Origin of the sequence: Pedobacter sp. SYP-B3415 (assembly GCF_004138205.1) — a bacterium.
Lineage (GTDB): Bacteria > Bacteroidota > Bacteroidia > Sphingobacteriales > Sphingobacteriaceae > Pedobacter.
In genome coordinates this window covers 56,066-286,751 of the sequence record NZ_RXNQ01000034.1, presented here as the reverse complement: position 1 = coordinate 286,751, position 230,686 = coordinate 56,066, and the positions used below count along the sequence as shown (strand labels likewise).

Annotated in this window: 204 protein-coding genes, 2 tRNA genes, 1 pseudogene and 1 riboswitch (2 of these 208 cut by a window edge); of the genes and pseudogenes, 100 read left to right on the top strand and 107 right to left on the bottom strand. The window is 47.1% G+C overall.

Annotated features, from left to right (window positions below):
- On the bottom strand, positions 1-445 hold the beginning of the coding sequence (locus EJV45_RS16165) for an S-adenosyl-l-methionine hydroxide adenosyltransferase family protein (RefSeq protein ID WP_129717256.1). 449 nt of this gene lie to the left of the window's left edge; the window shows 445 of its 894 coding nt (coding positions 1-445); its start codon is at positions 443-445; its stop codon lies beyond the left edge, outside the window.
- Positions 446-539: 94 nt separating this feature from the next.
- Between EJV45_RS16165 and EJV45_RS16160 the strand changes: the two genes are divergently transcribed.
- Complete coding sequence (locus EJV45_RS16160) at positions 540-818, top strand: SelT/SelW/SelH family protein (protein ID WP_129717254.1); 279 nt, start codon at positions 540-542, stop codon at positions 816-818.
- A 39-nt stretch (positions 819-857) separates the two neighbouring features.
- On the opposite strand, the gene EJV45_RS16155 is transcribed toward EJV45_RS16160, so the two are convergent.
- Both EJV45_RS16155 and EJV45_RS16150 read right to left on the bottom strand, forming a co-directional pair.
- Positions 858-1,907 (bottom strand): HesA/MoeB/ThiF family protein, encoded by a 1,050-nt coding sequence (locus EJV45_RS16155; protein WP_129717252.1) that lies wholly within the window; start codon positions 1,905-1,907, stop codon positions 858-860.
- Between the two features lie 95 nt (positions 1,908-2,002).
- Positions 2,003-2,404, bottom strand: a complete 402-nt coding sequence (locus tag EJV45_RS16150) for a hypothetical protein (RefSeq protein ID WP_129717250.1) — start codon at positions 2,402-2,404, stop codon at positions 2,003-2,005.
- Between the two features lie 205 nt (positions 2,405-2,609).
- Between EJV45_RS16150 and EJV45_RS16145 the strand changes: the two genes are divergently transcribed.
- From EJV45_RS16145 to EJV45_RS16130, 4 genes are all read left to right on the top strand, one after another.
- Positions 2,610-3,179 (top strand): hypothetical protein, encoded by a 570-nt coding sequence (locus EJV45_RS16145; protein ID WP_129717248.1) that lies wholly within the window; start codon positions 2,610-2,612, stop codon positions 3,177-3,179.
- 99 nt (positions 3,180-3,278) lie between these two features.
- Positions 3,279-3,707 carry a MauE/DoxX family redox-associated membrane protein gene (locus EJV45_RS16140; protein ID WP_129717246.1) on the top strand — a complete coding sequence of 143 codons (429 nt, stop codon included), beginning with the start codon at positions 3,279-3,281 and terminating at the stop codon, positions 3,705-3,707.
- Between the two features lie 109 nt (positions 3,708-3,816).
- Positions 3,817-4,098, top strand: a complete 282-nt coding sequence (locus EJV45_RS16135) for a hypothetical protein (RefSeq protein WP_129717244.1) — start codon at positions 3,817-3,819, stop codon at positions 4,096-4,098.
- 125 nt (positions 4,099-4,223) lie between these two features.
- The gene (locus EJV45_RS16130) at positions 4,224-4,505 is read left to right on the top strand and encodes a hypothetical protein (RefSeq protein WP_129717242.1); all 282 of its coding nucleotides are present in this window, start codon (positions 4,224-4,226) and stop codon (positions 4,503-4,505) included.
- A gap of 38 nt (positions 4,506-4,543) precedes the next feature.
- Here EJV45_RS16130 and EJV45_RS16125 read toward each other — a convergent pair whose 3' ends face one another.
- The 5 genes from EJV45_RS16125 to EJV45_RS19525 form a co-directional block, all read right to left on the bottom strand.
- Positions 4,544-5,914 (bottom strand): RagB/SusD family nutrient uptake outer membrane protein, encoded by a 1,371-nt coding sequence (locus EJV45_RS16125; RefSeq protein ID WP_129717240.1) that lies wholly within the window; start codon positions 5,912-5,914, stop codon positions 4,544-4,546.
- Between the two features lie 11 nt (positions 5,915-5,925).
- A complete protein-coding gene (locus EJV45_RS16120; RefSeq protein WP_129717238.1) occupies positions 5,926-9,045 on the bottom strand; it encodes a SusC/RagA family TonB-linked outer membrane protein in 3,120 nt (1,039 codons plus the stop codon).
- A complete protein-coding gene (locus EJV45_RS16115) occupies positions 9,042-10,442 on the bottom strand; it encodes a TlpA disulfide reductase family protein (RefSeq protein ID WP_129717236.1) in 1,401 nt (466 codons plus the stop codon). Before EJV45_RS16115 ends, EJV45_RS16120 begins: the two co-directional genes overlap by 4 nt.
- An 82-nt stretch (positions 10,443-10,524) precedes the next feature.
- The gene (locus tag EJV45_RS16110; RefSeq protein ID WP_165305080.1) at positions 10,525-11,877 is read right to left on the bottom strand and encodes a TlpA disulfide reductase family protein; all 1,353 of its coding nucleotides are present in this window, start codon (positions 11,875-11,877) and stop codon (positions 10,525-10,527) included.
- 286 nt (positions 11,878-12,163) lie between these two features.
- The gene (locus EJV45_RS19525) at positions 12,164-12,328 is read right to left on the bottom strand and encodes a hypothetical protein (RefSeq protein WP_165305079.1); all 165 of its coding nucleotides are present in this window, start codon (positions 12,326-12,328) and stop codon (positions 12,164-12,166) included.
- A gap of 325 nt (positions 12,329-12,653) precedes the next feature.
- Here EJV45_RS19525 and EJV45_RS16105 point away from each other — a divergent pair, with 325 nt between their 5' ends.
- Together EJV45_RS16105 and EJV45_RS16100 are read left to right on the top strand one after the other, a co-directional pair.
- Positions 12,654-12,878, top strand: a complete 225-nt coding sequence (locus tag EJV45_RS16105; RefSeq protein WP_165305078.1) for a helix-turn-helix domain-containing protein — start codon at positions 12,654-12,656, stop codon at positions 12,876-12,878.
- 109 nt (positions 12,879-12,987) lie between these two features.
- Positions 12,988-13,233 (top strand): helix-turn-helix domain-containing protein, encoded by a 246-nt coding sequence (locus tag EJV45_RS16100; RefSeq protein WP_129717230.1) that lies wholly within the window; start codon positions 12,988-12,990, stop codon positions 13,231-13,233.
- On the opposite strand, the gene EJV45_RS16095 is transcribed toward EJV45_RS16100, so the two are convergent.
- Positions 13,230-14,027 carry a ThiF family adenylyltransferase gene (locus EJV45_RS16095; RefSeq protein WP_129717227.1) on the bottom strand — a complete coding sequence of 266 codons (798 nt, stop codon included), beginning with the start codon at positions 14,025-14,027 and terminating at the stop codon, positions 13,230-13,232. The genes EJV45_RS16100 and EJV45_RS16095 overlap by 4 nt on opposite strands.
- A 6-nt stretch (positions 14,028-14,033) precedes the next feature.
- Entirely contained in the window at positions 14,034-14,693 is a 660-nt protein-coding gene (locus tag EJV45_RS16090) for a TatD family hydrolase (RefSeq protein ID WP_129717225.1), read from the bottom strand.
- 127 nt (positions 14,694-14,820) lie between these two features.
- On the opposite strand from EJV45_RS16090, the gene EJV45_RS16085 reads away from it, so the two are divergent.
- The gene (locus EJV45_RS16085) at positions 14,821-15,309 is read left to right on the top strand and encodes a thioredoxin family protein (RefSeq protein ID WP_129717223.1); all 489 of its coding nucleotides are present in this window, start codon (positions 14,821-14,823) and stop codon (positions 15,307-15,309) included.
- Here EJV45_RS16085 and EJV45_RS16080 read toward each other — a convergent pair whose 3' ends face one another.
- Complete coding sequence (locus EJV45_RS16080; protein WP_129717221.1) at positions 15,310-17,043, bottom strand: glycoside hydrolase family 3 protein; 1,734 nt, start codon at positions 17,041-17,043, stop codon at positions 15,310-15,312.
- Between the two features lie 14 nt (positions 17,044-17,057).
- Positions 17,058-17,450, bottom strand: a complete 393-nt coding sequence (locus EJV45_RS19580; RefSeq protein WP_129717219.1) for a hypothetical protein — start codon at positions 17,448-17,450, stop codon at positions 17,058-17,060.
- 14 nt (positions 17,451-17,464) lie between these two features.
- On the opposite strand from EJV45_RS19580, the gene EJV45_RS16070 reads away from it, so the two are divergent.
- On the top strand, positions 17,465-18,079 hold the full coding sequence (locus EJV45_RS16070; RefSeq protein ID WP_129717217.1) for a porin family protein: 615 nt from the start codon (positions 17,465-17,467) through the stop codon (positions 18,077-18,079).
- 45 nt (positions 18,080-18,124) lie between these two features.
- Here EJV45_RS16070 and EJV45_RS16065 read toward each other — a convergent pair whose 3' ends face one another.
- The 4 genes from EJV45_RS16065 to EJV45_RS16050 form a co-directional block, all read right to left on the bottom strand.
- Complete coding sequence (locus EJV45_RS16065; protein WP_129717215.1) at positions 18,125-19,279, bottom strand: glycoside hydrolase family 88 protein; 1,155 nt, start codon at positions 19,277-19,279, stop codon at positions 18,125-18,127.
- An 18-nt stretch (positions 19,280-19,297) separates the two neighbouring features.
- Positions 19,298-20,509 (bottom strand): alginate lyase family protein, encoded by a 1,212-nt coding sequence (locus EJV45_RS16060; RefSeq protein WP_129717213.1) that lies wholly within the window; start codon positions 20,507-20,509, stop codon positions 19,298-19,300.
- 35 nt (positions 20,510-20,544) lie between these two features.
- Entirely contained in the window at positions 20,545-21,615 is a 1,071-nt protein-coding gene (locus EJV45_RS16055) for an alginate lyase family protein (RefSeq protein WP_165305077.1), read from the bottom strand.
- 262 nt (positions 21,616-21,877) lie between these two features.
- A complete protein-coding gene (locus tag EJV45_RS16050) occupies positions 21,878-23,794 on the bottom strand; it encodes a 7TM diverse intracellular signaling domain-containing protein (RefSeq protein ID WP_129717209.1) in 1,917 nt (638 codons plus the stop codon).
- 203 nt (positions 23,795-23,997) lie between these two features.
- On the opposite strand from EJV45_RS16050, the gene EJV45_RS19520 reads away from it, so the two are divergent.
- Positions 23,998-24,174: a hypothetical protein gene (locus EJV45_RS19520; RefSeq protein WP_165305076.1), complete on the top strand. Its 177-nt coding sequence runs from the start codon at positions 23,998-24,000 to the stop codon at positions 24,172-24,174.
- A gap of 58 nt (positions 24,175-24,232) precedes the next feature.
- Here EJV45_RS19520 and EJV45_RS16045 read toward each other — a convergent pair whose 3' ends face one another.
- The 3 genes from EJV45_RS16045 to EJV45_RS16035 all read right to left on the bottom strand — a co-directional run bounded on the left by EJV45_RS16045 (position 24,233) and on the right by EJV45_RS16035 (position 26,119).
- A complete protein-coding gene (locus EJV45_RS16045; RefSeq protein ID WP_129717207.1) occupies positions 24,233-25,006 on the bottom strand; it encodes an SDR family NAD(P)-dependent oxidoreductase in 774 nt (257 codons plus the stop codon).
- 1 nt (position 25,007) lies between these two features.
- The gene (locus EJV45_RS16040; RefSeq protein WP_129717206.1) at positions 25,008-25,505 is read right to left on the bottom strand and encodes a DinB family protein; all 498 of its coding nucleotides are present in this window, start codon (positions 25,503-25,505) and stop codon (positions 25,008-25,010) included.
- A 188-nt stretch (positions 25,506-25,693) separates the two neighbouring features.
- On the bottom strand, positions 25,694-26,119 hold the full coding sequence (locus EJV45_RS16035) for an SRPBCC family protein (protein ID WP_129717204.1): 426 nt from the start codon (positions 26,117-26,119) through the stop codon (positions 25,694-25,696).
- Between the two features lie 328 nt (positions 26,120-26,447).
- Between EJV45_RS16035 and EJV45_RS16030 the strand changes: the two genes are divergently transcribed.
- Positions 26,448-26,795, top strand: a complete 348-nt coding sequence (locus EJV45_RS16030; protein WP_129717202.1) for a hypothetical protein — start codon at positions 26,448-26,450, stop codon at positions 26,793-26,795.
- Positions 26,796-26,857: 62 nt separating this feature from the next.
- Here the strand turns inward: EJV45_RS16030 and EJV45_RS16025 are convergent.
- Both EJV45_RS16025 and metG read right to left on the bottom strand, forming a co-directional pair.
- Positions 26,858-26,932: transfer RNA gene (locus EJV45_RS16025), tRNA-Arg, on the bottom strand.
- Between the two features lie 196 nt (positions 26,933-27,128).
- Entirely contained in the window at positions 27,129-29,231 is a 2,103-nt protein-coding gene (gene metG, locus EJV45_RS16020; protein ID WP_129717200.1) for a methionine--tRNA ligase, read from the bottom strand.
- Positions 29,232-29,330: 99 nt separating this feature from the next.
- Between metG and EJV45_RS16015 the strand changes: the two genes are divergently transcribed.
- Positions 29,331-30,230 carry an LD-carboxypeptidase gene (locus EJV45_RS16015; protein ID WP_129717198.1) on the top strand — a complete coding sequence of 300 codons (900 nt, stop codon included), beginning with the start codon at positions 29,331-29,333 and terminating at the stop codon, positions 30,228-30,230.
- Positions 30,231-30,233: 3 nt separating this feature from the next.
- Complete coding sequence (locus EJV45_RS16010) at positions 30,234-30,641, top strand: DoxX family protein (RefSeq protein WP_129717196.1); 408 nt, start codon at positions 30,234-30,236, stop codon at positions 30,639-30,641.
- A gap of 91 nt (positions 30,642-30,732) precedes the next feature.
- Here EJV45_RS16010 and EJV45_RS16005 read toward each other — a convergent pair whose 3' ends face one another.
- The 10 genes from EJV45_RS16005 to EJV45_RS15960 form a co-directional block, all read right to left on the bottom strand.
- A complete protein-coding gene (locus EJV45_RS16005) occupies positions 30,733-31,404 on the bottom strand; it encodes a hypothetical protein (protein ID WP_129717194.1) in 672 nt (223 codons plus the stop codon).
- Positions 31,405-31,464: 60 nt separating this feature from the next.
- Complete coding sequence (locus EJV45_RS16000; RefSeq protein ID WP_129717192.1) at positions 31,465-32,853, bottom strand: RagB/SusD family nutrient uptake outer membrane protein; 1,389 nt, start codon at positions 32,851-32,853, stop codon at positions 31,465-31,467.
- A gap of 13 nt (positions 32,854-32,866) precedes the next feature.
- Entirely contained in the window at positions 32,867-35,920 is a 3,054-nt protein-coding gene (locus tag EJV45_RS15995; RefSeq protein ID WP_129717190.1) for a TonB-dependent receptor, read from the bottom strand.
- 181 nt (positions 35,921-36,101) lie between these two features.
- Positions 36,102-36,698, bottom strand: a complete 597-nt coding sequence (locus EJV45_RS15990) for a hypothetical protein (RefSeq protein ID WP_129717188.1) — start codon at positions 36,696-36,698, stop codon at positions 36,102-36,104.
- Positions 36,699-36,867: 169 nt separating this feature from the next.
- Positions 36,868-37,809, bottom strand: a complete 942-nt coding sequence (locus EJV45_RS15985) for a BT_3987 domain-containing protein (RefSeq protein ID WP_165305075.1) — start codon at positions 37,807-37,809, stop codon at positions 36,868-36,870.
- A gap of 10 nt (positions 37,810-37,819) precedes the next feature.
- The gene (locus EJV45_RS15980; protein ID WP_165305074.1) at positions 37,820-39,571 is read right to left on the bottom strand and encodes a SusD/RagB family nutrient-binding outer membrane lipoprotein; all 1,752 of its coding nucleotides are present in this window, start codon (positions 39,569-39,571) and stop codon (positions 37,820-37,822) included.
- An 11-nt stretch (positions 39,572-39,582) separates the two neighbouring features.
- Positions 39,583-42,687 carry a SusC/RagA family TonB-linked outer membrane protein gene (locus EJV45_RS15975; RefSeq protein WP_129717182.1) on the bottom strand — a complete coding sequence of 1,035 codons (3,105 nt, stop codon included), beginning with the start codon at positions 42,685-42,687 and terminating at the stop codon, positions 39,583-39,585.
- Positions 42,688-43,633: 946 nt separating this feature from the next.
- A complete protein-coding gene (locus EJV45_RS15970) occupies positions 43,634-45,139 on the bottom strand; it encodes a SusD/RagB family nutrient-binding outer membrane lipoprotein (protein ID WP_129717179.1) in 1,506 nt (501 codons plus the stop codon).
- A 14-nt stretch (positions 45,140-45,153) separates the two neighbouring features.
- The gene (locus tag EJV45_RS15965; protein WP_129717177.1) at positions 45,154-48,216 is read right to left on the bottom strand and encodes a SusC/RagA family TonB-linked outer membrane protein; all 3,063 of its coding nucleotides are present in this window, start codon (positions 48,214-48,216) and stop codon (positions 45,154-45,156) included.
- A gap of 626 nt (positions 48,217-48,842) precedes the next feature.
- Entirely contained in the window at positions 48,843-51,308 is a 2,466-nt protein-coding gene (locus EJV45_RS15960; protein ID WP_129717175.1) for a M14 metallopeptidase family protein, read from the bottom strand.
- Positions 51,309-51,444: 136 nt separating this feature from the next.
- Here EJV45_RS15960 and murF point away from each other — a divergent pair, with 136 nt between their 5' ends.
- From murF to EJV45_RS15945, 3 genes are all read left to right on the top strand, one after another.
- Positions 51,445-52,746: a UDP-N-acetylmuramoyl-tripeptide--D-alanyl-D-alanine ligase gene (gene murF, locus EJV45_RS15955; RefSeq protein ID WP_129717173.1), complete on the top strand. Its 1,302-nt coding sequence runs from the start codon at positions 51,445-51,447 to the stop codon at positions 52,744-52,746.
- Between the two features lie 83 nt (positions 52,747-52,829).
- The gene (locus EJV45_RS15950; RefSeq protein ID WP_129717171.1) at positions 52,830-54,668 is read left to right on the top strand and encodes a 7TM diverse intracellular signaling domain-containing protein; all 1,839 of its coding nucleotides are present in this window, start codon (positions 52,830-52,832) and stop codon (positions 54,666-54,668) included.
- Entirely contained in the window at positions 54,665-55,312 is a 648-nt protein-coding gene (locus tag EJV45_RS15945; RefSeq protein WP_129717169.1) for a response regulator transcription factor, read from the top strand. Before EJV45_RS15950 ends, EJV45_RS15945 begins: the two co-directional genes overlap by 4 nt.
- Here EJV45_RS15945 and EJV45_RS15940 read toward each other — a convergent pair whose 3' ends face one another.
- The 4 genes from EJV45_RS15940 to EJV45_RS15925 are packed head-to-tail and all read right to left on the bottom strand — an operon-like array spanning position 55,313 to position 59,144.
- On the bottom strand, positions 55,313-55,831 hold the full coding sequence (locus EJV45_RS15940; RefSeq protein WP_165305073.1) for a gliding motility lipoprotein GldH: 519 nt from the start codon (positions 55,829-55,831) through the stop codon (positions 55,313-55,315).
- Entirely contained in the window at positions 55,779-57,221 is a 1,443-nt protein-coding gene (locus EJV45_RS15935; RefSeq protein WP_129717165.1) for a regulatory iron-sulfur-containing complex subunit RicT, read from the bottom strand. The genes EJV45_RS15940 and EJV45_RS15935 overlap by 53 nt, the downstream gene beginning before the upstream one ends.
- 1 nt (position 57,222) lies before the next feature.
- The gene (locus EJV45_RS15930; RefSeq protein WP_129717163.1) at positions 57,223-58,368 is read right to left on the bottom strand and encodes a DNA polymerase III subunit delta'; all 1,146 of its coding nucleotides are present in this window, start codon (positions 58,366-58,368) and stop codon (positions 57,223-57,225) included.
- Between the two features lie 47 nt (positions 58,369-58,415).
- Positions 58,416-59,144: a DUF3575 domain-containing protein gene (locus EJV45_RS15925; RefSeq protein WP_129717161.1), complete on the bottom strand. Its 729-nt coding sequence runs from the start codon at positions 59,142-59,144 to the stop codon at positions 58,416-58,418.
- Between the two features lie 122 nt (positions 59,145-59,266).
- On the opposite strand from EJV45_RS15925, the gene ruvX reads away from it, so the two are divergent.
- The 7 genes from ruvX (at position 59,267) to EJV45_RS15890 (ending at position 64,369) form a co-directional block, all read left to right on the top strand.
- Positions 59,267-59,680: a Holliday junction resolvase RuvX gene (gene ruvX, locus EJV45_RS15920; RefSeq protein WP_129717159.1), complete on the top strand. Its 414-nt coding sequence runs from the start codon at positions 59,267-59,269 to the stop codon at positions 59,678-59,680.
- 12 nt (positions 59,681-59,692) lie between these two features.
- Positions 59,693-60,328 (top strand): O-methyltransferase, encoded by a 636-nt coding sequence (locus EJV45_RS15915; RefSeq protein ID WP_129717156.1) that lies wholly within the window; start codon positions 59,693-59,695, stop codon positions 60,326-60,328.
- Positions 60,329-60,381: 53 nt separating this feature from the next.
- Positions 60,382-61,080 (top strand): glucosaminidase domain-containing protein, encoded by a 699-nt coding sequence (locus EJV45_RS15910; RefSeq protein ID WP_129717154.1) that lies wholly within the window; start codon positions 60,382-60,384, stop codon positions 61,078-61,080.
- An 18-nt stretch (positions 61,081-61,098) separates the two neighbouring features.
- Positions 61,099-62,001, top strand: coding sequence for a glucosaminidase domain-containing protein (locus EJV45_RS15905; RefSeq protein ID WP_129717153.1), 903 nt, complete (start codon positions 61,099-61,101; stop codon positions 61,999-62,001).
- Between the two features lie 46 nt (positions 62,002-62,047).
- Positions 62,048-62,803, top strand: a complete 756-nt coding sequence (locus tag EJV45_RS15900; RefSeq protein ID WP_129717151.1) for a hypothetical protein — start codon at positions 62,048-62,050, stop codon at positions 62,801-62,803.
- A complete protein-coding gene (locus EJV45_RS15895; RefSeq protein WP_240755307.1) occupies positions 62,800-63,123 on the top strand; it encodes a hypothetical protein in 324 nt (107 codons plus the stop codon). Before EJV45_RS15900 ends, EJV45_RS15895 begins: the two co-directional genes overlap by 4 nt.
- 247 nt (positions 63,124-63,370) lie before the next feature.
- Complete coding sequence (locus EJV45_RS15890) at positions 63,371-64,369, top strand: DUF3078 domain-containing protein (protein ID WP_129717147.1); 999 nt, start codon at positions 63,371-63,373, stop codon at positions 64,367-64,369.
- On the opposite strand, the gene EJV45_RS15885 is transcribed toward EJV45_RS15890, so the two are convergent.
- Positions 64,353-65,471: a hypothetical protein gene (locus EJV45_RS15885; RefSeq protein WP_129717145.1), complete on the bottom strand. Its 1,119-nt coding sequence runs from the start codon at positions 65,469-65,471 to the stop codon at positions 64,353-64,355. The two genes, EJV45_RS15890 and EJV45_RS15885, sit on opposite strands and share 17 nt — an antisense overlap.
- A 198-nt stretch (positions 65,472-65,669) precedes the next feature.
- Between EJV45_RS15885 and ffh the strand changes: the two genes are divergently transcribed.
- Genes ffh through def form a run of 5 tightly spaced genes read left to right on the top strand, consistent with a single transcriptional unit; the run spans position 65,670 to position 71,005 of the window.
- Complete coding sequence (gene ffh / locus EJV45_RS15880) at positions 65,670-67,007, top strand: signal recognition particle protein (RefSeq protein ID WP_129717143.1); 1,338 nt, start codon at positions 65,670-65,672, stop codon at positions 67,005-67,007.
- Positions 67,008-67,063: 56 nt separating this feature from the next.
- Positions 67,064-68,605, top strand: coding sequence for a YifB family Mg chelatase-like AAA ATPase (locus tag EJV45_RS15875; protein WP_129717141.1), 1,542 nt, complete (start codon positions 67,064-67,066; stop codon positions 68,603-68,605).
- Between the two features lie 55 nt (positions 68,606-68,660).
- The gene (locus EJV45_RS15870) at positions 68,661-69,131 is read left to right on the top strand and encodes a hypothetical protein (protein ID WP_129717139.1); all 471 of its coding nucleotides are present in this window, start codon (positions 68,661-68,663) and stop codon (positions 69,129-69,131) included.
- Positions 69,132-69,177: 46 nt separating this feature from the next.
- Positions 69,178-70,410 (top strand): pitrilysin family protein, encoded by a 1,233-nt coding sequence (locus EJV45_RS15865; RefSeq protein ID WP_129717137.1) that lies wholly within the window; start codon positions 69,178-69,180, stop codon positions 70,408-70,410.
- Between the two features lie 37 nt (positions 70,411-70,447).
- Entirely contained in the window at positions 70,448-71,005 is a 558-nt protein-coding gene (gene def / locus EJV45_RS15860; RefSeq protein WP_129717135.1) for a peptide deformylase, read from the top strand.
- A gap of 3 nt (positions 71,006-71,008) precedes the next feature.
- On the opposite strand, the gene EJV45_RS15855 is transcribed toward def, so the two are convergent.
- From EJV45_RS15855 to EJV45_RS15845, 3 genes are all read right to left on the bottom strand, one after another.
- Entirely contained in the window at positions 71,009-71,647 is a 639-nt protein-coding gene (locus tag EJV45_RS15855; protein ID WP_129717133.1) for a hypothetical protein, read from the bottom strand.
- 49 nt (positions 71,648-71,696) lie between these two features.
- Positions 71,697-71,942: a NifU family protein gene (locus tag EJV45_RS15850; RefSeq protein ID WP_129717131.1), complete on the bottom strand. Its 246-nt coding sequence runs from the start codon at positions 71,940-71,942 to the stop codon at positions 71,697-71,699.
- 91 nt (positions 71,943-72,033) lie between these two features.
- Positions 72,034-73,116, bottom strand: a complete 1,083-nt coding sequence (locus EJV45_RS15845; protein ID WP_129717129.1) for an Mrp/NBP35 family ATP-binding protein — start codon at positions 73,114-73,116, stop codon at positions 72,034-72,036.
- A gap of 127 nt (positions 73,117-73,243) precedes the next feature.
- On the opposite strand from EJV45_RS15845, the gene EJV45_RS15840 reads away from it, so the two are divergent.
- Genes EJV45_RS15840 through EJV45_RS15825 form a run of 4 tightly spaced genes read left to right on the top strand, consistent with a single transcriptional unit; the run spans position 73,244 to position 76,885 of the window.
- A complete protein-coding gene (locus EJV45_RS15840; RefSeq protein WP_129717127.1) occupies positions 73,244-75,403 on the top strand; it encodes a transglycosylase domain-containing protein in 2,160 nt (719 codons plus the stop codon).
- Positions 75,404-75,410: 7 nt separating this feature from the next.
- Positions 75,411-75,968 carry a hypoxanthine phosphoribosyltransferase gene (gene hpt / locus EJV45_RS15835; RefSeq protein ID WP_129717299.1) on the top strand — a complete coding sequence of 186 codons (558 nt, stop codon included), beginning with the start codon at positions 75,411-75,413 and terminating at the stop codon, positions 75,966-75,968.
- Positions 75,969-76,014: 46 nt separating this feature from the next.
- Positions 76,015-76,674: a phosphatidylserine decarboxylase family protein gene (locus EJV45_RS15830; RefSeq protein WP_129717125.1), complete on the top strand. Its 660-nt coding sequence runs from the start codon at positions 76,015-76,017 to the stop codon at positions 76,672-76,674.
- Between the two features lie 4 nt (positions 76,675-76,678).
- A complete protein-coding gene (locus EJV45_RS15825) occupies positions 76,679-76,885 on the top strand; it encodes a hypothetical protein (RefSeq protein WP_129717123.1) in 207 nt (68 codons plus the stop codon).
- 12 nt (positions 76,886-76,897) lie between these two features.
- Here the strand turns inward: EJV45_RS15825 and EJV45_RS15820 are convergent, their stop codons facing one another.
- The 6 genes from EJV45_RS15820 to EJV45_RS15795 all read right to left on the bottom strand — a co-directional run bounded on the left by EJV45_RS15820 (position 76,898) and on the right by EJV45_RS15795 (position 81,671).
- On the bottom strand, positions 76,898-78,013 hold the full coding sequence (locus tag EJV45_RS15820) for a mechanosensitive ion channel family protein (protein ID WP_165305072.1): 1,116 nt from the start codon (positions 78,011-78,013) through the stop codon (positions 76,898-76,900).
- 2 nt (positions 78,014-78,015) lie between these two features.
- Entirely contained in the window at positions 78,016-79,242 is a 1,227-nt protein-coding gene (locus tag EJV45_RS15815; RefSeq protein WP_129717119.1) for a Glu/Leu/Phe/Val dehydrogenase dimerization domain-containing protein, read from the bottom strand.
- A gap of 84 nt (positions 79,243-79,326) precedes the next feature.
- Positions 79,327-79,674, bottom strand: a complete 348-nt coding sequence (gene rplS / locus EJV45_RS15810; RefSeq protein WP_107213369.1) for a 50S ribosomal protein L19 — start codon at positions 79,672-79,674, stop codon at positions 79,327-79,329.
- A 139-nt stretch (positions 79,675-79,813) separates the two neighbouring features.
- Positions 79,814-80,488, bottom strand: coding sequence for a tRNA (guanosine(37)-N1)-methyltransferase TrmD (gene trmD / locus EJV45_RS15805; RefSeq protein WP_129717116.1), 675 nt, complete (start codon positions 80,486-80,488; stop codon positions 79,814-79,816).
- Between the two features lie 24 nt (positions 80,489-80,512).
- Positions 80,513-81,040 (bottom strand): ribosome maturation factor RimM, encoded by a 528-nt coding sequence (gene rimM / locus EJV45_RS15800; protein ID WP_129717114.1) that lies wholly within the window; start codon positions 81,038-81,040, stop codon positions 80,513-80,515.
- A gap of 85 nt (positions 81,041-81,125) precedes the next feature.
- Complete coding sequence (locus EJV45_RS15795; RefSeq protein ID WP_129717112.1) at positions 81,126-81,671, bottom strand: 30S ribosomal protein S16; 546 nt, start codon at positions 81,669-81,671, stop codon at positions 81,126-81,128.
- A 162-nt stretch (positions 81,672-81,833) separates the two neighbouring features.
- Here EJV45_RS15795 and EJV45_RS15790 point away from each other — a divergent pair, with 162 nt between their 5' ends.
- Positions 81,834-82,355, top strand: coding sequence for a 5'(3')-deoxyribonucleotidase (locus EJV45_RS15790; RefSeq protein WP_240755306.1), 522 nt, complete (start codon positions 81,834-81,836; stop codon positions 82,353-82,355).
- Between the two features lie 43 nt (positions 82,356-82,398).
- Positions 82,399-82,731 carry a heavy metal-binding domain-containing protein gene (locus EJV45_RS15785; protein ID WP_129717110.1) on the top strand — a complete coding sequence of 111 codons (333 nt, stop codon included), beginning with the start codon at positions 82,399-82,401 and terminating at the stop codon, positions 82,729-82,731.
- Here the strand turns inward: EJV45_RS15785 and pfkA are convergent.
- The 4 genes from pfkA to EJV45_RS15765 form a co-directional block, all read right to left on the bottom strand.
- The gene (pfkA, locus tag EJV45_RS15780; protein ID WP_129717108.1) at positions 82,728-83,726 is read right to left on the bottom strand and encodes a 6-phosphofructokinase; all 999 of its coding nucleotides are present in this window, start codon (positions 83,724-83,726) and stop codon (positions 82,728-82,730) included. The genes EJV45_RS15785 and pfkA overlap by 4 nt on opposite strands.
- Positions 83,727-83,778: 52 nt before the next feature.
- Entirely contained in the window at positions 83,779-85,470 is a 1,692-nt protein-coding gene (locus EJV45_RS15775; RefSeq protein ID WP_129717106.1) for a protein-disulfide reductase DsbD, read from the bottom strand.
- Between the two features lie 138 nt (positions 85,471-85,608).
- A complete protein-coding gene (locus tag EJV45_RS15770; protein ID WP_129717104.1) occupies positions 85,609-86,058 on the bottom strand; it encodes a protein-disulfide reductase DsbD domain-containing protein in 450 nt (149 codons plus the stop codon).
- The gene (locus EJV45_RS15765; RefSeq protein ID WP_129717103.1) at positions 86,055-86,834 is read right to left on the bottom strand and encodes a biotin--[acetyl-CoA-carboxylase] ligase; all 780 of its coding nucleotides are present in this window, start codon (positions 86,832-86,834) and stop codon (positions 86,055-86,057) included. Before EJV45_RS15765 ends, EJV45_RS15770 begins: the two co-directional genes overlap by 4 nt.
- A gap of 35 nt (positions 86,835-86,869) precedes the next feature.
- Here EJV45_RS15765 and rsfS point away from each other — a divergent pair, with 35 nt between their 5' ends.
- The 4 genes from rsfS (at position 86,870) to EJV45_RS15745 (ending at position 91,223) form a co-directional block, all read left to right on the top strand.
- Positions 86,870-87,244, top strand: coding sequence for a ribosome silencing factor (gene rsfS / locus EJV45_RS15760; RefSeq protein ID WP_129717102.1), 375 nt, complete (start codon positions 86,870-86,872; stop codon positions 87,242-87,244).
- An 18-nt stretch (positions 87,245-87,262) separates the two neighbouring features.
- Positions 87,263-89,365: an ATP-dependent zinc metalloprotease FtsH gene (ftsH, locus tag EJV45_RS15755; RefSeq protein ID WP_129717100.1), complete on the top strand. Its 2,103-nt coding sequence runs from the start codon at positions 87,263-87,265 to the stop codon at positions 89,363-89,365.
- A gap of 69 nt (positions 89,366-89,434) precedes the next feature.
- Positions 89,435-90,076: an LUD domain-containing protein gene (locus EJV45_RS15750; RefSeq protein ID WP_129717098.1), complete on the top strand. Its 642-nt coding sequence runs from the start codon at positions 89,435-89,437 to the stop codon at positions 90,074-90,076.
- A 73-nt stretch (positions 90,077-90,149) separates the two neighbouring features.
- Positions 90,150-91,223, top strand: coding sequence for a 3-oxoacyl-ACP synthase III family protein (locus tag EJV45_RS15745; protein ID WP_129717096.1), 1,074 nt, complete (start codon positions 90,150-90,152; stop codon positions 91,221-91,223).
- Positions 91,224-91,230: 7 nt separating this feature from the next.
- On the opposite strand, the gene EJV45_RS15740 is transcribed toward EJV45_RS15745, so the two are convergent.
- The 5 genes from EJV45_RS15740 to EJV45_RS15720 form a co-directional block, all read right to left on the bottom strand.
- Complete coding sequence (locus EJV45_RS15740) at positions 91,231-92,724, bottom strand: tol-pal system YbgF family protein (RefSeq protein WP_129717094.1); 1,494 nt, start codon at positions 92,722-92,724, stop codon at positions 91,231-91,233.
- A 118-nt stretch (positions 92,725-92,842) separates the two neighbouring features.
- Positions 92,843-93,586: a zinc ribbon domain-containing protein gene (locus EJV45_RS15735; protein WP_129717092.1), complete on the bottom strand. Its 744-nt coding sequence runs from the start codon at positions 93,584-93,586 to the stop codon at positions 92,843-92,845.
- Between the two features lie 179 nt (positions 93,587-93,765).
- The gene (locus tag EJV45_RS15730) at positions 93,766-94,860 is read right to left on the bottom strand and encodes a Nif3-like dinuclear metal center hexameric protein (protein WP_129717090.1); all 1,095 of its coding nucleotides are present in this window, start codon (positions 94,858-94,860) and stop codon (positions 93,766-93,768) included.
- Between the two features lie 10 nt (positions 94,861-94,870).
- The gene (locus tag EJV45_RS15725) at positions 94,871-95,233 is read right to left on the bottom strand and encodes a TM2 domain-containing protein (protein ID WP_129717088.1); all 363 of its coding nucleotides are present in this window, start codon (positions 95,231-95,233) and stop codon (positions 94,871-94,873) included.
- A 10-nt stretch (positions 95,234-95,243) separates the two neighbouring features.
- A complete protein-coding gene (locus tag EJV45_RS15720; protein WP_129717086.1) occupies positions 95,244-95,546 on the bottom strand; it encodes a DUF2752 domain-containing protein in 303 nt (100 codons plus the stop codon).
- A 76-nt stretch (positions 95,547-95,622) separates the two neighbouring features.
- On the opposite strand from EJV45_RS15720, the gene mfd reads away from it, so the two are divergent.
- The 3 genes from mfd (at position 95,623) to EJV45_RS15705 (ending at position 100,405) form a co-directional block, all read left to right on the top strand.
- Complete coding sequence (gene mfd, locus EJV45_RS15715) at positions 95,623-98,961, top strand: transcription-repair coupling factor (RefSeq protein WP_129717084.1); 3,339 nt, start codon at positions 95,623-95,625, stop codon at positions 98,959-98,961.
- A gap of 96 nt (positions 98,962-99,057) precedes the next feature.
- Positions 99,058-100,182 carry an ATP-binding protein gene (locus tag EJV45_RS15710; protein WP_240755304.1) on the top strand — a complete coding sequence of 375 codons (1,125 nt, stop codon included), beginning with the start codon at positions 99,058-99,060 and terminating at the stop codon, positions 100,180-100,182.
- Between the two features lies 1 nt (position 100,183).
- Positions 100,184-100,405, top strand: a complete 222-nt coding sequence (locus EJV45_RS15705) for a DUF3820 family protein (RefSeq protein ID WP_129717080.1) — start codon at positions 100,184-100,186, stop codon at positions 100,403-100,405.
- On the opposite strand, the gene EJV45_RS15700 is transcribed toward EJV45_RS15705, so the two are convergent.
- Positions 100,402-101,118: a DsbA family oxidoreductase gene (locus EJV45_RS15700; RefSeq protein WP_129717078.1), complete on the bottom strand. Its 717-nt coding sequence runs from the start codon at positions 101,116-101,118 to the stop codon at positions 100,402-100,404. The genes EJV45_RS15705 and EJV45_RS15700 overlap by 4 nt on opposite strands.
- Positions 101,119-101,246: 128 nt before the next feature.
- Here EJV45_RS15700 and EJV45_RS15695 point away from each other — a divergent pair, with 128 nt between their 5' ends.
- Positions 101,247-101,894 (top strand): hypothetical protein, encoded by a 648-nt coding sequence (locus EJV45_RS15695; protein ID WP_165305071.1) that lies wholly within the window; start codon positions 101,247-101,249, stop codon positions 101,892-101,894.
- A gap of 92 nt (positions 101,895-101,986) precedes the next feature.
- On the opposite strand, the gene EJV45_RS15690 is transcribed toward EJV45_RS15695, so the two are convergent.
- On the bottom strand, positions 101,987-104,653 hold the full coding sequence (locus tag EJV45_RS15690; RefSeq protein ID WP_129717074.1) for a M14 metallopeptidase family protein: 2,667 nt from the start codon (positions 104,651-104,653) through the stop codon (positions 101,987-101,989).
- Positions 104,654-104,766: 113 nt separating this feature from the next.
- Between EJV45_RS15690 and EJV45_RS15685 the strand changes: the two genes are divergently transcribed.
- The 3 genes from EJV45_RS15685 (at position 104,767) to EJV45_RS15675 (ending at position 108,159) form a co-directional block, all read left to right on the top strand.
- Complete coding sequence (locus tag EJV45_RS15685; protein ID WP_129717072.1) at positions 104,767-104,991, top strand: hypothetical protein; 225 nt, start codon at positions 104,767-104,769, stop codon at positions 104,989-104,991.
- Positions 104,992-105,035: 44 nt separating this feature from the next.
- Positions 105,036-105,227: riboswitch (cobalamin riboswitch) on the top strand.
- Positions 105,228-105,389: 162 nt separating this feature from the next.
- On the top strand, positions 105,390-107,690 hold the full coding sequence (gene metE, locus EJV45_RS15680) for a 5-methyltetrahydropteroyltriglutamate--homocysteine S-methyltransferase (RefSeq protein WP_129717070.1): 2,301 nt from the start codon (positions 105,390-105,392) through the stop codon (positions 107,688-107,690).
- Between the two features lie 82 nt (positions 107,691-107,772).
- Positions 107,773-108,159, top strand: a complete 387-nt coding sequence (locus EJV45_RS15675) for an acyl-CoA thioesterase (RefSeq protein ID WP_129717067.1) — start codon at positions 107,773-107,775, stop codon at positions 108,157-108,159.
- An 81-nt stretch (positions 108,160-108,240) separates the two neighbouring features.
- Here EJV45_RS15675 and EJV45_RS15670 read toward each other — a convergent pair whose 3' ends face one another.
- The 3 genes from EJV45_RS15670 to EJV45_RS15660 are packed head-to-tail and all read right to left on the bottom strand — an operon-like array spanning position 108,241 to position 110,062.
- Complete coding sequence (locus tag EJV45_RS15670; protein WP_129717065.1) at positions 108,241-109,050, bottom strand: phosphatidate cytidylyltransferase; 810 nt, start codon at positions 109,048-109,050, stop codon at positions 108,241-108,243.
- A 6-nt stretch (positions 109,051-109,056) separates the two neighbouring features.
- A complete protein-coding gene (locus EJV45_RS15665; RefSeq protein ID WP_165305070.1) occupies positions 109,057-109,263 on the bottom strand; it encodes a putative signal transducing protein in 207 nt (68 codons plus the stop codon).
- Positions 109,190-110,062: a CPBP family intramembrane glutamic endopeptidase gene (locus EJV45_RS15660; protein WP_240755303.1), complete on the bottom strand. Its 873-nt coding sequence runs from the start codon at positions 110,060-110,062 to the stop codon at positions 109,190-109,192. Before EJV45_RS15660 ends, EJV45_RS15665 begins: the two co-directional genes overlap by 74 nt.
- A 155-nt stretch (positions 110,063-110,217) precedes the next feature.
- Between EJV45_RS15660 and dusB the strand changes: the two genes are divergently transcribed.
- Positions 110,218-111,225 carry a tRNA dihydrouridine synthase DusB gene (gene dusB / locus EJV45_RS15655; RefSeq protein WP_129717061.1) on the top strand — a complete coding sequence of 336 codons (1,008 nt, stop codon included), beginning with the start codon at positions 110,218-110,220 and terminating at the stop codon, positions 111,223-111,225.
- A 34-nt stretch (positions 111,226-111,259) separates the two neighbouring features.
- The gene (gene apaG / locus EJV45_RS15650) at positions 111,260-111,646 is read left to right on the top strand and encodes a Co2+/Mg2+ efflux protein ApaG (RefSeq protein WP_129717059.1); all 387 of its coding nucleotides are present in this window, start codon (positions 111,260-111,262) and stop codon (positions 111,644-111,646) included.
- 328 nt (positions 111,647-111,974) lie between these two features.
- Here apaG and EJV45_RS15645 read toward each other — a convergent pair whose 3' ends face one another.
- Positions 111,975-112,673 carry a zinc metallopeptidase gene (locus tag EJV45_RS15645; RefSeq protein WP_129717057.1) on the bottom strand — a complete coding sequence of 233 codons (699 nt, stop codon included), beginning with the start codon at positions 112,671-112,673 and terminating at the stop codon, positions 111,975-111,977.
- Positions 112,674-113,156: 483 nt separating this feature from the next.
- On the opposite strand from EJV45_RS15645, the gene EJV45_RS15640 reads away from it, so the two are divergent.
- Entirely contained in the window at positions 113,157-114,467 is a 1,311-nt protein-coding gene (locus EJV45_RS15640) for a DNA recombination protein RmuC (protein ID WP_129717055.1), read from the top strand.
- Between the two features lie 2 nt (positions 114,468-114,469).
- On the opposite strand, the gene thiL is transcribed toward EJV45_RS15640, so the two are convergent.
- Both thiL and nadA read right to left on the bottom strand, forming a co-directional pair.
- Positions 114,470-115,525 carry a thiamine-phosphate kinase gene (gene thiL, locus EJV45_RS15635; protein ID WP_129717052.1) on the bottom strand — a complete coding sequence of 352 codons (1,056 nt, stop codon included), beginning with the start codon at positions 115,523-115,525 and terminating at the stop codon, positions 114,470-114,472.
- 9 nt (positions 115,526-115,534) lie between these two features.
- Positions 115,535-116,527 carry a quinolinate synthase NadA gene (gene nadA / locus EJV45_RS15630; RefSeq protein WP_129717050.1) on the bottom strand — a complete coding sequence of 331 codons (993 nt, stop codon included), beginning with the start codon at positions 116,525-116,527 and terminating at the stop codon, positions 115,535-115,537.
- A 406-nt stretch (positions 116,528-116,933) separates the two neighbouring features.
- Between nadA and nadB the strand changes: the two genes are divergently transcribed.
- Complete coding sequence (gene nadB / locus EJV45_RS15625) at positions 116,934-118,520, top strand: L-aspartate oxidase (RefSeq protein ID WP_129717048.1); 1,587 nt, start codon at positions 116,934-116,936, stop codon at positions 118,518-118,520.
- Between the two features lie 5 nt (positions 118,521-118,525).
- Complete coding sequence (locus tag EJV45_RS15620; protein WP_129717045.1) at positions 118,526-119,035, top strand: gamma carbonic anhydrase family protein; 510 nt, start codon at positions 118,526-118,528, stop codon at positions 119,033-119,035.
- Here EJV45_RS15620 and EJV45_RS15615 read toward each other — a convergent pair.
- The 5 genes from EJV45_RS15615 to EJV45_RS15595 form a co-directional block, all read right to left on the bottom strand.
- Positions 119,032-120,615 (bottom strand): Ig-like domain-containing protein, encoded by a 1,584-nt coding sequence (locus tag EJV45_RS15615; RefSeq protein WP_370291443.1) that lies wholly within the window; start codon positions 120,613-120,615, stop codon positions 119,032-119,034. The genes EJV45_RS15620 and EJV45_RS15615 overlap by 4 nt on opposite strands.
- 171 nt (positions 120,616-120,786) lie before the next feature.
- A complete protein-coding gene (gene mnmG, locus EJV45_RS15610; RefSeq protein WP_129717293.1) occupies positions 120,787-122,649 on the bottom strand; it encodes a tRNA uridine-5-carboxymethylaminomethyl(34) synthesis enzyme MnmG in 1,863 nt (620 codons plus the stop codon).
- A gap of 54 nt (positions 122,650-122,703) precedes the next feature.
- Complete coding sequence (locus EJV45_RS15605; RefSeq protein ID WP_129717041.1) at positions 122,704-124,563, bottom strand: ABC-F family ATP-binding cassette domain-containing protein; 1,860 nt, start codon at positions 124,561-124,563, stop codon at positions 122,704-122,706.
- 150 nt (positions 124,564-124,713) lie between these two features.
- Positions 124,714-125,142 carry an rRNA maturation RNase YbeY gene (gene ybeY / locus EJV45_RS15600; protein ID WP_129717039.1) on the bottom strand — a complete coding sequence of 143 codons (429 nt, stop codon included), beginning with the start codon at positions 125,140-125,142 and terminating at the stop codon, positions 124,714-124,716.
- 6 nt (positions 125,143-125,148) lie between these two features.
- Positions 125,149-128,466 carry a DUF4175 family protein gene (locus tag EJV45_RS15595; protein WP_240755301.1) on the bottom strand — a complete coding sequence of 1,106 codons (3,318 nt, stop codon included), beginning with the start codon at positions 128,464-128,466 and terminating at the stop codon, positions 125,149-125,151.
- A gap of 176 nt (positions 128,467-128,642) precedes the next feature.
- Between EJV45_RS15595 and EJV45_RS15590 the strand changes: the two genes are divergently transcribed.
- A complete protein-coding gene (locus EJV45_RS15590; RefSeq protein WP_129717037.1) occupies positions 128,643-130,160 on the top strand; it encodes a glycerophosphodiester phosphodiesterase family protein in 1,518 nt (505 codons plus the stop codon).
- Between the two features lie 6 nt (positions 130,161-130,166).
- On the opposite strand, the gene EJV45_RS15585 is transcribed toward EJV45_RS15590, so the two are convergent.
- Positions 130,167-132,713 (bottom strand): hypothetical protein, encoded by a 2,547-nt coding sequence (locus EJV45_RS15585; protein WP_129717035.1) that lies wholly within the window; start codon positions 132,711-132,713, stop codon positions 130,167-130,169.
- Between the two features lie 376 nt (positions 132,714-133,089).
- On the opposite strand from EJV45_RS15585, the gene EJV45_RS15580 reads away from it, so the two are divergent.
- Genes EJV45_RS15580 through EJV45_RS15570 form a run of 3 tightly spaced genes read left to right on the top strand, consistent with a single transcriptional unit; the run spans position 133,090 to position 142,805 of the window.
- A complete protein-coding gene (locus EJV45_RS15580; protein ID WP_129717033.1) occupies positions 133,090-139,755 on the top strand; it encodes a gliding motility-associated C-terminal domain-containing protein in 6,666 nt (2,221 codons plus the stop codon).
- Between the two features lie 32 nt (positions 139,756-139,787).
- Positions 139,788-140,786: a PorP/SprF family type IX secretion system membrane protein gene (locus EJV45_RS15575; RefSeq protein WP_129717032.1), complete on the top strand. Its 999-nt coding sequence runs from the start codon at positions 139,788-139,790 to the stop codon at positions 140,784-140,786.
- A 9-nt stretch (positions 140,787-140,795) separates the two neighbouring features.
- On the top strand, positions 140,796-142,805 hold the full coding sequence (locus EJV45_RS15570) for an OmpA family protein (protein ID WP_129717030.1): 2,010 nt from the start codon (positions 140,796-140,798) through the stop codon (positions 142,803-142,805).
- A 53-nt stretch (positions 142,806-142,858) separates the two neighbouring features.
- On the opposite strand, the gene EJV45_RS15565 is transcribed toward EJV45_RS15570, so the two are convergent.
- Genes EJV45_RS15565 through EJV45_RS15555 form a run of 3 tightly spaced genes read right to left on the bottom strand, consistent with a single transcriptional unit; the run spans position 142,859 to position 145,731 of the window.
- Positions 142,859-143,728, bottom strand: a complete 870-nt coding sequence (locus EJV45_RS15565) for an aldose 1-epimerase family protein (RefSeq protein ID WP_129717028.1) — start codon at positions 143,726-143,728, stop codon at positions 142,859-142,861.
- Positions 143,729-143,772: 44 nt separating this feature from the next.
- Complete coding sequence (locus EJV45_RS15560; RefSeq protein ID WP_129717025.1) at positions 143,773-145,089, bottom strand: AarF/ABC1/UbiB kinase family protein; 1,317 nt, start codon at positions 145,087-145,089, stop codon at positions 143,773-143,775.
- Positions 145,090-145,092: 3 nt separating this feature from the next.
- A complete protein-coding gene (locus EJV45_RS15555; RefSeq protein WP_129717023.1) occupies positions 145,093-145,731 on the bottom strand; it encodes a TetR family transcriptional regulator C-terminal domain-containing protein in 639 nt (212 codons plus the stop codon).
- Positions 145,732-145,897: 166 nt separating this feature from the next.
- On the opposite strand from EJV45_RS15555, the gene EJV45_RS15550 reads away from it, so the two are divergent.
- The 8 genes from EJV45_RS15550 to EJV45_RS15515 all read left to right on the top strand — a co-directional run bounded on the left by EJV45_RS15550 (position 145,898) and on the right by EJV45_RS15515 (position 154,661).
- Positions 145,898-145,971 (top strand) — tRNA-Pro (locus EJV45_RS15550).
- An 828-nt stretch (positions 145,972-146,799) separates the two neighbouring features.
- Complete coding sequence (locus EJV45_RS15545; RefSeq protein WP_129717021.1) at positions 146,800-147,699, top strand: ROK family protein; 900 nt, start codon at positions 146,800-146,802, stop codon at positions 147,697-147,699.
- Between the two features lie 20 nt (positions 147,700-147,719).
- Positions 147,720-148,946 carry a sugar MFS transporter gene (locus EJV45_RS15540; RefSeq protein WP_129717019.1) on the top strand — a complete coding sequence of 409 codons (1,227 nt, stop codon included), beginning with the start codon at positions 147,720-147,722 and terminating at the stop codon, positions 148,944-148,946.
- A gap of 120 nt (positions 148,947-149,066) precedes the next feature.
- Positions 149,067-151,946 carry a two-component regulator propeller domain-containing protein gene (locus EJV45_RS15535; protein WP_165305069.1) on the top strand — a complete coding sequence of 960 codons (2,880 nt, stop codon included), beginning with the start codon at positions 149,067-149,069 and terminating at the stop codon, positions 151,944-151,946.
- 36 nt (positions 151,947-151,982) lie between these two features.
- Positions 151,983-152,609, top strand: a complete 627-nt coding sequence (locus EJV45_RS15530; protein WP_129717015.1) for a response regulator transcription factor — start codon at positions 151,983-151,985, stop codon at positions 152,607-152,609.
- A gap of 131 nt (positions 152,610-152,740) precedes the next feature.
- Positions 152,741-153,082, top strand: coding sequence for a hypothetical protein (locus EJV45_RS15525; protein WP_129717013.1), 342 nt, complete (start codon positions 152,741-152,743; stop codon positions 153,080-153,082).
- Between the two features lie 17 nt (positions 153,083-153,099).
- Positions 153,100-153,954 carry a helix-turn-helix domain-containing protein gene (locus EJV45_RS15520; RefSeq protein WP_129717011.1) on the top strand — a complete coding sequence of 285 codons (855 nt, stop codon included), beginning with the start codon at positions 153,100-153,102 and terminating at the stop codon, positions 153,952-153,954.
- A 245-nt stretch (positions 153,955-154,199) separates the two neighbouring features.
- Complete coding sequence (locus EJV45_RS15515) at positions 154,200-154,661, top strand: hypothetical protein (RefSeq protein WP_129717009.1); 462 nt, start codon at positions 154,200-154,202, stop codon at positions 154,659-154,661.
- A 65-nt stretch (positions 154,662-154,726) separates the two neighbouring features.
- Here EJV45_RS15515 and EJV45_RS15510 read toward each other — a convergent pair whose 3' ends face one another.
- From EJV45_RS15510 to EJV45_RS15495, 4 genes are all read right to left on the bottom strand, one after another.
- Entirely contained in the window at positions 154,727-154,918 is a 192-nt protein-coding gene (locus EJV45_RS15510) for a cold-shock protein (protein ID WP_129717007.1), read from the bottom strand.
- A gap of 99 nt (positions 154,919-155,017) precedes the next feature.
- Entirely contained in the window at positions 155,018-155,950 is a 933-nt protein-coding gene (locus EJV45_RS15505) for a hypothetical protein (protein ID WP_129717005.1), read from the bottom strand.
- Positions 155,950-156,822 carry a phosphodiester glycosidase family protein gene (locus tag EJV45_RS15500; RefSeq protein ID WP_129717003.1) on the bottom strand — a complete coding sequence of 291 codons (873 nt, stop codon included), beginning with the start codon at positions 156,820-156,822 and terminating at the stop codon, positions 155,950-155,952. Before EJV45_RS15500 ends, EJV45_RS15505 begins: the two co-directional genes overlap by 1 nt.
- 65 nt (positions 156,823-156,887) lie before the next feature.
- Positions 156,888-157,979: a PDZ domain-containing protein gene (locus EJV45_RS15495; RefSeq protein ID WP_129717001.1), complete on the bottom strand. Its 1,092-nt coding sequence runs from the start codon at positions 157,977-157,979 to the stop codon at positions 156,888-156,890.
- A gap of 215 nt (positions 157,980-158,194) precedes the next feature.
- Between EJV45_RS15495 and EJV45_RS15490 the strand changes: the two genes are divergently transcribed.
- From EJV45_RS15490 to EJV45_RS15475, 4 genes are all read left to right on the top strand, one after another.
- A complete protein-coding gene (locus EJV45_RS15490) occupies positions 158,195-159,505 on the top strand; it encodes a D-alanyl-D-alanine carboxypeptidase/D-alanyl-D-alanine-endopeptidase (RefSeq protein WP_129716999.1) in 1,311 nt (436 codons plus the stop codon).
- Between the two features lie 93 nt (positions 159,506-159,598).
- Positions 159,599-160,609 (top strand): glycosyl hydrolase family 18 protein, encoded by a 1,011-nt coding sequence (locus tag EJV45_RS15485; RefSeq protein WP_129716997.1) that lies wholly within the window; start codon positions 159,599-159,601, stop codon positions 160,607-160,609.
- Positions 160,609-161,625 carry an aminotransferase class I/II-fold pyridoxal phosphate-dependent enzyme gene (locus EJV45_RS15480; RefSeq protein WP_129716995.1) on the top strand — a complete coding sequence of 339 codons (1,017 nt, stop codon included), beginning with the start codon at positions 160,609-160,611 and terminating at the stop codon, positions 161,623-161,625. Before EJV45_RS15485 ends, EJV45_RS15480 begins: the two co-directional genes overlap by 1 nt.
- Positions 161,622-162,128: a phosphoglycerate mutase family protein gene (locus tag EJV45_RS15475; RefSeq protein WP_129716993.1), complete on the top strand. Its 507-nt coding sequence runs from the start codon at positions 161,622-161,624 to the stop codon at positions 162,126-162,128. The genes EJV45_RS15480 and EJV45_RS15475 overlap by 4 nt, the downstream gene beginning before the upstream one ends.
- Here EJV45_RS15475 and EJV45_RS15470 read toward each other — a convergent pair.
- Genes EJV45_RS15470 through EJV45_RS15455 form a run of 4 tightly spaced genes read right to left on the bottom strand, consistent with a single transcriptional unit; the run spans position 162,125 to position 166,113 of the window.
- Positions 162,125-162,808, bottom strand: coding sequence for a M15 family metallopeptidase (locus tag EJV45_RS15470; RefSeq protein WP_129716991.1), 684 nt, complete (start codon positions 162,806-162,808; stop codon positions 162,125-162,127). The genes EJV45_RS15475 and EJV45_RS15470 overlap by 4 nt on opposite strands.
- Positions 162,809-162,814: 6 nt before the next feature.
- On the bottom strand, positions 162,815-164,044 hold the full coding sequence (locus tag EJV45_RS15465) for an alanine dehydrogenase (protein WP_129716989.1): 1,230 nt from the start codon (positions 164,042-164,044) through the stop codon (positions 162,815-162,817).
- Between the two features lie 55 nt (positions 164,045-164,099).
- Entirely contained in the window at positions 164,100-164,522 is a 423-nt protein-coding gene (gene tsaE / locus EJV45_RS15460; protein WP_129716987.1) for a tRNA (adenosine(37)-N6)-threonylcarbamoyltransferase complex ATPase subunit type 1 TsaE, read from the bottom strand.
- 37 nt (positions 164,523-164,559) lie between these two features.
- Positions 164,560-166,113 carry a bifunctional response regulator/alkaline phosphatase family protein gene (locus EJV45_RS15455; RefSeq protein WP_129716984.1) on the bottom strand — a complete coding sequence of 518 codons (1,554 nt, stop codon included), beginning with the start codon at positions 166,111-166,113 and terminating at the stop codon, positions 164,560-164,562.
- Positions 166,114-166,215: 102 nt separating this feature from the next.
- Between EJV45_RS15455 and EJV45_RS15450 the strand changes: the two genes are divergently transcribed.
- The 7 genes and pseudogenes from EJV45_RS15450 to EJV45_RS15420 all read left to right on the top strand — a co-directional run bounded on the left by EJV45_RS15450 (position 166,216) and on the right by EJV45_RS15420 (position 172,983).
- Positions 166,216-167,439 carry an HD domain-containing protein gene (locus EJV45_RS15450; RefSeq protein WP_129716983.1) on the top strand — a complete coding sequence of 408 codons (1,224 nt, stop codon included), beginning with the start codon at positions 166,216-166,218 and terminating at the stop codon, positions 167,437-167,439.
- Between the two features lie 277 nt (positions 167,440-167,716).
- The gene (lpxD, locus tag EJV45_RS15445) at positions 167,717-168,769 is read left to right on the top strand and encodes a UDP-3-O-(3-hydroxymyristoyl)glucosamine N-acyltransferase (RefSeq protein ID WP_129716981.1); all 1,053 of its coding nucleotides are present in this window, start codon (positions 167,717-167,719) and stop codon (positions 168,767-168,769) included.
- Positions 168,770-168,779: 10 nt separating this feature from the next.
- On the top strand, positions 168,780-170,195 hold the full coding sequence (locus tag EJV45_RS15440; RefSeq protein WP_129716979.1) for a bifunctional UDP-3-O-[3-hydroxymyristoyl] N-acetylglucosamine deacetylase/3-hydroxyacyl-ACP dehydratase: 1,416 nt from the start codon (positions 168,780-168,782) through the stop codon (positions 170,193-170,195).
- Positions 170,192-170,977 (top strand): acyl-ACP--UDP-N-acetylglucosamine O-acyltransferase, encoded by a 786-nt coding sequence (gene lpxA, locus EJV45_RS15435; protein WP_129716977.1) that lies wholly within the window; start codon positions 170,192-170,194, stop codon positions 170,975-170,977. Before EJV45_RS15440 ends, lpxA begins: the two co-directional genes overlap by 4 nt.
- A 95-nt stretch (positions 170,978-171,072) precedes the next feature.
- Positions 171,073-171,612 (top strand): annotated as a pseudogene (locus tag EJV45_RS15430) (ATP-binding cassette domain-containing protein); the annotation flags it as partial.
- Between the two features lie 146 nt (positions 171,613-171,758).
- Positions 171,759-172,319 carry an elongation factor P gene (gene efp, locus EJV45_RS15425; protein WP_129716973.1) on the top strand — a complete coding sequence of 187 codons (561 nt, stop codon included), beginning with the start codon at positions 171,759-171,761 and terminating at the stop codon, positions 172,317-172,319.
- 97 nt (positions 172,320-172,416) lie between these two features.
- Positions 172,417-172,983 carry a 5-formyltetrahydrofolate cyclo-ligase gene (locus tag EJV45_RS15420; RefSeq protein ID WP_129716971.1) on the top strand — a complete coding sequence of 189 codons (567 nt, stop codon included), beginning with the start codon at positions 172,417-172,419 and terminating at the stop codon, positions 172,981-172,983.
- A 56-nt stretch (positions 172,984-173,039) separates the two neighbouring features.
- Here EJV45_RS15420 and EJV45_RS15415 read toward each other — a convergent pair whose 3' ends face one another.
- Positions 173,040-173,807, bottom strand: a complete 768-nt coding sequence (locus tag EJV45_RS15415) for an exodeoxyribonuclease III (RefSeq protein ID WP_129716969.1) — start codon at positions 173,805-173,807, stop codon at positions 173,040-173,042.
- An 8-nt stretch (positions 173,808-173,815) separates the two neighbouring features.
- Positions 173,816-174,520 (bottom strand): peptidylprolyl isomerase, encoded by a 705-nt coding sequence (locus EJV45_RS15410; RefSeq protein ID WP_129716967.1) that lies wholly within the window; start codon positions 174,518-174,520, stop codon positions 173,816-173,818.
- Positions 174,521-174,610: 90 nt separating this feature from the next.
- On the opposite strand from EJV45_RS15410, the gene EJV45_RS15405 reads away from it, so the two are divergent.
- From EJV45_RS15405 to ygiD, 6 genes are all read left to right on the top strand, one after another.
- Positions 174,611-175,006 carry a hypothetical protein gene (locus EJV45_RS15405; RefSeq protein ID WP_129716965.1) on the top strand — a complete coding sequence of 132 codons (396 nt, stop codon included), beginning with the start codon at positions 174,611-174,613 and terminating at the stop codon, positions 175,004-175,006.
- A gap of 77 nt (positions 175,007-175,083) precedes the next feature.
- Positions 175,084-175,626, top strand: coding sequence for a heavy-metal-associated domain-containing protein (locus tag EJV45_RS15400; protein ID WP_129716963.1), 543 nt, complete (start codon positions 175,084-175,086; stop codon positions 175,624-175,626).
- Positions 175,627-175,628: 2 nt separating this feature from the next.
- Positions 175,629-176,444 (top strand): hypothetical protein, encoded by an 816-nt coding sequence (locus EJV45_RS15395; protein ID WP_129716961.1) that lies wholly within the window; start codon positions 175,629-175,631, stop codon positions 176,442-176,444.
- Between the two features lie 29 nt (positions 176,445-176,473).
- A complete protein-coding gene (locus EJV45_RS15390; protein WP_165305068.1) occupies positions 176,474-176,968 on the top strand; it encodes a DUF3347 domain-containing protein in 495 nt (164 codons plus the stop codon).
- A 115-nt stretch (positions 176,969-177,083) separates the two neighbouring features.
- Positions 177,084-177,656 carry a YceI family protein gene (locus EJV45_RS15385; RefSeq protein ID WP_129716957.1) on the top strand — a complete coding sequence of 191 codons (573 nt, stop codon included), beginning with the start codon at positions 177,084-177,086 and terminating at the stop codon, positions 177,654-177,656.
- Positions 177,657-177,715: 59 nt separating this feature from the next.
- Positions 177,716-178,573, top strand: a complete 858-nt coding sequence (gene ygiD / locus EJV45_RS15380; protein WP_129716955.1) for a 4,5-DOPA dioxygenase extradiol — start codon at positions 177,716-177,718, stop codon at positions 178,571-178,573.
- Here the strand turns inward: ygiD and EJV45_RS15375 are convergent.
- The gene (locus EJV45_RS15375) at positions 178,570-179,106 is read right to left on the bottom strand and encodes a YfiT family bacillithiol transferase (protein ID WP_129716953.1); all 537 of its coding nucleotides are present in this window, start codon (positions 179,104-179,106) and stop codon (positions 178,570-178,572) included. The two genes, ygiD and EJV45_RS15375, sit on opposite strands and share 4 nt — an antisense overlap.
- A 1,420-nt stretch (positions 179,107-180,526) precedes the next feature.
- On the bottom strand, positions 180,527-181,927 hold the full coding sequence (locus EJV45_RS15370; RefSeq protein WP_129716951.1) for an aldehyde dehydrogenase family protein: 1,401 nt from the start codon (positions 181,925-181,927) through the stop codon (positions 180,527-180,529).
- 117 nt (positions 181,928-182,044) lie between these two features.
- On the opposite strand from EJV45_RS15370, the gene EJV45_RS15365 reads away from it, so the two are divergent.
- The 4 genes from EJV45_RS15365 (at position 182,045) to EJV45_RS15350 (ending at position 187,130) form a co-directional block, all read left to right on the top strand.
- A complete protein-coding gene (locus EJV45_RS15365) occupies positions 182,045-183,298 on the top strand; it encodes a hypothetical protein (protein ID WP_129716949.1) in 1,254 nt (417 codons plus the stop codon).
- Between the two features lie 78 nt (positions 183,299-183,376).
- Positions 183,377-185,737, top strand: a complete 2,361-nt coding sequence (locus tag EJV45_RS15360; protein WP_129716947.1) for a prolyl oligopeptidase family serine peptidase — start codon at positions 183,377-183,379, stop codon at positions 185,735-185,737.
- A gap of 151 nt (positions 185,738-185,888) precedes the next feature.
- Positions 185,889-186,434 carry a peroxiredoxin gene (locus EJV45_RS15355; protein WP_129716945.1) on the top strand — a complete coding sequence of 182 codons (546 nt, stop codon included), beginning with the start codon at positions 185,889-185,891 and terminating at the stop codon, positions 186,432-186,434.
- Between the two features lie 111 nt (positions 186,435-186,545).
- Entirely contained in the window at positions 186,546-187,130 is a 585-nt protein-coding gene (locus EJV45_RS15350) for a carboxymuconolactone decarboxylase family protein (RefSeq protein ID WP_129716943.1), read from the top strand.
- A gap of 48 nt (positions 187,131-187,178) precedes the next feature.
- Here EJV45_RS15350 and EJV45_RS15345 read toward each other — a convergent pair whose 3' ends face one another.
- The 3 genes from EJV45_RS15345 to EJV45_RS15335 all read right to left on the bottom strand — a co-directional run bounded on the left by EJV45_RS15345 (position 187,179) and on the right by EJV45_RS15335 (position 191,336).
- A complete protein-coding gene (locus EJV45_RS15345) occupies positions 187,179-188,615 on the bottom strand; it encodes a DEAD/DEAH box helicase (protein ID WP_205942400.1) in 1,437 nt (478 codons plus the stop codon).
- 98 nt (positions 188,616-188,713) lie between these two features.
- Positions 188,714-189,451: a DUF4197 domain-containing protein gene (locus EJV45_RS15340; RefSeq protein ID WP_129716941.1), complete on the bottom strand. Its 738-nt coding sequence runs from the start codon at positions 189,449-189,451 to the stop codon at positions 188,714-188,716.
- A complete protein-coding gene (locus EJV45_RS15335; protein WP_129716939.1) occupies positions 189,438-191,336 on the bottom strand; it encodes a von Willebrand factor type A domain-containing protein in 1,899 nt (632 codons plus the stop codon). Before EJV45_RS15335 ends, EJV45_RS15340 begins: the two co-directional genes overlap by 14 nt.
- A 95-nt stretch (positions 191,337-191,431) precedes the next feature.
- Here EJV45_RS15335 and EJV45_RS15330 point away from each other — a divergent pair, with 95 nt between their 5' ends.
- Together EJV45_RS15330 and EJV45_RS15325 are read left to right on the top strand one after the other, a co-directional pair.
- Positions 191,432-192,007 carry an RNA polymerase sigma factor gene (locus EJV45_RS15330; protein WP_129716937.1) on the top strand — a complete coding sequence of 192 codons (576 nt, stop codon included), beginning with the start codon at positions 191,432-191,434 and terminating at the stop codon, positions 192,005-192,007.
- Positions 192,008-192,026: 19 nt separating this feature from the next.
- Positions 192,027-193,289: a carboxypeptidase-like regulatory domain-containing protein gene (locus EJV45_RS15325; RefSeq protein WP_129716934.1), complete on the top strand. Its 1,263-nt coding sequence runs from the start codon at positions 192,027-192,029 to the stop codon at positions 193,287-193,289.
- A 90-nt stretch (positions 193,290-193,379) separates the two neighbouring features.
- Here the strand turns inward: EJV45_RS15325 and EJV45_RS15320 are convergent, their stop codons facing one another.
- From EJV45_RS15320 to EJV45_RS15290, 7 genes are all read right to left on the bottom strand, one after another.
- Entirely contained in the window at positions 193,380-194,390 is a 1,011-nt protein-coding gene (locus EJV45_RS15320; protein ID WP_129716932.1) for an inorganic phosphate transporter, read from the bottom strand.
- A gap of 10 nt (positions 194,391-194,400) precedes the next feature.
- Positions 194,401-195,042: a DUF47 domain-containing protein gene (locus EJV45_RS15315; protein ID WP_129716930.1), complete on the bottom strand. Its 642-nt coding sequence runs from the start codon at positions 195,040-195,042 to the stop codon at positions 194,401-194,403.
- A gap of 87 nt (positions 195,043-195,129) precedes the next feature.
- Complete coding sequence (locus EJV45_RS15310; protein ID WP_129716928.1) at positions 195,130-196,155, bottom strand: cell wall metabolism sensor histidine kinase WalK; 1,026 nt, start codon at positions 196,153-196,155, stop codon at positions 195,130-195,132.
- 57 nt (positions 196,156-196,212) lie between these two features.
- A complete protein-coding gene (locus EJV45_RS15305) occupies positions 196,213-196,986 on the bottom strand; it encodes a TIGR03915 family putative DNA repair protein (RefSeq protein WP_129716926.1) in 774 nt (257 codons plus the stop codon).
- A gap of 5 nt (positions 196,987-196,991) precedes the next feature.
- Positions 196,992-198,248 (bottom strand): putative DNA modification/repair radical SAM protein, encoded by a 1,257-nt coding sequence (locus tag EJV45_RS15300; protein ID WP_129716924.1) that lies wholly within the window; start codon positions 198,246-198,248, stop codon positions 196,992-196,994.
- A gap of 87 nt (positions 198,249-198,335) precedes the next feature.
- Positions 198,336-198,983, bottom strand: a complete 648-nt coding sequence (locus EJV45_RS15295) for an HD domain-containing protein (protein ID WP_129716922.1) — start codon at positions 198,981-198,983, stop codon at positions 198,336-198,338.
- 18 nt (positions 198,984-199,001) lie between these two features.
- Positions 199,002-199,286 (bottom strand): helix-turn-helix domain-containing protein, encoded by a 285-nt coding sequence (locus EJV45_RS15290; protein ID WP_129716920.1) that lies wholly within the window; start codon positions 199,284-199,286, stop codon positions 199,002-199,004.
- A gap of 310 nt (positions 199,287-199,596) precedes the next feature.
- Here EJV45_RS15290 and EJV45_RS15285 point away from each other — a divergent pair, with 310 nt between their 5' ends.
- From EJV45_RS15285 to EJV45_RS15270, 4 genes are all read left to right on the top strand, one after another.
- Entirely contained in the window at positions 199,597-199,830 is a 234-nt protein-coding gene (locus EJV45_RS15285) for a hypothetical protein (protein WP_129716918.1), read from the top strand.
- A gap of 130 nt (positions 199,831-199,960) precedes the next feature.
- Entirely contained in the window at positions 199,961-200,182 is a 222-nt protein-coding gene (locus EJV45_RS15280) for a hypothetical protein (protein ID WP_129716916.1), read from the top strand.
- 17 nt (positions 200,183-200,199) lie between these two features.
- On the top strand, positions 200,200-201,399 hold the full coding sequence (locus EJV45_RS15275) for an HlyD family secretion protein (RefSeq protein ID WP_129716913.1): 1,200 nt from the start codon (positions 200,200-200,202) through the stop codon (positions 201,397-201,399).
- The gene (locus EJV45_RS15270; RefSeq protein ID WP_129716911.1) at positions 201,396-203,669 is read left to right on the top strand and encodes a peptidase domain-containing ABC transporter; all 2,274 of its coding nucleotides are present in this window, start codon (positions 201,396-201,398) and stop codon (positions 203,667-203,669) included. Before EJV45_RS15275 ends, EJV45_RS15270 begins: the two co-directional genes overlap by 4 nt.
- 11 nt (positions 203,670-203,680) lie before the next feature.
- On the opposite strand, the gene EJV45_RS15265 is transcribed toward EJV45_RS15270, so the two are convergent.
- Positions 203,681-204,868, bottom strand: coding sequence for a class I SAM-dependent RNA methyltransferase (locus tag EJV45_RS15265; RefSeq protein WP_129716909.1), 1,188 nt, complete (start codon positions 204,866-204,868; stop codon positions 203,681-203,683).
- A gap of 69 nt (positions 204,869-204,937) precedes the next feature.
- Here EJV45_RS15265 and EJV45_RS15260 point away from each other — a divergent pair, with 69 nt between their 5' ends.
- The 3 genes from EJV45_RS15260 (at position 204,938) to EJV45_RS15250 (ending at position 208,003) form a co-directional block, all read left to right on the top strand.
- Positions 204,938-205,306: a DUF3127 domain-containing protein gene (locus EJV45_RS15260; protein WP_129716907.1), complete on the top strand. Its 369-nt coding sequence runs from the start codon at positions 204,938-204,940 to the stop codon at positions 205,304-205,306.
- Positions 205,307-205,454: 148 nt separating this feature from the next.
- The gene (locus EJV45_RS15255) at positions 205,455-207,302 is read left to right on the top strand and encodes a sensor histidine kinase KdpD (protein WP_129716905.1); all 1,848 of its coding nucleotides are present in this window, start codon (positions 205,455-205,457) and stop codon (positions 207,300-207,302) included.
- 2 nt (positions 207,303-207,304) lie between these two features.
- Positions 207,305-208,003 carry a response regulator transcription factor gene (locus EJV45_RS15250; RefSeq protein WP_129716903.1) on the top strand — a complete coding sequence of 233 codons (699 nt, stop codon included), beginning with the start codon at positions 207,305-207,307 and terminating at the stop codon, positions 208,001-208,003.
- Between the two features lie 102 nt (positions 208,004-208,105).
- Here EJV45_RS15250 and EJV45_RS15245 read toward each other — a convergent pair whose 3' ends face one another.
- Both EJV45_RS15245 and EJV45_RS15240 read right to left on the bottom strand, forming a co-directional pair.
- Positions 208,106-208,900, bottom strand: a complete 795-nt coding sequence (locus EJV45_RS15245) for a GLPGLI family protein (RefSeq protein ID WP_129716901.1) — start codon at positions 208,898-208,900, stop codon at positions 208,106-208,108.
- A 1-nt stretch (position 208,901) separates the two neighbouring features.
- The gene (locus EJV45_RS15240) at positions 208,902-211,682 is read right to left on the bottom strand and encodes an outer membrane beta-barrel family protein (protein ID WP_129716899.1); all 2,781 of its coding nucleotides are present in this window, start codon (positions 211,680-211,682) and stop codon (positions 208,902-208,904) included.
- 224 nt (positions 211,683-211,906) lie between these two features.
- Between EJV45_RS15240 and EJV45_RS15235 the strand changes: the two genes are divergently transcribed.
- Entirely contained in the window at positions 211,907-213,091 is a 1,185-nt protein-coding gene (locus EJV45_RS15235; RefSeq protein WP_129716897.1) for an aldose epimerase family protein, read from the top strand.
- 248 nt (positions 213,092-213,339) lie between these two features.
- On the opposite strand, the gene EJV45_RS15230 is transcribed toward EJV45_RS15235, so the two are convergent.
- From EJV45_RS15230 to EJV45_RS15210, 5 genes are all read right to left on the bottom strand, one after another.
- Positions 213,340-215,925, bottom strand: coding sequence for a phosphoenolpyruvate carboxylase (locus EJV45_RS15230; protein WP_205942399.1), 2,586 nt, complete (start codon positions 215,923-215,925; stop codon positions 213,340-213,342).
- 261 nt (positions 215,926-216,186) lie between these two features.
- Positions 216,187-217,734, bottom strand: a complete 1,548-nt coding sequence (locus EJV45_RS15225) for a DHA2 family efflux MFS transporter permease subunit (protein WP_129716893.1) — start codon at positions 217,732-217,734, stop codon at positions 216,187-216,189.
- 3 nt (positions 217,735-217,737) lie between these two features.
- Positions 217,738-218,778, bottom strand: a complete 1,041-nt coding sequence (locus EJV45_RS15220; protein WP_129716891.1) for an HlyD family secretion protein — start codon at positions 218,776-218,778, stop codon at positions 217,738-217,740.
- Positions 218,779-218,792: 14 nt separating this feature from the next.
- Complete coding sequence (locus tag EJV45_RS15215) at positions 218,793-220,109, bottom strand: TolC family protein (RefSeq protein ID WP_129716889.1); 1,317 nt, start codon at positions 220,107-220,109, stop codon at positions 218,793-218,795.
- Positions 220,106-220,714, bottom strand: a complete 609-nt coding sequence (locus EJV45_RS15210; RefSeq protein ID WP_129716887.1) for a TetR/AcrR family transcriptional regulator — start codon at positions 220,712-220,714, stop codon at positions 220,106-220,108. Before EJV45_RS15210 ends, EJV45_RS15215 begins: the two co-directional genes overlap by 4 nt.
- 245 nt (positions 220,715-220,959) lie before the next feature.
- On the opposite strand from EJV45_RS15210, the gene EJV45_RS15205 reads away from it, so the two are divergent.
- Complete coding sequence (locus EJV45_RS15205; RefSeq protein WP_129716884.1) at positions 220,960-221,142, top strand: hypothetical protein; 183 nt, start codon at positions 220,960-220,962, stop codon at positions 221,140-221,142.
- 52 nt (positions 221,143-221,194) lie between these two features.
- Positions 221,195-221,755 (top strand): DUF2911 domain-containing protein, encoded by a 561-nt coding sequence (locus EJV45_RS15200; protein ID WP_129716882.1) that lies wholly within the window; start codon positions 221,195-221,197, stop codon positions 221,753-221,755.
- 20 nt (positions 221,756-221,775) lie between these two features.
- Here EJV45_RS15200 and EJV45_RS15195 read toward each other — a convergent pair whose 3' ends face one another.
- The 3 genes from EJV45_RS15195 to EJV45_RS15185 all read right to left on the bottom strand — a co-directional run bounded on the left by EJV45_RS15195 (position 221,776) and on the right by EJV45_RS15185 (position 223,479).
- Positions 221,776-222,267 carry a hypothetical protein gene (locus EJV45_RS15195; RefSeq protein ID WP_129716880.1) on the bottom strand — a complete coding sequence of 164 codons (492 nt, stop codon included), beginning with the start codon at positions 222,265-222,267 and terminating at the stop codon, positions 221,776-221,778.
- Positions 222,264-222,845 (bottom strand): RNA polymerase sigma factor, encoded by a 582-nt coding sequence (locus tag EJV45_RS15190; protein WP_129716877.1) that lies wholly within the window; start codon positions 222,843-222,845, stop codon positions 222,264-222,266. Before EJV45_RS15190 ends, EJV45_RS15195 begins: the two co-directional genes overlap by 4 nt.
- Before the next feature lie 67 nt (positions 222,846-222,912).
- Positions 222,913-223,479 carry a Crp/Fnr family transcriptional regulator gene (locus EJV45_RS15185; RefSeq protein ID WP_129716875.1) on the bottom strand — a complete coding sequence of 189 codons (567 nt, stop codon included), beginning with the start codon at positions 223,477-223,479 and terminating at the stop codon, positions 222,913-222,915.
- 134 nt (positions 223,480-223,613) lie between these two features.
- Between EJV45_RS15185 and EJV45_RS15180 the strand changes: the two genes are divergently transcribed.
- On the top strand, positions 223,614-223,955 hold the full coding sequence (locus tag EJV45_RS15180; protein WP_240755300.1) for a DUF6249 domain-containing protein: 342 nt from the start codon (positions 223,614-223,616) through the stop codon (positions 223,953-223,955).
- A 44-nt stretch (positions 223,956-223,999) separates the two neighbouring features.
- On the opposite strand, the gene EJV45_RS15175 is transcribed toward EJV45_RS15180, so the two are convergent.
- Genes EJV45_RS15175 through EJV45_RS15165 form a run of 3 tightly spaced genes read right to left on the bottom strand, consistent with a single transcriptional unit; the run spans position 224,000 to position 226,141 of the window.
- Positions 224,000-224,428, bottom strand: coding sequence for a hotdog fold thioesterase (locus EJV45_RS15175; protein ID WP_129716873.1), 429 nt, complete (start codon positions 224,426-224,428; stop codon positions 224,000-224,002).
- Positions 224,425-224,946 carry a DinB family protein gene (locus tag EJV45_RS15170; RefSeq protein ID WP_129716871.1) on the bottom strand — a complete coding sequence of 174 codons (522 nt, stop codon included), beginning with the start codon at positions 224,944-224,946 and terminating at the stop codon, positions 224,425-224,427. The genes EJV45_RS15175 and EJV45_RS15170 overlap by 4 nt, the downstream gene beginning before the upstream one ends.
- Positions 224,927-226,141, bottom strand: coding sequence for a HAMP domain-containing sensor histidine kinase (locus EJV45_RS15165; protein ID WP_129716869.1), 1,215 nt, complete (start codon positions 226,139-226,141; stop codon positions 224,927-224,929). Before EJV45_RS15165 ends, EJV45_RS15170 begins: the two co-directional genes overlap by 20 nt.
- A 134-nt stretch (positions 226,142-226,275) precedes the next feature.
- Here EJV45_RS15165 and gltX point away from each other — a divergent pair, with 134 nt between their 5' ends.
- The 4 genes from gltX to EJV45_RS15145 form a co-directional block, all read left to right on the top strand.
- On the top strand, positions 226,276-227,787 hold the full coding sequence (gene gltX, locus EJV45_RS15160) for a glutamate--tRNA ligase (protein WP_129716867.1): 1,512 nt from the start codon (positions 226,276-226,278) through the stop codon (positions 227,785-227,787).
- A gap of 64 nt (positions 227,788-227,851) precedes the next feature.
- A complete protein-coding gene (locus tag EJV45_RS15155; protein ID WP_129716865.1) occupies positions 227,852-228,688 on the top strand; it encodes a neutral zinc metallopeptidase in 837 nt (278 codons plus the stop codon).
- A gap of 109 nt (positions 228,689-228,797) precedes the next feature.
- On the top strand, positions 228,798-229,904 hold the full coding sequence (locus EJV45_RS15150; protein WP_129716863.1) for a hybrid sensor histidine kinase/response regulator: 1,107 nt from the start codon (positions 228,798-228,800) through the stop codon (positions 229,902-229,904).
- A gap of 7 nt (positions 229,905-229,911) precedes the next feature.
- On the top strand, positions 229,912-230,686 hold the 5' end (the start) of the coding sequence (locus EJV45_RS15145) for a response regulator (RefSeq protein ID WP_129716861.1). The gene runs 2,825 nt beyond the window's last position; only the first 775 of its 3,600 coding nucleotides appear in the window; the start codon lies at positions 229,912-229,914; the stop codon falls past the right edge of the window.

The following is a 230,686-nucleotide window of genomic DNA, read 5'->3' as shown; positions in this document are numbered from 1 at the left end:
TGTATGACTCCCGGGAGTCCCTGCGCCGGTTCAACGCCTCGTCTATTTCGCTTACGGCAGCGATGCCGATTTCATCCGCCAGCAAGGTCAGCGTGCCATTATCAGGTGTAACGATAAAATGCCCGGTCCTGGTAAGCGCGACAACAGATTTCCGTTCGGTGCCTACGCCCGGATCTACAACAGATACGAACACGGTGCCTTTCGGCCAGTATGGCACTGTTTGGAAGAGGCGGTAGGCGCCTTCCCAGACATTGTACGGGGGTATTTCGTGCGTCAGGTCATAGATTCGCAGGTCAGGCGAAACACCGGTAGCTACACCTTTCATAGCAGAGACAGCGCCGTCTTTTAATCCAAAGTCTGTTTGCATCACAATAACAGGCTGAGGCGATTGTGCCCGGACGATAAAAACGGAAAAGATAAAAGCCAGTAAAATCAGATTTTTCATGGTGCAGGTTTAGTTGTTCAGGAATCGCGGGCTATTTGCAGCCTTTTAGCGCCGCTATGCTTTAATATGGACAGGCAATCTATACCTTTAAGTTATGAAACCAACAATATCTATCTGTTACTGTCCGAAGTGTGGCTGGATGCTCAGATCAGCTTATATGGCTCAGGAACTGCTTATAACATTTGCCGGCGTTGTTTATGGTGTTACGCTTGTACCAAGTGATACATCGGGCGTATTTCAGGTTTACGCAGATGAGACCCTGATCTTCGACCGTCAGACAGAACAGCGGTTTCCGGAAATCAAAGAGCTTAAGCAACTGGTTCGCGACCGGGTGTCTCCCGGCATGAGTCTTGGTCACAGCGATAAAAAATAAAAGGCATTATGAGCGCGTTCCCCCTTTGCTTCTCAGCCGCTAGTAAGTTTGCAGTCCGTATTTCAGGTTTTTAATATTAATCTGCGGGAAATGGTCAAGTATAACAGCCATTGCCTTTTTAGACCTGATACCCGAGTGGCAAACTACCACGGTCTCTATCCGGGGATCAATTTCATCAATTCGTTTTTCGAGATTAGTAACTGGAATGTTTTTCCCGCCGATGTTGAAAGCAGCAAACTCAGAGGGTTCACGCACATCCACAACCTGCACGTTTTCATTCTCAAGCTTTTGCCTGAAGGTAGTAGAATCAATATCTACTCCCGCAGCCGGCTGTCCGTATGGTTTCAGTTGTTTTATAACTTTGTTTTCAGGCACTGCCGCAAAGCGCATGCGATCTATCTGATTCCCGAGTGCATTTAAGACAAGCAGTTCGCCGCTGAGTGGTTTGCCTGTGCCACTGAGTATTTTGATAGCTTCAGTAGCCTGCCAGGTACCGATAAGCCCGGGTAAAACACCAAGGACCCCGGCTATACTGCAATTTTCGGCATCATCAGGCGGCTCAGGAAAAAGACAGCGTAACGTAGGACCGCCCTGGTAGTTGAATGTACTAAGCTGCCCTTCATACTGAAACAGCGAACCGTATACCAGGGGCCTGCCAGTAATAACACAGGCATCATTAAGCAGATAAGCCGCCTCGAAATTATCTGTTCCATCGATCACAACATCGTACCGGCTAACAATTTCCAGCACATTTTGTGCCGTTACACGCGCATTGATAACCTCCATTGCTGTATGGGGATTTTTCAAACGAAGTTTTTCAGCAGCAACGGTTGCTTTTGCTTTGCCAATATCTGCCGTATCAAAAAGGATCTGTCGTTGAAGGTTCGACAAGGTTATCACATCGTTATCGGCAATGCCAATCCTTCCGACACCGGCCGAAGCCAGATAAAGCAAAGCCGGGCACCCCAGTCCGCCTGCACCCACAACCAAAACAGAACCCTTTTTGAGGCTGAGCTGTGCCTCAGCGCCGAAACCTTCCATTCTGATCTGCCGGTTATATCTTTGATAATCTTCTGCGGTAAGTTCCATCTGAATTTTTTGGAAAGTTAAACAATATTGACAGGCTGATAAGCCTCAGACCGGTCTAATCTATATTTTTTGTCCATCGGCTGATGCAATGCAACTTAGCTGAGCGGCTCTGTCTGCATTAAATGCCGGCCCTCCAACAAAGCCAGCAGGCCAACAACCAGCACCTGAAGAATTAAAAAAATGGCGCCGTACACTGTACACCCGCTAATAAAACGGATAAGTAAAAAAATACTTACGCCTGTCCAGAACCAGTTTGCCCGGATCAGAAACACCAACCTCAATACCGGGGGTCTTTTTTGGATAGCCAGGGAGAATGCAAGCAGGGCATACAAAAGGGTTATGACCGCTATGGCAAACACAACAGCAACCGGAAGCCCGAGGAACCTGCCCGCAAGCTTTGCCAATGTTATACCGACAATAGCGGTGATTCCGCCGAGAATGCTGTCGGCCCAAAGGATCTTTCTTAAAGAGGCAACTGAATGCACGTAGTACGTCATGGCTGAAAATTATTGCCCCCCTGTGGTAAAAATAACAGAGTTTCGGATACCAACCAAATCAGAAATAGCAGGCTTTGAGACTACTAACGAAAAAGATGACGCGGGCAGCCCATGTTAACTCAAATTTGACATCAAAGTAAGTTACAGAAACATGTTTTATAAATCGGACGAAAAAAGTATATTTAATATAAATTTTTATCGTCCCATGTCATATTTAAAAATCCAGAATTTGCTGGCGGGCACTGGTGTGTCTGCTGGTTTCTACCATGCAGTGGAGCCATATCTCTACCGCAGACGGTACGGTGAACAGAAGGATTACGCAGGTGCTTCAGTTTTCCGAAAACAAGTCTCATTTGTAGAATCAGGACTGTTTGCCTGCTGGCAGGAAGCCGGTTATGGCGACGACATTCTTGCTGATTTTGTTGTTCCCGGCGATCTCGTTTTTTCGGTTTCGGGTCTTTTTGGCTTTAAAACCAGGGTGTATTCCTTCCTGAAGGCCATTGAGCCAACCGAACTCATCTGCCTATCTATGAATGACGCAAAACGAATCTGGCAGGAACAGCCTGAAGCAGAGAAAGTGTTGCGTTATTTTTTCCACCGGAAGGAAGAACGGCGACAAGCGCACAACAGAATGTTACTCATGAGGCCGCCGTATCGTTTCGAAGCTTTCCAGGCCGAATTTCCTGACATTTGGTATCGCCTTCCGAACCGCCTGATCTGTGCATATCTGCGCATGTCAGAAACAAGCTTGCTGCGCTCTAAACGTCAGGCATAGGCCTGAACCGTCTGCTGCCGGTATTTTTCCCTTCTAAGGGTGCCTGCGTAACCGCCCGCTGCCCATTTGATCCGGCAGTACCTGTGCGAACTTTACAGTATGAGATCGTTTCAATATATCTTTCTTATGACTGTGCTGTTCGCACTTGGCGGTTACTGGGCGTATACGCTCGCAGACGGCCTGTTAAACCGCGGTGAGTATGTCAGGCATCTGCAAAGCCAGGTTTTTCCTGACAGCGTGACTTCGCTTTTGACCTGGCTGCTGCCAGCGTTAAACCTGCTGATGTTAATTTTTCTGCTACACGCACCCTGGCAGCGAGCCGGCATTTTTGTCTCAACCGTTCTTTTCTCGCTAACGGCTATGTATGCCGCGCTTGTTATTGCAGACTACTTTCCACAGGCACCTTGCAACTGTATTGGCACTGTCCGCAACCTGAGCTGGGAAGGACATTTTATTTTAAACCTGGCAGGCGCAGCCCTGTCTTTGTGCGGCCTGTTTTTAAATGGCCGGGAAAGGAGGAAGGTATGAGCGGCTGAGCATAGACATTTTTAACTTCAGGCGATGCCGGAAGTAACTATTAAACCCATTTTTAAACCAACTTTTTGTTGCTTTTTCAAATGCAAAAAGCAGCCTGATTATGAAAAATGCTAAAAAAATAAAAGGCAGCCTGCTTGGCATTGCTGCTGCATTTGCCCTGGTATGTACCCAAAGTGCGTTTACCGGCGCTGCAGATCGTTACTATTTCTATGATGATGGAACCGGAGCAAAGTGGCAAACACAAGCACCCACCAACAAGACCTGCGTAACCGATAACCAACGCATATGTTCGGCGGAGTTTGACAGCGCACCAACCACTACAAACAACCTCATCGTCAATAATCCTGATGCTGAGGAAACTGAACTGGGAAGGTTACAATAGTCTTCTTCCATAAACACGAATATCGTTGGCCGCAGGGCAATTTGTTCGGCTTTGAGGCTAACTTATTAGAATAACAACCCCTAACTTTTTGTTGCTTTTTCAAACGCAATAAAGCATCCCTGACAATGAAAAATTTTAAAAAATCGCTTGGCGGCATTCTGGGTATTGCCGCTGCAATCGCCCTGATATTTACACAAAGCGCATTTACCGGCACAGCAACCCGTTATTATTTTTATGACGACGGCACGGGAGCACAGTGGCATGACGAAGCGCCCGTTGGCAAATCCTGTGCAACTGATCCTCAAAGGATTTGTTCTGCAGAGTTCGAATCAACACCTGAAAGCAACAGCAACCTGATCAGCGCCAATCCTGAAGCCGAGGATATGGAAGTCGGCAAGCTTCAATAGCCAAAGGCCGGACGAATCACTTCGTCCGGCCTTTTTTTTTAACGCTCGTTTTGTGGCATAGGGTTCAGGGAGATCTCGATTGGCGGTATGAGGAAAACATAGCGGCCGTCATTCGGAGTGAGGTTACGCTCTACACCGTTTACCGTACGTTTAAGTGTTTGTGCCAACGCTGGTTCCTTATTAAGCCGCCTGAGATCAAACCAACGAACTCCGCGACCCACCAATTCCTTTCTGCGTTCCAGCAATATTGTTCTCAGAAGCTCAGCCGGATCCGTTATCTTTAAATCAATGAAGCCGGCGTCATGTCTTTTGCGAAGCAAGGTATTAAGGTCGGCCAGCGCTTCAATGGTCCGGCCTGCTCTTGCAAGGCACTCCGCACGGGTTAGGTATAGTTCATCAGTTGCCAGGCCGGCGAAGAGCTGCGGTGCACCGCTGTAGCTTCCTTTAAAGTTTAAAATTCCACCCTGATTGGTAAAAAACACTTTTTTTCGCCTGTCTGATGGTCCGTATAATGCATACAGGTCCGGGTTTACGCCGGTCAAACCAGATAAGAAGAACCAATAGTTGGGCATTTCGGAATAAAAAAGAATCTCCGGATTGTTATTTGGCAATGGCACGGGAAACGAACGTACTGAATTGTCTGCAATTGACTTGTAATCCAGCAACTCATTTCTGTCCTGCAAAGCTGCATGCGCAGCCTGTAGCGCATTAGGGAAGTCGGCCATAGAGAGATAGACACGTGCCAGCAGCGCCTGCGCTGCTGCTTTTGTTGGGCGGGTTTTGTAGGCTGTTGTTACAGGCAGCAGCTCAAAAGCCTCCTTTAGGTCGCTTATAATTCGTGCATAACACTCCTGCACACTTCCCCGCCCCTTTCGTTCAGAAATATCGGCACTGACCTTAAGTGGAATACCGGGATCTGTCTGTGCCGTAGTTTGGTCGAACGGTTTGCTATAACTATGAGAGAGATCGAAAAAGGCATTACTGCGTACAAAAAGTGCTGATCCGCGCAGGGCCCTGTACTCCGGTTTTTGTTTGTCCTCATCCGGCATCGCCTCCAGGCCTTCTAATACGATATTGCAGTGAAAAATAAGCCCGTAACTTCGGGACCAGTCCCAGTTTATGGAACTCATGTCCCGCTCCCAGCGGTAAGCATCTATTTCCTCAGCTTGCAGCTCGAGCAGCCCTTCGTCTGAAATGACAAAGTCGTCGGTTGATATTTGCATCAAACCGGATGCGCTGTTTAAAACAAAGATTCGGAAGTTATCCATAATTCGCTGAAAGTCCGCGATGGTCCGGGGCACAAGGTGCTCCTGCTTAGGTTTTGCATCCAGGAAGCCCTTGTCGCAGGCTGTGCTAAGGCAAAGCACAGACATGAGCGCAAATGCCTTAAAAATGTATTTTGTTTTCATGTTCTGTTTGTTTAAAATTCTGCCTGTATACCAAAAGCCAATGTTCTTGGCGGCGGTCCCGTACGGAAGTCAGGGTCAACGCCCTGCCTGTTTTCCGCCCACAGCACCCCAATGTTGTTCAGATAGGCGTACATCCGCAGTCCGGAGACGGGTAGCCAGGCCGCGGTGGCCTTTCGCAGCTGATAACTGAGTTGTATATCCTGCAGCCTGATGTGGTCACCTTTCTCGACTAATGCCGTTGAGTACCGGTAAAAGTCGTCACGACCAGAAACATTGGCTAGCGGCGCTGAGGGAATTTGGGTGAACGCTTCATCGCCGGGTTTCTGCCAGCGGGCAGCGAAATCGCCGTGGGTTCCCAAACCCATGTTATTGCCATAGGCTACAGACTCCCGGTAATAATAGTAGCCCAGGCGGTAGCTGATATTTACAGACAATGAAAGATTTCGATATCGAAAATCATTTCGCAGGGCACCAAACATGGTTGGCATCGCCGATCCAAAATAAACCGCCATTTCGGTAGTCGTACTGTTAATAATCTGATTGTAGTTCCGGCTGACCTGCCCGTTTAGGTAGCCCAACGGGTCGCCGGTTTGTCCGTCCAGCCCCGCCCACGCATAGGCGGCAATGGCGTATAGCGGATAACCTGCCTGTGGAGAGCTACTCCCTGTAGCCAGGTTGGCAGAGGGCATATAATCCAAAACTTTATCCTTGCTCAGGCTGTACAACAATGTTGTATTCCATTGAACCGCCCCTTTAAGATTGATTGAGCTCAGGTTTACATCAATACCATAGTTTTGAGATGTGCCGGTGTTTCCCTTAAAAAACTGGATACCTGTGGATGGCGGGAACGTAGCCAGGCCAAGCAAATCAGTATTTTTCTTAAAATACACCTCAACATTTCCACTTATTCGCCTGCCGGCCGTGGCAAATTCCAGACCTGCATTGATTACCCGTACACGCTCCCAGCGAAGATCCGGGTTTGGGGGATTGCTTATGCTGGCAAATGGTAATTTTGTCGGCGAATCCGCTCCATTGCTGGGATTCACGGTAATCAGCCCGGAATAAAGTTTACTAATGTTGCCATTGTAACCATAACTTGCCCGAAGCTGCAGGTGTGGTAATGCTTTAAACGCATAAAATCTCTCACCGCTTAGTAACCAGCTGGCACCAATGCTATATAGCGGCACACCGCGCTGGTTTGTTCTGACGCCAACCAGGTTGCTCTGGTCCAATCGTGCGCTGGCAGACACGAAGTATCTATTTTTGTAGCTGTAATTGCCAAGGCTATAATAAGACAAATACCGGTCTGTCGTTCTGACTTCATTATCAACATAAGGAATACTGAGTGACCTGGAGGGATTGGCAAACGACCTGTAAGTTCCTGTATAATTAACAAAACTTCCCAAAGCCAGTTCATCATTATAACCATACAGGCGGTTTGTGTTGCTGACATTGTTCAGCGCTTTTTTCTCAGCACCGGCAAGCAGGCCGAGTGTGTGGTCTGGATTGAAAGTTCGGTTATAATTGAGCTGCCCGCGTACATTTTCATTGCTTACTCTGCCCCTGGTTATATCCTGTATACCCCCTTGAGGGATACCCCTCGTAATGCTGCCATCGGCGTTAATGGTACTGTACATATTGACCAGGTTTCTGGCAAAATAACTGCTGCTTGTTTTCAAATCCCGCAGTTCATCAAATGTCTGACCATAGTTGTAACGAACCTCTGCTTTCAGACCGGTCAATATGGTATAGCTAAGACCGAGATTGATCCGGTAATCAGTCGATTTTCGCACGGAAGTAGCCTGTTCCAGTTCCTCAAGAGGAATAAACCGCCAGTCGGCAAGCCCCCGGCTTCGTGCAGTTTCTTCAAATGACCTGCGCAGCGCAGCGGTAACCGCGAGCGGGTTCCCCTGGTCATCGGCCAGGCGGCTATAGGGCTGGGCGGTTGTAAGATTTACACCGGCTGAACCGGTTTCTGTCTTCGTATAAAACACACCAGTTTCAAACTGCATTTTGTCTTTCAGGAAACTGTAACTATGATTTCCGGTAAACGTATAACGATCGTTCTCATTTCCTCTTGAATTTGATAGTCCGCGGTCAAAGCCGCCTGATAGATAATAACGCTGCTTACCTTGTGATCCGCTCAGGCTTAGTAATGTTTGGGTGTTGAAAGCGCGCCTGTTTAACCAGCGATCCTGCTCGGCACGTAAATCAAAACTTTTTAGTGCATCAATTGCATTTGTGGCCTCAGCGGCTGACATTTTTCCATCGCGCGCAGCGATGAGAAGCTCTACAACCGGCGATATGGCAACTTTATCAGCAGACGTTTCAGCGCTTCGATAGAAACCGCGAGAAAACAGCAGTTTCTCCGTGTCAATATAGTCAGAGACCGTCATTTTTGGCCTGTAAAAAAGATCAGGCTTATCGCCGGTCATCACATTTGTGTTAAGGCTGATATTCACCCGCCCGTCAGACCTGCCCTTTTTGGTTGTGATTACAATCACTCCATTGCCGGCGCGGGCGCCCCAGATAGAAGCTGCAGCGGCATCGCGCAAGACGGTCACGGTCTCCACATCATTCGGGTTGATGTTATTCAGGTTACCGTCATAAGGAAAATTGTCAATAATGATCAGCGGCCGTGCGTTTCCAAAAAGCGTACTTTGCCCGCGTATGTTGAACGGACTGCTTGAACTGCTCCGGTTGATCGCCAACCCTGAAGTGACATCTTCGAGGCGACTGATCAGATCTGGTGATACGCGCCGGTTGAGAAGTTCCTTATCTATTGAAACAACTGATCCCGTTACCCGCCCACGCTGCGTTTCCTGGTAACCGGTATAAACCGGTACATCCTGAAGCGTATGACTCACGGGGACAAGGGCAATAACGGGCGACTCATTTCTTAAGACCCTGCCGTTAAACGGGCGATACGTAATATGGCTTATAGCCATCTCTCCAGACAAATTGCCAAGCAATACTGTGCCGGCCGAATCTGTTTGCAGTGTCTGCCCCTGTAATTTGACAAGCGCGCCTGAAACGGGCAGATTGGTCAGGCTGTCCATTACACGAAGTTTCCTCGTCTGCGCCAGCAGGAAGCCAGGCAGCATAATCAAAAAAAGTAAAATTGTCTTCATGGTTTGAGCGTTTTAGTGTTGGTGGTTGAAGGTTCACGGTCTCTGAATACGAGCATCTCGATCTCCTGTTCACGCTGCTCGAACTTCAGATCGTAAAGTGCGAGTGCTTTATTCACTTCGTTCAGATCTGAAAGATTAGCACGCAGGCTAAGGTCTACAGGCGCCGTATAATTTGTACCATCAATAATTGAATAGGCCTGGCCCTGGAGGAACTTGATATCCATCTCGCTAATGAACCTCATGATTGAATGATTGGTAAGGTCGTAAGCAAAAAGATCTGCCTTCACATCCGGCGTTCCACCTTTCGTTCTGATCTTGTCTTTGTCTGATGTGCGCACCAGCACCAGGCATTTTCTCCACATCAATTCGCGCGTAACTGCTATCTCAGGAAAAAAGCGATTCAGATCATTTACCGCTATTTCGAATTTCTGAGCTTCCATAGATTTCGGAACAATGAGTTCATAGCAGTACATGTTGTTCCCGATCCATTCTTCAGACGGGTTATCGACATGCAAACGCGTTATGTCTTTGCAGAGAAAAAGCATTCTGCGGTAATCGAAATTGACCTTTCTAGCAGAATGAGCATAACCAAACAGCCGGGGAATGGAAAGATTGGTCATGGTAAGGCGGGAGACGCTACTATCGGGCAACATCCGTACGATATAGCGACCGCTTAAGCCTGGAACATACTTCGAAAAAACCATTCCGTAACTACCCTTAGGCACCGGTCCGCCGTTTCCCTGATCAAAAAGCAGAAGTTTGCGGTCCCATTGTGTAGTCGTATCTCTTTTTTGCGTTATTTGTGTAACATGACCGGCAAGCATTGCATCTATGCTTGCAGGAGTTATAGGTTCAACACCGGTTTCAATAAGATATCTCCCCGCCTGATCGATTACTACGTAATGCGGAATTGTGCGGTGTTTGAACACATTGGCCCAAACCGTATCTCCCGATACGCGCAGCAGGCCGGGCAGCTTACCATTTCCCAATTTTGCCAGAAAACTTTCTGCCAATTTTTTTTCCTGCCCGGTTATCATGATAATGGCAAGTCTGTTGCCGTATTGCCGCTGCAGCTTTTCCATTTCCGGAATCCTGGAAAGACAGGCTCCGCACCAGGTACCCCAAAAATCGAGGATCACCAGTTTACCTTTCAGATCGGACAGTCTTAGTGTTCGGCCTTTTGGTCCTATTCCGCGAAACTCAAGATCTGGTACAGCATCTCCTTTAAAAAATTTCTTATGCGCTTTGGTCTGTGGAGCTGCTTTAGGGGGCCCGGCTGTGGTCTGTGCCCAACCGGAAACGCCGGCCAGTAACAGCGCATACAGCAGCAAGCAACATAAAATGCCCCGCAGCGGAAGTATACTCCACAGTACAATGGTTTTCATTAGTTTATTCATGTTTATTTGGTTAGTGAAAATTTGTTAGCTGCCGCACGTTGAAAATTGTAAGGCCTGCAATGCCGCTTCTATAGGGCAGTTTTTATTTGTTGGGTTCACGGTCGCGAAACACAAGCATGTCGATCTGTTTGTCGCGTAACTCAAACTTCAGGTCATAGCGCGAAAGCTCTTTGTTCACGGCTTCAAGGTCTGTAAGTTTTGCACGCAGACTAAGGTCTACAGGCCCGCTGTAGTTTGTCTCGTCAAGAACGGCCTGTGCCCCGCCCTGGAGATATTTCAGGTCCATTTCGTTTACAAAACGTTTGATGGGAGCGTTGGTCAGATCATATGCAAAAAGATCTGCCTTGACTTCAGACTTGCCGCCTTTACTTTTTATTTTGTCTACACCGGACGTACGCACCAGGACCAGGCATTTTTGGTCCCTTAATTCCCGGCTTACATGTAGCCAGGGGAACAGCCGGTCAAGATCGCGCACGGCAATGTCAAACTTCTGCGCTTCCATCGCCTTCGGAACAACCAGCTCATAACAGTACATATTGTCGCGATACCATTCATCTGTCGGATTGGACGCATTGAGCCGCGAGGTATCTTTACATAAAAAAATGATGCGGCGGCGGTCAAAGTTTACTTTCCTGGCGCCATGCGCAAAACCGAACAGCCGTGGTATAGCCAGGTTGGTCATGGTAAGCCGCGAAACGGTAGTATCTTTCATGCGGCTTACGCTGTAGTGTCCGCCCAGCCCTGGTATGTACCCCGAAAACACCATCCTGGAACCTCCGGCCGGCACCGATCCGCCATTTCCTTCATCAAACAACCGCAACTGCCCGTTCCAGTAAGCAGTGACATCCTTTTTTACTTTTACATCTGCCACTTTGCCGGCAAGCATGGCTTCAATACCTGCCTGACTAATGTCATCCGAACCCGTCTCTACGAGGTACCTGCCGGCAGGATCAATGACGACATAGTGCGGCAGTTCGCGGTGTTTGAACACACTGTTCAAAACTTTATCATTAGCCACCCGGAGCAGGCCGGGTAGCCTGCCATTTCTCAGTTTTTTCAGAAAACTCTCTGTCATATCTTTACTCTGATCGGTAACCATGATAATGGCCAGTCTGTCACCGTACTGCTGCTGCAGTTTTTCCATCGCCGGTATCTTGGCAAGGCAAGCTCCACACCAGGTGGCCCAGAAATCGAGGATTACGAGCTTGCCTTTCAAAGCAGACAGTTTGATGTCGCGCCCTTCCGGACCGATTCCCGGAAAGGAAAGATCCGGAACAACATCCCCTTTTTTAAAAGTTTTGACGGTTTCAGCCCGGGCTGGCTGAGCTGGTGGCACCTGCGCTGCAACACGCATGGTCAGCAGGATAGCCAGGCACATAAGACAGTAACGGAGGCTAAAGAAAGGGCATAGAAATCCCATAACAACTGGTTTCATTGTTTTAAGCATAATTATCTGGTTAGTATTTTACGATCGCGCGGTTGATATACTGCGGGGCCAGCCTGTCGAATTCAGGAATGGCACCGCCAGCCGCATGGCCGGCGGTTACCAGGACCTGCCCTACAACCCCGGTTGTAAAAAAGACCTATATGTTGCACGCGCGCAGCGGACATAACAATTCCCTACAGCGCAGATGCGCCATTTTATAATTATTCTGTCTTTATATTTAGCTCCGCAGATGCTGTTTAACACCGGGACGGTTGATGGGATAGCAGTACCAGACCTATTCCGGTCCGCAGATAACCAGGCTGATCAGGATCATATGTAAAACGGCATAAGCCAATACATGCAGCAGGATGTTGGCCTGCCCCCATCCTGCCGGCTGCTGACAGCTGAGCAGGATGGGATGGGGCCTGTATAAACCGATTGTGATTGTATTTTGTCTCATGACCGTGCCGTTCGTCTGTGTTGGCGGGAACCAATGTAAAAGGCGTGGAACCCACTTACCGTCCTTGAGGCCCTAGGAAGTGCCCGGAAACGAATAAGCAGGCCCACGCCTCAGACGTGAGCACTTACACTTATCCTCCCGTTTCCAATCGAAATTTCCTAGGTTCCAAGGACGAGAATCGAAGTGCGCGTGCTTCGATATTTTCGAAGACAGCGCAAATTACTATATTTTAATCTTTTGCGATAGTTAACCGAAAGTAAATAAAATTTTAGTTAATACCAAATTTGCTATTAATATTTTTTCATTATAACCTTTCATTTGCTGCGTGCAGTATTTGAAAGATCAGCCGTTCATTGAAGCCTTCGGCAAAAAGCTAAAAGCGGTTCGTGAAGAGAAGAAACTCTCTCAGGAAAAGCTCTCATTGCTTTGTAACGTATCACAAAGCCACATTGCGCGTACTGAACTTGGCCAGCTAAACACAAGCATCAGCCATGTTGCCACATATGCCCGTGTGCTCGGTGTTACCCCCGCCCAGCTGTTCGACTTCTAAACAGACTTTCCGTGTCAGAAAGTATGTTTCATAAATTTCATTCGTAACTCTATTTCAAAGAAAAGAAATTTTTATCACTGGTACAACAAAATGTACCAAAAAATTTTTTATGGGGTTGCATCTTTCACTTATGAAAGATGGTGATGAAGAATTGTTCAAGGTGGCTCTGGGCAAGCGCATTACCGTTCTGCGCAAGGACCGCGAGCTCAGCTTGCGCAAGTTTGCACTCATAGCCGACATCGAACATCATCAGCTCATTAATATCGAAAAGGGTCGTGTTGACCCAAGGCTTTCAACTTTACGGAAAATTGCAGTTGCTTTTGAGATCAGTTTGCCTGATCTGTTATCCGTTTAATCCTGCCATTCCTTCTTTTTAACCGGGGTTTTCTTTTTCCGTATCCGCTCAGGCCGTTGCTCAAGCGCAACCGGATAGCCAAGCAGGTCCCTGATTACGACCGAGGCGCAGGCCCCGCCGAATGCCGCAGGCAGGTAAGAGATCGTACCATAAGCCGAACGTTTAAAGTTATTGCCATCTGTCATGATCAGCGAGTCTTTCATCACCTCTTCGGTAGAAAAAACCGCTTTAATGCGCGAGGCATCCCCGAGTCTTTTTAGCCGTTTTCGCACATAGTGCGCAAACACGCACTGCCAGGTTTCGGTAAGCCAGGTAACACGCAGTTTGGTAGGATCCAGCTTGCCGCCGGCACCCATTGAGCTTACGATCGGGATTTGCTGCTGCAGCGCGGTAGACAACAGGGTTACCTTTGGCGTAATTGAATCGATACAATCCATTACGTAATCAAAACGGACCGCCAGAATTTCCCGGCATTTCTGGGGCGTCAGGAAATCATTTACAACGTGCAGCTTAAGTTCAGGATTGATGGCAAGCAGCCGCTCGCGCATAATGGCAGCTTTTGACTCGCCATGGTTGGTTGCCAGGGCGGGCAATTGCCGGTTCCGGTTAGAGGGGTCTACCACATCGCCATCTACAATGGTCATCTCGCCTACGCCAGAGCGACAAATGAATTCAGCGGCAAAAGAGCCAACACCACCCAGACCTACCACCAATACGTGTTTTTGTTGCAGGGTGGTTATACCTTCGTTGCCCACCAGTAAGGCTGATCGCGACAGCCAGCTTAAATCAGACATGTTTATTTAAACGTCAATTAGACTATACTTTTTCCAGTGTGCAAAAATAAGATCTTTAAGCGCTTCAACGCTGATTTTTCTCAGATCAGCAACAGCTTTGTATACTGCCGCGATCTCCTGTCCGGCATCATCCGTTTCCAGGAAAAAGGGACCGGTCGCCGTTGCCGCATACCGGGCAGCACCAGAACCGCTGCGGCAGACCGCCGCACCCACAGAAAGCAGAAAACCGTGTGCTTCAAGTTGTGCCGCCAGTTCGGTTTTTTTATTAAAGCCATGGATAATAGCCGGTACACTGATCTTAAGTCGATTTTTTATCTCAATCAGTTCAGAAAACGCACGAACGCAATGCAACAGCAGCGGCTTGCGCAGCTCTTCGGCAAGACGAACCTGCTTTTCCAGTACGGCAATCTGAACGGCCAGGGACGGGCCGCGCAGCTTATCCAGGCCGCATTCGCCAATCATTTTTGCCTGCGGCAACGCGGCCAGTTGTTCCAGATGCTTAAAGCGGTCCGGCGAAGCCTGATCTGCATACCATGGGTGTATTCCGCACGAAAACTGGCCCTCTGGCTGGTGTGCAGGTGTTTTTCCAAGATCAAGGTTGATAATCCTGTATGCGTTACGAGCCGGGTAAGGTTCATGGGTATGAAGATCAAGGAATTTAGTCATTGCTGTTAAAGGTACAACTTATCCGGCGCAGCCGCAGCTACGCCCGCCTGGCACCGGGCCCGGGGCGATGGATGTTACGCATTTTGCCGTACCTTTGCCTGGTCTACAAACTGATAAATTGATGATCATGAAAAAAATCGCACTTGTTTGCCTGCTCCTTTTAAGCTCAACAGTTTTTGCACAGGACAAACCAAAGATCTACAATCCGCAGGCCAATGCCAAAGCCGAACTCCAGGCCGCGGTAGCCAGAGCAGCCAAAGCAAAAAAACATGTGTTTGTGCAGGTTGGCGGCAACTGGTGCAGCTGGTGTATTGCATTTCACAACCTGGTAGAGGCTACTCCTGAATTGAAGGGCTACCTGACCAGCAACTACGAAAAAGTCCTGATTAACTTCAGCCCGGAGAATAAAAACGAAGCACTCCTGGCATCATTGGGGCACCCCGGCCGATTCGGCTACCCCGTCTTCCTCATCGTTGATGGAAAGGGCAAGGTGCTGCATATTCAGAACTCCGCCTATCTTGAAGAAGGTAAAGGACACAGCGTGAAAAAGGTGATGGACTTTTTGAAAGGTTGGACCTTCGAAGCTGTCAATCCACCCGCAAAACCGTCGAAATAATTAATCGGCCCGTCCGGCGGTCGTTTGTTCATCGCGGTCGCCGAACTTAAAAAATCCGTTCACCGTTATTGGAAGCCTTCCCGTAGCGATCAGCTCATTTTTAAATACAGAAGCTGCTGCCTTTTGCATCCATTCTTCTTTCTGGTAAGCAACAAGCAGTGCAGCACTGTTTTCTAAACCGGGGATGGCAGCAAGATTATATGGATTTGCAAAAAATGCAAATGCTGCTTTGCGCCCGGCCATTTCTTTTATAAAGTTTTTTACATCAGCGCTAAGCGGCATATTGTTACCCGGACGCGTGCGGCTGTCATGAATGCCGACAATCATCTGTTCAAAACCATTCGTTTCCCTGAGAATTTTGGCTATGGCGTTTGCATTGGCGGTATTGCTGAGTACATAATGGACCGAATTTTTGTAATAAGCGCCAAGCTCCTTCTGGAAAGCGCAAACTTCGGGCATGCCAATGCTGATCAGAACCGTTCTGCGCATGGGCGAAAGGCTCTTGACAAACTCCTGGCCGCGCAGCATGGTCATCGATGCATCGGCAAGTTTCTGGCGCAGCGCTATGCTTTCGCTGCGGTTCAGGTCTGCCGCAATATTTGTAAGGTTAACAGTGTCTGGCTGGTGTAACCCTGCAAAGTATTTTGCAGTAAGAATTTTCTTAACACTGCTGTCAATCTGGTCCATAGAAATACGGCCTTTTCTTACTGCACGGCGAACCATCTTTACGGCCACTTCGCTATTTTCAGATAATTCCAGGATATCGTTACCAGCTATGATACCGAGCACTTCCGCTTCACCATCCTTGAAATACTTCACTACGCCCTTCATATCCATCGCATCAGAGATTACAATACCTTTAAAGTTCATCCCTTTTTTCAGGATATCGGTAATAATCGGTTTAGATAACGTAGAAGGCAGGTTTGGGGTATTATCGAGCGATGGGATATTCATATGGGCAACCATGACACCAGATACGCCCTGATTAATCAGCTCGCGAAAAGGATACATTTCAAGTGTATCCAGGCGTTCCTTACTGAATTTTAGCTGCGGCAGGTCATAATGCGAATCCACATCGGTATCGCCGTGACCGGGAAAATGTTTAATACTGGTAATCAGTCCGCCGTCCTGCATTCCGCGAACATATTCTGCGGCTTTCTGAGCCACATTATATTTATTTTCGCCAAATGAGCGGTAGTTGATTACGGGGTTTTTGGCATTGTTGTTCACATCGACAACCGGCGCAAGGTTCATGTGCATGCCAATACGCCTGAAGTCTTTGGCCACTTCAAGACCCATTTGATGCAATAGACTTTTATCCTGGATAGCACCCAGTGCCATCTGGTACGGATAAGACATCGTGCTGTCTAACCGCATGCCCAAACCCCATTCACCATCTGAAGTAACCAGCAGCGGGTATTTGCTGACAGATTGATATTTATTGGTCAGCGCAGCCTGCCTGACAGGTCCGCCCTGAAAAAAAACCACCCCACCCAAATGCTCATCTTTAATGACTCTGCCTACCGAATCCTGGTATGCTCTGCTCAGGTTTGTATGCGCCCTGACGAAGAAAAGCTGCGCAATGCGGTCATGCCTGTTCATTTTATTAAAAACAGAATCGACCCAGCGCGGCGGGGCGTCAAGCAAAGCAGCAAAGCCGGGCTGTTGTGCGGAAGCGTTTAAAGAAGCGAGCGCGCCGAAGGCAAGAAGAAAAGCAGATTTCCGAAAAGTCATTTTTGTTTTGTTAGCTAAATTGCCCGAAATACCGTTTGCTGAAAATGAGGTAAAACCCCACAAACAGGATAAACCCCAGACCCAGCCCCAACGAAATGACCGATAGCCAGAACGTAAGGCGGGACAGTCCGCGTTTTCGTAACAACAGGTATACCATTGTTGTACATAACACCGCAGCGATCAGAAACGGTAAAAGGAACAGTTGAAAAATCACTGACACGAAGGTAGTCCAAGGCTTTGATATCCAACGATGCTTTGCTTTTTGTATTAAATTTGATACACAAGCATAAGGAAAATACTTCGATCTGACCGGATTTGGGCATCTGAATTTTTCGCAAGACAACCAGATGAAGTATGCAAACACTCTTTTCCGGTTTGGCATGTTTATTACATAAGCGCTGTAACATACTTTAAAAACCACATGAAAAAATTATTTTTTCTGGCTGCAGCACTGTTCATAACGGTTTCAGCCAGCGCGCAAAACGACAGCAAGATCAGACTCGGACTGAAAGCAGGCCTGAATATTTCAAACATCATTAAGGATGATGGGAACAACAACTTTAATACGGATTACCTGGTAGGGTTTAACGGCGGTGTAACGCTTGATATCCCGATCGTAGACCGGCTGGCCTTTTCACCAGAGCTGCTGTATTCGACCAAGGGTTATAAAGCCGACGCACCATTTGGTACATTCACCCAGACAACACACTTTATTGATGCACCTTTACTTGCAAGGATCAATCTTGCAGGCGGACTGAACCTCATCGCCGGTCCGCAGGTGTCCTTCCTGCTTTCTACAAACAATAAGTACGAAAACAGCCTGGGTAGTATTGAGCGGCAGATTGACGAAGACTCAGACCGCTTTCGCAAAAGTCTGGTAGGCGGTGTAATTGGTTTCCGCTACGACATCAATCAGCAATTTGATATCCATGGCCGCTACGCGCTCGATTTTCAAAAAAATAACGAAGACGGCACCTCCCGCACACCCGAATTCCGCAACCAGGTATTTCAGGTTGGTATCGGTGTAAAATTCTAAACAGCTGCCGAAAAGGGCCCGCTGCCAGGCAGCGGGCTTTTTTGTTTATCTGCGGCTGCGGAGCAGGGCTTCCAGGTAATAGTAATCTGCATAGATCAGCGGTACATCGATCTCGCTTTTAGCCGGCAAATGCCCGGTACTGTGTGCAAGAATAAACCCTGAATTGCTTCCTGCCGCCGACCTGTAGAATTTACCCAGGTTTTCAAGAATCAGCTTTGCCTGTGCGCGATAAGCACTTTTGCCACTTAATTCCGCCAATTCAAAAAGTGCCGAACTGGTTACCGAAGCGGCTGAGGCATCACGGGGTTGATCATCACCGGGCGCGTCATAATCCCAATAGGGAACAAGGTCGGTGGTTTTTCTGGGGTGGTTGAGAATATAAGCAGCTATTTTTTCAGCCTGCTCCAGGTACTTTTTATCTTTTGTGTACCGGTAACAGAGTGTATACCCGTATAACCCCCAGGCCTGACCGCGGGCCCAGGCCGACTCATCTGCATAACCCTGGTGGGTCATCTTTTTTCTTACCTGTCCCGTTTCCGGATCGTAGTCTATCACATGATATGAGCTGTTGTCTGCCCTGAAGTGATTTTTGAGCGTCACATCAGCATGGCGCACAGCTATCTTGTAAAATGATGAATCGCCAGTATACTTAGTAGCTTCAAACAGCAGCTCCAGGTTCATCATGTTATCTATAATAACAGGAAATTTCCAAAGATCCTGATGATGATCCCAGGAGCGGATTACGCCTGTTGTCTGGTTGAACCTGCTAACCAGCGAACGGGCAGCTTGCACAAGCACATTTCTGTATGCCGTATCGCCGGTAAGGCGGTAGCCATTTCCAAAACTGCAGAACATCATGAAACCGAGATCATGTGTTCCTTTATTAAATTGCTCTTTCCGCATCATTTCGGTGTATTCTTTTGCCGGGGCCAGCCACTTTTTGTCACCACTGCCCTCGTACATCAGCCAAAGTATGCCCGGGAAAAATCCGCTTGTCCAGTCGCGCGAAACCACGTTCTTTAGCTTTCCGTTTTCGAGCGTTCGGGGAAAATTCCTGCCGTTTTGTGCTGCTGCAGGGGCCTCTTTCAATAACAGGCTTACCTGTGGTTCCAGGTTTTTAAACTGCTTTTTTATCGTTGCCTTTTGCGCATGCGCTGTTATGGCAACGGTCATCAACAGGATGGAAAATGTTTTCTTCATGTATAGTCTATTTAGCTTTTAGTTGGAATCTGATCGTGGTATAAGGTCAAACCAAAGTATCGGATGGCGAACGGGTAGATTGCGAATCACTTCTTCATGCTGCGGATGGTGTTCCAGCGATTTCCAGGTACTGAACCACCTGGCATTCTGAAAGCGTATGGCGGCAAAGATCAGCGCCGGCTGGGCAACAGGCCAGTCGTTCCAATACATCACGTCTTTTGCGTACGGCCAGCTGTTTTTATCCTTAATATATGGGTAGATAAATTTAACTGCCCGCTCCAGGTTCCGGCCGTCCAGCAGTTTAAAACGCCATAGATCATGCGATTGGTCTGACAGTAATAAACCGCACATAACCATGGCGTCGAGGTTAAAGAGTGAGTAGCCATAGGGCTTGGTACGTTTAAGTTCAAGGGGAAAACTTCCGTCAGTGGCCATTTGCCCGGGCATCAAAACGGTGGTAAAACGATCACGGCACATCTGCAGCACCGCTTCGTTTTTGGTAAGGCGGGCAAAACAGGCCACTTGCATTACCCAGCAGGTGCCATGGTTATTTTTGGCGTTCTTTTCTTCCTCGCCGTAAGGATGTGTTGTTAACCACTGCAGGTAACGCCTGAACCAGCCCGTTAACGCGTTGAGTTCATTAGTAAATAATGAAGACCCGGCAAATATTTCAATGCCCCTGGCTACTTCCATTAAATGGATGGTATCAATAATCCCGATACCCCGGCCGGTAAAGCGGCCTTCGATAGCCTGAGCAAACTGCAGGGATGGGTTCATCAACGTTTCCGGATCTGTGAACCAGGCCCTCAGATGCCGCAAGGCATGCCGGGCATAGATCTCCCTGCCAGTCAGGCAATAGGCGGACGCCAGCGTGCCTATGATCTGGCTAAACCTGATCATGGCTCGTCTGTGGGCGGTAAAGTTGGCCGGATTGGTCATTCCGTCCCGCTGAACATATGGTCCGCCTGGGTTTTCAGTGTCCGGCCACCAATAATCACCTTCAGAATAAAAATCGTGTATGCTGCCCCCACTTCGTTCTGCCGGGCTGGCTGTTACAGTAATGGGCTCCAGTTTTAAAGCTTGCTCGGCGTCTTTAAGAATACTTTTCTTCAGGAGCTTTGTTGCTTCGCTGGCAAAGCCTGCTAACTGTGCGTTAGCGGCTGGAACAGCAAAAAGAACTAGCGTGATAAAGCCCGCTGCAGCGCAACAGACTCTTGATCTCTGGGTCATAAACCTAAATGTAAATAAGACGAACTGCTGAACCTTCATCGCCTTGAAGATTTTATTTCGGCGCTCAATAGCTCCCAGTTCAGAAATTGGGAACCAATGCCCGGAATGGCCGCAATCGCCCGGGAATAAGCAGGATCAAAATAAACAGCCTCTGCCAGTACCGGAACCGAACGCGCCGGAACAAATGCTGCCGGTTGATACCCTTTTTCGCCATTCCCGGCGCGCGCCTTGTCAAAGCCGACAGTGCTGTTTGCAAATTCGATATGTTTCTGTGTTCCTGACGCGAATGGAAGCAGAAAATCGACCGACTTTTTAACAGAGGCTCCGCCTGATGTTTCGTACAAAAAATAATTTTTGTTTCCTGCACGCTTCCAGGCAATCAGTGCTTTCAGCAGCGGTTCGAGCGAATAAATATGATAGTGCAGCGCGTCCCGTTCATGAAAATCAAATGTTGAACCGTCAGCACGAAGATTAACAGCAATCTGATTTTGTATCTCCTTGTCAATGGCTGCAACAAACTTCCTTGTACCCGTTGCAAGAGTTGTTTGAACCATTATTTTGATCCGGTGCGAGTTCCAGTTGTTTTTTGCGGTAGACCTGCCGGCTTTCGCAGATTCTGAATCCAGTTCTGCTGCTGCAATATTTTCAAACCAGGTAACTACGCGGTCGCGCGTGTCGCGCGGCAGTTTTTCTTTTAACAGGTCAAAAGCCAGGAAAACTTCTTCCAGTTTTGTTTCATCTATGGGATTACCTGTGGCTTTGTTTGTTTGTGCCCAGGCGTTTAAAAATTGGGCCGCCTTGGAAAGGTATTCTGGTTTCCGGTCCAGCCGGTAAGCCAGTGCAAGTGCGTACATTTTCGGGGCATCTGCAACCGCATTCAGGCTTGCCGTTTTCGCCGGGTTTCCCATCAGCAATCCTTGCGATGTTATCCTGGCTATGGGCCCTGGTTCAGCATCCAGCGCCTTATCTGCAACCGCCTTCCAGGTCTGGTAAAGCCTTGATGCATGTTCATCTGCCTTGACCCGTTTTTTGAGCCTCGCCATCTCCGCTTCCGAAAAAGAAATGAATTGCGCCTCACTTTGCATCACGAGTAGTGTAAAAAGCATGGTCAAAAACAGCTTATGTCGCATAATAAATCTTCTTTAGAAAGGTCTGACCGATAACCTGCTGGTCTGACCGGATGAGCGAATGTACATATGCCCGCAAAGAAATACCAGAAAAATTTCAATTAAACGCCTGTTTAGCAGACATTTACAACTGCTTTGATACGCTTTACCCGCCTGGCTATTTAGTTCATAATCAACTTATAAGCGGCTTTATTCAGCAGATGCTGATACGCCTTGGCAGGCAGCAGGCAGCTCGCACAGGCTATTCTGAAATATCTTCAAAAACAAGCTTGCTCCAGCCCTTGTCGCCGGCATTTTTTAATAAGCGCCTTTTTGATTCCATCAGTTTTTTCATTTTACTTCCATAAGACCAACACGTGCTTTGCCTTATCGATAAAATTTCTGAAAGTTTATGCGAAGAGATTTTTCCTTTGGTGGTGTAAACCAGAAACAGCATATAAAAGGCTTTGTTAATTGGAATGCGACTATTCTGGAAAATGGTATGGGCGATAACTGATTCTTCATACCGGCATTTTGAGCATCTCCGGCTGTGCGGAAGCTGTCCGGAAAGATAATGTGTATTGCCACATCTGCGGCACTCGTAGCCTTTTTCCCACTTCAGATCTGCCAGGTATTTGAAACAGGTTTCGCGGTCGGGATAGATCTTGCTAAACTCTTCAAACCCTACATCCTGAGACATGACCCTGGCGCGTGACACCTTTTCAATGTTGATCTGAAGCTCCTGGTTGTCTTTTTCAAGAAGCACATTCATTCTTGAAATTTCTTCGGCCTGCTCGACCAGTCGGCTGTTCATGTCAGACAGCGTGGCGTTCTGGCTTTTTATGATCTCTGCCTGCGCAACAATTTCACCGGTTCGTTGCTCTACAAGCGAACTGAGTTCCTTATTTAGCGTGTTGGTTAGTTTCTCATTAAGCTGCAACTGCTCTATAACCCGTTTTTGCGCCCGGTCTTTCTTCTTGCGCAGGTGGCGGATGTTATCGCCTATAGCAAAAGATACCAGGATCATTTCTGCAACGAAGCAAAAACTTAAACTATAATGCGTGAGTGGCCCATAGGGCAGCCAGCTCACATTAAGCAAGATGAGAATCTTAATGATAAAACCGGCCAGAAGGAAACTATAGCCGGCAACAAAAAATCGCGCCGGATTGTAACCCTGCTGCAGTACGTAAACACCAGCTGAAAATGCGGCCACAAGAGGAACAATCTCCACGAACTTTGCATTGAACAGCACCGGAAAAAAAAGGCTGGCGATAAAATAACAACTGCGTAAGATGATAATTCCTGTCAGCACCTTATGAAAACGAGGCGCTTTTGCACGCAGGTAGAGGAAGTTCTGGGTAAACAAAAGTGCGAACACACTGGTCAGGTAAAGCGCAAAGCCGTATGAATACTGGTTCATAGCCGGGCTGGCGGGCCACAGATACTGAAAGGCGATTCCATCTATGGTCATTTCATAAAAGCCGATGCTCAGGTTATACAGCACATAATACAAATACTGCCGCTGCCGCACAGCTATAAACATCATCAGGTTATACAGGCTGAAGACGATTACCATGCCGTAAAAAAGCCCGAAGATCAGGTATTCATCAAGCGCATACTGAACAAACCACTTTACATTGCGCAATACGATGATCACGCTCGCAGACTGTGAAGATTTTATCCGGACATAATAGGTCAGCTCTTCGGTTCGTTCATTCTGGAGATCAAGCGTGAAGTTTTTATGCCGGTAGCTGCGGTTATCAAAGCGGTAAGAATCGCCAAGATGATGCGATTTGCGAATGGTTCTCCCATCCAACACGAAGAGCTGAAGGTCGTCTATAGTCTGGTCAAAGAATTCGAGTATCCAGTTTTTGCCGGTATTTGCGTTGTGGCGGATCTTGAATTTATACCAATACCATGAACCGATATTGTGTGCCTTGGGCGTATAGGCCGTGCTGGGTCTGAATTTCGTGCTAAAAGATGCTGCTGAGACGTCGCCTATCGACAATTTTCCCTCTGGGTCTTCGAGAGACCAGATCTCGCCATATGAAAAGATATGCTGCGGCCGTTTATCTATAACCTTTACCGGAGTCTGGGCTGAAAGTGGAATCTGAAAACAAAGCAGCAGCAATAAATACAGCAGCCTCAGGCGTTGCCGCTTCTCCGGTCTGGCTATCATTCAAAAACAGTTTATATCGATTGTATCAAATTTACTAAACCAGAATGAATGCTGGGGCAGCTTTTCCAGATTTCGCAAAAACTAATAACCGCGGGCTATTACCGGCATCATATAATAGATTGGTGCATTTGACAAAAATGAAAACAACAACCTGCCGGCAGGGTTATATATACAGACAATCATTAACACTAAATTGAAGCGTTATGAAAAATCAAGCTGCTCCGAAACATGCGGGGAACCAACAGGGAAACAGTACTTCAGACCGAACGTACCATAATCCGAAACAAGACCGGAAGATGACCGGGATCACCAATGGCGGTGGTCAGCGGTCCGATCAGACGTCTAACAGAGACAATGAAAGAAAAAGAGAGCACAAGTAAGTACTCATTTAACACAAAAGCCCGGAAGACCCGGGCTTTTTTTGTGAGGGGCTGACATTTAATCTCTGGTTGTTCCGCAGGTCAGGTTGAGCGTGGAACCCGTTATGGCCGAGGCGCGATCTGAGGCCGAAAAAGCTGCGGCATTTGCAATTTCATCTAAAAGGGGCATACGCTTTAGCATTGTATCGCCGACAATACGGCCAATGGCCTCGTCAATTTCAGGGCCGCCCTGAGCTATAGCGTTCTGAAATACAGCTGAGTCGGGCGAGCCGGCTGAGCGAAGGGTAATGACGCGAACACCCTCCGGACCGAGTTCGGCTGCAAGATTCCTGGAAAAGGCTTCGACGGCACTGCAGGCTGGTCCGAAACCACCCACACCAGCATAGGCTTTACCTGCGGGTGTTGCTGTAAGAAATAAGATTACACCCGATCTTTGCAATTTCATTTGCCGCGCTGCTGCCGTGGCGGTTAAAAACCCGCTTTGCATCGCTGTAGTGATGGGTCTTAAAAAATCGTCAGGCTGCATGTCTGTAAGCGGAATATCCTGTACATCATGCCAGCCGATGAGATTGAAAGAAATGTCGACCTTGCCTGCTGTGCGGACAACATGATCAAGATGATCAGAAACCTGGAGGGGATCTGCTGCATCGACTACGGCGGTTTGTACCTGGCCACCTGCGTTGGTTATTGCTGCTGCAAGCTGCTCAAGTCTGTGCTGATGTTTACCCGATAGAAATAAAGCAGCACCTTCCCGGGCGAAGTTTTTTGCCACGGCACCTGCAACCGATCCGCATGCGCCGTAAATAACAGCTGTTTTGTTCTTTAACAGCATATCAATCGTATTTTAAGGCTTCATAGCCAAGCAAACGCCGCCATAAGGCAATCTGGCCAATGCAGTTTGCTTCACGGTAAATACTAAAGGTCAGCAAGTCATAGTGTGTCATCGAAAAATTGGGCATCATTTCGAACGTGCTTTCAAGCTTTTGCTCATCTACACCAAGCAGCGCCTCTCTAAGTTTCTGGCTGATGCCTGCCCAATCATCTTTGAAAACAGTGAGCGATGGATAGATTGCGCCATCTCTGATTCCCTGGTTGTTTTTGAAAAGTTCGTGAGCCGAAGACTGCGACGCTACACCAAACATACCTGCCAGGTCATAGCGCTGCTGTACCAGACTGCCAGCCAGCCATGCAATATGATTTGCTTTGGTGTCCAGTCTCTTATGTGCGTCTTCATCTGACACATTGATCAGTGCCCGGGTAAAAAAATCCGTTTGCATGTCATACAAATCGATCAGGCCGTTTAGCCGCGAACAGGTTGCTTTTGTTTCCATAGGTTTTTATTGGGTAATGCCTGGCCCTAAGTGGTGTAATCCGTCATGATCAGGCTATGGATCAAAACTAGCACAGGTGTCCCCTTCCGCGAGGGGGCAAAAGAGACGTTTTTGCGGGGTAATAGCGCCAACAATGAACGGCGAAACGTCATCTATGGCGCATGCAGTGTGTCGGACGGCCGAGACAATCAGAGGTTCTCGGTATATCTCTTGAAGTTGTCCAGAATAGCCTGCCATCCGGCCTGCTGCATGTCTATGCTGTTTTCCTGTTCAGCATCAAACGTCTCGGTAACCGATGTCTGATTGCCTTCGGCCTGAAAAACGATTTTCACCCGCCGACCGTCAGCCATTGCATAACTGATCAGCTGATGCGCTTCAACAGCATCATACTTTCCGCCGAAGTCGAAGCCCATGCTGCCGTCTTTTGCCTCCATGCGGGTAACAAAAGTTCCGCCCGGACGCAGGTCGTTTTCAGCGCGCGGCGAATGCCAGTCGTCTGATGCCGTGTTCCATTTTGTAATATGCGCAGGTTCTGTCCATGCCGTCCAGACTTTCTCTGCAGGTGCATTGATCGTTGCGCTAATGGTAATGTGGGTTACGTTGTTAGTAGTCATGATGTTCAAATCTTAGGTGTGTATTTTCTTTTTGCCTGACGGCAACAAGACAAAGGTAATGCGGCAGGATTACCTGTGCAGGGGCTGAAACCGACTTTAAAAGGCATATTAACGACATCTTCATCCGCCGGCGGAAAATGGCCATGGGCCTCATAATTTGTGTATGATCGCTGTATTTATAGACATGCTTTTACGTATTTTTGATCTGCGTGGCCAGATCCCTTCAAGCTTCAAACAGGCAGACGGCACATCATGATTCAGAATTTTTGGATGTAAAAGAAAGAAGCGGCTTTAAACCAACGTTATCAGCTATATAAACATCGTGCCCATGGAGCAGGAAACCGCAAGCTACGTTTTAGCGCATTATTCTCATTTATTAACACTCGAAGAGCAGCTGGCTAAAAGGCATTTCGCCTCGCAGATAAAAATTGGTAATCACTCGTCAAACCTCCAGCCCCTGACACGCTTATATAAGAGGATTGGCTGGATAACCGTTGATGAGGGCGCACTGGATCTGGTAAAGCTTGGAAACAATGCTTTTATTTTAAAGGTGGCAGAACGGATCTTGACTGAACATCCGGACCGGGTGGTCCTGAACGTATGCGAGAAATGCCATAAGCTGGCCAGAACCCCGGCCGCCAGGCAGTGCCGGCATTGCGGACATAACTGGCATTGAAAAGGCTGTTGTGCCGCGCGGTGTACAGTATAATAAAAAAGCGCACAGGATGTTGTGCGCTTTGGTAGCCCCGACGAGAATCGAACTCATATCTAAAGTTTAGGAAACTTCTATTCTATCCGTTGAACTACAGGGCCAATTCAGGTTCGACTGCAAAATGCAGACTCCCTGTTTTGTAAGAATGACGATGTGTAATAACAAAATGTCAATCCTACCGCAAAAATGATAATTTAAACAGACAAAATCAACTGTTATGCAGTTTGTTTTGACAGCCGCTACAATGGTAGTCATGACCTGGCAGGCAAGACTGCCAGGCTGTATCGCTCGCTATCGCTATCGTATGGTGCTTCCGGCGGGCATCTGGTCGGCAGCAGACACAAATGTCAGCTTGCCCTGGGCATCTTCAGCCATCAGGATCATGCCCTGCGACTGGATGCCTTTAATTTCGCGCGGAGCGAGGTTAACGATCACGCTTACCTGTTTCCCCACAATCTCGGCCGGATCATAATGCTCTGCAATGCCTGAAACAACCGTCCGCTGATCTATTCCCGTATCGAGTTTCAATTTCAGCAGTTTTTTAGTCTTCTGCACCTTTTCCGCTTCGATGATGGTTGCAACCCGGATATCGAGCGCCGCAAACTGATCAAAAGTGATGTCTTCTTTTGCCGGCTCTACCACTGCTGGTGTATTGGCTGTGCGGCTGTTGTTCAGTTTTTGTACCTGCGCCTCTACTGCGGCATCTTCGATTTTCTCGAATAGCAGTTCGGCTGCATGAATCTGATGACCTGGTTCGAGCAGGTTATAAGAGCCTGCATCAGTCCAAAGGTAACCGCCATAGTTTAACATGCGCATGATCCTCTCTGCAGTAAAGGGCAGGAAAGGCTCAATGAGGATCTCCAGATTGGCTACAATCTGAATGCTCAGATTCAGGATGGTACGCACCCGGTTTTCGTCCGTTTTGATCAGTTTCCATGGCTCGGTGTCGGCCAGGTATTTATTGCCAAGGCGGGCCAGGTTCATGACCTCCGCCAGGGCCTCACGAAAACGGTAATTTTCAAGCGATGCCGCAACCCGGTCAGGGTAGGCTTTCAACTCGTCAATGACGCCCTGATCTTCCTGTGTAAGCTCTGCCAATGCTGCCACTTTTCCATCAAAGTATTTATGTGTGAGGACCACGACCCGATTTACAAAATTGCCGAGAATAGCCACCAGTTCATTGTTATTTCTGGCCTGGAAATCCTTCCATGTGAAGTCATTATCCTTGGTCTCGGGTGCGGTAGCGGTCAGCACATAACGCAGTACATCCTGTTTGCCTTCAAAATCTGTCAGGTACTCGTTCAGCCAGACCGCCCAGTTTTTTGATGTCGATATTTTCTGTCCTTCAAGATTCAAAAACTCATTCGCAGGTACATTATCGGCGAGGGTGTATTCACCATGCGCCATCAGCATGGCAGGGAAGATGATACAGTGAAAAACGATGTTGTCTTTCCCGATAAAATGGACCAGTTTGGTTTCAGAATCTTTCCAGTAATCCTCCCAACTGCCCTTTGCAATACCGTTCTGGTTAATGTAATATTCTTCTGCTTTAGGATTCCAGACATCCAGATTTGCATAATTGAACAGTTCTTTCGTAGCCGAGATGTAACCGATCGGCGCATCAAACCATACGTACAGAACTTTTCCGGCGGCATCTTTTACGGGAACCTTTACACCCCAGTCGAGATCGCGCGTCATAGCACGGGGCTGCAAACCAGCGTTAAGCCATGACAGGCACTGTCCGTAAACATTAGGCTTCCATTCTTTATGCTGTTCAATGTAGGCACGCAGCTGGGACTCGTATTTATCCAGCGGAAGGAACCAGTTTTTGGTTTCACGAAGCACCGGGGCACTGCCGGATAAAGTAGATTTCGGATTAATCAGATCTGTCGCGTTTAAGCTTGAACCGCAGCTCTCGCACTGGTCTCCATAGGCGTTTTCATTTCCGCATTTCGGACAAGTACCCGTGATATAACGGTCTGCCAGAAACTGCCCGGCCGTTTCGTCAAAATACTGTTCGGTAATCTCCTCAGTAAATACGCCTTTATCATACAGGGTTTCAAAAAAGCCTTCGGCAGTCTGATGATGGGTTAGTGAAGATGTGCGGTGATAGATATCAAACGAAACGCCGAATTCCTTGAATGAATCACCTATGATCTTATGATAACGGTCAACAATTTCCTGTGGCGTAGTACCCTCCTTTTTTGCTTTCAGGGTAATCGGGACGCCATTCTCATCAGAACCACAGATAAATTTAACATCACGGCCATTTGAACGAAGAAAACGGACGTAGGTATCTGCAGGAAGATAAACCCCGGCCAGATGGCCGATGTGTACGGGACCATTTGTATACGGCAGCGCCGCGGTAACTGTATATCGTTTAATGTTGTGCTTATCCAAAACTATTATTTATTTTGTCAAAGATAACAATTACACCTGTGATCCTGATGCGGTGAAGCCTTAATCCGAGCATCGGGCCGGCAGGCAAGCACGCGTTTCATGCCTCAACTACCGCCCTTCCTGAAAAGGGGAGATAAAATTGCAATTACCTGTCCGGCTAAAAAGTTGCCGAAAGATATTGAACCAGCTATATCGGTCCTCGAATCATGGGGCCTGGAGGTAGTTCGAGGCAAGACGTTGAGCAGCTCATTCAATCAGTTCGCCGGTACAGATGGCGAACGCCGGGATGAGATGCAGAAATTCCTGGACGACCCTGAAATAAAAGCAATCATTGCCGGCCGGGGGGGTTATGGAAGCATCCGGATCATCGATGAAATTGATTTTACCGGATTTGCTGCGCATCCGAAATGGCTCGTAGGTTTTAGCGATATCACTGTATTTCTTTCGCATATCGAGGCCAAATATGATGTCGCAGGACTGCATGCACAGATGCCCTATACATTCGAAGACTCTACACCTGAGGCTCTTGAAAGTCTGCGTAAGGCACTCTTTGGCGATGCACTGCAGTATTCATATAGCCCTGAAAGAAAGGGGAGAAGCGGCAACGCCAGCGGGATTCTTATTGGCGGAAACCTGACTCTTCTTGTGATGATGATGGGGTCTGAATCTGAGATGGATTTTGCAGGAAAGATCCTTTTTATTGAGGATGTCGGCGAGCGCGAATACTCGATTGACCGGATGATGCGTATGCTGGATCGCGCAGGTAAACTGAAGAAATTGGCAGGTCTGATCGTTGGCACCTTTAACGAGATCGAACCGGAGGCCATTCCCTTTGGTCAGGATGCAGAGACGATCATTCATGATATCGTGTCAAAATACGCCTACCCGGTGTGCTTTCAGTTTCCATGCGGGCACATTGCCGACAACCGCGCATTATTTACAGGTAAAGAAGTATCTTTGAACGTAGGCGAAAACAAAATCACCTTAACATTAATTTAAGATATGGCAGTTTTTGATTCTTTAGGAAAACACCGCAACACCGGCTTGCTGTTGTTGCGGATTGGAATCGGCATCATGTTTATGGTGCACGGATTACCAAAACTCATGGGCGGTCCCGAAACCTGGACACAGGTAGGTGGCGCGATGAAAGTGGTTGGTATTGATTTCGCTCCTGTATTCTGGGGCTTACTGGCAGCCATTGCCGAAGGCATTGGCGGTTTCCTGTTGCTGATCGGTTTGTTCTTTCGTCCGGCAGCAATGGCACTTACCTTTACCATGATCATCGCAGCAGCCATGCACCTGAGCAAAGGCGACGGCATTTCGGGAGCTTCTCATGCTATTGAAAGCGCGATTGTTTTTTTCGGTCTGATCTTTATCGGGCCGGGGAAATATAGTGTGGATAAAAAGTAAAAGGGGCAAATTGCCCCTTTTACTTTTTGCATTTTTGTAAGTAGTAGGCCGCACAGATCTTCTACCAACCTGTGTATTTGACCTATAAATACTAAGACAAAGAATTGTAATAGATGAACAGCTTCGTCAAATCCTGATCGTTCGCGAAATCTATCTTGTTTGTTTTCAGATAAGCATCAATTTCAGACTTGTGCTTTGAGAGCTGAGCAACAATTGCTGATTTGCTTGGCTTGAGCACAGATATCTTATTAGCTGTTTTATCAAAAAGATAATATACATTTTTTGGAATAACCGTCTGTTTAGTGGTAGCAGAATTATAGACTTTTTCCTGCCAGATAATTTTACTGTTTTTTTTCAGCAAAGTTAGGGACCCGTCTGCCAGAACCTCTAGAAAATCGCTTGGCGTTATACCATTAGCTGCAGGATATCCCTTTTTGATAAGACGTTTTCTTGCGCTCTCAGTATCGTTGAATACAACCGAAGTGACATCCTCGGTAAAAGCCAGCTTTTCACCACTTTTTCCTTTGAACACGATTTCCTGATCAATCAGATTCATATTCAGATAGACATCCTTGTAACTTTTGTTACCCGCGAGTTCGACGGTCCCTTGTACCCAATCTGGAAACAACATCGGGTCCCCGGTAATATCTACGTTAGCCGATGATTTTATCGGCCTGCCAGCCCGGTCCTCGATATAGTTTTGAGCTCGGAGTCCGGTTGACAGTCCCAGGGCCAACACACCTAAAATGATAGTCTTTTTCATGTTGTCTATAAATTAAATAACCCTTCGAGTAATTTCGAAGGGTTATAGTTATTTAGGTTTTTACCAGCCTTGATTTTGTGTCATTGGGTTTCTATCCTGTTCTGCTTGTGGAATTGGAAATACCCTTCTGTAGTTTGTATATGCTACAGTCGGAACGCTTCCGCTTCTGCCTGTGATATCGCGTTTCAAGCGGTTGAGGGTTGGGTATCTGTCGCCTTCAAATGCCAATTCTTTCCTGCGCTCGGTAATGATCCGTTCGAATAGAGCTGCACCGGTTTCGGTAACCGTTGCTGCTGGGTCACGTTGAGCAAGAAGAGTTGTCAGGTTAGTAACCGCATCCGCAGGCCTCGAAAGATTGTACGCTGCTTCAGCTGCGATCAAATACATTTCAGAAATGCGCAACACTTTTTTTCCACCATATGACTGGGTGTTTGAAATCTTGTTGATGATATACGCCGGATTTTCAGCACGGGCTCTTGAGCCAACCGTGATCAGACCTTTACGAAGATCTGTAGCCGAGTATAAATCATACAAGCCTTTAGTTGCCAGACCATCACCGTAGCCAGACTGGCTATAGAAATATGGCAGCTCATCAAATCCTGCATTATCAATCTGATCTGACTGAACCTCGAACAGCGTCTCATATGTCTGCGGAGTTACCGCTGTCCAATAGTTGCTGAAGTTGCCCGCTGTGAGCAGCGCTTTTCCTGAACTTGTGATAACAGTACGCGCCTGGTCAAAGGCCAGCTGATTGCTCTCCGCGGTACCTTTGTATAGGTTAACCTTTGCCGACAGCCCCAGAGCGGTGTATTTACCAATCCGTGAAGCCGCAGGTGTGAGTGTCATCAGGGTAAACGCCTGGTTAAGGTCTGACAAAATCTGATCGTAAACCTGTTGAACGGTTGCTCTTGGAGGTTTTGCGTTGATATCGAATTTGAGAACCAACGGAACGCCAGGACCACCAGGGTTATCGGTATATGGTCTTGCAAAGAACTTCACTAACTCAAAGTAACAAAGAGCGCGGAGTGCATAGGCCTCGCCTTTGTATTGGTTAATATTTACAGCATTCCCTGTAGGTGTAGACGCAATAATGTTATTTACACGAAGAATGACTGCATACGCGTTTTGCCAGATGCCAAGGACATCTGCGTTGTTGATTACATAGTTATAGTTATTTTGAGCAGTGTAACGGCCCGAGTTACGGGTAGATACAAGCACATTGTCTGCCATAAGATCGCCCAACAAAGGTATTGCGCGGCCATAAAGCGTGCTGCTTCTAAGTCCGGCGTATGAGCCATTCAGGGCAGTCAGTACGTCGGCTTCAGTATTTAAAGCATCGCGAGCATCAATTGATGTAACCGGCGGTTCGTCAAAAAAACTTTTTTTACAGGATGATGCCACCAATGTGCTCATCAACATGCCAGTATATACAATATATCTAAATTTCATTTTCCTTTTCTAATTAAAATCCAACATTCACACCGAAAGTAACGGTCTTAGGAATAAACAGCTCGAAGTTGTTGGTACCACCTACGCCGCCAGACTCAGGGTCGAAAGGTAGTTTCTTGTCTCTCTGGAAGGTGATCAGGTTTGAACCTCTTGCATATACACGAACGTTTGTCAAACTTGCTTTGCTAACCCAAGATGCTGGGAGTGTATAACTCAAAGTAACATCTCTCAATCGGATAAAGCTTGCATCGTACAATAGACGGTCAGATGCAGCGAACGAGTTTGTACCGTTGGCATATACCAGTTTAGGTACTGAAGTTTCGTCTCCTGGTTTTTGCCAGCGTTCAAGCTCGGTAGCGGACTGGTTGAAGGATCCGAGGTAAGCGCCGCCGCTGTTTTGGTACTGATAGAAACCATTGTAAAGATAGCTGCCGTAGCTAAAGTAGAACAAACCATCCAGGCTGATACCTTTGTAGGTCAATGTCGTACCAAAACTACCAAAGCCTTTAGGTGCTGCAGCTTTGCCCAGCAGAACACGTTGCGCCTGGCTGTATGTTTCGGTGGTATTTGTTCTCGTATCATCAGTGTACCACCTTGGCAATCCATTAGCCGGATTTACGCCAGCATACTGTGGCAGGTAATATGCCTGATAGTTTTGGCCAACCTGGCGGATGAAAGGACTCGATATTTGTTTGTCCGTAACAAGTGATGTCACTTCATTTTTGTTCAACGCGATATTGAAATTCACCGCCCACTCAAAGCTGGCTGATTTAACTGGGGTAGCGTTAACAGTAACCTCAATACCACGGTTTCTCATACCACCGAAGTTATCAGTATAACTTGCGAAACCGGTTGTATATGAAAGGTTAACAGGAAGCAACAAACTTGTTGACTGACGGTTATACCAGTCTACGTTTGCGGTTACTCTGTTTTTTAGGATACCAATGTCAATTCCAACATCGAATGATTTAGTTTTTTCCCAGGTCAGAGAAGGTACGCCATACTGCGTAGGTCCACTTCCGATTGCACCTGCATATACGAAGTTTGAACCGGTACGGGTTAGGCCATAAAGTGTTCTCCAGGCATTAAGCGCAGTGCCTGCATTACCTGTTGTACCGTAAGAAGAGCGAAGTTTCAACTGGCTGATCCAGTTCGATCCTCTTAGGAATTCTTCCTGATCAACATTCCAGGTTCCGCCAACAGACCAGAAATTGCCATAAACATTGTCGATACCAAAACGTGAGGAACCGTCACGACGGAAACTTCCCGATACGACGTATTTATTTTTATATGAGATATCACCCAATGAAAGCAATGATGCAAAGGTATAAGCAGAATTGCTTCCCCCAGCTGTAATTGGCGTAGCTCCAACACTTGGAACCTGATAGTTCGGATTCAAGGGAAGGTTATAAGACGTTGCAGCAGAAGAGTATTGTTGTGATTTTTGCGCCTCGTAGCCAGCCTTGATGTTAGCCGTCCAGTCCTTGTTTGCATCAAGGTCAGCATGATAGTCAACAAGACTTGTCCATACCCAGTTGAAGTAACGGTTATAATTGCGGTAAGAACGTCCAAAAACGTTTCTTCCGTCACCGTAGCTGGGGTTGTTGTAGTAATCCTCCTCTAAGTTATTGTAATCAATACCATATTTAGTAGAGATTTTCAAGTTAGGCAGGATTTTATATTCGCCAGAAAGTGTTGTGATGGCCTTCTGAGTGTTATTGGTTCCGTTATCAAGATCAAGAATTGCTAGCGGATTGAATAAAGATCCACCTGGAGCAAGAACACCTGAAATGTATGGAGTACCGTCAGGATTTCTTGAAGGAACGTCAGGCATAATGAATAAGGATCCCAATACAGGATTACCGAATGCACCACCGTTCAGAAGCGCTTTGGTCTTAGCTGTGGAAAGCAATAAGTTCGCACTGAAAGACAATTTGTCATTCAGGTTATGCTTCAGGTTTACATTGCCTGAGTAACGGTCAAATTTCGAACGGAGCGTAGTTGCATCCTGCGTAAAATAGCCCAAACCAACATGAAATTGTGTTCTTTCGTTACCTCCGTCTGCAGACACGTTATAACTTTGTTGTTTTCCTGTACGTACAACTTCGTTATACCAGTCGGTATTTACATCCTTATTTAAACCAAAGCCATTTGGAGAAATAACGAATTCGCGGATGTTGGCTGGCGTTAATCCATATTGACTTACATAAGCCGGGTTATTGAGTAAAGATTCGCCAATCAGTTCGATGTTTTCTTCAGTAGTCAAAGGCCGAGTACGGTCATTAAAAGTTCCGGGTTTTACGAAACCGTTTTCTAAATCCACACGGATTTTCGTTTTGCCTGCTTTTCCACTCTTGGTAGTGATCAAAACAACACCATTTGCACCGCGTGAGCCGTAAATAGCCGTTGAAGCAGCATCTTTCAGAACTGTCATGTTTTCAATGTCGTTCGGGTTGATACCTGCGAGGGCGTTTGCCGTTGTGGTGTTCACAGAAAGATCTCCTGAATTGATCGGAATACCATCAACTACATATAAGGGATCAGATGATCCTGAGATCGAGCCCAGACCGCGAATTCTGATTGACTGCATTGCACCTGGCTGTCCTGAGGCTCCAACAGACTGAAGACCAGCAACGCGGCCCTGAAGCGCCTTATCAACAGACGTAAAAGGTGTTTGTTCCAGGTCTTTAGCGCCTACGGTAGCGGTAGAGCCGGTTGCTCTTGCTTTGGTGGTAGAACCATAACCGGTAATCACTACGTCAGTCAGCGACCTTGAATCAGCTGAAAGCACGACGTCAAGAGTTGTACCTGTTACTGGAACAACTTTGGTAGCATAACCTACATACGAGAATTCGAGCTCGGTTACACGGGCACCAATTTGAAGAGAATATTTACCGTCTGAACTTGTTTGTGTGCCGCCAGCGCCACCTCTGATCCGAACAGATACACCCGGCATCGGCAGGCCATCATCGTCTGACGTGACGGTACCTCTGATAGTTCGTTGCTGAGCAAATGTGCTTGTGGCCACAATTATCAGCAAAAACAAACTTTGTAAAAGTTTTTTCATAAATAATAATTTGGGTTAGTTAACAAATAAATCGAGGGCTAATATAACTTTCCCAATGTTCAGTAACATAGCCATTACATAAAAACTATGCGAACATCACTATTTATGACATTAAAATTACATTTTTAATACAACAATTTTGATTTTCTTATTTCTGTTTAATGTTTGGTTATTTCGTTAATTAATACCAGCTAAATCGTTTGTGGCCTTCCTGATTGCCTTGGGTTGCAGACAGCCTTGTTAGGAAAAAAAAGTCGGAATCATAGGTTTTGCCATCGGCGGTAGACGGTATCCAATCAATCTTGAAAGCCCCTTTATCCAGTTGGAATGTTCTTGTTTGTTGCTTTCCTCCTTTTAAGATATACCGTACTTCATATGTCACTTCTGCAGTGCTTGAAATATGCGCTACAATAACCACATTCTCCTTATCAAGATATTTGAGATCTTTCTCGGGAACCTCTGCCGTGGCGGCAGCAGTGGCGAGATAATAGTACTGTTGAATAGAAAAAACAGGAACCGGAACACTAGCTCTGTCTCTAACCGACTCTGTATCTGTATAAACCTTAACTGCTGCTGCGGCCAACAATTTTTCATCAGCAAACAGAATCTTTCCTGAATCATAGTTGTAACGCAGTGCAAGCTCCTTGTTATAGCTGAAGAAATACCAGTTACCTACCCGTTTTCCGTTAAGATAATTACCCCGTGCCAGTTCGGCACCATCTTTTCGAATGGTATATAATCCGCTGAGCTGATCTTTTACTGTCAGATAATTGATCACTGACCCGTCTGGCAAATTCATCTTGTGTTCCTTCATGATCTGCCCGCTTGAGGACAGTGTAACTAAGAACAGGCATAAGAATAGACAGAATCGTTGCATGCTGTATCGACTTAAAAATGTCAGAAAAATGGAGGGGATTATCTCTAAGCCCCTCCGGATTAGCGTTCGTTTATCTTGAACCCTTGTATTTAATTACGAGTGTCATCTCCCTGGGCGTACTGGTCTGGTTCCAATCGAAATTCAGCGTGAACGTCTTTGTTGCCGGATCATATTTATTGTCCTTTCCAGGAATGTTACGGAGCGTCGGGTTAACGCCCGATGTCATCGTAACCTGGTTCGTAGCCGGATTAATCGTTGCACGGAGATTTTCAATTCCTGATACTGCAGAACTGCCGCCTGCCCAACGAAGGTTTGTCAGCTCAACTGTGGTGCCATTGATAGATGTAGCTGTGATATCCGGGTTTCCCGCAAGATTTCCGCTTAATGCATCGCCGGCAGGAACACCAGGAGCGGTGTACCGGGTAACTACTCCTGAGGATACCGAATAAATCCCATCCCACTCATTTTTTGCAGTTACATTTAAAAGGATTGTCCCAAAATTGCCGCTTGGTGAACCGAAGCTCGTAGAGGTGATGGCAATAGGCAGTGCATACTTTTTACTAAAATCGAAGCTTGAAGTTTTGAAAGCGACTTTTACACTTGCGCTTCGCTGACCCGCCGGTATTGTAACGGTTGGCGTGGTGATGGTGTACAATGAACTCGGAAGTTCAACATAAGGAACGTAAGAAGAAATGATTTTCTTTTCATCATTAAGCTTCGTTACTGCATCACTGCGCACACCTACATTTACAATAATATCCTGGGCAGCCGGTTCAGGGCCGCTCAGCTGGATCTTGTAACTGGCTTCTGTTGAAGTAGCTGAAAGATAAGAAACAGGAAACACTGTAAATGCCGAACCGCCGGGTGTTTCAGATGATGGCGCTGACGGATTTGCGAACTCAATAACGCTCGGACTACCATCAGGATTCATTTGATCGAATTTATTCTTGAGGCAGGATGACAGACTTACCGTCACCAATACTGCAGGAATAAGTAATTTAAATATCTTCATTTTTGTCGATTTAAGGGGTAGGTTTAGCATAGAAAATCTTTGTAGTTGTAGTAACTCCTTTTGGAACATTCTCTGTGTTCACCTGGAATTCAACCGCCGGGTAAAGAATCCTAGTTGGTAACTTATCTGGTGTCGTTTTAGCTGATTTCAACGATGCAAATGTTTCCGTAGCACCCGTTGATCCCTGCACAATATAAGGGAAGCCCGTGCGGCGGTATTCATTATAACCTTCGTCGCTGTGGATCATGTTCACAGCAATGTATTTCTGCGTAATGATCGCTTCGAGTCTCCTCGATTCTACGTCCTTATTTCTGTCTGTAGCCTCAGGAGCGCCGGTTTTAGCCCAATCTACAAGGTAGTTGTTAACATTTGCAGTCCGGTAATTGGCAGCCAATGTTGCAGCCGCCGTAGGCCATATATAATTGCCAGCGGCATTTTTCCCAAGGTAATTGTACGATGCCTGAATTCCGGACTCGAACAATGTCTGTGAATTTCCGGCGAGGATATTCACTGAAGCCAGTGCCGCCTCTGCCCTTAAAAAATAGGCTTCTGCAGCAAGCAGTAGAGGTGTACCCATGGTTGCGGCCTTCAGCACACCGGCAACATCTGTAGCGGCATTTGCAGTAGTTCCGGTAGGGCGTGCAGACCGCGGCTTTCCACTGTACCAGTATGAACCTGCTACGCCCCTTTTTACCGGCTCGGTGTCATAGCCGAGTTGGTTTGTTGCCGGGCCTGAGAAAGTAAAGGTGTTTCCGTTGATGTTTTGTGAAACGTTAGCTCCCCACGACGCATAAATCATCTCGCCGCGTGCAGGGTCGTTCAGTTTTGTACCGTTATAAAATGACAGAATCCATGGAGTAGGAACGTTAGACAATCCACTTGTCAATGAGGTTCCGGCATTGTTCCACGCATAGGTAGACCAACGCGGGTTAAACTGATTCGCATTAGATGAAGAATATCCAGGCTGTACAATTGCATCGTCTGTCAGATAATCAGTAGCCGCGGTAGGGAGCGCGGCTTTAGAAGTGTTTACCCATGCGGCCAGATCTGGTACAAGTCTTGCCCGGATAAGCAGCTTCAAACGCAGCGTATTGGCAAACTGTTTCCATCTTGTCGTATTGGTGGCGTGCGTAGCCGCTGTTGCATTTCCGGCACCGCCGCCGAACAGCGGATCCTGACCACTGGTAACAGCTACAGTCGAGGCATCTACCTGAGTGTTCATGATAGCAATTGCAGCAGTCAGATCTGAAAATACACCCTGATAAACTGTCGAATATTTATCATACTTCGGTGCCAGGTTATTCAAACCTTTTCCAACTTCAGTATATGGTACATCACCATATTGATCTACAAGCTTTTGATACAAATAACTGCGCAAAATTTTCGCCATTGCATGATGATAGCGTTGCGTTCCGGTTGGTGAAGCAGTGCGGATCACATAATCAAGTTGATTGATGCTTTCGTAAGTGCTTGTCCATATAGCTGCATAATCGCCTGTAGTCAGATCATAAGTCCACACGGTTCCCCAACCGCCGTAACCGCCGGCGTTTGCTTTATAACCAGCAGTCCATGCCCCCATGTTGTCATAATTATTCAGACTGGAAGCTGTGGTTGCTATAGCCTGCGGAAGAACAAGAGCTGCGCCTACTGAATCCTGGGTAGTAGGATTATTCGGGTTATCGTTCACGTCGAGGTATTTTTTACATGACGATCCTGACACGAGTACTGCCCCGATAATAAGTATATTAAATAATTTTCTCATTTGATGTTTCATTAGAATGTTACAGTAACAGATCCGCCTACGAAACGAGTTGGTGGCGTATAGCTCAACGTACTGATACCGATAGCATTGTTACCGAGCATATAGTCAGGATCTGTAAAGATGTTTTCCTTTGGTGTAAACAGGAACAGGTTACGCCCTTGAGCAGCAACAACAACGCCCTTTACAACCTTGTTATTGCCCAGCCAGCGCTTAGGGATGTCGTAAGACAAACTTACCTCGCGGATTTTCCAGTACGCCCCGTTGAACGTGTAGTTGCTTGCTATACCTGTATTGTACGCACCCGATGGCCAGAAGCCTGCACCGCCATCACGTACAGTAATATTGTTGTTTGCAACGTATTGACCGGTAGCAGGATCGAGATAAGATGAATTCGGGAATACAAAGCGTTCACGATTGTAAGCCACGGTACGGAGGCCAGAACCTGAGAAGTCAAAGCTTCCTGCGTCAGCATAAGCGATATACCCACCGCGGTACTCACCAACAGCTGCTAGTCTTAAAGATTTATATCTAACGGTAAAATTAACGCCGAGAATGTGTTTGGGACTTGAGTTGCCCAGAATTACGCCCGTTTCTGTTGCAGAGGGATAACCGGTTCTCGGATCAACAATAACACGTCCCTGAGGATCACGGTTGTAATCGATGCCTCTTAACATTGGGTATGCCTGACCGCTCTCAGCAACAGTTTGCACGTTGCCGCCTGTAGACAGGTTCAGCCTTGTAACTGCATCGCTGATAGATGCTACCTTGTTGTCATAGTATGCATAGTTACCGCCAACATCGATCTGCCAGTCGTTAGTGCGATAGGCAGTAACATTCAATGTGTTCTCCAAACCAAAGTTGGTCACTTCCCCGGTATTGGTCAGGTAACTTGAAAAGCCTGACGCAGAACTAATTGACACAGGAACAATCTGATCTGTTGTGCTCGTATGATAAGCGGTAACGCTTAATGAAATCCGGCTATCGAAAAGTTCGGCATCAAAACCACCTTCAACACCACGGGTGCGTTCAGCTTTCAGATTGGGATTAACAACCCTTGAGCTAATAGCATAGCCTGGAATGTTATTATAAGGATAACCTGCTGCCTGGTTAAATGTCGTGTACAAGGCATACGGTGACAAGTTAACGTTACCAACCTCATTGTAGCCTGCGCGAACTTTTAAGGAGTTTAGGGTTTTACTGTCTTTCAGCGCAGGGATTGCGTTCGTTAATACGAATGATGCATCTACTGCAGGATAGAAGATAGAGCGGTTAGCCATCGGCAGGGTTGACCACCAGTCATTACGCGCGGTTGCATGCAGGTACAGAAAGTTTCTGTAGCTTAAACGTAAATCGCCGTATAGACCTTGCTGACGGGCTGTTGTGTTACTCTCAGAGCCTGTAATGTTTGCGGCGGTACGGTGATCAATGTTGAACAGACCCTGAAATGTCAGACCAGTAGCCGCTACGCCAATGTTTTTAGCGGTATTGTTTCTGATACTGCCGCCTAAGGTAAAGTTAAGACGCACATCATCAGTCAGATTTTTATTCACCTTTGCCTGAAACTCAGTCAGCAATTGCGATGTGAATGATTGTCCGTCTGACACATTACCCGGTATATCGTTGTTTTTCAATGCCGACAGACCAAGACTTTTCGTATAGGCTGAAAGCACGAACCTATCTGTCCAGTTTTTGTTTGAAGAGTTTTGCGTAGTTATATTCACGCGATAAACGAAACTTAACCAATCCAACGGTTTGTAGTTCAGATCAACATTACCAGCCAAATAGTCATTACGAACTTTTTGACGGCTATTTTCTAATGTAAAATAAGGGTTTGCATAGTAGGCATTGTAATAGCCGTTCGGATTGGCAAACTTGTCGTTTCTCCAGTCCTCATATGCTGTCAATGGAATCTGCGCCGGCGTTTGGAGAATCTGATCATACATGCTTGAAGTTGCTGTTGTTACATCGAAACGGTTTTGAATGTAGTTTGCTGTAAAATCAAGACTAACCCCCTTTCCGAAGTCTCTGTTTCCGTTAATACGGGTCGAGAAGCGGTTCCAGCGGTCCTTCGGCGTTGTACCGCTAACGTCGACATACTGGCCGGAAACATAGTATTTTGATTTTTCATCACCAGTTGTCATCGAAAAGTCGGTCGTATTTGTCAGACCTGTATCCCAAAATTCTTTTTTTGAATTATTCGGTGAGTATACTACAGATTGCATGCTGCCGTCTTCAAGCCTGTCTCCAATCGGTCTCAAAGTGCCGTCGAAAGCAGGTCCGTACTGTTGGTTTTCATGAGGTGTGTAGATTTGGAGATCTGAATCGGCACCTGAACCGAAGCTGGTTTGGAGACCTGGATAAAAGCTGATCCACTCTGCATTGGTTGTCTGACCAATCTTATAAGACGTTACTCCATTTTTGCCTTTTTTGGTTGTAATGATCAACGCGCCGTTTGATGCTTCCGAACCGTAAAGTGCTGCTGCACCGCCGCCATTCAGTACCTGAATATCTTCAATGTCATCCGGATTAAGGTTACCAAGGATTGACCGCGGAGAAATGATGTTATCAACTACAACCAAGGCCTCATTGTTTCCAAGAAGGGAACGGTTACCGCGAAGAACCAGGCGATAGTTTGGGTTGACACCGGTACTGACAGCATTGAGCTGCAACCCGGCAACTTTGCCCGAAAGGGCTGAAGCAACGTTTGTTTGTTTGGCTTGCGTCAATTGCTCTGCACGTACGGTAGTAGTTGCTGTACCCAACTGGGCCTTCGTGGCCTGAAGACCACCCGCCGTAACAACAACTTCACTTAGAGAGCGGCTGTCCGGTACAAGGACAACATTGATGTTGCCAGCTCTGACTGCAACTTCCTGTGATACGTAACCCAGATACGATACAACAATCGTACGGGCTTCTGCCGGAACACGTAACGTAAATTTACCATTGGCGTTGGTTTGTGTTCCAACTCCCTGGGCTTCCTTTACACGCACCGTCACGCCGGGAATCGGCAGGCCGTCTTCCTGCGCGGTAACAGTACCGCTGACGGTTCTTTCCTGTGCTACAGCCGAAACGGCAATACACAGCAAGATGAACAAACTTTGTAGAAGTTTTTTCATGAATTAGAAATTTAGGTTAGTTAATGATTAATGATTGGCCTAAAATATGATATGAAATAACCAATAACAATAGTTAAATAATTTTTATCATAATTTAACATAACAAACTAAAATCAATGCTAAAGGTTAACATTGATAAACACCAACACGAAAAAACCTTGACAATAGATACAAATTAGAAATACATTAGAAAAATAAGACAGCTCGTTTACCCTATTAGAAACACTAAAATTACCCTCACTAGTAAAAAACATTGTCGAATTCCAGACAACTAATGTTTTAGTCGTTCAAATCGTTCAACAACACCTATGAAATAAGCTTAGTATGGAAAGGTTTCATGTAAATGCTTAGCCATACCTTAAATAATCGATCATATCGCAAAATAATAGACCTTTTACATTGTATTTCAGACAGAATTTTCCAAAAAACATCAATCAAGGCACTAAAAATATTAATAACATTACATATCTGGCTTTTAATAATGAGCGAATGACGGATTTGTACACATATTTCCGCATTAAACTTAAAAGACAATCGAAATACAAGCAAGTTTGCTTAATATTTTTTAATATAGTTGCTGTTTTTCACGAATCGCATACATAAAATATAAGCGAAAATCACCTTTTTTTAAATTATAAGAATGGACACCCGGATGAATGTTCTTCGGTGGACAGGGAGCGCTTGCTAAAAAATGCACAAGATCTTTTTATGAAAATGCAGAAGTGATGGGTTCGAGTTTTCACTCTATGGCGGATCAGCGGAGCCGGCACCGCAGCGCCATTGTCCCCGCCCGTCAGGCTAATATATAACTGCCTTTTTTTCAAAAAAGCATACAAGCCAGATAGCCTTTAAAAGAAAAGCTCTGTAGCGATCGCCACAGAGCTTCAAGAAATGCGGAGCCAGTGCTGTCGTACCGCGCTTCGCTATCCAATCTGTTAAATTAACGTTAGTTCACATCCCAAAATACGCGTGACTCAAAAGGATTCAAGGCTCCTTGTTTAGCAACCTCTTCGCCGTTTGTACCTAACTCTGAATTGGGGTAAAACAATCTGACAGGGTGTTGAGGCGTAATTGCGTCGACAGACAAAGGGTTATCTGCAGGATACCCTGTACGGCGGAAATCATTCCAAGCCTCCCACCCGCTGATGCTGTTCAACGAGAGCCATTTCTGAAACACGATCGCCTCGATCTTATTAGCTGAAACTGCAAAGTTTACGTTCTGGTTCGGCTGCGCCACATATGTCGCGGCCGCTGCACTCGCGTTCGGTACACCTAAAAACACAAAGGATTCAGCAACACCCGAGTTATAAAGGGCTTGCGCATCGCCAGTAAGCCATCCGCGCTGAACAGCTTCCGCCTGAAGAAACAGGCTTTCAGATGATGACAGGATAACAGTTGGCTGAGTCCCGGACTTAAGTACGCCTCCTCCCGGGAGCAGTGGAGAGGTCACGTTGGCTTTGTAGTTAATAGCATCCGCATCGCCGCTATTCCTGCCAAGCTCAACACCTTTATAGGCTCCGGCCACTGGACTGTACATACGTGTCAGGCGCGGGTCTGCATTGGTTTGATACTTATTAATTACAAAGACGGTTGGTCTGGTTGCCCGGTAATAGTCAGTAAGCGAGCCTGCTGCATTTGCATAATAGCGTTCCCAAAACGGATTTAGCTTACCCGAGGAATTTATATAACCGGGGTTTGAGAGAACAGACTCACCTGCACCTATAAATCCGGAACCTTCTGCAGCGATCTTCGCCATCTCTGCGGTAATATACGCTTGCCTGCCGGGAATCTCGGATTGCCTGATCAGCATACGCAGTTTCAGTGTATTTGCGAATTTCAACCATTTTGTCGTGTTTCCGCCGAAAAATATATCATCTGAACCTGGTTTGACACCTGACGCCCCCGCTGATTTAATCGCTTCCATGCCCGCGTCAATCAGTGCGAGACTACCTTCATAAACAGTTTGTCCGGCCTCGTACTTCGGACGAATCACCGCCGTAGCCTGTAACGCTTCTGAAAACGGAACATTATTATATGCGTCTACCAGATGCTGAAAACCATGGGCTTTCATTATCTTAGCTATACCGACGTAAACCGGCAGGTTCGCTTCTGCAGAGACCCGCTCGAGTTCCTGGTAATCATTCAAAATATCGTATGTGGTTTCCCAACTTCCTACATTGAATGACGAAGTAACATTATATTGTTTCTCATTCACATAGTAAAGAAAATCTGTTGGTGGCGCCCAATAGCCTGCCCAAAGATTTCCAAGTTGATTGAAATTCAAAGTCAGATTGCTGGTCGTCCTGTTCAGCGCGCCCGAGAGCACAAGCTGCGGTGTGGCTGAGATCGTTTGGTTCGGATTGTTATTTACATCCAGGAAGTTTTTTTCGCAACCTGTAAGTGTAACGGCACCAATGAGTGCCCCTACCATATATCTGGATAATTTTTTCATTCTTTTCTTGTTTATTAGAACGTTACATTTAAATTGAAGCCGTAGATACGTGTCGGCGGGGCGATATAGTCGGAGATACCAACCGCGTTTCCATCAGTAAAGTTAAATTCAGGGTCGGTAAAGATGTTTTCCTTCGGCAACCATGTAAGCAGGTTTCTGCCTACTACGCCAAGGCTGGCCCGTTTTACTACCTTTTGCCCTGCAAGCCATTTGGCAGGAAGCTGATACGTTAGGGAAAGCTCACGCAGTTTCAGGAAACTTGCATCAGTAACATAGTTTTCCTGAATATTGTTGTACTGCCCATACCAGTAATCAAATCCCCCGTCACGCGTTTTCACGCTGGTGTTCGGTTCAAAAACGCCTGGTGAAGTTTCGATCACCGAGTTTGGAACTACGAATGGCTGACGACCATATTGCGCACTCGTGAAAGACAAGCCCGTAAAATCGTTTGTATTCCCAAGAATATTATAGAACACGTTTCCGGTTCTGTAGTCCAGCTGACCTGCCAGCGTGAAGCCCTTCCAGCTTACACTGGTATTAAAGCCAAGATTGGTGGGAGCATTTGTTTGCCCTTGCTCGAGCAGCCCAGTCGCTCTGACCGGATATCCGGTTGTTCCATTAACAATAATCCGTCCGGCCGGATCACGCTGATAGGCCGTGGTCTTTAGCACCGGATAAGGCTGACCTTTTACAGCATAGATGTATGCCGAGTTCGCATATCCACCTAAAGGAATCTCCGTCAGGCCCTGATACAAGTCGACAACCTCGTTATCAAGATGAGTAAAATTCAGACCAACAGTCCATTCAACAGCTGAAGACCGAACAGGCGTTGCTCTTAGACTTAACTCCAAACTCTTGTTTCTTACCAAACCGGCGTTCACATATGCTGAACTGTACCCTGTTGCGTAAGAGGTAGAGATAGGCAGGATCTGACCTTCTGATTCAGAGATACCATAAACTGCTTCCAGATTCAAGCGGTCTTTAAAAAAGCCCAGCTGCAAGCCCGCCTCAATGGCCCTGACAAACTCAGGTTGCAGATTCGGATTAGCAAACCGGTCACCAACAGTGTAACCCGGAAGATTACCATAAGGAAATCCGCCGCCTACATTGAACGGTGTCTGCAGTGCATATGGAGAAAGGTTTACGTTCGCTGTTTCATTTGCTGAGACAAAGATCTTACCGAATGAAAGAAGATTATTGTTTTGCAGAGCGGGGATACCTTTGGTAAAAACAAATGATAAACCGGCTGCAGGGTAGAAATAGCTTCTATTCTGTTTACTGAGCACAGAAACCCACTCTTGTCTGCCCGTTAATGTAAGGTATAGGAAGTCTTTGTAATTCGCATTGAATTCGCCAAACAAAGCAACTTGTCGTTTTTCAATAAAATCTGACGCGACGGTTGCTTCACCTACCCGGTTAGATATGTTATAGAGCTCAGGAACAACCAGTGCATTCGCAGTTTGCGAGACGAATTTAGTATACTCTGAACGAACATTGTTACCCACCAACAGATCAAGTTTGAAGTCCCCAAACGTTTTGTTACCCTGCAGAATCAGATCAGAATTGAGTCTCCGATAATTATCAGAACGATCGGTAACACTTCCTGGATTTGCAGACGGCCGGTCGTATGCGTCTGTGTAGGAAACCTTGGCGTAATACTGCTTATAATTACTATTGTTATTAAATGCACCCAGGCGATAGGTTGCGTTCAACCACGGTGCGAAATCATACCTCAATTCAACATTTCCGTTCACAGTTTCATCCCGTGTATTCCGACGATTGTTGTCAATTTCCCAATATGGGTTCACAAAATAACCGGAAAAGTAGCCATTAGGGGCTGCGAACTGGTTGTTCCTCCAATCCTGAAGCTGCGTAATCGGAATATTTTGCGGGATGTTTAACAGATTGTTATAAACACTCGACGAGGTCATTTGAGGATTTGCGACCGTATAATTCATATTGATAGCAGTGGTAAGTTTGCCAAACTTACGATCGGCATTGAAGCGTACACTTGTTCTGCGGTTCTCATCTTTAGGGGTAATTCCTTTGATTTTTACATCCTGAAGTGAGAAGTAAAAGGATGATTTATCGTCACCACCCGAAAAAGAGAGGTCATTCTGAAACGTTGTACCTGTATCCCAGAAATTTCTTTTTTCATTCGGGATGGCCGAGTATGGTAATATCCATTCATCACCGTTTTCCAGGGTAGGACCAACAACTTTCAGCGAACCGTCGAAAGCCGGTCCCCACGAAGTGTTTTCATACGGCACATACGTATCAAGATCGTATCCAGCACCAAACTGGTCTTGCATTTTTGGCATATAAGCCACGCTCTCAAGAGATGTTGTGCTGCTGAAATTGACTGAGGTTCTGCCCTTACTTCCCTTTTTGGTTGTAATAATCAATACACCGTTAACACCTTCAGAACCATACAGCGATGCCGCATTTGCGCCTTTAAGCACGTTTACTTCGGCAACATCATTCGGGTTAAGCGAAGAAAGAACACTATTAGGCACCGGAACGCCGTCAACAACAATCAACGCCTGGTTGTTGCCAGTGATTGACCGGTTACCACGTAATATGACCCTGGTTGATGGATTTACACCATTGTTAACGAGGTTGATTTGCAAGCCGGCCACTTTAGACTGCAGACCTGTGGCCAAGTTCACAACTTTACCTTCTGTAAGTGTCTTGTTATCAACGGTCTGGTTTGAATAACTTGTCGAGGCTGCGGACCTTTTGATACCGAGCGCGGTGGTAACAACCACATCACTTAATGTCTGGGCATCTAGTTTGAGGGAAACAGAAACAGAATTGTCAGCAGTAGTAACTGTTTGAGTTATAAAGCCTATAGAAGTAAATTCAAGTGTGACCGAACCAGCCGGGACACGCAGGGAAAAAGTACCGGAAGCCCCAGTGGAAGTTCCCGTTTTTGAGTCCTTCAGACGTACAGTAACGCCAGGAACCGGCAAATTGTCTTCACTGGAAACTACCGTTCCAGTGATTGTCCGTTCTTGTGCCAACGCCGCTGAGCCCAGAAACAAAAGCACGAACAAACTTTGTAAAAGTTTTTTCATAGAAAACCAAGGTTAATAATTATTAAAAAATGATGAGCGAGAATGCAGATGGCAAGTTTAAATCTGATCAGATATTAACAGCACTTATAACGAGTTAATATATCGCAGCTATTTTGAAATTGTCAATACTTTGAAACACAATATTTACTACAATATCGAAATTATTAGAATTTGATTAGAAGACGTAAACATAGACTGCCTTTATCTGGATACAGTTTGAAAAAAATATGGTGGATTAATAGTTCTGCAGGCAGGCAGCCCGCTTGTGACCGTTTTGATGGTCCGTCCCTCCCGATAATCTCCCGCTCACTGAATACAAAGGCTGAAAGGCAGCTAAAACAGCCAGAATCAGACCATGTAAACACAACACATGTTCATTCATTCTAATAATCTAGGTTAGTAATGATAAATTGGAGCGAACTTAGATTGTGAGCGACAATCTGATGGTTGAGAGCGGAAACTGAGGTATAAAAGTAGCTATTATCCTATCTGTTTCAAAGTTCACTATAGTAAATTTCAAAAAAGTTACGATACATCCCCAACATCGGTATGGAGCAATGGGTTGAGTTTATATAGTTCGTGAAGATCGGATCACATCATGTTGCTACAGCTTTGATGTCATCCCGCTAAAAAAACAGCGCATTCACCATCAATCGTTTACCATTATGCCAGAACGACCTGAAAATCGGATCGTCTGCCAGGTAAATTACCTGACCTTTGCCCACCGGCTGAACGCTCAGCAGCGAACCGTCTTTAAGCCTTGAACGGACTTTCGATCCGGCCATTCCCGAACGAAAATTATTCTGTGCAAGTACCCCGACATTGTAGCCCTCTTTCATAAACTCAAAGATGGTATCGTCTGTCTTAATCGTATAATAGAGTCCATCGACCATGCCAAACGAAAGGGGATGCGTTTTATCCAGGTTCAGACTGTAGATTGCTCCGGGAATAGACGCCGCAAAATTGTCTTTCTCGCTGTACTTTTTCAAATTGCCCGGCTTTTTCTCTTCCGGATCTGTTTTGAGTTTCAGTTCGAATGGCTTTTTGCCTGTAACCGCCTGGTTGGCGCCGCCGATCAGGATCAGGCGTCCGCCGTTCGAAACCCATGAGGCGAGTGCTTCAGCGGGCAGAGTTTTGTAACTTCCGTCTGGTATGACCAGTGTATTAAATTTCTGCAGGTCGAGGTTCCCGGCAAGCGAAGTGCTATTAACGAGCGTGGGCATTAATCCCAATTCCTGTTCTGTAAAGTGCCAGAGCTCTCCAAGTCCCTGAGCAGAAGTTTCCGGGCCAGAAACGATGCCAATTTTTGGCATGCGCATGATCCGGTAAGGCGAAGAGCCGAGGTCGCGCCCTTTGGCTGCAAAACCTGATGCCACATTTATAAAATTATGCTTGGAGGCCGCAGCAGTTGCTTCGAGTGCTGCCGCCAGCTTCGGCACGCTGCGTTCGTTCTCGTTTCTGTATACAAGCAGGCTTCCCCTGCTAAAAGCTTGTTCCCCGATCGCAAAATCATCATCCGCAATACGGAATTTAATGCCTTGACGCTGCAGATCGTTTACCAGGCGGATGTCCTCGTGCCCCCTGAAGTCGAGAACCCAGGCATAGGCCTTAGGGTCTAACGCCCTGGCTGGTTTTACAGGCGCTTCTGCCAACGAAAACGCCGGACTTACAGCTTCCCTGCTGGCGTACGCCTTTAAACCAAAAGCGTAAGGTAATGCCCAGGCCGTAATGTCATATGTATTAGAATCAGTCACGTAGGTTTCCGGTTCAAAAAGAACACCCACCAGCACTGACTTTGGCTGCCTGGCACTTATAATCATGTCATTTCGTTCAATACGTACACGCTCATTCTTCAGACTTTCATAATTCAGACCCGTAACCGTCCCCGAACCGCCATAGCCATAACTGATCTGGTTACGGTCAAGCAATGCAGCCAACGCAGCGATTCTTGCGGGATCATCGTTTTTGATCACATATGCCCGGTATTCTGTCTTGCGGTCTGTTGCCTCTGCAAAATACTTCCTGAACTCGCTGATCAGACGGGAGGCATGCGATGAAACCGTCTCCAATGTTGCGATGCTGGTTGTAAAATGATGAGAAATTCTGTCTTTGAGGGTTAATGTATCACCATCAACCGTTACAACACTAAGCCCGGCGCCGATACCGCCCTGTTCATAGGTCATCCCAATTGCTCCGTTATAGAGCGGATAAGTATCACCATAAGAAGGATAGAGCAGGTCAAAACGTTCTTTTGTAAAGTACTGCCAGCCGTTTGCATCGAAGTACTTTGCATTGTTCTTACCGGCTACCACCTGGAAACTCCGCTGCCAGGGCGTAATATCGCGGTGTACCGGCTCAGCGGCAGGTGCAAAGTAATAAGGTTCATTGTAACTCTGTTCATGAAAATCAACATGCACCTGCGGCATCCAGCGGTTGTACAAAGCTATCCTGGCCTTCGTTTCCTGCTGTGTCTGCCAGGCCCAGTCCCTGTTCAGGTCAAAATAATAGTGATTTGTTCTGCCGCCCGGCCATGGCTCTGCGTGTTCTCTTGCTGCCGGGTCGGGATTTGGTTTGTCTCCAACCACGCTGTTGAACCAGGATACATACCGCTCGCGGCCATCAGGATTTAAACAGGGATCGATAACGACAATGGTGTTGCTGAGCCAATCTTTTGTGCTACCGCCGCCAGAAGTTAATTCGTAAAGTACCTTCATCGCCGTCTCTGTCGAGTTGGCCTCATTTCCATGAACGTTATAGCTCATCCATAGAATGACCGGCGGTGTGCCTAATTGCTCTTTTTTTAATGTCAACCCGGTCATAGCCAGGTTATTTTCCCTGATCGTTTCCAGGTTTTTTATGTTTTCTTCTGAAGATATAAAAGCCACCATCAGTTCCCGGCCCTCATTACTTTTGCCATAATGAACCAGTTTTACGCGTGGCGTAACAGCGGCGACAGCCTTGAAATACGCGGTAACCTTACCATGCGACGTGAACCGGCTGCCCAGTTCGTAACCGAGAAAAGTATCAGGATCCGGCAGCTGGGCAACGGCAAGGGCCGGCAAAAGCACAAGCAATAAAAATAGCTTTTTCATGAAGGTTGTTGAGGGTCACAAGATATCAAGATTTTGTATAACGGGAGCAGGCCTCCCCATCAAAAAATCCCTGTGCTGCCTTTTGTGCTTTCGGTTTCGTTAGCTTCGTTGTAATTTTACAGCATAACAGATAACCATGACAGACATTCAAGCGCTTTATAATCGTTTCCTGCAATATCCGAAGATATCAACCGATACCCGGAAGATCAGTACCGGAAGCCTTTTTTTCGCGCTTCGGGGTGATAATTTTGACGCAAACGACTTCGCGCTGCAGGCCCTGGAACAAGGGGCTTCATTTGTAGTTGTCGACCGGCCCGGTCTGCCTCAACACCCCGGATTAATCTTCGTTGAAGACAGCCTGAAAGCATTGCAGGAGCTGGCGGCATTTCACAGGCGGCAGCTCGACATCCCTATAATAGGTCTTACGGGCAGCAATGGAAAAACGACTACGAAAGAACTTATCCGGGCGGTGCTGGCAGAAAAACATCAGGTATTTGCTACTGAAGGCAATCTCAATAACCACATCGGCGTGCCGCTTACCATCCTTTCTGTTCCGGCCGGCACGCAGATCGCAATCGTAGAAATGGGAGCTAACCACCAGCGGGAAATCGCCGGTTTATGTGAAATTGCCAGCCCCGACCTTGGCCTGATCACAAATGTCGGAATGGCACATCTTGAAGGTTTTGGCGGGTTTGAAGGCGTAAAAAAAGGTAAGGCCGAACTGTATGATTACCTGGCAGCCCTTAACGGTACCGCCTTTATTAACCGGGACAACGCCGATCTCATGGAAATGGCGTCCAGGTCCGGACTTACTCAAACAGTTTTCTATGGGGAGGCCGATACAAATTCAGTCAAGGGAGTGCTGATTGCAGCAGATCCTTATCTCAAACTCCGGTGGACAGACGGAACGGCATCCTACGAAGTACAAACTCAGCTTACGGGCGCTTATAATTTTGAAAATATCCTTGCAGCCATTTGTATCGGGCACTATTTTGGCCTGCCGGCCGATGCCATAAACCAGGGACTGCAAGGTTATCTTCCTAAAAACAACCGTTCGCAAATCGAAAAAACCGAACGAAACACAGTGATTTGTGATTTCTATAACGCTAACCCAAGCAGTATGCGGGCAGCTATAACAAATCTTTCCTCGCTGTCGGCTCCGCATAAAACGGCCATCCTGGGCGACATGTTTGAACTGGGGGAAAGCTCAGCTGAAAAACATCTGGAAATTGCCCGGCTCGCAGCAGATGCTGGTTTTAACCGTCTCGTCCTGATAGGCCCGGCGTTCGGTGCATTTAAGAATGAAGTAGATGGTATCTACTTCGATGCCCCTGCACAGGCCGCGAGTTACCTGGAAAGCGAGGAAGTGACAGGCAGCCTGATTCTTTTAAAAGGCTCGAGGGGGATGAAACTTGAACAGCTGCTGCCAAAATTGTAACTTGAGCACGTTAAACCTGCCCCGGCACGATCCACTTGTGGCTGTGACAGTATGTCTTGGCCCATCATTGCCTGAACGCCTGCATGAAAAACCTGCTCTCACCGGCCCCGTGCCGATTTTTTCTGTTACTGGCTTTTATATTGCTGACCAAGGTCTGTCAGGCAAGACAGATCTTTATTCTTGAAGATCCGGCCCGCAGCATGGACGCGCGTCAGGCGCTTACGGTTTTCGACCAGGGCCGTTTTAAAGAACTTCGAAATAAAAACTACAACGCAGGTTATACGAACTCGGTTTTCTGGCTTGCCATAAAACTTTCCGGACCTGTTGCCGAACGCAGGTGGATTATTGGCAATTCTCATATCAACAGGATTGACTTTTACCATTTTAAGCAGGGTATACTTAAAAATCACCTGGTAACCGGAGATCATTTCCCGTTTAATCAACGACCCGCACCAGATCGCCAGTTTGTTTTTGAAACTACAGATCCGGCAACGTACCTGGCGCGCATAGACAAACATGGCGAGTCGCTGCAGATCTTTTCTACGCTCATACCCGCAGAAGTCTACCATGAGGACCATGCTGTCGAGAATATGTTAAACGGCATCTATATCGGTGCCATCGTCCTGATGATCCTGTTCGCGCTGTTCCTGTATATTACCATCCGGGACCGCCTTTATCTTCTGTATATCTGTTACATCGTCAGCTCGTATGCATGGGTTATGGCAAACAAAGGGTACGGATTTCAATATTTCTGGCCCGGGTTTCCGGCATTTGCCAGCCTGGCCAGGCCGCTCTTCAATTCCCTGTGCGGCGTTTCACTGTTACTATTCATGCAGCATTTTATCGGGCAGGACAAAAACAGCCGGTTGTACAAATTAAACAGTGGGTTGAAGATCATCACTTTTATACTGGGTTTGCTTTTTATCGCACCGCTGATTTTTCCCTCGCTGTTTAAATTAGGCACCGGCATGCTCGTGGCGCTTCAGCTCGTTATCGGACTGATCCTTGTCTCTACCGTACTTAGCATAGCAGAGAAAATCAAACAGAAAAACCGGCAGGCCATGTTTTTCCTGCTTTCAATTATCGTTTTGTTCTTCTTTGTTCTCACGGAGTTTTTTGTGCATGCAGGCGTAACGGTGATAAGCAGTAATTTCTGGCAAAACTTTGGCATGCAGACCGGCTTTGTCTTTGAGGCGCTGATCCTGCTTTTTGGCCTGGCGTTTCAGCTGAACCGTTACAGATCAGAACGCGAACGTTTGCTGCTTTCTATGAATGAACAACAGCGTACACTTTCTGCAAGCATTATTGAAACGCAGGAAAATGAGCGCAGACACATTGCAGATCAGCTGCACGATGAAGTTGGTGCCCAGCTTTCGGTAGCTACACTGCAGCTGGGTACCGTCGTAGAAAACAGAGAGTTGGATGTCATGAACCGCGAGCGGCTTCGGAAAGCTGCCGAGGTGCTGAAAGATGTGGCCCATACCATCCGTAACCTGAGCCATGTGCTTACACCCGTTGCTATAGACAAGTATGGCTTTGCAAAAACCATTGAAGACCTGGCCGGCACAATTAACCTGACCCGAAAACTGGAAGTTGAATGCATCATCGTGGGTTTTGAAGCAGATACGGCAATACCATCGCCAATTCTTATAACGCTTTATCGTATCTCGCAGGAATTGCTGAATAACACGCTGAAACATGCGCAGGCAAAGCATGCCCTGCTTCAGCTTGTAGAACTTGAAGATTCAATTACATTATTTTACGAAGACGACGGTATCGGCCTGTCTGAGGGCACAGACAAGAACGGCAAAGGTTTGCACAGCATTGTTTCCAGGATATCATTTTACAACGGGCAATGCGAGATACTTTCCCCTCCGCCCGGGGGAGTTATTGTTAATATTGAGATTCCGCTTATAAAATGAATTCTGCCATTACATTAATCGTTGCCGATGATCATCAGATGATCATTGAGGGCCTGTTGTCCGTTTTTGCCAAAGAATCTTCCATGCATATCATTGGCTCTGTAAACAACGGCAGGGCATTGCTCAGCTTGTTGGATCGCCTACGGCCGGATGTGGTGCTGCTTGACCTCAACATGCCGGAAATGGACGGGCTTACCGTTCTCAGGAACATCCGCGACGCGCACCCGCCGGTCAAAACCCTGATTTTTTCGAATTATCAGAATCCCGAACTCATTGCTGAGGTTAAGGCACTGGGCGCAAATGGTTACCTGATCAAAAATTCACCGCCCTCTAAACTGAAGGCAGCATTAACGGCTATTGCACAGGGAGAAACCTTTTTTGAAGATGACCATTTAGGTGCAGCAAATGAGAACGGTTTTTTTGCAGATGAATTTCTTAAACGTTACAACCTGACAAAAAGGGAAGTCCAGATCATTACCATGATTTGCAGCAACATGCGGTCAAAGGAAATTGCCGAAAAACTATTTCTGTCAGAACTGACCGTACGTACGCACCGCAAAAACATTGTGCGGAAGCTGGGTCTTCAGGACTCTACCGTCTCGTTGTATGAATTTGCCATCCGGAACAGGCTTATAAACAGGTAATCACCTTTCTGCCGGCTCCAGACTGATTCCTCCGTCTGTAATTTCGCGCAGCGGGTTGTCTTTCATATTCTGCTCTATTTCTATCGTATAATTACCTGCGCGCGGAAAACGCCCGTTCCTGATAATCGGAAAAACACAGGTATACAGATTTCCCGAACCGCTGCCAAGCCAGATCCCATCTGCCCCGGCAACCGGAATGTGATATCGTTTTGTCAGCTTTTTCTGCCCGGGGTAATAATGGTGTACCAGAATATATAGATCGCTGTAGGCATAAGATGCCGTGTGCCTGAATCTGAACGAGAGGTTATAGGCTACCGCCGGATCGGAGATCGTAAAGGTTGCTTTTAGTTTATTTGTATAGCTCCACTTACGCCCGGGCAAAACATCATTGGTGTCTGTACGCACAACGGGCTTACAACCTGCCAGCAGCAAAACGATTCCGGCCAGCACTGCAAGCAGCGGTAGCTTAGGCACCCTGAACCTGATCGTTTCCTGTATTGGGCTTTCGGTTTTGTCCACGGCGCCTGTTGTTGCGGTTACGATTATTGTTTGATGGCTTTGGAGCCTGCCCGTCAACGGTTTGCGCTACCTTGGGCTGCTGATCACCTGACACTTCCGGCTTAGGCTTCTGGTTGTTGCGCGGCTGTAGCTGCGCTCCCTGCACTTTTGCCGGCTGCTGTGCTTTCTGCGCCTGCGGCTGATTTTTTGGAGCCTGCTGCTTCTGTCCGTTTGGCTGCTGACCACGATTATTACGCTGCTGTTCGCGGCCTCCCTGCACAGGTTTGCCTTTCTTTTTCTTGTTGCGGTTTTTATCATCCAGCCGGGTAAGGCTGTCCTGACCAACAACATTCTCATAATCAAAAGTTTTCTCGACCACGGCAGGTGCAGACAGCTCTACAGCTTCTTCTTTAAGGTTTGCCGGCTTCTGACCTTTTTTATTCAGTTCCATGATCTCCCGGACCCGGCTTACTTTGAGCGGAATCCAGTTTTCATCATTAGGATAACTAAACCACATAATCTTTTTAAAGATATCGGTCTTTTGATGACGTGCCACACCAATATCTGTCTGCAGTGGTTCAACCCTGTCAGGTATATCTTTCAGCGCATCGAGGTAGGTATCAAGCTCGTAATTGAGGCAACATTTCAGCTTTCCGCACTGTCCAGCCAGCTTTAAGGTATTCAGCGACAAATTCTGATAGCGGGCCGCAGCGGTAGAAACCGTTTTGAAGTTGGTAAGCCAGGTAGAACAGCAAAGTTCACGGCCGCAGGAGCCGATACCACCAAGGCGCCCGGCTTCCTGTCGCATGCCGATCTGGCGCATTTCTATCCGGATCCGGAAAGATTCTGCCATCTTTTTGATCAGCTCACGAAAATCGACGCGGCCGTCGGCGGTATAGAAAAAGGTTGCCTTGGTCTTGTCTGCCTGATAATCAACATCGCTGATTTTCATAGAAAGCCGCAGGTCGAGCGCCAGCTTGCGTGCCTTATGCATGGTTTCCCATTCCAGGTCTTTAGCCATCTTCCACTTTTCCACGTCAGCTTCGGTGGCTTTGCGGTAGATTTTTTTCACAACCTGTTCTGCGGTGGTTTTTCGCCGCTTCATCTGGATCCGAACAAGCTCGCCGGTAAGCGAAACGTGACCAACATCGTAACCGCCTGTTGGTCCTTCGACTGCTACGAGTTCGCCAATCTCCAGATAGATATCGTCCTGATTTACAAAAAATTCTTTCCTTGAACCCTTAAATTTTACTTCGACAATTTTGAAAGGTATATAATTGGATGGCATATCGAGATCCGACAGCCAGTCGTGTACTTCCATGGTCTGGCACCCGCCTGTTCCGCACGAGCCATTACTTTTACATCCTGCAGGGGCGCAACCGCCTCCGGATGAACAACTTCCACATCCCATACTATTGATATATATATTGAGTCCCTTGCGGGAGCGTTTTAAAATTGATGATTTTCACCAACTGTAAAGATACATCTAAAAAAAGAATTTTTGCATTGGCGTTCCTTTCGATGTGGTAGTGGGCCTTTTCAAGCACGCCGATCAGGGCCTCTGTCATAGCCAGGTTCAGAACATGGGCAGCTAGTTTTCTGGCAGTTTCAAGCACCTGCGGTGGTAATTTCACCAAAGCTTCTGCTCCGCTGATCAGCAGACAGCATTCCCTCAGGTACTGAATGCCATAGCGGAGAAAATTTTTCTGATTTTCCCGCCCCCAGAGCGCCGCCTTCTCTGAAAATGAGATCAATTCAATGCCTTTATTGCTAAAGGCCGTGCGTAGCCAGGATGCAAAAACCACCGCGTTATCATTCTCGATATTTGCGGCAAGCCGTTTTGCTTCGACCAGGTTACCATCTGCCAGAAAACTGTATTCCGCAGCCTGGATATCGCCCAGACCATGCTGTTGCAGGTAGACAGACACGTCTTCGTCGGAAAGTTTTGGAACCTTTACGATCTGGGTTCTTGACAGGATCGTAGACAGAATGCGTTCGGCATTACTTGCCACGAGAATAAAAAGCGTATTGGCCGGTGGTTCCTCAATCAGTTTCAGCAAGGTGTTACCCTCTTTATCAAGATATTCGGGCAGCCACATGATCAATACTTTTGTCTCAGCTTCGAAAGCTTTGAAGCTCAGCTTTTTTATAATATCATGGCATTCGGCAATATTGATGTTTGGCTGTTTGTTACCTGAATCGAATTTTGAACGCCAGGTATCCATGTCGAAATACAGATCCTGCTGCAGCATTTCGCGCCATTGCTCAAGATAGTTCCTTGCAACATCGTCCTTCCCGGAACCAAAGAATGGGTAAGAAAAATGCAGATCCGGGTGTATGTAACGCTGGTATTTCCGGCACGAGCCGCAATCGCCGCAACTATCTGTCTCGCCTTTGTTCTGACAGTTTACATATTGAGCATAGGCAATAGCAAGAGGTAAGGCCCCTGAGCCGTCGTGCGAAAGGAAAAGCTGGGCATGACTCACCCGGCCCTCCCTTACGGTTTGAATAAGCTGTTTTTTAATCTGATCCTGCCCGGTAATCTCTCTGAACTGCATATTGCCGCAAATTAAATAAAATGGGCGAGTTCAGAAAAAGAGGCCGCCTAGAAACGGTACCCGATGCCTACATTCATACGCAGCCCGGCCCAGGGCCCGTCAAAGTCGATTACTGCGCCGGCCTGGTCAACGTTGGTACGAATTTTCCCGAACGGAAAATCGTCGAGGTCGCGAAGTTCCTGACGAAGGGCTTCCTGCTCTTCGGCTGAAAGATTCCGGTAGCCGGTTACCTGGCCTTTAGAAAAGCCATAGTGTGGTCCGACGGCAGTCCAGTCAAAGTAAAAATTGCGTCCAAGGTGCCACTGTGCACCAATGGCAACGCCAACGGTATATGCAGAAAAATTGCCGCTGAGGGGAAGCGACTGCGGCTGATCGTACACGCTGAACCGGTAATCTATTTCTGCATCATAAAAGGCTGCGCGTAAAAACGGAGCAACATAAAAGCCTTTGAATACACCTGATCCAAAATAGAATTTTGCCTGCGGCGTGATCGCAAAATTGCCCGTTCTGAGTTCGCTGAGCTGCTCATTCTCCAGAATATCGGCAACCGAGCCCGAAAACGGTAATTTGCCTGCCGGCGCCACACGCAGGCCAAGTCCGACAGTTGTTCGCGGTGCAACAGCATGTTCAAACTCGAATGAGATGGTTTTAAATAAAAGTGAACCGGCATTGAACCGTACGAGATTTTTGCCTTCGGTTTGCGCCATAACACCTGCCGATGGCAATAAACAAGCCGCGCAGAGCAGCAGCAGCAGCTTAGTAAACGTAGTTTTCATAGTTATAGGTTTTGATTATCTACATAACGGATGTTTGTATGTAGTTGTTTGAGGCCTGCTAACTATCTGATTTACAGGTTAACTACAAAAGTCCTATCTTTGTCGCCGAGGAAAAAGAAAGCATGCCCAGAATAATGGCTTTTGATTACGGAACCAAACGTGTCGGCATTGCCGTTACAGACCCCTTGCAAATTATTGCAACGGCACTCGATACGGTGCACCCTAAAGACATTATTGACTATGTGCGCCGCTATATGGAAAAAGAACCTGTCGAAGCGTTTGTACTCGGCGACCCGATCCAGATGGATGGAAACCCGTCTGATTCTGCACAGCACGTAAGAGGCTTCTCTACGCTTCTTAAAAAGGCTTTTCCGCTCATTCCGCAGCACTGGATTGATGAGCGTTTTACCTCTAAACTTGCACACGATGCAATGCTTCAGGGGGGGCTGAAAAAGAGCGACAGGCGCAATAAAGAAACTGTAGATGCCATTGCTGCTACAATCATTCTGCAATATTTCATGCAAACCATACGTTAATAGCGACAACTAATGAGCCTGAATAGCGAAGACTTACAGCAATTGTTGCTTACCTATTGTGATCCGGAACCGGAGCTGCTGCGGCAGATTGACAGGGAAACCAATCTCAAGGTTTTATTGCCGCGTATGCTGTCCGGCCATTACCAGGGGCGCATATTGAGCATGCTCAGCAAAATTCTGGCGCCCCGGCGAATTTTGGAAATCGGCACGTTTACCGGTTATGCAACACTCTGCCTCGCTGAAGGGTTGAGCAGCGACGGACTGATTTATACCCTCGATATCAATGAAGAGCTCGAAGACATGGTCAGGAGCAGCTTTGCAAAGTCGCCTTATAACAGCCAAATCCGCTACCTGCTCGGCGATGCGCAGAAAACAATTGCCGGTTTAGATGAGACTTTTGATATGGTCTTCATTGATGCGGACAAAAAAAACAATGGTACCTATTACGATCTGATATTTGACCGCGTTCGCCCGGGAGGTCTCATCATCACTGATAATGTGCTTTGGAGCGGAAAAGTTCTGAAGCAGGAAACAGATAAAGACACAAAACAAATCATCCATTTTAATGACAAGATAGCCGCTGACAGCCGCGTAGAGAAGCTGATTCTTCCTGTACGCGACGGGCTGTTTATTGTCAGAAAACTTTAAAGCGCGGGGGGAAAGCCGGACCGGCCTAACCGCAGTGCATAAAACTGATATCAATGAAACAAAAACTATTCTCTCTATGCCTGCTACTTCTTGTTGCATTTGGCGGCAAGGCACAAAGCGTACAGGATTACATTGACAGCCACACTGAAATTGCACAGGCGTTGATGCACGAAAGCAACATTCCTGCAAGCATCATTCTTGGCGTAGCTATCCATGAGTCGGCAGCGGGTAAAAGTAAAATTGCCCGTTATCTGAATAACCATTTTGGCGTTAAGGGCCCGAATGACAACACGATGATCAACTCGTCTTACCGGGATTATGATGATGATGCGGCTTCTTATTCACATTTCGTCGAGATCATGCTGAACCGTCCGGCATTTAGCCGCCTGGCAGACAAATACAGCAAGTATGATTACCGCGCCTGGGCCCGCGGCATACAACGCGGCGGTTACGCCGCAAGCCGCACCTGGGCCAGTCAGGTCATCAACATTATAAACAGGTATGAGCTTTTCAAATATGATGAACGGCCTGAAGGTTATAAAGAGCCTGTCTACAAAAAAGCTTATCATTCGAAGAAGAAAAAAAGCTTCAGCTCAAAAAAGAAAACTGTAAAAAGCGGCTGGTATACGGTAAAAAGAGGCGATAACCTGAATGCACTTGCGGAAAAACGCGGCACTACCGCCCGTGCGCTCATGCAGAAAAACGGACTCAAAAAATCTACCTTGCAGCCTGGCCAGAAACTACGTCTGTAACCGCAGCCATTGCCCGTTATGAAAACCCGTTATTCGCTTTTCGCTATTCTGATCCTGACGCTGTCTCTGGGCGCCTGTAAAACGCGGCAGTATGCCCGCAACAACAGGAAGATAGAGAAAGATGCAACGCGCAGCAATCCAAATTACCAATCGTATACTACGCTCAGTTACATTGATAAGTTTAAAGCGGTTGCGATCGAAGAGATGAACAGCTCGGGTATTCCGGCCTCCATTACGCTGGCTCAGGGGATCATCGAATCAGGGAGTGGCAACAGTGATCTTGCTAAATATGCAAACAATCATTTCGGGATTAAGTGTACCATCGAATGGAAAGGGAAAACCTATTACCGCGATGATGATCAGAAGAACGATTGCTTTCGCGTTTATAAAGATGCCAGAGAGTCTTTCCGCGACCACTCAGATTTTCTGAAGCGAAAACGGTACAGCTTTCTGTTCCAGCTGGACAAAAACGATTACCGCAATTGGGCAAAAGGACTAAAGCAAGCCGGTTATGCAACAAATCCGCGCTACCCGGACCTGCTCATTAATATAATCGAAAAATACAGCCTCTCTCAATACGACAGCCCTGAATCTGAAAAGGAAAAAATCAGGCGTGAAGACAAGGTTTTTGCAGAGATAAACCAGAATATTCCGCAGGAAAAGAAAAAATTTACCCCGGTTGCCGATCCGCCGGCCGCGGGGCCGGTGGTCAAAGCGCCAGACACGTTACGAATCCCTGCTCAGCCGGCCAGTTCGCCGGCAGACGGCACCACCGTTCAGGCAGAAAAATACACGGTTCAGAAGGGAGACACGCTGTACAGCATTTCCCGGAAGTTCAACATCAGCATAGACACCCTCAAACTTCTTAATAACCTGCCTGATAACAACATCAGGATCGGCCAGGAGCTGAAAGTTAAATAGTGTTAAGCGATCTGCCTATTGCCGGCTATTCTGTATGTTTGCAGGAATGAAGTTTTTAGTTGCCTGTCTGATACTGCTGGGAGGTTTTCTGTTGCGTACGCAGGCGCAGGAAACGGTGCGGGGTTTGGTGCTCGATAAAAACAGCCGGCAACGCCTGGCGAAAGTATATATCTATAACATCAGGCTCGACACGGGAATTTTCAACAATGTAAAGGGGGAATTTGCAACACGCGTTAAACCCGGTGATACGCTTGTGGCGGCACTCCGTGGGTATGCCGTAGACACCCTGGTTTTTCGTAATCAAAGTTCCCTGTACTTTCAGCTTCAGCCGCTCGGTATTACGCTCAAAGATGTCGTGATACGTGACACGATGAAAACTGCCAAACAACGCTATGAGGATAACCTTCGGGAATATAACCAGGGACTGCAGCGCGGCAGCCGGAAAAATATCCTGAATGTCGGGCAGCGTGGTGCGGGGCTGGGCATTGACGCCTTATACAACCTCTTGAGCCGGCAGGGAAGGAATTCAAAACGTCTTCAGGAAATTCTGGAACGCGACTATCATGATGCAATTGTAGATTACCGCTTTAACGCGGGATATGTTTCAAACCTGCTTAAAATTAAGGACTTTGAGCTGCGTGATTTTATGCAGCAATACCGCCCGTCTTATACGTTCGTGCTCCAGGCAACGGATTACACGTTTGTAGAGTATGTCAAAAACTCATACGCACGCTACAAGCGGAATCCTGCTGCTTACAGGCTGCCGCCGCTGCCAAAGGTCGAGGAGATGCCTTCAAATTGAAAGCGCCAGTTTTAATCTGCCCCTGGCTGCCGGCAACCGGGATGGCCATTTTTCCATTCATCCTTCTAAAACAGCTGAAATTAAAACAATGTCCCGACCTCATTAACCATGAACGCATCCATTTGCGGCAACAGCTTGAGCTGCTGGTTTTGCCTTTTTACGTCCTTTACCTGATCCATTATCTGGTCAACAGGCTTCGCGGACAGCCGCATCAGCAGGCATACCGCAACATTGTTTTTGAACGCGAGGCGTTTACCATGGACAAAAATTTAGACTATCTTTCCAATCGCGGTTTTTTTGCCTGGATACGGTTTTTGTAACGACGCAGCTCTTGTCCGGATCTAAAAGCCGGGAAGATCAGAAAGCCCCTTGCGGCGAAGAACAAACAAGATTAAAAGAAAGGTTTGAGCATCCGCTGCTGCCGGCGGCTGAAGGCAAGGCCCCCGTAATTAATCATCATCGTGCATCCGGCTGCCCCAGTCTTTCAGTACCACCACGTTCGCTTGATTTTGAATTAAATGCCGATTTGCTTTTTATTCCGCAACATTTTTCGTTTTCTTTGTAGGAATGAAGCGTCTACTTCCGTTTGTAATCGTCGTTCTCAGCGTTTTTCGTGTAGCTGCCCAGGAGGCTGATACGGTTCCTATCAATACGCAGGACCTCAATATCAAGCTGAAAAAAAACCCGCTGCCTTCACGCACCGGCACCATAAACTTCACACCCGTTCAAATCAAGCCTGTAGTAATCAACTCAAAGGTGAACTACTGGAAAACCGTTACCAACATTGGCATTAACGTAAACCAGGCATCCTTTACCGGAAACTGGAAAGGTGGTGGTGTAAATTCTGTAGCCCTTGGCGGGCTCATCAATTACAGGGCTGAATACAATAAGGAAAGTTACAGTTATGTAAGTGAAGTGCTGCTTCAGTACGGCAAGATCAAAAACCGCGGGCAGCTTGAAAAAAAGACGAACGACCGTATTTTCTGGGATAACAAAGCCGCTTTACAGTTGTCAAAAAACTGGTATTTCTTTGGTTCACTCACGTTCGAATCGCAGTTTGATGATGGTTTTTCGTATAAAAAGAACGCCGAAGGCGAAGAAGTGATAGACCGGCGTATCTCTACATTTATGGCTCCCGGTTATCTGACAGAATCTATCGGTTTTGAATATAAGCCAAGTAAGTATTTTTCTACGCGTATTGGTACCGGTACAGCCAGGCAGACGTTCGTGCTTGATACATCAATTTTTGCGCCCAATGGCCTCTATTATGGTATCGAAAAACCTAAGAAAGTGCGTAATGAGCTCGCCTTCCAGGTTGTAAGTAATTTTGAGAAAGAGGTTATAAAAAACACCATTCTGAAATGGCGGTATCAGATGTTTATTCCATATGAAGGGTTGACCATTTCAAAAATCGACCACCGCCTTGATATTGGTATTAACGCCAAAATAAACAGGTTTATGAACACGGGGCTAACCGGTATCGTACTGTTCGATAAAGACCAGGACGATAAGGTACAGGCCAGTCAGGCGCTTTCGCTCGGGTTCACCTTTACGTTTCCGCGGTAGGGGGCTCCGGTTTTCCTGAAGAGTGGTCTACTATCGCCCTGATTTTGCCGTCCAGTTCCATAATTGATTTTTCCATCAGGTCAAGGTAAACCGCGTCTGCGCCCTTGTCATCCGTCTTCATCAGTTCAAGCAAGCCAATAATAGATGCCACCGGCTTACGGATCTGGTGAGACTGCATTTCAGCTATAGTATTCAGCATCTGTTTTTGATGAATGATCTGCTCATCGCGCCTGATCTTTTCCCTGATGTCTATCGCAGTAAAAGAAACGCCAATGACCCGGCCTTTCCAGTTTTTTACAGGGGCATAGGTAATCTCACGCCAGGTGTTAAGTTTGTCGGCCCTGAAAAATGCACCCGATTTTTGATGAACAAGTTCCCCGTTAATGGCACCGATAAACCCCTCAAGGAAATCTGAAAGACAATCTGAATCTATGTAACTGGAAAAAAGCTGGCCGCGACGCATCTTTTCGCCATACCTGTTTTTTATAAATTCTTCAAAAAGCGCATTGTTATTCAGAATTCTCCGGTCATGATCAAGCAGCACGTGGAAACGCTGGTCGCTTTCATAAATCGAATGGAGGGCCATCCGGGTCTGCTCTATCGCATCATTCTCGTCTTCCAGTATTTTAACAGCAGAATGAAGATCCATTAGCAGCGATATCTGTGCAGAAAGCGTCAAAAGGGACTGCTGTTCGACCGAATCGAGTATTCTCGCGTTCCGGTCCATAATAAACAGACAGCCGCCGCGAACCATTTTTCCGAGACGAACCGGCACACCGGCAATAAATCTGACCGCGGGCGAACCGGTTACGACGGGATGTGCATGAAACTGGGGATTGCGTTCTGCAAAATTCGCAAAAAAGACCTCTGGCTGATCTGGCAGCCCGGTTAAAAAAGAGGCCAGCGGGTGAAGCTGCTTAGGGGAGATTCCTTCACTTGCAACAACCTGCGGACCACCCTCATCTGTCAGACACAGCCAGGCGTAAGGAACATGACAAACGGAAGCGGCCATCCTGACCACATCCTGCAGGTGCCGGTCGCTTGTAAGTTTCATTTCTGCGTGTCTTCGCGCATTTCTCAGGCGCTCTTCCCGGGCATTCATACAAACACATTTAGATATCAACAGGCGCAATTTAGCAGACATCTCTCACGAAGATTTGTTTGAATGTCACATCTTTTTAGCAAAGTCAGTGGTATTTTTCAGTCGCTATTTTTATTTCTGTAAGCCGCCAATCCGCCGCTTTCTGCTAAAATTGATACATTTGTATCCTATACCATTGATTCCATAACATTTAAATAGATGTTTGATAATTTACAAGACAAGCTCGATCGCGCGTTTAAGGTCCTGAAAGGACAAGGCAGCATTACCGAAATCAACGTGGCAGAAACCATGAAAGAAATCAGGAAAGCGTTGCTTGATGCCGACGTCAACTATAAAACTGCCAAAACCTTTACAGATGAAGTGCGCCAGAAGGCACTTGGTATGAACGTTCTTACCGCCGTTTCGCCTGGTCAGTTACTTACAAAGGTTATGAACGACGAGCTGACCGAACTGATGGGCGGTTCAGTTACAGAGCTTGAAACGAAAGCGAATCCAACGATCATCCTCATTGCCGGCCTGAACGGTGCCGGTAAGACCACCTTCTCCGGTAAGCTTGCTAATTTCCTGAAAAGCAAAGGCAAGAAACCACTGCTGGTTGCCGGCGACGTTTACCGCCCCGCGGCGATAGACCAGCTTGAAGTGTTGGGCGGACAGATCAGCGTTCCCGTGTATGCAAACCGGGAATCAAATGATCCCGTAGGTATTGCGCTTGAAGGAATTGCAGAAGGAAAACGCAACAATAATAACGTCATCATTATCGATACGGCTGGCCGCCTTGCTATAGACGAAAGTCTGATGACCGAAATTTCTGAGGTTAAGGCCAAAACCCAGCCACATGAAATCCTGTTTGTTGTCGATTCAATGACCGGACAGGATGCTGTAAATACGGCAAAGGCGTTCAACGACCGCCTTGACTTTACCGGCGTTGTGCTCACCAAACTTGATGGTGATACCCGCGGCGGTGCAGCCCTTTCGATCAAGTCTGTTGTCAACAAACCGATCAAGTTTATCGGTACCGGCGAAAAGATGGAAGCGCTTGATGTCTTTTATCCTGACCGCATGGCTTCACGGATTCTGGGCATGGGCGACGTCGTATCACTCGTAGAGCGTGCCCAGCAGCAGTTTGACGAGAAAGAGGCGGCTGAACTTCAGAAAAAGATCCGTAAGAATAAATTTGACTTCAACGACTTCTACAACCAGATCCAGCAGATCAAGAAAATGGGGAACATGAAAGACCTCATGGGCATGATTCCGGGTGTAGGGAAAATGATGAAAAATGTCGACATCGATGACAATGCATTTAAATCGATCGAAGCAATTATACAATCAATGACGCCTTTTGAGCGTGAAAATCCCGACAGCATTCAGCAGAGCCGCCGTAACCGCATTGCAAAAGGCTCAGGCAGCAAACTGGAAGAGGTAAACAAACTCCTGAAGCAGTTTGAAGACATGCGTAAGGTCATGAAACAATTCTCCAATCCTGCTGCAGCGGCACGCATGATGAAGGGAATGCCGAAAATGCCTTTCGGAAAATAGATCTGCCAGTTAATTATTAAAATACATTATTTACATTTGAGTTAAAATCATCTCAAATGTTAGTAAAAGTATATGGCGGTGCATTGTCAGGCGTAGATGCGCTGACAATCACCGTCGAAGTCAGCGTAACCGGCGGCATGAACTATACAATTGTCGGTCTTCCCGACAATGCCGTCAAGGAAAGTCTTTTCCGGATAGAAAGTGCCATTAAATTTTCGGGCCTTCATATGCCCCGGCAGAAAATTGTGGTGAACCTGGCTCCGGCCGATATCCGCAAGGAAGGTTCGGCCTACGATCTTCCGATAGCCATAAGCATCCTGGCTGCGTCCGGCCAGATCGATACTGAAAAACTTGCCGATTATTTCATCATGGGAGAGCTGTCGCTTGACGGCGGCGTGCAGCCGCTGAAAGGCGCGCTGTCGATCGCCCTGCAGGCCCGCAATGAAGGCTTCAAAGGGTTTATTCTTCCACACCAGAATTCCCGCGAGGCTGCTATTGTAAAAGAACTGGACGTTTACGGCGTCAGCACACTCAACGAGGTCGTATCGATATTCAGAAACGCGGGACACCAGCCATCGCCGGTGAACGTGAACCTCGACGAGATCTTTTTCAATGATTCCGGCCATGCAGATTTCGACTTTTCTGAGGTAAAAGGGCAGCAGAATATAAAACGTGCGCTGGAGATCGCTGCCGCCGGCGGCCATAATGTAATGCTGATCGGCCCTCCCGGAGCAGGTAAAACCATGCTTGCCAGAAGACTCCCGGGCATTCTGCCACCACTCAGCATTGAGGAAGCACTCGAAACAACAAAAATCCATTCGGTGGCCGGCAAGCTTCCCGCGTCCGGCTCATTGCTGACCACAAGACCATTTCGCTCGCCCCACCATACCATATCTGATGTCGCCCTGGTGGGCGGCGGTATGCACCCCCAACCGGGCGAAATTTCGCTCGCGCACAATGGCGTCCTGTTCCTCGACGAACTTCCCGAGTTTAAACGCGCGGTACTTGAGGTGATGCGTCAGCCGCTGGAAGAACGCAAAGTGGCCATATCCCGGGCCCGGTTCTCTGTGGAGTACCCGGCTGGTTTTATGCTCATCGCATCCATGAATCCCTGCCCGTGTGGCTTTTATAATCATCCCGAAAAGACCTGCGTCTGCGGTCCGGGTGTTGTACAGCGTTACCTGAGTAAAATATCCGGTCCGCTCCTCGACCGTATTGACCTGCATGTTGAAGTAACGCCCGTCAATTTTGATGAGCTGGCTTCAAAAGAACAGACAGAAAAAAGTGAACAGATCCGAGAACGGGTTATCGCGGCGCGCCGCATTCAGGACGTGCGTTTCCGCACAAGCCGGCAGACCTATGCCAACGCCCAGATGTCTCCCAGGATGGTACGCAAAGTATGCGGCATTGATCAGACCGGCGAAAAGCTGCTGAAAAATGCAATGGAAAAGCTTGGACTGTCGGCCCGAGCCTACGACCGGATTCTGAAGGTCGCACGAACCATTGCAGATCTTGACAACAATGAACACATCGGAACGCAGCACCTTGCCGAAGCTATTCATTACCGCAGCCTGGACAGGGAAGGGTGGGCGGGCTGAAAGCAGCGTCTATACGCACATTGTAAGAACCCGTGCATGTTTGTATCTTTAACGCGTGAAAAAACAGAGTCCGGCCGCAAAGGGCAAACTAAAGGTCCTTCAGCTTATCCATTCGTCGTTTTGCGGAGCAGTGTTGCTGTTCGCAATCATAGCCCTTTCTGCGCAGAAACAAACGTATTTCAGTACCAGGATGGCCGAAGGCGGGCAGATCTTTTTGATCTTTCCGGTCCTCGTTTTGCTCACCCTGTTTGCAGGCATGCGCCTGTTTACGTTTATGCTGAAAGATGTTGATCTCATAAAAGACGGTCAGCAACGGCTCACCCGCTACATTGGTGCGTTTTTCGTACAGATGGCCTTGTTTGAAGCTGCAGGACTCGCCAACACAGTTCTGTTTCTGAAAACCGGTAATTACCTGTTCCTCGCTTTTGCTGCAGTGGCGCTGCTTACCATGTTCAGCGTAAGACCTACACGAAACCGAATTACCAATCTTTTGAAATTGCAGCATCCTGACACAGACCTGCTGTAGACAGTAACGGGTTTAGGCTACTGAAACCGTATCTTTGCGCCCAGAAATGGAGTACTTAGTTCACACGTTACCAAACGGCATCAGGATTTTGTTCGTACCCGCGGCTTCCCAGATCAGCCATGCCTGTGTTATTGTAAATGCAGGGTCGCGCGACGAGCCCGAAGGTAAAGACGGACTTGCGCATTTTATTGAACACCTGCTTTTCAAACGCACAAAAAAACGCAGCACACCGCAGATATTGAATCGCCTGGAAAGCGTTGGTGCAGACCTGAACGCCTATACGACCAAGGAATATACCTGCGTACATGCTTCGTTCCTGCATCCCTATCTGGACCGCAGCCTCGAACTGTTTCAGGATATCTTGTTTCACTCCATCTTCCCGCAGGAAGAAATGGACAAGGAAAAGAGCGTTATCCTGGACGAAATTGCTTCGTACCGCGACCAGCCCGAAGAAGCTATAAATGATGACTTCGAAGATATCCTCTTTGCCGGGCATCCGCTGGGCAGAAATATTCTGGGTACTACGGAGAGCGTTCCTGAGCTTTCACGAGCAGACATCACTCACTTCCTTACAGAAAAATACCGGACAGATCAAATGGTCGTTGCCGTTCTCGGGAGCTACAAAGCGGCACGGGTCTTTCAGCTCGCTGAGAAATATTTCGGAGTTATTGCCGAGAACAGCAGCGGGCGCGAGCGGTCGGCACCGGCAAGCCAGCCAGTGCGCCAGATTATTGAGGAGAAGCCCATCTTCCAAAGCCACGTACTACTAGGCAAGACAGCGTATTCAGCGCATCATCCGTACAAAACAGGCCTGCTTCTTCTGAACAACCTGCTTGGTGGAAACGGTATGAGCTCCATTCTTAATCTGCAGATCCGGGAGCGCCACGGTATTGCTTATACCATTGAATCTGCCTATATCCCGATGAGCGACACAGGCGTTTTCAGTATTTATTTTGGCACCGATAAGGAAAAAGTATCCCGCACATTACAGCTGATTTACAGGGAATTCAAGAAACTGCGTGAGAACGGCCTTTCTGCTGTTCAGCTTCATAAAGCAAAACAAAAACTGATTGGCCAGATTGCGCTCGGTGAGGAAAACCGGATCGGCCTGATCATTTCAATGGCAAAGAGCCTTTCGGACCATGGTTATATAGATAGCCTGGAAGTCATTTTCAGTAAGATTGAAGCTGTAAGCCAGTCCGAAATTCAGGAGATCATCAATGAAACCCTCAATGAGCAACAGTTGACAAGCCTTACATTTTCTCCTGCCGCAGAATAATTCGTATTTTTGTACCGACGTTTAAGAAGCTTTTTCCATGAAATTACCCATCGTTGCTTATGGCGACCCCGTATTAAAGAAAAAATGTGCTGAGATCGATCAAAGTTATCCAGATTTAAACCGGCTGATCGAAAATATGTGGGATACGATGTACAATGCCTGGGGTGTAGGCCTGGCCGCACCACAGATTGGTTTGCCTATACGCCTGTTTATCGTTGACACCGGCGATAAGGAAGAGAAAAAAGAAGGTTTCAAGCAGGTCTTCATAAACCCCCAGATTATTGAAGAAACCGGGGAGCCCTGGGCCTTTACAGAAGGCTGCCTGAGTATTCCTGACATCCGCGAAAGCGTAAGCCGCAAACCAAACGTGCGTATCCGGTTTTTTGATGCCGATTGGAATGAGCACGAAGAAGAGTTTACGGGTATGCCGGCAAGAGTTATCCAGCATGAGTATGACCATATTGAAGGCAAGCTCTTTACAGATACGCTGGGTGCGCTTCGCAAAACGATGTTAAAAGGCAAGTTGGATGCCATCTCAAAAGGAAACATCAAGGTAGATTACAGGATGAAGTTCCCGAATCAGAAAAAACGTTAAGCGCTAATTTTCCTTTCGGCTCCGGTCGCCTTCAAAGATCTGCTGCATGAGTTTACCCCAGGCAAAAGGGTTCATGAGTGGATTAGTCTGCACCATATTCTGGTTGGCCATCCTATCAAAATTATATCGGAAATTTGTTCCCGAGATTTCACCCGCATCGGCCGGGAGTGTCCGGATCAGGCCCCTGATCGACTCGCGGGATAGATTTTTCTTCGCAAGCGCAAGCTCATCATCAGCTATTTTCATAGCCAGGAAGTCGCGTGTAAACTCTTCAACTGTAGCCCAGGGAAAAACTTTGACGGTCGGCAGGTTTATTGACTCCGCCTTCATCTTTACCATCAGGGTGTATTTACTTTCAGGGTTTTCTTTTGGCACTACAGTGCGAAACTTACCATAACCGATGGCGGTGAACAGGAGGGTATCGCCAGGCCGCACGATAAACGAAAAGTATCCCCGGTAATCTGCAGAAAAACGCTGGCTTTTCTGGCTGATGTTACTGATGGTAACATAGGGAATTACCGTGTTGCTGTCAACATCGGTAATGATACCTGAAAACTGGATCAGTTTATCTGATTGTGCCTTCTGCTGCGCACGAACCGGCAGAAAAGCGAGGAGCAATATGACAGCGTAAAAAAACCTCATTATGCAATGATACAGCTATTTAACGTTCAAAACTGTTAAATTGTGTTAACTAATCCTGTTCTGCCATGTTCACGGCAACAACTGATGTGATTTCAGGAACTGATTTTTTTATAGCCTGCTCAATGCCGGCTTTCATGGTCATGAAGCTCATTGGGCAAGAACCGCAATTACCCAGCAATTTAAGTTTTACAACATGATCTGCTGTAATTTCTTCCACAGAAACGTCCCCCCCGTCGGCCTTAAGATAGGGCCTAATCGTATCCAGTGCTTGTTCTACCTGTTCTGTTAAATTCATTTTATCTAGGATAAGTAGTAAAAATAATAATTTTTTTCCATACCCGGCGCATTACAAGCCGCCGTAAAGCCGCTACGTGATGAATATGACCTTAAACTGCGCTTACCGGCGCCGATGCGTTTGCTATAGCTACCTGCTGCGCAATGCGGCCGGCAATCAGGCCAAACGCCTGCGCAACCATAGATTGCCGGTCAAGTACTGCAGGCTGGCCTGCATCACCGGCTTCACTAACCTGCTGCACAATCGGCAGCTCGCCCAGAAAAGGCACATCAAACTGTTGCGCAAGCGTCTTTCCGCCATCTTTTCCAAACAGGTGGTATTTCATCTCAGGCAGCTCGGGTGGCGTAAAATAAGCCATATTCTCAATTACCCCCAGCACAGGTATGTCTATTCCGGGCATTCTGAACATAGCCAGACCTTTCCGGGTATCTGCAAGTGCAACCTGCTGAGGGGTTGTAACAATAACAGCGCCTGCAACAGGATAGCCCTGCGTAATGGTGATATGAATATCGCCCGTACCGGGTGGCAGGTCTACAATCAGGTAGTCAAGATCGCCCCAGTCTGCATCATTAAAAAGCTGTTTGACCGCGTTGCTTGCCATAGGTCCGCGCCATGGCACCGGCTGATCCGGATCAGCAAAGAAGCCCAGAGACAGCAGCTTGACGCCAAACTTCTCAACAGGAATTATCTTTGTTTTGCCATCAGGTGTTTCCCTGGCCGAAGGTTTCGCATCGCGCAAGCCAAACATGGTCGGTACCGAGGGGCCATAAATATCGGCATCTATCAGACCGATCTTTGCGCCATCTGCAGCCAGTGCCACGGCAAGATTACTTGCCACGGTAGATTTACCAACGCCGCCTTTGCCGGATGAAACCAAAATGATGTTTTTGATGTTATCCAGAGAATTTGAATTAACGGGAGTTGTGACCCGCGAAGTGATGTTGATTGAAATTTCTGCGTCTTTATCAACGAAATGTTTAATTGCGTTGATACAGGCATTCTTCAGCATATCCTTTAGCGGGCAGGCAGGAGTGGTTAGCTCGAGTGTGAAACGCACAAAACGGTCCTCAATCGCTACGTCCTTGATCATGTTCAGCGTGACCAGGTCTTTCTTCAGGTCCGGGTCCTCAACATTCTTCAGCGCGCTCAGGACCTGTTCAACAGTTATACTCATGTTTCTAGATTGGACACAAAATTAAGCAAACCCCGTCGCAATTGATTGAAATAGCCGTTTTTAAGTGTAATTTTAACACCAAATAAACATTTGATTCTTACGTTAAAGGTTCATACCCGATTACTCTATGCGCATACCGAAGATCAACGTTCCAAAAAAGTACATAAAAATTGCAGCCTGGACGTTCGGCGTTCTCGCGGTTGTTCTTCTGGCAACAGGCGCCGTTGCCTATTCTAAACGTGAAGCATTGCTGAAAAAGATGGTCTCTAAGGCCATTACCAAGGCTGAGCGCGACTATGGCCTTGCCATAAAAATCAATGAATACGGATTTAAAGGGTTGAGCACCGTTCATCTTGCCGGAATTACGGTTGTTCCCAAAGACCGGGACACGCTTTCCACCATCAACGATCTTACGGTAAGCGTAAAGCTTTTCCCTCTGCTGTTTGGAAACGTCAAACTTTCAAAAGTTAACCTCGACAAAGGCACATTAAGCGTTGTGATGAAAGATTCGACAAATAACCTCGATTTTTTTCTGAAACGTAAGAAAGACAGCACCGAGAAAAAAGGAAAGATGGATCTTTCAGCACTTGCCAGCAACTTGCTGAACCAGGTTCTTTACAAGATCCCTGACGACATGGACCTCCAGAACTTTCGCTTCAGCCTGAATGACAACGATACAGCAAAACTTAGCTTCATGGTCAGCAAAGCCGTAATTGACGATGGCGACCTCGAATCGACGGTGCTGGTTAATGGCAATGAGGCGATCTGGCATGCAAACGGAGAGCTGCACCCCGGCAGGAAAAAATTGAACGTCATGCTGTTTGCAGAAGGAAAAAAAGTTGAACTGCCTTACCTCAACAATAAGTTCCACGCCAGGATCAGCTTTGACACCGTGCAAACGGAGCTCAAAGATGCAGGCTACTCTGGCAGTGAGTTCAAGATCTCGGGATCCTGGGCGGTGAAAAACCTCCTGATTAACCAGCAGCGCATAGCCAGTAATGATATTATTGTGCCCGATGCTCGCCTTGACGCAGATGTGTTTGTAGGCGAGAACTACCTGGGCCTCGACAGTGCCTCTACCATTTACGTTGGCAAAGCCAGCATACACCCCTACCTTCAATATACATTAAGCCCTCATAAGGTTTATGAAATGAAGGTACGTGCAGAAGAACAGGACGCGCAGGCTATATTTAATGCCTTACCTGTCGGGATGTTTGAATCACTCGGCGGACTGAAAGTAAGCGGAAAACTACGTTATGATATGGAGTTTTTGCTTGACACCTCTGAGCCTGACAGCGTAAAATTTAATTCCACGCTCACACCTGTTAATTTTAAGATCCTCAGGTGGGGCCGCACAAACCTGCAGAAGATCAATGCGCCATTCATTTATACGCCTTATGAGTACGGAAGGAAAATGCGCGACATCGTGATCGGCCCTTCTAATCCGAATTTTACACCGCTGAATGAGATCTCGCCAAATTTTAAAAACGGTGTTTTAACTGCAGAAGACCCCTCTTTTTTCTCGCATAAAGGTTTTGTACAGGAATCAATCCGCAAATCTATTGCGGTCAACTTCAAAGAGAAACGGTTTGTCAGGGGCGGGAGTACCATCTCCATGCAGCTTGTTAAAAACGTTTACCTAAGCAGGCAGAAAACGCTGGCACGAAAAGTTGAAGAAATTCTGATTGTCTGGCTTATTGAAAATAACCGCCTTGTAAGCAAAGAGCGGATGCTTGAGGTTTATTTTAACATCATTGAGCTGGGCCGCGACGTATACGGCATAGGTGAAGCTTCCCGCCATTATTTCGGGAAACACCCGGCAGATCTGACCGTCGGGGAAGGCCTTTTCCTGACAAACATTGTACCTCGGCCAAAGATAGCCCTGTTTAAGTTCAGGGGCGACGGCGGGCTCAAAGATTACCTTCTGCCATACTTTAAATTTATAGGCAACATCATGGCCAGGCGGGGCCTGACACCCGTTGATACCAATGGGTATGGATTTTACAACGTCCGTCTGCGGGAAGGCCTGCGCCAGTATCTCGCGCCTGATACAGCTGCTGTCGATACAACTGCGTTTGATGAAGACGGTATCACCATGCCTGTGATTATGCAGGACGAAAATAAATCGCTTTTTGACCGCCTGTTCGGCAAACCGGCACCACGCGATACCGCCCGCCGGCAACCGGCTGTACAGGACACAACGCCAAAATCGAAGCGCGAGCTCAGGCAGGAGCGGCGTGAACAGCGCCGGAAGGAACGTGAGCAGGAAGAAGGCATAGTTCAATAAGCTGATGATGAATACTGTACAGATAGAAGACAAAAAGTTCGAGATCCTGCTGGAAAACGACAACATCAACAAGCGGATCCGCCTCATCGCCATCCAGCTGAATGTTGATTATGAGAATAAATGTCCTGTGTTTATCGGCGTACTGAATGGCAGTTTCCTGTTTATGGCAGATTTGCTGAAAGAGGTCGATGTACCCTGTGAAACCGGGTTTATCCGTGTTGCATCCTACCATGGTACAGAAAGCAGCGGCGAAGTGCGCGAGATTTTTGGCCTCCCTGATGATCTTGCCGGGCGTGATGTCATTCTTGTCGAAGATATCGTTGATACAGGGCTTACCCTGACGCATATTCTCAGGAAAGTCTGGGCGAAAGGGCCCGCTTCTGTTAAAGTATGCAGTCTGTTGCTAAAGCCTACCGCTTTAAAGTCGCCGATAGATGAGCTCGAATACGTTGGCTTTGAAATTGCAAATGAGTTTGTTGTTGGCTACGGACTTGATTATAATGGCCTGGGACGCAACCTTCGCGACATTTACCGGGCGGTCACCGTACCTCCGCCTTTACCTTAATCTCACATATTTTTACGACCTTTGTAGGCGAAAAATATTCATCACAATGACCATTCATAAAGAAGGCTACACAAGTATCGCAGTTACTGTTCTTTTTATCTTTATCCTCAATGCAGTAATTGATTACCGTTTTGGCGATGTGGCCTGGCTGCGCTGGCTGGTGTATATTTTTTCAATTGCGCTGTTTCTGATAGTGCTGCAGTTTTTTCGCAATCCGCGGCGTACCTTTAGCGCCGGCGATAACCTTGTCATTTGCCCTGCAGACGGCAAAGTGGTTGTGATCGAAGAAACCGAAGAAGGCGAATATTTTAAAGACAAGCGATTGCAGGTGTCTGTCTTTATGTCTCCGATCAATGTGCATATTAACCGGAATCCCATCACCGGAACGGTAAAGTTCTTTAAATACCATCCCGGAAAATACCTGGCTGCATGGAATCCAAAATCCTCGACAGAAAATGAGCGCACCACAGTTGTGGTAGAGAATGCAGGAGGCACGCCTGTACTTTTCAGGCAGATTGCCGGAGCGCTTGCGCGTCGGATTGTCTGGTATGTAAAAGAGGGAGACAAGGTAACCCAGGCGGAAGAGTTCGGCTTCATCAAATTCGGTTCCCGTGTGGATATTTTCCTTCCGCTGGGAACAAAAATCAATGTCAACCTGGGTGATGTTGTTAAGGGTGGTATAACGACCCTTGCTGAATTAACTTAAGAATATGAAAAAGATCATCACTGGCCTCGCTCTGGTTTTATGCATTTCTTACAGCCAGGGACAAACGAAAGCTAAGTCTCAAAAAAAACAGGCTAAGTCTGCCTGTAGTACAGACCTGAAATCGCAAAAATCCTGCTGTATGAAAAAACCTGCAAGGTTCGGGGTAGCTAAAGCTACAGCCAAACCACAGGTGCCGGCAAAAAAAAGTTAGCTTCGGAAAAAATCAGACCTGTCTCTGTGTAGGATAGGCAAAATCAGATCTGTTGTTCTTTACGATTTCCATGACGCTGAAGTTGATGCGCTCCTTGATCTTCAGGTAGTCCGCATGAGCGGGGCTGCTGACAAAATAGGTTACATCGATATTGATTGCAGAATCGCCAAAACTATCCAGGTGAACGGTATAGTCTTTCATAATCTCAGGCTCAGCCTCCAGCGCATCTTTAATATCTCTGATAATCTGTTTTAGTTGCACATCTGTTGTTTCATAGACTACGCCAACCTGAAATTTCACTTTCCGTAAATTGCGTAGCGTAATATTTTCCAGCACACCATCGATCATAGCCTTGTTTGGAATGGTGACCATGGTCTTGTCTGAAGACCGGATCAGGGTACTGCGAAAACCGACCTTCTCTACAGTTCCCTCGACACCATCTACCTTGACAAGATCGCCGACGGTAAAGGGTTTATCAAGAAAAATAGTAAATGAGCCGAGCAGATTCTCCAGGCTTTCTTTTGCAGCCAGCGCAATGGCAATACCGCCTATGCCAAGACCAGTGATGAGTGTTAACACATTAATCTCGAATACAAATCCAAGCAGCACAAAAAAGCCGATAAAACAGATAATCGTTTTGATCAGCTCCTTCAGAAAGGGCACCAGCTGACCGTTACCCCGGTTCTGTGTCTGCTCAGCTTTGTAAAGAAGCACATGAGACATAAAATCAATAATGCGAAGCACGATCCAGAATACTGACACGATGATCATAAACAAAAAAATCTTGTCTATGAATTCGCCTATACTGACCGGAATTTTTTCTTTTGCCTTGCCTACTACCTTGGTATAGCGGTATAACGTTTCGTCCAGAGGATATCTGAGCTGATTCACGGCGAGGTAAGCAGTCGCAAAACTCAGGAAGGCTTCGATTGGCTTTAGCAGCAGCGCAATAAATGTATCGCCGCTGGTATTTTCCGCAAATCTTTTGAACAGGCGATACAACAGCACGCTAAACAGCTTCGAGACAAGGCGCTTGAAGACTAGGCCGAGTAAAATGATGCCAAGAAAAAAGCAGTAGTCTTTTACTGTGTTTCCCCAGAATACCTGTTCAAAAAATTTGTGGTCCATAGTTATATGAGTTGTTTCAATGCGATCTCAAAAGCAGTGGCTGAAAGTCTTGTTTTTAAAGGCGACTGTTCAAAAATACGCTGAAGCGCAGAGCCTATCACGTCAGACACATCGCTGAAAATAGCATCATCGCTCATCTCTACATTGCGCTGCATCAGATAGGCAAACACCCTGGCCATGCCGCAGTTTGCCACAAAATCGGGGATTACGGCCACATGGTTGTCAGCATATTCCATAATCTGCCCGAAAAAGATCTCTTTATCTGCAAAGGGCACATTTGCCCCGCAGGCAATGACTTCAAGTCCATGGCTGATCATGCTGTCAAGTTCGGCCTGTTGTACAAGCCTGGAGGCCGCAGCAGGAACAAATATTTCTGCATCAAGCGACCAAATGCGCCGGTTTGCTTCCTCAAATGAAATCAGGTCTTCGGACACCAGCATATTGCCCTGACGTTCGTTAAAAAGCTGCTCGATTTCTCTGAAGCTGAATCCGTTCTCGCTGATCAATCCGCCGGCCCGGTCAATAATGCCTACAATCTGAACGCCGTGCTGTGCCAGGTAATATCCTGCGGCAGCAGCAACATTTCCCCAGCCCTGAATAATTGCACGTTTTCCATTCAGTTCGCCACCCCAGAGCGCGTAAAAATGCCTGATCGACTCTGCAACACCGTAGCCGGTAATCATGTCTGCTACCTTGTACTTACGTTTGATATCGGGAGTGTAATTCAGATCTTCAAGTACCTTTGAGACGCCGTAACGCAATTGACCGATCTGATGAATGCGTTCGTTTTCACGCGCCTGGTAGTGCCCAGTGATCACGCCTTCCTGCGGATGCCACAGCCCATAATTCTCCGTAATCGGAATGACCTCATGAATCTCATCAATATTCAGGTCGCCCCCGGTACCATAATAGTTTTTTAGCAGGGGCATGACAGCTTTGTACCAGCGCTCGAGCACCTCCTTTTTACGGGGATCTGAAGGATCGAAATTGATGCCTGACTTAGCGCCGCCAATAGGGGGGCCTGATACCGTGAATTTCACTTCCATGGTCTTTGCGAGCGACTCCACCTCTCGTTTGTCAAGTCCTTTACGCATGCGCGTTCCGCCGCCTGCTGCACCACCGCGCAGCGAATTAATTACAACCCAGCCTTCGGCCTCAGTCTCGGTATCTTTCCATTCGAAGACAATTTCAGGACGCCGGGTCTCGAATTTTTCTAAAAGTTCTTTCATGAATTTCTGGTTAGTGGCGCAAAGATAAAACAAAAAGCCTCCACGAAATACATCGTGGAGGCTCTGTTGTCTTTATAAACGAGACTAAACTCTTTTCGATTTGATACGGGCAGCTTTACCGGTCAATGCACGCAGGTAGAACAATTTAGCTCTGCGAACTTTACCGTAGCTGTTTACTTCAACTTTCTCGATGTTAGGCGAGTTGAAAGGGAAGATACGCTCAACACCTACACCATTGCTCATTTTACGAACAGTAAAAGTTTCGTTGGCACCGGCGCTGTTGCGTTGAATCACAACACCCTGGTAAATCTGAACACGTTCCTTGTTACCCTCGCGAATCTTATAGTGAACACTCACTGTATCTCCTGACTTGAACGCAGGAAACTCTTTCTGGGCGATGGCCTGCTCTTCAACAAATTTTACTAAATCCATGATTTTAAGCTATTAAACTGAATTTCTTTTTCCTGAAATTCGGACTGCAATATTAGGGATAATTTTCGATAATTAAAAACAGTTTTTATTTTTTTCAACATTCTGCACGAAATCAACATTCGGGCAGTTAAAGCGCTGATTACTTTAACAGATCAGGTCGTCTTTGCCGGGTACGCTCTATTGCCTGTTCGTGCCTCCACTCGTCTATTTTTGCCTGGTGCCCGCTCAGCAGAATATCAGGCACTTTGTGCCCGTTCCAGTCGGCCGGACGCGTATAAACAGGGGCATCAAGCAAGTCATCCTGAAAGCTGTCGCTCAGGGCTGATGTCTCATCAGACAATACGCCGGGAATCAACCGGACAACAGCGTCTACAACAATTGCAGCAGGCAATTCTCCTCCGGATAAAACATAATCGCCCACAGACAATTCGCGTGTCACAAACAGGTCCCTGATACGCTGGTCAATGCCTTTGTAATGACCGCAAAGAATGATCAGGTTTTTTTTGATAGACAGCTCGTTGGCTATGCCCTGATTCAGCGTTACGCCGTCGGGAGTCATGAAGATCACCTCATCGTATGAACGCTCTGCTTTCAGGGCTTCAATGCACCTTGCAAACGGTTCTATTGTCATTACCATTCCGCTGCCTCCTCCATATGGATAATCATCAACGCTTTTCTGCTTCTGCTGTGAATAGTCGCGCAGGTTATGCACAACGATTTCTGCCAGCCCCTTTTTCTGGGCACGCTGGAGAATGGAATGAGCAAACGGACTTTCCAGCAAAGCCGGCAGCACAGTTATAATATCAACACGCATAATAGCTTGTTTAACGGTTCGTAATCAGGCTTCAAGATAAACATCGAGCAAACCCTCCGGCAGGTCGGTCTCAACCGTTTCGGCTTCCTGATCTATGTTTACAATAAAGTCCTCGTTCAATGGAAAAAGCACTTCCTTCTCCTTGAAGATCAGGGCAGCAACAAACTGCTGCGGATAAACATGAACTTCCGAAATCTGACCCAAAGGTCCAAGCTGTTTGTCGGTAACGACAAAACCCTTCAGATCTGTAAAGCTAAAATCATCCTGGCCGGCAACCGGTTTCTGATCTAATGGAAGATACAGTTTCTTTTTTACGAGCGGCTGTGCTTTATCTATATGATCTACATCATCAAGCATGAGGTAGCCCGTACTGTTTGACTGGATCTTCAGGCTTCCTACAAAGTAGGGAACAAGCTTTCCGGCCATATCAACAAAAAAAACATCCGGATCCAGTTGTTCGTACCGGTCTGTTTCAAAAAAGACCTGAAGTTCACCTTTCAGACCCCGGGTTTTGGTTATATAACCTACGTAAAATGCTTCTTCGTGTTTCATGTAATGCGTTCAGAACTGATCGGGTGCAAACAAAAATAGCGAAGCGCCAAAAGCTGCTTCGCTATTTTCTGAGATACATGGGTAATTATCCTGCGTTCTCTTCAGTTGTATCTTCAGCTGCAGGAGCTTCGCCTTCAACAGGTGCCTCTTCTTCAGCTGCAGGTTCTTCAACCGGTGCGTTTTTAGCAGCAACGGCAGCAGCTTTAGCTTCTTTTTTCTTGGCTTCAGCAGCAAGAGCCGCTTTGCGCGCTTCAGCTTTAGCATTTCCAAGTTCGTCAGCTTTACCGCTGATCTTGCTTGCTTTTGCGTCAAGCCATGTCTGGAATTTCTCTTCTGCCTGCTCTGCAGTCAGCGCTCCTTTTTTAACACCGCCTTCAAGGTGTTTTTTGTAAAGGATACCTTTGTAAGAAAGGATCGCTCTTACGGTATCTGTAGGTTGTGCACCTTTGTTGGCCCACTCCAGTGCTTTTTCGAAATCGATATCGATAGTTGCAGGGTTGGTGTTCGGGTTGTAAGAACCCAGGCGTTCGATAAATTTACCATCGCGGGGAGCACGTGCGTCCGCTACTACTACATGGTAAAAAGGCTTTCCTTTTTTACCGAACCGTTGCAATCTGATTTTAGTTGCCATTCTTTACTGTGATTTATGTATTCAACATAGTTCCCGGAGCTTCGTGCTGCGGGCCGCAAAGATAAGTAAATTACTGAAAATTAAAAACATCTGTTATTAATTTGATTTCTGGATATTTGGGTATTCAGACTTTATTTCCCTACCTGATATACATAACCTTTTATGAAAAGAATAGTAATTGACATGGACGAGGTCATTGCAGACGCAATCGGCAAGTTTGTTCATCTTTATAACCGTGATTATGGCGTTCCGCTTGATCTGATCATTGATCCCGGAAACGAAATATTTCACCATGTTCCGGAAGAAGTAAACGAAAAATGGTTTGATTACATCAATGAGCCGGGATTTTTCCGCGACCTGGCCGTCATTCCCGGTAGTCAGGAAGTCATCAGAGCCTTACAGGAGAAATATGAAGTCTATATTGTTTCTGCCGCCATGGAATTCAGAAATTCGCTCGTCGACAAGTATGACTGGCTGGCAGAACATTTTCCTTTCATTAGCTGGCAGAACATCATTTTTTGTGGCAATAAGATCGTGAATGCAGACATCATGATTGATGACCGGATTAAAAATTTCAGCGAATTTCCCGGCCGGACACTGCTGTTCAGCTCGCCCCATAACATGCTGCTTACAGGCTATGAACGTGTGGGCACCTGGCAGGAGGTAGGCGATCTGCTTCTGTAACATTTAGCCGGTACCGGCATCAAAATTTAAAAACAACTTAACTATGTTAGTAACAACCACACCCACCATTGAAGGACACAAAGTTGTAAGATATATCGGATTGGTTACCGGCGAGACCATTATCGGTGCCAACCTGTTCCGGGACCTTTTCGCAAACATCCGCGACATCGTAGGTGGCCGTTCAGGATCTTATGAACAGGTTTTGCGCGAGGCAAAAGACACCGCCCTGAACGAGCTGCAGCAATATGCGCTGGCACTTGGCGCCAACGCTGTAATCGGTGTCGATCTGGATTATGAAACTGTTGGTAACGGCGGCAGTATGCTTATGGTAACTGCCAGCGGTACAGCCGTTGTTATTGAGCAGCTCCCGGGCTAAAGCGAAAGAATATCGACCAGTTTCATCCAGTTTGGTGTTACGGTCTCTGCATCAATATGTTTGATGGCTTGCGAAAACGGTGTATAGGTGATGTTCTGGTTTACCAGGCCCACCATTACACCGCTTTTGCTGCTTAATAAACCCTCTACCGCAGCCACACCAAGGCGACTGGCCAATACGCGGTCCATGCAACTCGGTTTTCCGCCGCGCTGAATGTGTCCGAGAACGGAAACGCGGATGTCATAATTGGGAAACTTCTGTTTTAAGGTTTCCCCGATCTGGAATGATCCGCCGGATCGGTCACCCTCGGCAACGACAATGATCTTTGACGATTTGTCTTTTCGCCCGCGCTCCAGGCGGTCAATCAGGTCATTAACCGTCATTTTTGCTTCAGGGATCATGATAGACTCCGCACCCACGCCAATACCGCTCCGCAGGGCGATCAATCCCGAGTCACGCCCCATCACTTCAACAATAAAAAGCCTGTTGTGCGATTCCGCTGTATCCCGGATGCGGTCTACCGCATCAACAACGGTATTCAGCGCAGAATCATACCCGATAGTGAAGTCTGTGCCGGCAAGGTCGTTATCAATAGTTCCCGGGAGGCCTACTACAGGAATGTCAAACTCCTGCGAAAATACATTGGCTCCGGTAAAGGTCCCATCTCCGCCAATCACCACCAGCGCGTCAATGCGTTTTGCTTTAAGGTTTTTGTAGGCCAGTTCACGGCCCTCTTTTGTCATAAAGCCCTCGCTGCGCGCGGTTTTCAGAATTGTTCCGCCACGCTGAATAATGTTGGCAACAGACTTTCGGTCCAGGTGCATGAACTCACTGTTGATAAGTCCGTCATACCCCCTGATAACCCCTGTGGTATATAAATTATAGTAATAACTGGCCCTTACAACCGCACGGATGGCGGCATTCATACCAGGCGAATCACCGCCCGAAGTCAGGATGCCAATATTTTTTATCTTAACAGCTTTGATAGATTCCATAACGTCTCATTTTTTCAGCAAGACGCGAATTTAACAAGAATCCGCTAAGCACCTACTGCCCGGCCTTAAATTTATCCACACCCGACTGCAGGTAAGCCGCATATTCGGCAACATCGAATATCGCACCCTGGGGCTGGACCATGGCATTCAGGTTGTGATCTGCAAGAACATAAAATGGCTGTGAGTTAGAGTTGTATCGTGTGGCTTGGAAGTCACTGTTCCAGTAACCAAGATCGTCAGTCTTCCGGCGCAGCACCTCTGAATAATGAATTTTATCTGCCGGCATCTTTACCTTACGTTCGTCTACATAGAGCTGAATCAGAACATATTCCTTCCTGATGATGTCGCCTACTTTGTTGTCTACCCAGATATTGTCTTCCATTCTGCGACAATTTACACAGGCCCAGCCTGTAAAATCGATCAGAATCGGTTTATTGACAAGCTTTGCATAAGCTACACCTTCATCCAGGTCAAAAAAAGCATTGAAATTAAGGGGCGGATGAAGGTCACTATCGCTGTACTTAACCTTCGCAGGAAAACTCTTATCAGCGGAAGCAGCAGCCGTGGCATTGCTTAAAATAAAATCCTGTGTGTTGAACGGGGGGGCCAGACCGCTTAGTACCTTTAACGGTGCACCCCATAGCCCGGGCACCATGTACAAGGCAAACGCCAGTGATGCCATGGCAAAAAACAGCCGCGGTACGGAAACGAACGGCACATCACTATCATGAGAAAATTTGATCTTACCCAGGATGTAAAAGCCCATTAACGTGAAAATTACAATCCACAACACCAGAAAAATCTCGCGATCAAACCAGTTCCAGTGCCATACAAGATCAGCAGCCGATAAAAATTTAAGCGCCAGGGCCAGCTCCAGAAAACCGAGACAAACCTTAACGCTGTTCAGCCAGCCACCCGATTTTGGCATTGAACTCAGGAAACCGGGAAAGATCGCCGAAAGGGTAAAAGGCAAAGCCAGGGCAAGGGCGAAGCCGAACATGCCAACTGCAGGCCCAAGTAATGCGCCCTTTGAACTCGCCTCAACAAGCAGGGTGCCGATGATCGGGCCGGTACACGAAAATGAAACCAGCGCAAGCGAAGCCGCCATGAAAAAAATGCCCCCAAGCCCCTTGCTGGTATCTGCTTTTGCGTCTACGCGGTTAACAAACCTGCTCGGCAGCGTAATTTCAAATGCACCAAAGAAAGAAATAGCAAAAACGACAAGTAACAGGAAGAAGAGAAAGTTGAAGGTACCGCTGCTGCTCAGCGCGTTAAGTTTGGCAGAGCCAAAAATAACCGTAATTAATAGCCCGAGGGCGACGTAGATCACAATGATAGAAAGACCGTAGATCATGGCCTGGCCTATTCCTTTTCCCCGGCTGCCGGCACGTTTTGTAAAGTAACTCACTGTTAACGGCACCATGGGAAAAATGCAGGGCATAAGAAATGCCGCGAAACCACCGATTAGTCCGGCAATGAAAGTCTGCCAAAGTGTTTTCTGATCAGAGCTGGCATTGACAGCTGTTACAGCCGTGGCCGGAGCCGCAGTTTTGACAACGGTATCTTTGGCTACGGTATCCTTTGTTAGGTTATTGGCCGCACTGTCTTCTGCAGATCCAATTTCTGTAAAGTTTATGTCATCGGCAGATACGGTTGTATCAGTCTGCAGGACAGCTTTACTTTCTAAAGCCGAAAAAACAAGTAAAAACGAAGCCATCAGGCTTAAAACCAAAAGTTTTTTCATGAATTTAAAATGTGGAGACGAAATTAAGAGTTATTTTTTAATTTTCGTTAAAAGCAATCCCGGCCAGTCGTTTTGTGACTTCGCATCAACCAATACATCCCTTAAAAAAAAAGCAGCCTTCTGGCTGCTTTAGAAAACTTACTTTACCGGTACACTGAAGCTTACCTGGTCTGGCGGCAGACATTTTTCGTCGTTGCAGGCCATAAATTCAACGGTTCCTTTAACGGTTGTGGTCCCCTTATTCAGTTTCACCTTTTGCTGGAAGATCACCTGCTTCTCAAAATAGGGCACGTTCATTTTAAACGTCTCCTCATACTTAACAATCGGTTTTGGTTCTGTTGCAGCGCCAAGGGCAGTATAGTCTTTTGAAGGACTCAGTTTAACAGACGTTTTGATGGGACCGCCTGGTTTAACGTTCAGCGAGTAAATATGCCAGCCTTCGTCAACACTGGCTTTTAAAAAAATGATGGCTTCTTTACTGTTGATTTTTTTTGCCGCATAACTCCAGGTCACCGGGCGCTCGATCTGCGCAAAAACAGAAGCAGTTGCAAACAAAACGAACGCAAAAATTAAACTTAGTTTTTTCATGAATGTGTTGTTAAAAATATTATTTCTTTAAATCCAAAAACGACTTCTTTACCCGAGGTCAGCACTTTCAGTCTGCCTTCCTCATTTACACCTAAGATGATGCCTGCAAAGTCCTCGCCATTTTGTCGGTACTGCCGCTCGCTGCCAAGACCAAGCAGCCTGCTTTCATAAGCTACATGCAGGCCCTCGTAATCGGCTGAGCGAAGCTGCAGATATCTCTTTTCAATAAACGAACAAAGGTGGCCCAAAAGATGCAGCAAATCAACATCCTTGTGTAAAATGTTTTTTAATGAAACAGGTCTGTTGCTCAGCGATTCAGGGAAAATTTCCTGATTAATATTTAAGCCTATTCCGATCACAGATGCCCTGATCGCCATTCCTGAGAGTGTATTCTCGATTAACATGCCTCCCAGCTTCTGCTCACCGGCATAAATATCGTTTGGCCACTTGATCTTAACTTGCCCGGGAATCCAGCTTTCAAGCGTGTCTGATACGGCCAGGCTGATGGCCATATTGAGGTAAAACTGCTGCGCAGGATGTAGGAAGGAGGGCTTAAGATACAGACTAAAAGTCAGGTTCTTTCCCGGCTCCGCGTGCCAGACAGCCTCCTGTTGTCCGCGCCCGGCAAACTGCCGTTCTGCCATAATTACAGTGCCTTCGGGCAATGGCTCGGAATTTGACAATCTAGCTTTCAGAAAGTTGCTTGTAGAATCAACCTCTTTGAGGTTGACGCGATTTTGACCAACAAATAATGTGGGAAAAATGTTAATTTGCAAGTGTTGATTTTTATTTTCAAAACTAGAATATTTTAATGGTAAAAAAGAAGATTGGAAACCTCTCTGCCTACCTCTCTGAACTCGCAGTTCATGGTATCCAGGAGAAAAAAGGAAACGATATAGTGCGGCTCGATTTAAGAAATATTTTCAGCTCCGTTTCAGATTATTTTGTCATTGCCAGCGCAGATTCCTCAACGCAGGTTAAAGCTATTGCAGACAGTGTAGAGCACGAAATATACAAACAGGTACAAACCGATCCATGGCGCAAAGAAGGCTTTGAAAATGCCGACTGGATCATTCTCGATTACATCGACATCGTTGTACACATTTTTAAAACGGAAAAAAGACAATTTTATGGGATTGAAGAGTTATGGGGAGATGCAGAGAGCACTTCTTTCCAAAGTGCTTAACCCGAAACAGACATTCAGATGGAAGACAAAGAAAACACAAATAAGAAACCACGTCCTGTAAAACGCACCCCTAACTTTCCTAAAAAACCGCAGAAAGGCTCAAAATTCAATATTTTTTGGGTGTATGCCGCCATTATTGTCGGGTTGATTCTTCTGCAGTGGGTGTTTGGTAGTGAGAATAGCAAAAGGATCACCTATCCGGTTTTTGAAAGCAAAATGCTCTTAACCGGCGACGTGGAAAAACTGATCGCATATAAGTCTGAAGACCTTGTCCGTGTTGATGTTTTTATCAAAAAAGACAGCCTTAAAAAACAGACATACGCGCCTTACAAAAGCTCCGGGACTTTAAGTAATAACAATGGTCCTATTGTTCACTTCAACGCGGGAACAATGGACGGGCTTGACAAACAGCTCGCCGAATCTCAGAAAGATTTGCCTGAGAACCAGCGCATCCTTGCTGAAAAAGACACACGCCAGAGCATGTTTGGAAGCTGGTTCTTCCAGATTGTTTTCCCTATCCTGCTCTTCATCGGTTTCTGGATCTTCATTATGCGTCGCATGGGCGGAGGTGCAGGCGGTGGCGGTGGCCAGATTTTTAATATAGGAAAATCGAAAGCAACCCTTTTTGATAAGGAAAGTCAGGTTTCGGTTACCTTCAACGATGTTGCCGGTCTTGAAGAAGCCAAGCAGGAAGTGATGGAAATCGTTGATTTCCTGAAAAACCCAAAAAAGTACACGAACCTTGGTGGTAAAATTCCAAAAGGAGCGTTATTGGTCGGCTCACCCGGTACAGGTAAAACCCTGCTTGCGAAAGCTGTAGCCGGAGAAGCACAGGTTCCATTCTTCTCCCTCTCGGGTTCAGACTTTGTTGAAATGTTTGTTGGTGTAGGTGCATCACGTGTTCGCGACCTTTTCAAACAAGCAAAAGACAAGGCGCCATGTATCATCTTTATTGATGAGGTTGATGCGATTGGTCGCGCCAGAGGCAAAAACAGTGTGATGGGCGGTAATGACGAACGAGAAAATACGCTGAACCAGTTATTGGTAGAAATGGACGGTTTTGGTACCGACTCAGGAATTATCATTCTGGCTGCAACAAACAGACCTGACGTGCTAGATTCAGCACTTCTGCGTCCGGGCCGCTTTGACCGCCAGATCTCTATTGACAAACCAGACCTGGTTGGCCGCGAGCAGATTTTCAAAGTGCACCTGAAGCCGATCAAGATCGCAGCCGGTGTGGATGCTAAAAAACTTTCAGCCCAAACCCCGGGATTTGCCGGCGCTGAAATTGCCAACGTATGTAACGAGGCCGCGCTGATTGCCGCCAGACGCAATAAGGCAGAAGTCGATATGCAGGATTTTCAGGATGCCATTGACCGTGTTATCGGCGGTCTTGAAAAGAAAAACAAAATCATTTCTCCTGAAGAGAAAAAAATCGTGGCTTACCACGAAGCAGGTCACGCAATTGCAGGCTGGTTCCTCGAACATGCAGACCCGCTCGTTAAAGTGTCTATCGTACCAAGAGGCGTAGCCGCCCTGGGTTATGCCCAATATCTGCCGAAAGAGCAGTTCTTATATACTACCGAGCAGCTTATAGACGGCATGTGTATGACAATGGGCGGCCGCGTGGCAGAAGACATTACCTTTGGTAAAATCTCTACCGGTGCACAAAACGACCTCGAGCGTATTACAAAACTGTCTTATGCCATGGTAACTATCTATGGTATGAACTCGAACGTAGGTAACGTATCATTCCACGACCCTCAGAACGAATATAACTTTAACAAGCCTTATTCTGAGAAAACTGCTGAAATGATTGATGAAGAGGTACGTACACTGATTGGTAACGTTTACAGAAAAACCAAAGAACTGCTGACAGAGAAACGTGAAGGATTGGAAAAACTGGCGCAGAAACTTCTGGAAAAAGAGATCTTGTTCCAGGCTGACCTGGAAGAGATACTCGGTAAGAGACCTTTCGAGACGCGCACTACATATGATGAATTTGTGAACGGAACAGGCGACCAGAAACCTGCAGCCGAGGGTCTTATTCATGAGTCTGTAGGTGGCCAGAATTTAAACAACCCGACAGAACCACAGGAAGACCCGCTGAAAGGCGAATAAACAATCCTGAAATCCAGATACCAGTCATCCAAAATAACGCGTTATTTTGGATGACTTTTTTTAATACAGATGGAGAATATCACCACCAAAGAATTCATGTTAAAGAAGATAAGGAAAGCACTGCTTGAGCGGCGCGATAATCCCTATCCAAACCTGGAAGAAGGTAACCTGTACCTGCCGAATGAGGATCCGCTGGAGATTCTCTTTGCCGAGCAGCTTACTGCCGTTTCAGGAAACTTTATATTCTGCGAAAACGGGATAGACTTTATTGAGAATATTCTGAGCCTGGCCGACCGGTTCAGATGGCGGAAAATTTATTGCTGGGAGCCTGCCCTGCAGGAAGCACTCAGGCATTACGAATTTCCGTTTTACCAGACAGATAAAGACTTTGAACAGGCGGAAGTAGGTATCACGTTATGTGAAGCACTGATTGCACGAAACGGTAGTGTGTTACTTAGTAATGCCAATGCCGCCGGACGCAGGTTAAGCATATTTCCCCATAACCATATTGTAGTTGCCCACAGCAGCCAGGTTGTCCTTGATCTGAAAGATGGCTTCAAACTACTTAAGGAAAAATACGGCGCTGAACTCCCTTCCATGATCAGTACAGTGACGGGTCCGAGCCGTACAGCCGACATTGAAAAGACGCTGGTTTTGGGTGCCCATGGCCCCAAAGAACTATTCGTATTTCTGGTAGACGATCTGTACTAAAATTTTATTCTTTGATTCTCCTGAATTAAAAAGTATATTTATACTTAATACCATTTTGGTATAGGGTATAAGCATGGAAAAATCACGCAGAGCGGTTATTAGTGGAACGGGGAGCTACATTCCTGAACAGGTTATTTCAGGTCAGCATTTTATGAATGCCTCCTTTTTTGAAAACGGCAGCAGGATTGAAAAGGAGAACGCCGAAATCATTCAAAAGTTTTCTGATATCACAGATATTGTTGAGCGCCGGTATGTGCAGGATAACCAGCTTAACAGCGATATTGCGGTAACCGCAGCGCAGGCCGCCATCGATGACGCAGGAATCGATCCTGAAAGCCTTGATTATATCATTTTTGCGCACAACTTTGGCGACATGAAACCGGGCGGTAACCGCATCGACCAGCTGCCCGCCCTTGCAGCAAAAGTGAAAGACGCACTTGGTATAAAGAATCCTGATTGTATAGGCTATGATATTCTTTTCGGCTGTCCGGGCTGGGTACAGGGTGCTATTCAGGCCAGGTATTATATTGAATCTGGTGATGCCGACCGCGTGCTGGTAATCGGTTCGGAAACCCTTTCGCGCGTTGTTGATCCGCATGATCGCGACAGCATGATTTTTTCTGACGGGGCCGGCGCGGTCATCTTTCAGGCGGTCGAAGACAGCAAGGCCGGCATACTCGCACACCGGGCACAGACCTACGCCGTTGATTATGCCTCGCTTTTAACAATGGGTAAGAGCTGCTGCCCTATTGATCCGAATGATAATTATTATATGAAAATGAATGGCCGCAAATTATATGAATTTGCGGTAACAACTGTTCCCGGGGTGGTAAAACAGGCTTTGGATAAAGCCGGCTTACACATAACCGATATCAAGATGGTTTTGATCCATCAGGCTAATGGAAAAATGGATCATGCGATCATGAAAAGGCTTTTCAGGCTTTACGGCCTGGACAGCATGCCCGAAAACCTGACCCCGATGACCATTTCCTGGCTGGGCAACAGCTCGGTAGCAACGATCCCCACTTTGTTAGATCTTGTCAGGCACGGTCGTGTCGATAATTATCAGATCTCTGAGGGCGATGTTGTTGTCTTTGCGTCTGTAGGTGCCGGTATGCATATCAACGCATTTGTACACCGTTTTTAGGTTCATCTCAACGCACCAGGCGCTTCAGGCCGCTTTTGGCTTCGCCTTCTATGCTGCTTTCGTACTCATGGTTTTTTAGCGCGATGCAACTCTCATAGGCTTCTTTTGCCTTCTGTTTGTCGCCGGCGTTTTCGAAGATCTTTCCGAGCCTTAAAGCGGCGTTCGCAGCGAAATAGGCCGGCAGATTCCTGCCTGTCTGCAGTGCAGTACGGTAATGCTCGATAGCGGCCTGATCCTTTCCCGTATCTTCTGCAATCCGGCCAAGCCGGTAGGCAAATTCTGTGCGGTCTTTGGAAGTTCCGAAATCAGCAGCGGATTTTTGTTGCAGGAGCTGCGCGGCTCGATTGGTAAAACCACCATCAGACAGCAGCCTGGCCTGTAACAGCACGCGGTCAGGAGTTGGACCGCCTGCTTCATTTTGTGCTTGTTTGTCTTTGTCAATATAAGTAAAGCCCTGACTTTTCGCCTTTCCGGCAAAGCCGGAGTAAACCTTCGGCTGATTTCTGATCAGCGCAATCCATCCCAGTCTCAGGTTCGCATCCTTGATGTAATTGACTCCTTTATTGGTCGTCAGAAACCGCTCGAACGCGTTCTCTGCACTTAAATCCAACTTATTTAATAAAGCAACGCCTTCGAGATAATCAAGATAGGGAAAGGGTTCGTAGGCGCCGCCGCGGGGCCGCTCTTTCAAAAATGTAATAGCCTTATCGCTATGGCCGGTTTTTATGGCTACGTATGCCTGGAGGTACGCGCGCAACAAACTGCTGTCAGCTATCTGGGCAGTATATTTTATGGTTTTGGCATACGCCGCCGGATCCCGGACAACATCTGCAAGGACATACGTATAATAAAAAGCAGTTTCCTCATAAAAGGCCTCATAAGGAGTTTTAGAAACGGTTGAGGCTAGCCTTTCCATCATGTCTATCCCCCGACGGGTATTTCCTTTTATGCCGACCACGGAAAGCGCACTTTTTAAAGTGCCATCGGGCATGCTGCCAAGCACGGCATCAATCAGGCCGAGGCCTTTGTTGTTAAGCGGAAAATCGGGGAACTTCTTTTTGTTCTCCCGAAGCAGCGCATTTGCCTTCCTGATTTCCATAGCGGCGTTAAAATACTCCCCAAAGCGGCCCCTGATGAGCGCCCATTGCAGATTGATTTCAGCCTGGGCAAAAAGGTAATACGGAGAGCTGCTGTCTGCGTCTTCAAGGCGGTCCAGGCGCCGTGATTTATTGCCCTTCAAAACATCAAAATCTTTTTTACTATCTGAGCTCAGCAGGTCAAAATAATCGATATAATTCTCCAGCAGCGGAATCATGTCATTCCCCGGCCTGAGCTTACGCTCCGTATTCAGATAGGCGCGCGCGTTGGCAAGTTTCAGATCAAATACGCTCCGGTAGGCCTTAAGGCAATTGGCATTAAAATCGAATGCGGCCCGAACGGGAAGGGTGGAGAGGCAAACAAGTGCCGGCAGAAGAATGCTGCGGCATATGAGTTTTAGCATGTACGTGGCTTGGATTATTATCTAAATGTAATCAAACGCAAAAACAGGTACGATGTTTTGCAGCGCAAAAAAAAGGCCCGGCAAATTTGCCGGGCCAGTTGTATGCTGATGCTGAAGCCTACGCTTCTGCTACTTCATGAGTAAGCGCCTCATCTACAAGAATGCGACCGCAATGCTCGCAAACGATGATTTTCTTACGCTGGCGGATGTCCAGCTGACGCTGAGGTGGAATCTGGTTAAAACAACCTGAACATGAATCACGGTCAATGGTTACAACTGCAAGCCCGTTGTTTGCGTTTCTGCGCAGACGGGTATAAGCTGTAAGCAACCGTTCTTCGATCTGCGTTTCTGCCTGCTCGCCTTTTTTAATCAATTCCTGCTCTTCGATCTCCGTTTCACCAGTAATCACGTCAAGTTCTGATTTTTTTACTTCCAGATCTTTTCTGCGACCTTCCAGTTCTGCCAGCGCAGCTTCATAGATCTCGGTCTTTGAATTAATCTCAAAGCCATGTTCTTTGATCTTTTTCTCAGATACCTGGATGTCCAGACCCTGAATTTCGATTTCTTTTGTCAAGGCATCGTATTCGCGGTTGTTCTTTACTTCCTTAAGCTGGGTATCGTACTTTTTGATTAGGTTCTGCGCTTCTTTGATGGTGTTTTTACGATTCACGATCGAATCTTCCAACTCATCAAGCTCAGATTTTATTTTTTGGATACGGGTTTCCAGGCCGGCAACATCGTCCTCCAGATCGGAAACTTCCATAGGAAGCTCGCCGCGAACCTGGCGTATCTTGTCAATTTTTGTGTGAATGTTTTGCAGTTCGTATAAAGCTTTAAGCTTCTGTTCTACGGTTTGTTCCATTAATATACTAATTATGGTGTGTATCTCCTCCGGTAAACGGATTGCAAAGTTAGCAAAAATTTCTGAATTTATCCCTGAAAAGGATGATGCTAATCTATTCAGTGTCAAAGCATCGCATGACAGGGATACCTCCCGGAAGACAACGTCAAAGAATCTGATTCAACCGCGCGAACATGATGCTAAAAATAGAAGACCGGATTGGTGCTTTGCTGCGTTTTTTCAACCCTTAATGTGTTGAACCGTTCGCTTAGCATCCCGACCAGCAGGTCTGATGTAAACTGTTCGCTCTCAAAGTGACCGATGTCGGCAATGAGTATTTTCCCGTCGGCGTCAAAAAATTCATGGTATTTGAAATCTGCAGTAACGAAAGCATCTGCGCCCGCTGCAATGGCTGCCTGAAGCAGGAAACTGCCCGATCCGCCGCATACCGCAACTTTTCTGATTGGCCGCTGCATGAATGCAGTATGTCTTACCATCCCGGTTTGCATGTTCCGCTTTAATATACTTAGGAAATCTGCGGGTTGCAGGGGTTCAGCTAACCAGCCCACCATACCGGAGCCGACCTGCGGATGCGTATTTTCAATCCTGAAGATGTCGTAAGCAACTTCCTCATAGGGATGGTGTTCGAGTAGCGCCAGGATCACTTTTCGCTCATCATGAGCACTAAACACAGTTTCAATACGTGTTTCCGGTTCATGTTGCAACCTGCCAGGTTCACCTGCAAAGGGTTTTGTGTCCGCGTTGCCTAAAAAGGTACCGACGCCGTCCTGATTGAAACTGCAGGAGCTATAGTTTCCGATGTTTCCGGCTCCAGCTTTGAAAAGCGCCTCGCGCAGCTGGGTGGCATGAGCCTGCGGACAGTAGGTTACCAGTTTTCGCAGCAGCCCTGCTTTCGGTTGCAGGACCATTGTACCTGAGAGACCCAGCCTGTCTGATATCCGCTTGTTTACACCGGTATGTACACTGTCGAGATTCGTGTGTATCGCGTAGACAGCCAGGTTATGGCGTATCGCTTTGATGATTACACGCTCTACATAGGTTTTACCTGTCAGACTCTTCAAACCCTTAAAAATGATCGGGTGATGAGAAACGATTACATTGCAGCCCGAGCTGATGGCCTCATCCAAAATGGCTTCTGTACAGTCAAGCGACACCAGTACACCGGTTATCTCCAATGCCGGATCGCCGGTAATCAGACCTGCATTATCATAACTTTCCTGGTAATCGCGCGGAGCGATCTGTTCTAAAAAACTGGTAAGCTCTGTTACTTTCACGCGTTTATTTTTATCTCATTTCGCTAAAGCGGATCATCTGGAGACTCTCAAATGCCATTTTCTGGTTGTATTCCATAGCGAGCTGCTTATGGTTGACCAGGTCAACGATCGAGCCAATAAAACACAGACCGATGGTAAACAGGTACAGAATACCCATTCCGATCTGGTTGATTATGAAGCGCTGCAGGCCTGGTACAATGAACAGACCGAGTAAGCAAAACAGCAGCATGTCTGACGGATTTTTTCTTTTTCCTGAATAGATCATCAAAAATGCGCGCATCTGCTGTTCATTCAGGCCCGTCGTAGCCTGCTGAAGATATGAATATTCCTCCGGTGTGATGCCCGGTAATGACATCAGAGGTGATTGATACATTTCCATTACTTTATAATTTTGCGTTAAACAATTCCCTTGAATTTCTCTTTCTTATCAGTGTAAAAATGCGATGCAGCAGGATAAGCAGTGCCGGCATTCCGAACCAGTGCATGCTGAAACTTTCAGCAAATTCCCCATGCATGAGCAGGGCAATTGAACGGCCGATCCCGCATCCCGGGCACCAGGATTCAAAACCCATATTTGCCAGCACACACACTGAATAATGATGCTGGTGCGGATCTGAGAAGAACAGGATTGTTAGGCCTGTAAGCCAGAAAATGAGTTCTGCGGTTCCGGTTCTGATCGCTTTCATTTACAATTTTTAGAGTATTCTATAGCAGGCTTTGTTACAGGGTACAATTATAAATATAAACGTTAAATTTGCAGCAGTGAACATCCGTGACTTACTAAACCGATACAAAGCCGATAGCCGCGTAACCTCGCTTGCCCAAAAGCTTAATTCCGGTAAAAATGCAAAAGTTCAACTGAAGGGTCTGGTGGGCTCGTCTGACGCAGTTGTAGCTCTGTCATCTTATTTTTTGCTGCATCAGCCTATTCTGTTTGTGCTTCCTGACCGGGAAGAGGCTGCGTATTTTCATTCTGACCTGGAAAATATTCTTGATAAGCCGGCTTTATTTTTCCCTTCATCTTACCGCAAGTCTTTTGATTTTACGCAGGTCGATACCGCCAATGTCCTGGCCAGGGCCGAGGTACTGAATGAACTGAATCACGAAGCTTCTCACGGCCGGCTGATCGTTTCTTACCCCGAGGCACTCGCTGAAAAGGTTATTGACCGGGAATCGCTGTCCAGCAACACCCTCGAAATTGCAACCGGCACCCGTCTGGGTATCGATTTTATCAATGAATTTTTGATGGAGTACGATTTTCAGCGAAGTGATTTTGTATACAGCCCGGGCCAGTTTTCGATTCGTGGTGGCATTGTAGATATTTTTTCTTTCTCTCACGAGCTGCCTTACCGCGTCGAGTTTTTCGGCGATGAAGTGGAAAGCATCCGCACCTTTGAGATTGAAAGCCAGCTGTCTGTAGATACGGTAAAATCGCTGACCATTGTACCTAATGTACAGTCAAAATTTCTGACAGAGAATAACATCAGCATCCTGGATTACATTGATCCTGCTACACAACTTTGGTTTAAGGATGTGGAGTTTGTGCTTGACATTGTTCGCGGCGGCTATAAAAAAGCGGTTGAGCTCTGGAAAGCGCTGCCGGCAAAAGACAAGGAGCAAAATCCGGAGTGGATCGATCCGAAATTTGCCTTTACAGATGACAAGATGCTTGCCGACCATTTCCAGGATTTTAATCTTGTTGAGTTTGGCAAACAGTTTTTCTACCGCACGGCAGATGTGATCAACTTCGAGATCAAGCCACAGCCGTCGTTTAACAAAGATTTCAACCTGCTCATCCATAATCTTAAGGAAAACGAAAAAGCAGAAATTGTAAATTTCATCTTTACCGATTCCGGAAAACAACAGGAACGCCTGTATGCGATCCTGGAAGATATAGACAAAACAGCAAAGTTTACCCCTATAAACAGTTCGCTGCGAGAGGGTTTCGTTGACCCGGCCATGAATGTAGCCTTTTATACCGACCACCAGATCTTTGACCGGTACTACAAGTACAAACAGAAACGGGGATACCAGAGAAGCCAGGCCATTACCCTCAAAGAACTGCGGGATTTGAAGCCCGGCGATTTCGTAACGCACATAGACCATGGTATTGGCAAATATGCAGGCCTGGAAAAAGTTGAGGTAAACGGTAAAACACAGGAAATGATTCGGCTGGTTTATGCCGACAATGATTTGCTTTATGTAAACATTAATTCGCTGAACCGCATTGCAAAATATAGTGGAAAAGAGGGAACAGCGCCTAAAATGAACAAGCTGGGCACCGATGCCTGGGATAAGCTCAAAAAAACCACTAAAAAAAAAGTTAAAGACATTGCGCGCGACCTGATCAAACTTTATGCAGTGCGCAAAGCAAAGGCAGGGACCGCTTTTTCTCCTGATACCTATCTTCAAACCGAGCTGGAAGCTTCTTTCATTTATGAGGATACACCCGACCAGTTACGTGCAACGCAGGACATAAAAAAAGATATGGAAGCCCCGCATCCTATGGACCGGCTGGTGTGCGGCGATGTAGGGTTCGGTAAGACCGAAGTGGCCATACGAGCCGCATTTAAAGCAATTGTTGATGGCAAACAGGCCGCGGTGCTTGTACCTACAACCATCCTGGCCTTGCAACACTACAAAACATTTTCAGAGCGCCTGAAAGACTTTCCGGTAAAGGTTGATTACATAAACCGTTTTAAAAGCAGCAGACAGATTAAAGAAACGCTTGCTGCCGTGGCCGAGGGTAAGGTTGATGTGGTAATTGGTACTCACCGACTGTTAAGCAAGGATGTCAAATTTAAAGATCTCGGCATCATGATCATCGATGAAGAGCAGAAGTTTGGTGTATCTGCAAAAGAAAAATTAAAAACGCTTCGCGTTAATGTAGATACACTGACCCTGACAGCAACACCGATTCCGCGCACGCTACATTTTTCGCTGATGGGTGCCCGCGATCTTTCTATCATCAATACCCCGCCGCCAAACAGACAGGCCGTGAATACAGAACTGCATGTTTTTAATGAAAAGCTGATCCAGGAAGCCGTACAATTTGAACTGGATCGGGATGGACAGGTCTTTTTCATACATAACCGGGTCAATGATCTGGCTCAGCTCGGTGGTTTGATTCAGAAACTTGTTCCCAGGGCCCGGATCGGGATTGCCCATGGCCAGCTGGACGGCGATGCACTTGAAGATGTGATGCTCGATTTTGTGCGCGGCGATAAGGACGTCCTGGTAGCTACAACCATTATAGAAGCAGGTCTTGATATCCCTAACGCAAATACGATCATCATTAACCAGGCACATCACTTCGGGCTCAGCGACCTGCACCAGATGCGCGGAAGGGTAGGCCGAAGCAATAAAAAAGCATTTTGTTACCTGCTTTCGCCGCCGCTTTCAACACTCACTTCTGAGGCACGCAAACGCCTGAGCGCCATTGAAGAATTTTCAGAACTGGGCAGCGGCTTCAATGTGGCCATGCGCGATCTTGATATCCGCGGCAGCGGGAACCTGCTCGGCGCCGAGCAAAGCGGTTTTATCGCCGAAATTGGGTTTGAGATGTATCACAAAATTCTTGACGAAGCAATCCAGGAACTGAAAGATGCCGAATTCAAAGATCTTTTCAAAGATGAACCCGAGCGCCCTTTTGTTTCATTTACGCAGATTGATACCGATCTCGAGTTGTATATACCCGACGCTTATATTACTAATATAACCGAACGTTATAACCTGTATACAGAGCTGTCCAGACTCGAAGACGAGAACGAGCTGATGCGTTTTGAAAAAGAGCTTGCCGACCGGTTTGGTCCGGTGCCACCGCAGGTTAAAACTATGCTAAGCGTTGTCAGGCTGCAGTGGCTGGGTAAAAAACTTGGCTTTGAAAAAATAAGCTTCAAAAAGAACGTCTTACGCGGCTACTTTTTGAATGATAAACAATCAAAGTATTTCGACTCGGCCACTTTCAGCAAGATTCTTTCTTTTGCCCAGAATCACCCGCGCATCTGCAATTTGAAAGAAGTAAAGAATACACTTCGCATTGCATTTGAAAATATAAACACTGTTGAAGATGCCATTGACACATTGTCTATGATTGATTGATCCGCACTAAAATCAAAATACCGTCAGTCAACTGACTGAATTTAGCTAAATTCAGTCAGTTGACTGACTCAATTAATGTTTTTTGTATCTTTGTGCATGATTGTTCGCAGGTTGCAGGAGGTTATTTTGAAACAAATAGGCAAAAACAAAGTCCTGTTGCTTTTCGGTACACGCAGAGTTGGTAAAACCATTCTCATTGAACAAATCGCGGCGCTGGCTAAAGTTCCCTATCTCTTGTTGAACGGCGAAGATCAAGAGGCTCAGGTTTTGCTAACAAATCGTTCGGCAGCAAATTATTCCCGGATTCTTGGACAAATCAGGCTGCTTATCGTCGATGAGGCTCAGGCCGTCCCAGAGATAGGCCAGGTCCTCAAGTTATTTATCGATTCGTTTAAAGACCTTACCATTATTGCTACAGGTTCCTCAGCCTTTGATCTGATGAACAAAGCGGGAGAGCCGCTTACGGGCAGGAACATGACTTTTCATCTTTATCCGATTGCGCAACTTGAATTAGCCGGCGAGAGCTTGCTGCGTACAGTGCAAAGCCTGGATGAACGCCTGATCTACGGCTCATATCCCGAATTATTTAACCTCAGCACTCTGGCCGAAAAAGAAAATTATCTGATTGAACTTGTCAGATCTTATCTGCTGAAGGATATCTTGATTTATGAACAGGTAAAAAACAGCTCGAAGTTATTTGACCTGCTCAGGTTGCTCGCTTTTCAGCTTGGTGCTGAGGTTTCTGCTGATGAGTTGTCGCGACAGCTCGGCTTAAGCAAAAACACCGTTGAGCGTTACCTTGATCTGCTGGCAAAGGTCTTTATTATTTACCGGGTGGGCGGCTTTAGTAATAACCTGCGAAAAGAAGTAACAAAATCATCCAAGTGGTACTTTTATGATAATGGAATCCGGAATGCGATTATAAACGATTTCAGACTACCTGCTGTCAGGAACGATATGGGTGCGCTCTGGGAAAATTATTGTTTTGCAGAGCGAATCAAGAAAAACAGCTACGAGCTTAAAAAAGCTGAAATATTTTTCTGGCGCACTTATGATCAGCAGGAGATCGACCTGATCGAAAAACAGAACGCTGTTCTGCTCGCTGCAGACTTCAAATGGGGCGATAAGCAGAAAAAGAAACCTGTGTTTTTTGCAAAAAATTACCCACAAGTTCCGTTTCTTGTTATCAATAAAGACAACTACCTAGAATTTATCCAGTAACATGTTCGACACGACTCTTCTGACTGACCTCGTCAGGATGCGAATGCCATTTGGCAAATATAAAGATACCCTCTTGTGCAACCTGCCCGAGTCATACCTCGTCTGGTTCAGCAGCAAAGGTTTCCCTCCGGGAAGGTTAGGCATGCTGCTGCAAACGATGTATGAGATAAAACTGAATGGCCTGGAATACCTTCTTACGCCATTAAAAGGGTCATCTCGTTAAATTGTACACCCATTTTCATCGCAGGATAGGCCATCTTTACTACCAAGACTTTGTAAGGCTGATTTGGGCTGCCGTGATTTCCAGTCAGCAAAACTTTGCCGGATGGCCACAGTAAAGGCGGCGACCGGCTGCGCGCCTGAGAGCCCATACTTGCGATCCATCACGAAATAAGGCACTCCCCGGATGCCCAGGCTTTGTGCTTCATAAACGTCGCGCTGCACATCGGCTGAAAACTGGTCGCTGTCAAGCATATTCCGTGTCGTGGCAGCATCAAGGCCGATCTTTTCTGCAATATGTACCAGTGTCTCGTGATCGGCTACATCCTGCTGTCCGTTAAAATGTGCCGCAAACAAGGTCTCTTCTGCAGCGTCCTGAAGTCCCTGCCTGGCGGCCAGGTGAATCAGTCGGTGCGCATCAAATGTATTGGCAGGAATATTCGTATCAAAATCGAGATCTAAACCTGCTGCGCTTCCCATTTCCCTTACCTGAGCCGTCATTTGCTTAGCTTGGGCGCGCGAGATACCTTTATTCTCGGCAAGGTAAGCATAGACGTCCTGTTTATCAGGATTATGGTAATCTGGATTTAGCTGAAAGCTTTTCCATTCCACTTCAAGCTCTGCAGCGAACGGAAGCGCTTGGAGCGCAGCTTCGAAATGGCGCTTTCCGATATAACAAAACGGACACATTACGTCCGACCATATTTCTACTTTCATCACTTTTTTTACCAAAGTTACCGGCTTGATCCCTGATGCGGGTAATCTCCCTGTCAGCTTTTGCCGGCTTCACCGGTTAAGAAATTATTCTTTTAAGTTATATTTGGAAAAATTATCAAACCAACATTATGAAGAAACTTATCTTAATTATGCTCTCGCTGATGATGACGGCAACGGCCTACGCACAATTTGAGGGTTCAAAACAGATCTTTACAAGTCCGAAGCTTGCAGAAGAAAAAGCCGGTCATAAGGTAGTGGCTATTGTGCCCTTCGTAGCGAAAATCACTTACCGGAAAATGCCTAAGAATTTTGACGCGGCTGCAAACAAAGAGCAGGAGCGTACCATGTCAAAAGCAATACAGTCAGGCATGTATACCTTTTTTCTTCGCCGGGCATCAGATTACACCGTAGAATTTCAGGACATTGAAAAAACGAATATTCTGCTCAAGAAAGCCGGAGTGCTCGACAAACTCGATGAAACGACAAAAGACGAACTTGCAAAAATACTTGGTGTGGATGCGGTTATTGGCGGAACCTTTGATACCGAGCAAACCAAAACTGAAGCCGGAGCTATTGCATCTGCGGTCTTATTTGGCGGTCTTGGTGGAAAAACCGGTTCAGGCACATTGACCCTGACGCTGAACGACGGAAAATCCGGTGACCTGTTGTGGCGCTTTTTTAAAACAATGGATGATAACATTATGGCATCTACAGACGATCTGATCGAACGCATGATGCGAAAGGTAACAAGGAATTTCCCTTATCATAAGTATTAACGACTGAAAAAAATACGAAGCGGCGGCCATTCATGAATGGCCGCCGCTTTTTTTTTTGCCTATATAGTCAGGATTGGAACGCCTGCCCCCTCTTACTGATACAGCTGATTAAAAAGCAGTTTGAAGGTACCATGCGTTTGCGCCCTGAACGTGATCTCTGGGCCGAAAGCAAGAAATTTTCCGCGGCCGTAGTTACTTTCGAACGCCGCGATGCTTCCATTCAGATAGGATTGTCCCCAGGCCCATCCGCTGCGCAGTGGTGTAGCAGATCCAAACCACATCAGGGGTTTAATGGTATAGGCAGTCTTAGCCGCCGTATCTCTTTTAAAAACCGGGCTGTCATCAAAATAAACATCGGTCTGCCTGTCCATACCGTATGTTGCATTTCCTGACAAATCAACAACTGCCTGCAGCACGCTTCCGGGAACATAGTATTTTTCGCCGGGAAGTTTACGTTCACGGCCGTCCACCAGCTCAGTTACGGCACTTTTAACTGGCAGGCCCAGATGGTAAGCAAGGTTTGTGCTGCTTCCAATGGTCACTATCTTACCGCCAGCCTCCGCAAAAGTTTTCAGCTGAGGAATCGACTTCTCTGCAGAGATTCGGCCGATGGTATGCCTGAATTCTTCCGGAACATCTGCTGGTTCCGGACCGGTTGCCCGGTTTGCCGGTTGCTGCAGCGAGGGAATTGCTCCGCCTACAAAAACGATCACATCAAATTTGCTATTCAGGTTACCCGCGTCAATATCCTGCGGATAGATAACTGTTGCCTTGTAATGGAACTGTTCCATCAGCCAGCGTACCCAACCCGAAGCCATAGAACCTCCGTATGTGTCCCAAAGCCCGATCCGGGCAGCTTTTATCTGTTTGGAACGTGCGGGAATCCTTGCAGGCGCCGTTGCCACATTAGCCTCCCGCAGTACCCCCTTGCCCGCCGCGGTTACGTTCACATAAAAGTTTCCTGCATCGTCACGCATCACCGCTGATCCTGCCTGAAGCAGATCGTTAACGGCGCGATAGGAGTCATTTTGCTTTGCGCTGAGCATTATGGTTTTGGCTTGCGCAGGCTTGTTTACCGGCGTAATCAGTTCACCGGCAGGCAATTTGACAAACGGGCCATTGAAGCCTTCCGGATAGCGGTCAAACTTCACGTTCATGAGGTAGGCAAGCGTCCATCCGGCGGCATCGTAGGGCGCAACGGGCGGGCCTCCAGGATATTTGAAATCATTTGGATGATCCTGCGGTTCAAACATGTCGAGCACATGCGGTCTGAAAGCCTGGTCTGTCTTGACAATAAAACTGCCTGCGGGATATTTTTTTCCGGCCACAACGAACGGGGCAGAAGCTTTTTGTACTTCGATCCCGGTGCGGATCAGCGCATTCAGGAATTTGATGGCGGTATTAAAATCGGGCTGATCTGCACTCAGCACATACCCACGCGCGTCGCGGTTGGATGGCGCGGTCATAACTGTGTCGTAGAACTTCTTATCCGGGCTGCGGGTCAGGAGGGCTGATCCGCCGGCGCCTGCTTTAATTGCAGTCTGGATAGCCTCGATTTTCTTTGGAGAAAACGACCAGTTATCGCGGCTTCCCCGTTCAATCGAATTCTTACCCATTCGATACATATTCATAAGTAGCTCATCGCGATACCGCTGTGCATACCCTAATACGGCATAATTCAGAGACACGGAGTAATCAATTGAATTGCGAAAAAACCATTTGCGCGGGCTGACCGGATTTGGCGAGTCGCTGTTTGGGAGCAGCCTCGACGGCACAAGCGGAATGTTTGAAGGCGTGGGGCTGCCGACTATTTCTGTTAGCAGTCCGATCATATTGTGAAAGTAGGTTGTCGTTCTCAGACCGCCATTGTACCAGGTAGAAAAGACGGATCCGTTACGTTGGGTGTAGCCTGGCTTAGCCTCGGCATTCATGCGGTTGTGCATGGCTGCGCCTACCGCATCCAGGCTGGTCAGCAGAACAGGATCAAATACATAGTTAAACGGGTCCCGGTAAGGCGGGCCGGCAACAACCGTTCCCGCCGGACCGGCCTGGTGATGGTTATACATGATCTGTGGCAGCCATTCTATAAACAACTGACGGCCAATATTCCTGGTTTCCTTCATGTTTAACATAAAGAAGTCGCGGTTATTGTCGTGGCCAACATATTTCTGGTACAAGCGGGGTACACCGGAAAGACTGCGTTTTTCAGGATCTGCCTGCCGCATATACCAGTTGCTGATAAGTTCTTGCCCATCGGGATTGGCATGGGTCATGAGCACAACTACATTATCCAGAATGGCCTTCGTTTCGGCATCTTCGCGGCTGCTCAATTGCCAGGCCGTCTGTATGAGCTGATGGATGCCTACCGTCTCATTTGCATGGAGGCCACCGTCAATCCATACAATCGCCTTGCCTGCCGCAGTCAGCCTCTTTGCCTCTTCTTCGTTTATCCTGGCACGGGCCAGTTCCTGGGATGTCTTTTTATAGCGGTCCAGGTTTTCCAGATTTTGGGGCGAAGTAATAATGAGCATGTATTGTTCACGCCCTTCCTCTGTTTTTCCTATCGAAACCAATTTTACACGGTTTGATGTCGCAGCAAGTTTTTTAAAGTACGCTTCGGTTTGCGTGTAATTGGCCAGCTGATAATCATCACCAATGTCAAAGCCGAAATGCGCTTTTGGGCTTGGTACCTGCGCGTGGACAGAATTGGCAAAACAGGTGATCGCAAATACAAAGGGAAGTAATTTCCGCAATTTCATAAATAACAGTTTAGGTACTGCCAAATATATATGGTTTGGGCATGCAGCAGGCGCTGTCTGAAATTTGTTACAACCCTGATATGTTATCTCGAAAGATTTTATTAAATTGCAGTATGCTGGACTTCATTGTAATCTTTTCTTTCTTATCTGGAATATTTTTGTTTTTCAGATCCTTGTACGACGTTTACCGCACACCGCTGCTTAACAAGCGGGATAAGACAAGTATGGCCTATCTGATCTGTATGCTTCCGGTTGCCGGATCATTCATCTTTTATTATTTCCTGTTCCGGATACGCCGCGGCCAGCCGGCTCGCCGAACGTTGAGCGTTCTTGATTGATACCGGAATTACCTACATTTGCTGCGATGTAGTTCTTTTCTTATTCGCATCAAACCGGTAGAGGTTTTACTTAGCTGTAGATTAATAGGGAATCGTGTGCAAATCACGAGCTGTCGCGCAACTGTAAGTAATACAACAAGTTTTTACCCATGTTGCCCACTGTTCGCCTCCGGCGGATGGGAAGGGCGGTAAAAATATTACAAGTCAGGAGACCTGCCTATACCGAATTGACTGTGCTTTCGCGATTTGAAGCAAGCTGTCAGGTCTGATCCTCTTCCTTTTCTTTTGAAAAGTAGCCCCGGTTCTATGAGGGGTAAGGACTTCCTGTGCCTTTTTTCGCTTAAGCAATGAATACGCTGAGAACTTTTAACCATGTTTTATTTAAATGTTAAAAGACAATGCGAACACACAACCTCGGCTATCCGCGAATAGGTAGCCATCGGGAACTTAAAAAAGTTTGCGAACAGTACTGGTCAGGAAAGGCCGGACACAAGGATGTTCTTCAGGTTGGAAGAGACATTCGCCAGGAAAACTGGATGCTTCAGAAAGAAGCCGGCATAGCGCTGATCCCTTCAAATGATTTTTCATGCTATGACCAGGTTTTGGACCATTCCTTTATGCTTGGCGCCATTCCACAACGTTACAATACCGTTTTGCTGAACAATGACAAGGCCGAAATTGATCTTTATTTTGCCATGGCCAGGGGTTATCAGAAAGACGGCCTTGACCTTGGTGCTATGGAAATGACAAAATGGTTCGATACAAACTACCATTACATCGTTCCTGAATTTACCAGAGACCAGCAGTTCAGCCTGTTTTCTACCAAGGTGATCGATGAGTTTTATGAAGCCCGGGAATTGGGGATCATCACCAAACCGGTACTGATCGGTCCGGTTTCTTACCTGCTGCTTGGTAAGGAGAAGGAACCCGGCTTTTCCAGGCTGGAGCTTCTGAAAAACCTGCTCCCGGTTTACGAGCAAGTGCTTTTCAGATTGATAGCCCTTGGAGCAGAATGGATACAATTTGATGAGCCATTTTTATGCACTGACCTGGATGCCGAAACATGCGAGGCGTTTGAATATGCATATGAACGGCTTCGGCGGGCGGCGCCTAAAGCCAGCATCATCCTGGCTACATATTTCGAATCGCTGGGAACAAATACCAGCCTGGCCTGTCGGCTGCCTGTTGAGGTGCTTCACATTGATCTGGTTCGCGCACCGGAGCAGCTGGAAGAAGTGATTGAGAATCTTCCGGCAGAGAAAATCCTGTCTATGGGCCTTGTTGACGGGAGAAACATTTGGAAGAATGAATATGACAAGTCGCTCCAACTGATAGATAAAGCAGTTAAGGCGCGCGGCAGCGAAAAAGTATGGATTGCGCCATCATGTTCCCTGCTGCATACGCCATGCGATCTGGATCATGAACCTGAAAATGGCAATCTCCCTTCAGATTTAAAGCCCTGGATGGCCTTTGCAAAACAGAAACTTTCAGAGGTAGCAGACCTTGCCATGTTATCCGGCGAAGCCGATAAAACGACTCTGACAAGGCTGGAAACAAACAGGCAGGCAGCTCAGACGCGTCTTAACTCTTCGTTTATTCACAAAACAGATGTGAAAGCGCGCGTTGCCAATATCACGGTGAATGCTGATAGCCGCAAAAGTCCCTTTGCTCAGCGCCGCCTTAAACAACAAGAACGGCTGAAACTGCCGCCATTCCCAACCACGACAATCGGCTCATTCCCGCAAACGCCTGAAGTACGGCGCTGGCGTGCCCTCCTTAAATCAGAAAAACTATCCAGCGGAGAATACGAGCAGCTCATTAAAGCGGAAATTGAAAAATCGATTCGCTGGCAGGAAGAAACAGGAATTGATGTGCTCGTACACGGCGAATTTGAGCGGAACGATATGGTTGAGTATTTCGGTGAGCAGTTGGAAGGTTTTGCCTTTACAAATAACGGCTGGGTTCAAAGTTATGGCTCCCGCTGTGTCAAACCACCGGTCATCTACGGGGACGTATCACGGAAAGAACCAATGACGGTAGCCTGGACAGCTTTTGCCCAGTCACTGACTTCCCGGTTTGTAAAAGGCATGTTGACCGGCCCGGTTACCATGCTGCAGTGGTCTTTTGTTCGTAATGACCAGCCGCGATCAGAAACATGTATGCAGATCGCACTGGCTATCCGTGATGAAGTGGCTGACCTGGAAAAAGCCGGGATCGCCGTTATCCAGATAGACGAACCTGCACTCAGGGAAGGGCTACCCCTGCAAAAGGCCCAATCGAAACTGTATCTGGACTGGGCTGTGAGATCGTTCCGCATAGCGGCTTCTGCAGTTGCAGACCACACGCAGATTCATACACATATGTGTTATGCTGAGTTCAATGACATTATTCATAGCATAGCCGAAATGGATGCTGATGTGATTACGATCGAAACCTCACGCTCGCAGATGGAGCTGCTTGATGCTTTTGCAAACTTCAACTATCCGAACGAGATCGGGCCCGGGGTATACGATATTCATTCACCAAGAATTCCTGCACGCCGGGAAATGGTTTCGCTTCTCAGGAAAGCGCAGGCCGTCATTCCGGCGGCCCAGCTTTGGGTAAACCCTGACTGCGGACTGAAGACACGGGGCTGGGAAGAAACACAAAATGCCCTGACAGAGATGGTAGCGGCAGCCCGCGAACTTCGGCAGATTTGATAACTTCCGGCCGCTTAACAGGCGGCCGGATCTTTATTAAAACAGCTGCCTCAGAGCAGGAACATAACTTTACCTTTGCACCATGACCTTAGAAGAAAGAATAGCCGCATCCCGGACCAGCATTTTTAAAGCTGTATTTCCAAATACGACCAACCATTACGATACCCTGTTCGGTGGGACGGCCATGCATATGATGGACGAAGTTGCCTTTATCACTGCTACACGTTTCAGCAGACAGATCATGGTAACCGTAAGCAGCGACCGTATAGATTTTAAGAAACCTATTCCGGCCGGAACGATTGTCGAACTTATTGGAGAGGTGAGACATGTCGGCAACACCAGCCTTAAAGTGCATGTAGCTATCTATGTGGAGCAAATGTATTCTGAAGACCGTATGCTGGCTGTTCAGGGCGACTTTACATTTGTGGCCATTGATGAGCACAAACAGCCCGTGCGTATCATCAGTTAAAGCGTAGCGATGGGATACCGGTGTTTTATAACAACGTACGGATTCACTGGCTAAAGGGGATCAGGGCGCCCAGGCCCGGTTTCAATATTTGATCAGATATAAATAAGCATAAACGACCGGTGCAGCGAGAAGCAGACCGTCAAAACGGTCTAGAAGGCCGCCGTGACCGGGAAGAAGACCGCCGGAGTCTTTTGCATCAAGACTTCTTTTCAGCATCGACTCTACCAGATCGCCGATTGTGCCGAAACAACCGATCAGGACTGCCATACCGATCCATACAGCCGTACCGTGTTCAGGGAAGAACCTGGACAAGATAAAGGCAACAAGCGCGCTGGTAAACAACCCGCCAAAGAAACCTTCCCAGGATTTTTTAGGTGAATGCCGTTCAAACAGTTTTCTTTTGCCGTACTTAACGCCAAACAGGTATGCGCCGGTATCATTCCCCCACAACATCAGCAGAAAGGCCAGGGGCAGGTGGAAGTTATAGGTTTGCCAATCCTCCAAAAATCCTAAAGCGTGGAAAAAACAAAAAGGTACCGTTACATAAATGAAACCCACAAAAGTGTAAGAAATGTTGGCAAAGGGAATTTTGTTTTTTTTATATAGTTCAAGGATAAATACAGAAAAGACCAGCGGGATACATAAAAACAGATATTTGGTATCATATTCCAGGTAGTGGAGCCCGGCGGCCATCAGGAAAATAAGTACACCGGCCATAAGACCGATATTCCGGTGCGGACGTATACCTGATGTTTTTACGAGCTTATAGAATTCAAATAAAGTAAGGATGCTCAAAACAAGGTAAAATGCACTGAATGCATAACCTCCAGAAAAAATTGATGCAAGCATCACAAGGGTGAAAAAAAATGCGGTCACCGCCCTGGTTTTCATGCTCGCTTATTGGATTTCGTTTTCTAAAATGTACTCAATTGCCTGGTTAAAATGATCGGGATGTACCAATACATTCACTTCACCAAAGTGATAAGCTGCAAGCTGTTTATTGATAAGCACGGCGGGTATATTTGCCTCGTTAAGACCCTGCTTCAATATCTCTGCTGCGTAAATGTTCGTCGTTGTGTAAACTTTGATCCAATTCTGTTCCACGCTTATTTCCCTGAACTTTTAAATTCCAGAACAAAGCTATGGTTAATATTAAACTTATCACATAAGCCCACCAGGCAAAATATGCAGATTGATCAATTTCGCGCAGCGAATGCCCCTGTTTTTGCATAATATAGGCAACAGTAACAGAATAAGCATTGTTCAGAAAGTGTGCGAACATGGCGTACCAGAGGTTTCCTGTCCACACGTAAATGTAACCGAAGCCCGCGCCGAGGAGCAGCCGTGGCAGAAATCCATAAAACTGCATATGAATGGCGCTGAAAATAAATGCTGTAATCCAGATAACCAGGTGCGTGTTTCTGAAAGCCCGCCCGAAGGAGCGCTGAACAGCTCCTCTAAACATGAGTTCTTCGCCGATACCCGGCAGGACCGCGATGACCAGGATGTTAACAAGTAAGCCTGCGATAGTCTTGGCACTGATCAGAGCCAGCGTAACTTCCATGGCCTCATCTTCCTTTCGCCGCATCCAGCTTTCGAGCCACTCCAGGCTATCAGGCAGCACCATCTTTTGGTTCCAAAGCGTAACATATTCCATCAGCGGAAGGGCGGCAACCATAATGAGCAAAATCAGAAAGAGTATTTTCGGCTGCAACTTTTGGAAATGGTAAAAGTCGCTGACTTTTCTGCGCTCAGTTTTTGCAAGCAGCATTGCGGGAAACACAAATACGCCAATGGTGCTGGCAGCCTGCAAAATTTTTAGGGCGTCTGTAGTACTGCCTTTCAGATCATTTGCCATCAGGCTTTCCAGGACACCCATTCCATACAGAGGTAGAATAAGCAAAAAGGTTAGCAGGGTAAAAGTAACTCCACCGCCGATCGCGTAACCTAAAAGTAAAAGTAGCTGCAAAAGGGGATGGGACTCTGGCCTGATTGGCCGCAGAAAATTCATAATTCGTACCTTTGTATCGTTTTTTAAAAATCGCAGTAAGATAGCCAATGTCGGTTAAGATCGGAAATATAGATTTGGGAGCTTTCCCTTTGTTGCTTGCGCCAATGGAGGATGTAAGTGATCCGCCTTTTCGTTATGTATGCAAGCAGAATGGTGCCGACCTGATGTATACCGAGTTTATTTCCTCAGAGGGATTGATCCGTGATGCCGCAAAAAGTAAACAAAAACTGGATGTATTTGAATACGAGCGCCCCGTTGGCATTCAGATATTTGGCGGTGATATTGACCATATGCGCGAAGCTACCGAAATAGCTGCGCAGGCGGGACCCGATCTGATCGACATCAATTATGGTTGTCCGGTAAAGGCCGTTGTTTGTAAAGGTGCGGGCTCGAGTCTGCTGCAGGACATTCCAAAAATGGTCAGGATGACTGCAGAGGTAGTAAAAGCGACGAACCTTCCGGTCACGGTAAAAACGCGCCTTGGCTGGGACGACAATACGAAAAATGTGTACGAGGTAGCGGAACGCCTTCAGGATGTAGGTATCCAGGCGCTGGCTATTCATGGTCGAACCCGGGCCCAGTTGTATAAAGGGCAGGCAGACTGGTCATTGATCAGGGAGGTTAAACGAAATCCCCGTATAAAAATTCCGATTTTTGGCAACGGTGATATAGACAGCCCCGAGAAAGCTGCTAACTGGCGCCTCGAATATGAAGTTGATGGTATCATGATCGGGCGTGCTGCTATCGGTTATCCGTGGATCTTTCGCGAAGTCAAACATTTCTTCGAAACAGGCGAACGGCTTGCCGGCCCCACCCTGCAGGAAAGAATTGATGCATGCCGCACGCATCTTGAAAAATCTGTGCAATGGAAGGGCGAGCGTACAGGCATACTTGAAATGCGCAGGCACTATGCGAACTATTTTAAAGGCCTTCCCGATTTCAAACCATACCGGATGAAACTGGTAAGCGAGCTGGACCTGGCCACCATTTATCAGTTATTAGCTGATATTTCAGGCACCTACGCAAATAATTGCACGCTTCTACAACCTGTTTGATATTTATTTTGTTATTCTATAAATTAGCTTCCGCATGGTCACACTCACTACCGCAGGCGTAAGAGTTTCTGTAGAAACCGTTTACCAACCAGAATACTCCAATCCGGCGAACGAACATTTCATGTTTGCCTACAGGATTGAGATTGAAAACTGTACGGAGCATGCTATCCAGTTGCTTCGGCGTAAATGGTATATCTTTGATTCTAATCGTGAAAAACGAACCGTTGAGGGTGAGGGTGTAGTTGGTATCCAGCCCGTTATTCAGCCTGGCCAGGTGCATGCCTATGTATCCGGGTCAAATCTTAAAACCGACATCGGTTTTATGGAAGGTGAATATGAAATGGTGCGCCCTGTTGATGAATATGCGTTCCACGTGGAAATTCCGAAATTTAATCTGATTGCACCGTACCGGCTAAACTAACCGCAACTGTTTCGCATTCGTTTAAGCAATTCCTGGTTATAAGACTTATCAACCTTTGATTAGAAAGTAGCATGTACTTCTGCGCTTATTGTTATTTGGTTAATAACATACCTATCATGATAAGCTCCCCCCGAAATGAAAAGCGTCCGTTTCGTTTTTCGGCTACACGCCAAAAAGCGGAAAGACCACAGTTGACCAGGTTAAATTGAACGAATTGTTTGATGCGGTCTTTTTCATGAGAAATACAACAGCGGCCAGCCCGCTGAAGCAGGCAAAAATCCACTAAAAAAGGGAGCAACTGCTCCCTTCTTGTTTGTTTTAACAACATTTAGTCGCGGCTTCGTCCGGCAAAAAGCATCGAAGCATAATAAAGCAAGTTGGCCAGCGCACCCAAAGCTGCTACAACATAAGTCATAGCGGCCCACCAAAGGGCATCTTTCGCTTGTTTATTTTCTTCTGATGTTTGCATCACGCTGTTGTTATTTCGTAACCAGGCGAGTGCCCTGTTGCTGGCATCAAATTCAACAGGCAGGGTAATGAAACTGAATATGGTTACAAGCGCCAGTCCCAAAACACCAATTGCAAGAACTACAGGGGTATTTGCGAAAGCAAGCAGCAATACACCGAGCAGCAATACCCATTGCAACAGGTTTGATGATATGCTCACCACCGGAACCATACTGGATCTGAATTGCAGCCAGCCATATGCACGCGCGTGCTGAACGGCATGACCGCATTCATGTGCTGCAACAGCTGCGGCAGCCACACTGCGCCCGTGATAAACATCAGTACTTAAATTAACAGTTTTGTTGGCCGGATTATAATGATCTGTCAACTGCCCTTCGGTACTCATCACTTTTACATCGTAAATGCCATTGTCTGCAAGCATCTTCTCAGCTACTTCTTTACCTGACATCCCACTGTTCAGCTGCATTTCTGCATATTTAGAAAACCTGCTTCTGAAACGCCATTGTACAAACATGCTGATCAGAAGTACCGGAATAATTAAAATCAAATATGTTCCCATTCTATCTATCTCTTTTCATTTCAAACGATATCAAAAAGCGTTCCTGACTTTCAGCGATTTGTAAATCACAAACCATTGGGCCAATAGCCGGTAGGCTGATTGTAATTTTAAATAGTGTAATATGCCGGGCACTAAGACAATTTCCGGGAGATAAATCGTTGTATCCGGGCAGGCATCCGGGCACATTTACGGATATGCTTCAGACTTTGCAACCTCTACCTTAGGTGCAATCAGGCCGCTGAACACGCCTGTTGCTTCCCGTGATTTGTATAGATATATTCCTATATGCCCGCACCGGGCCAGGTTTAGCGTTTGGCTAGTCTAACCAAAATGTTGCAAAACAATTTTTCGCTTTCTAAAACGCAAAGACAGCTTTTCATATCTGGCTGTATCAGATACCGCACAGCCTGACAATTTAGCGCAGCGCTTTTTGTTAAGTCTACTCTGCATATATTTCGCTAAATTTGATAAAAAATTTAGCAAATGGAAAGCTACATCATTGCCATACTTGTTATTTTTCTCATTTTATTGGTAATACTTTTGCTTAAGAAGCCCGCAGAAGATAAGATCAACATCACGGCCATCCTTGACCAGCATACACAGTCGCACCGCGAAACTTTGGCATTGGTGCACCAGGAAAAAGAACAGCTAAAAACCAGCCTAACCTCAACGCAGGCTGAACTGCTCAGGGAACGCAGCCGGGCCATCAGTGCAGAAGCGGCATTGGCTGCTGAACGCGAAAAATTTGCAGTCCAGGAGAAGAATACGAGCGACCTCAGATTACAAATGAAAAATGAGTTTGAAGTAATCGCAAACAAGCTTCTCGAAGACAAATCCGCGAGGTTTGCCCTTCAAAGTAAAGATAATCTTGAACGGGTTCTGAACCCGCTAAAAGAAAACATACGGGCATTCGAGGAAAAGGTAGACAGAGTATACAAGGCCGAATCAGACGAGCGTAATGTACTTAAGGGCGTAATTGGTCAGCTCATGGAACAAAGCCGGCAGATTCAGGAAGATGCAACAAATCTCACCAAAGCGCTGAAGGGCGATAACAAGAAACAGGGCAACTGGGGGGAGGTTATACTGGAACGGGTGCTGGAAAGCTCCGGACTTGTGCGAGACCGGGAATACCGTATACAAGCGAGCTTCAGCCAGGAAAACGGCGGCCGACTGCAGCCGGACGTTATTGTAGATCTTCCCGGAGAAAAACACCTGGTAATCGATTCGAAAGTTTCACTTATTGCCTATGAACAGGCTGTATCTTCAGAAACCGAGGACCTGCGGGAGGCTTTTACCCGGCAGCATGTGCTTTCTGTTCGGACTCATATACAACAACTGGCCTCAAAAAATTACCAGGATCTGTACCAGATTGATACACCCGATTTTGTTCTTCTGTTTATCCCGATCGAATCTTCATTTGGTTTAGCCGTTGCACAGGATGCCGGCCTGTTCAACTTTGCCTGGGAACGGCGTGTTGTGATTGTAAGTCCCTCAACCCTGCTTGCCACATTGCGCACCATTGCCAGTATTTGGCGGCAGGAAAGGCAGACACGGAATGTACTGGAGATCGCCAGGCTCGGAGGCGCCCTGTATGATAAGTTTACGGGTTTTGTAACGGATATGGAGTCTGTAAGTAAATATCTAAAACAAAGTCAGGATGCACACGAGAAGGCGATGAGCAAACTATCGACCGGAAACGGAAATATGTCATCGACGGCCGAAAAGATCAAAAAACTTGGCGCTAAAACCAGCAAACAGCTCGACGCCAAATATCTTGGTTTTGAGCAGGAGTAAGATTACTCCTGCGTAGTTTTTGGTTTAAAGGCATTCCAGCCCTGCGCTTTTAATTCGTGTACTTTTTCTGATTTGGAAATCATCTTAGCACCCGAATTTTTGTCTGTGATGTGTCCAATGACAGTCACATCCACATCATGCTTCAGTTTTGCATAATCTTCCTGACTTATCGTGAATAAAAGCTCGTAATCTTCGCCGCCGCTCAGCGCACATACGGTTGGATCGAGTCCAAGTTCACGCGCAGTTTCATAGGTCATCGGGTCAAGCGGTATCTTCTCCTCGTAAATGGTCACGCCTACATTACTTTGATCTGCCAGGTGAAGAAGTTCTGAGGCAAGTCCGTCAGATACATCAATCATCGACGTTGGTTTTATCTTCAGATCAGCCAGCAGTGCTACAATGTCGCGACGTGCTTCGGGCTTGAGCTGACGCTCGATGAGATAATCTTTGCCTTCAAGATCCGGCTGAATCTGCGGGTTTTCCAGGTAAATCTGCTTTTCGCGTTCCAGTATCTGCAAGCCGAGGTATGCAGCGCCTAAATCACCGGAAACACAGATCAGATCATGTTCCTTTGCACCGCTGCGGTAGGTGATATTTTCCTCTTCTGCATAACCGATACTTGTGATGCTTATGACGAGTCCCTGTTTGCTTGAGGATGTGTCGCCGCCCACCAGGTCAATGCCGAATTTTTTACACGCAAGGCCGATGCCCTTGTATATTTCTTCAACAGCCTCAAGGGGAAACCGGCTCGACAGGGCTATTGAAACGGTTATCTGCGTGGCGTGCCCGTTCATGGCATAGATATCACTCAGGTTGACCTGTACGGCCTTATAACCGAGGTGAACAAGCGGAACATAGGTAAGGTCGAAGTGGATGCCTTCCATAAGAAGATCGGTAGACACAAGCGTTCTGAGACCTTTTGAGTCAAGCACAGCCGCATCATCGCCGACACCCTTCACAGAATGGTCGCTTTCAATCCCGAAATGCTTCGTAAGGTGTTTGATGAGACCAAATTCGCCTAATTTATTTATTTCCGTTCTTTCACTATTTTCAAACATAGCTTTATTCTAAAGTCCCAGCTGCGCTGATATATCGAGCATTCGTTCAATCGGCAGCCTGGCGCGTTCAATTATTTCCTCCGGTACAGTTACCTCGGGATATTCATTCTTTATACACAAATACAGCTTTTCCAGCGTATTTCTTTTCATGTAGGGACAGTCGTTACAGGCGCAGCTGTTATTGGGCGGCGCCGGAATAAATGTTTTTCCGGGGTTTGCCTTCTCCATCTGGTGTATAATTCCGCTCTCAGTGGCCACGATAAATTCTGTAGCTTCACTGTTAATGGTGTATTTCAGAAGGCCGGTAGTGGAACCTACATAGTCGGCCATCTGCAGGACCACTTCTTCACATTCCGGATGCGCAATGAACTTTGCCGCCGGATGACGTTCCCTTAACCGCGTAATCTTCTCCTGCGAAAAGATTTCGTGCACCATACACGCACCATTCCAAAGCACCAGATCGCGGCCTGTCTTTTTAGCAACATAGGCACCGAGGTTTCTATCCGGACCAAAAATGATCTTCTGATCTTTTGGCAGACTTTCAACAATCTGCACCGCGTTCGTACTAGTGCAAACAATGTCACTTAACGCTTTCAGCTCAGCCGTACAATTCACATAAGTGATGACCAGGTGATCCGGATACTTTTCCCTGAACTTTCTGAACAGGTGCGGCGGACAACTGTCTGCCAGTGAGCAACCAGCTTTTACATCCGGCAAAAGTACCTTTTTTTCCGGCGACAAGATCTTGGCCGTCTCGGCCATGAAATGTACACCTGCAAACACAATCATGCTGGCATCTGTTTTTGCTGCCTCTTGTGATAAACCCAAACTATCCCCTATATAGTCTGCAATATCCTGTATATCAGGCTCCTGATAATAGTGAGCCAGAATGATTGCGTTTTTTTCCTTTTTCAACCGCTCGATCTCTGCAAAAAGATCAAGTGTCGGGTCGATGTATTCGTCTACAAATCCCTTCTGATTTACTTCTGCTAAAGTATCCATTTTCAACGTCTCAATAAATAAGTAATATTTTAATTAAGTAATCCTTTTAAGGTTTATTAGTGTGTTAGTTGTGTTAACAAATTATGCTGAAATAATTTGTTTAATGAAGTTTTCAAGACGTTTTCCACAGCCCAGGCGTTTTTCTGACAAATCATTGTGCTGATTTGTAGGTATATCTGCTTCGGGCGTTTTACTTATCAATAACGGAATGTTTATTATTTTGTTGGTCTGAAAAAGTTAATTACCGTGTTAATCCTGCTTAAAAATAACCAGTAATTTTGTGCAAAATTAGCTATTTAGGTTAGCTTTAAACATTCAAAAGTTTTTATTCTATTTATTTAGACATACAATCAACACTTTTGGAGATATTTTCAACAGGTGTGTAAAAACCCTATATTTTTATTAAATGAGAGAAGTCGATTTTCTGGTAATTGGTTCAGGCATAGCCGGATTAAATTTTGCACTTAAAGCCGCGCAGCATGGAAAAGTGCTCATCGTTACCAAATCAAATGAAGACGAGTCTAATACTAAATATGCACAGGGTGGGGTAGCTGTGGTGGTTGATAAGGATGATTCCTTTGAAAAACACATTGCCGATACGCTTGTTGCCGGCGATGGATTGTGCGACGAAGGCATCGTGGAAATCGTTGTGAAGGAAGGTCCGCAGCGCATACAAGAGATTATAGATTACGGGATTAACTTCGACCGGAACCATTCCGGCACGTATGATCTCGCAAAAGAAGGCGGCCATTCTGAGCATCGCGTACTGCATTATAAAGACATTACCGGGTATGAAATTGAAAATGTTTTATTGCGGCAGATTCATGCACATCCGAACATAGAGATATTAACACATTACTTTGCCCTGGAGCTGATCACACAACATCACCTTGGTGAATTTGTGGATAAACGTACAGCAGATATCAACTGCTATGGCATATATGCCTTTAACACAGAGAATAACCATGTGGAAAAGATATGTGCGAAATTAACAATTTTAGCCTCCGGCGGATGTGGACATGTGTATTCGGCAACAACTAACCCGGTTATCGCCACCGGCGATGGGATGGCGATGGTTTACCGGGCCAAGGGGAAAATCAGAAATATGGAATTTATCCAGTTTCATCCCACGGCTTTGTATAATCCCGGTGAGTATCCATCATTCCTGATTTCTGAAGCTGTTCGCGGTTTTGGCGGTGTGTTGAGGAGGAAAAATGGCGAAGAGTTTATGCATGAGTACGATTCCCGTAAATCTTTGGCACCCAGGGATATCGTTGCGCGGGCCATTGATGCGGAGATGAAGAAATCCGGTGAAGATTTTGTCTATCTTGATATCACACATCGGTCTAAGGAAGATATTCTTCAACATTTTCCGAACATTTACCAGAAATGCCTTAGTATCGGGATTGATATGACCAGGAATTATATTCCGGTTACGCCGGCTGCCCATTACATGTGCGGCGGGATCCTCGTTGATGCATATGGCAGGTCGTCTATCAATAACCTCTATGCCTGTGGCGAATGCTCATCAACCGGGCTACATGGAGCTAACAGGCTCGCGTCGAATTCATTGCTTGAAGCAACAGTGTTTGCACACCGTATCTTTGAAGACGCGGTGCGTAAACTTGACAGCACAGCAGTTCCGGCTAACATACCTGAATGGGACGAAAAGGGCGTTACACAATCAGAAGAAGAGATTCTGGTTACCCATAATCTTCGTGAAACGCAAAAAATCATGAGTGATTATGTCGGGATCGTCAGGTCTGACTTCAGGCTTGATCGTGCACACCGACGGCTGTATTTATTGTATACTGAAACGGAAGAATTTTATAAAAAGAATAAGGTCTCTGTAAAGTTATGTGAATTAAGAAATGTAATCCAGGTTGCTTATCTGATCATCAAGTCGGCTATGATGCGCAAGGAAAGCCGTGGGCTTCATTTTACAACTGATTATCCAAAACACGCAGATGTCCTCGAAGACACTGTTATCTGATTGTTATGCCACTGATTTTGCCTGTAAAAGAAAAGTCCCCTAAAGTGGGCGAGAATGTATTTATTGCAGAGAATGCCACAATTGTAGGCCATGTCATTATTGGAGATAACTGCTCCGTCTGGTTCAACGCCGTGATCAGGGGAGATGTTAACAGTATAATAATAGGTAGAGAGACAAACATTCAGGATGGCGCGGTTATCCATGCCACATATTTAAAAGCTGCAACCACCATAGGCAATCGCGTATCTGTTGGCCACAATGCTATTGTTCATGGCTGTATCATCAATGACCATGTTTTGATTGGAATGGGCGCAATTGTGATGGACCACGCAGTGGTGGAGCCATTCGTCATCATTGCGGCAGGTTCTGTGGTCCTGGAAAATTCACGGTGTGAAAGCGGTTTTTTATATGCGGGTACGCCTGCCCGGAAGGTAAAACCCATTACCGATGAGCAGCGGGCTTTGCTGGAGCGCCTCCCTGATAATTATGTCATGTATGCCGACTGGTTCCGCTAGGGCGATTCAGGAGGCACGACAAGCGTTTCATTCCTGTCCCAGTTAGCTCTGATAGACATTTCTTTTTCAACCTGAAAAATACGTTCAGGCTGAATACCCAACTTTACGTTCCCGGTATCCCAGACTCCGTTCCGGTTTCGATCATAAACAATGCGTACAAAGTAATTTCTTGCTTCGTAATTTGCGTAGAGGATGGTTTTATTGCGGTTCAGTACATCTTCCCTGAGCACATTTTCTTTTTTCTCGTCAACAAGCTGTACAATATAGTTCCGGCTCGTATCAGGAATCTGAACAGATAGGCTAAGGGTACCATAACTATCTTTTGGTTCGAGTTCGAATGTTTTACTGAATGCTTTATTTTGTGTATTGAAGATCGCCGTGAATGCCCCTTCTGCAAACCGGATGGTGTATTTACGTTTTGTGCGCCATGGATACGAAATTCTGTACTTCAGAAAATCAGCACTATCTCTCTGCAACTGGAAATTGGCACGTCTGGTAGAATCTTCCTGAAGCGTTATTTTGGAAGCATCTGCAGAGGTAATAGGAAAGTTGAAGGTTAGTTCCAATTGACGGTAAAAGTTTAGTTTACCGCCGCTAAGATTATCTGAGGCCTGCAGGTTGCGTTCGTATTTCGCGTTTCTGGACTTCGTCAGTCTGATATTTTGAAGAACTTTACCTGTATCTACAAGCGCGATTGCCACCGAATCAAAATCCATATTTGTTAACCAGACACGCGCGCTGTCGTTCGTGCGGTTAAAGCGGGTCAGTTTTCTGGCATCAAGTGCAGCAGGGTCGGTAATGGTCAATGCTGGCTTTTTAAGCTGTCGGTTTACGGTGATAAGTATAGAACCATCGCTGTTTATCTTACGCTCAAGCACACGAAGAACATCTGCATTTTCTTTAAACAATTGAAGCCTGATACTATCAATGTTTTTATCAAGTTTAACGGGATCTTTTATAAATGCAACCTGGTCATTAAGCTGCTGATAAACCTTATCACCACCATTTTCCTGTTCCTTTATGGCGTATATCTTATAGGTATCGGCACGCAGGTTCCTTAATTTAAAGTTTCCCGAACTATCTGTTGTTGTAAATATTGATGGTTTGCCCTTTCCGAATACTGTATCCCTGTTTAATGGCAGTATAAAAACCAATGCTTCTTTTGGTGGTTCGCCGGTAAGTGCTTCAGTAACCTTTCCCGAGATACTTAGCGAGTCCAGCTTCGATCCTGTTGAAAATACATAGGTCAGATTATTAACGGTATTTCCTTCATTGACGTCGCCAATCGCTTTACCGAAATTGAGTGTGTAAGTTGTGTTTTTTTCGAGGCTATCCTGAAATAGAATTTCCAGACGTCTTCCTCGAATTCTTAAGATAGGAGGTTTCTCAAGTTCGGGCGATACGGAGAATTCCTTGAACTGGTTTTGCAATTTAAAATATTCATCAAATTCAATAACGACCCGTTCAGCATTAAAATTCGTTGTCAGATCTTTTGGTTCCATTCGCACGACCTTGGGTGCCTTTTCATCACGAGGGCCTCCCTGGGGTGCTTGCATGCTTGCACAACCTAACAGAAGCATAAAAACAACGCTTAAAAGTAATGGAAAATATTTTAAATAGCTTTTTCGCATTTTAAGCCGTTTTAAGCGCGTGAACATAATTTCGGATTAATATCATCTCTAAAATTTTTTAAGGCCTTAAATCGCATAAAATAAAGTCGCAATAAATTCATCTAATTATCTGATTATCAGTTACTTATTAATATGTACCATAAGAACTGATATATCTGAGGGCGAAACTCCGGAAATTCTTGACGCCTGACCTAATGTTCTGGGCTTTATCTTAAATAATTTTTCACGTGCTTCTTTTGATATGGATACGATGGTGTTATAGTCAAAATCTGGATTGATTTCTTTATCTTCCATGCGCTGCATCTTGGTAACTATCTCGAGTTCTTTTTCAAAATAACTATCATACTTTATTTTTATTTCAGCTTGTTCGACCGTCTCCTGATCGTACCCGTTCAATAGTTCGCGAAGACCTGAGTGAACCGAACCCATATCTGAAAGAGAGACCTGTGGTCGGCTGACGACATTCCAAAGTTTTACGCTCTGTGTGAGCGGTGAAGTTTCCCGTTCAGACAAGAGCTCATTCGCTTCTGAAGGGGTAACACTCTCTTTCCTGGTATAAGCTACAATGTGATCAGCTGCCTGGATTTTCTTGTTCACTTTAGCAAGACGGTCATCATCTATCAAGCCGAGGTGATGGCCTATTTCGCTTAGCCTTATATCTGCATTATCCTGCCTTAGCAGCAGCCGGTGTTCGGCCCTGGACGTAAACATGCGATAGGGCTCCTCTGTACCCTTAGTTACAAGATCGTCAATTAGCACGCCGATGTAACTCTCAGAGCGTTTAAGGATGACTTCGTCTGCGTCGACGATTCTGCGATGGGCATTTATACCCGCAATGAAGCCCTGGCATGCGGCTTCTTCATACCCCGTCGTGCCATTTATCTGACCGGCAAGATAAAGGTTTTTGATCTGCTTGGTCTCAAGGGTGAGCTGTAATTGAGTAGGAGGGAAGAAGTCGTATTCAATGGCGTAGCCTGGTCTGAACATTTTTGCCTGCTCAAATCCGGGGATATTACGAAGCGCTCTAAACTGCACATCTTCTGGCAGAGATGTAGAAAACCCATTCACATAAATCTCGCAGGTATTCCAGCCTTCCGGCTCAACGAAAATTTGATGGCGATCGCGTTCTGCAAATCTATTTATTTTATCCTCAATCGATGGGCAATACCGGGGGCCAAGACCCTTTATACGGCCTGTGAACATTGGAGATTTTTCAAATCCTTCCTTCAATGTTTCATGCACCCGATCGTTCGTATATGTAATCCAACAGCAGCGTTGGTCCTTACTAAGTGGCGTGTCTGTAAAGCTGAATTTACAGCGTTCTTCATCGCCCCACTGTTCTTCCATTTTGGAATAGTCAAGACTTCGTCCATCTACCCGCGGCGGTGTACCGGTCTTCATTCGGCCTGCTTCAAGTCCCAGCTCGATCAGCTGCTCGGTTATTCCTGTAGATGCCCGTTCAGCGGTGCGCCCGCCACCGAATTTCTTATCACCGATGTGTATCACACCATTTAGAAACGTACCGTTTGTTAAGACGACAGCCTTACTTTGCACCTCAATACCAAGGGATGTTTTGACACCAGAGACCTGCTGGCCGTCAAGAAGGATGCCCACAACATTATCCTGCCATATATCGATATTGGCATTTGCCTCAAGGGCTAAGCGCCATTCTTCGGCAAATCGCATTCGATCTATCTGTGCACGTGGGCTCCACATTGCCGGGCCTTTAGACCTGTTTAACATGCGGAACTGTATTGTTGTCTTATCTGATATGATACCAGAGATGCCGCCAAGAGCGTCAATCTCGCGGACTATCTGCCCCTTTGCTACACCACCCATCGCTGGATTACAGCTCATCTGAGCAATGGTACCCATATTCATTGTTATGAGAAGTACCTTTGAACCTAGATTCGCCGCCGCAGAAGCTGCTTCACAGCCAGCATGACCTGCACCAACTACAATTACATCATATTCCTGAAACATCATATTGCATTAATGTTCCACGTGAAACAAATAACTGTGTTCCACGTGGAACCTTTATTTCTCAGAAAGCTCGATCCAGCGTTCAGTTTGAACGTCGAGCTCCCTTTTTAATTCATCTATTTTTAATGATAAATCCCCTATGGCCTGGAAGTCTGAACCATTGGTCTGCTCCAATTCAGTATTTAACTTTGCCAGATCTATCTCGATCTCATCGATTCGCCTCTCAGCTTCAGCTAAAGCCTGCTGCTCCTTAAAGCTTAGTTTTTGCGAACCTGTTGTAACTGCTGCTGAAGCGACAGGCGGTTTCGGTTTTTCTTTGGTCGTCTTCGCCGCTTCCAGATTAAGCCTGTATTCTGAATAGTTCCCATTATAGATGCGCACAGATCCTTCGCCTTCCATGATGAACAATTGTTCGCTCATTTTATCAAGAAGGTAGCGGTCGTGGGAGACCAGCATAAGGATACCCGGGAAGTTTTCGAGAAACTCTTCCAGCACATTCAATGTGTCGATATCCAGGTCGTTCGTAGGCTCATCCAGAATCAGAAAATTAGGGTTTTGCATAAGTACCCGCATCAGTTGCAGGCGCTTCCGTTCGCCGCCGCTTAGCTTCTCAACCATACCGTACTGTTTCTTAGGCGGAAACAAAAACAGGGTGAGAAGGGCAGATGCTGAGATGGTCGAACCATCTGCCATTTTAATATATTCAGCGGTTGATTTAACTACATCAATAACACGATCTTTTTCATTGAAGATAAGGCCGCCTTGCCTGTAATAACCGAATACAGTTGTTTCACCAATATGTACTTTTCCCTGATCAGGATCCAACGACCCGGTCAGCAAATTGAGTAGGGTAGACTTACCTGTGCCATTCTTGCCAGCAAGACCGATGCGATCCCCCTTCTTGAATACGTAAGAGAAATCGTCAATGATGTTACGCTCATCGAATGACTTTGATATATGGTCCAGTTCGAGGATCTTACCACCCTGCCTCGCCATCTTCATGTTGAGCGTAATAGGTTGATTAGCAGACTTTTGCTTGGTTTTTTCTTCAAGATCGTAGAAAGCATCGATCCGCGCCTGAGATTTTGTTCCACGTGCCTGTGGCTGCCGTCTCATCCATTCCAGTTCTTTCTTCAACAGGTTTTGATTCTTCTGAAGTGAACTTGCCTCAGAGGCCGCCCGTTCAGCTTTTCGCTCCAGGAAATAAGCGTAATTTCCTTCATACCGATACATCTTTCCCTGGTCGAGTTCAACGATACTATTGCAGACATTGTCCAGAAAGTAACGGTCATGTGTAACAAGCAGGAGTGTCTTGTTCCCGGAGGTAAGAAGTTTTTCCAGCCATTCAATGGTATCTATGTCCAAATGGTTTGTTGGCTCATCTAACACAAGAAAATCGGGGTCATCAATAAGCAGTTTTGCAAGCGCAAGCCGCTTTCGCTGACCACCGGACAAGGTGCCTACTTTTTGCTGAAGGTGTTGAATACCCATTCTGCTTAAAATGGTCTTGATCTGGTGTTCGAATTCCCAGGCATTGTGCTCGCTCAAATCTTCGTAAAGCTTATTAAGTTTATCCTGATCAGGATCAGGATCCTCAAGCAATTCTTCATATTCTCTGATGAGTTGCTGCTGCCGGTTTTCGGTGGAAAATATAAAATCGCTGATAGAAAACGCTTCGTTAAACTGCGGATCCTGATCGAGAAAACCAATCCGCACCGATTTGTTTTTGACGATCTTCCCCTCCAATGGCTCAAAACGTTCGGCTAGCAACTTTAAAAGTGTGCTTTTACCCGCTCCATTTATTCCGACAAGGGCAACCCGCTGTCCCGGCTGAATACCAAGGGTCAGATTTTTAAACAACCATTCGTCGTGATAGGCGTGACCTAAGTTCTCTGCAGCAATTAACGTACTCAATGTATTCTGTCTATTTTAAAAACGTACAAAAATAGACAATATAACTGAGTTATGCATTCCTGGTGCCTCAGCTTCAGGTCATTTAGTTATGAAACGAAGGTGCCTAAAGGTCATAGCAGCTGAGCATCAGAAGCTCATGGATGGCATAGATTATATTTCGGTACGCTTCTGAAGGCATCGGTCTTCCATGGCGGTCATTTCTGCCTTGTCTTTTTTCGTTTTGTCTTTATAACCCAGCAGGTGCAGTGTTCCGTGAATGATGATGCGACACATTTCGTCAAAAACTGAGACACCAAATGTTTCGGCATTTTCACGAACACGGTCAATGCTGATGAAAATGTCGCCCGACAACACATTCGGTTTCAGGGAATTGTCGAAGGTTATGATATCGGTCAGCGTATCATGCTGCAGGTATTGCTTGTTGATGACAAGGAGATAGGGATCGGAACAGAAAATGAAGTTAAGTTCCTTAGGTTTAAAACCCGCATCTTCAATACAACCTTTGATCCACCGCTTCAGGAACAGCTTTTTTTGAGGCACGAAAGCGGTATCTTCCGAAAAAAAATTTATTGCGGCCATGATCTGCTATCTTTTGCGCAAATCTAACAATTTGTAATACTCGTTTAAGGTATTTTTGTAATAGCTATTCAGGCCTGGCGGCGTCTTATTCAATAATTCTTCTGTAGAGCCGCCTTCAGTTTTAAACTTCTCGAGCATTTTCTGATGATTCGGCGGGAAGTCTTTACCCGCCTGGCTCTGGCGTTTTTCGTCCTTATCCTGATCTCGCTCTGCCTTTTCGGCATCAAGTAGTTTTGTCAGAAGATTTTTCTGTCGAAGTATCGTTTCCTGCTGAAGCCGTTTGTTGACCAGATCACTTTCTGTTTTCTTCATCTCATCAACGGCCTGGTTCAGATTTCCCAAACCACCCTTGCCGTTCTTATTTTTCTCTATATTAAGCTTTTGAAGCGACTCGCGGATCAGTTGTTGCTGCTGGGCCATTCGGGCAAACTGTTCGCTCATTTGTCCCTTTGGCACTTTGCCCTGGTTGCCCGAACGTTGTATCTGCTCGCGTGCCTGTTGCATGTTCTGATTTAGCTGCTCCTGCATCTTTGCAAGCTGTTGCATGCTCTGGCTTTGTTTACCCTTACCCTTACCACCCGCATTCTTACGGGCACGCTGCAGCTGATCAAGCGCCTCATTCAGCATGACAGCCAGGTTGTTCAAAGACGTCATGGCAAATTGCTGAAAGCGGCCTGCCTCTGCAGTCCGTCTTTCGCCGAGGCTTTCCAACGCCTTATCAATATTAAAATCAATCTTGCCCACCTCTTCATTAACAGGCGTCTCTATCTGTGGCACGCGTCTGCTCAATGCATACAAGCTGTCAGCAATAGTTTTCATATTGTCTTTGACAGCCCGCTGTTTCTGTACTGTTGCCGCATAAGCAGGGTCTGTGGTGTTCATCTTTTTTAAGGCTAGCATCACCTTTTCCTGTTCAAATGATCCCTTTAACAGGTTTTCCAAAAGCTTTCTTAGCTGGCCAACGTTTACTTCATCTTCTTTTTCTTCAGACTCCTGCTGCATTTTCTGCATTTCTGCAGCCAGCTTTTCCATTTCAGCCGCTGCCTGTTTTTGCTTTCCCGCAGATCTGTTTTTGTCACTTTTTCCGAGTGCATCAGAACTTTCCTGCATTGACCTGCTGATATCACTCAACTCTTTCTCCGGACGTTCGAAGTTATTTGGGCGTTCAAGCGTCTGGTCCTTTTGCTGCAGCCTGTTCATTTCTTTTTTAAGATCCTGCAGCTTATCGGAGAGGTTGTTTTGTTCTTTGCTAAGCTGCTGTAAGTCTGCTGCCGGTTTCGATGTACGTTCCCAGAGCTCACGCTGTTCTCTGGCAAGCGATTTCAGCGCATCAATACTAGATTTTAACTCCTGCTCAAACTCAAGTTGTTTATAAAGTTCGAGAATACGGTCCAGCTCTTTCTTTAAAGTCTTGTTATCCAGCTGCATCTTACTCATTTCCCTGCTGGTTTGTTCTTTGCTATTCTGGTCTATAAGCGCCTGTAGCTTTTCGAGAAGCTCCTGGGTCTTTTCATCCAGCGCATTATTGAACAGGTCCTCAAGTTGCTTTTGTTTTTCCTGAAGATCAGCGTCTGGCTCAGCAAATTCATTCCTGTTCAGATTATTCCGCTCGTTTAATTCGCGGATATCTCTCACTACCTGGTCAAGCTGCTGTTGTTTTTGAAGAAGTTGCGCAATTTGTTTTCGGTCCTCACTGCTCAGCTGTTTTTTGTCAAGAAGTGATTCCCCAATTTTTTTGGTTTCCTTCTCTACCTGCGCAGCCAACCCAACCGCAGACTTTATTTTTTGCTTGAGCGATTCACTTCCGGCTTTTAGGGTTTCACGCTGTTGTTCTTCTGTTTCAACCTGAATGATCTGCGATGCCGAGCGCACTTTTTTCGGCCCGTTAACAGCATCATTGTCGGCGACCTCAAAGTAATATTCCACAGCATCCCCCGGTTTGACCTGGCTACGGTCAAGTTTCCAGGAATGAAAAAATCGCTGGCTGTTTCCCGGGCCGACAGGGAGTTTGCGGGTAACTTTGCGGACCGTTTTTCCATGTCTTATGGTGTATGTAAACACAAGGTTACTAAATCCATAATCATCTGTTATTTCCCCGGTGAAGTAATAAGCGTTCCTGCTTAATGAGTCGCCTGTAGTGGAGCTACGGATTTCAGGTAACTGATCCTTGATCACGATAATGCCATAGGCAAGTGAGTCGCCAGCTTTCAGGACGGTATTTAACGGACGCAATGCGTAGACCATATCCTGCCTTATAACAGCAGCAAATATAGCCTGTCCGTTCTGCACCGGCAGAGCGTGGGTGCTCGAGCCCAATCTGAAATTGACTGTGGTGGCATGTTCAGCATTGATTTTCCACCGAACGGTTGAGCCTTCAGGAATCTGCAAGTCACCACCCTGTTGCATTAAAGCAGGTTTTTTACCCAGGTAAGCGGGGTACGTGATCAGTGCCTGCATATTCAGCAGCGCAGGTTTGGGGACAACCGTTACCGTAAAACTTTCAGACGAAAAGCCACCGGCAGTAAAAGAAAGCGTTTTGGTTCTTTGCAGGTTTTGAAGCACATACGTGAAACGCATCTTGTCTTGCTTTTCCAACTTATATGTATTTATTCCATCCTGAAGGTAGGCCTCATTGGGCAGAACCTGGCCTTCGAGCGTGAGCTGAAGCCTGAGGTCATCGCCCTGCATAACGGTTAAATTTTTCCCTCCCAGAATGAAATTAAAAGGAGCCTTCGGCGGAATATAGCGGTCATAATTTAAAAAGCCGGTCGTCCCCTCGCGTAGCATGGCAGGAGCAACGATTGCAATCAAAACTATTGCTAATGCGGGAAAAAGCAAATACTTTAGGTACTTCCGGTTATCGCGCATACGTACCGCGGTCGAAAACGGTACAGGCCGCAGTTCATTAATGCGTTGCGTAATACCTGCTACCACAAGACGATTGTTCGCAGGTTCGAGATCAGCCAGGCGTTTAAGCTGGAGCGTATTGAGCAGTTTATCTTTTACGCCCGAAAAATGTTGACCGATAAGCTGTGCGGCCTCTTCAGTGCTCAAATGTTTGCCAAGCCGCACCAGCGACAGGAGGGGGCGGAGCATCCACAGGTAAATTAAAGCGATAGATACAGCGACAAAAAGAAAAAAGACAATTGTTTTTATTACGGCACCCGGATGGCTGAAATAGATCCAGGAAAAGATAACCAGATACATACCAAGCATACAGCCCACGGCATAAATGCTTCCGCGAACCACCTTATTCAGATAGAACCGCCTGATAAACCCATCTATTTTATGGATCAGAACGTCATACTGGCCTTTTTCCATCATGTAAATATATTAAATCAAAGGCGAATTCACATCCTGCTATCTTCTGGGCTGACGCTGCCTGATGCTTTCATTTTATTTCGATTAAATATGAAACCGGCATGCATACTACGGGTAACAGAAAGATAACTTTGCAGAATAAGATAAAACACTATTTTTGAAGCATTAAATGTAATAAAATGAAACACTTACTAGGCCGTGCGGTCGCAACGGGTCTGCTCATGATGATCGCTATTTCCTCCTTTTCGCAGAAGACCTGGAACATGAATGGCATCATTGCCCATCGCGGGGCCTGGAAAAAACAAAATCTTCCTGAAAACTCGATTGCTTCTTTGAAGGAGGCTGTAAAACTCGGCTGTTATGGCGCTGAGTTCGATGTATGGATGACGGCAGACAATGTGATCGTTGTGAATCACGATCCCGATTTCTATGGTATGAGCATTGAGAAATCTACGTACAAACAGCTGCTTGAGAAGACACATCCCAATGGGGAAAAAATCCCGACGCTTGAGGCCTATCTTAAGGCAGGGATTAAACAAAAGGGAACCCGCCTGATCCTCGAGATCAAAAGCTCAAAGGTGAATTTGGAGCGGTCGCTCGATCTCACAACGCGCGCGGTAGCCGCAGTGAAAAAATACAAGGCAACGAAATGGGTGGATTATATCGCATTCAGTTACGATGTGTGCAAAAAAATTCTGGAGTTGCAACCGGGTGCGGTTGTTACTTACCTCAACGGCGACGTTGCCCCGTCGAAGTTAAAGGCAGATGGCCTTTCGGGGGCCGATTATCATTACAGCGTATACCAAAAAAACGATGGCTGGCTGGAAGAAATGCGTAAGCTTAATCTGAGCACAAATGCCTGGACGGTTAACGCCGCCGAAGATATGCAGTGGCTTCTTGCTCATCATATTGACTACATTACCACAAACGAGCCTGAATTGCTTATCGAAGAGAGAAAGAAATCACCTGCACTTCAGGGCTGGAAACTGGTCTGGTCTGACGAATTTAATTACAGGGGTCTTCCTGCCGACGACCGTTGGACTTACGATGAAGGAGGGAATGGCTGGGGCAACAACGAGCTCCAGTTTTACACCAAAGCTGATTCTGCGAACACCATGGTTAATAAAGGGATTCTTACCATCACGGCACGCCGGGAGCGCAGAGAAAACCGTGATTACACATCGGCGCGCCTGCTGAGTAAAGGCAAATTTGACTGGAAATATGGTCGTGTGGAAGTACGCGCCATGTTACCCGGGGGCAAAGGACTCTGGCCGGCAATCTGGATGTTGCCTACCGAGTGGAAATATGGCGGCTGGCCAAAAAGCGGCGAGATTGATATTATGGAACATGTAGGCTACGAGCCCGACACCGTTTATGGCAGCGTACATACCGAAAAGTTCAACCATGTAATTCATACCCAGGTAACAAAAGGCATCAAAGTAGCCGATCCATATAAAAGTTATCATATCTATGCAGCAGAATGGTTTGAAGACCGGATCGACTTTTTTGTAGACGGTGAAAAATACCTTTCGTTTCCGAAGAAGGGGAACGATTCGACGAGCTGGCCATTCGATCAGAAATTCCACCTGTTATTAAACGTTGCTGTCGGGGGTAACTGGGGCGGAGCAAAGGGCCTTGATCCGAACGTTTATCCGGCGCAGCTGAAAGTTGACTACGTTCGGGTTTTCCAGAAGTAGGGCGGTTCAGGAGTCTTTAGGGTCAATGTTAAATACATCGTCAGGTGTAAAGGCATCCGTTTCAATCAACGAGATGAACTCAGCAAAAGCGTGAGCAATCGTTTCGCCTTCGGGGATATCTTTTTCCAGCCTGATTTTTAGGTAGTTGATTGCGATATGGAAAAAATTGTACGAGTATTTCTCAGCCCTTTCCAAAGCGCTTTCAAGTGTACTGAATGCAAGGGTCTCTTCACCCGTAAGCCTGTAGAATTCTGAGCGGAAAATGTCGAGCATGATCCGGGTAAAATTTGTAAGATAAGGGCCGCCTGTAGCTTCGGCAGCAGATCTTTCGAAGTGTGCCACGATCTTTTTTGCCGTATTCAACCGCAGGTTATAAAGACAGAAAAAGCCGTTAAAAACCAGGAGCAAAGACACGGAAAGGTCGTTTCTGCGCTTAAAGAGGTCGGGATGCCGCTCGTTCAGCGACTGGATAAACAAATTCCCTTCCCTGAAATGACCAGATGTGAGAAGAACCACACAGGCCATCCGGTATACACTCAGGTGATAGGCGGTAGGTGAGGCGTTTTCAGGATTCAGTTCTGATGCAACGAATTCAGCAATAGCTTCGTGCGCACGATTTGCAGGGACCTGACCGGAAAGCACCTGGTAGAAGTAAGTGAGCAGCTCAACGGGGTCAATGGGGAACAGCTGTCTCAGTCTGGTCCTGCTTTTTTTCAGGCGGTCTAACGCTCTTTTCAGTTCAGACTGCTTCATTTCACTCACCAGAATACTGCACCACATGACCTGCATCAATAAGTGCGTATCGCCCTCAGCCAGGTTTTCTGTTAGCGTGCTGATCGCTTTTTTATAAGGTTTGCTATAGATTTCTCCGCGGTGCAGCAAAGTGCTGAATTCGCGTTGCTGATCTTCTGATTGAATAATGGCGTGCTGCTGATGAAAAAGATAATTAAACTGTGCACACATGAACTGAAAAACGCGCTGCTTTTCCGTTCCGCTGAAAGGCAGATCAAGCGTGGTCTTCAGCGCATCAAAACGGCCATTTTTGATGCTGAAGCGCACCAGCCACTCAATTAATACTGTACGCAGCGGCTTGTCCTGGTAGTTATTCAGGATAAACGCATAGACTTCTGGTCCGGCTTCAAAATTAAATGAAGCCATGATCCGGTTAAAAAGAAAGTAGCTGTATATGGCCGGATGGATAAACCGGATCATTTCTAACGGGACAGCGTTACCAAAATATTTTTCTTCTACCAGGATACCCTCAGAAAGAAGTTCACCGTAATCTGTGCTGAACGTACTGATGTAATTGAGAACCTGTTCTTTTGATACGCTGTATCCTTTTTTGCCCGGCTCCATAAAACTGCTTAGTTTGTGGATCAGAAAGTTCTTTTCCGTGCTTTGCTGTGCCAGAAAAAGTTTTGTTTCCACATAACTATTGATAAGCTCAAAGTAGAGGACGGGGCTGTTCAGTTTAGGTACTTCAGGTCTCATTTTTAAGAGCCGGTAATACTGAAACCATAAAGGTGTGCTGAACAGCGACAAGTTAAGCGGGTGAACAGATGCGGCGTCCAGCTCCTTTTCCTCCTGTCTGCTTAATACACTCAAAATCTCTGCAGGGGTAAATTCAGGAACATTAGACAGCGTTTCGCGGTCAAAGAAACTTCCGCGATACCAGTTGCGGCTTAGAAATTCCGATCTATAGATCTCCTGTTTCATGGACAGCCATACCGCCACCGGCATGCTGAGCACAACCTTGATCCAGTCGCAGTTTTCGGTCACATACAGAAAGTCGATCAGGTTCTGCAGATAGCTGTTTCTGAAAATATTATCCTCGATGTCATCAAATACCAGAATCAGCTTACCCTTCCGTTCATGGGGATAACGGTCAAAGTAACTGCGGTAACCCTGTGGGTTCTCCGGACCGAAACGGTCCGACAACCAGTGACTCAGATCTTTGCCAGGTAAGGCCCACTTATTTATAGTGTACCAGTTGAAAAACAGCACGACGTGATCGCTGTGTTCTGTATGCTGGCTTTGCCTGAAATATTGCATGGTCAGCTGGGCCAGCAAGGTTGAGCGTCCCTGCAGGGGCTGTGCTGAGAGGCAAAAAAAAACCTGACGGGATTTCAGAAAATGCTCGAAATCGAGGTGAAGGAAACTTCTTAGCTCGGTATGGTTAAAATTTATCCCGGAAACGTTTTTTATATGAATCAGGGTGACATCGGTAATCAGCTGAGCCTCCTGCCTAAGCTCGTTCCATCTGGAATAATTAGTTACCGACAAATGGTCGCTTTGCCCAACGCTTTTGCAGAAGGCATTCCAGTTTCTGAACCCGGCATATTGGGCGAGCGTATTAAGTGTAAATGCAGAAAAGTTGTGAGTGATCTTGGCAAAGCCAAAAAAGCGTTTCAAGGTAGTTTCGCTGATGTACTTTTTGGTAAGCTCGAAGATATGATCTGATATAGCCTTGCAGCTTCCAGGGTCGATGGTAGGCAGTCCAGATTTTATTTCTACACTATTCTTCAGTTCACTCAAGTAGTCCCGGTGCGGCATCAAATACGACGGTTTTGTGTTTTATACAGTATACTACAAATCAAAGACAGCTCAAAGCAAAACAAATACCTACACGTAGTGATTTCCTGACAACCTGCGCGGGTGCCCGGATAACACGTCGAAAATCAACGACTTAAAGAAGATTTATAGTGTAGGGATACTGCGCAACTTCGAATTTTTTTCGATCACTCAAGTATGCTAAACCAAAAAGATAAATGCAGCACAAGATTTACAATGAATAAAATGAACAGTTGAGAGGAATTTTCAATGGATGGAATGAACGGGAAAGGAGCAGGTTGAGCATGTAGTTTTGATCCACAGCCTGGAAGGGACAGGCTGTGCCTAAGAAAACCATTATTCACGTAATTGCGCTACCATGTTTAAAACCTCTACCCCGCACATTCGGAAACCGGTGTTACGGCCGGTCAGGTACATCCTGCTATTACTGTTAACGCTCATTTCCAGTATTTCGTATGCTCAGTACAAACAAAGGGTATACGCTAACACCCAGACAAACAGTGTAGAGGCGGCCGGAAATGTCCAGCTGCTTGGCGCGGTCAATCTCTCGCTGGCCCAGGCGCTGCAGCAGCTGGGTATAGATCTTGCAGACCTGGGAACGGTTACCAATCCGGATAACGCGATTGACGTGGCGCCCGCTACGGCTCCCAGAACCTTTAGCCGGCTTAGTGCCACTTACCTTGATGTAAACCTGAACGTCATTGTGCCCGTTGCGCGGGTCAGGGTAGGAGCAAGGGTGAGTCAAAACCTCAAATTTCCTTCGGTGGTGGCCGGAAATGCGCCTGTAACACTCAAACTCGGTTTTGGCGGAGGGGTGGCGCAAACGCTGCTTGACGGACTAAATATCCAGGCAACCCTGAATGGTGTTCCTGTGGGCCCTGTTGTAACAAAGACAAATAACATTCTGGGCCTGCTGGGAAACCGGTCTGTTGTCGAACTCACGTTTACACCCGGCGTACCCTATGATGGTGTGCGGGTGCTTCTTAATTCAGAGGGCCTGCTTGCTTCCCTGAATGCTTTCCAGTCTGTAGACGTCTACGATGCGTACTATCTTGCAGATGTGCCTTCCCTTGCCAACTGCGATGCCCCGTTTGACGCACTGTTCGGTGCAAACGCCAGTGTTTCTGCATTGGGCAGTGTAACAGACCCATACAATGCTATAGATAACGATCCAAATACTTTTGCTACGTTAAACTCTGGCGCAAGCGTTCTTCCAACGCCTGACCAGGGTGTTTACCATACGTCGGTTTTTCCGACTTACAGCCGGGCGGGCGATTCGGTCAAGGCCGTAATCAGCTTTCCCGGAACCTTGCTCGAGGCACAGCTTCTGAGTTCAATCAGTTTTCAGACACTCAATAAGGGCGACGATGGCGTGGAATCGGTAGTGCAGACCTTTACCGGCAGCACGCTGCTTTCGCTTGAACTTTTATCCGGTACAACAGACCGGGCCACGGTTTCGTTCAGAACGACCCAGCCGTTTAACCGAATCAGGGTTCTTTATGGCGGTGCCGTTGTTGCCCTGCAGTCGGTCAGGCTTTACGATGTAAGAAGGGTAGCGGCAAATCCAATTGTGGAAGTGCCCGGACTTGATCCTGCAACCAATACGTTAATTGTCTGTCAGGGAACACCCGTAGAACTTCGCATCACGAATCCTGAAGCAGGGTCCAGCTATCAATGGTACACAACGCCTACCGGCGGAAGTCCGGTTACAACCGGTGTATCTGCCAATGGTACAGTATTCAGCCCTACAGGCCTTGCCCTGGGTAACAATGTATTTTACGTTTCGCTTATCAGAAATGGTTGCGGGAACGAAGCTTCGGCCCGGACAAGGGTTACGATAACCGTAAATCCGGCGCCAGCTGCGGCCGATATTCAGATTGCCGGCAATTCAGCACCTTTTTGTGCGGGAAGCCCCGTGGTGCTGACGCCTTCAGTCGTTGCCAGTCCTTCTGTTGCTATCCCTGCACCTTTGTTCAGGTGGTACCGCAATGCAGACCGGACCGGCCTGATTACTGATGGGCTCACAGAAAACGGCGTAACCTATGCAATTGCTGCAAATGGTACGCTCACGGTTACAGGCCTTACAGCAAATGCCACTTATTACGTAAGCGTTGCGGCTAACAATGGGGCAGGCTGCGAAAGTGCCACGCTTCAGAGCGTGCCTGTAACTGTTAATTTTATTCCGCCGCCTGAGGCGATCACGCTAAGCAGCAACATCGTTCAATGTACAGGAACTCCGGTTGTACTGGCTCCGACAGCCATTCCTGCAATCACCAACCCGGTATTTACCTGGTATCGCGATGCAGCCAAAACCCAGCCTATACTCGATGGAACAAGCGATGGCGCGGTGACGTATGCCATTGCGGCAAACGGAACACTGACAGTTAACGGCCTGGCGGCAAATGCCGATGTAAACTATTATGTTACGGTAAGGGGCGACAATGCCTGCGAAAGTGCCGCCGGTAAACAAATAAACGTAAAAGTTTCTGCAGCCTTGCCTGCACCTGCCTTTGTTGCCTCGACAGTTGACGTATGCGGACCCGGACAAACGGCCAGCTTCGAAATTTCAAATAATGCCGGAGGCTTTACTTATACCATCTATGATGCGCTGACCGGCGGTAATCCTGTTACGACCGGCTTTACCATTACCGGAAATACCATCTCATTTGCCAATGTCACTGCTTCTGCAACGTATTTTGTAGAAGTGACAGGTGCCGGAGGTTGTGCCGGCGTAGCACGGTCAGAAATCAGGGTCAATGTATCTCCGCTTGCACCTGCAGGAGCCATTGCGTCATTGAACGTAAACAACAGCACCGGCGGCAATGTCTGCGCCACCGCCGACGGGCGCATTGTCCTCACAGCTACCTCAACCGGGATTACAAATCCGACCTATTATTTCTACGAGGGGTCTACGCTGCGCGGAAGTAACCAGACCGGCGTATTTGAGGTGACTCCTTTTACTCCGGGCGTAGCATTGACTTACTCTGTCGGCATAAGTGGCACAGGCCTTTGTGAGACCGCTGCTGCAGACAGAACTTCAATCACATTCACACCGAATCTGCTTCCGGGCAATCCAACATTGAACCTGAGCGGTGTGCAGGTCATAACAGCTGGTAGCTCCGTACAGCTGACTGTAGATCCGCAGCCAGCCGGAGCGGTGAGTTACCAATGGTTTAAAGGCACCACGCAGCTTGCAGAGACATCAGCCACGCTGACGCTTACAAATGTTACCGCAGCTGATGCCGGTGTATACCGTGTTGTAGCTGTAGGTGCCGGTGGTTGTACCTCTGCAGCTGATGCTACTGTGACCATCCAGATCGCTGATGCGGCATTCTGGGAAAGTTATGTTGTAGCGGGCGGTGGCACGACAGTAAGAGGCGGCGAGGAAGTGACCTGGACGCTGCACCTGCGCAACAACGGCAGCCAGCCTATCAGCAATTATGTGCTGTCTGATATGGTTCCGGCCAATACAACATTAAGAAGCATAACTGATGGCGGAACAGAGTCTGCCGGACGGATAACCTGGGCTCCGGTTACGGTTAACCCCGGTGAAACAGTAACCCGTTCGTTTACCGTTCTGGTGAATGCTGACCTTACAGGGGTTCCTGCTATAACGAATGTCGGATATGTCAGCGATGGCGTAAACCCGGAAAGGCCAAGTATTCCTGCAAGTCCGACTGATCCGAATCAACCCGGCGATCCGACTAAACAGGGATCCAGTGTACCTGTGCAGGCTGTAAATACGACAGTGTCCTGGAAGAGCTTCGCAATTCCTGGCGGTGCCACCACCGTTCGTGGCGGTGAAGAAGTAACCTATACCGTAAAAATCAGAAATACCGGAAACCAGGCGCTGAGCAATGTAATTGTTCGCGATGACATTCCGGCCAATACCACGTTTGTAAGAGTAGCCGATAACGGTATTCAGAATGGAAACCAGGTTGTCTGGAGCGGTGTGTCTGTTCCCGTAGGGCAGACGGTAAGCCTTAGCTTTGTAGTTGGGGTAAATGCCGACCTGACCGGGGTAACCAGTATAAATAATGTCGCAGTTGTAAATGATGGTGTCAATCCGGAGCAACCTACATTACCACCCGATCCTGCCAACCCTGACGAACCGGGAGATCCTACTACCCCGGGTACGAATATTCCCGTTCAACAGGTGAACCAAACGGTTACATGGAAAAAATTCAGCATTCCCGGCGGCGCAACTACGGTAGCGGGGGGTGAAGACATAACCTATACCATCAAAGTACGCAATACGGGCAACCAGACCCTTGGCCAGGTTCGCGTAAGCGATGCCGTCCCGGAAAACACCACAGTAGTCAGTGTGGCAAATGGCGGCGTTCAGTCTGGCAATACCATCAACTGGACCGGTGTAAATGTACCGGTGGGACAAACCGTCGACCTGAGTTTTGTGGTGCGCGTAAACACCAATCTAACCGGCGTTTCCACCATCCGCAACGTAGCGGTAACAAATGACGGGATTAATCCTGACCAGCAAAGTATTCCACCAGATTCGGCTAATCCTGATGAGCCGGGCGATCCGACGAAAACCGGTACCGATATTCCGGTGCGTCAGGTAACACAAACCGTATCCTGGAAAAGCTTCAGCATACCTGGCGGGGCAACCACCGTTAGAGGAGGCGAGGAAGTGACATATACAATCCGGATGCGAAATACGGGCAACCAGGCGTTGAGCAATGTTGCCGTACGCGATGAAATTCCCGCCAACACAACATTTGTCAGCGCCGGCGATAACGGCAGCCTCAACAGCGGCCAGGTAACCTGGTCAGGGATTTCTATCCCGGTTGGTGGCACGGTAAGCGTGAGCTTCGTTGTGCGGGTCAATACAGATCTGACCGGCGTCGGACTGATAAGGAATGTTGCCTATGTGAATGATGGCACCGGACCTGAGCAGCCAACGGCACCACCTGATCCGTCAAATCCGGCGCAGCCCGGGAACCCTGCAACGCCGGGAACCGACATTCCGGTGCAGACCGTTAACAGCACTGTTGGCTGGAAGGCCTTCAGCATTGCCGGCGGCGCAACTTCTGTAAAGGGCGGTGAACAGGTTACCTATACGATTAAAGTACGTAATACAGGAAATCAGATCCTTGACAATGTAACCGTCAGGGACGATATTCCGGCGAATACAACATTTGTAAGCGTAGCAAATGGCGGTACCCGAAATGGCAACCAGCTTACCTGGACAGGACTGAACATTCCTGTTGGCGGCACCGCCAGCCTGAACTTTGTTGTGAATGTCAATACAGATCTGACAGGCATTAACGTGATCAGAAATATAGCTGTCGTGAATGACGGAATTAATCCCGACCAGCCGACTATTCCGCCAAGTCCGGGTAATCCAGACGAACCAGGTAATCCGGCTACTCCAGGAACTGATATTCCTGTTGACCAGGCTACCAGCACGGTTTCCTGGAAGGCCTTCAGCATTCCGGGTGGCGCTACCAGCGTAAGGGGTGGTGAGCAGATTACCTACACCATTCGTGTCCGCAATACCGGAAACCAGGCATTGACAAACGTTACCGTTCGTGATGACATCCCGGCGAAAACCACGTTTGTAAGTGTGGCAGATAACGGAACCATTACAGGCAATACGCTGACCTGGTCTAATTTGAGCGTTCCGGTGGGCCAGACCATCAGCCTCAGCTTCGTGGTGCGGGTAGATGCAGACCTGACTGGGGTAACTACAATCCGCAATGTGGCTGTCGTAAACGATAGTGTAAATCCCGAGCAGCCAACCTTGCCTCCTAACCCGACAGACCCGACAGAACCGGGCAATCCTGGTACGCCGGGCACCGATATCCCGGTTGAAACCATTGGCAACTTTACAACTTCAATGACAGTTGTTACGCCAAGACCTTCGGGTATAGGACGCGCAGGCGATGAACTTACGTATACTATTACGGTTACCAATACAGGAAATCAGGTGCTGACCAATGCAGCAATTACTGATGCGCTGCCAAATAAAACAACGTTTGTATCGGCCAGCAACGGTGGAACGTTGAACGGAACCAACGTTCAGTACACTATACCGACGCTTGGTGTCGGACAGAGCCAAACCGTTCAGTTGGTGGTTCGCGTAAACAATGATCTGGCGGGCGTAACCTCAATACGCAACTCGGCGACTGTTTCGGCCGGAGGCGTAACGAAAAATACAGATCCGGTAGATGTTACGATCGAGTGTGTCGCACCGTCTGCACCAGCGCAAATTACAACAACCGGCAATTCGATCTGTCCGGGAACAGGTGTAACGCTTGCCGTTGTGAACCCCGACTCGCAGGTTATCTATCGCTGGTACACCACACAGCTGGGCGGAACACCTGTATTCGAGGGACCGTCGTTTGCCACAGGCAACCTGAACAGCTCTGTCACGTACTGGGTAGAAGCAACGCGCATTGCAGGACAGTGCACCAGTCCGACACGCACATCAATTACAATTAATGTGCTTACTCAGCTGGCTACACCTGCACCGACAGTGCTAAGTACAACACCAACCAGTGTTACGTTTGGCTGGCAGGCAATTCCGGGTGCTTCAGGTTATGAGGTTTCAATTGATAATGGTGGAACCTGGACCGTGCCGAGCGCAGGTGCTGCTGCTACAAGCCACGTCATTGCGGGTCTCAAACCAGACCAAATGGTAACGATTCGTGTCAGGGCAACAGGAGCGGCATCATGCCAGACCAGTACCGCTTCGCCGCAAATTTCGGGAACCAGTTCTAACCCTATGGGCAACGAAGTATTTGTTCCAAATGCCTTTACGCCTAATGGCGACGGCAAAAATGATGTGTTCCTGGCCTTCGGGAATACCATCACAAGCATCGACATGCGCGTATACAATCAATGGGGTCAGCTGATCTTCAGAAGTCAAAACCTGCAACAGGGTTGGGACGGAACATTTGAAGGTAAGATGCAGCCTACCGGGGTATACGTCTATGCCGTGGAACTGAAATTCAAAGACGGTACAGATGGAATGAAGAAAGGTACTGTCACTTTATTGAGGTAATAAGCCAGGATACATCTAAAAAACAGAAAAACATGAAATCAAGATCATTCATAATAAAATCGGCCTTTATCTTCTGTCTGCTGCTTGGTGCATCAGCCGGGAGCCGGGCCCAGGTTGACCCGCATTTTTCACAGTATTACGCGTATCCGCTCTGGCTTAATCCGGCTATGACGGGGGTATCTGACGGGGATTACCGGGCAGGTGTAAATATTAAAAACCAGTGGGGAGGCCTGTCTAAATCATTCTTTACCGGCGGCGCTTCTTTTGACATGGCAGCGAATGATAAGCTGGCTTTCGGCGCTACCGTCCTGAACCAGCGTGCGGGCGAATTAAGCTTTAACTACCTGACTGCACTTGTCTCTGCATCTTACCGGATCAGATTCGGACATTCGGGGCTCAATATTGTGAGTTTTGGTTTGCAGGGCGGGATCATCAACAGAAGTTTTGACGCCTCAAGCGCCCAGTTCGGCAGCGATTTCAATCCCGTTACAGGAATGGGTTCAGGATCATCAGAGGCAATCATGTCTGAATCGGCTACGATTCCTGACGTAAACGCGGGTGTGCTTTACTTTGACGGAAATCCCGACCAGGTGGCCAATGTCTTTCTTGGTGTAAGTGCTGCGCACCTCACCCGCCCGACAGAACGTTTCCTGGGCAGCAGCCAGCGTCTGCCGATGCGGCTAACCGCCCATGGGGGTGCCAGGTTCAGGGTGTCTCAGAGCTTTGACATAGTTCCCAACGCGCTTGCCATGTTTCAGGGAAACGCTGAAGAAATAGCTGCAGGTGCTTACGGCCAGCTGGCGCTTAACCAGCAGGCGAGCCTGCTCTTTGGGGGCAATTACCGTTTTGATGATGCCGGAATCGTTACGGCAGGCATCCAGTATAAGAACCTTGTCTTAGGCATCAGCTACGACATCAATACATCCAGTTTGCGCACAGCGACAAATCGCAACGGGGGGCTGGAAGTGTCTATCTCCCTGGTTGGCCGCAATGGCCTGATCGGTCCGAATTTCTTTTGTCCACGATTGTAATATAGCGTCATGAAAAAGTTCACAGTTCTCACATCCCTGTTGTCTTTCCTGGCTATAACGGCCAGTGCACAATATGTTGTTAACTACAAAAAAGCCGCAGACGCATATTTTGCCGGTAAGGAATATTATGCGGCTGCTGAGTTTTACAAAAAGGCACTCAATATCAAGGCTGACAGCTCAGGCCTGGTGCTGCCATACTCGGGCGAAAGCAAAGCCGTGGCAGAGCGTGTGGCCGGCGCGGAATATCAGTCAATGATCTTCAAACTTGCAGAAGCGAACAGGCTCTACAAAAACTTTGCAGAGGCCGAAAAATACTATGCGCTGGCAAATGGCTTTGCTGACAAACGGTACAGCATGGCTTCATACTGGTATGGCGAAAGTCTGATGGCCAATCAGAAGTACGACGAAGCGATCGATGCGTACGAAAAATATATTGCCAGCAATCCAAAAAACGAGTACACTGACAAGGCAGCCGGACGGATACAGGCTATCCGGGCAGCCGTAAATGAGATGCGTTACCCAAAACTCGTACAGGTTAAAAAACTGCCCGGCGCATTAAATTCAGCGGGATCGAATTACGCACCCGTTTTTATGAACGGAAAGTTATACATCAGCTCATCGCGTCCGCAGGAGGTTCCGAATGAGAAAGTGCTGGTTGTTCCGGGTAACGCCCAGACAAAGGTGCTTAAAAAACAAACTCCGTATCTGAATGCCCTGTATGAGGTTTCAGGAAGTATTGATGCTGGCTCTGCGCAGGTGTCAAAGGTAAAGGTAGCAGGGATACCAAAAACTGAGCAGCTGGCAGCCGCGTCGTTTAACCCTTCGGGCGACCGGATGTATTTTACCGCCTGGAATGAGCGCCGTGAAAACCCAAAGCAAGCCATCTTCTGGTCGCAGAAAACCGGTTCCGGCTGGTCTGAACCAAAGGCCCTTGGTCTTCAGGTAAACAGCAAAGACTGGAATGCGGTACAGCCCTTTGTAACCCCAGACGGCAAGTTTCTGATCTTTTCGTCAGACCGCAGCGGCGGCTTCGGCAACTTTGATCTTTGGTACTGTCCGCTGCGGGCCGACGGAAGTCTCGGACAGGCGGTAAACATGGGGCCGCAGATAAACACCGCAGATAGCGAAAGAAATCCCTATTATAATGCGTTAACGCGCAAGCTGATGTTCAGCAGCAATAATCCGAAAGGTCTGGGCGGTTATGACTTCTATGAATCTGAAGGCGATTTTACAGGATGGAGCGCGGCCAGAAATATGGGCTATCCGTTTAATTCTTCGAAAGACGATGTATATTTCACCGCAACAAACAGCAGGGGTACGGAAGGTTATATCAGTTCAGACCGGCAGTCAGAATGCTGCCTGGAGTTGTTCGCCGTAAAACGTGAGTTTATCAAAGTTACCGGACAGCTGATTGATTGTGTGACCAATCAGCCCATTTCAAATGCCCAGGTAAGCCTGAATGATGGCGATAGGACCCAGGTAAGCGAAACCGGAGCCGATGGAAGTTATACGTTTGCTATCGACTCCCGCAAGCCAATTCGTCTTGCCATGAAGAAAGACAACTACTTTAGCAAAAACGTAAGTTATAATGCGGCAGACCTGGCGAAGGTTGATACGCTGGTAAGAACTGACCTTTGTCTTACTGCGTTTAAAATAGACAAGCCGATTGTACTGAACAATATTTATTATGAGTTTAACAGTGCCGAGCTGACAGAGGGGTCAAAAGTGATGCTTGATTCTCTGGCCAGGATTATGCTTGATAACCCCGACATCGAGATCGAACTTAGTGCCCATACCGATAATATTGGGGGTGATGCCTATAACTTTGATCTTTCAGACCGGCGGGCAAAATCCTGTGTAAACTACCTTCTTACCAAACAGATCAATCCGAGTCGTGTTACATCGCGCGGTTATGGCAAAACGAAGCCGGTAGCGCCAAATACATTACCAAACGGTAAAGACAACCCGGACGGAAGACAGAAGAACCGCCGCACCGAATTTAAGGTGACCAAAAAATAGCCTCGATAATTTTTTATGTATGGGCAGGCGTCTGAAATGGCGTCTGCCCTTTTTTAGAAACAGGTGACGGACCAGGTTCGGTTCCAGCCTTCTAGCGGACCCAGCCTGACGATACCTTCCTTGTCTTCAAGGCGGCCGTTGTGGTTTACACCATCTGCTACGCCGCACCAGGGCTCAAGACACACAAAGTCTGCATCTGGCGCAGACCAGATTCCGAAATAAGGGAAGCTGTCAAAGCCAAAGCGGATTCCTGTAGCGTTGCCCGTGTTTTCAAGCGTGATTTCCTTGCTTTTCAAAGTTTTGAATACAAGTGCGTCTTCATAAAACAATTCGTGGGAGAGGGGAAGTCGTCCGGAGTCAAGCGTCAGCTGCTTCACTTCATCGCTGATCAGGTTATCTTTTATTTTATGGTATTGAAGATTGCTATCGTTGTCAAAAGTCAGGTAATAATCGGTGTAAGCCAGGTTTTCTGAAACAGGGACGGCAAATGCGGGATGCGCACCGGCAGAAAACAACAGATCGCGCTGCGGGTCGGGGTTTTCCACTTCGTAGCTGCAGTGTAACGTCGGTCCATCCAACCGGTAACGGATGCTCAGGCTGAAACGAAACGGATATTTTTCATGCGTTGCTTCCGTGTCTGAGAGAGTGAAACAAACTTCAGTATCATTGATAACCTTGGTATCGAAGTCCATATCCCGGGCAAATCCGTGGCGGCTGAGCTGATAAGAACGGCCTTCAAAAGAATAGGTGTCGTTTTTCAGCGCGCCGACAACAGGGAACAGAACGGGGCTGTGTTTGCCCCAGAAAGCCGGGTTGCCACTCCACAGATATTCATATGCATTTGTCTTGCCTGTCAGGCGCTGAAGCTCTGCACCTTTTTCAGCAAAACTTGCTGAAAGCCGGTCGTTTTGGATTTGAATCATATACTAATGTACGTTTTGAGCCCGTAAATGAAAAGAAACCGGTTTTACTTCTGGTCAGTAATTGTTAGAACGGGACGGTAACGGCTGGTCTTCACACGCGCACGCAGGTCATGCAAAATAGTGTACAGGCCAAAATTTGTCCGGTTTACATAGATAAAGTGTTTTACGCCCCGCGCCTGTTTAAATTCCGGCATTTTTGAGATCCGCTCGCCATAGCTGTATAATTTTTCAAAGAACTGTTGATCGCTGAAATCAAATTCAGCGGTCGCATATGGTTTTGCAAACAGCCCGATCATTTCCCGGTATGCCTCGTAATAAAAATCAACCTCGGCGGCCGTATCATCAGGCAGAATCATTTCAAGTTCACGGAATGCCTGCAAAGTAAGCTGTTTATTTTGCAGCACATCGGTAAGGATGAGGGAGAAGAACGGCCGGTAAAATTCGCCGGGCATTTCCTTGATACAGCCAAAATCGATGATGCCAAGCTTTCCGTCAGGCGTGATCAGAAAATTTCCCGGGTGCGGATCCGCATGGACGGCCCTAAGCTCATGCTGCTGAAAGTTATAAAAATCCCAGAGTGCCTGGCCGATGCGATCACGCAGTTCCTGTGAGGGGTTCGTCTGAAGAAACTCTTTCAGGTGTACACCCTCAAGCCAGTCCATTGTTATAACCCGTGGGCCTGATAATTCAGGGTAGTAGGTCGGAAAAACCACATGATCGAGGTGTTTGCAGGCCTGAGAGAATTGCTGCGAACGCCGTACCTCAAGCTCATAGTCGGTTTCTTCAAGCAGCCGCTCTTCAACCTCCTGCATGTACACATTAAGCTCTTTCTCACTCATGCCAAGCAGACGAAATGCGAATGGTTTGACAAGTTTCAAATCTGAGGAAATGCTGTCTCCAACACCCGGATACTGAATTTTGACAGCGAGCGTTTTCCCGTTCAGCTCGGCGCGATGCACCTGGCCGATTGAAGCGGCGTGCGTGGACCGGATGTCGAACCGGTCATAGATCTGCTCCGGGCTTTTCCCAAAATGCCGCGTAAAGGTACGAACCACCAGCGGGCCGGAAAGGGGAGGGGCATTGTACTGGCTTTGAGTGAATTTATTTACGTAGGCTCGCGGCAAAATATTTTTGTCCATACTTAGCATTTGCGCAACTTTCAGGGCACTGCCCTTCAGTTCGCTTAGCGACGCATAGATATCTGCAGCATTGTCTTCATTCAGGCCATCCCTGGTAAGGTCGGGGTTAAATAGTTTCTTTGAGTAATACTTAATGTAATTGCCGCCGACCTGGAGACCTGTTTTTACGAATTTTGCAGAGCGTTGTGTTTTGCTGGTTGGAATGCTTTTTTGTTCTTTCATGTATTAAACGAAACGCCCGTTCCGGCTTAGAAACTTTCCATAGTCGAGGAGATTATCAAGCGGACTATGTTGAAAGAGATCGAATGTTACAGTAATGCCTTTTTCAATTGCCTCATCAGTTTTGCTGAATGCTGCTGACGTATCATTTGCCCAGAAGCGCATAATGAAGAGAAACTGAACCCAAAGCGCATCTTTATACCGCTTTGAGAAGAAACGCCGTTCGGCAAGTTCTCCACTTTCCAGGCCTTCGGCAATAACTGATTCTGCAAAGGCTTCAAACACCGGTTTTGCATCATCAAGTACGGGCGGGGCAGAAAGTCCGCGCATGTGCTGGCGTAAGGTGTGCACAGCGAAGCTGCGGTGTCTGAGCAGATATTCTGTAAAGCCGTAAAAGAATGAGAGCACTTTCTCGCGGGCGCTGAAAGACGGCCAGACTTCCTGCTGCCTGATGCTGGAAACAACGGTAGATACGGCATCAGCCCAGAAGCTTTTTTCGATAGAAGTAAACGAGCCGAAATGCAGGTAAAATTCTTCTTCGGCAATTTTGAGGCGTTTGGTAAACACATAAACCGATTTCGGCGACTCTCCGTTGCTGAGAACATAATCGATATATGCTTTCTGAATTTGTGTTGCAGTTGCCATCTGTGCTGGATTTGGTAAATTCAAAAATACAACATACAGAGCGTTGTTTTTGTTGCCACTTCTGGGGTCAATGTCAAAAAACCGAAGCTGTTACCGGGACATGATACCGCTGGCGATAAAATTTTTTGGCGGTATAAACGCTGATTTGATATATTTGCCATCCAATAGGGATGTAGCGTAGCCCGGTATCGCGTCAGCATGGGGTGCTGGAGGTCGCAGGTTCGAATCCTGTCATCCCTACAAACAGGATACAAGCCTTTGCGATAGCAAGGGCTTTGTTTATTTCAGGCCGAGCCAAGCCGCAGGCTTAAGTGAGGCCTGAAATAAACAAAGCCAGGCCACGAAGTGGCTGAAGGCTTGTATCATGTTAAATCGCTCCACCCCCCAAAGGATCACCGACGAAGGAGGTCATCCTGATTACAGTATGATCTCTGGCTGAAGGCTTGTATCATGTTTAACCGCTCCCCTCCAAAGGATCACCGACGAAGGAGGTCATCCTGATTACAGTATGATCTATGGCTGAAGGCTTGTATCATGTTTAACCGCTCCCCTCCAAAGGATCACCGACGAAGGAGGTCATCCTGATTACAGTATGATCTATGGCTGAAGGCTTGTATCATGTTTAACCGCTCCCCTCCAAAGGATCACCGACGAAGGAGGTCATCCTGATTACAGTATGATCTATGGCTAAAGGCTTGTATCCTGTTTAACCGCTCCCCCCAAAGGAGCACCAACGAAGCAGGTTATTCTGATTACAGTATTATCTATGGCTAAAGGCTTGTATCCTGTTTAACTGCTCCCCCCAAAAGGATCACCGACGAAGGAGGTCATCCTGATTACAGTATGATCTATGGCTGAAGGCTTGTATCGGCGGGAGAGATAGCTGTACTGACGTGAACCACAAACCGATTTATTTTAGCGCTTCAGCCGTAATAGCTCCTGCAGCAGTTGCATAAGTGATTTTAATCATTAAATTTGCTAAAACGATTTAAACCTAGACACATCTTGTGTCATATCCCGCCGCCGGATGTTGTAACCAAAGCAGCCGGTTGCGAAGCAATCCGAAAAATGAGCAATACTGATCAGCAGCCGGTAATCGGCGTAGACATTGGCGGCTCGCACCTGACCGCCGCGGTTGTAGACAATGGTATTATTCTCCCGCAAGGCAGAAGCCGTATTAAAGTAAATCCGCATGCACCGGCCGCAGAAATTTTTGACCTTTGGGCAAAATGCCTCACTGAGGTGAGCGCAGTGGCCGGCCTCCGCCTGCCAAAGATCGGCATAGCCATGCCCGGTCCCTTTGAGTACGCAGCAGGCATCAGCCGTATACGCGGTCTCAATAAATATGAGTCGCTTTATGGCATTAACGTAAAAAATGAGCTTGCAGGTCGTTTACAATTGCCCGCCGAAAATCTTATCTTCATTAATGATGCGGAGGCGTTTCTTCTTGGCGAAGTTTATGCCGGGTCAGGCGCTGGTTTTGACAGAGTTATCGGCATTACACTTGGCACCGGACTTGGATCAGCGAGCGCTTTAGATGGTGTTGTTAAAGATGAGAACAGGGCCGTTGTGCCTTATCTTGATAGTTTCGCCGAAGCTTATATATCAACCCGGGGGCTTACAGGGCGGTTTGAAGAACTGACCGGCCTGGCGTGCAAAGATCTGAAGGCCATCATCACACTTGATAATCATCAGAAGGAAGTCCGTGAGGTGTTTTCAGAGTTTACCGTGCACCTGGAGAACTTCCTGAGCGATTTCATTTCAGACACCCGCGCGGAAGTTGTTGTAATTGGCGGAAACATTGCACGTGCCGACAGCTGGTTCCTGCCTGAACTTCAGAACCGGCTCAGAAGCAGGTTTCCGGGCACCAGCCTCCGTTTAACAGAGCTCTGGGAAGATGCAGCCCTGGTTGGGGCAACGGCGGTTTTTGCAGAGAAATATAGCCGCAGCGAAATTCAAAACACATAGAACCAAGACAAAACGAGCATATGGAAAAAGTACCTTTTACCGAACAGAAGTTCAAAATAACGCTGATTTACGTAACCACCCTTTTTATGCTTTGGGGCATCGCCATCACCATGGGCGATGTACTTAATAAGCATTTCCAGGAAGCCATGCATCTCAGCAAAGCCCAGTCAGGCCTTGTGCAGTTCTCCATTTTCGGGGCATACTTTATTATGGGCATCCCCGCAGGCTTGTTTATGAAACGTTTTGGTTTCAAAAACGGCGTGTTGTTAGGATTATCCCTGTTTTCGCTCGGAGCTTTTTTATTTATTCCGGCGGCAAACGCTGGTTCTTTCACCTTTTTTCGCATCGCATTATTTGTGCTTGGCTGCGGGTTGTCTACGCTTGAAACCGTAGCGCACCCATTCGTTGCCTCGCTGGGCGATCAGCGAACAAGCGACCAGCGTATAAACTTTGCCCAGGCATTTAATGCAGTTGGTACGATGATCGGACCGGCACTTGGTGCTTTTATTCTCTTTGGTCCTGAACGTGCCGGCTCTGCAGACCTGGGGTCAGTAAAAGGGCTTTATATGGGCATCGGAATTGCGATTGCGGCCATAGCGCTGAGCTTTTCTTTCGTAAAAGTTCCAGAGACTATAGATTTCCATTCAGAACCACAGCAGGGTGCCGCCGGGGCGAATGTAGACCTGCACCCCGAGAAGTCCCTTTTTGCGCATAAGCATTTCGTATGGGCTGTTCTGGCACAGCTTTTTAACGCTGCGGCACAAGGGGGAACATGGGCCTTTTTTATCAACTACGGACATGAAATCATGGGCTTCAGCAGTTTTACGGCCGGACAGTTTATGGTAGCTTTTATGGGCATGATGCTCCTTGGCCGTTTTGTGGGCACCTTCCTCATGCGTTATATCGCTCCGAATAAATTGCTTGCCATCTTTGCATTATGCAATGTGCTGATGTGTATCATCGTAGCACAGGGTATAGGCTGGGTATCATTCGCTGCCTTACTGATGATCAACTTTTTCTTCAGCATCATGTTCCCGACTATCTTCAGTCTGGGTATGAAGAACCTCGGCTCGAAAACAAAACAGGCCGCTTCATTCCTGTCTATGGGTGTTGTTGGCGCGGCCTTCTTTCCTATGTTAATGGGCATGGTTGCAGACAAGAACATCGCGAGCGCCTATTATCTTCCTATTATCTGTTACTTAGTTATTTTTGTGTTTGCCGCGCGGTTTGACCGGCTCAGGCAATAATACGTTGATCAGCCGTCAAATATCCCCCTTTTTGGGTGATGTCTGGCGGCTGATTTGTTTCTACATTGGCCTGTCATGCTAACGCGTTCGCCGGGGAGGTTCCTTTTTATTTGTCTTCACATGCTGCTTGTTTTCACGCAGCCCGGCTTTTCTCAGACCTATAGTTTTACGAATTACAACCTGAAGGAAGGCTTGCCGCAATCGCAGGTTGGCGTGTTTTATCAGGATAGCCGCCGCATGCTCTGGCTCGGAACCTTTGGGGGCTTAAGCAGTTTTAACGGAAAAAAATTCACCTCGTATAGTAAGGCTTCCGGCCTCCTGTCAAATATGGTCAACTGCATTGTTGAAGATACAACGCACCAGATCATAGCAGGAAGCGATGCGGGGCTGAGTTTTATCAGAAATAACCAGATCCATAACCTGGATCTGAATGAAGAAGTATCTTTTCTGAAGAAAAGCAACACAGGTGCCATCTGGGGCGTTGCCGGCAGGCGCCTTTTCCGGCTTGTAAATGATAAACCGGTTTTTGCTCACCTGCCGGGAAACAGCGTAACAGCCATTAATACCGATGCCCGGGGCAACCTGTATGCGATCTGCCAGGAGCGCGGAATCATGCGCCTTGAAGGTAACGCCTGGAAGCCCGTGTACCTTTTTTCGGCGAAGGAACGAAACCTGATATTACGAAGAATCATCTTTGACAGGAACAACCCCGGACATTTTTTTCTGCTCAGCCGGAAGGCGATCTATTATGGCTCAGGCCGCGGAATCTCGCCTTACGCGCCGCTATCGGGCACCGGCAGTGATTTCATGAGCATTGAGCAGGACCATAAAGGCCAGCTATGGGCGGGGACGCAGACGGGTGCTTATCTTGTCAGATCGTCTGGTGAGGTACTTCGGTTTGGCGGTGCCAATGGCTTTACAGACAATATGGTTTATGAGATCTTCCGTGATGTAGAGAACAATATCTGGTTGTCGTGCTTTAGTCAGGGCATTTATAAGTATGAGGGCGACAGATACATCAGGATGAACAAGGTTCAGGGAAAAGATTTTGAATTCCCCATCAGTGGCATGGCCAAAGACCTGAAGGGTAACCTCTGGATCGCAACATTTAATAAGGGAGTCTTCCGCTATGATGGAAAAACGCCCGTTCCTGTCAATCCCAGTGCTTTTTCGGCAAGCAGTGTGTACTTTGTGTCGGCAGATAAGAAGGGGAGAATCTGGATGTCTGTGCATGGACATGGCCTGTGGATACAGGATGAGAAGGGTCTCAAGCAGTTAATTAAGCCGGCAGAGGAAGATATCACTAAAAGCGAGTTTAACAGCATTCTGCATACTGCCGATGGCGGTATCTGGCTTGGCAGGGGGATCCAGCTGCTTTATATGCAAGACGGGCGACTGCAAACGGTTGGCGGTTTTAAAGGTTTTGTATCGAGTCTTTTCGAACTGAACCCGCGCGAATTTGTGCTTGCAACGACCAACGGCGTGTACATGATTCGCGACCGGAAAGTTCATAAACACCTTCCGCTCGGAAAAATGAACGTTCTGTCCTTGCGCCGCCTGGGCGATCAGTTGCTTGTGGCCACACTTGGTGATGGCCTGATCAGTTACAACCTGAAAACGGGCGCAACGTTTCGTTACACCACGTCGAACGGCCTGCATTCAAACGATATTTACAGTCTTGAATTTGACGCGCAAAAACGCTTGTGGATGGGAACAGGCCGCGGGATCGAAAAACTGAGTTTTGACCGGGCATCCGGCCGCTTCAATGTCGTGTCAGATCAGGCGAATCCGCTTATTATCGAATGTAATCAAAACGCAATACTGAACTATAAAAGTTATATGCTGGTGGGAACCACGGGCGGAATTGTTGCCTGTAAGACTGGTCCGGGCGAGAAACCCGGCAGCAGACCGTCGGTACATATAAACCGGCTGGTGCTGCATAGCAATGAACCCGGCGCCCGCGATTCGCTGATCTACATTCCGCAGGCCGGAAAAAATGTTGAACTGGCCTCTCACCGCGATCACCTGTCTATCCGCTTTGAAGGCGTATTCCTTACAAACCCCAACAGCATCAGCTATCAGTACAGGCTGGTCGGGTCTGATCTTGATTTCAACAGTCCGGTAACTAACGAAGAAGTCGAATATTCCAATCTCGAGCCCGGACACTACGTCTTCCAGGTCCGTTCCCTGGCACAGGGTAAGTCGTCGCCGCTGAAGGAATTTGCTTTTTATGTTGTGCCGGCATTTTATGAGACCTGGTGGTTTAAACTCCTTTCTACAGTTCTTGTGTTCGCCATCATTTACACGGGTTTGCGGTACTGGTTCAAACAAAAACAACGTAAGGAAAAACAGGTTGAGGCCATCAGGCGCGCAGAGAAAGAACGCATTCGTACCCAGACCGCTGAAGATTTTCATGATGATATAGGAAATAAACTTACACGGATCACGGTTCTTTCCGAAATACTCGATAAGAAGATTGATGCGCAGCAAATCGAAGAAAAAGAACTTATCCGCCTGATCAGGGAGAACGCCGGACTTCTCTATACAGGCACAAAAGATATCCTGTGGGCGCTGGATCCGAAGAGCGACAATCTCCTTGAAATCATGAACCATGTTGCTGATGTTGGCCAGGAGCTTTTTGCACATACAGGGGTGGCGTTCCACGTGGAAGGTCTTGATGAACAGTACAAGAAAATCCACTTGTCTATGGAGTTCAACCGAAACCTCAGTCTGATCTTTAAGGAAATCCTGAATAATATCCTGAAGCATGCGGGGGCGGCAAGGGTAGTGATTCGCATTACACGCAATGCGCAAAATACAATTGATATCGAAACGGAAGACGACGGGAAGGGTTTTGATCCGGAAACAGCGTCTAATGGCAACGGCCTGAAGAACATCCGCGTCCGTTCCGAGCGCATAGGCTCCAGTCTGGCAGTCTCCTCAGCGCAGGGAAAAGGAACAAAAATTACGATTTTTACATCTATCCGTGTCACAATTTAGTTTTGGCGGCGTCTAAAATCTAAACCTGCTCAGCGAATGGACCAAAAAATACGCATACTGATCATTGAAGACGACGAGATTTTGCGCATGGCTTACCGGAGCTTGCTGAGCGATGTGCCCGGTTATCAGGTGCTCAATGCTTATCCTTCTTTCGATGATGCCCGGCGGTATCTTCAGGCTGAATCGCCCGATGTGATTCTTCTCGATATTGAAATGCCCGGCACAAATGGCCTCGACGCGCTTCCGGTCATAAAAAAGATGCTGCCAGACGTCTCTATCGTAATCCTTACCGTATTTGACTCTGAAGAGATGGTTTTTGAAGCGCTGGGCAAAGGTGCCAGCGGTTACCTGACTAAGAACTCGCCCGGGGCAAGAATTATCGAAGCCGTACGCGAAGTGCGGTCTGGCGGCGGTGCTATGAGCACCAATGTGGCGCGAATTGTGATGCGGTCCTTTCAGAAAAATCTCAACTCTCCCTTAACCAGGCGGGAAACAGAAATCCTTGAACTTATTGCAGGCGGGCAGACAAAAAGCCAGGTAGCCCAAACCCTGTTCATCGATACCGAAACTGTTCGAAGTCATGTTAAAAATATCTACGTAAAACTGGACGTCAACTCGAAATCAGAAGCAATCCGCACAGCCCGCGACAAACGATTCATTTAGGTTCTCGATGTCGCGTTTATGCTATTTCTAACATTTTTTAACAGTTAGTTTCGCAAAATCACCCGTTTTGGGTGAAGCGCAGGATTTTATTCTCCGGTAATTTTACACAGAAGTAAATGTAACAACGAGCCATGTCTTTATCCCTCAAATACACCAGACCAGATGCCGCGCTGCAGCCCTCAGCACGCGATTTTTTTGAACATACCCTGGGAATTGATACAGAAACGTTTAATCAGGTCCTTCCGCGTCCCGACGATTTAATCTGTGATGTTGATGCAGATGTGGTCCTGCTGACCACAGATTGCCTGGAAACCTGTTTTGAATTAAGAAATAAGGGGATCTCATTTTCACAATCGCCCAGTTATATGCAAGCCGGGTTGTCTGCTGTTTTTGTCGATCCGACGGGAAACACCTGCCTGTTGATCGAGGAGCGTGATTACAGCGAAGAGAAAGAACTAAACGGGTTTGTATAAAGCTAATAACCGCGCTCATGAAATTTCAGAAGACACTCCGAAACCAAAACCTGATCAGGATAGAAACAGCCCATGAAGCCGTTCAGCAGCAGGATCATGTTGCGTATACATTAAATGTTGTGCTGAATGGTACAGCGCTCTACCGGTTTGGGAAACGTAAGGCACAACTGTATCCTGACTCCTGCCTCATGTTAAGCCCCGGCATAAAAAGTGAAGTAACGATCAGTGCTGATTTCGATGTGGAAATCCTGACGATCAGCTTTTCTACATCTTTTATCAATAGCTTTCTTAAGCAAACAGGGATAGCCGCTGAGCAAATGACCAAAGGCGGCTTCGGAGAATCACTGTATCCGATCTCGGATGATATGCGCATTACGATCGGGCACCTGCGCAGACACCTGGAACGCGGTACCGATAACGAGGAACTGATCAATGAATATCTCTACCATTGTCTGCAAAACTATTTTACGGTGTTTAGCCGGGAGGTCGTGCTCCGAATGGAAAAACTGCGTTTCAGTAAAGCTACAACACGGGAAGAGGTCATGAAAAGGCTTAATGATGCACGGGAATACATAAGCAGCAACTATAACAAAAATATCAGCCTGCAGGACGCGGCAGACATTGCCTGCCTGTCGGTCAACCATTTTATGCGAACATTTAAAGAGGCCTACGGATTCTCTCCTCATCAATACCTGATCCGCCTGCGGCTGAAACGGGCGCGTTACCTGCTCAGAAACACGCCGTATGCGCTTCACGAGATTGTGGGGATGGTTGGTTTTGAATGTCCGAGTTCTTTTATCCGCCTGTTCAGGAATAACTTTACGATGACTCCGCTGAAGTATCGTGCCGCAGGTACGCCAATGCCAGCATAAAAGGGGATTTCTGCATATGCAACCAAATTGCTTTCCGGTATCTTAGACCCGTAATATGGCATAAAACCTTGTAGATGTTTTTTCATGCCAGGTTATTAATGATTAAAAAATGATAACAGCAAATGTCCAGGATTGGCGTTTGCTGTTTTTTATTGTATATCAATGTGTTAAATATTTTTTATAAGTGTTTTCAGCACACAGCGCGGCTTTTTCCTGTGCTACTTTTATATAAAAACACAATGGTTATGAGACTTCAAGTTCTAATATTCCTGCTACTGGGTAGCATGTTCAGCACGTTCGCGGCCAAACCCAAAAACGACGTAAAAATGGTTATAACTGCATTTGTTGAAAGTTACCTGAAGCACGGCGATTACAAAAAATTGAGCCAGGTGCTTGGGCACGATGTAACATTCAAATCTAACCGGGATACCCGGGTGGTGGTACAGCAGGGAACGAGCGTAATCGACTTTATGAGAAAAAATGCAGGCATGATACAACGCGACTGTTCTGTAGGGTATGAAATCGTTTCAAAAACTTCAGCAATTGTCGTAGCGCGCGTAGATATAAAATATGAGCTTTGCGAGGGGGCGCAGCAAAACTATCTGATTATTGAAAATGATGGCACGGGCGATTGGAAACTAACGCAGGTTTACAAGCTTTTCCTTGAAAATACCGGAGAGGAAAACGTTACCGCTGGCAAGGTGTGATAAACACAATTAAAAAAGGCGGTCTTTCCTGAGAAAGCCGCCTTTTTTGCAAATATGATAATAAATTAAATTACTTTCACATTAACGGCATTTAAGCCTTTTTTTCCGTTTTCAACTTCGTACTGAACTTTGTCGTTTTCACGGATTTGGTCAATAAGACCAGTTGAGTGAACAAAGATATCTCCGTCTCCGTTTGCTGGGACGATGAAGCCGAAGCCTTTGGTCACATTAAAGAATTTTACTGTTCCTTCTTGCATTGTATTAATTATTAGTGTAAGCCTGCAAGTTAGGTTTTTATTTTAATAAAACCACACCGCTTAAATTTTATTTTGAGACGGTTGCCCATTTATAAACGCCTAATTATCAGCCTTTCCCGTGATGTTCAGCGTTATTTCTGAGCTGTGCGGAATGCCGAAACTCGTTCCCGGCCGTAGGGTTGCAAGATTACTCAGGTAAACGCTGATCACGCCTTCGATCACTTTTTTTCGCTGCGCATAGTACTCAGGAATCACACCGGTGATTTTGCCGATATGGATTCCACCCCTGGCATCAATGACGCATCCAAAGCGAAATGCGAAATCTTTATAGGCTTTTCTGATCGTAATCTTGTATTCAGGGAACATGTAGTCGTATGAGGCCGTTTTTCCAGTAAGCGGGTCCTGGTTACTGATGGTTTCGACGGTCAGCAGCGGACTGCGGCTTATAAACTGTACCGGCTGCCGCGCGGCAAAGGCACTGTCACGGTTGCCAGGATTTCTGTTAGACCGGTCTGAAAGTTTTCTGATATAGGCTGTGTCAGCCTGTGTAGGGCGCTGCAGCAATCGCGCGGTTGTCCTCAATTTGTTTCGAATATAACTTTGTGCGTAAAAGGTCATATTGACATCAGAACTGATATCGCTTGCTATTTCGCGCTGGTTGACCTGCAGTCGTTGAAATACGAGACTGTCTTTGGTGATCTTTTTGACACGAAACCATTCTTTCGCAAAGTTATAGACATCAGCATGATCATAGTGAAGATGAAATCCCTGCATCACCTTTTTCTTTGGGTAGTAAGCCAGCACAGAATCGTCTGAAACAAATTCTATGATCCACGAGGGTTCCTGGTGAAAGCCCATCTCATTTACAGAAAGCCCCGTACTAAACCGGCGTTTAACCTCTTCATAACGAATGCCCTTTACAGGGGCAAAGGTAAAATCGCGGAGGGAAGCATCTTTTCTTTTGTCGCCATGTGAACAGGCCGCTAAAATTGCAGCCAGCACCACCGTGTATACAATCCGGTATTTCGTCATTATCGTTTCTTCGCTTTCACAAAAATCACATTTGCCACCTTCCGGGTGCCGGCATGGTCCCATTTCTTGTTATCGCTCGGGTAATTAACTACGCCACCATCAGGCTCAGCGTTTACCCAGAGTGTTGTTGAACCGCCACCATCCAGGTTGATTGCAGCGATACAGCCCAGCCAGCGCATCAGTTTGGTTAATTCAAAAAGGCTCATTCCGGCCGACTGCTCCTGGCGTCCGTCAACCGTGAGCAGGATGATTTTACCGTCCGGCCGCAGGCCGACACAGGTTCGGGGGTGGCGGAGTTTATTAAACGCTGCGCTATCGAGCGACTCGTCGAGTCCGTTCAACCGCAGCAACGGACCGCTCAGCATGACATCATCGTGCGGCAATTTGTTTTCCCAGTCAGCACTGCCATCCCATTTAACAATTTCGGGCTTGCCGTTGTGTATCACTACAGCAGCCATCTGGTGCCGGCTTCTTTTTCCATCCTTATCCAACCGGTTCTGAGTGATGACCTGCCCCGCAGATTTGATAAAATCTACAGACCCGCCGTTTTTCACGTCGAAGAATGTTCCGTTTACAGCAGCCAGTGCACCCGCCTGTTCACCAAATGCCGGAACAGTTTTTAATTCCTGCTTTTCGTAACCAATTTCCAGCATGGCCCGCTTACCCGGCCTCTTAACTTCGAGATAAGAAATAAACTCATTCGCTGAAAAAAGCTCTTTGGCATTAAAATGATAGCGGTAAAGCCTGACGTCTTTAGCAATGCGGACTTTTTGCCATCTGGCTTTTCGAACGGCAACAGAATCGGAATATTGTGCTTCTGCCTGGGTAACTATCAGCAGGAAGAGGGGCAACAGAAGTTGTTTGAAACGCATATGCAAGTATACTCAAAGCCTGCGCATGAAGCCAGACCTCCTCGTATTTTTACATTTCCGGCGTCTCAGATTCGTTTTCTTAATTTGAGCAGCATCAGTTCCCGGCTGCCGTTCCGGTTTATTTCGATAAGCAGCGGCCGCCCGTCACGCGATTTGAACAATTCATCGATTTCAGATAAAGTATGTTCGCTTACGGGCTTGAAATTTATTTTAAGGAGCTCATCGCCGGGGAGAAAACCGGCCATATGCGCAGGCGAGGCGGGTTCGATCCGGCCTGCAAAATACCGGCCGTCATGATCAAAATCGATATATACCGACATGCCCGACATGTCATGCTCTGACCGCTCTTTAAAAAAATGATTTCGCTTTAGGTGAATAAAGCCCTCGTTGTAGTCAAAAAAAACGTTGAACTTTTTCATTAAATTGGCGCCGAGATTTCCGTTACGTCCGGTCCCTTCAGTCTTGCTTGCTACATCTTCAAAGTTCGGAAAGCCGGTCAATACATCGCTAAGCTTGAAGGTGCCTATGGAGACCGATTTAACCCGTCCCATTTTCCCGTCTATTACCCCACTCAAACCCATCCCCAGGTTTGCCTCAATCGTTGAATCGGGCAAGGGAAAGGGCCTGTTCTGATAAGCTTCAAGCGATAGCGCGTGGCTTCCGCCCGTATCAATGATCAGTCTGGTCTGAACGGTATCGCCGCGGCTTGTAAGGACCTTTGCCTGAACGTATGGTTTGTTCAGCGTAAGCTCAATAGGAATTTTTTGACCTTTGAAGCGGACCCGCTTGTTGGGGCTATAGAAGGTAAGCCGCCTGGAGTCGTACCGGATATGCACAATGAAACTTTTGAAAAAGGAATATCCGATCAGGCCATAAATTGGCTGACCAACATATCCCGAGAGGTTAAAAACATCTTCGGCAAGCACAGCGGTTGGGGTGATCTCAGATAAGCTTCGTCCAATCTCAACCTGAATCTTATTTGTAAAACGGGCATCGAGGGCAAGGCCTTTACCCAGGCCAAAAATCTTAAAAGGCGTGTAGTTTTTTGCGAGGGCAGAATCAAGAATGGAGGGGTTGGTAATCACCATCGGGCCAACCCCGGTATCCAGAATAAAATCGAAGGGACCTTTTCCGTTTACAAAGATCGGAATGATCATCAGGTTTTTTACAAACTTAAAATTTAGGGTCTGTTTGTCACGCTTTGCCCTAAACTGAAAATTTTGTGCATGAGCAGCCTGTCTTTCCACGACTGGCAGAAACGGCAATAGCAGGCATAAAAAAACAAGTGTTTTTACGACGACCCGGCTCATGATCATTAATCTAAATTAATATTTTAGTAACGACATTTTTTCACCCGCAGACCCCGTTTCAAATGAAATCACATCGCTTTTGTACCGCCCTTGCTGCTGCCATTCTTTTTGCATCCTGCTCCGCAGAGCAACACATCAGCCGCGACGTGAAAAAAACCTTTAAAAATTCAGCGCTGATCAGGCAATACAGGGTTGGTTTCGCCCTTTATGATCCTGAAAGCAAAAAGATGCTGTATCAGCAGGATGCCGATCGCTATTACACGCCGGCATCAAATACCAAGCTCTATACATTTTATGCTGGTTTAAAGATACTGAAAGATTCGGTGCCTTCACTGCGGTACATTGAACAGGGCGACTCACTTATTTTCTGGGGCACCGGGGACCCGTCGTTTCTTCACTCGCAGCTGAAAAACCGCAAAGCACTGGACTTTCTCGCCGGGAGCCCTAAAAAGCTATTTTACGCCCCTGGCCGCTACACGGGTTCATTTTATGCTACGGGCTGGGCCTGGGACGATTATAACGACTATTACCAGGCCGAGCTAAACGAGCTCCCTGTTATGGATAACCTTGTTGCCGTCAGGAAGAGCCCAACGGGCGGCCTGCTCGTAAGCCCCCGCTTATTTACCAGCTGTTTTGAGAAGAATCCGGAAAAAAAAGGTGATTTTAGCATCCAACGCGCCTATCTTGAAAATCGCTTCGAATATCCTGATACATTGGTCCCTGATAAATTTGAGCAACAGATTCCATATAAGGTGTCAGAAACACTTACGCTGAACCTGCTTTCAGATACATTAAATAGGCCTGTACACATACTTCCCCGCAGCATGCCGTCATACGCCCGAACCATTTTCGGTGCGCACCGCGATTCTGTTCTGAAACAGATGATGCTGCCGAGCGACAATTTTATCGCCGAGCAGTTGCTTTTGGTATACGCTGACCAGGCCGGGCTGGAGCTGAACACCGGGAAAGCCATTGCACATATCACAAAGACCTATCTGGCTGGCTTGCCCGATAAACCACAATGGGCGGATGGCTCTGGGTTGTCCAGAATGAATCTTTTCACGCCGAGGGATATGATCTACCTGCTAGACCTGATCTGGCAGGAGTTTCCTGACAAACAAAAGCTGTATGACCTGTTGCCTGCCGGCGGAAAAAGCGGAACGCTGAGAAATGCCTATGCCAAAACTGATCAGCCGTTTGTATTTGGTAAAACGGGAACGCTTTCAAACATCCATAACCAAAGCGGCTACATCCGGACGCGCAAAGGCAAAACGCTGTTCTTTGCGTTTATGAACAATAATTTCCTGCAGCCAACCGCAGAAGTACGCAAAGAAATGGTGCGAATCATGACTGGAATTCATGATAATTATTAGCTGAACCAGATTTAGGGATATTTTTCGTGCAGGATTGTGCGGTTTTGATTTGCAATTGGTTAGATTTGGTTATCAACCATTTAAATCTGATCTATGAAGAACCGCTACCTGTTGCTGGCATTTGTATTTCCATTTATCTTCGCTGCCTGCAGTAAAGATACGTTCATTGCCGAGCCTGAAGTGAATCCGCCGGCTGCGTATGTATCCGACTCCTCGTTTAAAATCGTAGGGTATTTTCCCAGCTACCGTGATCCTGCCGGGGTCGACCCGTCGAAGTATAAGATGGTAACGCACTTGTTTTATGCCTTCCTGAATCCCCGTGCAGACGGGTCGTTGGCACCGCTGTCTCAACCGGGGAGGTTTAATACCGTCATTCAGCAGGCAAAGGCAAGGGGCGTTAAAACCGGTATCTCCGTCTCGGGAGATGCAGCTATCTTTGTGTCTATGGCTGCTTCTGCGACTACACGGACTGCTTTTGTTAAAAATGCTCTTGCCTTTGTTCGCAGCAACGAACTCGACGGACTGGATATGGACTGGGAGTATCCGCGGCAGAATGTGTCTGACGAGACATACGCATTGCTGATGAAAGAATTATCAGATTCGCTACACAAGCACAATAAGTTTCTGAGCGCAGCCATTACACCGGGTGTGTACGCGGGAACCGTTCGCGACGGCATCAGGACAGAAGTTTTTTCTTATGCGGATTTCTTCAACATCATGATCTACGACGGGGCCGGCTGGCAGGGAGAATTGAACCACGCTTCGTACAACATGACGGTCGCTTCTTTGAATTACTGGCTTAACACCCGGGGCATGCCAAGGAAAAAGGCGGTGCTTGGCATGCCTGCTTACGGGAAAACCGCCGGCGGTACTGCCGCGACTGTTCGCGAATTTGAAGCTGCAGGTATTGATATAACAGGCGACTATGCACGGTATAACAACACAGATTATTATTTTAACGGTTCAATTACTATAAAACAAAAAACAGCCCTTGCGAGCCAGCGCTGCAACGGAATCATGTTCTGGGAGATCTACCAGGACACCAATTCTGCAGGGTCCATTATAAAGGCTGCAAACGATCAACTGGGCAGAAACTATAATTGATGGCAATAAAACTTCAGCAGGCAATTAGCAACAGCATCGAAGCAGACGGCCGTTCCTATTTGTATTTCGGCGGCACGTCTTATCTGGGGCTGGCCACAAATGCGGAATTCATTGACCTGTACAAGGCGGGTATGCAGCGTTATGGCGTTAACAACGGGACCAGCCGGAGCAACAATATTCAGCTTGCCTTGTATGAAGAGGCAGAAGCCGTTGCAGCAGATCGGTTTGGCGCTGAAGCAGCGCTGATCGTTTCAAGCGGTTATCTGGCGGCCCAGCTTTGTGTTCGCGCACTTGCAGACCATCACTTTATTTATGCGCCCGGCGCACATCCGGCGCTTTGGCTTAATGATCCTGTTCCCTCAGGCCAGGGTTTTACGCTATGGTTACAGAATCTGCGGGGGCAGAATGCCAAGGGCATGGTGCTTAGCAATACCTTGAATAACCTGCAGCCCGAACGGTATGACTTTTCTGCACTGCCGGGCGATGGAAGCCAGCTGTTACTAGCCGATGATTCTCATGGAATCGGCCTGTTGGATAACGGGCTTGGCGCTTATTCCCGGCTCAAAAACAGCACGCGCCGCGAAACGCTGGTTGTAGCGTCTATGGCGAAAGCCCTTGGTATTGATGCAGGTGTCGTTCTGGGCACTACCGGCCGGATAGCCAGCCTGAAAAAACATGTCATGTTTAACGGCGCATCTCCCCCCGCTGCTGCGGCATTATTTGCATTTATGAAGAGCGCCGACCTGTACAAAAACCAATGGCAAAAGCTGCAGGAAAACCACCGGTATCTGGCCTCAGCGCTTGAAGGCCGCAGCGATTGGAAGTTTATCAGCGAATTGCCGGTTTTCTGCAGTACCGATCCCGGGCTGCAGCAAAAACTGGCGCCTCATGAAATTCTTATCTCCTCTTTTCCATATCCCGATAGCGACGGGCCAGCGCTGAACCGGGTGGTATTAAACAGCGGGCATACGAAAGACCAGCTCGATGAACTTATAGAAACGATAAACCAGCTATGATTAAAAATATATTCGTACTAATTTGTTTCGTGCTGCTTGCAGGCAGCCTCCATGCGCAAACCATCTGGGTTGTAAGACATGCAGAAAAAAGCACCGCCGTGCTGACCACTGATCCTGAACTTAGTGAAACCGGTAAACTGCGTGCCGAAGCACTAACCAGACTCCTTGAAACCGAAAAGATAACCCAGGTCTATAGTACCCCTTTTAAACGAACACGAGCAACAGTGGCGGGTGTTGCGACCGGCAGCGATGTCGAGATACGATCTTACCAAAATGTATCAGAACTCGCGGCTACAGTGTCAACACACAACGCTGAAGAAAAGATCCTTATTGCCGGGCATTCCAACACGGTTCCGGATATTCTGCGGGCGCTGGGTGCGGAATTTAAGCCGAAAGACCTCTCAGACGAAGACTATGACTACATTTTTAAAATCGTCAGAAAGGATAACAGGGTTACCCTGACTACGAAACATTACGGTGCTGAACACCACGCCAGGCCCTAGAGTTTTTCGAAGGGGATATCCATAAGGCTGTAATTCTGCCATCCGTTGAAATCAAAGTGCCACCATTCATTATAGATAACCCGGAAACCGTGGCGTTGCATCACGCTGATCAAAAGGTCACGGTTCTTTTTTACAGCCGGAGTAAGGTTGGCGTACCGTGCAGCAGCTTCAGGTTTGAAACTGTCGAATGGTGTCGGCATCGGCAGTTCTTTGCCGGTCTTCAATGAGACAAGCGTCAGATCGACTGCACAGCCACGGTTGTGTTTGGAGCCTTTGTTGGGGTTTGCTACAAAATCCTTATCTGCAGCCTGCCTGAAAAAATCAAGGGTTACGGCATAGGGCCGGTAGGCATCATAAATCTTTAAGCCCAGGCCTTGTTTGCGTAATGCAGCCTGGACATTTTTCAGCTGTTCCACAACGGGTTTTCTGGCGAAAGCCCTCGGCTGCGAATACATGACGCGGTTCATGAAATTATTTTTGGTCGCATACCTGATATCAAGCCTGATTGACGGAACAGCCTTCTTAATCTCGACAAGCCGGTTATCCGGATTTTCTTTAACCGATGCCTGGTAAGAGATGTAATTGTTTATGATTTTAAGTCCGTAGGGGTTTTGTGCGTTTTTCTGCGCACAGGCCTGAAAGGCCAGGGGCAGGAATAGCAGAAAGAGCAGTCTTTTCATAGACGTCTATTGGTTTGACACCATAATGAGTTCAAGGTCTTTGAAGGGGAAATTGAACATATCTGCAAGGTCTTTATTGGTCAGGTGGCCCTGGTAAATGTACAGGGCGTCCCGGATGCCGGGCCGCTGCCAGGCCATGTTCATCAGTCCGCCCATGTCGCCGATATCAAGCAGGATCGGGGCAAATATGTTTGTCAGCGCGTAAGACGCCGTACGCGGCACGCGCGATGCGATGTTTGGTACACAGTAGTGAATTACATCATACTTTCTGAATACGGGATCTTTGTGGTTGGTTACCTCAGATGTTTCGAAACAGCCGCCCTGATCAATGCTCACGTCGATTACAACCGAATCCGGTTTCATCCGGCTAACGGTTTCTTCCATAACAACGCATGGACTGCGGCCGTGCGTTGCACGGATCGCGCCGATAACCACATCGCAGGTTGTAATCGCTTTATTAAGCACAATGGGTTGCATCACAGAGGTAAACACCCTGCTGTTTCCCAGATTAGTCTGCAGCCGGCGAAGGCGATAGATCGAGCTGTCAAACACCTTTACTTCCGCACCAAGCGAAAGGGCTGTTCTTGCAGCGTATTCGCCCACGGTCCCGGCGCCCAGGATTACGATTTCTGTCGGAGGAACGCCCGTGAAGCCGCCAAGCATCAGGCCCTTACCTCCGGTTACGCTGCTCAGGTATTCTGCGGCGATCAGGATGGATGTAGAACCAACAATTTCACTCATGGCGCGTACCACACACAAGACATTTCCTTCATCGCGCAGGTGCTCAAAACATAATGCGTTGATCTTTTTCTGAAGCAGCGCTTTAAGATAAGACCCTTTTAAGGTGCCTGTAGGCAAAGAAGATACCAGCGTCTGGCCTTTGTGCATAAGTTCGATCTCATCCATTGTTGGCGGAGCGATCTTTACAATTATATCTGCCTGGAAAACCTCTTTTTTATCGTGCGAAATACGGGCACCCTGTTCGGCATAGTTCTGATCTGAAAAATTTGCGCCTTTTCCCGCCCCGCTCTCGATAATGACCTGATGGCCATTGTTAACAAGTAGTGCTACAGACAGCGGGGTGAGCGCAATGCGGTTTTCCTGGAAGGAAATTTCTCTCGGGATGCCAATGTACAGATTGTTTTTCCGGCTTTTTGTCTCCTGCATCGCCTCTTTTGGCTGTCGCAAACCCTGCTGAGCTATAGCGGCCATTCCTTCTCTTAATCCTGAAGCCATTTATCCTGGTCGTTTTTAGGTCTTTGAAGTTACGAAAAATAAACCGATACGCCGGTTATGCGTTAAATTTTTGAAAATTGAACCGCCGCGAGGTGTTACCTGTTAGCTCGATATCGATCTGAACATGATTTTCAGGTACCAGTCCGGCTATTTTCTCCGGCCACTCAATCAGACAGACATCGCCGCTGTAGAAATATTCTTCATAGCCGAGGTCATAAGCTTCTTCGATACGCTTCAGGCGATAGAAATCGAAATGATAGACCGAACCTGCAGATCCGTTATAAACATTGACGATTGAAAAGGTAGGGCTTGACACAACACCGGTTACACCCAAAAGGCGACAAAATGACTTGATAAAAGTTGTCTTTCCGGCGCCCATTTCACCATTAAAAACAAATATCTTTTCATTGCCCGCAAAATTGTACAGGGCCGCGGCGGCCTGGTCAAGCGCCTCAGGTGCTTCGATTTCGATAGTCATTGCGTTTTTCTTAGCTGCACAAAGATAACGCTTTGACCTATCTTGGCGAGTAGGTAACAATCGGAATGATCATCTCTTCGAGTGAAATGCCTCCATGCTGGAAAGTTTCGTTGTAATAATTTACAAACTGGTTGTAGTTGTTCGGATACACAAAGTAACTGTCTTCTTTTGCAAAAATGTAACTCGAGCTGATGTTAATCTTTGGCAGGTGTGCATCATTGGGGCTTTTGATGGCAAAAACCTCTTTATCATTATAACTCAGGTTCCGGCCCTGTTTATAACGCAGGTTGGTATTGGTGCTGCGGTCGCCGATTACCTTGCTTGGTTTTTTTACCCTGATTGTGCCATGATCTGTCGTAAGCACCACCTTTACATTTTTCTGCGCTAATTTTTTAAGCAGCTCAAGCAATGGCGAGTGCTCAAACCAGGACAGCGTCAACGAGCGGTAAGCCGCATCATCATTGGCCAGTTCCCGTATCATCTGCATGTCGGTCCGGGCATGCGACAGCATATCTACAAAGTTAAACACAATGGCATTAAATTCATTCTGCATCAGGTTTGCGCTTTGCTCAACCAGCGCCTTTCCGTCATCGTAGGTCAGGATTTTGTGGTAGCTGAATTTGCAGTCTTTGCGCAGGCTTCTTTTGATTTGTTCGGCCAGAAATGCTTCTTCGTGCATGTTTTTTCCGCCTTCATCATCATCGTTCAGCCAGAGGTTGGGATGACGTTTCTCCATCTCAAGCGGTAACAGGCCTGAAAAGATAGCGTTCCGTGCATACTGCGTTGCGGTTGGCAGAATGCTGGTGTACATGTCTTCTTCATCAATCCTGAAGTATTCGGTAATAAGCGGATTGATGATACGCCACTGGTCGTACCTGAGGTTGTCGATCAGGATGAAGAAAACCGGCGTTGTGCTGTTTATGAGCGGGAAGACCTTTTTCTTTAGCAACTCGTGCGAAAGCATGGGTGCACCGCCGTTGCCGTTCACCCAATCCATGTAGTTGTCTTCAATAAATTTTGAGAACTGCATGTTGGCCTCTGACTTCTGAAGTGTCAGGATCTCATGCATCTGCGGATCGTCGAGCTTTTCAAGCTCAAGTTCCCAGAATATGATTTTTTTGTATACTTCAACCCATTCCTCATAATTAAGGCGGTCGTTTAGCGTCATGCCAAGCCGCCTGAAATCCTGCTGGTAGGCCATCGAGGTTTTCTCGCTGACAAGACGTTTGTTATCTATAAGTTTTTTAATGGTCAGGAGTACCTGTTTAGGGTTTACAGGTTTAATCAGGTAGTCATCTATTTTTGAGCCGATGGCATCTTCCATCAGGTTTTCTTCTTCGCTTTTTGTAATCAGGACCACCGGGACATCCGGCGAGATATTTTTAATTGCAGACAATGTTTCCAGTCCGCTCATGCCGGGCATATTTTCATCCAGGAAAACAAGGTCGAAGTGCTCTTTGCCGAACCCATCCAGTGCATCATTACCGTTTGTAAAAGTAGTGACCTGGTAGCCTTTATCGTTCAGAAGAAGAATATGTGGTTTTAACAGGTTGATTTCATCATCAGCCCATAATATTTTAGTTTCCTGCATGTTATATCTGTAAAGTGTAAACTTGACGTCCTGCGGTGGAAGTCTGGTTCGCTGTTTGGGTAAAAATAGCAATTTTTGTACCGTATAATCTGACAGCATACCTTGAATAAAAAGAAGATCATCAACGACCCGGTTTACGGATTTATCAGCATTCCATCAGTGCTGGTTTACGACCTGATTTCGCATCCATACTTTCAGCGGCTGCGGTATATCAAGCAACTGGGCATGACCCACCTGGTTTACCCGGGTGCCTTGCATACGCGTTTTCACCATGCCCTGGGTGCCATGCACCTGATGGGTCTGGCTGTTGAGGTGCTGCGCGGAAAGGGGCACTCCATAAGCCCGGCCGAGGAAGAAGCGGCATGTATCGCAATTTTGCTCCATGATATTGGTCATGGTCCGTTTTCGCATGCACTTGAGCATACGCTGGTTCAGGGTGTTCACCACGAGCAGGTATCAATGTGTCTGATGAAACAGCTTAATGAAACATTCGGCGGCCAGCTTGACATGGCGATCGAGATCTTTACCGGGCGATACGATAAGAGGTTTCTCCATCAGCTCATTTCCGGGCAGCTCGATCTCGACCGGATGGACTACCTGAACCGAGACAGCTTTTTTACAGGTGTAAGTGAAGGGGTGATCAGCTTTGACCGCATCATAAAAATGTTCAATGTTGTTGACGATGGTCTTGTTATCGAAGAAAAAGGCATCTACTCGATCGAGAAGTTTCTTATCGCCCGCAGGCTGATGTACTGGCAGGTTTACCTGCACAAAACGGTCATCGCGGGAGAGCAGATGCTTATCAATACGTTAAGAAGAGCTAAGGAGCTCGCCTCCGGCGGAACCAGTCTTTTTGCCTCACCTGCCCTGGCCCATTTTCTTGATCAGCAGATCGGTAAGACTGCATTTTTTGAGTCGCCAGAGCACCTGGACCAGTTCGTTCAGCTTGATGATCAGGATATTCATGCCGCGATCAAGGTCTGGGCATCGCATGCCGACCCGGTTTTGAGCGCGCTATGCAGAATGCTTACCAGGCGTGAGCTCTTTAAGGTAGAAATTACAGGCAGTGCGCCATCACCCGGCAGGGTAGAAGACCTGCAGCAACGCACGGCATCGGTTTTCAGGACAAGTGAGGCTGACGCCGGCTATTTCGTTTATACCAATACCGTCGAAAACCGGGCCTATAACGCCACTATAGAGAATGTAAACATACTGATGAAGAATAACGAAGTGATTGATATTGCTAAAGCCTCTGACCTTTCTAATCTGGAATCGCTTGATCGCACCGTAACCAAACATATTCTCTGTTATCCTCGTGGTATTTAAGGTTTTTTAACAAAATATTAGATTTTTTATCCCGTTTAGTCTCTTATCATTGTACTTTCACGGCGCAGGTGCAAAAGCGGGATATACGACATATCCGGGAATCAGCAAATGAAGTATCGTTTGTGCGGTTAAAGGCGTTTCCGGATGTGCTGGCCCGCAGGGGATGTATGTGTCTGGGAAACGAACGAAATGCGGCGGATTACCTTAAAAATCGCTTATTGCAGCGGCAAGCGGCGTGTTTATTTGTTCATATCAATTTAACATTTAACTTTGTAAAATGCAATTTACGGCCAAACAGATAAGTGGGTTTCTTAACGGAACCATAGAGGGTGATCCGGATGTTGAAGTGGCTGAATTATCGAAAATAGAAGAAGGGAAGCCAGGTTCGCTCTGCTTTTTATCTAATCCGAAATACGAAAATTTTCTATACAGTACCAACGCCTCTGTTGTTATCGTTTCGCGCGATTTTTCAGCCGATCAGCCAGTCAAACCAACGCTTATCCGCGTAGATAATCCCTACAGTGCTTTTTCGTTGTTGCTTGAGAAATACAACGAGGCTATAAAACAGGAATTAAAGGCTGGTATTGAAGAGCCCTGTTTTATTCATCCATCAGCAAAAATCGGGAACAATGTCTTTATCGGTGCCTTTTCATACATCGGTGAAAACGTAACGATTGCAGATAACTCAAGGATCCACACACAGGTCTATATAGGCGCCGGAACCGAAATCGGGGAAGATTGCCTTATCTATCCGGGTGTAAAGATATACCACCAATGTAAAATCGGCCGCCAGGTTGTGGTGCATGCCAATGCTGTGATCGGCAGCGATGGGTTTGGGTTTGCTCCGCAGCCCGACGGGACTTATCATAAGATCGCACAGATTGGCAATGTGGTCATAGAAGACGATGTCGAGATTGGTGCAAACACAACCATAGACCGGGCTACGATGGGGTCTACGATTATCCGGTCGGGAGTTAAACTGGACAACCTGATTCAAATTGCGCACAATGCCGAGATAGGCGCCAATACCGTTGTCGCCGCTCAGTCTGGCATTTCAGGCAGTACAAAGATCGGTGCGAACAGCGTAATCGGCGGTCAGGTCGGTATAGCCGGTCACCTGAATCTTGCCAGGGGGACGCAGATAGGCGCGAAGGCGGGAGTCAATTCAAACATTACCGAAGAAAATAAACAATGGCACGGTTCGCCGGCGCAGCCGCTTAGAGACTGGATGAAAGCATCGGTCATTTTCAGGCGTCTGCCGGATATTGAAAAGCAGCTTGGCGTGCTTGAAGCCAGGATCAGCAGCCTTTTGCCTGGCGCTGACAAATAACAACACAAGAATGAACGTTAAACAAAAAACCATCAAGCGGGAAGTATCCGTATCCGGCGTGGGTCTTCATACGGGTGCCAATGTTACCCTGACATTTTGCCCTGCCCCCGAAAATCATGGCTTTAAATTTCAACGCATTGACCTGGAAGGGCAGCCTGTTGTTGATGCCGATGCAGATAATGTGACCGATACCTCCAGGGGTACAACCATCAGTCAGAATGGCGCAAGCATCAGCACTGTGGAGCATGTAATGGCTTCATTGATCGGTATGGACCTTGACAACGTGCTTATGAAGCTCGACGGTCCGGAAGCGCCGATCATGGATGGTAGTGCGATCCTCTTTATTGAAGCGCTTGAGTCTGCCGAAAGCCAGGTTCAGGACGCCGACCGCGAATATTTTCAGATTCCGCATAACATTACATATACTGAGGCAGACCGTAAGGTTGAGATTGTGGCTATGCCCCTTGATGATTACAGGTTTACCTGCATGATCGACTACAATTCTCCGGTTCTGGGCAGCCAGCACGCAGGTATCAGCAGCATTGCGGAGTTTAAAAAGGAGATCGCTTCCTGCCGTACATTCTGTTTCCTGCACGAGCTGGAGTATCAGCTGCAAAACAATCTGATCAAAGGCGGTGACCTGAATAATGCCATTGTTATCGTTGATAAAGAGGTAACCACGGAGGAATTAAATCACCTGGCACGCCTGTTTAACCGGGAGGATATTGCTGTGGCCCCGCAGGGCATATTAAATAATATGGATCTGCGGTACCAGAATGAACCTGCCAGGCACAAGCTGCTGGATATGATCGGCGACCTTGCCCTTGTAGGTATGCATCTGAAAGGACATATTATGGCTGCCCGCCCGGGGCATGCCGCTAACGTTGCATTTGCCAAAAAAATTAAAGCAGCGATAAAAAAAGAGAAAAATAAAAAGGTTCAGCGGGTGTACGATCCCACGGCTAAGCCTTTGCTTGATACCGTTCAGATCATGAACATTCTGCCGCACCGGCAGCCCTTCCTTTTTGTAGATAAGATTCTTGAGCTTACCAAAACGTATGTGGTAGGCGTAAAGAATGTGACGATGAACGAAGATTTTTTCCGCGGTCATTTTCCGGGTGCGCCGGTCCTGCCGGGCGTTGTACAGATCGAAGCCATGGCGCAGGTTGGTGGAATTCTCGTATTAAGCACGGTAGACGATCCTCAAAATTACCTGACCTACTTTTTGAAGATTGATAATGTGCGCTTCCGTGCCCAGGTACTTCCGGGCGATTCTATCGTCTTCCGTTGCGACCTTATGGAGCCAATCAGGAGGGGTATTGCCCAGATGAAGGGTGTGGGCATGGTTGGCGATAAAGTGGTGGTCGAGGCCGAAATGATGGCCCAGATCAGTAAGGTTAAAAACAGCGAAACAGCAAATTCATGATACAGCCCCTAGCATATATTCATCCGCAGGCAAAAATTGCAGACAATGTCGTAATCGAGCCCTTTGTAACCATTCACAAAGATGTAGAGATCGGCGAGGGTACCTGGATCGGTTCAAACGTAACCATCATGGATGGTGCCCGTATCGGTAAGAACTGCCGCATTTTTCCGGGCGCTGTTATTTCCGGGGTTCCGCAGGATCTGAAGTTCAACGGTGAAGTTACCACCGCAGAAATTGGCGACAATACAACTATCCGCGAATGCGTAACCGTTAACCGCGGTACAAAAGACAAATGGAAGACCACTATCGGCAGCAATTGCCTGATCCAGGCCTATTCTCACATTGCACACGATTGTGAAGTAGGTAATTACTGTATATTTTCAAACAGCACAACGCTTGCCGGTCATATCACCATCGGCGATTATGTGGTGCTGGCGGGGCTTGTAGCGATACATCAGTTTGTAAAAGTAGGCTCACATGCGTTTGTAACCGGTGGTTCCCTGGTGCGTAAAGACGTTCCGCCCTATGTAAAGGCAGCACGCGAGCCGCTTTCTTATGCCGGTATCAACTCAGTAGGCTTAAGGCGCAGGGGCTTTTCGCCAGAAAAGATCAACGAGATCCAGGAAATATACCGCGTGCTCTTTGTAAAGAACAATAACGTAACCAAGGCACTCGATATGATCGAGGCCGAATTCAAACCCACCGAGATCCGTGATGAGATTGTAGATTTTATCCGCAACTCAAACCGCGGGGTCATGAAGGGCTTCGGAATGGGCAGCTAAGGCATCAAACATTTCCTATGACAATAAGCCTGGATAATGCAGGGAGAAGGTTTAACCGGGAATGGATCTTCCGGGGCATAACCGCAGATCTTCTTCCCGGCGAACGTTATGCTGTGCTCGGACCCAACGGTTCTGGCAAGTCTACGCTCCTTAGCATGATTTCCGGTCATCTTAGCCCGTCTGAAGGAACCGTATCGTACAGGGATGATCAGGTTTCGATACCCGTCGAATCTGTCTATAAACAGCTGAGTTTTGCCGCGCCTTATCTTGATCTTGTTGAGGAATTCAGTCTGACGGAAATGATTGATTTTCATTTTCGCTTTAAGCCGTTAGCGCCGGGAATGGATCGTCAGCAAATTATTGCGCTGCTGGACATGGAGAAATCACGCAACAAAGCCATCAAGTATTTTTCGTCAGGCATGAAACAGCGAACCCGGTTGGCCCTGGCCTGTTGTGCAAACACGCCTGTCCTGTTGCTTGACGAGCCTACATCAAACCTTGACCTTCAGGGAATAGCGTGGTACGAAAAATTAATCGACATGTATTCTATGCAGAAAACGGTGATTGTATGCTCAAACCAGGATCATGAGTATGCATTTTGTAAGCATTACATTCAGATTACCGATTATAAATAATTCAGTTATACCTTTGAAAAACCCGTTTTAAAGGTACGAAAAGGGGAATATTTTAAATATTAAAAAATATTTTTGTAAATTTAAAAATGTTTATACCTTTGCGGCACGAAAATGAGCCGAACATAAGGTTCAAATTCTAACCAAAAATGGCAAAAGCATCAGACATCAAAAACGGTAACATTCTTCGCTTTAACGGAGAACTTGTACAGGTGGAAGAATTTATTCACCGTACGCCCGGAAATCTACGTGCTTTTTACCAGGCCAGAATGCGGAACGTAAAAACAAGTAAACTTGTTGAGTACCGTTTTCGTACGGATGAAGAGGTCGAGATCTGCCGGGTAGAAACCAATGATTATCAATATCTCTACGAAGATGGCGAGTTTTTGGTTGTAATGGATAACAATACTTACGAGCAGTTCAATATCCCTAAAAAACTGTTTGGAGATCCGGTCAGATTCCTGAAAGAAGGAATGAACGTGATCATTGCATTTGAAAGTGAAGAGCCGATTATGGCGCAAACCCCTTCTCACGTTGAGTTGGAGATAACATATACAGAGCCTGCTGTAAAAGGCGATACTTCTACGAACGCGCTGAAATACGCAACTGTAGAGACTGGTGTGGAGATCAAAGTACCGATGTTCATTAACCAGGGCGACAAGGTCAGGGTAGACACCCGCACGGGAGACTACATTGAGCGCGTCAAATAAAAATTTTCATAGTTTAGTTTAGGTTTAGGTTGATTATGGCTTCGGAGTGGTTCCCGGAGCCATTTCTTTTTGTAACAACTTTTGCTTTATTTTCGGTATGGAGTTAACAAAAAAAGCGCTCAGGCAATCGGCAATGACCAGGCGAAAGGAGCTTAGCAAAGCTGAGTTTAAGCAGCTGAACGGCGCACTGCTTGCTGAATTTACCACATACGATTTTACCGGCGTACGGACCGTTCATATTTTTCTGCCGATTGAATCAAAGCGCGAGCCAGATACATTCCGGCTTATTGAATGGCTGCAGCACGAGCATAGTGAGATACGCATACTTGTTCCGAAAGCAGACTTTACAACCGCGCTGATGACCCATCACGAATACCTGGGAACGGGCGATCTGAAAAAAAACCTGTACGATATTCTTGAGCCCGACCAGGGGGCGCTGCATGACGGGGAGATTGACCTGGTCTTTGTTCCGCTGCTTGCTGTAGACCGCCGAGGTTACCGTGTCGGGTATGGCAAAGGCTTCTATGACCGCTTTTTAACGGGCCGCAATTGCCGTAAGGTTGGCATCAGCCTGTTTGCCCCGGTAGAGGCAATAAGTGATGTTCACGAGCTTGATGTCTGCCTTGATGCCTGCCTGACGCCGCAGGGTCTTATCACTTTCTGATTTCACTTTCCCGCACTGTTGCCGCAGGCTGAAACCGGCGGCCCGGGTTTATTTTACTACACCAGTTCAAGCAATACCGGGCAATGGTCTGAATGTACTGCGTCGGGCAGAATTCTGACACTTTTCAGCCGGTTTAACAAAGGCGCAGTGGCAAGATGATAATCGATACGCCAGCCCAGGTTTTTCGCGCGCGAATTGGCCCTGAAACTCCACCAGGTATAATGATGCGGATCTTTGTTGAAATGCCTGAAGGTATCTATGAAACCGTTGTCAAGAAAAAGCTGCATCCAGGCCCGTTCTTCGGGCAAAAAACCTGACGAGTTGGCGTTCGATTTCGGGTTGTGGATATCCATCGCCGTATGGCAGATGTTGTAGTCGCCAGAGATGATCAGGTTGGGAATTTGTTCACGCAGGCCGGCAACGTAACCTTCAAAGAAACGCATAAATTCATATTTCTTGGTTTGCCGCTCATCACCGCTGCTGCCCGAAGGCATATAGAGGCTCATCAGCGAAAAATCGTCGAAGTCCGCGCGCAAAATTCTTCCCTCGCGGTCTATCCATTCTTCCCCGCAGCCAACCTCCACATGGTTGGGTTTTATTTTTGTAAGAATGGCAACACCGCTATAACCCTTTTTCTCTGCCGGATGCCAGTAATGGTGATAGCCCATCTGGCTGATCAGCTCAAGGATTTCGGCAAGTTGTTCGGGCAGGGCCTTCACTTCCTGCAGGCATACCATATCGGCATTTGTAGCCTGAAGCCAGCCAAGAAAGTTTTTAGAAGTGGCCGAGCGAATACCGTTAACGTTATAAGAGATAATTTTCATTCAGGTGATCAGATAAGAGTTAGTCCTGAAGCCAGCAGTTTTTTCTCAAGCCGGCGCGCTTCGCGTTTTTTCAGCAGGCTGACCTTCATGGCGATGTCCGCTTTGGGTCTGTCACTTTTGTTCGTTTCGCTTGCCGCGATGCTGTCGACCATGCCTAGCCCTTCCACTACTTCTCCAAAGGCGGTATAATTCCGGTCCAGGTGGGGCGTACCGCCCAGTGTTTTGTATACTTCGCGCTGATACGCGGGAATCTGAAATTTCAACCGGGTTTGTTCCAGTTTATCCAGCTGCTCATCAGTAAACCGTTTGCCCTGAACAATGTAGAACTGGCATCCGCTCGATTCCTTTGCCGGATTGTTATCACGCGCAGCGGCAAGAACCCCCTTTTTATGAAAAAGACTGTCCCTGAACTCTGCCGGGATGCGATAGCCGATGTCGCCTTCACCGAGCAAAGAGTCTGGTTTTGCGAGCTTAGAATCAGGATCACCGCCCTGTATCATAAAATCTTTAATTACCCGGTGAAACAATGTCCCGTTGTAAAAGCCGGATTTGGCCAGTTTGACCATGTTGTCGCGGTGCAGGGGGGTCTGGTTATAGAGCATGACGATGCAGCTCCCTTTTGACGTTTCGATTCTGATGTACTGATGTTTTGGCCTGGCGGCGAAAGCGGTAAGCTGGCAAAGCACCAGCAGCAGAAAAAATAATCGGCGCATGTAGTATTTCTATCCTGCTAAATTAGCTTAAAAAAGCGAAAACAGTTCGGTCACTTTTCTTTGCCGTGAAATATTCGTAACTTTGAAACAATGAAGTCCAATCAGAGAAAAGCCCTCTTCCTTGTTGCATTGTATGTAGTCAGTGTACTGGGCTTTGCTGCGGGCCTTCATTTTTGTAGCGGCAAACTCTCAGAGGTGAAACTCTTTGCCTCCGCCGAGGGCTGCAAAATGTGTAAAAAAGCCGAAAAGAAAACGGACAATTGCTGCAAGACGGCAAAGGTTGAGGCCAAGGTGAAGGATTCGCATGAGGCCGGTTTTTCGGTAAAAATGCCGCAGCTTTTCGGACTTGACCTTTTCTATATTCCGGCATTTGCCGATTTTGCAACCCATGCAGACAGCGAGATTCGCTCATGGTCAGAGAATAAGGCTCCGCCTTTGACGTCCAGGCTATCGCTTAACGTGCTTTTTCAGATTTTCAGGAATTAGGATCCCGGTTCTATTACCCGGTTAATGAACGTCGTTGCCTTCGCAATGGCTATTTCCTATTTTAAAATACTGAAAAAATGAAATTCTTAAAAATTCATATTCTTTCGACGCTCCTCTTTCTATTGGCATCCCTTACTGCCAACGCCCAACAAATTACCGCTGCGAGCCTGCAGGTTACAGGTTTAACATGCTCGATGTGTTCTCAGGCAACCGAAAAGTCTTTGCGTACGCTCGACTTTATCGTAACGGTGTCTCCTGATCTGAATAACAATGTATTTGTGCTCACTTTCAAAAAAGACAAACCTGTAAACCTTGATCAGATCAGAAAAAAGGTAAAAGACGCAGGCTTTTCGGTTGGTAAACTCGAAGCCGATTTTGCTTTTAATAATCTCCAGGTAGATGAAAGCGGTTTCGCATCATCTAAGGGCACCGCTTTTCGTTTTAGTAAGGCGCGCAATACCACGCTGAATGGTAAAGTCCGGGCTGCAGTTATTGACAGGGGCTTTGTCTCTGAGCCTACGTTTAAGCAAAACCTCAAAAAGATTGACGGTGGATCTTATGCATCGGGCACAGCAACCGTAAACGGGAAAAAGGTTCGCGTCTATCACCTGAGCATTTAGCTGTGAGGTGGCTTAATCAGGCATGCGCCCTTGTGGCGCTGCTTGCCTGTTCCGTGCTGGCACGGGGGCAGGAGTTGTATGTCTATACTGAGCCGGCAAGCAACATGGCGGCCAAATCTGCCGGGTTCAGGCTTACCTATGAAAGTATGGACAACAAGGGGTATGGCAACCGGCTTGTTCCCGAGATTATGCTTGGCATAAACCGTAACTTCATGGTTCATGCGCAGGCATTCCTTTCAGACATGGAAGGTCCGTTTGGTTTTGAAGGAACCAGCCTTTACCTGAAATACCGTTTTCTCAGTATTGATGGTTTGCGGAAACATTTCCGTATGGCGGCTTTCGGGCGGGTCAGCTCGAGCAAACGGCCATACCATAGTGAAGATATCAACCTGGAGGGCGACAACAGCGGTTATCAGTTCGGGCTGGTTGGCACCCAGCTGCTGCACAAGCTCGCCCTGTCTGCCAATGTCGGATATTCCCGGGTATTTGAAAGCGAGCAGAAGATACGGCCGGCTATGCCGCTGCCTGAGGGCATGTTAAACTACAGCTTGTCTGCAGGTTACCTGCTTTTTCCGGTAACCTACCGGAATTACAAACAGCCGAACCTGAATGTGTATGCGGAGATTCTGGGCAAAACTAACCCCGGAACCGGCAACAGTTATGTTGATATAGCCCCTGCGGTGCAGCTTATTCTCAACAGTCAGCTTCGCATTGACGTAGGTTACCGGTTCCAGGCAGCGGGTAATATAGACAACCGCTACCTCAGGAACATGTTTCTTGCCCGCGTAGAGTATAACATTTTTAATATCATCAAATGATCAATCGCCTGAATGGCAAAAAGTATAATATGAAAACAATAAAAGTATATATCGTCCTGCTGGTGTTTCTGCCATTTTTCTCCAAAGCTAACGCTCCTGGCCTGCAGGATCAGGTTTTGGCAGCTTATTTTGAAGTGAAGAATGCGCTGGCGCATGACAATGCGCAATCTGCCGCAGCAAAAGCTGCGGGGTTGGCGAAAATAACCGAAGCGCCAGACATGCGGGCCTTCAGCGAACAGCAGCGCGCCAGGTGGAATAAACATGCAAAGGTTATAAATAGCGGCGCAAAAGCCATTGCCAATACAAAAGATCTGAAAAAACAGCGCCAGTTGTTTGGCGAATTGAGCAAAGCGATGATTGATGTTGCTAAAGCAGGCGGAAATAGCCGGGATATTTATCTGCAGCACTGCCCGATGGCGAAAAATAGCTGGCTCAATGAAAAGCCGGCTGTTGAAAACCCGTACTATGGCAGCGAAATGTTTGCCTGTGGCTCAATCACCGAAATTTTAGCCGCCGGGCAATAGCCTGCGGGCCTTTGCGTCCATTTCTTATCATAGATCAAGACAGCCGCAAACAGGTCGCTGTACATTTGCAGCAGAGCCGGTCCCATGTCGGACCGGCTTTTTAATATCAATTCAAATGAAAAAAATTGGCTTAATTTTACTTGCGCTGATTATCAGTTTCGGTGCATTTGCACAAACAAAGTGGACGGTAGATCCGATGCACTCTTTTGTAAACTTTTCGGTTAAACACATGGGTATCTCGTTTGTAGATGGCTCTTTCAGGAAGTTTGACGGCAGTATCACTGCGGCAAATGCCGATTTCACAGATGCAAAAGTTTCTTTTACAGTAGATGTGAACAGCATCAACACGAGTGTCGAACCCCGCGACAAACACCTGAAAAGCGACGACTTCTTTTCAGCAGAGAAATATCCTGCAATGACGTTTCAAAGTACTTCATTTAAAAAACGCAGCGGCAACAACTATGAGCTCGCAGGTAAGCTGACCATTAAAGACGTAACTAAAGATGTGAAGTTTGATGTGGTATTCGGCGGAAAGGCCAAAGATCAGCGTGGGGGTGAAAAAGCCGGTTTCAGCGCAGTCACAACGATTAACAGGCTTGATTACAATATTAAATATGATCCGACAGGTATGGGCGTTTCTAAAGATGTAACCATCCGGTTGAACCTGGAATTTGCTCCGGCAAAATAATTTTCAGTGGGGCCGGCGGGCAGGATGCCTCGGCGCATCCTGTACCGGAACCATTATCCATGCACCGCATAACCGTGACAGGGCTTAGGCAATTCAGGCAATTCGTATCGGGACAACCGGAAACCGGTAAAATGCCGGTGCTTTTTATCGGGCATGGTTCGCCGATGAACGGTATTGAACCTAATGTATTCAGCCGGTCATGGAGCCAACAGGCGGCTGAGCTGCCTGTTCCGACTGCTGTGTTGGTTATTTCTGCGCATTGGTATACCCGCGGAACGCATATTACCACCATGGACATGCCGCCGACCATTCATGACTTTGGCGGTTTTCCGCAGGCGCTGTTCGACGTGCGGTACCCGGCTCCCGGAAATCCGCAGCTGGCGACAGAAACGCGCGCGCTGATTACAAAAACCGAGGTGGGCATGGATCATGACTGGGGCCTTGACCATGGCGCCTGGACTGTTGTCAGGCATCTGTATCCCGATGCTAACATCCCGGTGCTGCAACTTAGTATTGACTATACAAAACCAGCTGTGTGGCATTATGAGCTGGCAGCCGAAATAGCAGCGCTGCGTAGAAAGGGTGTCCTTGTTTTGGGCAGCGGCAACATGGTTCACAATCTGCGCATGTTAAGCTGGGAAATGATAAATGGCGGTGGGTATGACTGGGCGGTTGAGATCAATGAAACCTTCAAGCGCTTAATCTCAGACGGAGACCATAATGCCCTGATCAATTACAAACAGCTCGGTGAAGCGGCAAAACTCGCCATACCAACTCCAGAGCATTACCTTCCGCTAATCTACACCCTGGGCCTGAAGACTGCTGAAGAGCCGGTGTCTTTCTTTAACGATCAGGCGGTCGGCGGATCGCTCACCATGACGTCAGTGCGGATCGGCGCAGAAAAAGATCGGCATTAGCCCTGCTTCTTATCTATTGCCAGTGCGATGTGTGCAAGGTGGTGTCTTCCATGCCAGGCATAATTGCTAAGCATTTCTTTCAAAGTGAATTTGCGCTGACTTTCGGGGTGAAACAGCTCACGCTCAAATGTCTCCAGATGCAATGTATTCAGAAAAGCCACCCAACGGGCGTGAAGAGCCTGCAGCAGGGTAAGCGATATGGAGATATCGCCATGCCGTGCCTCCAGGGTTTCAGCCCATCGTGCTTCATTATATGGTCTTATCGTTGGGCAATTTTCTGTAACAGCAAGTTTGAACCGGGTATACGCATTGAGATGGCTATCGGGCAAATGATGAATGACTTGTCTGACAGTCCATCCGCCAGGCCGGTATGACGTTTCGAGTTCGTCTTCACTTAAGGCAGATGCGGCAGCAAACAACTGTCGGGGCAGCACTTCGATCTCCGCTATCCAATGTTTAATCTCCTGATCGCCTGCATTTTGATCAAACACATGAAGGCCAATCGGGTATTTGAGGGGGTCGGGATTTGTCATGGCTCAAGTTACATTGTTTTGCGGGGAAAATAGGCTGAATGAAATAAGACCTTCTGAAGAGTCTCAGAGCAGTATTTGCCTGAGTTTTCTGAATCAAGCCACCCTGTATTCTATGTATGTGGGTTTTACGCACAGGCGGTGGTTTTTGATGACGGTTTTGCCTGATTACTGCCATTGATAGGTGCGGACCGGCCATGTATCTTCTCGCCGCAGAAAGGTATCAAAAGTCTTGCACTGTTTTAAAGAGGTTGGGAAGGACCAAGGAGGGGAACTCATTGGGAATAAGGAGCAACGAATCATGAACCAAGACCATGCCCCTCAATGGCCGCTAGTTGAGCCACGAACCATGAATCATGAGTCAGGACCTGGGCGCCTAACCCCTCAATTTGCCAAGCCCCACCAACGTCCCCCCACGCCGTCATCCCCATCGGGTGTCATTCAGAGCGTAGCGAAGAATCTGATTTGTGATCCCGAGTCAGATCCTTTCCCGACTGCTTCGGGACAGGATCGCCCGCTTCGCTCTGTCTGCTAGCCGAACCAGGAACCATGAATCAGTGGGTTTTAAGTTATAGGTATTAAGTTGTAAGTCTGGGCGGCTAACCCCCTCACGAGACCAAAGAAAAAAGAACCAGGATGAAAGACCACGGCGCAAAACCCCTCAATGGGATTAAAGAGAAAAATGATCGAACCACAACTCAGGAATCATTGTTATCCGGGAAACGCGCAGAACAAAACTGGATCCTTTTGAACATTATCAAAGCATCATTTGCCTGAGTTTGCTAAATCAAGCCCCCCTGTATTCTATGTCTGTGGGTTTTACGTACAGGCAGTGGTTTTGATGAGGGTTTAGCCTGATTACTGCCACTGATAGGTGCGAACCGGCCTTGTATCTTCTCGCCGCAGAAAAGTATTAAAAGTCTTGCACTGTCTTAAGGAGGTTGGGAAGAACCAAGGAGGGGAACCAGCCCGGAACATAATGGTGCAGGGGTAATCCGGGCCTTTTCCCGCCGCCGTTGGACTTTTGATGCTTTTATGCAAGAAGAGATACACAGCCGGAGCGTTTTGCTTCTTTTTCGCCAAAAAGAAGGAGCCCCCGTGGCGGTGAGCGGTTCGATAGCCGCCGTCGGACTTTTGATACTTTTATGCAAGAAGAGATATACAGCCCTGACTTCATGCCAAACGCAGTGTAATGCGGAGGAATCTCCCTGGTGCTGGGCATTGCCGTCACCTTGATGAAAATACTTTATAACAAGCAAAGGTGAGATTCCTCACCGCACAATTCGCAGCAGAAACAATTTGGCTTGCGGTTTCGGAAGGAGCCCCGCGGCGGTGAGCGGTCCGATACCACAGCCTCACATCTTTTGGAAACCAAAGCACTATAGGCTTTCCCAAAACTTTCCCCGGACAACAGTGGCTCAGGTTACATGATTTTCCTGAGCCATTTCAACAGTCCCGATTTGCGGGTATAAGGGGGATAAGCAAGATGATTAAAATCAACAGCAGCCTGGTACATAACAGCGCGCTCATGAGAAAAAGCCCTGAAACCAAAAATCCCGTGGCTGCTTCCCATACCACTGAAACCAGCCCCTCCGAAAGGCAGCGCCGGGTTCGAAATATGAACTAGCACATCATTGATGCAGGCTCCGCCCGAACTGCAGCCGGCAAGGAGGTATTCGGTATCGCTCCTTTCGCGGCTAAAGATATAGAGGGCCAGCGGGGTCGGGCGGCCGTTGATGTCCCGGACCACTTCATCCAGGTCAGTGAAAGAAATAACGGGTAACAGCGGTCCGAAGATTTCTTCCTGCATCATGCGGCTGCCGCCAGATACATTCTGCAGCAAGGCCGGAAAGAACGTCATTGACCCTGCATGGCTTTCGCCGCCCCATGCCAGGGTAGCGCCCTTCTCGAGGGCATCATCTAAGAGTTCCTGTTGGCGGTCGAAATGTTTCCGGCTGATCATTTTTGGGTAACTGCCGGCGTTTATGCGGGTTTCATCAAGAAAAAACATTGCTTTCGCCGCTTTTTTATAATGCTCAATGAATGAGTTGACGAGTGATTCATGCACATAGACGTGATCGGGTGCAATGCAGGTCTGACCGCTGTTGATCAGTTTTCCCCATGCTATTTTTTTCGCCGCCCGTTTTACCTCCGCAGAGCGGGACACAATACATGGTGATTTTCCGCCCAGCTCAAGCGTTACCGTTGCCAGGTGTTTTGAGGCTGCCGCCATGACCTTCCTTCCAACGTCTGTACTGCCGGTAAAAAAGATATGGTCAAAGGGCAATTCCAGCAAGGCTTTCGCTACCTCTGCGTCACCCTCTACGCACCATACCTCGTCCTGGCTGAATGTGGTATTAATCAGTTCGCGAAGCACGCCGCTCGTAAAACTGCTCAGTTCTGAGGGTTTCATGATGACCGTGTTGCCCGCGGCGATTGCCGATACCAGCGGGCCGGCAGCAAGCTGAAAAGGGTAGTTCCATGGAGAGAGCAACAGGACAGTGCCTTTTGCTTCATACCTGATATAACTTTTTGCAAGCACGTTTGCCGCCGTGCCTGCGGTCTTTTGCGGCTCTGCCCAGGTCTCCAGGTTCTTCAGCGCGTGGTCTATCTCTGCGTAAACAAAATAGATTTCAGTTAGCGCCGCTTCAAAGCGGCTTTTACGCAAATCCGCCTGCAGCGCTTCGAAAAGAAGTTCTTCCCTGATATGTATCGCTCCACGAAGCTTTTTCAACATATCAAGCCGGTCGGAAACGGTACGGGCTTTCATGGTTTTCCTGTGCAGTTGCTGCTTTTCAAAAACCTGTTTGATCTGTTCAGACATGCTGGTGCTGAGCTGGTTCGTTAAATTTCGTTAAATCATTTGCCATCTTGCATGGGTTATATCCGTATATACGGATATTTGTCGCTTATGGGTGTTCGGCAACGTTAATCATACAACATGAAGAGACTATTGTTTTTTATAGCTGCGCTATGTTTCACAGGCATAGCGGATACAGTTTCGGCGCAGGAGAAAGCAGCAGATACAAAAAATAAGAAAGCAGCAAAAAAGTTGCCGGAGCCGAAAAGGCCGCCCGGTGTTCTTGTTATCGGTAACGGAAATGCCGCATGGGCGGCAGGTCTTCAGGCGGCAAAATCGGGTGTCCTAAGCACCATCCTGCTTCAGCAGGAAGACTTCCAGCTATCTCCGGTGAGCGAAAGTCTGCAAAGCGGAATTCTGGCTGAACTGACCGCGCTTCTGAGCAAGGCCAGACCGGGCGCCGACTTGAAGAATGTATACACAGAGCCGGCGGTCGCGGGAGCCGTATTAAAGAAATGGGCAGACAGCATCAAAGATCTCACCGTGCTCAGAGATGTAAAGGCATTAAAAATAGAGCGTGCAGGCAGAGGCTGGTCTGTAAAAACAAGCGACGGAAAAACGCTTAAGGCCCGGGTTCTCGTTCTCGCCGGCGCTGCAGACATGAGCCAGGTAAAAGGCTTCAGCAATATGACGCCGCAGGCGCTTGCATTTGGTTATGAAGACAACAGATATCGAACGTCTGCTGGAGCCGGAGCGGCCGGGAATACATTCTATCCGCTTTACAATCTGTATCAGGAGAGTCAGGAAAATCTGGTGTTTGCCAATGCACCGGGTGCTGGTTTCGTGTTGGGGCAGGCTGCGGGAGCGGTGGCTGCCTACGCGGCATTTTTCGATCTCAAAACAAGTCAGTCTGATCTCAAAAAAATTCAGGGTGAATTGATGGCCTTCAAGCTGGCGTTGGTTCCATTCGCAGATATTGCGGCATCAGATCCCAACTGGCGTGCCATTCAGCAGATTGGTTTACCCGGCATTGTTAAAGGCATTAAAAATGGTCCGGCCCTGGAGTTTCAGCCCGATCGGGAAATTACGTATCAGGAGATCAGGCAACCCATGAAGGACTTTTATTACAAAGCGCAGATTTGGTTCGATGACTTCCCCGAAGGGCCTATGACCATTGAAAAGGTAATTAACATGGCTTCGTATGTGGGAAATAAATCGCCCCAAACCGCAAGGGCGGAGGCCGAAAAAAGGTGGAGCAGTGTTTACCGTTTTCCCGGTAAATTTGATGCAGAAAAGATAGCCACCCGCCGTGAATTTGCCGTACTGCTTTATGACTTCCTTACACCAAAACCCTTCGACGTGCGGGTAGATAAAAACGGGAACGTTCTGCGATAAGCGTAACATTTTGATCAGAATCTGAGCGGACATGTCATTACGTTTTCGTTTGCCTATTTTAGCAGGCAAATGAACGTTATGAAGCATATTTTTAGCTTACTCCTTGTTGCCGGCAGCATGACGCTGCACGCACAGCAACAGCCGGCACTTACTGTCGAGAAGATCATGCAGGATCCGAAATGGATGGGCGTGGCCCCGGCCGGATACCGTTGGTCTCAGGATAGCAAAACCCTGTTTTTCGACTGGAACCCTGAGCAGAAGCCAAAAGCCGAATTATTCAAAACAACAGTTTCAGGCTTAAAAGCCGTTCGTGCCGCAGAGAAGGAAGACGAGAAATCGATCGGTTCGTCATACGTTTACAACACGACCAGGTCACTTGGCATTACCGAAAAAGGCGGCGACCTTTATCTCTTTGATTTCAAGTCAGGAAAAGAATCGCAGCTAACCCGTACCAATGAACGCGAGGAAAATGCCTCATTTCTTACTGACGGCCGGATTGCCTTTCAGCGTGGCGCAAACTACTACAGTATGAGCCTGCAGGGAGGAGAGTTGAGGCAGCTAAGTAACTTCATTGCCGGACACGGTCCGGGAAAAAGTTCTGCAAAAGCAGTTAACGAACAGGAAGAGTGGCTCAGGCAGGATCAGAAGGCGCTCTTTGAGGTGCTTAAAGATAAAAAAGAACAGCAAACACGTTCGCGCCGCGGCACTCAGTCAGCAAGCAAGCCGCTTAAAGATATTTATACCGGAGACCGCGCCATCAGCGGATTGTCCATCAGTCCTTCAGGCAAGTATATAGCCTACCGGCTGATGCAGCCAGCTGCAGGGAACAAACCGACCATTGTACCGAATTATGTCACTGCGAGCGGATTTACAGAGCCCATTCCGGGGCGAACGAAGGTTGGAGAACGCCAGGCAGGGTATGAAAATTTTGTGTACGACACAGATCGTAATACGGTTTATCAGATCAAAACCAGCACCATTCCGGGCATTAAAGACCTGCCCGATTACCTGAAGGACTATCCGAAAGAGGCCGCCAACAAAAAGAAGGAAAACAAAGACCGTGAGGTGTTTTGCACCGGTCCGTACTGGAATGCTGACGGTAGCCGTGCTGTTGTGATTGCTTACTCTGCAGATAATAAAGACCGGTGGATCCTGAAACTGGATGCTGCTACCGGGAACCTGAGTTTAGTTGACCGTCAGCGGGATGAGGCGTGGATCGGTGGGCCCGGCATTGGTGCATTCGGCGTCAATACAGGGTGGATTGATTCAGACCGCTTCTGGTTCCAAAGCGAGAAGACCGGATTTTCACATTTGTATGTTGCAAACCTGTCAAGCGGAAAAACCAGCCAGCTTACCAATGGAAACTGGGAGGTGCAGTCTGTTCTGCTTTCTAAAGACAAGCAGACATTTTATTTCAAGGCTAACATGGAACATCCGGGCATTACTCATTTTTACAGCATGCCTGCAGCGGGCGGAAAGCCGGTGAAAATTACTTCGATGAAGGGGGCGAATGAAGTGACCCTTTCTCCTGATGAAAAATGGCTTGCCATCAACTATTCATATATGAACAAGCCCTGGGAGCTGTATGTGCAGCCTAATAAGGCCGGGGCTAAAGCCGTTCAGGTTACGAAATCGACAACTGCAGCGTTTGACGCTTACCCATGGCGAGAGCCTGACATGGTAAGTTTCAGGAACCGTCATGGCGCAACGGTTTATGCCCGGGTTTACCCTGCCAAGAATCCCCATCCAAATAAGCCGGCGGTTGTATTTGTTCATGGCGCCGGGTACCTGCAGAATGTGCATTTCTGGTGGAGCCAGTATTTTCGTGAATATATGTTCCATAATTTCCTGGCCGACCAGGGTTACACAGTACTTGATGTTGATTATACCGGCAGTTCGGGCTATGGCCGTGATCACCGGACCGGTATCTACCGTCATATGGGCGGGAAAGACCTGAGTGACCATGTGGACGGCGTAAAAATGCTGGTAGAGAAATATCAGGTAAACCCAAAAAATGTCGGCATTTATGGCGGCTCATATGGCGGATTTATGACCCTGATGGCCCTTTTTAATGCATCGGAAACATTTACAAGTGGAGCAGCATTGCGTTCAGTAACAGACTGGGCGCATTACAATCATGGCTACACGTCAAATATCTTAAACGAACCGGCCACTGATCCGATCGCGTACAAACGAAGTTCTCCTATTTATTTTGCAGATAAATTAAAGGGGAATCTGCTGATGTGCCATGGTATGGTTGATGTTAACGTGCATTTTCAGGATATCGTGAGACTTTCTCAACGGTTTATTGAACTTGGCAAAAATAACTGGGAGCTGGCAGTTTACCCCGTAGAAGACCACGGCTTTACAGAACCGTCAAGCTGGACAGACGAATACAAAAGAATTTATAAGCTGTTCGAAACTACATTAAAAAAATAAATAGACAACTACAATTTAAATATTCGTGCGCTATAGATTCCGTCTATATGCTCATTGAAAAAGACGATGGGAGAGAAGTGTATATGCCTTGCTTCTGACTACAGATAGCCTTACCTTTGCAGTGTAGAAATTAAAATAAAAATATACGATTATGATAAATGTAGGTCAGAAATTTCCTGAGTTCTCAAAAACAGCTGTTGTGAGCCTGGAAAAAGGTAAAGAATTTGAAACCATCTCTTCAGATTCGCTCGTAAACGAGGATAACCAATGGACAACGATCTTCTGGTGGCCAAAGGATTTCACCTTTGTTTGCCCGACTGAAATTGCTGAGTTCAACAAAAATTATGGCGAGTTTCGCGACAGAAACACAACACTGATCGGTGCTTCTACCGACTCTGAATTTGTTCACCTTGCCTGGAGAAATGATCATGACGACCTGCGCGGACTTAAATTCCCGATGCTGGCCGATACCTCAAAATCTTTGGCAGAGGCGCTTGACATCCTGGAGCCAAACGAGAAAATCGCTTACCGCGCAACTTTCATCATTGACCCTCAGGGTATTGTACGCTGGGCAAGCGTGAACGACCTGAACGTGGGCCGTAACGTAAAAGAAGTATTGCGTGTTCTCGACGCTTTGCAAACTGATGAACTTTGTCCTTGTAACTGGGAAAAAGGTCAGGAAACGCTGACAGCATAAACATTTTAACAGCCGGTTGAGTTATACGGGCAGGTGCAGCGAAGCATTTTTCGAAACGCACAGGCTACAAATAAGTTAACCGGCTTTTTTATACCCAAAACTTTATATATCATGAGTGAAATAACCGAATCTATAGAAGAAGTATTGTCGATATTCGGACTGGACAATACGTATCGTAACGACAGCCTCACACTGCTTGAAAAAGGCAATGCGCGTTATGTCCGCGATCTGAAACTGAACTTCAACAGCACACTCACTTCAAATCACCTTTCTGAAAAAGAATGTGCACTTGTTGGTTTGAGTATCGCCGTAAACAATGGCAACAAGATCCTGACAGACTTTTATACTAACCTGGCTACAGAGAAAGAAGCCACTGCAGAAGAAATTGCTGAAGCAGTTGGCTGCGCTTCGCTGCTGGCATTGAATAATGTTTTTTACCGCTTCCGTCACTTCACCGGCAAGGAGAAGTACACACAAATTCCTGCCCGCATCCGTATGCAGCTTATGAGCAGCCCGGTTACCGGCAAAGAATTTTTTGAGCTGATGAGCCTGGCCGTATCTGCGGTTAATGGCTGCGAAATGTGTGTAAATGCGCACGAGAAATCGCTCCTGCACCTTGGCGCAACCGAAGAACGTGTATTTGATGCGGTACGCATTGCATCGATCGTTACGGCAACTGGGAAAGTGGTTTACTAGATATAGATCATAGCGCATGAACCACTAACCGTGGTCCATGCGCTGTGGTTATCCTTCTGCCGGAGCGGGTGTGGCTGCGGCGCCATCGCCGCTTGCCGGTCCTTTTTTACGACGCCAGAATTTTTTCTTTTTTGCTTTTGCTTTCTCCTCTGCAGCAGGTGCTGCCGAAGGCGTATCTGTATTTCCGGAATCACCTGTTGCGGCTATCGGCGGCGGCGTAGCCTGATCAGATGTTTGCTCAGCTTTTGCCGGTCGGTCGGCTGGTTTACGGTTGTTTCCGGGCTTGCGGCCACGATCCCTGGCGCCACGATCATTGCGGCCGCGCCGGACGGGTGCAGGTTCCTCTTCGGCCCCTAAACTGGCAATATCTTCAGGCAGGGGCACGATTTCTATTTCACGCTCGATCAGTTTTTCAATGTTGCTGAATTTCCGCTTATCTCTGGTGTTAACGAGCGTAATGGCTGTTCCCGTTGTTGCGGCGCGGGCGGTCCGGCCAATACGATGTACGTAATCTTCAGGATCGTGCGGCACGTCAAAGTTTACAACAAGATCAATGCCTGTTACATCGATCCCACGCGATAAAACATCGGTGCCGATCAGCATAGACAGCTTTTTGTTCTTGAAATCAAGCAGCAGCGCTTCGCGTTCTTTTTGATCGAGGTCTGAATGAAAGGCCTGTACTTTCATGCCCTGAGCGCGTAAGGACTTATTCAGCGTTTTGACCTTTTCCTTCGTAGAAGCGAAAATAATAATGCTCTTAAAATCCCCTTTTTTCAGAATTCCCGACAACAGTTTTACTTTCTGATGGTCCTGAACCTTATAAGCCTGCTGCAGAATGCCTTCTGCCGGTTTAGAGATGGCGATGTTCACCTGCTGCGGATTGTTCAGGATACCCGAAGCCAGCTTACGGATCTTTGGCGGCATGGTTGCCGAAAACAGCAATGTTTGTCTTTCCTTTGGCAGGAAACCAACAATCCGCATAATGTCTTCATAAAAGCCCATGTCAAGCATCCTGTCTGCCTCATCGAGGATCAGGTGACGGCATTTGCTGAGGTTGAGCGTGCCCGAAGCCAGGTGAGAAATCAGTCGTCCCGGTGTAGCAATAATGATGTCGACCCCCTCGCGCATAGAGCGTTTTTGCTGATCGTAGGCTACGCCGTCTCCTCCGCCGTAAACGGTCAGGGAACTGATATTTGTAAAATAAGCGAGGGCTTCTACCTGTATGTCGATTTGTTGCGCAAGTTCGCGCGTAGGCGATAAGATCAATGTATTGTTGTGCCTTTCGTTCTCTCTGCTCACAGCGTCCATGATCGGTAACAGGTAAGACGCAGTTTTTCCTGTGCCGGTTTGAGCGCAGGCAACAAGATCTGCGCCTTGCTGTATGATCGGGATAGCTTGCTCTTGTATCGGGGTGGCACTCTTATACCCCATGGCCATCAATCCCTCTAAAAGGTCGGGATTGAAATTAAAATCTTTGAAATCCAAATGTTTAAACTTTCTGTTAGGGGTAAAAATAGCCTTAATTGCCTGCAATTGCAAGCTATGCAGATAGTTTTACCCCCTGCACACAAACGTCTTTCAACTTAACGTTTGTTGCGGTCGGCATAGCCGAAAACTTTTTGCAGCAAGCCGGTACTGCGCGCAGAAATGTTGTTCCTGATCTTGAGCTCCTCTTTTGCAACCTCGATGAAAAGGCCGTCTATTGCTTTTTGTGTCACATACGCAGTCAGGTCGGTTGTTACGGGTTTGACCAGAGGAATTTTGTTGTAACGGCTGGCCAGGTCGGTCCAGTAGCGGGTGGCGCCAACCTTACTAAGCGACGATTGAACAACGGGACTGAATTTGTCAGTTAGTTGCGCCGTCGTTACCCTTTTAAAATAATTGGTAGCTGCATCGTTTTGCCCAAGCAGGATATTGGTAGCGTCGGTTAATGTCATTTGCCTGATTGCCGAAACGAATATGGGCTTTGCTTCTCGTGCGGCATCTTCTGCAGCACGGTTCAGGCTGGTGATCACATTGTCGCAGAGCGCATTTAACCCAAGACTGCGCAACGTGCTCTCTACCTTCTGCGCTTCCGGAGGCATTAAGATCTTGACAGCAAGGTTGCCAAGAAAGCCATCTTTTACCGACAGCCGGTCAGAGCCATTTCCCACGCCAATTTCGAGGGCTTGTTTTAGCCCCTGTCCGATCTCGGCAGTTGTAGGGTTGCCATATTGCGAAACCTGGTTAATGATTCCGCCAATGCGTTGCTGGCTTTGCACATCACAGCCGTTCAAAAAAGGAAGGGCTAAAAGGGGGAGCAGCGTACTAATTTTCTTCATCCGGCATGTGTTTTTGCCGGGAGGTCAGCAAATCTTTTGCCATAATGCTTGCAGAGCCGGCCATTCTGATAAACTCTGCCCGGTAGCCCTCAGCATCAACCCCGCGATTTAATTTTGCGCGCTCGATGAGCCGGCCGAAGTCTGACTGCTGTTTAAATTCAGAGTTTTTCAGCAACATGCCGAACTCTGCTACCGCAGAGGCGAACTGGAAGGCCTCTGATGGTTTTGCCTTTAGATCGCTTCGCAGCAAAATTTTAGAGAGCAACATACTTTTTGCGCTTTGCGGATGTTTATAACGTATTTTTACCGTTAGCATCTCGGTCGGATTGCCAAATATGGCCTTTGGCTTTTCGTTCTGCTGATACTTAAGGGGGTCAATGTTTACCGAAAAATCGCTCTTCACACCTGTGGGGATGACCTCGTATAAAGCGGTAACCGTGTGACCTGAACCCATATCGCCTGCATCTTTTTTGTCATTATTAAAATCTTCATCGGCAAGCAGCCGGTTTTCGTAGCCAACGAGCCGGTAGGCCTGGACAGCCGCCGGGTTAAACTCGATCTGCAGTTTGACGTCTTTGGCTACTGTAAATAAGGTTCCGCCAAACTCGTTAACGAGGACTTTTTTTGCCTCCTGGATATTGTCAATATAGGCGTAGTTCCCATTGCCGCGATCGGCGAGCGTTTCCATTTTGCTGTCTTTGTAATTTCCCATTCCATATCCCAGCACGGTCAGAAAAATGCCGCTTCCCCGTTTGCTTTCAATCAGTTTTTTCATTGCTTCATCGCTTCGTGGGCCGACATTAAAATCGCCGTCTGTCGCGAGGATCACGCGGTTATTCCCGCCTTTAATAAAGTTTTCGGATGCCGTGCGGTAAGCAAGGTCAAGGCCTGCCCCTCCTGCGGTGGAGCCCCCTGCCTGCAACCGGTTCAGGGCTGCAGCAATTTCAGCTTTTTTGTCTCCTGCGGTTGCGGGCAGCACAAGGCCCGAATTGCCGGCATAAACAACGATTGACACCTTATCTTTTGACCTGAGCTGCTCAGTAAGCATTTTGAATGATGAGATCAGCAAGGGTAATTTGTTCTGATCGGCCATTGACCCCGATACATCGATCAGAAAGACCAGGTTTGAAGCCGGCAACATCCGTGTATCTATGCGTTTTGCCTGGAGCGCGATCTTAACCAGGTGATGTTGTTTGTTCCATGGTGCAGCTGAAGCTTCGGTAAGAATATTGACGGGGTCGGCATTACCCGGATCGGGATAATTGTAATCAAAGTAGTTGATCATTTCTTCGATACGTACTGCATCGGCTGGCGGGAGGGCACCGCCATTGAGAAAGCGGCGCACATTGCTGTATGATGCAGCATCGACATCGACCGAAAATGTTGAAAGCGGGTCTTTATCAGTACGTTTGAAGCCGTTCTCCGCTACGGAGGCATATGATTCAGTGTTTTGCACAGGGTTGGGTGCATAGGGCCGGTTAACGCTGAGGCCCGACGTTGTGCCCCGCAGCCTGATAGCTGCTGATGCCGCGCCAACATAACCCTGTTTTTCTTCCCGGCTGCCTTGAATCACGATCTCTGAGAGCGCTGTTCCAGCCGCTTCCATTTTTATTGAAAGCGTCGTTTTGTTTTTTACCGGTAATGAAACTGTCCGGAATCCGAGCGCGGTAAAGCTGATGCTGGAATCTTTGTCCTGTACAGGAATGCTGTACCTGCCGTCTTTATCTGAGACGGTCTTGTTACCGGAAGGGTAAACGACAATCCGGACGTTTGGCAGCGGTGCACCCGAGACCTCTGTCACGGTGCCGGTCAGTTTCTTTGACTGGGGGCTGAAAAAAATAACCAATGCAATAAGTGGCGAAAGGAATGCGAACAAAGTTTTCATATGCTTGTTTTTTGGGATGATGTTATTTTTCCGGGCATTCCACACGCTCCCGGAAAATAATTTTTATACTTGTTAAAAATCGAAGCCGCTACGTTTTGAAATTCATCAGGAACCAGGATAACAGGAAACGGGAAGATGCCGAGCTCGTTGCTGAGTACAAGCGCAGTGGCGACCTGGAGGTTCTGGGCACACTTTACGGGCGGTATATGCACCTGGTATACGGTGTTTGTTTCAACTATCTTAAAGATGAAGACAAGAGTAAAGATGCAGTCATGCAGATCTTTGAAGAGCTGGTAAAAAAGCTCAGAATACATGAAGTGCAGAATTTTAAAAGCTGGCTTCATGTACTTACCCGTAATCACTGTCTTATGGCCATTCGTGCAGCCGGGCGGCAGAACACGGTGTCGATAGAGGAAACTTTTGTGGAAAATACCGAAATTGTGCATCTGGATATAGACAGCACACGGGAGGAGAAACTGAGTGTAATGGAAAAATGTATGCAAACCCTGCCGGAAGAACAGCGCATAAGCGTTGATCTGTTTTATCTGCAGGAGAAGTGTTACAAAGAGGTTTCTGATCTGACAGGCTATGAAATGTCTAAAGTGAAAAGTTACATACAGAATGGTAAACGAAACCTGAAGATTTGCATAGAAAGGAACAGCGGTGAATAAGGATTGGTTAGACATAGATATGCTGGAAGATTACCTTGATGGTAAGCTTAATGCCCGCGATATGCACTTTGTTGAGCGCGCCGTGCTGGACGATCCTTTTGTTGCCGAAGCGCTCGAAGGTTTGAGCAAGTCGCCCCGCCGCGTTAATAATCTGTCGCTGCTGCAGAAACAGCTGCACGAACGGACTGCTCAGAATGAGGTCAAAAAACGCGTCTGGAGCCTGACCTGGCAGCGGCTTAGTATCGCGGCCACGGCTGCGGTTCTTTTTGTAGCTGCCGGCATTATTTTCTGGATGAAAGAAGACAACCGCCAGCGCGGCCTTGCTTCGAACCGGAAGACGGTTGACGTGGTCCTTGATACCGTAAAATCGGGCACGAGGACAGCCGCCAAAACGCCCTATATTGAAGATTCGATGGTGAATGTGGCTATTGCAGAAGCAAAGAAACAGGCATTAGCTAAAAATAAAACGCCCGGTCGTCTTGATCCGCAGCCGGTTAAAGGCGGTGCCGTTCCTCCCGCTGAAGAAAAACATGTTGTTCCGCCAGCGGCGCGGTCAGAGCAACGAACGCTCAGTATTGCGTCTGCACCTGAGGCTTTTGCCGCCCGTCGCGCTGAGGTTTCTTCAAATTATATTGCCGGCAAGGTGGTCTCTGAGCAGGGGGCGCCCGTAGAAGGGGTTACCATCCGCATTCCGGGTAGCCAGAAGTTTGTCATGACAGACAGGGATGGTAATTTCAGTCTTCCTGCTGTAAAAGCAGAAAAAATAACCGCTGCATCTGTAGGTTATACAGCAGCAAACATGGTTGCCACACCAAGAAAGCCGGTGCGTATTACGCTCAAGGAAACAAAGAATACGCTTAATGATATCGTTGTTGCGCACAATGGAAATGGTCAGCAGCAAAATCTGGGCAGTACCACAGTGCTGGCAGACTCTGCCACAATGGCCATGCGTTCGGCTGCCGCCGGAAAGGTAGCCGCGGGCCGTATGTATATCCGGGGCAAGGCGGCAGCAGCTCTGGCTGTTCCTGCCGGTGGCTGGGAAGCATATAATCAATACCTGCAGAGCAACAGCAAATTTGCGCAGGCAAAGGCCGCTAATAAACTCGTATCGGTTACATTCACTGTGGATAAAGACGGCCGGGCCGGAGCTTTTAAAGTGCTGCTGGGAGATGAAGATACAGACGGCGCTTACATCAATGAGCTGATCAGGCTGGTGCGGTCAGGGCCCCCCTGGGAACATCATAATGCGGCAACTAGCGGAAAGGTAACAATGGTTTTCTAGACCGGCGAGTTTCACATGAAACCTTTTTCATACAAAAAGCCCGGAAGATGTTTTAGGTCTCCCGGGCTTTTTTTATTGGATACGTTAAAACTAAAATACAAAATGTATCAAAGCATATAACGCTGCGGCCAGTGTTGCTGAAACGGGAATGGTCAATACCCAGGCCCAAACCAGGTTGATGGTTACACCCCAGCGTACGGCTGAAATGCTTTTAACCAGGCCTACGCCGATAATTGAACCGGTAATGGTATGCGTGGTCGAAACCGGAATGCCAAAGTGTTCAGTTACACCCAGCGTGATTGCGCCGGCACCTTCTGCCGCCACACCCTCAAGCGGTGTAACTTTGGTAATCTTGCTGCCCATAGTTTTAACAATTTTCCAGCCACCGCTCATGGTTCCCAGCGAGATAGCCGAATAACAGGCCAGCGGAATCCATTCGGGCATGGCAGCGCCTGAAGGGATTACACTTGCGGCTACCATAGAAACATAGATAATTCCCATAACCTTCTGCGCATCGTTGCCGCCGTGGGCGAAACTAAGCGCGGCAGAAGACAGAAGCTGCAGTGTTTTAAACCAGCGTTCTGCCGTCGCAGGGCGGGCCTTGCGGCAGATATTTATAATAATCAGTGTAAGGATAACAGAGAACACCATACCAATGACCGGCGCAAGTACGATAAAGGACACAATCTTGATCACGTAGCCGATGTTGATGGCGTCGGTCACACCGGCGCCCATATTCAGGGCATGGGTAATACCGGCTCCGGCGAAGCCGCCGATCAGCGTATGTGAAGAACTTGAAGGAATGCCGTGCCACCAGGTAAAAAGGTTCCAGGCAATTGCGGCGATGAGCCCTGCAAGGATAACCTCGAGCGTAATGAAGTTTTCTGTTACTGTTTTGGCGACAGTATTTGCAACCTTATGGTCTGTGAAATAAAAATAGGCGGCGAAGTTGAAAAGGGCTGCCCAAAGAACAGCCTGAAAGGGACTCAGTACTTTGGTAGATACAATGGTGGCAATGGAATTCGCCGCATCGTGGAAGCCGTTGATGTAATCGAAGGCAATCGCCATAATGATTACTACAACGAGTAAAGTCGTTACCATGCTGTAGATTTTATGCGTTTTTTACAAGGATAGATTCCAGTACATTTGCAGCGTCTTCACACTTATCTGTAGCGGTCTCGATCATTTGTAATACCTCTTTTTGTTTGATCAGTTCGATAGCGTTCGTTTCGTATTCAAACAACCGCGCTACCGCCATTGTAAAGACATAGTCGGCCTGATTTTCGCCGCTATTGATACGTACACAGGCATCTGCAATAACACGGATGTTTTTGAAGCTGCGAAGTTCTTTGATCGCCTTGTCGATATCCTGACACATCTCAACGAGGATCTCGGCAATCTTGATGATCGGATCGCTGATCTCATCCATCTTATACATATCAAGACGGCTTGAAGTACCATAAATATAATCGGCAATATCGTCAACCGCAGATGCAAGGGCATGAATATCTTCCCTGTCGAACGGCGTAATGAAGTTCTTGCTTAACTCCAGGAAGATAGAATGGGTAATATCGTCGCCGACATGCTCCAGCCGCTCAATCTCTTTATAGATCTCTTTTCTCTTCACCAGATCACTTGTGCTTACCGCGGCAAGCAGCGCCTCTGAAATTTTTAGTACGTTGCTTCCTGCCTGTTCGAAAAGGGGATGGAATTTTTTGTCTTGTGGCGTAAAGAACTTAAAAATGTTACTCATACTTCTTCTAAAATATAGTGCAAAGCTATGTTCGCAATGTTAAGTTAGTGTTAACTGTTAACGATTAATTTCCTGAGGCCGTTTTCCTTAACTGCCTTTTTGCAGGGTAAAAGCAAATGTGGTCCCGATCATCGGTGTGCTTCTTACAGAAATGGTTTGCTGGTGTGCCTCCAGAATGTGTTTCACAATGGCCAGACCAAGACCTGTGCCGCCTTCGTTGCGCGAACGGTGGTTGTCTGCCCTGTAAAATCGCTCAAAAAGGCGGGGCAGGTGTTTTTCTTCGATGCCGATCCCGTCATCAGTCACCTCGATGAGAAACTGATCATGCAATTCAAAGATTTTTACGGCAGTACTGCCATTCTCGCGTCCGTACTTGATCGAATTAACAAGCAGGTTGATCATGACCTGTCTGATTTTTTCCCTGTCTGCAGAAACAGGTGTCGGAAATGTATATTTTTCTTTAAAAGCGAGGGTAATATTTTTGCCCGCCGCCCGGTCTTCCAGGCTTTCAATCACCTCGCGCGCCAGCGGAACAAAGTCAAATTTCTGGAAATTAATAGCAATCTCGCCGGTCTCAAGTTTCGAGATTTCGTCAAGGTCATTGATCAGGTAGCTGAGCCGCTCCACATTATTCTCTGCTTTTTTGAGGAACTGCCGGGCCATTTCGGGATCATCATCAATGCAGTCCTGAAGTGTTTCGACATAACCCTGGATGGCAAACAGGGGTGTCTTAAACTCGTGTGATACGTTTGAAAGAAATTCTTTCCTGAATTGCTCCTGCTTTTTGAGCAGGTCGATCTCACGTTTTTTTGCACCGGCCCATTCCTTTACCTCCTGCTCAACATCGTTGATCGGATCTGAGCTGACGTATTCGCCAAGCGCCTCTTTTAAATCTTTACCAAGCTTAAGATTATGGATCATCTTATAGATAAGCTTGATCTTTGAATAAATGTATTTTTCAAGCAGGTAATAGAAGACCAGGAAACTTGTGGCGAACGAGATGCCGAAAGACATCAGGGAATAATACCAGCTTCCCTGGAAATGAAAGTTTACCAGTGCGATAGACAGGCCTACTGCAACAGCGGTGATGAGTACAAGGACGCTCAGTTTCATGTTTTTTGCTGAATGGAATGGCAGCAAGTTACACGATATTTTTCATGATGAAAAAAATCAGGAGGGCAGTTTTTCTGTCAGATATTTCCAGTATCGCTTCGGGACATGCTGTACATGCAATCTGGTGTTTTTTCTCGAGGCGATGTTTGTGCTTTTGAAATAGTCTTTCCACAACTGGGCATAAAGCGCCTCTTTTTTGTCCAAAACCGCGGCAGCGATCTTTGGTTGACTGCTCATTCTGATTTCCTCGAGTTTACCATGTTCGTAGTGAAGTCCGTACTGCCGGCGAAGATCATACACAATCCAGGGCTGATCGGCAAAACGGTCGCGGAAGTGTTTGGCAATGAGCGGAAGAACATTGAAGTCAGGGTCTATAGCCGCATAAAATACGCCGTCGAGTAATTCCTCAAAGCGGATGAATGCTTCCATCCGGTGTTTTTCGCGTTCTACGCTTTTGGCGTATGCAGCAACTTCCTGCACGTGAACATGGCCATAATTGTCCGGACTGCCCCCGCTGAATACATAATTGCAAAATCCGAACAGCTGATCAAGGGCTGCCGGTTTTTCGGCCAGGTAACAACAATACAGGCGGCGAAGAGCCGCTCGGTCCAGACGTTTTTCCAATCCTTTCCAAACTCTCGATGCCTTTTCGGGATCACTGTGAATATGTATTTCGGTGCTGAAGGCATCCGGGTGCCAGCTTTCTTTTGTACGTAAAACCGCATCGCCGGGCTGCCAGCTACGCCTGTGGCCCTTGTCGCGCCGTTCGAAGTATTCGAACACGGCGGTAAGCAAACCTTCGAGGCTTCCATCAAAAATGAAGATTTTCATTCAGATCAGAATAGGTTTAGCTGGTTGCCCGCCGTACGTAAATATTTACTCCGGCCAGATGCCAGAATGTAACTTTTAATCTGTGTAGATTGGAAATCGCCCAACCAAACCGGCGAATCTGCACAGCGGATAAAGTATCGGGCTTTATTATAGGCGATCCCAATCTTTTTAAGCTGGTCAACATGAAGTTTTCCGGATTTACGCGCCTGAACGATTTTTTGGGCCGATAAAACGCCAATTCCGGGAACCCTTAAGATCATGCGGTATGGAGCCGTATTGATATCGACGGGAAAGTCGTTCAGGTTACGTAAAGCCCAGCTCAACTTTGGGTCGGTCTCTTCGTCCAGATGCGGAAACTCATCATTTACGATTTCGTGCACATCAAAGCCATAAAATCGCATGAGCCAATCTGCCTGATAAAGTCTGTTTTCCCGAAGCAGTGGTGGTTTGGAACCGATGCCGGGCATGCGCGAATCATTGCTGATCGGAATATAACCCGAATAATACACCCGCTTCAGGCCGAAATTTTTGTAGAAAGCGTTTGCAGTGAACATGATGTCCTTGTCGCTGTCGGGCGTTGCACCGACAACCATCTGCGTGCTCTGGCCTGCAGGAACAAATTTTGGAGTACTTTTTATAAGCCGGCGTTCATCGCTGAACTGCGTAATGCCCGACTGAATAAGCGCAAGCGGTTTTTTCACCTCCTCGTGACTTTTTTCGGGGGCCAGCAGTTTTAAACTTTGTTCGGTTGGCATTTCGAGGTTAATGCTCATGCGGTCGGCATACAGGCCGGCCTCCTGCAGCAGGGCAGGACTGGCCCCGGGAATTGTTTTGAGATGAATATAGCCGTTAAACCGTTCTTCGAGCCTGAGTTTTTTTACCACAAGCAGCAGCCGTTCCATCGTGAAATCTGCGTTCTTAAAAATTCCCGAGCTCAGGAACAAACCTTCAATATAATTACGCCTGTAAAAGTTCATCGTCAGGGAAACGACTTCGTCTACAGTAAATGCGGCACGTTTAATATCGTTGCTCTTCCGTGAAACACAAAAAGCGCAGTCAAAGATGCAGTGGTTTGTGAGGAGAATTTTCAGTAGCGAAACACAGCGCCCGTCTTCTGTATACGTATGGCAAATACCTGAAGCGTGGCTGTTACCCAGACCGCCATTATCGTTTTTTCTGGTTCCTCCGCTTGATGAACATGATACATCATATTTTGCCGCATCGGCTAAGATTGAAAGTTTTTCACGAATCCTGTCTGACATACACCACCTTTAATGCTAACAAAAATAGCAATAATGCTAAATAAAATAGCTTAAAGAAAGTGAAAGTTTACTCCCTGAGCAACTAACTTATGACAGGCCTTCCCATTCGGAGTAAAACTGTTCAAGATAGTTAAGCATAAATTCATGGCGCTGCCCGGCCATCTTTCTACCGGTTGGCGTATTCATGCGATCTTTCAGCAACAGCAATTTTTCGTAAAAATGATTGATTGTGGGGGCAGTCGTTGCCTTATAACTTTCTTTGGTATGCACTTCAGTGAGTGGAACAGCAGGGTCATAGATAACCCGGTTTTTAAAACCTCCGTAGGTGAAAGCACGGGCAATGCCAATGGCGCCGATGGCGTCAAGCCGGTCGGCATCCTGAACAATTTGCATTTCGGGAGATGAGAAAGTTGTTTGATCGAAACTGTTTTTGAAGGACATGTGACGAATAATATTCACCACATGTCTTATAGTTTCGGCTGGGACACCTAACTGTTTCAGAAAGTCGGTTGCCATCTGCGGCCCCAGTTCTTCATTACCCCCGTTAAATTTTGGATCTGCAATGTCATGAAGTAAGGCGGCAAACGTAACAACCAATTCGTCTGCACCCTCTTCACGGCTTATAGCCATCGCGGTTTTCCAGACGCGTTCAATATGAAACCAGTCATGTCCTGCTTCCGCGTCTTTAAGTACAGCCCTGACATGGGCCACCGTATCTTCTATCCATTGCTTCATCAGGCAAAGGTACGCCGCTTATGCAATGGAAGCAACCAGGCTGTCAGATTCCGGTTTAATGATCTGAACAATCTCGGTATCATCGGCAGAAATAAGCTGAATGATGTCAACCTCGAGGATTTCAGCTATATGAAATAAACGTTCGAGGGTGAGCTTGCTGTATCCTAATTCAACCTTGCTATAGGCGTTCTGCGAAATTTCCAATTTGGCAGCAAGATAATCCTGAGTGTAATTGCGAAACTCCCTGATCTTTCTGATGTTTCTCGCTACGGTATCTGTTCTTGCCTTCAGCGTATCTTTCATAACATTCAATTTTTAAATTTCTTGTTGAAGCATTTACGCAAAAAAGATGTACTTGGTTTTTGTATCCCGTTATGTAACCTCTTTTGTAACATGTAATGTACTGCGCGTGAACGTCTCAGCGCCGTAGATGTTGCCCTTTATCGTACGCCGTTTCGGAGTAAACCACTCTTTTCAGGCGTTTGAAATTCAGGCAGTTACAGAACCAAAACTTACAATTTACCGTTAGTTAGATAAATCGCCGGTAACGGTGGTAACCTAAGGAAAAGCCGAAAACCTTTAAAAGAGTAGGCAACACTTAAATATCTGCATTATGAAAATCCAGGAATTGAATTTGAACGAAATGAAAGAGATCAATGGTGGTGGTTTGTTTGGTAACAGCGATTCATCGAACTCAGGCGGGCTATTCGGCGGACTGGGAATTGACAACCTGTTGTCTTTCCAGACAGCGAGTAAAGATGGTGACGAGCAATCGGCCAGTTCTTTCTCACTGGGGAACGGAATCGGCCTGGATCTGGGCGGTCTGTTCGAAGGTGTAAATAGCTAAGAACACATTTTCCAATAAAAAAGGTAGTCTTCGGGCTGCCTTTTTTTGTTAAAACCCTTAGCCATCCAAATACGTATATAAAAAACCTGAATGTTAAACCGCCGGTCTGACCGGCCTAAACAGAAATCTTATGAAAATCCAGGAACTGAACCCTGCAGAATGCCGGGAAATTAATGGTGGTTCGCAGCAAATTTCCCTTGGGGGAAGTATCGCAATCGGAAGCAATGATACATTGCTTACACTTACCTTTCATCAGCAAAACGGGGATGAGCAGTCAAGAACAACGACGTTAAGCGTAGGTCAGGGAATCTCTTTGAATCTCGGCGCTTATCTGAACCGCTCCGGCAGTTAACTGACCAGGTGACCGGAATGGAGAACGAAAAGTATATTTTTCCGCGTGAGGTTATAGAAAATACCGCTGAATTTCATTTTCATGTGCATAATTCTTACACCCGCGTTATTTACAGGGCCGTGCTGCTTGCATTATTTGCAGCAGTGCTGGCCCTGTTTTTTATCCGCGTTGACGTCAACGTTAAAAGCGCCGGACTTTTCAGGCCCGTTAATGAACGTAATGAAATAAAACCACTCGTATCGGGGCGCGTTGATTCCTTATTTGTAAGAGAAAACAGTTATGTGAAAGCCGGCCAGGTTTTGCTGACAATCAGAAGGGAAATTCTCGATGAGCAAAACAGCCTGGTGCAGCTTGAACAGGATGAATTGCAGAAACAGGTTGCAGACCTTGAGCAACTGATCTCTGCTTATAAGAGAAATGACTGGTCAAAGCGGCTCAAGCTTGAATCTGGTATTTACGGGCAGCAATACAGCCTGTTTATGCAGCGGATAACTGAAGCCAGGGCCCGGTATGCACTTGCAGCAAAAAATAACGAACGCTACCGTTTTCTTCTGCAGCGTCAGGCGGTTTCGGTTGCTGAGTACGATCAGATTCGTTTGCAGATGGAAAATGTACGTAACGAACTGGGACTGATTGGCGAGGAGCAGGGAAGCCGCTGGCAGAGCGACCTTAACCGCCTTCGTTCGCAGAACAGACAACTGACGACCCAGGGAGAAACGTTTAAGGAAGAAAAAGATTTTTATACACTACGTGCACCCGTTAGTGGCAATGTGCAGCAATTAAAAGGTATTCAACCCGGGAGTGTGGTATCTGTGAATGAACTGCTGGGGGAAATTTCTCCCGATTCAGGGCTTATTGCCGAAACGTATGTGCTGCCGAAAGACATCGGACTTCTGAAAGTCGGGACGCGGGCCCGCTTCCAGATTGATGCCTATAATTATAACCAATGGGGAATGGTTGGCGGTAAGGTCGTGTCAATCTCGAACGACATTTTTATGGACAAAACCCAGCCTTATTTTAAAGTGCGCTGCCAGCTGGACAAAAACCAGCTTCAGCTAAAAAATGGCTATACAGGCAGGATAAAAAAAGGCATGACCTTGCAGGCCCGGTTTTTCGTAACCCGGCGCACCCTGTTCCAGCTGTTGTATGACAAAGCCGACGACTGGTTGAATCCAAATGTAATTGCTGACAAAAAAGAACAAACTGCCGGCTTATGAGTAACCCATCTAAATTTTTCGCCGGCATTCGTCATATATTTTCTTCAGGAAAAAAAGCGAAGGCAACGAACGTCCGCCAGCATGATGTAACAGACTGCGGTGCGGCCTGCCTGGCATCAATATCTGCATTTTATGGCCTGGACCTGCCGATTGCCCGGATCAGGCAGTATGCATCGACCGATAAAAAAGGAACTAATATTCTCGGTCTCATTGAGGCCTCAAACCGATTAGGCTTTACTGCGAAAGGTGTAAAGGCGGGATATGAGAATCTTGGCGAAATTCCGCTGCCGGTGATTGCGCACGTGATTCAAAATAACATGGCGCATTATGTTGTCGTCTATAAGTTCAGTGAGGCCGGTGTAACGGTCATGGACCCGGCCTATGGCGAAACAAAGCTACTCAGTCCGGAGGAGTTCAGGCAGCGTTGGACAGGTGTTCTGCTGATGCTTTTGCCGGGCGATGACTTTCGTCAGGGAGATGAAAAAGCATCGATCAGGGAAAGGTTCTGGTTTTTGCTGAAGCCGCACCGCAGCGTTTTGCTCCAGGTACTGATCGGGGCGGTCTTTTATACGATCCTTGGCTTATCGTCCAGTATCTTCCTCCAGAAGATCGTAGACAATGTGTTGCCTGAAGGGAATGTAAACCTTCTGAACCTGATGGGCACGATTATGATTGCCATCATCTTTCTCCAGATATTCATCAATCACTCGAAAACAATATTAACCATTAAAACAGGGCAGCAGATTGACGCCCGGCTCATTCTAGGTTATTATAAACACCTGCTCCGGCTGCCGCAGCAATTTTTTGACAACATGCGGGTGGGTGAGATCATTTCCCGTATGAATGATGCCGTAAAGATCCGGGCATTTATAAATGATGTGCTGATCGGCTTTGCAGTAAACATCTTTGTGCTGATCTTTTCTTTTGCGCTGATGTTTACTTTTTACTGGAAGCTGGCGCTGATCATGCTGATCGTGGTTCCGTTGTACGCGGTTGTTTATTATTTTTCTAACCGGGTACACAAGACCACACAGCGCGAGCTGATGGAAAAGTCTGCCGAACTGGAAAGCCAGTTGGTGGAATCAGTCAACTCTGTAAGCACGATCAAACGTTTTGGGTTGGAAAGCCATACAAACCTGAAAACAGAAATGCGTTTCATCAGCCTGCTGCGCACGGTGTACAAATCAGGAACGAACTCGCTGTGGATTGGAAATGCGAGTGGATTTATATCAAGCATTTTTTCGGTGATTCTCTTATGGGCCGGGGCCAGTTTTGTGCTGAACAACCTGATTACCCCCGGGGAACTGCTGTCGTTTTATGCAATCATAGGTTATTTTACCGGACCGGTCATCAGCCTGATCGGGATGAACAAGGTGATGCAGGATGCGCGCATTGCCGCCGACCGTTTGTTTGAGATCATGGACCTTGAACGCGAGGCAACGGAAAACAAAGCAGATCTTACCGTAGAAATGCTTGGCGACATACAGTTCAAGAACGTTAACTTCAGGTACGGTACACGGGTTACAGTTTTCGAAGATTTCAGTCTTGAAGTGCCAAAAGGTAAAATTACGGCGGTGGTAGGGGAGAGCGGTTCAGGAAAAACAACACTGCTTTCATTGCTGCAGAACATTTATCCGCTGCAATCAGGAAATATTCTCATTGGCGACTATGATATTCGCTACGTGACGAACCGGAGTCTTCGGAGGATCGTCGGCGTGGTACCCCAGGATGTACATCTCTTTGCGGGCAATGTGATCGAAAATATTGCGGTTGGTGATATGGAGCCTGACATGAAGAAGGTTGTACGGATCTGTGGTGAGCTGAAGATTATTGATTTTATAGAAAAACTGCCGCAGGGTTTTGAAACATTCCTCGGCGAAAATGCCGCAAACTTATCTGGCGGACAGCGCCAGCGGCTTGCAATTGCAAGGGCACTTTACCGGGAACCCGAAATCCTGATTCTGGATGAGGCAACGTCATCGCTGGATTCGAATTCTGAAGAACATATTCATGAAGTGATTTCCATGCTGCGCAGTCGCGGAAAAACGATCATTTTGATTGCCCACCGCCTGAGCACGGTTGTAAATGCCGATAAAATTGCGGTACTGAAATCGGGTAAACTCATGGAAGAGGGGCGTCACGAAGAGCTCATCATGCAAAACGGACTGTATACGGCTATGTGGGAAAAACAGTTTCCGCCCAGTCTTTCGCTTAGCGGCGCTACTAAAAAGCCTGCGGCAAGAAAAAAAACAAATAAGGCCGACTTATAGTCGGCCTGGCTTTATTCTTCTTCCTGTTTGAAGGTCGTTCTTCTCGTACCCTCATATAACTCATATTCTAAAAGCCGGCAGTCCAGTTTGCCGTTGTAGAACTCAATTTTTCTGCTGGCTTTCAGGCCAATCCGTTTGGCCAGATCAGGGTTTCCGGTAAAAATGTAGCCTGAATAACCCTTACACTCCTGTTTCATGAAATCGCCCATGCGCTTATAGGTAGCTTCCAGTTTACTGTGCACGCCCAGTCGCTCCCCATATTCCGGATTAAAAATAACCACGCCACCGTCGCCCTGCGGTACTTCCGTGCGTGCAAAATCGCAGGTCTCAAATGTGATCAGCGTTTCCACGCCTGCTGTACGGGCATTTCGGCGGCTCACATCAATGGCATCGTCAGATAGGTCTGTTGCAACGATCTTTAGATGCGGATCTTTTATAACCTGGTCTTTAAGCCGGCGCCGTTCTTCAAAGAAAACCTGTTCATCATAACCGATAATGTGCATAAAGGCGTAATTCATGCGAAACAGACCGGGGCTGCGGTTGGTGGCTATAAGCGCGGCTTCTATAGCAAGCGTTCCTGAACCACACATGGGGTTTACAAATGGTGATTTCCGATCCCACTTACTGGCATAAATGACACCTGAAGCCAGGGCCTCAAGCATTGGCGCTTTGCCTGGTATTTTGCGGTAGCCATGTTTAGCAAGGGTCTCGCCGGAGGTATCAATAAAAATCTCTGCCTCATCGTTCTTCCAGTATAAGTGAACAACAGCTTTGTTCGCATCAGAGCCTGAGTTCGGGCGCATGCCTTTCTTTTCCTTAATGCGGTCTGCGATGGCATCTTTAACTTTCAGATTTGCAAAAAGCGGCGTGTTGATCTGAGGATTGTCTACGTTTGATGTAACCGAAAAATAGCCCGCAAAGTCGATTAGCTCTTCCCATTCCATCTTAACAACTTCCTGATAAAGTGCATCGGGTCCTGCTGCTTTAAATTGCTGCAAAGAATAAAGAATCTGGCTTGCGCAGCGAAGATTCAGGTTCAGGCGGATACAATCTGTAAGGGTAATGTTGAGCTCGACACCGGTTGTAAAACTGCGTACAATCTCATAACCGAGATCCTTAACCTCGGTCTGTAGATAGGGTGAAAGACGTTTATTACAGGTGATAATCACCTTACTTTTATTGTGGAAAACTTGGGCCATATTCTTGGCGAAGTTATCAATAAAAATCAGGAGATTTGACGTTTAGCGAATTATACAGTAGCATTTAATATGGAAATCAAAGGAAAAGTGCACGAGGTAGGTGCAACGCAGCAGGTGAGTGAAACATTCAAAAAACGCGATCTGATCGTGGAATATGCAGAAAACCCAAGCTATCCTGAGTACATCAGGTTTGAGGCGCTGCAGGATAAAACTGCTCTCCTTGATCCCTTGAAGGCAGGAGACATGGTCGAAGTACACTTCAACCTGCGCGGCCGTCCATGGACAGATAAAAGCGGTAAAACTTCGTACTTTAACAGCCTAGTCGTTTGGCGTATCAATGCCGTTGCACCAAACGCAGCCGGGCAGTCTTCACCAGAGTATGCACCGCCTATGGACGTAAATAATGCGCCGGGCGAAGATGACGATCTTCCTTTCTAAAAGACTTTTTTAAGCAAACAAATTAAATATGAGGTGCCGGGCTATTGCCCGGCATTTTTTGTTGCTAAACTCTTTGTTTTTCAATGTGTTAAAAATTGTTAAAAAGCGGTCGCTACTGCCCTTGCTTGGTTATTTTTGACAGAATACGATGAAGAGAAGAAACTTTTGGCTGATTACAGCGCTGATGACCGGGGCCCTGCTTGGCGTTTTTGTCATGCAGCTCTATTACATCAATGAGGCCTATCAGCTCAAATCGCAGCTCTTCGCACAGGAAGTGAAACAGGCGCTGAATGCTGTATCAAATAAGATTCAGAAGAGAAACGTCTATTTTCATGTAAACCGGAAGGGAAATGAGGCACGCGAAAAAAGAAAGTCTGAGCTTAAAAAGTTATATATGGACCTCGCTGAGGTTCAGAGTACTTACAAGGCGAACCTTCAGCTAAGGAAACTGCAGCGGCAGAAAGATATTGAAGCAGAAGTTGTCAAGAATGATAACCTGATCCAGAGCAGTTATCTGCGTGCAACGATTATAAGCGAAACTGAATACAGGCTGCTTTCAGCACCCTCAGAGCCTAGCGGGCGTTCGCCGCTGCGAATCGGCCTGGTGGGAAATATCGACCGGGACGGAAACATTGTGAGCGGCGGTTTTATACCTACGCTGGGCTCGCCCGACAGGAAGTCCATACAATATACCTCAGAAAATCTTCCTGATACGATCAGGTACCTGGTTTACCATCCGCAAACGCTGCAGCCGCTGACTATTTCCTTACCAAAAATTCCTGATGACCTGCGGAAACGGTTCGACAGGGAAGATGCGGACGCGAAGAAAAAGTACGAAGAAGCGCTGGCTAAGTTCAACTCAGATTCGGTAAATACGGCGTACAACAACCAGAATATCGTCGAGGACGTTGTAAACGAACTGCAGCACAAAGATCTTGCACTGGCAGACCGGCTGCCTTCTATTGAGGTTATTGATAATTATCTGAAGGCAGAGCTGATCAGCCACGACATTCCGCTTGAGTATAATTTTATGGTAACGCCGGAAGCAAAAGATTCAGTGGTTTATATGAAGGCTGCAAATAAGGTGGCTTCATTCCTGCCCGCAAATACATTTTACACGAAAGTGTTCAGCAACGATATGACACGCGACCCGGGAAGGTTGTACGTTAGTTTCCCGAGAAAGAATTCCCTCATTGTGAATAACATGGGCGTTACGCTGGCATCATCTGCCGGTCTGCTGCTTGTTCTTGTATTTATTTTCAGTTATACGCTGTACACGATTCTCAGGCAGAAGAAGATTTCTGAGATGAAGACCGACTTCATCAATAACATGACCCACGAGTTCAAAACACCTGTTGCTACGATCATGATAGCCAGCGAGGCGCTGCGCGATTCTGAAGTGCAGGAAGACCGGAGCCGCGTTAACCGTTTGGCTGGCATCATTTATGACGAAAATGTACGGCTTGGCAACCATATAGAGCGTGTATTAAGTATTGCCAGGCTGGAGAAAAACGAACTCAATCTTGAGCGCCGCCCCGTTGATCTGAACGAACTGATCACCGCAGTTATTGACAGCATGCAGCTTCAGTTGCAGAAAAAAAATGCCAGGGTCAGCCTTAACCTGGATGCCGCCGATGCCACAGTAACCGGCGACGAACTTCATCTTTCTAACGTGCTGTACAACCTGGTAGATAATGCCAACAAATACAGTGCGGGCGAACCTGACATATCCATCAAAACAACACGTTCAGGCAAAAACCTGGTTGTGGAAATTGCTGATAAGGGTATAGGGATGACGAAAGAACAAACGCGGCGCATATTCGACCAGTTCTATCGTGTGCCAACAGGCAATCTGCATGATGTGAAGGGATTTGGCCTGGGCCTAAATTACGTACAGGATATTGTGCGTAAGATGGATGGAACCATCAGGGTGCAGTCGGAAAAAGATAAAGGCACGGTTTTTACGATTTTATTTAACACACACAAAAATTCCTGAGCATGAAAAAAATCTTACTGGTTGAAGACGATCCCAATCTGGGGCTGTTGCTGCAGGATTACCTGCAATTAAAAGGAAAGTTTGATGTGGTGCTTGCAACCGATGGCGATGAGGGCTTAAAAGCCTTTACCAGGCAGGATTATGATCTCTGCATCCTGGATGTCATGATGCCAAAGAAAGACGGTTTTACACTAGGGAAAGAGATCAGAAAGATCAATCCGGATATCCCGATCATTTTTGCAACCGCAAAAGCAATGATGGAGGACAAATCTGCAGCATATGACCTTGGGGGCGATGACTATATTACCAAACCATTTCGCATTGAAGAACTGTTGTTGCGCATTAACGCTCTTCTGAAACGTGTTGCAAAAAAAGATACACCCGAAGAACCGCAGGTACAGAATCATTTTAAGATCGGCGACTACGCGTTCGATTATACAACGCAGGTTATTCACAGGCAAGGTAGTCAGCAGAAGCTGTCGACCAAAGAAGCTGAGCTGCTCCGGTTGCTTTGCCTGAAAAAAAATGCGGTTTTAACCCGCGAGGAAGCACTGTTGAGCATCTGGCACGACGACAATTACTTCAATGGCCGCAGCATGGATGTTTTCCTGAGCAAACTGCGTAAATACCTGCGTGAAGACCCTAAGGTTGAGATCATCAACGTACACGGAAAGGGATACAAACTGTTGGAAAACGCTTAACCGGTTATTGGTTTCGGGTGCGCACCACCTTTAGACTGTAAAAGAAAAAAAAATGCAGCCCGGAGGAGCTGCATGATCGCGTTTATATAGTGGATATGTGTTCTAAAGCATGGCCGCTTTCACAATCGGCTTGCCGTATTCACCCCAGTCTTTCATTCCCATATCTAAGGCAGCCTTCAGACCTTTGTTATCTACGGTTTTCACCTTTTTCGGAAGCGTGAGCGCCAGGTCTTTTTCTGTAACGGCGGCATCGTTCACTTTGGTGGCAAACCAGGTTGTGTTCTCGTGAGGCAGCGCCAGGCCGAGAATCATGCCCGGTAATCCGGTAAATGACTCGGGGCCGCCTGAAACGGGAATTTGGTCACAATAAAAAGCAACGACATAGATCGAATCCATAACCAGGGCATTCGCGCGGCGGCACTCGTAGCCCGCAATTTCCCGTGTTTCATCAGTAATTTTCCAGTTTATCCTGCGTAGGCTATCCTTAACCAGATACTGTTCTTCGAAGATCTTCTTCAGTGCTGAGCTCATCCCTGAGTTGAAATCAGTCGATATTGTGTTCTTCATGTTTACACTTGGGTCCTCACCAAAAAACATACTTCCCTTAGCATCATCATCTTCAGCAATCGGTGTAAAGAGACTTTGTGTTTTGGAAAAATTCAGTTTTGATTTGAAAGTCTTGAACTGGGGTTGTGTACGTTTGTACTGATCAAACGCCTGCTGCATAAAACTTTCATTGTCCTTACTGATCCGGGCTTTAATCTTTGCGTACATGTTCACTTTTTTCTCAAACTCTATACTGCCTTCGCTAACAAACCGTGCGTTTTGAGCATGTACACGCATCACTGACAACACAGTGATGGCCAGGATTGCGATCGATTTTACTAAGTATTTCATATTATTTGCCTCCCATTTTATTAAAGTCCCAGATTACCGAAAATAAGAAGTATCTGCGGATGGTAGTGTAACTGTTCTGGATGATCAGGTTATTGCTTGCACGGCGGTCAAAGCCTACGTTTTGGTTTAAAAGGTCATTGCCTGAAAGAACCAGCGAAAGGTTTTCCTGTTTGAAGAATTTTTTGGTCAGGTTCGCATTAATCAGAATCCTTTCAAAGTCCTCGTTAAAGGATTGTGTTCGCGCCCTGTAGTTGTAGCTTGCATCAGAACCAAGTTCGACTTTACCCGGCAGATACACACGGAACGAAGCGTTTCCGTTGGCACTCCAACCGTTGTTATTGATTTCGGGCTGCAGGGACGACTGGCTGGTGTTGTATTGCGGACCCGCCTCAAGCCTGAAATTGTATTTTTTCGGCTTGTATTGTGAGAAGCTAAGATTGCCCGAGTAGCTGTAACTTCTTGTACGGTTCAGTGCATTGTTTGTCATGTTGAAAAACGTATTGCCATTTATATAGGCGTTAAAACCGATATCGAGATCGAGTTTTTTCAGCTTTTTGCCCACATAGCCCCCGCCGTAAAAGTTTGAGTTATTCTCGCCGCGCAGGTTAAATGATTGAAAGGTACTAGCACCTTTATCATTCGTTACGGTGTTTTGTACGATCGGATCGATAGTGAATGAATAACCGCCGTAAAAATTGATGTATTCATTTCCCAGTACTTTATACGAGTTGTAACCTCCGCTGAAGGAGTTGGTAAATGACGGCTCAAGATCAGGATTGCCGAGAACCTGGTTCAACGGGTCTGTATTTTCTCGGATCGGCTGGATCTGGTTGATGCTTGGCTGTGTATTGTTACCCTGGTAATTCAGCCTGAAAGATTTTTGCGAAGACATCTTATAGGTGAAACGGGCCTGCGGATTCCAGTTTGTAAAATTCCGGTTGTAAGCACGGTTGGTGAAAAGATCTGTCTGCTCAAATTTGACATCCGTTACCCGTGTTCCGAAACTTAATATAGTCTTTTTCTTATTATAATTGATGTTTGCACCCACCTGATTTGCGGTTTGGTTCAGTTCAAAGTTGTTACTGAACACGCTATCCAGCACATTGTACGCGCCGCCAACACCCTGGTTAAAAGACCGCCGGTCTGATGTTCCGTTATTCAGGTTCAGGCCATAGTTCAGCACGAGCGAAACAGATTTTGTAATCGGCTCCGTATAAGTCAGGTTCGAATTAAAAACATTCGATTTGATCAAACCGACCTTATTCTGGTTGATGGTAGCTACGCTATCTATATCTCCATTTTCTTCATAGAAGTTACTCAATGAATTCAGAAAGCCGTTGCTCTCGGTTTGTGATATACGTTCAGACAAGTTAACCGACATGGTACGGCCTTTCTTTTTGAAGCGCTTGGTAAAAAGCAGGTTAGCGCCGAATTGTTTTTCATTTCCGCTGCTGCTTAACTTCCGGCTGTTGTTGTTCAGTAGCGTACTGCCGTTGAAGCTGGTAGCAAAGTTGTCGCTTTCTGAATCTGAATTTTTCACCATACCGTCTGCCTGAACCGTCAGGCTTGACATTGAATCCAGTTTTAGCGTATACTTTGCATCTGCTTTTTGTCTAAAGATGCGGTTGTCAAAGTTCTCATCGCTGGTAGTATTCAGTACACGGTCAGGCAGGTTGTTCTGGGTAATGTTATTGCGGTTACCGCGAACGCTCAGCGAGCCGAGTTTGTAGTTGGCGTTTATAGTCTCTTTATCCTCATTCCATTTGTTGTCGAAATGCAGACCGCCGGTTCGGGCGAGCGGGATGCCCTGACCGTTATAGCGGCCATCCCAGCCTTCGAAGTCGTCGCCGCCGCCGCCAAAGATCATGATACCGCCATCGTCAGTGAATTCCATATTTCCTGAACCTGCACCATATTTGTTGCTGTCTTCCCAACCCAGGCCGGTTTGTCCGGTATTTCCGATCGTCCCGTAAGCAGAAAATTTCTTCTTGCCTTTGAAATAGTTAAACATGCCCTGAGCCTGGTAGAAATCGCCGGTTCCGGCGCCGCCGTCCAGTTTTCCAAAGTAGCCCTGTTTCTTATCTTCCTTGAGTTTGATGTTTAACGTTTTAGCTTTCTCGCCATCGTCGACTCCCGTAAAAGCAGCCTGATCACTCGTTTTGTCGAACAGCTGTACCTTGTCAACCATATCTGCGCGCAGGTTTTTGGTTACAAGAGTAGGGTCGTCGCCAAAAAATTCCTCCCCATCTACAAGGACCTTGCTCACGGTCTGGCCCTGCGCCGTAATTTTACCATCTTTATCAACCTGGATGCCGGGAAACTGACGAATCAGGTCTTCGACCTTTGCATTGGCGTCTACTTTAAAGCTTGCTGCATTGAACTCTGTGGTATCGCCTTTTATCGTAATGGCATTTGCTCCCCTGATAATCACATCAGCAAGCAGCTTCGCCTTCAGGGTCATGTTGATTCTTTTAAAGTCGATCTCTTTACGACCGGAATCGAGGTTAAAGAAATCTACGTAGTCGGCATATTTGGGATAGGTAACCAACAGAATGTATTTTCCTTGCTGCAGGTTAGGAAGCGAAAAACTTCCATCTGCAGCTGTGCGTGTGAATTTATAAAGCGTGCTGTCTTTAGCCCTAAGAATGCTGACAGATGAATTCATCAGTCTGGCATTTGCGGCAGTGTCAATGACATTTCCTTTAATCTGGTAAGAGGATTGCGCATATAAACCTCCTGCAAAGAACAGCAGCAGGCAGAGCAGCGTAAAAGATTTTCTCATAAAAGCGGTTTGTTCGGTATAAACTAAAAAATTAGTTTTTGCAATGATACGGTAACGTTTGATCAAATGCAATGGCTGAACTGAAATTTTAACATTCGATAACATTATTTAACAGTTGTTACAAAGCGCGTCAGATTCAGCCCTTTGAAGTACAGATTTTTGAAAGAATACTGCATGCTCATACAATTTTGCTACATTCGGTAACCTTAATTTCACAAACCCCAATGAACCAAACCTCATACGAGCAAATCAAAAAAAGGTTCGGACTGGCCTGCAAGGCCAGCATATTGCTTCTGGCGTTCACAGCCTGCCAGAGCGGAACCACGAAAGACACGGCTGCAGACAGCACTGCCGCCACCGGCACTGACCTTCAGCCTGCACAGTTCAGCAAGACGATTGACGGAAAAAAAACCGCGCTATACATCCTTGAAAATGGCCAGGGTATGAAAGCCGTTTTTACAAACTACGGCGGTCGGCTGGTGGGACTGTGGGTCCCTGACAAGAATGGCAACCTGCGCGATGTTGTGATTGGCATGAAGGGAGTTGATGACTACGAAAAGGCGACTGAACCATATTTTGGTGCAACTATTGGCAGGTATGGCAACCGCCTGGCAAAGGGAAAATTTGTTCTTGACGGCAAGACCTACCAGGTTCCGATCAATAACGGCGAGAATGCGCTTCATGGCGGAAAAAAAGGATTTCAATATGTTGTATGGGATGCAGAGCAGCCTGATAAAAAAACGCTTGTTCTGCGCTACCTGTCGAAAGATCGTGAAGAAGGTTTCCCCGGTAATCTCCAGGCAAAGGTCACTTACACTCTGACTGATGATAACTCCGTTAAGATGGAGTACGAAGCTACGACTGATAAAGCGACGCCTGTTAACCTGACGAACCATGCCTTCTTTAACCTGAACGGCGAAGGCAGCGGCACCATACTCGATCATATGGTTGTTATCAATGCAGACTCCTATCTGCCGGTTGATGCGGGGTTGATTCCTACCGGAAAAATTGAAAGCGTTGAAGGGACGCCATTTGATTTCAGAAAAGAAACCGCTATCGGCACACGCATCAATGTAACCAACGAGCAGTTGAAGAACGGCGATGGCTATGACCACAACTACGTGTTGAAGAAAGACAAGAAAATGAGTCTGGCAGCGCGTGTAACGGGAAACCTGAGCGGAATTGTGATGGAAATTCACACCGAAGAGCCGGGCCTGCAGTTTTATAGCGGAAACTTCATGCAGAGCAAAAACGTCATGAAAAACGGATCAAAAGATGATTACCGTACAGCCTTTGCTATGGAAACGCAACATTTTCCGGATTCACCGAACCAGCCGTCTTTCCCTGGTACGATCCTGAAGCCCGGCGAGACCTATAAAACGACCTCGATCTATAAGTTCAGCAAGTAAGATCTGAAGATAAAGAAAGCCGCAATCCGAACAGGTTGCGGCTTTTTTTATGCGTATGCAAGGTGAAGTCTGTCATTAGGAGTAGAGTCTGAGTGTAAACCAAGCCTGGCCGCCAGCTTTTGCATCTGAAATGCGCCTTTGGCCCGCACATAACTCGACTCCTGCAAAGTTGGTAACTTTCGTAAAGTTACCAACTTTAAGTTAAAAAAATAAACAAAAAATAAAAAAAAACGATATTTCCCGATCAATCACGCTGTGTTTCTACCAGCGTTGACAATTCCATAAACCGTTCTTACCGCCAGCTTTTCGTATACAGCAGCCTCATCTTCCGCTGCACCCTTGCGCAGCTTTTCGAGGGCATGGTGCTGGATCAAAACCAAAGGCAGAATAATTCGCTCGCGGACCGCAATCGATTTTTTATCTACCGGATAATTGGCCATCAGGCTTTCAAGTCCTGACAGTTTCAGCAGCATGTTTTTTGACAGCTCGTACTCGTCATACAGTTGTTTCCAGAACACACCAAACTCAGGATCATCAGCCAGGTGTGCAGTGATACCAAAATCTGCTTTGCTCATAGACATCATACAGTTGTCTATGATCGTTTTGAAGTATCCGGATTCCTGATACGTTTTTGAAACACTTTCCCACTCGCCTGCTGCTTCGCGGTTTTTCAGGGCCGTTCCGATCCCGTAAAAACCGGGAATGTTTTGTTTCAGCTGGCTCCACGAATTTACAAAACTAATGGCCCTGAGGTCTTCCAGTTTCAGTTCGCGGCCTTTGTTACGTTTCACAGGCCGGCTGCTGATGTTAATCTTCGAAAGCAGCCTCAACGGCGAGAAATTTTCCAGGTAGGGAAGAAACTGGGGGTGCTGACGAAGCGCTACAAAGGCATCATAACTTTCTGCAGCCATTTTTGAAACCACATCACTGTGCTCCTTATCGAGTAAGACGTTATGTTTTTCTTTGATTCCGGATGATATACCGGCGTTGATAAGTTGTTCAATATTAAACTCGGCGCTGTCGACAGACCCATACTGAGAACTGATCGTTTGCCCCTGAATGGTAAGCTGAATATTTTTATTGGCAATCTCACGCCCCATAGACGCATAGAACCGGTGCGTTTTACCGCCACCACGCGCAGGCGGGCCGCCACGACCGTCAAAAAATGCGAGCTGGATGTTGTGCTTCGCAGAGACAGCAGTCAGTGTGGTTTTTGCTTTAAATATGGACCAGTTTGCCATCAGATAACCACCGTCTTTGGTGCTGTCTGAAAATCCCAGCATGATATCCTGCTTGTTTCCGCGGCTGGCCAGGTGTTTCTTGTAAACGGGATGGGTATACAATGTTTCCATGACCTCAGCGGCAACCTCAAGGTCTTTAACTGTCTCAAACAGCGGAACAAAGTCCATTGTGAGGTCGTTCAGGCTCCAGCCATTCCATAAAAACAGTTCCATCAACTGAAGAATATCGCTGGCTTGCTGGCAGTTACTGATGATAAAACGGTCGCAGGCATTCGTACCATTGCTCTTCTGAATACTTCTGATCTCTTCAATGGTCTGCAATGCGTCCTGTACAAGGTCGTCACCCTGCTCAGCAAAATTGATCCGCGCCTCCTTAAATGATATAAGGGCTATTTTTTCTTTCTCGCCCAGTTCGTCATAATTTGCCGGATATAACGAGTTGATTGGCTTGTTCTGGCGGCAAAAGGCGTGTACATCACGCAATACGCGGCTGTCCTGGCGAATATCCAAAGAAGCAAAATAGCAGCCGAACAAGTCAACCTTACGAATCAGGCTGTTTACCGGCTCAAGGAACAGTCCGCCATGATCATTGATCAGTGTTTCGCGGATCTTATTAAGATTCTCGAGCAGGAACGCAGAGATATCTGTGCCCTCAATAGCATTGTCGAAGGCATTGTTGTACAAAACCTCCTGCAAAACATTCATGGTATCTTCAACACCACGGAAAGTAATACGTCTTTTCAGGTTGCGGAAATCGCGGTAATAACATCTGAACAGGATCTGCCGCAGCATACGTGCGACCTCGATCGTTGTCCGGGCATGCACATTCGGATTACCATCGCGGTCGCCCCCGGGCCAGAAGCCCAGTTCAAGTATTTTATTGCTTTCGAGATTGAACTCGTTGAATATTGTATCGGTCTCGGTCTGAATATTGGCCGCAGCGAAATAAAAGACGTTCTCCAGGTACCAGGCCAGACTCAGCGCTTCGTCTACCGGTGTAACTTCGTTCTTATTGAAAAACGGAGTCTTTCCCAGTTGCTGCAGCAAGGTGTTAATCTGCGTGAGGTTGTTGTTTTTGATGGCCTCCGTAAGATCTGTAATAATAGCCAGAACGGTACCAGGATAAAACTGCGTAGGGTGGGCGGTCAGCACAAGACGCAGCGAAAACTCATTGATAAGCTGCTGGAACCGTTCGTGGAGTGCCGGATGTTCTGTGCTTCGCTGCAGCAGCGCCTTGAGCGATGTCTGCTCATCCGGCGCATGCAATTTATTGAAAGAGGCATCCTCAACCGCATCAAACAGAACTACCTGACGCTCAATGTATTGTATGAATCTGAAGAGCAGGTCGTGCGTGTCTTTGGCGCTCGCGCCGGGGGTATATTTTTCAAAAAAGCCTTCGATGATCTCTGCAGGCCGTTTCTTCTCTTTTACGCCGTCTTCGCAGCTTTTAAAAAACAGGGGCAACAGGGTTCCAGTATCCTTTACTCGATAGAAGGGGAGGGTAAGAAACAAGCTGTTGTACAACTCATATCTCGAGATCACCTCCGCATTGAAAGTGGACTCTCGCTGTCCCGCGGTTCGGAATTTCGGCATAATTATTCTTTGGTTTCGGTATTTGTGGCCGTAATACTACCAAAAAATCAGGACATTACCGGGCTGAAGACGCCAAAATTATTTTGACAATTTGTGAAAAAACCGTAACTTAGGCTATCTATTCGGTTAGTCATAACCACTAGGTTTACATACAAGTCAGCTCCAAGAGCAGGTTTGTATTAATTGTTAATTTTTTGGGATAAAATAGCCGCTGCATTCGTGTAGCGGCTATTTTGTTTATACACATCGTTCGATCAGATCTTAGTGCACGTCTACCGGCACATTGGTGTTCTTTTTAAATTTTTGCAGGTAGAGCAACGGAATGCTGAGCAACATGATCAGTCCTGCCACCCAGTACGCATCGTTATAGGTTAGCAGCAGGGTTTGTTTAATAACGGTACCCTCCATCGCTTTCAGGGCCATCATTTTCGCATCGAGAAATGACGAACCTTTAGCCATAAAACTCCTGATCATCAGATTGAACCGCTCTGTAAAAGCCGGATTCGCTTCATTGATGTTTACCAGCAGATTGCTGCGGTGAAATCCCTGACGCACATGGATCAGCGTGGTAAGGGCCGCAATACCAAATGACCCACCCAGCTGACGCATCATATTGTTCAGACCCGAGCCCTGGCCAACTTCAGCACCTTTCAGATCCTGAATAGCCAGCGTGGTCAGCGGAACAAACAGCAATGCCATACCTACCCCTCTAATGATAAGCGGCAGAAAAAAGTCGCCGGTTCCCGATGCCAGGGTTGAATTACTTAACATGGTGCAGAACACGAAAAACAGGAGCATGCCTATCGTAGCCATAAACTGGGCAGGAACGCCTTTTTTAAGCATAATGCCAATAAAGGGCATCATAGCAATGGTACAGAGGCCGCCAGGAAACAGCAACTCCCCTGTCTGCAGCGGGGAAAAGCCCAGCAGATTCTGACAGAATATCGGAAATACGAACACTGAACCATAAAGACCAAAGCCAAGAACGAAAGAGGTGAACATGCCGACAGAAAAGCTGCGGTGCCGCATAATTTTGAAGTTTACCACAGGGTGGTCTGTACTCAGCTCACGCCAGATAAACAGCAAAACACCAATAACAGACAGAGCAGACAACACGGTAATGTATGGCGTGGCAAACCAGTCTTCGCTTTCACCTTTCTCCAAAACGGTTTGTAAACTACCCACAGCTACGGCAAGGAGCACGATACCCCACCAGTCTACCGGCATTCCTTTACCTTCTTTAGGCGTTGCCCTGACAAAAGCATAGGTACAGTAAGCAGCTAAAATACCCACCGGGATGTTCACATAAAAGATCCATGGCCATGAACTGATTTCGAGGATATAGCCACCGATCGTCGGACCTACGGTAGGGCCAACTACCGCGCCTAGTCCGAATAAGGCCGTTGCAATACCGACATCCTCGCGTGGCCAGGTTTCGAGCAAAATTGCCTGTGCGGTAGAAATAAGTCCGCCGCCGGCGAGACCCTGTATGATACGAAAGAGAACCAGCTCTTCGAGCGATGTGGCATTACCGCATAAAAATGAGGCAATCGTAAACAGGATAATAGAAAAGAGGAAGTAGTTTTTTCGTCCGAAACGGGAACCCAGCCATCCAGACATGGGAAGAATAATTACGTTTGCTACGGCATAACCGGTAGACAGCCAGGCTACATCTTCCAGGGTAGCACCCAGGTTTCCCTGGATCTGTGGCAGCGCAACGTTAACGATCGTTGTATCGATCAGTTCAAGCAGCGATGCCGTGATCACCGTAAAGGTGATGACCCATTTTTTTAAACCTTTCTCGGCCATTTTTTATGATTTTACAGAAACTGAGACTTTTACGCTCATACCGGGACGAAGTTTTGCAAGCACATCTTTTGATGCTTTAAGCCTGATCTTAACAGGTACGCGTTGTACAACTTTAACAAAGTTACCGGTAGCGTTATCGGGCGGAAGCAGAGAACCTTTAGCACCGGTAATCGGTGAGAAGTTGTAGACTTCGCCCGTCACTTCGAGGTCAGGATAGGCATCCACCTCTATCTTTACAGGGAGACCTGAACGGAGTTCTTCAAGCTGGGTTTCTTTGAAATTGGCAGTTACGTAAACGGAATTTGTATTTACAATGGAAAACAGGGTTTGGCCTGCCTGCACCAGCTGCCCTTTCTGAATCGTTTTTTTACCTACAATACCCGACGTTGGGGCCGTGATATTGGTGTACGACAACTGAAGCTGCGCAAAATCAACGTCTGCCTGACGCTGGTTTACACCGGTATTACTTACCGCAAGTTGCGACCGCGTTGCACCAACCTGTTTAACGGCAACATTGTACTGGTCTACCGCTGCCGTGTAAGCCGCCTGTGCACTTTCTTTCTGCGCTTTGGCCTGATCAAACTGCTGCTGGGTTACCGAGCCGTCTTTCACCAGGTTTGCATAACGCTGGTAATCCTTTTCAGCCAGATTCAGCTTAACGCGCGCAGCTTCGATGTTTGCCTTTGCCGTACTCGTCGTTGCGGCGGTAGCGGCAATCTGCGATTGTGTAACATCGACCCCTGCAGTTGCGCCCTGCTGCCCGGCTTTTGCCAGCTCCAGCTTTACTTTATAGTCGCTGTCATCCAGCTTTACCATTAATTGCCCTTCCTTTACTACAGTGTTTTCTTCGAAACGGATCTCCTGCACATAACCGCCAACGCGGGCTACTACCGGACTGATGTCTCCGTCAATCTGTGCATCGTCTGTGTCTACATGTTTACTGTAATAGATGTACTCTTTGATGCCAAACACAGCACCGATTATAAGCAGTACGCCAAGGATAACAGGTACTACTTTATTCTTCTTTTTCTTCTCAGTTGTCATGATATGTTGTTGATTTATTGGGCAATTTTTCCGGTTGATTTTAATAGGGTATAATAGGCAAGACCTGCATCAGCCTTTGCAAGCTCAAGGTTGATCCGTGCCTGATATAACAGCGTTTCTGCATCAATGCGATCTATAGCCGAAGCAACGTTGTTTTTATATTTCGATGCAAGCAGGCGGTCGTTTTCGGTTGCCTGTGCAATAGATGTTTCCAATATCCTGATCTTATTTACAGCGACCTGGTAGTTCTGATAGTTCTGGTTAATCTCTGTTTTCACCTGATCGGTAAGCATATCTTTGCGTATAACCGTTTGTTTCTGACGGATCTTCGCGTCGGCTACCTTGTTTTTATTTGTCCACAACGAACCGATGTTCCACGACAGGTTTGCGCCCAGCGTAACGGGTACGATAAACTGGTGCACAGGCGGGATAAAGCTGCCGCTCGGATTGATATAATAAAGATTGGCACCGACACCAAGCGTAGGGAGCGTGTTTGCCCTGACGGATTTGATGTCCAGCCCTGCTACTTTATTTTGCAGATCAAGTTGTTTCAGCTCCTGACGGTTGCTCATAGCCATATCCAGATAACTGGCTAAAGGCGCAGCAGCCTGCAGGGCCGCATCATTTTTCGGGATATTAACTTCGGTGTCTTCTGAAATGCCCAGCAAAACATCCAGGTTATAGTTCAAAACTTTCCTGTTGCTTTCGATCTCAAGCGCAGTTAATGAGACATTTGCCTGCTGTAACTGAAAGCGGAGTACGTCATTTTTAGTCACAATTCCCTGCTCGAAAAATCGCTGTGCCTGTTTGAGCTGGCTCGCTATCGACTCGAGATTCTGCGCTACAACTTTTTTGCTCTGAAGAATCTTATACAGGCCATAATAGGTATTGATCACGGCGTAAGTCACTTCTTCGCGGTTTTTATCTGCATCAAGTCGCGCAACGTCGGTGAGAAGCCGGGTCGACTCTTCTGCGTAGTGAAGTTTACCGCCCGCGTAAATCAGTTCTTCAACGCTTGCTGTGCCAACAAAGGCATCGGCACGTTTGGGAAGATAAAGCGGGCTGGCATCACCAATACGCAGCTGATTGGTAGGTATTTCAGCGTGGTTATACATGAAAGACGCTTTTGCCGAGGGCAGCATATTATCTTTTACTGATTTCAGCTGGGTTACCGCTTCTTCGATCTTGCTTTCTGAAAGTTTTAGGTTTTTGCTGTTTTGAACGCCCAGGGAGATCGCCTCCTGCAGGCTGAGCGTACGTGTCTGCTGCGCATACAAAAATGCGGGCAGCAGGGTCAGGCCGAAAAGGGCCCGGAAAAATAGGTGCTTCATTTTTTGGGTTCTAGAAACGTTTGTGCGAGTTCTTTTAAATGGACGATGAGCCGTTCTTTCAGGATATCACGGTCTTTTGGCTTGCTGATGTCGAGCGTGTTTCCGGTTACCTTTCCCGGCGACGTTGCCACATGGCTGATGGTACCCATAATGGTAGCAATAAGCATCCTGACATCGACCTGGCGGAAATGCCCGTTTTCAATGCCTTCTGTAACAATGTGTTCAATAACCTGAAGGTTCTGACTTACTGCATCTTTGATTTTTTCATACATCTCAGGGCGTTGGGCCAGAGAAAGCTCGCGATGCATCATCTTATGAAAAGCGGTGTTGGAAAGTATCCGGTCGGCATAACCTTCTATCACCTTCATCAGCTTTTCCATAGGCGAAATCTTATCTTCATCGATAATGGTTAGCTGCGCCCGGAATCCCTTAATGCGCTCGGTCATAATTTCAATAAAGACCCCCTCTTTCGACCCGAAATAATAATTTATCATCGCCATGTTGGCCCCAGATTCGCGCGCAATCTGCCGCGTTGAGGTCCCCTCATAACCCAGATCGCAAAAGAGTTTCTCGGCCGCCTGAAGAATACTGGTTCGTTTATCCATTTATCTGTCTCGTTAAAACGTCTGCAAAATTAATCAAACGATTGATTAATTAGGAATTTATTAGCGTTTGTTTGACACGGCTGTGATAATCAGTCTGTGGTTATTTTTTCATTGACCGGTCAGCAGCAGGAAACAAAAAGTTTCCGGGGCAGTTTATATACGGACAAGGGCACCTTCAGCGGATAAAATGTGGGGGATGTTTCTGACAAATAATTTTTACATTTGCAGGAAATACAAGACGAACAATGAGCACGCAAGAAAATAAAAACAACTTTGACTGGGTTTACTATGTAATGGGTCTTTTCTTTGGCATTGTAACTGCAATCATCGTAACCGGTTCATTTGGTTACGCTGTACTCGGCGCTTTGCTGGGATTCCTGAGCGGGGGCTTCTTCCTGAATGTTCTTGTAAAGGGAAGAACTTACTAGTCTTTCTTTTTTCCGGACAGAAGCTTATGTCTGGTATAAATCTTCATATTTTATGAAAAGATTATTCCTGGTCTTGCTCTTCAGTGCCGGCGCTTTGTTTACCTCGGCGCAGGAAACCAAATTTCCGATCCTTGATTCCAGTCCGGCTGATATTCTTTATTATCCGCTAAACGCGGCTAAAGATAAATCGGCTAACAGCGGGCCGGTTGTCCGGGTTTTGTATTCCAGGCCGCAGAAAAAAGGACGTGAAATTTTTGGCGTCCTTGAGCAATTTGGTAATGTATGGCGTGTGGGCGCAAACGAAAGTACCGAAATCCGCTTTTATAAAAGTGTGAGGTTGAATGGGAAAAAGGTTGCAAAGGGTACATATAGCTTATTTGCCATCCCGCAGAAAGATAAATGGACGATCATTATCAACCGTCAGACCGACCGTTGGGGCGCATTCAGTTATGATCCTTCAAAAGATGTGCTGCGTACAGATATCAGTGTCAGGAAAAGTGCTAAAGTAATTCAGGCCCTGTCCATGACATTCGAAGATACAGCTGCCGGCGCCAACCTTATTATAGGGTGGGATGAGACGATCGTTGCTGTTCCGTTGAGCTTTAAAAAATAGAATGCCCTGGAGCCAGCGCATTACGCGGGGCCGTTCCCCGCTTTTTTGTGGCGCAATATTCTGTCCAGGCCGATCAGTGCAAGCAGCACGTCAAGGCCGATCATCACTTTAAGTAATCCAGGAGACATCAGCCTTTCTGTTTCAACAGAGAGGTTTGGTTTCCAGTTGCTTAACATGTCTCCCGGTTCAGCATGTATAACCGCGTAAGCAAAGATGCTGAAAATAGACAACGCAAAGAATGCTGCGATCCCGTATACAATTGCCCGGCTCACGCGGGTTTTTAATGTCACAGGCACCGGTTCAAGTTTCACTCCTTCCATTACATTACGCGTAAACGACATGGATGGAGACTCGGTTTCCATGTCTGCCAGTTCCCTGTGCAGCATTTGAAGCTCGCTAAACAAACGCCCGAAGCCGGGATCATTTTCTATCAACGACCTGACAGCGATTTCCTCGGCTTCCGTGCACTGCTTGTCCAGGTAGGCCCAGATAAGTTCATCGTGTGATTTCATATCAATTCATTTACTTCGTCTTTCAATAATTCGTGCAGCTTTTCTTTAAGCCGCTGGCGTGCGCGATGCAGCTTTACCTTCACCGTATTGGCCGACATTTTTAGCGTTCCGCCAATTTCTTCCAGGCTTTGTTCGCCCTGATAAAAAAGACCAATGATCGCCGCATCGTCAGGTTGCAACGCTTCGATCGCCTGCTGCAGGTAAAAGTTCCTGGACTTGCGCTCGGCGCTGTGCATTCCCGTATCGGCGGCGCGGTCGGTAACCTGAGCAAAGGTGTTTTCGTCATCTATCGATGTCGTATCTATCCTTTTTTTCCGCAGAAACGTCATGGCTGTTGTATACGTAATGGTATACAGCCAGGTTGAAAATTTCGAATCCTGTTTAAAACTTCCAAGTGCTTTATACGCTTTGATAAAACAGTCCTGCGCAACTTCCTCGGCATCTTCCCGTGTTTTTACAAAACGAATTGCAAGCGTAAACACAAAGCGCTGATGTTTCGCTACCAGCAGGGCATACTGATCTGTGTGTCCTGCTAGTACCGATTGAATGAGCGTTATGTCGTCCGGTTGCTGCCGCATGTACAAACTAAGACTACACGCATTGCATACAGGTTACAGGTTTTCGGGGTATACACACAAATTTCTGTTAGCGAACTTCAGCGCGGATCCGGCTAAGTGTTACCTGGCTTACACCCAGGTATGAAGCAATTTGCCCCAGCGGTATTCGTTGTAAAAGCGCTGGCGTACTGTTAATCAGTTCAAGGTACCGCTCTTTTGCGGTCCTGAATTGTCTGCAGATAAAACGTTCTTCTGTCCTGATCAGTTCTTTTTCGGCGAATTTGCGCCCCCAGTTGGCTATTTCGAGGTTGCTTTGGTAGAGTGCCTGCAGGTCGTGATGACTTACCTTATACAATATCGCATCTTCAAGTAACTCAATATTCTCGTAGCCGGCGCGCTGATATATATAACTTTCAAAAGAGAGAATGACGTCGCCTTCTTTGCCAAACCAGATGTTGATCTGTTGGTTCTCCCCATTCACAAAAGCCCGTGCCAGGCCCTTTTCTATAAAATAAATATAACGCTCTGTTTTACCAGCCCTGATGATCGTTTCGCAGCGTGGTTTTTCAATCCGCGTAAATAGAGCTGTTAGCTTTCCTGTTGCTTCAGCGCTGAGCGGGTAGATATGCTGTATGCTCTTCAGAGTTGTTTCCAATGCAAAATTAGTGGCATGCCAAGGTATGGATTTTTTTTTCTGCTGCCGTGTAACCTGTTTTAAAACGATGTGGTCATAGCTTACGAACACGGTTCAGAAAAGACAAAATATTAAAACATAAAAATAGCAAACACATGGAACCTCTCATTCCAATTTCCTTATTTCTCGGCGCATTTGCCATGGTATTTGGCATCCGGTATTTATCAAACAAAGAAAAAATGGCCATGATTGAGCGGGGTATAGATCCCGGGATCGGTCAGGCGCAGCCTAAACCCTATACAAGCCTGAAATTTGGCCTGTTATTGATCGGTCTTGGGCTGGGTTTACTGGTTGCGCTGGTCAGCGTTCGTGCTTTCCTCGGCGAAGATCCAAATGAAGGGCAGGCTACAGCAATCTACTTCGGGTGCCTGAGCATTTTCGGAGGCCTGGGTCTCATCGTTTCCTTTCTCATAGAAAAAAAGACCTTGAGCCGGTAGCGCTCATTCGGCAAAAAGGAGCGGCATGTTCGGTGCCGCTTTTTTTATGCCCCGGGTTTGGGAATAATGGCAACCGTTAAACGGCTTATACAATTCGTTTTGCCGCGTTCGTCAAAAATCCGGATATCCCAAACATGCGTTTTTGCGCCCCGGTGAACAATTTTACAGATCCCTGTTACCTTACCGCTTTTTACCGGTCGAAGGTGGTTTGCGTTCACTTCCAGACCAACTGCCAGATATTTTTCAGGATCGATACACATGGCCGAGGCGACACTGCCAAGCGTCTCTGCAAGCACAACTGAAGCACCGCCGTGCAGAATTCCGGCGGGCTGTCGCGTGCGGTCATCTACCGGCATGGTGGCTTCAAGTTCATCGTCGCCTACGCGTGAAAACCTGATGCCAAGCAATGTGCCCATGTGTTCTCCCGGACGGGCGTTCAGCATCTCTGCGTCAAATTCTTTAAACCAGATCATTTACCTGTCTGCTTTAGATATTTTGTCTCGAGCACCCTTTGATGGTGATTAACATGCCCGGCAATAACATACAGCAAAGCCCTGACTGATATGATGCGGCCGTCTGTCATTGTGCCGCGGCGATCAAGTTGCGCTTCGGTAAGTCCGCGGAATAAAAACAGGTTTGATTTGCGCAGCAGTACAAATTCCTGTACCAGGTCATCGAGTTGCCTTCCTGCAAAATCGGCATAGCGCACATAATCGTCTTCTTCGAACCCTGGCAGTGCGGTCTTGTCATTTCGTGCGAAAGCTGTTAGCCGGAACACCAGGATACGTTCTGTATCGACCATATGTCCCAGCAATTCCTTCATTGTCCATTTTCCGGGAGCATAGGCGTACGATTCCAGCTGGCGGTGTGCCAGGATGGTATCAGTAAAATGAAGTACCTGGTTTTCCAGATCCTCAAAGACATCGCCCGTTATCTGGTCGATGTAAACGGCTCCCCACGAAGCATATTCCTCAGGCTGTGGTCGGTTCATATTTTAAACTGCTTTTTAAGATGATTCTGAATGTTGTTCCCTTGCCCAGTTCAGAGTCTTTGACAAAGATCTGGCCGCTGTGATAATTCTCTACCATACGCCGTGTTAACGATAAGCCGAGGCCCCAGCCGCGTTTACGTGTTGTATAACCGGGCTGAAATACAGCATCGAATTTTGAGCGGGGAATGCCTTTACCGGTATCGTGCACGTCGATAAAAACCTGTTCTTTTGCAAGGTTTTCGATGATCTCTATCGTGATGTTTCCGTCGTTTTCAATAGCATTGGCGGCATTTTTTAACAGGTTCTCAAGCACCCAGTCAAACAGGGGTACGTTCAGCATCGCCCTGACCTGTTCATCACCGGTTACGGTAAAACGAATCTTGTCTGACGTTCTTATTTTGAAATACTCGACAAAATTGCTGACCACGATAAAGACGGTATGATCTTCCAGGATCGGTTTGGAACCGATTTTCGAAAAGCGGTCTGTTACGACCTCCAGGCGCTGAATATCGTTTTCCATTTCGAGAAACAGTTGGTCGTCTTCAGAGCCAAATTTGCTTTTGATGATTTCCATCCATGCCATCAGCGAAGATATGGGGGTGCCCAGCTGGTGGGCAGTTTCTTTGGCTAGCCCGACCCATACCTGGTCCTGTTCCAGCTTTCGCGCGGAGCTGAACGCGACATAGGCTGCAAGCAGGAAAACTCCCACAACGGCCAGCTGGATATAAGGAAAATAACGCAGCTGTGTGAGTATGAAGGAGTCTTTATAATACACCTTATACTCTGTACCGTACAAGCCGGCAATGGGAATGGGCTGGTGTTGCCGCTTCATAGTAGCCAGCTGGTTCTGAAAATAAACCGAATCCGCTATCGCTTTGGGCGAATCGTCAAGCTTGATGTGTTTTTTTGTGGTATCCAGGTTATTTACCGCAATAATGGCGTCTTCCTTATCGGTCAGAATGACGGGAACCGTGCTGCTTTTATTGATCATGTCGATGATCTCAGTATAACGGTTATCGTCGTAGAGCTCAAAACGCTTTTCCGCAGCCTTTACCCATAGTTGAAATTGCACCCGCTCTTCCCTTTCCATTTTCTTAACAAAGAAATCGGTATAAAAAACGGAGGCGGTTCCGATAACGAGGGCAAAGATCAGCAGAAAAAATTTCCTGCGGCGCTTCTGTTGGTATGGATTCATAGAATGAACAGCCAAAATACAAAATCGCTTGCAAATACCGCAGGCGGGAGACCGAACCGTATGAAAAAGCTATCTTTGCGGGCCGGTGTTATGCAACCGGGCGGCCATCAGGCCGTATCAGAACCTTTTCAGTTATGGAACAAAAAATACGCGTAAGATTTGCGCCGAGCCCAACCGGCGGCCTGCACCTTGGCGGTGTGCGGACAGCACTTTTCAATTACCTGTTTGCCCGCAAGCACAATGGAACCTTTATTCTCCGTGTTGAGGATACAGACCAGACCCGCTTTGTTGAGGGTGCAGAAGCGTATATCAATGCCTGTTTGAGATGGTGCGGCATAGAGCCGGATGAAAGCCCGCTTAAGGGCGGTCCCCATGCACCGTACCGGCAAAGCGAGCGTAAGCCGAATTACAGGGCCTTCGCTGAACAGCTGGTTGATGAAGGTTACGCATACTATGCTTTTGATACCCCTGAAGAGCTTGACGCCAGGCGGAAAGAAACCGCAAATTTTCAATACGGACAGGCAACGAGGCTTTCGCTTCGCAATTCGCTCGTCCTGACACCGCATGAGGTGAGCCAGCTGTTGCAGGATGGCGTACCGCACGTAGTCAGGATAAAAGTCCCCGAAGGAGAAAACGTCTATTTCAATGACATGATCAGGGGAGATGTCAATTTTGACACCTCGATCGTCGATGATAAAGTATTGCTCAAAGCTGACGGCATGCCTACCTATCACCTGGCCGTGGTAGTAGATGATAAGGCAATGGAAATCTCGCATGTGTTCAGAGGCGAAGAGTGGCTGCCTTCTGCACCCGTGCATATTCTGCTCTGGAAATACCTTGGCTGGGAAGCAAGCATGCCGCAATGGGCACACCTGCCACTTATTCTTAAACCCGACGGCAATGGCAAACTAAGCAAACGCGACGGCGACCGGCTCGGTTTTCCTGTGTACGCAATGAACTGGACCGATCCGAAAGCGGGTACACTGACAGAAGGGTTTCGCGAGCGCGGGTTTTTACCTGAAGCTTTCGTCAATATGCTGGCCATGCTTGGCTGGAACGATGGCACAGATCGCGAGCTTTTCAGCCTGACTGAACTGATCGAAGCGTTCGATCCGGACCGGATCAGCAAAGCCGGAGCAAAATTCGATTTCGAGAAAGCCAAGTGGTTTAATCATGAATGGATCAAAAGCCTGGACGCAAAAGCGCTTGCGCCGCTTGTAAAACCGGCACTCGAAGCGGAGGGGATCATGGTAAACTATGAGACCTATCTTGAACAGGTGCTTACACTGATAAAAGAACGCTGCACACTATTGCCCGATTTTGTAGCGCAGGCTGCGTACTTTTTCAGACAACCGCAGGAATACGACGTGGCTGCCGTAAAAGGAAAATGGAATACAGATAAGTCTGTTTTCTTTAAAAACTACGCTGATAACTTTACCGGGGAGGGAGATGCCGCAGCTGCTGAAGGCGCGTTCAAGTCGCTCGCCGAAACCAGCGGTTTTAAGCCCGGCGAACTGATGCTGCCCCTTCGGGTGATGCTGGTTGGCGGAAAGTTCGGGCCGGGTGTTTTCGATATTGCCCTGCTGCTCGGAGCAGATGAGGTGAAAAACCGCATCACAACGGCCCTTGAAGTCATCAATGCTTAAGCCTTACGGCTTAGATTGGCAAAACAATTGTGCTAAGACCGGGTATTCCTAAAATTTTAGCACTATGAAATGGTTTGGCAGAGGCAGTGACAACGTAGAAGACGGCAGAGGTCTTGGCGGTGGCACCATACTTGGCGGCGGCATCGGCATCGTTGTAGTTATTCTTGGTCTTCTTTTTGGCAAGGATTTTTCAGGCATAGTCAGCCAGATTCCGGGAACTGAACAGGGAGCGGTAAAACAGGGGGTTCCTCAGAACGATGCGCAGGCCCAGTTTATATCAGGCGTCCTTGAATCCACCGAGCAGGTCTGGGACGCGCAGTTCCGCGAGATGGGCAGGCAGTATGAACATCCAAAGCTGCGCCTGTTTACAAACCAGGTACAATCTGCCTGTGGTGGTGCTTCTGCTGCCGTCGGACCATTTTACTGTCCCGGCGATAACAAAGTTTATATAGATCTGTCTTTTTATAACGAGCTGCGTGACCGTTTCGGAGCCGGCGGCGATTTTGCACAGGCATATGTAATTGCGCACGAAGTGGGTCACCACGTGCAGAACCTGCTCGGCATTTCGAACAAACTGCACGAAGCCCGGGGCCGGCTAAGCGAAACCGAATACAACCGCCTGTCTGTTAAACTTGAACTCCAGGCCGATTTTTTTGCCGGGCTCTGGGCCCATCATGCACAAAACCTCAAAGATTTCCAGCTTGAGGCAGGCGACCTTGAAGAGGCACTTACAGCGGCAAATGCCATTGGCGATGACAAACTGCAAAAACAGGCACAGGGCGAAGTGGTGCCTGATGCGTTTACACATGGCACATCACAGCAACGCATGTTCTGGTTCAAGAAAGGTTTTGATACCGGAGATATCCGCCAAGGCGACACCTTCAATGCATCCGAACTGTAAAGCGGCCAAATCTATTTGTTTAAACACCTAAATGAAACAGCAGTTGATTAATAGAATGAAATTGTTTTTCTTTACATTCCTTTAATTTAGCCGATAAACACGCACATAGATGATTCTATTAGTCGACGATACCCCTGAGAACCTGACTTCGCTAAAAAAAGTTCTGGAACACGGTGGCTTCGAAATTGATACTGCGTCTTCAGGAGAAGAAGCGCTGAAAAAAGTGCTGAGAAATGAGTACGTGCTCATTATTCTTGATGTCCAGATGCCCGGCATGGATGGTTTTGAAGTTGCAGAGGCTATTTCAGGATATAGCAAAACCAAAGACACAGCCATCATTTTCCTCTCGGCCGTTAATACAGAAACCAGGTTTATTACGAAAGGTTATTCATCCGGCGGACTCGATTATATAACCAAGCCGGTAGATATCAACATTCTCCTTCTTAAAGTCAAGACCTTTTACCGTATTTACGAGCAGAACCGCAAGCTGAATGAAATGCAGAAAGCGCTTCTCGAAGAAATAGAATACAGGAAGGCGGCAGAATACAAGAAAGACGAGTTTATCAGCATTGCCAGTCATGAGCTAAAAACGCCGCTTACCAGCGTAAAGGGTTACATCCAGTTGCTTGAACGCAGTATTGACAAGGGCGATACCGAAACGCTGAAAAAACACCTGAAAAAATCGCAGGTTCAGCTGGAGAAATTGAATGATCTGATAGCTGATCTGCTTGACATGTCTAAGATCGAAAGCGGTAAGCTAAAGCTGAACATGAAGCCATTTGATGTTGATGCTATGATTGCAAGCGTAATCGAGGTCATGCATCAGTCTAATCCGCATATCAACATCCACCTGCAGGGCCAGGCTGGCGTTGAGATCTTCGCCGATGAAATGCGCGTAGAACAGGTTTTTGTAAATCTGCTTACCAATGCAATCAAATACTCACCCGGCCGCAATGATGTCTGGGTAACAACCGGTATTGAAGACGGCTATTTCTACTTAAAGGTAAAAGACCAGGGTCTCGGCATTCCGGAAGAACAGCAGGCAAAAGTGTTCGATAAATTTTACAGGGTTGAAGAGCCCTCGAACCGTTTCCAGGGTCTCGGCATCGGCCTGTACATCTGTGCGGAGATTATCAGGCGGCACAAAGGAGAGATCGGTGTTACAAGCACACCCGGAGAAGGATCAGAATTTCATTTCAGGATAGCAGCCCACTAGCAAAAATATGAGTACTAAGTTAAAAAGTAATTTGCGGCTAGGCCTCGGCCTGTCGCTTTTGTTGCTTATCATCAGTTCGCTGGCTTCGTATATAAGCCTTCAGAACCTGAATAAAGCATCAGGAACGGTTACCAAGACAAACGAGATCCTGCGAAACCTTGAGCAGGTCCTTTCTACGTTGAAAGATGCTGAAACCGGGCAGCGGGGTTACCTGTTAACGAGCGATAAAGCTTTTCTAAAACCCTATGAAGGCGCGAGCGACCGTGCGCAGCTCCTGTTAAATCAGGTTGAGGCACAAACGGCCGACAATGCGCTGCAACAAAAAAATATTGCGGTTTTGCGTGAGATCATTGTGCGCAGACTTGATATTTTACGACAGAGCATTGCCGCCAAAAGCAACGGTATCCCAGTTGCAGCCTCTACCTTAATCACCGGAAAAGAATACATGGATGAAGCACGTTCTGTTGTTGCTGCCATGTCTGCTGAAGAGCGCCGGCTGCTCAGCGCGCGTACGGCCGACCAGATGAAACTTGCCAGTTACACACCGGTACTGATTATCATTGCCGCCCTGCTGTCTATTCTGATTACCATTTTCTTCTACTACCGGGTGTCGAACGATTTTGAAGAGAGGCTGCGCCTAATGGCAGAGCTGAACAAAAAAAATCAGGAAATTGACCGGCGCATTGCAACTATCCAAACCGTCGCCGCCCAGGTATCTGCCGGCGACTATGATATCCGCATGGACAATGCGGAGATCAAAGACGGTTTGGGCTCCCTCGCGG

Excerpts from the sequence above, each read along its gene's own strand:
- EJV45_RS16160 (WP_129717254.1), top strand. The coding sequence starts at position 540 with ATGAAACCAACAATATCTATCTGTTACTGTCCGAAGTGTGGCTGGATG.
- EJV45_RS16155 (WP_129717252.1), bottom strand. The coding sequence starts at position 1,907 with ATGGAACTTACCGCAGAAGATTATCAAAGATATAACCGGCAGATCAGA.
- EJV45_RS16150 (WP_129717250.1), bottom strand. The coding sequence starts at position 2,404 with ATGACGTACTACGTGCATTCAGTTGCCTCTTTAAGAAAGATCCTTTGG.
- EJV45_RS16145 (WP_129717248.1), top strand. The coding sequence starts at position 2,610 with ATGTCATATTTAAAAATCCAGAATTTGCTGGCGGGCACTGGTGTGTCT.
- EJV45_RS16140 (WP_129717246.1), top strand. The coding sequence starts at position 3,279 with ATGAGATCGTTTCAATATATCTTTCTTATGACTGTGCTGTTCGCACTT.
- EJV45_RS16135 (WP_129717244.1), top strand. The coding sequence starts at position 3,817 with ATGAAAAATGCTAAAAAAATAAAAGGCAGCCTGCTTGGCATTGCTGCT.
- EJV45_RS16130 (WP_129717242.1), top strand. The coding sequence starts at position 4,224 with ATGAAAAATTTTAAAAAATCGCTTGGCGGCATTCTGGGTATTGCCGCT.
- EJV45_RS16125 (WP_129717240.1), bottom strand. The coding sequence starts at position 5,914 with ATGAAAACAAAATACATTTTTAAGGCATTTGCGCTCATGTCTGTGCTT.
- EJV45_RS16120 (WP_129717238.1), bottom strand. The coding sequence starts at position 9,045 with ATGAAGACAATTTTACTTTTTTTGATTATGCTGCCTGGCTTCCTGCTG.
- EJV45_RS16115 (WP_129717236.1), bottom strand. The coding sequence starts at position 10,442 with ATGAATAAACTAATGAAAACCATTGTACTGTGGAGTATACTTCCGCTG.
- EJV45_RS16110 (WP_165305080.1), bottom strand. The coding sequence starts at position 11,877 with ATGAAACCAGTTGTTATGGGATTTCTATGCCCTTTCTTTAGCCTCCGT.
- EJV45_RS19525 (WP_165305079.1), bottom strand. The coding sequence starts at position 12,328 with ATGAGACAAAATACAATCACAATCGGTTTATACAGGCCCCATCCCATC.
- EJV45_RS16100 (WP_129717230.1), top strand. The coding sequence starts at position 12,988 with ATGGGGTTGCATCTTTCACTTATGAAAGATGGTGATGAAGAATTGTTC.
- EJV45_RS16095 (WP_129717227.1), bottom strand. The coding sequence starts at position 14,027 with ATGTCTGATTTAAGCTGGCTGTCGCGATCAGCCTTACTGGTGGGCAAC.
- EJV45_RS16090 (WP_129717225.1), bottom strand. The coding sequence starts at position 14,693 with ATGACTAAATTCCTTGATCTTCATACCCATGAACCTTACCCGGCTCGT.
- EJV45_RS16085 (WP_129717223.1), top strand. The coding sequence starts at position 14,821 with ATGAAAAAAATCGCACTTGTTTGCCTGCTCCTTTTAAGCTCAACAGTT.
- EJV45_RS16080 (WP_129717221.1), bottom strand. The coding sequence starts at position 17,043 with ATGACTTTTCGGAAATCTGCTTTTCTTCTTGCCTTCGGCGCGCTCGCT.
- EJV45_RS19580 (WP_129717219.1), bottom strand. The coding sequence starts at position 17,450 with ATGTTACAGCGCTTATGTAATAAACATGCCAAACCGGAAAAGAGTGTT.
- EJV45_RS16070 (WP_129717217.1), top strand. The coding sequence starts at position 17,465 with ATGAAAAAATTATTTTTTCTGGCTGCAGCACTGTTCATAACGGTTTCA.
- EJV45_RS16065 (WP_129717215.1), bottom strand. The coding sequence starts at position 19,279 with ATGAAGAAAACATTTTCCATCCTGTTGATGACCGTTGCCATAACAGCG.
- EJV45_RS16060 (WP_129717213.1), bottom strand. The coding sequence starts at position 20,509 with ATGACCCAGAGATCAAGAGTCTGTTGCGCTGCAGCGGGCTTTATCACG.
- EJV45_RS16055 (WP_165305077.1), bottom strand. The coding sequence starts at position 21,615 with ATGCTTTTTACACTACTCGTGATGCAAAGTGAGGCGCAATTCATTTCT.
- EJV45_RS16050 (WP_129717209.1), bottom strand. The coding sequence starts at position 23,794 with ATGATAGCCAGACCGGAGAAGCGGCAACGCCTGAGGCTGCTGTATTTA.
- EJV45_RS19520 (WP_165305076.1), top strand. The coding sequence starts at position 23,998 with ATGAAAAATCAAGCTGCTCCGAAACATGCGGGGAACCAACAGGGAAAC.
- EJV45_RS16045 (WP_129717207.1), bottom strand. The coding sequence starts at position 25,006 with ATGCTGTTAAAGAACAAAACAGCTGTTATTTACGGCGCATGCGGATCG.
- EJV45_RS16040 (WP_129717206.1), bottom strand. The coding sequence starts at position 25,505 with ATGGAAACAAAAGCAACCTGTTCGCGGCTAAACGGCCTGATCGATTTG.
- EJV45_RS16035 (WP_129717204.1), bottom strand. The coding sequence starts at position 26,119 with ATGACTACTAACAACGTAACCCACATTACCATTAGCGCAACGATCAAT.
- EJV45_RS16030 (WP_129717202.1), top strand. The coding sequence starts at position 26,448 with ATGGAGCAGGAAACCGCAAGCTACGTTTTAGCGCATTATTCTCATTTA.
- EJV45_RS16015 (WP_129717198.1), top strand. The coding sequence starts at position 29,331 with ATGCCTCAACTACCGCCCTTCCTGAAAAGGGGAGATAAAATTGCAATT.
- EJV45_RS16010 (WP_129717196.1), top strand. The coding sequence starts at position 30,234 with ATGGCAGTTTTTGATTCTTTAGGAAAACACCGCAACACCGGCTTGCTG.
- EJV45_RS16005 (WP_129717194.1), bottom strand. The coding sequence starts at position 31,404 with ATGAAAAAGACTATCATTTTAGGTGTGTTGGCCCTGGGACTGTCAACC.
- EJV45_RS16000 (WP_129717192.1), bottom strand. The coding sequence starts at position 32,853 with ATGAAATTTAGATATATTGTATATACTGGCATGTTGATGAGCACATTG.
- EJV45_RS15995 (WP_129717190.1), bottom strand. The coding sequence starts at position 35,920 with ATGAAAAAACTTTTACAAAGTTTGTTTTTGCTGATAATTGTGGCCACA.
- EJV45_RS15985 (WP_165305075.1), bottom strand. The coding sequence starts at position 37,809 with ATGAAGATATTTAAATTACTTATTCCTGCAGTATTGGTGACGGTAAGT.
- EJV45_RS15980 (WP_165305074.1), bottom strand. The coding sequence starts at position 39,571 with ATGAGAAAATTATTTAATATACTTATTATCGGGGCAGTACTCGTGTCA.
- EJV45_RS15975 (WP_129717182.1), bottom strand. The coding sequence starts at position 42,687 with ATGAAAAAACTTCTACAAAGTTTGTTCATCTTGCTGTGTATTGCCGTT.
- EJV45_RS15970 (WP_129717179.1), bottom strand. The coding sequence starts at position 45,139 with ATGAAAAAATTATCCAGATATATGGTAGGGGCACTCATTGGTGCCGTT.
- EJV45_RS15965 (WP_129717177.1), bottom strand. The coding sequence starts at position 48,216 with ATGAAAAAACTTTTACAAAGTTTGTTCGTGCTTTTGTTTCTGGGCTCA.
- EJV45_RS15960 (WP_129717175.1), bottom strand. The coding sequence starts at position 51,308 with ATGAAAAAGCTATTTTTATTGCTTGTGCTTTTGCCGGCCCTTGCCGTT.
- murF (WP_129717173.1), top strand. The coding sequence starts at position 51,445 with ATGACAGACATTCAAGCGCTTTATAATCGTTTCCTGCAATATCCGAAG.
- EJV45_RS15950 (WP_129717171.1), top strand. The coding sequence starts at position 52,830 with ATGAAAAACCTGCTCTCACCGGCCCCGTGCCGATTTTTTCTGTTACTG.
- EJV45_RS15945 (WP_129717169.1), top strand. The coding sequence starts at position 54,665 with ATGAATTCTGCCATTACATTAATCGTTGCCGATGATCATCAGATGATC.
- EJV45_RS15935 (WP_129717165.1), bottom strand. The coding sequence starts at position 57,221 with ATGGGATGTGGAAGTTGTTCATCCGGAGGCGGTTGCGCCCCTGCAGGA.
- EJV45_RS15930 (WP_129717163.1), bottom strand. The coding sequence starts at position 58,368 with ATGCAGTTCAGAGAGATTACCGGGCAGGATCAGATTAAAAAACAGCTT.
- EJV45_RS15925 (WP_129717161.1), bottom strand. The coding sequence starts at position 59,144 with ATGAAAACTACGTTTACTAAGCTGCTGCTGCTGCTCTGCGCGGCTTGT.
- ruvX (WP_129717159.1), top strand. The coding sequence starts at position 59,267 with ATGCCCAGAATAATGGCTTTTGATTACGGAACCAAACGTGTCGGCATT.
- EJV45_RS15915 (WP_129717156.1), top strand. The coding sequence starts at position 59,693 with ATGAGCCTGAATAGCGAAGACTTACAGCAATTGTTGCTTACCTATTGT.
- EJV45_RS15910 (WP_129717154.1), top strand. The coding sequence starts at position 60,382 with ATGAAACAAAAACTATTCTCTCTATGCCTGCTACTTCTTGTTGCATTT.
- EJV45_RS15905 (WP_129717153.1), top strand. The coding sequence starts at position 61,099 with ATGAAAACCCGTTATTCGCTTTTCGCTATTCTGATCCTGACGCTGTCT.
- EJV45_RS15900 (WP_129717151.1), top strand. The coding sequence starts at position 62,048 with ATGAAGTTTTTAGTTGCCTGTCTGATACTGCTGGGAGGTTTTCTGTTG.
- EJV45_RS15890 (WP_129717147.1), top strand. The coding sequence starts at position 63,371 with ATGAAGCGTCTACTTCCGTTTGTAATCGTCGTTCTCAGCGTTTTTCGT.
- EJV45_RS15885 (WP_129717145.1), bottom strand. The coding sequence starts at position 65,471 with ATGAATGCCCGGGAAGAGCGCCTGAGAAATGCGCGAAGACACGCAGAA.
- ffh (WP_129717143.1), top strand. The coding sequence starts at position 65,670 with ATGTTTGATAATTTACAAGACAAGCTCGATCGCGCGTTTAAGGTCCTG.
- EJV45_RS15875 (WP_129717141.1), top strand. The coding sequence starts at position 67,064 with ATGTTAGTAAAAGTATATGGCGGTGCATTGTCAGGCGTAGATGCGCTG.
- EJV45_RS15865 (WP_129717137.1), top strand. The coding sequence starts at position 69,178 with ATGGAGTACTTAGTTCACACGTTACCAAACGGCATCAGGATTTTGTTC.
- def (WP_129717135.1), top strand. The coding sequence starts at position 70,448 with ATGAAATTACCCATCGTTGCTTATGGCGACCCCGTATTAAAGAAAAAA.
- EJV45_RS15855 (WP_129717133.1), bottom strand. The coding sequence starts at position 71,647 with ATGAGGTTTTTTTACGCTGTCATATTGCTCCTCGCTTTTCTGCCGGTT.
- EJV45_RS15850 (WP_129717131.1), bottom strand. The coding sequence starts at position 71,942 with ATGAATTTAACAGAACAGGTAGAACAAGCACTGGATACGATTAGGCCC.
- EJV45_RS15845 (WP_129717129.1), bottom strand. The coding sequence starts at position 73,116 with ATGAGTATAACTGTTGAACAGGTCCTGAGCGCGCTGAAGAATGTTGAG.
- EJV45_RS15840 (WP_129717127.1), top strand. The coding sequence starts at position 73,244 with ATGCGCATACCGAAGATCAACGTTCCAAAAAAGTACATAAAAATTGCA.
- hpt (WP_129717299.1), top strand. The coding sequence starts at position 75,411 with ATGAATACTGTACAGATAGAAGACAAAAAGTTCGAGATCCTGCTGGAA.
- EJV45_RS15830 (WP_129717125.1), top strand. The coding sequence starts at position 76,015 with ATGACCATTCATAAAGAAGGCTACACAAGTATCGCAGTTACTGTTCTT.
- EJV45_RS15825 (WP_129717123.1), top strand. The coding sequence starts at position 76,679 with ATGAAAAAGATCATCACTGGCCTCGCTCTGGTTTTATGCATTTCTTAC.
- EJV45_RS15820 (WP_165305072.1), bottom strand. The coding sequence starts at position 78,013 with ATGGACCACAAATTTTTTGAACAGGTATTCTGGGGAAACACAGTAAAA.
- EJV45_RS15815 (WP_129717119.1), bottom strand. The coding sequence starts at position 79,242 with ATGAAAGAACTTTTAGAAAAATTCGAGACCCGGCGTCCTGAAATTGTC.
- rplS (WP_107213369.1), bottom strand. The coding sequence starts at position 79,674 with ATGGATTTAGTAAAATTTGTTGAAGAGCAGGCCATCGCCCAGAAAGAG.
- trmD (WP_129717116.1), bottom strand. The coding sequence starts at position 80,488 with ATGCGTGTTGATATTATAACTGTGCTGCCGGCTTTGCTGGAAAGTCCG.
- rimM (WP_129717114.1), bottom strand. The coding sequence starts at position 81,040 with ATGAAACACGAAGAAGCATTTTACGTAGGTTATATAACCAAAACCCGG.
- EJV45_RS15795 (WP_129717112.1), bottom strand. The coding sequence starts at position 81,671 with ATGGCAACTAAAATCAGATTGCAACGGTTCGGTAAAAAAGGAAAGCCT.
- EJV45_RS15790 (WP_240755306.1), top strand. The coding sequence starts at position 81,834 with ATGAAAAGAATAGTAATTGACATGGACGAGGTCATTGCAGACGCAATC.
- EJV45_RS15785 (WP_129717110.1), top strand. The coding sequence starts at position 82,399 with ATGTTAGTAACAACCACACCCACCATTGAAGGACACAAAGTTGTAAGA.
- pfkA (WP_129717108.1), bottom strand. The coding sequence starts at position 83,726 with ATGGAATCTATCAAAGCTGTTAAGATAAAAAATATTGGCATCCTGACT.
- EJV45_RS15775 (WP_129717106.1), bottom strand. The coding sequence starts at position 85,470 with ATGAAAAAACTTTTGGTTTTAAGCCTGATGGCTTCGTTTTTACTTGTT.
- EJV45_RS15770 (WP_129717104.1), bottom strand. The coding sequence starts at position 86,058 with ATGAAAAAACTAAGTTTAATTTTTGCGTTCGTTTTGTTTGCAACTGCT.
- rsfS (WP_129717102.1), top strand. The coding sequence starts at position 86,870 with ATGGTAAAAAAGAAGATTGGAAACCTCTCTGCCTACCTCTCTGAACTC.
- ftsH (WP_129717100.1), top strand. The coding sequence starts at position 87,263 with ATGGAAGACAAAGAAAACACAAATAAGAAACCACGTCCTGTAAAACGC.
- EJV45_RS15750 (WP_129717098.1), top strand. The coding sequence starts at position 89,435 with ATGGAGAATATCACCACCAAAGAATTCATGTTAAAGAAGATAAGGAAA.
- EJV45_RS15745 (WP_129717096.1), top strand. The coding sequence starts at position 90,150 with ATGGAAAAATCACGCAGAGCGGTTATTAGTGGAACGGGGAGCTACATT.
- EJV45_RS15740 (WP_129717094.1), bottom strand. The coding sequence starts at position 92,724 with ATGCTAAAACTCATATGCCGCAGCATTCTTCTGCCGGCACTTGTTTGC.
- EJV45_RS15735 (WP_129717092.1), bottom strand. The coding sequence starts at position 93,586 with ATGGAACAAACCGTAGAACAGAAGCTTAAAGCTTTATACGAACTGCAA.
- EJV45_RS15725 (WP_129717088.1), bottom strand. The coding sequence starts at position 95,233 with ATGTATCAATCACCTCTGATGTCATTACCGGGCATCACACCGGAGGAA.
- EJV45_RS15720 (WP_129717086.1), bottom strand. The coding sequence starts at position 95,546 with ATGAAAGCGATCAGAACCGGAACCGCAGAACTCATTTTCTGGCTTACA.
- EJV45_RS15710 (WP_240755304.1), top strand. The coding sequence starts at position 99,058 with ATGATTGTTCGCAGGTTGCAGGAGGTTATTTTGAAACAAATAGGCAAA.
- EJV45_RS15705 (WP_129717080.1), top strand. The coding sequence starts at position 100,184 with ATGTTCGACACGACTCTTCTGACTGACCTCGTCAGGATGCGAATGCCA.
- EJV45_RS15700 (WP_129717078.1), bottom strand. The coding sequence starts at position 101,118 with ATGAAAGTAGAAATATGGTCGGACGTAATGTGTCCGTTTTGTTATATC.
- EJV45_RS15695 (WP_165305071.1), top strand. The coding sequence starts at position 101,247 with ATGAAGAAACTTATCTTAATTATGCTCTCGCTGATGATGACGGCAACG.
- EJV45_RS15690 (WP_129717074.1), bottom strand. The coding sequence starts at position 104,653 with ATGAAATTGCGGAAATTACTTCCCTTTGTATTTGCGATCACCTGTTTT.
- EJV45_RS15685 (WP_129717072.1), top strand. The coding sequence starts at position 104,767 with ATGCTGGACTTCATTGTAATCTTTTCTTTCTTATCTGGAATATTTTTG.
- metE (WP_129717070.1), top strand. The coding sequence starts at position 105,390 with ATGCGAACACACAACCTCGGCTATCCGCGAATAGGTAGCCATCGGGAA.
- EJV45_RS15675 (WP_129717067.1), top strand. The coding sequence starts at position 107,773 with ATGACCTTAGAAGAAAGAATAGCCGCATCCCGGACCAGCATTTTTAAA.
- EJV45_RS15670 (WP_129717065.1), bottom strand. The coding sequence starts at position 109,050 with ATGAAAACCAGGGCGGTGACCGCATTTTTTTTCACCCTTGTGATGCTT.
- dusB (WP_129717061.1), top strand. The coding sequence starts at position 110,218 with ATGTCGGTTAAGATCGGAAATATAGATTTGGGAGCTTTCCCTTTGTTG.
- apaG (WP_129717059.1), top strand. The coding sequence starts at position 111,260 with ATGGTCACACTCACTACCGCAGGCGTAAGAGTTTCTGTAGAAACCGTT.
- EJV45_RS15645 (WP_129717057.1), bottom strand. The coding sequence starts at position 112,673 with ATGGGAACATATTTGATTTTAATTATTCCGGTACTTCTGATCAGCATG.
- EJV45_RS15640 (WP_129717055.1), top strand. The coding sequence starts at position 113,157 with ATGGAAAGCTACATCATTGCCATACTTGTTATTTTTCTCATTTTATTG.
- thiL (WP_129717052.1), bottom strand. The coding sequence starts at position 115,525 with ATGTTTGAAAATAGTGAAAGAACGGAAATAAATAAATTAGGCGAATTT.
- nadA (WP_129717050.1), bottom strand. The coding sequence starts at position 116,527 with ATGGATACTTTAGCAGAAGTAAATCAGAAGGGATTTGTAGACGAATAC.
- nadB (WP_129717048.1), top strand. The coding sequence starts at position 116,934 with ATGAGAGAAGTCGATTTTCTGGTAATTGGTTCAGGCATAGCCGGATTA.
- EJV45_RS15620 (WP_129717045.1), top strand. The coding sequence starts at position 118,526 with ATGCCACTGATTTTGCCTGTAAAAGAAAAGTCCCCTAAAGTGGGCGAG.
- EJV45_RS15615 (WP_370291443.1), bottom strand. The coding sequence starts at position 120,615 with ATGCTTCTGTTAGGTTGTGCAAGCATGCAAGCACCCCAGGGAGGCCCT.
- mnmG (WP_129717293.1), bottom strand. The coding sequence starts at position 122,649 with ATGTTTCAGGAATATGATGTAATTGTAGTTGGTGCAGGTCATGCTGGC.
- ybeY (WP_129717039.1), bottom strand. The coding sequence starts at position 125,142 with ATGGCCGCAATAAATTTTTTTTCGGAAGATACCGCTTTCGTGCCTCAA.
- EJV45_RS15595 (WP_240755301.1), bottom strand. The coding sequence starts at position 128,466 with ATGATGGAAAAAGGCCAGTATGACGTTCTGATCCATAAAATAGATGGG.
- EJV45_RS15590 (WP_129717037.1), top strand. The coding sequence starts at position 128,643 with ATGAAACACTTACTAGGCCGTGCGGTCGCAACGGGTCTGCTCATGATG.
- EJV45_RS15585 (WP_129717035.1), bottom strand. The coding sequence starts at position 132,713 with ATGCCGCACCGGGACTACTTGAGTGAACTGAAGAATAGTGTAGAAATA.
- EJV45_RS15580 (WP_129717033.1), top strand. The coding sequence starts at position 133,090 with ATGTTTAAAACCTCTACCCCGCACATTCGGAAACCGGTGTTACGGCCG.
- EJV45_RS15575 (WP_129717032.1), top strand. The coding sequence starts at position 139,788 with ATGAAATCAAGATCATTCATAATAAAATCGGCCTTTATCTTCTGTCTG.
- EJV45_RS15570 (WP_129717030.1), top strand. The coding sequence starts at position 140,796 with ATGAAAAAGTTCACAGTTCTCACATCCCTGTTGTCTTTCCTGGCTATA.
- EJV45_RS15565 (WP_129717028.1), bottom strand. The coding sequence starts at position 143,728 with ATGATTCAAATCCAAAACGACCGGCTTTCAGCAAGTTTTGCTGAAAAA.
- EJV45_RS15560 (WP_129717025.1), bottom strand. The coding sequence starts at position 145,089 with ATGAAAGAACAAAAAAGCATTCCAACCAGCAAAACACAACGCTCTGCA.
- EJV45_RS15555 (WP_129717023.1), bottom strand. The coding sequence starts at position 145,731 with ATGGCAACTGCAACACAAATTCAGAAAGCATATATCGATTATGTTCTC.
- EJV45_RS15545 (WP_129717021.1), top strand. The coding sequence starts at position 146,800 with ATGAGCAATACTGATCAGCAGCCGGTAATCGGCGTAGACATTGGCGGC.
- EJV45_RS15540 (WP_129717019.1), top strand. The coding sequence starts at position 147,720 with ATGGAAAAAGTACCTTTTACCGAACAGAAGTTCAAAATAACGCTGATT.
- EJV45_RS15535 (WP_165305069.1), top strand. The coding sequence starts at position 149,067 with ATGCTGCTTGTTTTCACGCAGCCCGGCTTTTCTCAGACCTATAGTTTT.
- EJV45_RS15530 (WP_129717015.1), top strand. The coding sequence starts at position 151,983 with ATGGACCAAAAAATACGCATACTGATCATTGAAGACGACGAGATTTTG.
- EJV45_RS15525 (WP_129717013.1), top strand. The coding sequence starts at position 152,741 with ATGTCTTTATCCCTCAAATACACCAGACCAGATGCCGCGCTGCAGCCC.
- EJV45_RS15520 (WP_129717011.1), top strand. The coding sequence starts at position 153,100 with ATGAAATTTCAGAAGACACTCCGAAACCAAAACCTGATCAGGATAGAA.
- EJV45_RS15515 (WP_129717009.1), top strand. The coding sequence starts at position 154,200 with ATGAGACTTCAAGTTCTAATATTCCTGCTACTGGGTAGCATGTTCAGC.
- EJV45_RS15510 (WP_129717007.1), bottom strand. The coding sequence starts at position 154,918 with ATGCAAGAAGGAACAGTAAAATTCTTTAATGTGACCAAAGGCTTCGGC.
- EJV45_RS15505 (WP_129717005.1), bottom strand. The coding sequence starts at position 155,950 with ATGACGAAATACCGGATTGTATACACGGTGGTGCTGGCTGCAATTTTA.
- EJV45_RS15500 (WP_129717003.1), bottom strand. The coding sequence starts at position 156,822 with ATGCGTTTCAAACAACTTCTGTTGCCCCTCTTCCTGCTGATAGTTACC.
- EJV45_RS15495 (WP_129717001.1), bottom strand. The coding sequence starts at position 157,979 with ATGATCATTCCGATCTTTGTAAACGGAAAAGGTCCCTTCGATTTTATT.
- EJV45_RS15490 (WP_129716999.1), top strand. The coding sequence starts at position 158,195 with ATGAAATCACATCGCTTTTGTACCGCCCTTGCTGCTGCCATTCTTTTT.
- EJV45_RS15485 (WP_129716997.1), top strand. The coding sequence starts at position 159,599 with ATGAAGAACCGCTACCTGTTGCTGGCATTTGTATTTCCATTTATCTTC.
- EJV45_RS15480 (WP_129716995.1), top strand. The coding sequence starts at position 160,609 with ATGGCAATAAAACTTCAGCAGGCAATTAGCAACAGCATCGAAGCAGAC.
- EJV45_RS15475 (WP_129716993.1), top strand. The coding sequence starts at position 161,622 with ATGATTAAAAATATATTCGTACTAATTTGTTTCGTGCTGCTTGCAGGC.
- EJV45_RS15470 (WP_129716991.1), bottom strand. The coding sequence starts at position 162,808 with ATGAAAAGACTGCTCTTTCTGCTATTCCTGCCCCTGGCCTTTCAGGCC.
- EJV45_RS15465 (WP_129716989.1), bottom strand. The coding sequence starts at position 164,044 with ATGGCTTCAGGATTAAGAGAAGGAATGGCCGCTATAGCTCAGCAGGGT.
- tsaE (WP_129716987.1), bottom strand. The coding sequence starts at position 164,522 with ATGACTATCGAAATCGAAGCACCTGAGGCGCTTGACCAGGCCGCCGCG.
- EJV45_RS15455 (WP_129716984.1), bottom strand. The coding sequence starts at position 166,113 with ATGCAGGAAACTAAAATATTATGGGCTGATGATGAAATCAACCTGTTA.
- lpxD (WP_129716981.1), top strand. The coding sequence starts at position 167,717 with ATGCAATTTACGGCCAAACAGATAAGTGGGTTTCTTAACGGAACCATA.
- EJV45_RS15440 (WP_129716979.1), top strand. The coding sequence starts at position 168,780 with ATGAACGTTAAACAAAAAACCATCAAGCGGGAAGTATCCGTATCCGGC.
- lpxA (WP_129716977.1), top strand. The coding sequence starts at position 170,192 with ATGATACAGCCCCTAGCATATATTCATCCGCAGGCAAAAATTGCAGAC.
- efp (WP_129716973.1), top strand. The coding sequence starts at position 171,759 with ATGGCAAAAGCATCAGACATCAAAAACGGTAACATTCTTCGCTTTAAC.
- EJV45_RS15420 (WP_129716971.1), top strand. The coding sequence starts at position 172,417 with ATGGAGTTAACAAAAAAAGCGCTCAGGCAATCGGCAATGACCAGGCGA.
- EJV45_RS15415 (WP_129716969.1), bottom strand. The coding sequence starts at position 173,807 with ATGAAAATTATCTCTTATAACGTTAACGGTATTCGCTCGGCCACTTCT.
- EJV45_RS15410 (WP_129716967.1), bottom strand. The coding sequence starts at position 174,520 with ATGCGCCGATTATTTTTTCTGCTGCTGGTGCTTTGCCAGCTTACCGCT.
- EJV45_RS15405 (WP_129716965.1), top strand. The coding sequence starts at position 174,611 with ATGAAGTCCAATCAGAGAAAAGCCCTCTTCCTTGTTGCATTGTATGTA.
- EJV45_RS15400 (WP_129716963.1), top strand. The coding sequence starts at position 175,084 with ATGAAATTCTTAAAAATTCATATTCTTTCGACGCTCCTCTTTCTATTG.
- EJV45_RS15390 (WP_165305068.1), top strand. The coding sequence starts at position 176,474 with ATGAAAACAATAAAAGTATATATCGTCCTGCTGGTGTTTCTGCCATTT.
- EJV45_RS15385 (WP_129716957.1), top strand. The coding sequence starts at position 177,084 with ATGAAAAAAATTGGCTTAATTTTACTTGCGCTGATTATCAGTTTCGGT.
- ygiD (WP_129716955.1), top strand. The coding sequence starts at position 177,716 with ATGCACCGCATAACCGTGACAGGGCTTAGGCAATTCAGGCAATTCGTA.
- EJV45_RS15375 (WP_129716953.1), bottom strand. The coding sequence starts at position 179,106 with ATGACAAATCCCGACCCCCTCAAATACCCGATTGGCCTTCATGTGTTT.
- EJV45_RS15370 (WP_129716951.1), bottom strand. The coding sequence starts at position 181,927 with ATGTCTGAACAGATCAAACAGGTTTTTGAAAAGCAGCAACTGCACAGG.
- EJV45_RS15365 (WP_129716949.1), top strand. The coding sequence starts at position 182,045 with ATGAAGAGACTATTGTTTTTTATAGCTGCGCTATGTTTCACAGGCATA.
- EJV45_RS15360 (WP_129716947.1), top strand. The coding sequence starts at position 183,377 with ATGAAGCATATTTTTAGCTTACTCCTTGTTGCCGGCAGCATGACGCTG.
- EJV45_RS15355 (WP_129716945.1), top strand. The coding sequence starts at position 185,889 with ATGATAAATGTAGGTCAGAAATTTCCTGAGTTCTCAAAAACAGCTGTT.
- EJV45_RS15350 (WP_129716943.1), top strand. The coding sequence starts at position 186,546 with ATGAGTGAAATAACCGAATCTATAGAAGAAGTATTGTCGATATTCGGA.
- EJV45_RS15340 (WP_129716941.1), bottom strand. The coding sequence starts at position 189,451 with ATGAAGAAAATTAGTACGCTGCTCCCCCTTTTAGCCCTTCCTTTTTTG.
- EJV45_RS15335 (WP_129716939.1), bottom strand. The coding sequence starts at position 191,336 with ATGAAAACTTTGTTCGCATTCCTTTCGCCACTTATTGCATTGGTTATT.
- EJV45_RS15325 (WP_129716934.1), top strand. The coding sequence starts at position 192,027 with ATGCTGGAAGATTACCTTGATGGTAAGCTTAATGCCCGCGATATGCAC.
- EJV45_RS15320 (WP_129716932.1), bottom strand. The coding sequence starts at position 194,390 with ATGGTAACGACTTTACTCGTTGTAGTAATCATTATGGCGATTGCCTTC.
- EJV45_RS15315 (WP_129716930.1), bottom strand. The coding sequence starts at position 195,042 with ATGAGTAACATTTTTAAGTTCTTTACGCCACAAGACAAAAAATTCCAT.
- EJV45_RS15310 (WP_129716928.1), bottom strand. The coding sequence starts at position 196,155 with ATGAAACTGAGCGTCCTTGTACTCATCACCGCTGTTGCAGTAGGCCTG.
- EJV45_RS15305 (WP_129716926.1), bottom strand. The coding sequence starts at position 196,986 with ATGAAAATCTTCATTTTTGATGGAAGCCTCGAAGGTTTGCTTACCGCC.
- EJV45_RS15300 (WP_129716924.1), bottom strand. The coding sequence starts at position 198,248 with ATGTCAGACAGGATTCGTGAAAAACTTTCAATCTTAGCCGATGCGGCA.
- EJV45_RS15295 (WP_129716922.1), bottom strand. The coding sequence starts at position 198,983 with ATGAAGCAATGGATAGAAGATACGGTGGCCCATGTCAGGGCTGTACTT.
- EJV45_RS15290 (WP_129716920.1), bottom strand. The coding sequence starts at position 199,286 with ATGAAAGATACGCTGAAGGCAAGAACAGATACCGTAGCGAGAAACATC.
- EJV45_RS15285 (WP_129716918.1), top strand. The coding sequence starts at position 199,597 with ATGAAAATCCAGGAATTGAATTTGAACGAAATGAAAGAGATCAATGGT.
- EJV45_RS15280 (WP_129716916.1), top strand. The coding sequence starts at position 199,961 with ATGAAAATCCAGGAACTGAACCCTGCAGAATGCCGGGAAATTAATGGT.
- EJV45_RS15275 (WP_129716913.1), top strand. The coding sequence starts at position 200,200 with ATGGAGAACGAAAAGTATATTTTTCCGCGTGAGGTTATAGAAAATACC.
- EJV45_RS15270 (WP_129716911.1), top strand. The coding sequence starts at position 201,396 with ATGAGTAACCCATCTAAATTTTTCGCCGGCATTCGTCATATATTTTCT.
- EJV45_RS15265 (WP_129716909.1), bottom strand. The coding sequence starts at position 204,868 with ATGGCCCAAGTTTTCCACAATAAAAGTAAGGTGATTATCACCTGTAAT.
- EJV45_RS15260 (WP_129716907.1), top strand. The coding sequence starts at position 204,938 with ATGGAAATCAAAGGAAAAGTGCACGAGGTAGGTGCAACGCAGCAGGTG.
- EJV45_RS15255 (WP_129716905.1), top strand. The coding sequence starts at position 205,455 with ATGAAGAGAAGAAACTTTTGGCTGATTACAGCGCTGATGACCGGGGCC.
- EJV45_RS15250 (WP_129716903.1), top strand. The coding sequence starts at position 207,305 with ATGAAAAAAATCTTACTGGTTGAAGACGATCCCAATCTGGGGCTGTTG.
- EJV45_RS15245 (WP_129716901.1), bottom strand. The coding sequence starts at position 208,900 with ATGAAATACTTAGTAAAATCGATCGCAATCCTGGCCATCACTGTGTTG.
- EJV45_RS15240 (WP_129716899.1), bottom strand. The coding sequence starts at position 211,682 with ATGAGAAAATCTTTTACGCTGCTCTGCCTGCTGCTGTTCTTTGCAGGA.
- EJV45_RS15235 (WP_129716897.1), top strand. The coding sequence starts at position 211,907 with ATGAACCAAACCTCATACGAGCAAATCAAAAAAAGGTTCGGACTGGCC.
- EJV45_RS15230 (WP_205942399.1), bottom strand. The coding sequence starts at position 215,925 with ATGCCGAAATTCCGAACCGCGGGACAGCGAGAGTCCACTTTCAATGCG.
- EJV45_RS15225 (WP_129716893.1), bottom strand. The coding sequence starts at position 217,734 with ATGGCCGAGAAAGGTTTAAAAAAATGGGTCATCACCTTTACGGTGATC.
- EJV45_RS15220 (WP_129716891.1), bottom strand. The coding sequence starts at position 218,778 with ATGACAACTGAGAAGAAAAAGAAGAATAAAGTAGTACCTGTTATCCTT.
- EJV45_RS15215 (WP_129716889.1), bottom strand. The coding sequence starts at position 220,109 with ATGAAGCACCTATTTTTCCGGGCCCTTTTCGGCCTGACCCTGCTGCCC.
- EJV45_RS15210 (WP_129716887.1), bottom strand. The coding sequence starts at position 220,714 with ATGGATAAACGAACCAGTATTCTTCAGGCGGCCGAGAAACTCTTTTGC.
- EJV45_RS15205 (WP_129716884.1), top strand. The coding sequence starts at position 220,960 with ATGAGCACGCAAGAAAATAAAAACAACTTTGACTGGGTTTACTATGTA.
- EJV45_RS15200 (WP_129716882.1), top strand. The coding sequence starts at position 221,195 with ATGAAAAGATTATTCCTGGTCTTGCTCTTCAGTGCCGGCGCTTTGTTT.
- EJV45_RS15195 (WP_129716880.1), bottom strand. The coding sequence starts at position 222,267 with ATGAAATCACACGATGAACTTATCTGGGCCTACCTGGACAAGCAGTGC.
- EJV45_RS15190 (WP_129716877.1), bottom strand. The coding sequence starts at position 222,845 with ATGCGGCAGCAACCGGACGACATAACGCTCATTCAATCGGTACTAGCA.
- EJV45_RS15180 (WP_240755300.1), top strand. The coding sequence starts at position 223,614 with ATGGAACCTCTCATTCCAATTTCCTTATTTCTCGGCGCATTTGCCATG.
- EJV45_RS15175 (WP_129716873.1), bottom strand. The coding sequence starts at position 224,428 with ATGATCTGGTTTAAAGAATTTGACGCAGAGATGCTGAACGCCCGTCCG.
- EJV45_RS15170 (WP_129716871.1), bottom strand. The coding sequence starts at position 224,946 with ATGAACCGACCACAGCCTGAGGAATATGCTTCGTGGGGAGCCGTTTAC.
- EJV45_RS15165 (WP_129716869.1), bottom strand. The coding sequence starts at position 226,141 with ATGAATCCATACCAACAGAAGCGCCGCAGGAAATTTTTTCTGCTGATC.
- gltX (WP_129716867.1), top strand. The coding sequence starts at position 226,276 with ATGGAACAAAAAATACGCGTAAGATTTGCGCCGAGCCCAACCGGCGGC.
- EJV45_RS15155 (WP_129716865.1), top strand. The coding sequence starts at position 227,852 with ATGAAATGGTTTGGCAGAGGCAGTGACAACGTAGAAGACGGCAGAGGT.
- EJV45_RS15150 (WP_129716863.1), top strand. The coding sequence starts at position 228,798 with ATGATTCTATTAGTCGACGATACCCCTGAGAACCTGACTTCGCTAAAA.